This is a genomic window from Streptomyces sp. SP17BM10, from assembly GCF_036322405.1.
Taxonomy (GTDB): domain Bacteria; phylum Actinomycetota; class Actinomycetes; order Streptomycetales; family Streptomycetaceae; genus Kitasatospora.
The window spans coordinates 113,223-301,143 of record NZ_JAQYXB010000588.1 but is presented as its reverse complement, the minus strand read 5'-3'; the positions used below and the strand labels follow the sequence as shown (position 1 = coordinate 301,143).

At 72.8% G+C, this 187,921-nt stretch carries 173 protein-coding genes, 2 pseudogenes and 3 riboswitches (1 of these 178 running past the window's edge); of the genes and pseudogenes, 109 read left to right on the top strand and 66 right to left on the bottom strand.

The genetic code is table 11. From position 1 onward, the window contains the following. Window positions 1-301: pseudogene (locus tag PUR71_RS20215) on the bottom strand (serine hydrolase); the annotation flags it as partial. Between the two features lie 556 nt (window positions 302-857). Then, window positions 858-2,270, bottom strand: coding sequence for a type I glutamate--ammonia ligase (gene glnA, locus PUR71_RS20210; RefSeq protein WP_329928441.1), 1,413 nt, complete (start codon window positions 2,268-2,270; stop codon window positions 858-860). A 275-nt stretch (window positions 2,271-2,545) separates the two neighbouring features. On the opposite strand from glnA, the gene PUR71_RS20205 reads away from it, so the two are divergent. Then, window positions 2,546-3,013: an RDD family protein gene (locus PUR71_RS20205; protein ID WP_329928440.1), complete on the top strand. Its 468-nt coding sequence runs from the start codon at window positions 2,546-2,548 to the stop codon at window positions 3,011-3,013. Between the two features lie 103 nt (window positions 3,014-3,116). Here the strand turns inward: PUR71_RS20205 and PUR71_RS20200 are convergent, their stop codons facing one another. The 10 genes from PUR71_RS20200 to PUR71_RS20155 all read right to left on the bottom strand — a co-directional run bounded on the left by PUR71_RS20200 (window position 3,117) and on the right by PUR71_RS20155 (window position 12,964). Next, the gene (locus PUR71_RS20200) at window positions 3,117-3,827 is read right to left on the bottom strand and encodes a DUF4191 domain-containing protein (protein ID WP_443077493.1); all 711 of its coding nucleotides are present in this window, start codon (window positions 3,825-3,827) and stop codon (window positions 3,117-3,119) included. A 95-nt stretch (window positions 3,828-3,922) separates the two neighbouring features. After that, a complete protein-coding gene (locus PUR71_RS20195) occupies window positions 3,923-4,114 on the bottom strand; it encodes a hypothetical protein (RefSeq protein ID WP_329928438.1) in 192 nt (63 codons plus the stop codon). Between the two features lie 184 nt (window positions 4,115-4,298). Continuing rightward, on the bottom strand, window positions 4,299-5,252 hold the full coding sequence (lipA, locus tag PUR71_RS20190; RefSeq protein WP_329928437.1) for a lipoyl synthase: 954 nt from the start codon (window positions 5,250-5,252) through the stop codon (window positions 4,299-4,301). Between the two features lie 150 nt (window positions 5,253-5,402). Continuing rightward, the gene (gene lipB / locus PUR71_RS20185; RefSeq protein WP_329928436.1) at window positions 5,403-6,200 is read right to left on the bottom strand and encodes a lipoyl(octanoyl) transferase LipB; all 798 of its coding nucleotides are present in this window, start codon (window positions 6,198-6,200) and stop codon (window positions 5,403-5,405) included. 92 nt (window positions 6,201-6,292) lie between these two features. Beyond that, complete coding sequence (locus tag PUR71_RS20180; protein ID WP_329928435.1) at window positions 6,293-8,206, bottom strand: helix-turn-helix domain-containing protein; 1,914 nt, start codon at window positions 8,204-8,206, stop codon at window positions 6,293-6,295. Between the two features lie 55 nt (window positions 8,207-8,261). Further along, on the bottom strand, window positions 8,262-9,611 hold the full coding sequence (locus PUR71_RS20175; protein ID WP_329928434.1) for an MFS transporter: 1,350 nt from the start codon (window positions 9,609-9,611) through the stop codon (window positions 8,262-8,264). A gap of 291 nt (window positions 9,612-9,902) precedes the next feature. Beyond that, the gene (locus PUR71_RS20170; RefSeq protein WP_329928433.1) at window positions 9,903-10,562 is read right to left on the bottom strand and encodes a pYEATS domain-containing protein; all 660 of its coding nucleotides are present in this window, start codon (window positions 10,560-10,562) and stop codon (window positions 9,903-9,905) included. A gap of 271 nt (window positions 10,563-10,833) precedes the next feature. Continuing rightward, the gene (locus PUR71_RS20165) at window positions 10,834-11,799 is read right to left on the bottom strand and encodes a threonine/serine dehydratase (RefSeq protein WP_329928432.1); all 966 of its coding nucleotides are present in this window, start codon (window positions 11,797-11,799) and stop codon (window positions 10,834-10,836) included. Window positions 11,800-11,913: 114 nt separating this feature from the next. After that, complete coding sequence (locus PUR71_RS20160) at window positions 11,914-12,417, bottom strand: NUDIX hydrolase (protein WP_329928431.1); 504 nt, start codon at window positions 12,415-12,417, stop codon at window positions 11,914-11,916. 307 nt (window positions 12,418-12,724) lie between these two features. Then, window positions 12,725-12,964: a hypothetical protein gene (locus tag PUR71_RS20155; protein ID WP_329928430.1), complete on the bottom strand. Its 240-nt coding sequence runs from the start codon at window positions 12,962-12,964 to the stop codon at window positions 12,725-12,727. Window positions 12,965-13,091: 127 nt separating this feature from the next. Between PUR71_RS20155 and PUR71_RS20150 the strand changes: the two genes are divergently transcribed. From PUR71_RS20150 to PUR71_RS20130, 5 genes are all read left to right on the top strand, one after another. Next, window positions 13,092-13,916 carry a helix-turn-helix domain-containing protein gene (locus PUR71_RS20150; protein WP_329928429.1) on the top strand — a complete coding sequence of 275 codons (825 nt, stop codon included), beginning with the start codon at window positions 13,092-13,094 and terminating at the stop codon, window positions 13,914-13,916. Beyond that, window positions 13,909-14,109 carry a DUF397 domain-containing protein gene (locus PUR71_RS20145; protein ID WP_329928428.1) on the top strand — a complete coding sequence of 67 codons (201 nt, stop codon included), beginning with the start codon at window positions 13,909-13,911 and terminating at the stop codon, window positions 14,107-14,109. The genes PUR71_RS20150 and PUR71_RS20145 overlap by 8 nt, the downstream gene beginning before the upstream one ends. 97 nt (window positions 14,110-14,206) lie before the next feature. Next, the gene (locus tag PUR71_RS20140; RefSeq protein WP_443077492.1) at window positions 14,207-14,413 is read left to right on the top strand and encodes a DUF397 domain-containing protein; all 207 of its coding nucleotides are present in this window, start codon (window positions 14,207-14,209) and stop codon (window positions 14,411-14,413) included. Between the two features lie 106 nt (window positions 14,414-14,519). After that, window positions 14,520-14,750, top strand: coding sequence for a DUF397 domain-containing protein (locus tag PUR71_RS20135; protein WP_329928426.1), 231 nt, complete (start codon window positions 14,520-14,522; stop codon window positions 14,748-14,750). A 100-nt stretch (window positions 14,751-14,850) separates the two neighbouring features. Then, complete coding sequence (locus PUR71_RS20130) at window positions 14,851-15,696, top strand: hypothetical protein (protein WP_329928425.1); 846 nt, start codon at window positions 14,851-14,853, stop codon at window positions 15,694-15,696. On the opposite strand, the gene PUR71_RS20125 is transcribed toward PUR71_RS20130, so the two are convergent. Then, a complete protein-coding gene (locus PUR71_RS20125) occupies window positions 15,650-16,411 on the bottom strand; it encodes a 3-hydroxybutyrate dehydrogenase (protein ID WP_329928424.1) in 762 nt (253 codons plus the stop codon). The two genes, PUR71_RS20130 and PUR71_RS20125, sit on opposite strands and share 47 nt — an antisense overlap. Before the next feature lie 309 nt (window positions 16,412-16,720). Here PUR71_RS20125 and PUR71_RS20120 point away from each other — a divergent pair, with 309 nt between their 5' ends. Further along, entirely contained in the window at window positions 16,721-18,577 is a 1,857-nt protein-coding gene (locus tag PUR71_RS20120; RefSeq protein WP_329928423.1) for a regulator, read from the top strand. Window positions 18,578-18,664: 87 nt separating this feature from the next. Here PUR71_RS20120 and PUR71_RS20115 read toward each other — a convergent pair whose 3' ends face one another. The 3 genes from PUR71_RS20115 to PUR71_RS20105 all read right to left on the bottom strand — a co-directional run bounded on the left by PUR71_RS20115 (window position 18,665) and on the right by PUR71_RS20105 (window position 22,794). Further along, window positions 18,665-19,891, bottom strand: coding sequence for a cation:proton antiporter (locus tag PUR71_RS20115; RefSeq protein WP_329928422.1), 1,227 nt, complete (start codon window positions 19,889-19,891; stop codon window positions 18,665-18,667). Window positions 19,892-20,124: 233 nt separating this feature from the next. After that, window positions 20,125-21,456 (bottom strand): NAD(P)/FAD-dependent oxidoreductase, encoded by a 1,332-nt coding sequence (locus PUR71_RS20110; protein WP_329928421.1) that lies wholly within the window; start codon window positions 21,454-21,456, stop codon window positions 20,125-20,127. 423 nt (window positions 21,457-21,879) lie between these two features. Further along, on the bottom strand, window positions 21,880-22,794 hold the full coding sequence (locus PUR71_RS20105) for a TIGR01777 family oxidoreductase (protein ID WP_329928420.1): 915 nt from the start codon (window positions 22,792-22,794) through the stop codon (window positions 21,880-21,882). A gap of 73 nt (window positions 22,795-22,867) precedes the next feature. On the opposite strand from PUR71_RS20105, the gene PUR71_RS20100 reads away from it, so the two are divergent. Both PUR71_RS20100 and PUR71_RS20095 read left to right on the top strand, forming a co-directional pair. Next, the gene (locus tag PUR71_RS20100) at window positions 22,868-23,365 is read left to right on the top strand and encodes a GNAT family N-acetyltransferase (RefSeq protein WP_329928419.1); all 498 of its coding nucleotides are present in this window, start codon (window positions 22,868-22,870) and stop codon (window positions 23,363-23,365) included. Window positions 23,366-23,484: 119 nt separating this feature from the next. Next, entirely contained in the window at window positions 23,485-24,648 is a 1,164-nt protein-coding gene (locus PUR71_RS20095; RefSeq protein ID WP_329928418.1) for a DUF2510 domain-containing protein, read from the top strand. 33 nt (window positions 24,649-24,681) lie between these two features. On the opposite strand, the gene PUR71_RS20090 is transcribed toward PUR71_RS20095, so the two are convergent. The 7 genes and pseudogenes from PUR71_RS20090 to cobU all read right to left on the bottom strand — a co-directional run. Beyond that, entirely contained in the window at window positions 24,682-25,197 is a 516-nt protein-coding gene (locus tag PUR71_RS20090) for a DUF4240 domain-containing protein (RefSeq protein ID WP_329928457.1), read from the bottom strand. A gap of 160 nt (window positions 25,198-25,357) precedes the next feature. After that, the gene (gene sucB / locus PUR71_RS20085) at window positions 25,358-27,100 is read right to left on the bottom strand and encodes a 2-oxoglutarate dehydrogenase, E2 component, dihydrolipoamide succinyltransferase (protein ID WP_329928417.1); all 1,743 of its coding nucleotides are present in this window, start codon (window positions 27,098-27,100) and stop codon (window positions 25,358-25,360) included. A gap of 72 nt (window positions 27,101-27,172) precedes the next feature. After that, entirely contained in the window at window positions 27,173-28,561 is a 1,389-nt protein-coding gene (gene lpdA / locus PUR71_RS20080) for a dihydrolipoyl dehydrogenase (protein ID WP_329928416.1), read from the bottom strand. Between the two features lie 403 nt (window positions 28,562-28,964). After that, complete coding sequence (locus PUR71_RS20075) at window positions 28,965-30,464, bottom strand: leucyl aminopeptidase (protein WP_329928415.1); 1,500 nt, start codon at window positions 30,462-30,464, stop codon at window positions 28,965-28,967. A gap of 261 nt (window positions 30,465-30,725) precedes the next feature. Next, on the bottom strand, window positions 30,726-31,505 hold the full coding sequence (locus PUR71_RS20070; protein ID WP_329928414.1) for an adenosylcobinamide-GDP ribazoletransferase: 780 nt from the start codon (window positions 31,503-31,505) through the stop codon (window positions 30,726-30,728). A 152-nt stretch (window positions 31,506-31,657) separates the two neighbouring features. Next, a complete protein-coding gene (locus PUR71_RS20065) occupies window positions 31,658-32,773 on the bottom strand; it encodes a nicotinate-nucleotide--dimethylbenzimidazole phosphoribosyltransferase (protein WP_329928413.1) in 1,116 nt (371 codons plus the stop codon). Between the two features lie 28 nt (window positions 32,774-32,801). After that, window positions 32,802-33,356 (bottom strand): annotated as a pseudogene (gene cobU, locus PUR71_RS20060) (bifunctional adenosylcobinamide kinase/adenosylcobinamide-phosphate guanylyltransferase); the annotation flags it as partial. Between the two features lie 116 nt (window positions 33,357-33,472). On the opposite strand from cobU, the gene PUR71_RS20055 reads away from it, so the two are divergent. Further along, window positions 33,473-33,673, top strand: a complete 201-nt coding sequence (locus PUR71_RS20055; RefSeq protein ID WP_329928412.1) for a hypothetical protein — start codon at window positions 33,473-33,475, stop codon at window positions 33,671-33,673. Window positions 33,674-33,699: 26 nt separating this feature from the next. On the opposite strand, the gene PUR71_RS20050 is transcribed toward PUR71_RS20055, so the two are convergent. Both PUR71_RS20050 and PUR71_RS20045 read right to left on the bottom strand, forming a co-directional pair. Continuing rightward, on the bottom strand, window positions 33,700-34,410 hold the full coding sequence (locus PUR71_RS20050; protein ID WP_329928456.1) for a methyltransferase domain-containing protein: 711 nt from the start codon (window positions 34,408-34,410) through the stop codon (window positions 33,700-33,702). Window positions 34,411-34,613: 203 nt separating this feature from the next. After that, entirely contained in the window at window positions 34,614-35,210 is a 597-nt protein-coding gene (locus tag PUR71_RS20045) for a DUF3043 domain-containing protein (protein WP_329928411.1), read from the bottom strand. A 300-nt stretch (window positions 35,211-35,510) separates the two neighbouring features. Here PUR71_RS20045 and PUR71_RS20040 point away from each other — a divergent pair, with 300 nt between their 5' ends. Together PUR71_RS20040 and pspAA are read left to right on the top strand one after the other, a co-directional pair. Beyond that, window positions 35,511-36,320, top strand: a complete 810-nt coding sequence (locus PUR71_RS20040) for a PspA/IM30 family protein (protein ID WP_329928410.1) — start codon at window positions 35,511-35,513, stop codon at window positions 36,318-36,320. Window positions 36,321-36,357: 37 nt separating this feature from the next. Continuing rightward, window positions 36,358-36,651 (top strand): PspA-associated protein PspAA, encoded by a 294-nt coding sequence (gene pspAA, locus PUR71_RS20035; protein WP_329928409.1) that lies wholly within the window; start codon window positions 36,358-36,360, stop codon window positions 36,649-36,651. An 80-nt stretch (window positions 36,652-36,731) separates the two neighbouring features. Here pspAA and nadA read toward each other — a convergent pair whose 3' ends face one another. Continuing rightward, window positions 36,732-37,916: a quinolinate synthase NadA gene (gene nadA / locus PUR71_RS20030; RefSeq protein ID WP_443077491.1), complete on the bottom strand. Its 1,185-nt coding sequence runs from the start codon at window positions 37,914-37,916 to the stop codon at window positions 36,732-36,734. Between the two features lie 323 nt (window positions 37,917-38,239). On the opposite strand from nadA, the gene PUR71_RS20025 reads away from it, so the two are divergent. Further along, complete coding sequence (locus PUR71_RS20025; protein WP_329928408.1) at window positions 38,240-38,704, top strand: Lrp/AsnC family transcriptional regulator; 465 nt, start codon at window positions 38,240-38,242, stop codon at window positions 38,702-38,704. A gap of 207 nt (window positions 38,705-38,911) precedes the next feature. Beyond that, window positions 38,912-40,279, top strand: a complete 1,368-nt coding sequence (locus PUR71_RS20020) for a pyridoxal phosphate-dependent decarboxylase family protein (RefSeq protein ID WP_329928407.1) — start codon at window positions 38,912-38,914, stop codon at window positions 40,277-40,279. 71 nt (window positions 40,280-40,350) lie between these two features. Here PUR71_RS20020 and PUR71_RS20015 read toward each other — a convergent pair whose 3' ends face one another. Then, complete coding sequence (locus PUR71_RS20015; protein WP_329928406.1) at window positions 40,351-41,211, bottom strand: GNAT family N-acetyltransferase; 861 nt, start codon at window positions 41,209-41,211, stop codon at window positions 40,351-40,353. A 243-nt stretch (window positions 41,212-41,454) separates the two neighbouring features. Here PUR71_RS20015 and erpA point away from each other — a divergent pair, with 243 nt between their 5' ends. Next, entirely contained in the window at window positions 41,455-41,808 is a 354-nt protein-coding gene (gene erpA / locus PUR71_RS20010; protein WP_218198075.1) for an iron-sulfur cluster insertion protein ErpA, read from the top strand. Between the two features lie 84 nt (window positions 41,809-41,892). Here erpA and PUR71_RS20005 read toward each other — a convergent pair whose 3' ends face one another. Then, window positions 41,893-42,591 carry a hypothetical protein gene (locus PUR71_RS20005; protein WP_329928405.1) on the bottom strand — a complete coding sequence of 233 codons (699 nt, stop codon included), beginning with the start codon at window positions 42,589-42,591 and terminating at the stop codon, window positions 41,893-41,895. A gap of 103 nt (window positions 42,592-42,694) precedes the next feature. Continuing rightward, window positions 42,695-42,901 carry a hypothetical protein gene (locus PUR71_RS20000; RefSeq protein WP_329928404.1) on the bottom strand — a complete coding sequence of 69 codons (207 nt, stop codon included), beginning with the start codon at window positions 42,899-42,901 and terminating at the stop codon, window positions 42,695-42,697. A 261-nt stretch (window positions 42,902-43,162) separates the two neighbouring features. Here PUR71_RS20000 and PUR71_RS19995 point away from each other — a divergent pair, with 261 nt between their 5' ends. Next, a complete protein-coding gene (locus PUR71_RS19995; protein WP_329928403.1) occupies window positions 43,163-44,140 on the top strand; it encodes a carbohydrate kinase family protein in 978 nt (325 codons plus the stop codon). Here the strand turns inward: PUR71_RS19995 and PUR71_RS19990 are convergent. Further along, window positions 44,133-45,545: a cysteine desulfurase/sulfurtransferase TusA family protein gene (locus PUR71_RS19990; RefSeq protein ID WP_443077497.1), complete on the bottom strand. Its 1,413-nt coding sequence runs from the start codon at window positions 45,543-45,545 to the stop codon at window positions 44,133-44,135. The two genes, PUR71_RS19995 and PUR71_RS19990, sit on opposite strands and share 8 nt — an antisense overlap. 360 nt (window positions 45,546-45,905) lie before the next feature. Here PUR71_RS19990 and ctaC point away from each other — a divergent pair, with 360 nt between their 5' ends. The 4 genes from ctaC (at window position 45,906) to PUR71_RS19970 (ending at window position 50,377) form a co-directional block, all read left to right on the top strand. Further along, the gene (gene ctaC / locus PUR71_RS19985; protein ID WP_329928401.1) at window positions 45,906-46,760 is read left to right on the top strand and encodes an aa3-type cytochrome oxidase subunit II; all 855 of its coding nucleotides are present in this window, start codon (window positions 45,906-45,908) and stop codon (window positions 46,758-46,760) included. Further along, complete coding sequence (gene ctaD, locus PUR71_RS19980) at window positions 46,757-48,532, top strand: aa3-type cytochrome oxidase subunit I (protein ID WP_443077490.1); 1,776 nt, start codon at window positions 46,757-46,759, stop codon at window positions 48,530-48,532. Before ctaC ends, ctaD begins: the two co-directional genes overlap by 4 nt. After that, window positions 48,532-48,948, top strand: coding sequence for a cytochrome c oxidase subunit 4 (locus tag PUR71_RS19975; RefSeq protein ID WP_329928400.1), 417 nt, complete (start codon window positions 48,532-48,534; stop codon window positions 48,946-48,948). Before ctaD ends, PUR71_RS19975 begins: the two co-directional genes overlap by 1 nt. A gap of 169 nt (window positions 48,949-49,117) precedes the next feature. Beyond that, window positions 49,118-50,377, top strand: a complete 1,260-nt coding sequence (locus tag PUR71_RS19970) for a L,D-transpeptidase (protein ID WP_329928399.1) — start codon at window positions 49,118-49,120, stop codon at window positions 50,375-50,377. A gap of 20 nt (window positions 50,378-50,397) precedes the next feature. Here the strand turns inward: PUR71_RS19970 and PUR71_RS19965 are convergent, their stop codons facing one another. The 5 genes from PUR71_RS19965 to ctaE form a co-directional block, all read right to left on the bottom strand. Then, window positions 50,398-50,775 (bottom strand): GntR family transcriptional regulator, encoded by a 378-nt coding sequence (locus PUR71_RS19965; RefSeq protein WP_329928398.1) that lies wholly within the window; start codon window positions 50,773-50,775, stop codon window positions 50,398-50,400. Window positions 50,776-50,895: 120 nt separating this feature from the next. Further along, window positions 50,896-52,554, bottom strand: a complete 1,659-nt coding sequence (gene qcrB, locus PUR71_RS19960) for a cytochrome bc1 complex cytochrome b subunit (RefSeq protein ID WP_329928397.1) — start codon at window positions 52,552-52,554, stop codon at window positions 50,896-50,898. After that, window positions 52,551-53,603 carry a cytochrome bc1 complex Rieske iron-sulfur subunit gene (gene qcrA, locus PUR71_RS19955; protein ID WP_329928396.1) on the bottom strand — a complete coding sequence of 351 codons (1,053 nt, stop codon included), beginning with the start codon at window positions 53,601-53,603 and terminating at the stop codon, window positions 52,551-52,553. Before qcrA ends, qcrB begins: the two co-directional genes overlap by 4 nt. A gap of 8 nt (window positions 53,604-53,611) precedes the next feature. Next, window positions 53,612-54,421, bottom strand: coding sequence for a cytochrome bc1 complex diheme cytochrome c subunit (gene qcrC / locus PUR71_RS19950; protein ID WP_329928395.1), 810 nt, complete (start codon window positions 54,419-54,421; stop codon window positions 53,612-53,614). 187 nt (window positions 54,422-54,608) lie between these two features. Then, complete coding sequence (gene ctaE, locus PUR71_RS19945) at window positions 54,609-55,229, bottom strand: aa3-type cytochrome oxidase subunit III (protein ID WP_030301107.1); 621 nt, start codon at window positions 55,227-55,229, stop codon at window positions 54,609-54,611. 397 nt (window positions 55,230-55,626) lie between these two features. Between ctaE and PUR71_RS19940 the strand changes: the two genes are divergently transcribed. The 3 genes from PUR71_RS19940 to PUR71_RS19930 all read left to right on the top strand — a co-directional run bounded on the left by PUR71_RS19940 (window position 55,627) and on the right by PUR71_RS19930 (window position 58,964). Continuing rightward, on the top strand, window positions 55,627-56,052 hold the full coding sequence (locus tag PUR71_RS19940; RefSeq protein ID WP_329928394.1) for a hypothetical protein: 426 nt from the start codon (window positions 55,627-55,629) through the stop codon (window positions 56,050-56,052). Window positions 56,053-56,166: 114 nt separating this feature from the next. Beyond that, window positions 56,167-57,243, top strand: a complete 1,077-nt coding sequence (gene trpD, locus PUR71_RS19935) for an anthranilate phosphoribosyltransferase (protein ID WP_329928393.1) — start codon at window positions 56,167-56,169, stop codon at window positions 57,241-57,243. Between the two features lie 108 nt (window positions 57,244-57,351). Beyond that, window positions 57,352-57,469: riboswitch (SAM riboswitch) on the top strand. A gap of 52 nt (window positions 57,470-57,521) precedes the next feature. Beyond that, window positions 57,522-58,964: an aminotransferase class V-fold PLP-dependent enzyme gene (locus PUR71_RS19930; protein WP_329928392.1), complete on the top strand. Its 1,443-nt coding sequence runs from the start codon at window positions 57,522-57,524 to the stop codon at window positions 58,962-58,964. A gap of 3 nt (window positions 58,965-58,967) precedes the next feature. Here PUR71_RS19930 and PUR71_RS19925 read toward each other — a convergent pair whose 3' ends face one another. Both PUR71_RS19925 and PUR71_RS19920 read right to left on the bottom strand, forming a co-directional pair. After that, window positions 58,968-59,249 carry an Lrp/AsnC family transcriptional regulator gene (locus PUR71_RS19925; RefSeq protein ID WP_329928391.1) on the bottom strand — a complete coding sequence of 94 codons (282 nt, stop codon included), beginning with the start codon at window positions 59,247-59,249 and terminating at the stop codon, window positions 58,968-58,970. 41 nt (window positions 59,250-59,290) lie between these two features. Then, window positions 59,291-60,073 (bottom strand): rhomboid family intramembrane serine protease, encoded by a 783-nt coding sequence (locus tag PUR71_RS19920; protein ID WP_329928390.1) that lies wholly within the window; start codon window positions 60,071-60,073, stop codon window positions 59,291-59,293. A gap of 222 nt (window positions 60,074-60,295) precedes the next feature. Between PUR71_RS19920 and PUR71_RS19915 the strand changes: the two genes are divergently transcribed. The 6 genes from PUR71_RS19915 to PUR71_RS19890 all read left to right on the top strand — a co-directional run bounded on the left by PUR71_RS19915 (window position 60,296) and on the right by PUR71_RS19890 (window position 67,468). Further along, a complete protein-coding gene (locus tag PUR71_RS19915; RefSeq protein ID WP_329928389.1) occupies window positions 60,296-60,559 on the top strand; it encodes a hypothetical protein in 264 nt (87 codons plus the stop codon). A 137-nt stretch (window positions 60,560-60,696) separates the two neighbouring features. Further along, window positions 60,697-62,139, top strand: coding sequence for an NYN domain-containing protein (locus PUR71_RS19910; RefSeq protein ID WP_329928388.1), 1,443 nt, complete (start codon window positions 60,697-60,699; stop codon window positions 62,137-62,139). A 208-nt stretch (window positions 62,140-62,347) separates the two neighbouring features. Continuing rightward, on the top strand, window positions 62,348-63,385 hold the full coding sequence (locus tag PUR71_RS19905; protein WP_329928387.1) for a C40 family peptidase: 1,038 nt from the start codon (window positions 62,348-62,350) through the stop codon (window positions 63,383-63,385). A gap of 336 nt (window positions 63,386-63,721) precedes the next feature. Continuing rightward, window positions 63,722-63,875: riboswitch (cyclic di-AMP (ydaO/yuaA leader) on the top strand. Between the two features lie 10 nt (window positions 63,876-63,885). Continuing rightward, window positions 63,886-65,010 carry an NlpC/P60 family protein gene (locus PUR71_RS19900; RefSeq protein ID WP_329928386.1) on the top strand — a complete coding sequence of 375 codons (1,125 nt, stop codon included), beginning with the start codon at window positions 63,886-63,888 and terminating at the stop codon, window positions 65,008-65,010. Between the two features lie 227 nt (window positions 65,011-65,237). After that, window positions 65,238-66,284, top strand: coding sequence for a C40 family peptidase (locus tag PUR71_RS19895; RefSeq protein ID WP_329928385.1), 1,047 nt, complete (start codon window positions 65,238-65,240; stop codon window positions 66,282-66,284). A 167-nt stretch (window positions 66,285-66,451) separates the two neighbouring features. Continuing rightward, the gene (locus PUR71_RS19890; RefSeq protein WP_329928384.1) at window positions 66,452-67,468 is read left to right on the top strand and encodes a hypothetical protein; all 1,017 of its coding nucleotides are present in this window, start codon (window positions 66,452-66,454) and stop codon (window positions 67,466-67,468) included. Here PUR71_RS19890 and PUR71_RS19885 read toward each other — a convergent pair. After that, window positions 67,465-68,826, bottom strand: coding sequence for a glycosyltransferase family 87 protein (locus PUR71_RS19885; RefSeq protein WP_329928383.1), 1,362 nt, complete (start codon window positions 68,824-68,826; stop codon window positions 67,465-67,467). The two genes, PUR71_RS19890 and PUR71_RS19885, sit on opposite strands and share 4 nt — an antisense overlap. Window positions 68,827-69,039: 213 nt before the next feature. Between PUR71_RS19885 and PUR71_RS19880 the strand changes: the two genes are divergently transcribed. Further along, complete coding sequence (locus tag PUR71_RS19880) at window positions 69,040-70,176, top strand: glycosyltransferase family 4 protein (RefSeq protein WP_329928382.1); 1,137 nt, start codon at window positions 69,040-69,042, stop codon at window positions 70,174-70,176. A 65-nt stretch (window positions 70,177-70,241) separates the two neighbouring features. Here the strand turns inward: PUR71_RS19880 and PUR71_RS19875 are convergent, their stop codons facing one another. After that, complete coding sequence (locus tag PUR71_RS19875; RefSeq protein ID WP_329928381.1) at window positions 70,242-72,035, bottom strand: AMP-dependent synthetase/ligase; 1,794 nt, start codon at window positions 72,033-72,035, stop codon at window positions 70,242-70,244. 335 nt (window positions 72,036-72,370) lie between these two features. On the opposite strand from PUR71_RS19875, the gene PUR71_RS19870 reads away from it, so the two are divergent. The 5 genes from PUR71_RS19870 (at window position 72,371) to PUR71_RS19850 (ending at window position 76,577) form a co-directional block, all read left to right on the top strand. Beyond that, window positions 72,371-72,832, top strand: coding sequence for an SRPBCC family protein (locus tag PUR71_RS19870; protein ID WP_329928380.1), 462 nt, complete (start codon window positions 72,371-72,373; stop codon window positions 72,830-72,832). A gap of 24 nt (window positions 72,833-72,856) precedes the next feature. Then, complete coding sequence (locus PUR71_RS19865) at window positions 72,857-74,029, top strand: ArsA family ATPase (RefSeq protein WP_329928379.1); 1,173 nt, start codon at window positions 72,857-72,859, stop codon at window positions 74,027-74,029. Between the two features lie 90 nt (window positions 74,030-74,119). Next, entirely contained in the window at window positions 74,120-74,554 is a 435-nt protein-coding gene (locus PUR71_RS19860; protein WP_329928378.1) for a DUF5304 family protein, read from the top strand. Window positions 74,555-74,746: 192 nt separating this feature from the next. After that, window positions 74,747-75,691 (top strand): ROK family glucokinase, encoded by a 945-nt coding sequence (locus tag PUR71_RS19855; protein ID WP_329928377.1) that lies wholly within the window; start codon window positions 74,747-74,749, stop codon window positions 75,689-75,691. A gap of 136 nt (window positions 75,692-75,827) precedes the next feature. Then, complete coding sequence (locus tag PUR71_RS19850; protein ID WP_329928376.1) at window positions 75,828-76,577, top strand: endonuclease/exonuclease/phosphatase family protein; 750 nt, start codon at window positions 75,828-75,830, stop codon at window positions 76,575-76,577. A gap of 4 nt (window positions 76,578-76,581) precedes the next feature. On the opposite strand, the gene PUR71_RS19845 is transcribed toward PUR71_RS19850, so the two are convergent. After that, the gene (locus PUR71_RS19845) at window positions 76,582-77,283 is read right to left on the bottom strand and encodes a hypothetical protein (RefSeq protein WP_329928375.1); all 702 of its coding nucleotides are present in this window, start codon (window positions 77,281-77,283) and stop codon (window positions 76,582-76,584) included. Next, window positions 77,276-78,070 (bottom strand): alpha/beta hydrolase, encoded by a 795-nt coding sequence (locus PUR71_RS19840; protein ID WP_329928374.1) that lies wholly within the window; start codon window positions 78,068-78,070, stop codon window positions 77,276-77,278. The genes PUR71_RS19845 and PUR71_RS19840 overlap by 8 nt, the downstream gene beginning before the upstream one ends. Before the next feature lie 201 nt (window positions 78,071-78,271). On the opposite strand from PUR71_RS19840, the gene PUR71_RS19835 reads away from it, so the two are divergent. From PUR71_RS19835 to PUR71_RS19825, 3 genes are read left to right on the top strand one after another with little or no spacing between them, the layout of a single operon-like run. After that, the gene (locus PUR71_RS19835) at window positions 78,272-79,090 is read left to right on the top strand and encodes a lysophospholipid acyltransferase family protein (RefSeq protein ID WP_329928373.1); all 819 of its coding nucleotides are present in this window, start codon (window positions 78,272-78,274) and stop codon (window positions 79,088-79,090) included. Window positions 79,091-79,125: 35 nt separating this feature from the next. Beyond that, window positions 79,126-80,367: a MacS family sensor histidine kinase gene (gene macS, locus PUR71_RS19830; protein ID WP_443077489.1), complete on the top strand. Its 1,242-nt coding sequence runs from the start codon at window positions 79,126-79,128 to the stop codon at window positions 80,365-80,367. Next, the gene (locus PUR71_RS19825) at window positions 80,345-81,037 is read left to right on the top strand and encodes a response regulator transcription factor (protein WP_329928372.1); all 693 of its coding nucleotides are present in this window, start codon (window positions 80,345-80,347) and stop codon (window positions 81,035-81,037) included. The genes macS and PUR71_RS19825 overlap by 23 nt, the downstream gene beginning before the upstream one ends. Window positions 81,038-81,095: 58 nt before the next feature. On the opposite strand, the gene PUR71_RS19820 is transcribed toward PUR71_RS19825, so the two are convergent. Beyond that, complete coding sequence (locus PUR71_RS19820) at window positions 81,096-83,054, bottom strand: anthranilate synthase family protein (RefSeq protein WP_329928371.1); 1,959 nt, start codon at window positions 83,052-83,054, stop codon at window positions 81,096-81,098. Window positions 83,055-83,359: 305 nt separating this feature from the next. Here PUR71_RS19820 and PUR71_RS19815 point away from each other — a divergent pair, with 305 nt between their 5' ends. Both PUR71_RS19815 and PUR71_RS19810 read left to right on the top strand, forming a co-directional pair. Then, window positions 83,360-84,694: a class II 3-deoxy-7-phosphoheptulonate synthase gene (locus tag PUR71_RS19815; RefSeq protein ID WP_329928370.1), complete on the top strand. Its 1,335-nt coding sequence runs from the start codon at window positions 83,360-83,362 to the stop codon at window positions 84,692-84,694. Between the two features lie 184 nt (window positions 84,695-84,878). Beyond that, entirely contained in the window at window positions 84,879-85,145 is a 267-nt protein-coding gene (locus PUR71_RS19810) for a (2Fe-2S)-binding protein (RefSeq protein ID WP_329928369.1), read from the top strand. A 13-nt stretch (window positions 85,146-85,158) separates the two neighbouring features. On the opposite strand, the gene bfr is transcribed toward PUR71_RS19810, so the two are convergent. After that, the gene (gene bfr / locus PUR71_RS19805; RefSeq protein ID WP_218198113.1) at window positions 85,159-85,638 is read right to left on the bottom strand and encodes a bacterioferritin; all 480 of its coding nucleotides are present in this window, start codon (window positions 85,636-85,638) and stop codon (window positions 85,159-85,161) included. A gap of 220 nt (window positions 85,639-85,858) precedes the next feature. On the opposite strand from bfr, the gene PUR71_RS19800 reads away from it, so the two are divergent. Next, the gene (locus tag PUR71_RS19800; RefSeq protein WP_329928368.1) at window positions 85,859-86,488 is read left to right on the top strand and encodes a sulfite oxidase-like oxidoreductase; all 630 of its coding nucleotides are present in this window, start codon (window positions 85,859-85,861) and stop codon (window positions 86,486-86,488) included. A 14-nt stretch (window positions 86,489-86,502) separates the two neighbouring features. Here the strand turns inward: PUR71_RS19800 and pknB are convergent, their stop codons facing one another. From pknB to thiO, 4 genes are all read right to left on the bottom strand, one after another. Beyond that, window positions 86,503-88,326 carry a Stk1 family PASTA domain-containing Ser/Thr kinase gene (gene pknB, locus PUR71_RS19795; protein ID WP_329928367.1) on the bottom strand — a complete coding sequence of 608 codons (1,824 nt, stop codon included), beginning with the start codon at window positions 88,324-88,326 and terminating at the stop codon, window positions 86,503-86,505. Window positions 88,327-88,421: 95 nt separating this feature from the next. Beyond that, window positions 88,422-89,219, bottom strand: coding sequence for a thiazole synthase (locus PUR71_RS19790; RefSeq protein ID WP_329928366.1), 798 nt, complete (start codon window positions 89,217-89,219; stop codon window positions 88,422-88,424). A 3-nt stretch (window positions 89,220-89,222) separates the two neighbouring features. Further along, on the bottom strand, window positions 89,223-89,432 hold the full coding sequence (gene thiS / locus PUR71_RS19785) for a sulfur carrier protein ThiS (RefSeq protein WP_443077488.1): 210 nt from the start codon (window positions 89,430-89,432) through the stop codon (window positions 89,223-89,225). Then, the gene (gene thiO / locus PUR71_RS19780; RefSeq protein WP_329928365.1) at window positions 89,429-90,613 is read right to left on the bottom strand and encodes a glycine oxidase ThiO; all 1,185 of its coding nucleotides are present in this window, start codon (window positions 90,611-90,613) and stop codon (window positions 89,429-89,431) included. The genes thiS and thiO overlap by 4 nt, the downstream gene beginning before the upstream one ends. Then, a riboswitch (TPP riboswitch) is annotated at window positions 90,608-90,720 on the bottom strand. (Overlaps the previous gene by 6 nt.) A gap of 120 nt (window positions 90,721-90,840) precedes the next feature. Between thiO and PUR71_RS19775 the strand changes: the two genes are divergently transcribed. Genes PUR71_RS19775 through thiE form a run of 3 tightly spaced genes read left to right on the top strand, consistent with a single transcriptional unit; the run spans window position 90,841 to window position 93,114 of the window. Then, window positions 90,841-92,046: an NAD(P)/FAD-dependent oxidoreductase gene (locus PUR71_RS19775; RefSeq protein WP_329928364.1), complete on the top strand. Its 1,206-nt coding sequence runs from the start codon at window positions 90,841-90,843 to the stop codon at window positions 92,044-92,046. Window positions 92,047-92,098: 52 nt separating this feature from the next. Next, the gene (locus PUR71_RS19770) at window positions 92,099-92,464 is read left to right on the top strand and encodes an Rv2175c family DNA-binding protein (RefSeq protein ID WP_280674507.1); all 366 of its coding nucleotides are present in this window, start codon (window positions 92,099-92,101) and stop codon (window positions 92,462-92,464) included. After that, the gene (gene thiE, locus PUR71_RS19765) at window positions 92,464-93,114 is read left to right on the top strand and encodes a thiamine phosphate synthase (protein WP_329928363.1); all 651 of its coding nucleotides are present in this window, start codon (window positions 92,464-92,466) and stop codon (window positions 93,112-93,114) included. Before PUR71_RS19770 ends, thiE begins: the two co-directional genes overlap by 1 nt. A gap of 31 nt (window positions 93,115-93,145) precedes the next feature. Here the strand turns inward: thiE and PUR71_RS19760 are convergent, their stop codons facing one another. Further along, window positions 93,146-94,252 carry a polyprenyl synthetase family protein gene (locus tag PUR71_RS19760; RefSeq protein ID WP_329928362.1) on the bottom strand — a complete coding sequence of 369 codons (1,107 nt, stop codon included), beginning with the start codon at window positions 94,250-94,252 and terminating at the stop codon, window positions 93,146-93,148. 176 nt (window positions 94,253-94,428) lie between these two features. On the opposite strand from PUR71_RS19760, the gene metF reads away from it, so the two are divergent. Both metF and PUR71_RS19750 read left to right on the top strand, forming a co-directional pair. After that, the gene (gene metF / locus PUR71_RS19755; protein ID WP_329928361.1) at window positions 94,429-95,343 is read left to right on the top strand and encodes a methylenetetrahydrofolate reductase [NAD(P)H]; all 915 of its coding nucleotides are present in this window, start codon (window positions 94,429-94,431) and stop codon (window positions 95,341-95,343) included. 161 nt (window positions 95,344-95,504) lie between these two features. Beyond that, the gene (locus tag PUR71_RS19750; protein WP_329928360.1) at window positions 95,505-96,362 is read left to right on the top strand and encodes a hypothetical protein; all 858 of its coding nucleotides are present in this window, start codon (window positions 95,505-95,507) and stop codon (window positions 96,360-96,362) included. Between the two features lie 12 nt (window positions 96,363-96,374). Here PUR71_RS19750 and PUR71_RS19745 read toward each other — a convergent pair whose 3' ends face one another. Then, on the bottom strand, window positions 96,375-97,868 hold the full coding sequence (locus tag PUR71_RS19745; protein ID WP_329928359.1) for a phytoene desaturase family protein: 1,494 nt from the start codon (window positions 97,866-97,868) through the stop codon (window positions 96,375-96,377). 10 nt (window positions 97,869-97,878) lie between these two features. Next, window positions 97,879-98,499 (bottom strand): DUF4126 domain-containing protein, encoded by a 621-nt coding sequence (locus PUR71_RS19740; protein ID WP_329928358.1) that lies wholly within the window; start codon window positions 98,497-98,499, stop codon window positions 97,879-97,881. Between the two features lie 454 nt (window positions 98,500-98,953). Here PUR71_RS19740 and PUR71_RS19735 point away from each other — a divergent pair, with 454 nt between their 5' ends. From PUR71_RS19735 to PUR71_RS19725, 3 genes are all read left to right on the top strand, one after another. After that, window positions 98,954-99,502, top strand: a complete 549-nt coding sequence (locus PUR71_RS19735) for an SAV_6107 family HEPN domain-containing protein (protein WP_329928357.1) — start codon at window positions 98,954-98,956, stop codon at window positions 99,500-99,502. Between the two features lie 96 nt (window positions 99,503-99,598). Further along, window positions 99,599-100,399 carry a methyltransferase domain-containing protein gene (locus PUR71_RS19730; RefSeq protein WP_443077487.1) on the top strand — a complete coding sequence of 267 codons (801 nt, stop codon included), beginning with the start codon at window positions 99,599-99,601 and terminating at the stop codon, window positions 100,397-100,399. A gap of 431 nt (window positions 100,400-100,830) precedes the next feature. Next, complete coding sequence (locus tag PUR71_RS19725; protein ID WP_329928355.1) at window positions 100,831-101,220, top strand: DUF3040 domain-containing protein; 390 nt, start codon at window positions 100,831-100,833, stop codon at window positions 101,218-101,220. Between the two features lie 120 nt (window positions 101,221-101,340). On the opposite strand, the gene PUR71_RS19720 is transcribed toward PUR71_RS19725, so the two are convergent. From PUR71_RS19720 to PUR71_RS19705, 4 genes are all read right to left on the bottom strand, one after another. Next, a complete protein-coding gene (locus tag PUR71_RS19720; protein WP_329928354.1) occupies window positions 101,341-103,770 on the bottom strand; it encodes a transglutaminase family protein in 2,430 nt (809 codons plus the stop codon). Next, on the bottom strand, window positions 103,767-105,089 hold the full coding sequence (locus PUR71_RS19715; RefSeq protein ID WP_329928353.1) for a DUF58 domain-containing protein: 1,323 nt from the start codon (window positions 105,087-105,089) through the stop codon (window positions 103,767-103,769). The genes PUR71_RS19720 and PUR71_RS19715 overlap by 4 nt, the downstream gene beginning before the upstream one ends. A gap of 1 nt (window position 105,090) precedes the next feature. Beyond that, window positions 105,091-106,056 (bottom strand): AAA family ATPase, encoded by a 966-nt coding sequence (locus PUR71_RS19710; RefSeq protein ID WP_329928451.1) that lies wholly within the window; start codon window positions 106,054-106,056, stop codon window positions 105,091-105,093. 340 nt (window positions 106,057-106,396) lie between these two features. Next, window positions 106,397-106,939: a beta-class carbonic anhydrase gene (locus tag PUR71_RS19705; protein ID WP_329928352.1), complete on the bottom strand. Its 543-nt coding sequence runs from the start codon at window positions 106,937-106,939 to the stop codon at window positions 106,397-106,399. 524 nt (window positions 106,940-107,463) lie between these two features. Here PUR71_RS19705 and rsmH point away from each other — a divergent pair. From rsmH to PUR71_RS19625, 16 genes are all read left to right on the top strand, one after another. Beyond that, window positions 107,464-108,438, top strand: a complete 975-nt coding sequence (gene rsmH, locus PUR71_RS19700) for a 16S rRNA (cytosine(1402)-N(4))-methyltransferase RsmH (RefSeq protein WP_329928351.1) — start codon at window positions 107,464-107,466, stop codon at window positions 108,436-108,438. A 130-nt stretch (window positions 108,439-108,568) separates the two neighbouring features. Next, window positions 108,569-109,039, top strand: coding sequence for a cell division protein FtsL (locus PUR71_RS19695; RefSeq protein WP_329928350.1), 471 nt, complete (start codon window positions 108,569-108,571; stop codon window positions 109,037-109,039). A gap of 118 nt (window positions 109,040-109,157) precedes the next feature. Next, window positions 109,158-111,356 (top strand): peptidoglycan D,D-transpeptidase FtsI family protein, encoded by a 2,199-nt coding sequence (locus PUR71_RS19690; RefSeq protein WP_329928349.1) that lies wholly within the window; start codon window positions 109,158-109,160, stop codon window positions 111,354-111,356. A 93-nt stretch (window positions 111,357-111,449) separates the two neighbouring features. Further along, on the top strand, window positions 111,450-113,030 hold the full coding sequence (locus tag PUR71_RS19685) for a UDP-N-acetylmuramoyl-L-alanyl-D-glutamate--2,6-diaminopimelate ligase (RefSeq protein ID WP_329928348.1): 1,581 nt from the start codon (window positions 111,450-111,452) through the stop codon (window positions 113,028-113,030). Next, window positions 113,027-114,430 (top strand): UDP-N-acetylmuramoyl-tripeptide--D-alanyl-D-alanine ligase, encoded by a 1,404-nt coding sequence (locus PUR71_RS19680; protein ID WP_329928347.1) that lies wholly within the window; start codon window positions 113,027-113,029, stop codon window positions 114,428-114,430. Before PUR71_RS19685 ends, PUR71_RS19680 begins: the two co-directional genes overlap by 4 nt. Then, window positions 114,430-115,491: a phospho-N-acetylmuramoyl-pentapeptide-transferase gene (mraY, locus tag PUR71_RS19675; protein ID WP_329928346.1), complete on the top strand. Its 1,062-nt coding sequence runs from the start codon at window positions 114,430-114,432 to the stop codon at window positions 115,489-115,491. Before PUR71_RS19680 ends, mraY begins: the two co-directional genes overlap by 1 nt. Further along, the gene (murD, locus tag PUR71_RS19670; RefSeq protein WP_329928345.1) at window positions 115,488-116,984 is read left to right on the top strand and encodes a UDP-N-acetylmuramoyl-L-alanine--D-glutamate ligase; all 1,497 of its coding nucleotides are present in this window, start codon (window positions 115,488-115,490) and stop codon (window positions 116,982-116,984) included. The genes mraY and murD overlap by 4 nt, the downstream gene beginning before the upstream one ends. A gap of 74 nt (window positions 116,985-117,058) precedes the next feature. Next, entirely contained in the window at window positions 117,059-118,399 is a 1,341-nt protein-coding gene (gene ftsW / locus PUR71_RS19665) for a putative lipid II flippase FtsW (RefSeq protein WP_443077486.1), read from the top strand. Window positions 118,400-118,405: 6 nt separating this feature from the next. Beyond that, window positions 118,406-119,512, top strand: coding sequence for an undecaprenyldiphospho-muramoylpentapeptide beta-N-acetylglucosaminyltransferase (gene murG / locus PUR71_RS19660; RefSeq protein ID WP_329928344.1), 1,107 nt, complete (start codon window positions 118,406-118,408; stop codon window positions 119,510-119,512). Beyond that, window positions 119,505-120,281, top strand: a complete 777-nt coding sequence (locus PUR71_RS19655; RefSeq protein WP_329928343.1) for a cell division protein FtsQ/DivIB — start codon at window positions 119,505-119,507, stop codon at window positions 120,279-120,281. The genes murG and PUR71_RS19655 overlap by 8 nt, the downstream gene beginning before the upstream one ends. 362 nt (window positions 120,282-120,643) lie before the next feature. Next, window positions 120,644-121,870 carry a cell division protein FtsZ gene (gene ftsZ / locus PUR71_RS19650; protein ID WP_329928342.1) on the top strand — a complete coding sequence of 409 codons (1,227 nt, stop codon included), beginning with the start codon at window positions 120,644-120,646 and terminating at the stop codon, window positions 121,868-121,870. Between the two features lie 11 nt (window positions 121,871-121,881). Beyond that, entirely contained in the window at window positions 121,882-122,598 is a 717-nt protein-coding gene (gene pgeF / locus PUR71_RS19645) for a peptidoglycan editing factor PgeF (RefSeq protein ID WP_329928341.1), read from the top strand. After that, window positions 122,598-123,386 (top strand): YggS family pyridoxal phosphate-dependent enzyme, encoded by a 789-nt coding sequence (locus tag PUR71_RS19640; RefSeq protein WP_329928340.1) that lies wholly within the window; start codon window positions 122,598-122,600, stop codon window positions 123,384-123,386. The genes pgeF and PUR71_RS19640 overlap by 1 nt, the downstream gene beginning before the upstream one ends. Window positions 123,387-123,610: 224 nt before the next feature. Further along, window positions 123,611-124,213 carry a cell division protein SepF gene (locus tag PUR71_RS19635; protein WP_153460377.1) on the top strand — a complete coding sequence of 201 codons (603 nt, stop codon included), beginning with the start codon at window positions 123,611-123,613 and terminating at the stop codon, window positions 124,211-124,213. A 92-nt stretch (window positions 124,214-124,305) separates the two neighbouring features. Further along, window positions 124,306-124,587, top strand: coding sequence for a YggT family protein (locus PUR71_RS19630; RefSeq protein ID WP_329928339.1), 282 nt, complete (start codon window positions 124,306-124,308; stop codon window positions 124,585-124,587). Between the two features lie 59 nt (window positions 124,588-124,646). Further along, on the top strand, window positions 124,647-126,038 hold the full coding sequence (locus tag PUR71_RS19625) for a DivIVA domain-containing protein (RefSeq protein ID WP_329928338.1): 1,392 nt from the start codon (window positions 124,647-124,649) through the stop codon (window positions 126,036-126,038). A gap of 164 nt (window positions 126,039-126,202) precedes the next feature. Here the strand turns inward: PUR71_RS19625 and ileS are convergent, their stop codons facing one another. After that, entirely contained in the window at window positions 126,203-129,385 is a 3,183-nt protein-coding gene (ileS, locus tag PUR71_RS19620) for an isoleucine--tRNA ligase (protein ID WP_329928337.1), read from the bottom strand. 644 nt (window positions 129,386-130,029) lie between these two features. On the opposite strand from ileS, the gene PUR71_RS19615 reads away from it, so the two are divergent. The 4 genes from PUR71_RS19615 (at window position 130,030) to PUR71_RS19600 (ending at window position 132,739) form a co-directional block, all read left to right on the top strand. After that, entirely contained in the window at window positions 130,030-130,497 is a 468-nt protein-coding gene (locus tag PUR71_RS19615; RefSeq protein ID WP_329928336.1) for a TraR/DksA family transcriptional regulator, read from the top strand. 111 nt (window positions 130,498-130,608) lie between these two features. Continuing rightward, the gene (gene lspA, locus PUR71_RS19610) at window positions 130,609-131,265 is read left to right on the top strand and encodes a signal peptidase II (protein ID WP_443077496.1); all 657 of its coding nucleotides are present in this window, start codon (window positions 130,609-130,611) and stop codon (window positions 131,263-131,265) included. Between the two features lie 66 nt (window positions 131,266-131,331). Next, complete coding sequence (locus PUR71_RS19605) at window positions 131,332-132,270, top strand: RluA family pseudouridine synthase (protein ID WP_329928334.1); 939 nt, start codon at window positions 131,332-131,334, stop codon at window positions 132,268-132,270. 13 nt (window positions 132,271-132,283) lie between these two features. Next, window positions 132,284-132,739, top strand: a complete 456-nt coding sequence (locus PUR71_RS19600) for a GNAT family N-acetyltransferase (protein WP_329928333.1) — start codon at window positions 132,284-132,286, stop codon at window positions 132,737-132,739. A gap of 91 nt (window positions 132,740-132,830) precedes the next feature. Here PUR71_RS19600 and PUR71_RS19595 read toward each other — a convergent pair whose 3' ends face one another. Beyond that, window positions 132,831-133,853 carry a mechanosensitive ion channel family protein gene (locus PUR71_RS19595; RefSeq protein ID WP_329928332.1) on the bottom strand — a complete coding sequence of 341 codons (1,023 nt, stop codon included), beginning with the start codon at window positions 133,851-133,853 and terminating at the stop codon, window positions 132,831-132,833. Window positions 133,854-133,975: 122 nt separating this feature from the next. Between PUR71_RS19595 and PUR71_RS19590 the strand changes: the two genes are divergently transcribed. The 5 genes from PUR71_RS19590 to dnaE all read left to right on the top strand — a co-directional run bounded on the left by PUR71_RS19590 (window position 133,976) and on the right by dnaE (window position 142,677). After that, window positions 133,976-136,753, top strand: a complete 2,778-nt coding sequence (locus PUR71_RS19590) for an alpha/beta fold hydrolase (RefSeq protein ID WP_329928331.1) — start codon at window positions 133,976-133,978, stop codon at window positions 136,751-136,753. Beyond that, complete coding sequence (locus tag PUR71_RS19585) at window positions 136,750-137,607, top strand: ABC transporter permease (protein ID WP_329928330.1); 858 nt, start codon at window positions 136,750-136,752, stop codon at window positions 137,605-137,607. The genes PUR71_RS19590 and PUR71_RS19585 overlap by 4 nt, the downstream gene beginning before the upstream one ends. 22 nt (window positions 137,608-137,629) lie before the next feature. Next, a complete protein-coding gene (locus PUR71_RS19580; RefSeq protein ID WP_329928329.1) occupies window positions 137,630-138,256 on the top strand; it encodes a dienelactone hydrolase family protein in 627 nt (208 codons plus the stop codon). Between the two features lie 6 nt (window positions 138,257-138,262). Next, a complete protein-coding gene (locus PUR71_RS19575; protein ID WP_329928328.1) occupies window positions 138,263-139,009 on the top strand; it encodes a hypothetical protein in 747 nt (248 codons plus the stop codon). Between the two features lie 134 nt (window positions 139,010-139,143). After that, window positions 139,144-142,677 carry a DNA polymerase III subunit alpha gene (dnaE, locus tag PUR71_RS19570; protein WP_329928327.1) on the top strand — a complete coding sequence of 1,178 codons (3,534 nt, stop codon included), beginning with the start codon at window positions 139,144-139,146 and terminating at the stop codon, window positions 142,675-142,677. 119 nt (window positions 142,678-142,796) lie between these two features. Here the strand turns inward: dnaE and PUR71_RS19565 are convergent, their stop codons facing one another. Beyond that, window positions 142,797-143,684: a LysR family transcriptional regulator gene (locus PUR71_RS19565; RefSeq protein WP_329928326.1), complete on the bottom strand. Its 888-nt coding sequence runs from the start codon at window positions 143,682-143,684 to the stop codon at window positions 142,797-142,799. 72 nt (window positions 143,685-143,756) lie between these two features. Between PUR71_RS19565 and PUR71_RS19560 the strand changes: the two genes are divergently transcribed. The 6 genes from PUR71_RS19560 to PUR71_RS19535 all read left to right on the top strand — a co-directional run bounded on the left by PUR71_RS19560 (window position 143,757) and on the right by PUR71_RS19535 (window position 150,042). Then, complete coding sequence (locus tag PUR71_RS19560) at window positions 143,757-144,647, top strand: dihydrodipicolinate synthase family protein (protein WP_329928325.1); 891 nt, start codon at window positions 143,757-143,759, stop codon at window positions 144,645-144,647. A 101-nt stretch (window positions 144,648-144,748) separates the two neighbouring features. Beyond that, on the top strand, window positions 144,749-145,777 hold the full coding sequence (locus PUR71_RS19555) for an aspartate-semialdehyde dehydrogenase (protein ID WP_329928324.1): 1,029 nt from the start codon (window positions 144,749-144,751) through the stop codon (window positions 145,775-145,777). Between the two features lie 270 nt (window positions 145,778-146,047). Beyond that, complete coding sequence (locus PUR71_RS19550) at window positions 146,048-147,289, top strand: NYN domain-containing protein (RefSeq protein ID WP_329928323.1); 1,242 nt, start codon at window positions 146,048-146,050, stop codon at window positions 147,287-147,289. Window positions 147,290-147,360: 71 nt separating this feature from the next. Continuing rightward, window positions 147,361-148,362, top strand: coding sequence for an ABC transporter ATP-binding protein (locus PUR71_RS19545; protein ID WP_329928322.1), 1,002 nt, complete (start codon window positions 147,361-147,363; stop codon window positions 148,360-148,362). Next, window positions 148,359-149,171 (top strand): ABC transporter permease, encoded by an 813-nt coding sequence (locus tag PUR71_RS19540; protein ID WP_329928321.1) that lies wholly within the window; start codon window positions 148,359-148,361, stop codon window positions 149,169-149,171. The genes PUR71_RS19545 and PUR71_RS19540 overlap by 4 nt, the downstream gene beginning before the upstream one ends. Window positions 149,172-149,235: 64 nt before the next feature. Beyond that, complete coding sequence (locus tag PUR71_RS19535) at window positions 149,236-150,042, top strand: hypothetical protein (RefSeq protein ID WP_329928320.1); 807 nt, start codon at window positions 149,236-149,238, stop codon at window positions 150,040-150,042. Window positions 150,043-150,110: 68 nt separating this feature from the next. On the opposite strand, the gene ybaK is transcribed toward PUR71_RS19535, so the two are convergent. The 3 genes from ybaK to PUR71_RS19520 are packed head-to-tail and all read right to left on the bottom strand — an operon-like array spanning window position 150,111 to window position 153,001. Continuing rightward, window positions 150,111-150,605: a Cys-tRNA(Pro) deacylase gene (ybaK, locus tag PUR71_RS19530; RefSeq protein ID WP_329928319.1), complete on the bottom strand. Its 495-nt coding sequence runs from the start codon at window positions 150,603-150,605 to the stop codon at window positions 150,111-150,113. A gap of 37 nt (window positions 150,606-150,642) precedes the next feature. Further along, window positions 150,643-151,380 (bottom strand): LON peptidase substrate-binding domain-containing protein, encoded by a 738-nt coding sequence (locus PUR71_RS19525; protein WP_443077495.1) that lies wholly within the window; start codon window positions 151,378-151,380, stop codon window positions 150,643-150,645. A 43-nt stretch (window positions 151,381-151,423) separates the two neighbouring features. Next, a complete protein-coding gene (locus tag PUR71_RS19520; protein ID WP_329928317.1) occupies window positions 151,424-153,001 on the bottom strand; it encodes an oxidoreductase in 1,578 nt (525 codons plus the stop codon). A 90-nt stretch (window positions 153,002-153,091) separates the two neighbouring features. Between PUR71_RS19520 and hisD the strand changes: the two genes are divergently transcribed. From hisD to hisF, 8 genes are all read left to right on the top strand, one after another. Beyond that, a complete protein-coding gene (gene hisD, locus PUR71_RS19515; RefSeq protein WP_329928316.1) occupies window positions 153,092-154,399 on the top strand; it encodes a histidinol dehydrogenase in 1,308 nt (435 codons plus the stop codon). Beyond that, window positions 154,396-155,580, top strand: a complete 1,185-nt coding sequence (locus PUR71_RS19510; RefSeq protein WP_329928315.1) for a histidinol-phosphate transaminase — start codon at window positions 154,396-154,398, stop codon at window positions 155,578-155,580. The genes hisD and PUR71_RS19510 overlap by 4 nt, the downstream gene beginning before the upstream one ends. Before the next feature lie 6 nt (window positions 155,581-155,586). After that, window positions 155,587-156,180 (top strand): imidazoleglycerol-phosphate dehydratase HisB, encoded by a 594-nt coding sequence (gene hisB, locus PUR71_RS19505; protein ID WP_329928314.1) that lies wholly within the window; start codon window positions 155,587-155,589, stop codon window positions 156,178-156,180. Continuing rightward, window positions 156,177-156,329, top strand: coding sequence for a hypothetical protein (locus tag PUR71_RS19500; protein WP_329928313.1), 153 nt, complete (start codon window positions 156,177-156,179; stop codon window positions 156,327-156,329). The genes hisB and PUR71_RS19500 overlap by 4 nt, the downstream gene beginning before the upstream one ends. 34 nt (window positions 156,330-156,363) lie before the next feature. Further along, complete coding sequence (gene hisH / locus PUR71_RS19495; RefSeq protein ID WP_329928449.1) at window positions 156,364-156,999, top strand: imidazole glycerol phosphate synthase subunit HisH; 636 nt, start codon at window positions 156,364-156,366, stop codon at window positions 156,997-156,999. 35 nt (window positions 157,000-157,034) lie between these two features. Then, on the top strand, window positions 157,035-157,760 hold the full coding sequence (priA, locus tag PUR71_RS19490; protein WP_329928448.1) for a bifunctional 1-(5-phosphoribosyl)-5-((5-phosphoribosylamino)methylideneamino)imidazole-4-carboxamide isomerase/phosphoribosylanthranilate isomerase PriA: 726 nt from the start codon (window positions 157,035-157,037) through the stop codon (window positions 157,758-157,760). Between the two features lie 64 nt (window positions 157,761-157,824). Next, the gene (locus PUR71_RS19485) at window positions 157,825-158,310 is read left to right on the top strand and encodes a RidA family protein (protein ID WP_329928312.1); all 486 of its coding nucleotides are present in this window, start codon (window positions 157,825-157,827) and stop codon (window positions 158,308-158,310) included. Then, entirely contained in the window at window positions 158,307-159,077 is a 771-nt protein-coding gene (hisF, locus tag PUR71_RS19480; protein WP_329928311.1) for an imidazole glycerol phosphate synthase subunit HisF, read from the top strand. The genes PUR71_RS19485 and hisF overlap by 4 nt, the downstream gene beginning before the upstream one ends. Window positions 159,078-159,140: 63 nt before the next feature. Here the strand turns inward: hisF and PUR71_RS19475 are convergent, their stop codons facing one another. The 3 genes from PUR71_RS19475 to PUR71_RS19465 all read right to left on the bottom strand — a co-directional run bounded on the left by PUR71_RS19475 (window position 159,141) and on the right by PUR71_RS19465 (window position 161,463). After that, complete coding sequence (locus PUR71_RS19475) at window positions 159,141-159,920, bottom strand: VOC family protein (protein WP_329928310.1); 780 nt, start codon at window positions 159,918-159,920, stop codon at window positions 159,141-159,143. Window positions 159,921-160,196: 276 nt separating this feature from the next. After that, on the bottom strand, window positions 160,197-160,856 hold the full coding sequence (locus PUR71_RS19470; RefSeq protein WP_329928309.1) for a TIGR03085 family metal-binding protein: 660 nt from the start codon (window positions 160,854-160,856) through the stop codon (window positions 160,197-160,199). Between the two features lie 25 nt (window positions 160,857-160,881). Continuing rightward, window positions 160,882-161,463: a hypothetical protein gene (locus tag PUR71_RS19465; RefSeq protein ID WP_329928308.1), complete on the bottom strand. Its 582-nt coding sequence runs from the start codon at window positions 161,461-161,463 to the stop codon at window positions 160,882-160,884. Window positions 161,464-161,569: 106 nt separating this feature from the next. On the opposite strand from PUR71_RS19465, the gene PUR71_RS19460 reads away from it, so the two are divergent. The 18 genes from PUR71_RS19460 to PUR71_RS19375 all read left to right on the top strand — a co-directional run bounded on the left by PUR71_RS19460 (window position 161,570) and on the right by PUR71_RS19375 (window position 180,157). Further along, window positions 161,570-162,043, top strand: coding sequence for a hypothetical protein (locus tag PUR71_RS19460; RefSeq protein WP_329928307.1), 474 nt, complete (start codon window positions 161,570-161,572; stop codon window positions 162,041-162,043). A 78-nt stretch (window positions 162,044-162,121) separates the two neighbouring features. After that, window positions 162,122-162,493, top strand: a complete 372-nt coding sequence (gene hisI, locus PUR71_RS19455; protein WP_329928306.1) for a phosphoribosyl-AMP cyclohydrolase — start codon at window positions 162,122-162,124, stop codon at window positions 162,491-162,493. 51 nt (window positions 162,494-162,544) lie between these two features. Further along, complete coding sequence (locus tag PUR71_RS19450) at window positions 162,545-164,068, top strand: anthranilate synthase component I (protein ID WP_329928305.1); 1,524 nt, start codon at window positions 162,545-162,547, stop codon at window positions 164,066-164,068. A gap of 30 nt (window positions 164,069-164,098) precedes the next feature. After that, the gene (locus PUR71_RS19445) at window positions 164,099-164,575 is read left to right on the top strand and encodes a Uma2 family endonuclease (RefSeq protein ID WP_329928304.1); all 477 of its coding nucleotides are present in this window, start codon (window positions 164,099-164,101) and stop codon (window positions 164,573-164,575) included. Between the two features lie 26 nt (window positions 164,576-164,601). Beyond that, window positions 164,602-165,231, top strand: a complete 630-nt coding sequence (locus PUR71_RS19440) for a TIGR02234 family membrane protein (RefSeq protein WP_329928303.1) — start codon at window positions 164,602-164,604, stop codon at window positions 165,229-165,231. 146 nt (window positions 165,232-165,377) lie between these two features. Next, on the top strand, window positions 165,378-165,641 hold the full coding sequence (locus PUR71_RS19435; protein ID WP_329928302.1) for an HGxxPAAW family protein: 264 nt from the start codon (window positions 165,378-165,380) through the stop codon (window positions 165,639-165,641). Window positions 165,642-165,727: 86 nt separating this feature from the next. Continuing rightward, the gene (locus PUR71_RS19430) at window positions 165,728-166,168 is read left to right on the top strand and encodes a DUF2752 domain-containing protein (protein WP_329928301.1); all 441 of its coding nucleotides are present in this window, start codon (window positions 165,728-165,730) and stop codon (window positions 166,166-166,168) included. A 198-nt stretch (window positions 166,169-166,366) separates the two neighbouring features. Then, window positions 166,367-167,173, top strand: coding sequence for an indole-3-glycerol phosphate synthase TrpC (gene trpC, locus PUR71_RS19425; protein ID WP_329928300.1), 807 nt, complete (start codon window positions 166,367-166,369; stop codon window positions 167,171-167,173). 9 nt (window positions 167,174-167,182) lie between these two features. Next, window positions 167,183-167,332 (top strand): tryptophan biosynthesis modulator TrpM, encoded by a 150-nt coding sequence (gene trpM, locus PUR71_RS19420; protein ID WP_329928299.1) that lies wholly within the window; start codon window positions 167,183-167,185, stop codon window positions 167,330-167,332. 49 nt (window positions 167,333-167,381) lie between these two features. Then, window positions 167,382-168,632, top strand: a complete 1,251-nt coding sequence (gene trpB / locus PUR71_RS19415; RefSeq protein ID WP_329928298.1) for a tryptophan synthase subunit beta — start codon at window positions 167,382-167,384, stop codon at window positions 168,630-168,632. Between the two features lies 1 nt (window position 168,633). Next, window positions 168,634-169,443 carry a tryptophan synthase subunit alpha gene (gene trpA / locus PUR71_RS19410; protein WP_329928297.1) on the top strand — a complete coding sequence of 270 codons (810 nt, stop codon included), beginning with the start codon at window positions 168,634-168,636 and terminating at the stop codon, window positions 169,441-169,443. 243 nt (window positions 169,444-169,686) lie between these two features. Continuing rightward, window positions 169,687-169,932, top strand: coding sequence for a hypothetical protein (locus PUR71_RS19405; protein WP_329928296.1), 246 nt, complete (start codon window positions 169,687-169,689; stop codon window positions 169,930-169,932). A 160-nt stretch (window positions 169,933-170,092) separates the two neighbouring features. Continuing rightward, on the top strand, window positions 170,093-170,620 hold the full coding sequence (locus PUR71_RS19400; RefSeq protein ID WP_329928295.1) for a MauE/DoxX family redox-associated membrane protein: 528 nt from the start codon (window positions 170,093-170,095) through the stop codon (window positions 170,618-170,620). Window positions 170,621-170,685: 65 nt separating this feature from the next. Then, window positions 170,686-171,549 carry a DsbA family protein gene (locus tag PUR71_RS19395; protein ID WP_329928294.1) on the top strand — a complete coding sequence of 288 codons (864 nt, stop codon included), beginning with the start codon at window positions 170,686-170,688 and terminating at the stop codon, window positions 171,547-171,549. Between the two features lie 149 nt (window positions 171,550-171,698). Then, a complete protein-coding gene (gene lgt / locus PUR71_RS19390) occupies window positions 171,699-172,748 on the top strand; it encodes a prolipoprotein diacylglyceryl transferase (RefSeq protein ID WP_329928293.1) in 1,050 nt (349 codons plus the stop codon). 146 nt (window positions 172,749-172,894) lie between these two features. Further along, window positions 172,895-173,632 (top strand): VIT1/CCC1 transporter family protein, encoded by a 738-nt coding sequence (locus PUR71_RS19385; RefSeq protein WP_443077485.1) that lies wholly within the window; start codon window positions 172,895-172,897, stop codon window positions 173,630-173,632. Window positions 173,633-174,102: 470 nt separating this feature from the next. Then, window positions 174,103-178,704, top strand: a complete 4,602-nt coding sequence (gene gltB / locus PUR71_RS19380) for a glutamate synthase large subunit (RefSeq protein ID WP_329928292.1) — start codon at window positions 174,103-174,105, stop codon at window positions 178,702-178,704. Beyond that, complete coding sequence (locus tag PUR71_RS19375) at window positions 178,697-180,157, top strand: glutamate synthase subunit beta (RefSeq protein WP_329928291.1); 1,461 nt, start codon at window positions 178,697-178,699, stop codon at window positions 180,155-180,157. Before gltB ends, PUR71_RS19375 begins: the two co-directional genes overlap by 8 nt. Before the next feature lie 338 nt (window positions 180,158-180,495). Here the strand turns inward: PUR71_RS19375 and PUR71_RS19370 are convergent, their stop codons facing one another. Beyond that, window positions 180,496-181,467 (bottom strand): DUF5937 family protein, encoded by a 972-nt coding sequence (locus PUR71_RS19370; protein WP_329928290.1) that lies wholly within the window; start codon window positions 181,465-181,467, stop codon window positions 180,496-180,498. 67 nt (window positions 181,468-181,534) lie between these two features. On the opposite strand from PUR71_RS19370, the gene PUR71_RS19365 reads away from it, so the two are divergent. From PUR71_RS19365 to PUR71_RS19355, 3 genes are all read left to right on the top strand, one after another. After that, complete coding sequence (locus PUR71_RS19365) at window positions 181,535-182,752, top strand: MFS transporter (RefSeq protein WP_329928289.1); 1,218 nt, start codon at window positions 181,535-181,537, stop codon at window positions 182,750-182,752. Between the two features lie 78 nt (window positions 182,753-182,830). Then, complete coding sequence (locus tag PUR71_RS19360) at window positions 182,831-183,697, top strand: helix-turn-helix domain-containing protein (protein WP_329928288.1); 867 nt, start codon at window positions 182,831-182,833, stop codon at window positions 183,695-183,697. A gap of 117 nt (window positions 183,698-183,814) precedes the next feature. Further along, window positions 183,815-185,272, top strand: coding sequence for an aldehyde dehydrogenase family protein (locus PUR71_RS19355; protein WP_329928287.1), 1,458 nt, complete (start codon window positions 183,815-183,817; stop codon window positions 185,270-185,272). Between the two features lie 228 nt (window positions 185,273-185,500). Here PUR71_RS19355 and PUR71_RS19350 read toward each other — a convergent pair whose 3' ends face one another. After that, window positions 185,501-187,342: a bifunctional metallophosphatase/5'-nucleotidase gene (locus PUR71_RS19350; RefSeq protein ID WP_329928286.1), complete on the bottom strand. Its 1,842-nt coding sequence runs from the start codon at window positions 187,340-187,342 to the stop codon at window positions 185,501-185,503. A 259-nt stretch (window positions 187,343-187,601) separates the two neighbouring features. Further along, a protein-coding gene (locus tag PUR71_RS19345) for a hypothetical protein (protein ID WP_329928285.1) crosses the window boundary here: on the bottom strand, window positions 187,602-187,921 show its 3' portion. It continues 148 nt past the right edge of the window; the window shows 320 of its 468 coding nt (coding positions 149-468); its start codon lies off the right edge, out of view; the stop codon is at window positions 187,602-187,604.

The following is a 187,921-nucleotide window of genomic DNA, read 5'->3' as shown; positions in this document are numbered from 1 at the left end:
TCTGTCCGTCCACGGGGACCTTGGCCCTGGTGGCGAGGTTGCCGACGCCGGCGGTGTAATTGCGGGTGCGGCCGTCGCTGCCCTTGACGGTGGCCAGCGCGGCGGGCAGGCCGTCGTCCTTCACCAGCGCGTTCAGGCTCGCTTGGACGCTGTCCGGCCGGCCGCCCGCGAACGCCGCGGTCGGCGCCAGCACCCCGACCGTCACGGCCACCGCGGCCACGGCGGTCACGACCGCCGCCGCCCGGTGCCGGCTGCCCCGGCGGGAGAGCGGGAAGCGGCTGTGCGGTGCATGCTCGTACACGAAAGGACCCCTCCGATGAATGGCGCCGGTGCTTCCCGGCCTTGATCAAGAGGACCATTCGGGGACAGGGGAGTTCGTCCGTATCCAGGACGAAACCGCGCCCGGGAGCAGGCTCCGGGAGCGTGGCCGGGCCAGGACCGTACTCCTGGCCACCGGTGCCGATCGGCCGGCTGCTCGGCACAGCAGAACCGCATGGGTCTGTTCCCATCAGCAGAATTGCCATGCTCGAGGGGCGCCATCCCGTAAACGGGATGGCGCCCCTCGAATCGGACGCATTTTGCCGGATTGACGAATGCCTGTCCGGGACCCGGCTTTGGTGAGGTCGGTGCCAGCCGTGGCGACTACTCGGTGTGACGCAAGTCCGGCGTGCGTCGCAGGGCTACCCGTTCGGGAGTGGTAGCGGCAGGGCCGGCCGCGAGTTCGATCTGCGTGCACATCCGGGTGCACATCGCGAGTCCGGCGCATCTGACCAGACTCTGTCTCCGCAGGTCAGCGACTTGCCGACCGGCGGAGACGTCGAGACGTCGGTTCGCGTCTCCACAGGTCAGAGCGCCCTCTACAGGTCGTAGTACAGCTCGAACTCGTGCGGGTGCGGGCGGAGGGCGATCGGGGCGATCTCGTTGGTGCGCTTGAAGTCGATCCAGGTCTCGATCAGGTCGGGCGTGAAGACGTTGCCCGCGAGGAGGTACTCGTGGTCGGCCTCCAGGGCCTCCAGGACGGCCGGGAGGGAGGAGGGCACCTGGGGGACGTTCGCGTGCTCCTCGGGGGCGAGCTCGTAGAGGTCCTTGTCGACGGGCTCCAGCGGCTCGATCTTGTTGCGGATGCCGTCGAGGCCGGCCATCAGCATCGCCGAGAACGCCAGGTAGGGGTTGGAGGACGGGTCCGGCGCGCGGAACTCGATGCGCTTGGCCTTCGCGTTGGAGCCGGTGATCGGGATGCGGATCGCGGCCGAGCGGTTGCGCTGGGAGTAGACCAGGTTGACCGGCGCCTCGAAGCCCGGGACCAGGCGGTGGTAGGAGTTCACCGAGGGGTTGGTGAACGCCAGCAGCGACGGCGCGTGCCGCAGCAGGCCGCCGATGTAGTAGCGGGCGGTGTCGGAGAGGCCGGCGTAGCCCTGCTCGTCGTAGAAGAGCGGCGAGCCCTCGGCCCACAGCGACTGGTGGACGTGCATGCCCGAGCCGTTGTCGCCGAAGATCGGCTTCGGCATGAAGGTGGCCGTCTTGCCGTTGCGCCAGGCGACGTTCTTGATGATGTACTTGAACAGCATCAGGTCGTCGGCCGCGTGCAGCAGCGTGTTGAACTTGTAGTTGATCTCGGCCTGGCCGGCGGTGCCGACCTCGTGGTGCTGGCGCTCGACCTCCAGGCCGGCCTTGGCCAGCTCCAGGGACATCTCGGCGCGCAGGTCGGCGAAGTGGTCGACGGGCGGGGTGGGGAAGTAGCCGCCCTTGTACTTGACCTTGTAGCCGCGCACGTCGCCCTCGGCCGCACCGGTGTTCCAGGCGCCGGCCTCGGAGTCGATGTGGTAGAAGGACGCGTTGGCGCTGGTGTCGAAGCGCACCGAGTCGAAGACGTAGAACTCGGCCTCGGGCCCGAAGAACGCGGTGTCGGCGATGCCGGAGGAGGCGAGGTAGGCCTCCGCCTTCTTGGCGACGTTGCGCGGGTCACGGCTGTAGGCCTCGCCGGTGACCGGGTCCTGGATGAAGAAGTTGATGTTGAGGTGCTTCTCGGCCCGGAACGGGTCGAGCCGGGCCGTGGCGAGGTCCGCGACGAGGGCCATGTCGGACTCGTGGATGGCCTGGAAGCCGCGGATCGACGAACCGTCGAACATCAGGGTCTCGGACGGGTCGAAGGTCGCCGCAGGTACGGAGAAGTGCTGCATGACGCCTGGCAGGTCGCAGAAGCGGACATCGACGAACTTGACGTCGTTGTCCTGGATGAACTGCTTCACTTCGGCGGCGTTGTTGAACAAAGCATCCTCCTCGGCGTGCGAATGCGGCTCACCCTAGGAACGGTCCGTTTCCGACCGGTGACCCGCTCGTTTCCTCGATGTTAACCACACCCGCCGAACGGGCGGCAAAGTCGTACGGTCCAGGGCAAAACGCCCCACCGGCCTGGGCGTCTTCGGGTAAGTGGTCTGGACCATTTGGTAAGCCCGGTAGTCGGGATTCACTCGGTCGGGGAAGGCTCGCGGACGACGGGGGAGCCGGTGGCGGCTCTCGGCGACCGCCCGGTTAGTGTGGATTCGTGGACACCAGAGAAGCGTTGGGATCGTGGATCGACGGCCCGAAGGCTGCCGCCGAGAAGATGGGCACCGACTTCGGCTACCGCGGCGAGCGCCTCGGACTGCCCAAGGAGGGCCCCGGCTCGATCGCCGGCCCCGGCCGACGGATCGGCGCCCTGTTCGTGGACGGCTGGCTGGTCTCCCTGGTCGCCTACGGGCTGCTGGGCCAGGGCACCGCCTCCTCGGCCAACCTGTGGACGACGCCGCTGTTCTTCGCCGTCACCGCGCTGCTGCTCGCCACCTCGGGCACGACGGTCGGCAAGCGGCTGTTCGGCCTGCGGGTCGTCCGGCTGGACGGGCGCCGCGCGACCATCCCGCAGGTGCTGCTGCGCACACTGCTGCTCTGCCTGCTGGTGCCGCCGCTGGTCTGGGACCGTGACACCCGCGGCCTGCACGACAAGGCGGTCGGCACCGTCGAGGTCCGGATCTAGCGCCGTGGCACTACTGGCGCCCGAGGCCCAAACGCCGTGAACGCCGAACGGCCCCGCTGCTCCACTGGAGCGGCGGGGCCGTTGCGTGTCGACGGGGGGAGGGTCAGCGGACCTGGCCGCCCTTGGGCATCCGGGCGCCCTTGGGCATCGGGCCCTTGGGGATCGGCGCCTTGGAGAGCAGGTCGCCCAGCGCGCGCAGGCGGTCGTTGGTCTCGGTGACCTGGGCCGGGGTGATGGCGCGGGGCAGGCGCATGAGGTGGATCTGCAGCTTCTTCAGCGGGATCTCGCCCTCGCCGTTGCCCACGACGATGTCGTGCACCGGCACGTCGCCCACGACGCGGGCCATCTTCTTCTTCTCGGACGCCAGCAGTGGGCGGACCCGGTTCGGGTTGCCCTCGCCGATCAGCGCGATGCCGGCCCGGCCCACGGCGCGGTAGATCGCGTCCTGGTTGCGGGTGACGGCGACCGGGGTGGAGCTGGAGCTCCATCCGCGCTTGATGTTGTTCAGCACCGCCGCGACGGCGCCCGGCTGCCCCTCCATCTGTCCGAACGCGGCGCGCTCGGCCCGGCGCCCGAAGACGATCGCCATGGCCAGGAAGGCCACGATGAAGCCCAGGATGCCCAGATAGACGGGGTGGTCGATCGCGAAGCCGATGGCGAGGAACACGCCGAAGGTCAGCAGGCCGACGCCGGCGATGATCAGGCCGATCTTGGTGTCGACCTTCTTGGTCATGGTGTACGCCTGGCGGATCTGCTTCAGCCGCCCGGGGTTTTCGGATGTTTCCCTCGCCATAACGCTCATGGTACGTGCCATGGGTGCGGGAACTCCAAGCCCGGGTGCCGTTCGCCCCGAACCGTGACCCGTGTGCCGGGCAGTCGTCGCGGACAGCGACGAAAAGCCCGCTTCCGTCAGCTCCGGGCCGGCTGCACCGCCGCACCGCCCCCGACCGCCGAGGCGTCGTGGTGCCGGTCCGCCGCGTGCCGGCGGTTCTCGCAGACCGCCGCCCAGGCGTTGCGCCGGGCGTGCCGCTGCCCGCCGGCCATCAGAACGCTCTCGGCGAACCGCACCGCAACTCCGACCGACCGGATCCGCATGCGCATCCCGGGCAACTCCCCTCGTGACTGAGAAGGACCGAACGACGAAGGCTCGACCGACCTCGCCGGATCCATCGTCACCACTCCGTGTTACCAGTCCGTGATCCTGCGGTCAAAACCTGGTGAAACCGGCGAAAAAACGGAAGGGCGGAGCCGAAGCTCCGCCCTCCCCGATCGCTCGGGACCGCTCTCAGACCGCGGCCTGCTCGCGCCGCTCCAGCGCCTGCCGGTACAGCCGGCCGGCCCGGTACGACGAGCGCACCAGCGGGCCCGACATGACCCCGGCGAAGCCCAGCTCCTCGGCCTCCTGCTGGAGCTCGACGAACTCGTGCGGCTTCACCCAGCGCTCGACCGGGTGGTGGCGCAGCGAGGGCCGCAGGTACTGGGTGATGGTGATCAGCTCGCAGCCGGCGCCGACCAGGTCGGCCAGCGCCTGGCTGACCTCCTCGCGGGTCTCGCCCATGCCCAGGATCAGGTTGGACTTGGTCACCAGCCCGGCCGCGCGGGCCTGGGTGATGACGTCCAGCGAGCGCTCGTAGCGGAACGCCGGGCGGATCCGCTTGAAGATGCGCGGGACCGTCTCGACGTTGTGCGCGAGCACCTCGGGGCGGGAGGAGAAGACCTCGGCCAGCTGCTCGGGCACCGCGTTGAAGTCGGGGATCAGCAGCTCGACGCCGGTGCGGCCGGCCTCGCGGTCGGCGGTCATCGCGTGCACCTGGCGCACGGTCTCGGCGTAGAGCCAGGCGCCGCCGTCCTCCAGGTCGTCGCGGGCGACGCCGGTGATGGTCGCGTAGTTGAGGTCCATGGTGACGATGGACTCGGCGACGCGGCGCGGCTCGTCCCGGTCGAACTCGGCGGGCTTGCCGGTGTCGATCTGGCAGAAGTCGCAGCGGCGGGTGCACTGGTCACCGCCGATGAGGAAGGTCGCCTCGCGGTCCTCCCAGCACTCGAAGATGTTGGGGCAGCCGGCCTCCTGGCAGACCGTGTGCAGCCCCTCCTTCTTCACCAGCGACTGGAGGGCGTTGTACTCCGGGCCCATCTTCGCGCGGGTCTTGATCCACTCGGGCTTCCGCTCGATGGGGGTCTCGCTGTTGCGGACCTCCAGGCGGAGCAGCTTCCTGCCGTCGGGTGCGACAGCGGACACGTGCGACTCCTAGAACTAGACGGGGTACCCCCAGGGTACGCCTGTGGTTGTACGGGCTTCGCCGGGCGTGCCGCCCCGCAATCGCAGGGCAACAGAGCTACCGGCCAGTAGATTCCCCGGTGATGTCCGATCTCGGGGTGCGTCGGGTCCTCAGCGGCTGAGCGCGGGCTCCGGCAGCTCGGCGAGCACGTCCGCCAGGTGCCGCTGGACCACCGGCAGCGCCGCGCCGACGGACAGCTCGCGGCCGAGCTCGTTCGAGAGCGAGGTCACACCCGCGTCCCGGATGCCGCACGGCACGATCTTGTCGAAGAAGGTCATGTCCTGGGCGCAGTTCAGCGAGAAGCCGTGCATCGTGACGCCGCGCGCGACGCGCACGCCGATCGCGGCGAGCTTGCGGTCGTCGCCGCGCTGCCCGGCGTTGGACGGCGCGTACTCGGGGCCCGCCAGTCGCGGGTCGATGCCCAGCGGCAGGCCCAGCCGCAGGGTGAGCTTGCCGATGTCGACCACCTGGGACGGGTCCACGACCGCGTCCGGGATGGTGTCGCCGAGCACCCAGACGCCGCTGCGGCCCTCGACCCGGGTGGTCTCGACGCCGAACTCGGCGGCGGCGCGGATCAGCGCCTCCTCCAGCCGGCGGACGTACGCGATGACGTCGATCGGGTCGGGCAGTTTGACGATCGGGTAGCCGACCAGCTGGCCGGGGCCGTGCCAGGTGATCTCCCCGCCGCGGTTGACCTCGACCACCGGGGTGCCGTCCAGCGGGAGGTCGGCCGGGTTGGTGCGCTTGCCCATCGTGTAGACGGACTGGTGCTCCAGCAGCAGCACGGTGTCGGGGATCTCGTCCGCGACCCGCAGCGCGTGCAGGCGCTGCTGCTCCTCCCAGGCTTCCTGGTAGGGCACGGTGCGCTCGCCTATGCCCAACGAAACGAAACGTACGTTCTCGCTCACCGTTTGCCGCTCCTTGCCGGGCGTTCGAGACCAACCTCGCCACTGTACGCCCAAGCCCCTCCGGGGCGACCGGCCGCCCGGGACCGCGGACCTCACGCCTGCGCCAGCAGTTGGAGCCGCAGCGCCAACTGCAGCTCCAGCGACCGCTCCGGCACGTTCCAGTCCCGCCCGAGCAGCGCCTCGACCCGGTCCAGCCGCTGGACCACCGTGTTCACGTGGACGTGCAGCTCGTCCTTGGCCCGGGTCAGGCTGCCCCCACAGTCGAAGTACGCGCGGAGGGTGCGGACCAGCTCGGTGCCGCGCCGGGCGTCGTAGTCGAGCAGCGGGCCGAGCGTCGCGCGGACGAAGCCGTCCACGTCGTGCCCGTCGCCGAGCAGCACCCCGAGGAAGCCGAGCGCCCGCGCGGACGCGCCCTCGCCCGCGCGGCCGAGCACCCGCAGTGCCCGCAGGCACCGCAGGCCCTCGGCGTACGAGGCGGCGATCGCCGCCGGGCCCGCGGCGGGGCGGCCCGCGCCGACGGTGACCGGGAAGCCGGCCAGCCGGGCCAGCCGTTCGGCCGCCCGCCGGGCGGTCTCCTCGGGGCCGCCGCCGTCCGGTACGAGCAGGACGACGGCCTCGTCGTGCTCGGCGCTGATGCCCCGCGAGCCGAACAGGTACCGCCCGGCCGCGCCCGCGAGCCGGCTGCGGTCGGTGGCGTCCCCGGCCGACCCCGCGGGCCCGACGGGCTCGGCGACCAGGACGACGTGGGGGCGGCCGAGGTCGACGCCGAGCCGACGGCCGCGCGCGGTGAGTCCGGCGGGGTCGCGGTCGGGAGTGGTCAGCAGGTCGGTGAGAAGTTCGCCGCGCACACGGTTCTCGGTCTCGGCGACGGAGCGGCGCAGCAGCAGGAGGAGCGCGGTGACGACGCCGGCCCGCTCGAACAGCCGCCGGTCGGCGTCGTCGAGGTCGGGGCGGCCGCGCAGGACCATCGCGCCGAGCGCGTCCTGCCCGGCGAGGACGGCGCACACCCACAGGCCGTCGTGGCGCACGGACCGGCCCTCGGCGCGCGAGTCCGCGATCGCCCCGGCCAGCCCGGCGACGGACGGGACGCGCCCGGCCAGCGGTTCGCCCTCGGCGTCCAGGACCGCTATCTCGCCGTCCAGCAGGGTGGCGACGGCGGCGGCGACGTCCGGCACCTCGGCGCCGCGCAGGACGAGGTCGGTGAGCCGGTCGTGGGCCTGTTCGGCGCGCTGGACGGCGGCGGAGTGGGCGCGGACGAGTTCGTTGGCGGCGCCCAGTTCGGCGAGCGCGGCGCGGGTGTCGGCCAGGGACTTGGCGGTGTCCAGGGCGATCGCGGCGTGCGCGGCCAGCGAGCAGAGCAGCGCGACCTCGTCGGGGGAGAAGGCGCGCGGCGAGCGGTCGGCGGCGAACAGGACGCCGATGACCCGCCCGCCGAGCAGCAGTGGCACGCCGATGATCGCGACCAGGCCCTCGTCGAGCACGCCCGCGTCGATGGTGCCGGTGTGGTGGAAGCGGTCGTCGGTGCGGTAGTCGGGGGTCGCGTACGGGCGGGCGGTCTGGGCGACCAGGCCGCCGAGGCCGTCGCCGAGGCTGAGCCGCAGGGTCTGGAAGAGGACGGACACCGAGCCGTCGGTGACGCGCATGTACGTGTCGCCGGCGGCCTCGTCCGGGAGGGTCAGGTAGGCGGTGTCGGTGCCGAGTAGGAGGCGGGCGCGGCGGACGATCGCCTGCAGCACGGTGTCCAGGTCGCGGGAGGCGGCGAGGTCTCCGGCGGTGTCGAACAGCGCCGTCAACTCGGCCTCGCGGCGCCGGTGCTGGCGCAGCGTGCGGTGCACCCGAAGGGCCTGCCAGGTGGCGTCGTCGATCTCCCGCAGCACCGCGGCCGGCGCCCCCCGGCGGCGGGCGTCGGCCAGCACCTCGGCGAAGTCCTCGGTGGCGGCGCCGGATCCGAGGAGGTCGAGCAGCCGCCGCAGGGCGGGAGCGGCGCCCGTCTGGGGGTCGTTCATGGTGCGTGCCGCCAATCGGCAGTGGGGCGGAAGCGCGATAGTAACGGCTTGGCCCTCACGCGGTGGCGGGCTTGGCGGCCGGGGTGGTATCCGCTGTCTGCACCTCCACGTCCGCGAGGTCCTGCCCCTTCGTCTCCCGGGCGCACAGCACGGCGAGTACCGTCAGCGCCGCCGCCGCTGCCACGTACACCGCGATCGGCGTGGCGCTGCCGTAGTCCTTGAGGAGCGCGGTCGCGATGAGGGGAGCCGGTGCGCCCGCGGCTACGGACGAGAACTGGGCCCCGATCGAGGCGCCCGAGTAGCGCATCCGGGTGGCGAACATCTCGGAGAAGAAGGCGGCTTGGGGCGCGTACATCGCGCTGTGGAAGACCAGACCGACCGTGACGGCTCCGACGAGCGCGGGAAACGACTTCGTGTCCACCAGGCCGAAGAAGACGAACGCCCAGACCCCGACGCCTATCGCGCCCACCAGGTACACCGGCTTGCGGCCGACCCGGTCCGACAGCGCGCCGAACGCCGGGATCAGGGCGAACTGGATCGCCGAGCCGATCAGTACGGCGTTGAGCGCGGATTGCTTCCCGAAATGCGCGTGGCTGACGGCGTACGCGAGCACGAACGTCGTCATCACGTAATAGGAGATGTTCTCCGCCATGCGGGCGCCCATGGCGACGAGGACCTCCCGCCAGTGGTGCCGCAGGACGGCGACCAGCGGCGGCTGCTCGACGGTCTTGCGGTTCTTCTGCGCGGCCAACGCGGCCTGGAACAGCGGTGATTCGTCGACGGCGAGCCGGATCCACATCCCGACCCCGACCAGCACGGCCGACAGCAGGAACGGCACCCGCCACCCCCACGCGAGGAACGCGGCGTCCGACTGGACGGCGGTCATCAGCGACAGCACGCCGGCCGCCAGCAGGTTCCCGGCGGGCGCGCCGCCCTGCGGCCACGAGGCCCAGAAGCCGCGCCGCCGCTGGTCCCCGTGCTCCGACACCAGCAGGACGGCCCCTCCCCACTCCCCGCCGAGTGCGAACCCCTGCACCAGGCGGAGCACCGTCAGCAGCACCGGCGCCGCGACCCCGATCGAGTCGTACGTCGGCAGCACCCCGATGAGGGTGGTGGATCCGCCCATGAGCAGCAGGCTCACGACGAGGAGCCGCTTGCGCCCGACCCGGTCCCCGAAGTGCCCGAACACCAGGGCCCCGAGCGGCCGCGCGGCGAACCCGATCGCGTACGTCAGGAACGCGAGGAGCGTCCCCGTCAGCGGATCACTGTTGGGGAAGAACACCTTCCCGAACACGAGCGCGGCGGCCGTGCCGTAGAGGAAGTAGTCGTACCACTCGATGGTGGTCCCGATCAGACTGGCCGCCACTACCCGAGGGAGTGAGCGCCTCTCAACCGTTGCTGCCATGGGTCACCACTTCCGGGTCCGGCGTCGTCGATGTCGCCACAACGTAGGAAGCCCCGCCTCCGAGGCCTATGTGCCCAACCCACACAGTCCAACCCCAACTTGCAGCCCTCCACCCCATAACCAGCCCAGCGCCCTCGCCACCCCCCACCCCCGCTTCGGTTGCCTTCGTCGCCGCTTCGGCCGAGCCGAAGCGGCGACGGAAACTGCAAGGGGCGGCGGACATATGGGTCTGCCACCATCGGAGTTACCACTGGTGGTCTGCTTGCGGCTGGAGCACATCGATCGTCGAAGCTAGCTCGTGGACCGCTGCTCAAACACTGATTGCATCTCAAAGTCCAACAGCCTGCTCAAGATTGCCGAACCTCCATCCCGGAAGAAGACCCGGCAAACGCATAGCGGCGTTCCGTACGCCGAGGTCGAGAAGCCGATGGGCTTACCAGCGCCCTCGTTCGGCACATCGAAGATCTTGTTTCCCCAGTATTGACCAAGGAAGAACTGCGCCCTCACCACATCAGACAGGTCGCCGCCCCTAGATGGGACTAGATAGGCGAAAATGTCGAAGCGTTGCCCCGGCACCTTGGACGGGCTGATGACGTGAACCAGATGGATGTTGCGACTGCGCCTCTTCAGCTGGGATCGGTACTCGGCCCATTCAGCCGCCTCCCCTGGAGCCCCGGGAGGCGGCAGTGAGTCAACGTGATGAGGAGCTTCGGGGGCCTCAGTAGAAGGGGCGCTCTGAGGTGCTTGCGGCTCGAATCGGGGCAACTCGGTTAGCTCTGCGGCAAAAGGTCCAGCCGAGACCTTGACTCCACTACCAGCCTCTAGTCGTCGACCGACTTCCTTTTCGACCTTCGCTCCGAATCTACCGATCGGCCGCCGGTACGCCACGAGAACCCCGGCGATCAAGACAGGCCAGGCCAGTGCCTTGACGAGAGAGACGTAGGGCTCCATGGCTCAACTCTGAAAGTAGCTCGCCTGTCCTGCCCGCGAGGGTGCGCCAAAAGGTGCGCGAGTGTGTCCCCAGGGCCTCGGCAGGGTTGGGATGTGGCGTGGCTGGTCAGGCCCTGTGGTGCAGGCCGCCGAGGCGTGAAGCAGGCACGGTGCGCTGTGTGTAGGAAGTCGGCCAGGTCGACTTCCTACACAGGAGCGGTTATGCATTCCGGGCGAGCCGTAGAGAAGCGAGGCAGCGAGGTCGGAGACTGCCCGGAAGCCTTGGGAGTCGTCAGGTGGTGACGAGGTCGGACGGGTCGGTGTTGGCCCCGCACAGCACCACGGCGATGCGCTCGCCGTCGCCGGGCGTGTAGGCACCGGAGGTCAGAGCGGCGAAGGCCGTGGCGGCGGCGTGCTCTACGGCCAGGTACCGCTGCTCCCACAGCAGGGAGCGGGCCGCGCGGATCGCGTCATCGGTGACGAGGACGGAACGGGCCTCGGCCCGCCGCGCCCAGTGCAGGGCCGTCTCGCCGGCGCGGCGGGCGCCGAGGGAGTCCGCGGCGATGGAGTTCACCTCGACGTCCACGATCTCGCCGGCCTCGATCGCGGCGTTGAGGGCGCGGCAGTTCTCCGGCTCGACGGCGACGACCCGCACGCCGAGGGCATGGGCGGCCATGGCGGTGCCGGCGAACAGGCCGCCGCCGCCCACGGCGACGATGACGGTGTCGAGGCCGGGGATCTGGTCGTGGATCTCGGAGAGCAGAGTGCCGGCGCCGGCGGCGATGTACGGGTTGTCGTAGGCGTGGGAAGCCAGGGCGCCGGTGGTGGCGGCGTACTCGGCGGCAGCGGCGGCGGCTTCGGCGTACTCCTTGCCGACCTGGCGGACGTCGGCGCCGAACGTGCGGAGCTTGGCGACCTTGACGGCCGGGGCGGTGGTCGGCAGGAAGACGGTGGCTTTGATGCCGTGGCGCTGGGCGGCCCAAGCGCAGGCCAGTCCGGCGTTGCCGCCGGAGGCGATGACGACTCCGGCGTCGGGCATCGTCCCGGCCGCCAGGTGGGCGCCGATGAAGTTCGCGGCGCCCCGGTCCTTGAAGGAGCCGGAGACCTGCATGAAGTCCAGGGCGAGGAAGGTGCGGGCGGTGCCGAAGGTGTTGCGGTCGATCTCGAAGACCGGGACGGGCCGGATGATGCCGTGGACGCGGTCCTTGGCGGCCTTCACGTCGTCGTAGGTCGGGAAGGTGTCGGTGGTGGCGGTCATGGGGGGATTGCTCTCCGGAGGGTGTCGGTCAGGTCGGGGGCTTCAACTCTGATCCACAGTCTTGGCCTTGGGTCGCGTTCAGGTCGTTCCCGGCGAGTGCCCGGCGAGATTTGATCAGCAGACCGGGACGGGGACGCCGCGCAGGAGGAGGGGGCGGCCGGCGCCGTGTTCCCAGGCGTCCCAGGCGTCGTGGACGCGGAGGCTCTGGTCGGGCGGCATGACGGTGTCGAGCGAGGAGCGGGGCACCCAGTGCAGGGCTCGGATGTGCTCTGGCGGGCGGTGGCCGTTCGCGGTCTTGGCCTGCTTGGGGGTGACGACGCCGCCCGCGTAGACGAGGTTGAGTCCCTCGGGGTACGTCTGGCGGGATACGTAGTCGACGGTGAGGATCGTGCGGAGTGGCAGGACGAGCCCGGTTTCGGACTCCAGGTGGCGGCGGGCGGCGAGGTGGGGCAGCTCGTCCGCCTCGGCGCTGCCGCCGGGGAGGGTGCAGCCATCGCGGTGGACGGGCTCGACGAGGAGGACGCAGAGTTCGTCCTGCCCGTCGGGGCTGTCGCGCAGGACGAAGACCTGCTGGCCCAGTCGCCGGGCGGGGGGCTTTTGCATGAAGTCGTCGTTCAACTCTGCTCCTTGGGTGGAGAGTTGGTCGGGTGGTGCTCCCCGCCGGAGGAGGTTGCCGGCGGGGAGCAGCTCGGCTCGACAAGGGGCGCTGTACGCCAACGCGTCGCCCATGGAGCCGACCGGCAGGAGGAGGCCGACCTGCCGGGGTCCGTCCGCGGATTCGGCGCGGACGGACGTTGAGCCGCCCGGTCGGGCGGGTTCGTGATCCCGTGCCGTTGGCTGCGTGCCGCGTGTTCGGCGGCGGCAAATCCGGTGGCAGCCAGGGAACTTACATGGAGAGCGGTGAGCAGCAGGAGGCTGCTCGGGATCACGTGGGCTCTTCCTGGAGCAACCGCCGGTGCGAGCGGATGCCGCGGCCGGGCGCGATCTCTCGGGGGTCGAGGACGCTGACCTGGTCGGCCCTGGTGGTCCATTCGACGCCGCCACCGACCGGGCGGAGGTACATGATGCCGCCGCACTGCTCCATGAAGACCCCCTCGCGCGGCCGGCCGTCGTCGAGGTGGCCGCGGTCGAGCACGACTTCGTGGAGGAGGGGGACTTCGGACATGGGGGTGCTGTTGTTCATTCCGGGGGCTCCGATCCGTAGTGCGATGACTACCGGGAGTGCCCAATGTCCTCTATGCTCGGGAGCTGTTCAACTCGTCTGATCTGTTTGATTGATGGGGTGGGGCGCCATGAACAAGCGTGAACTTGACCATCAAGAAGCCGAGTTCGGAGTCCTCCTCCGCAGCTCACGCGAGCAGCGCGGCTGGACTCAGGAGCAGCTTGCGGACCTTGTCGGCTGCACATCGTCGTACATCTCGGCACTTGAGATTGGTCGAAGAAAACCGAATCAACGAATCGCAACAAAGCTTGACGCTGCGTTTGGTCCTGGGGCGCCCTTCCTGGCGGAGTGGAGCAAGTCGGGCCAACGCATCCTGTTCGAAGGCTTCGAGGAGTACCTGCGCCACGAGGCGAAAGCCGTCGCACTGCGGGTGTTTGAGATCAACATCATGCCGAGCCTGCTCCAAACGCCGGCGTACAGCCGAGCGTTTCAACAGGCGCCTGTGCTGCGGGGGACCGCCACTCAGCGGCAGGCCGACGAGCGGACAGAGAAGGTACTACTCCGCCAGCAAGCCGTGGCCCGAGACCCGGCGCCGATTGTCCAGGTGGTGATAGATGAGGCCGCGCTGCGGCGACCGATTGGCGGTCGGGACGTCATGGTGGAACAACTTCAGCACCTGGAAGCACTCGCTTCGCGCCCCCGCTACCTAGTGCAGGTCTGTCCCGCCTCGGCAGGTGAGAACCGACCCTTCGGGTATCCAATTACGTTGCTGACCATGCCGAACAGGGTCATCGTGGGATACGGCGAGACCCAGCGTCGCGGCTACCTCGAACGTGATCCGGAGACGTTGGCCGAATGGGCCAGTGAGTACGATCACCTGCAGGTCGAGGCGCTGTCCCGAGCGGCGACCATTGAGTTCATCAGAGGCGTGCGGAAGGGCTTTGAGCATGGATGATCTACGCAAGGTCACTTGGTGCAAGAGTTCATACAGCACTCAGGGAGGAAACTGCATTGAGGTCGGCAGCCTCTCGAATCTCGTCCCCGTGCGTGACTCCAAGGATCCTGAGGGTCCTGCGCTGGCCTTCCCCGTCGAGGCATGGTCGGCGTTCGTGGCCGCCGTCCGCTCAGGTGAGTTCGGCGAGGTCTGAGGCTTCGTGTTGCCGGAAGCCCCTGCCCGATCGGGCAGGGGCTTCTTGCTGCCTGGCAGCCGCAGTCCGATGATTGTTGGCAGTTGATTCGCGAGCGGTGGAGGCAACTGTGGTGCCCCTTGAGTGGTTCAAGTCCAGTTACAGCAGCAATGGTGGACAGTGCATCGAGGTATCCAGCAGTGTGCCTGGCGCGGTCCCTGTTCGTGACTCCAAGGATCCTGAGGGTCCTGCGCTGGCCTTCCCTGTGGAGGCTTGGTCCGCCTTTGTGGCCGCAGTCCGCTCGGGCGAGTTCGGCAAGGTCTAAAGCACCGTTGCCGGAGGCCCCTGCTCAGTCGGGCAGGGGCCTCTTGCTGCCTGGCGGTCACAGTCGCATGCTTGTTGGCGTCGAACTGTGAGCTGTGGAGGCAACAGTGGCGCCCACCGAATGGTTCAAGTCCAGTTACAGCAGCAACGGCGGCGACTGCATCGAGGTCGCGGCCAACGCCGTCTGCACTGTTCCCGTCCGCGACTCCAAGGACCCCCAGGGTCCCGTGCTGGCCTTCCCTGCCGAGGCGTGGTCGGCCTTCGTCGTGGCCGTCCGCTCGGGGGAGTTCGGCGAGTCGGTTAGTGCGATAAGCACCCTTGTGGGGATAGGCAGTTGATCGACCGTCGGCGTGTTACGGTCCGAACGCCAACTGAAGAAATGTGACCCCGGCAGCGCGCCAACGCTCCGGGGTCCGGCACCAGGAGCCCAACACTCCCATGCGCGTTCATCGTACCCAACACGCACGGCACTTCACCGTGCTTCCCAACGCCGTCCTCCAGTACCGGCGCCTGAGCTACACCGCCCGTGGCCTCCTCGCGGACCTCCTCTCCCGCCCCGACGGCTGGCGCGAGGACGGTCGCCACATGGCCGCCACCAGCCCCCAGGGCCGCGGCGCCGTCCGCAAGGCCCTCAAGGAGCTCGCCGACGCCGGCTTCTACCGCGTCGAGACGGTCCGCCTGCCCGACGGCACCCTCCGCAGCGAAGCCCACGTCTACGACACCCCCTGGCCGTCCCCGCCGAGTGCCACCCGCCCGGCGCCCGGTCGGCTGGCCGCCGGTCCCGCAGACAGCCCTCCTGTAAAGAACCGGCAGCAAGAACCCGCCCTCCCCGACGAGCAGACCCGACAAGCCGTTGCCGCCCTCTTCCGGGCCATCCGCCCCGAGCCCCGCCTCCGCCTCGGCCAGGCCGAAGCGGAGAAGCTCGCACCCCTCGTCGCCCAGTGGCTGGAGCGCGGCTGCACCCCGAGCGACCTCGCCCAAGCCCTGCTCCCCGGCCTGCCCAGCCCGATGCACTCCGCCGCAGCCGTGCTCCGCTACCGCCTGGAGCACAAGATGCCGCCCTGTCGCGCCGCGGAACGCCCCGCCGCACCCCGGTACGCCGAGTGTGCGGAATGCCGCGACCCCGTCCCCCGTCCGGGCCTCTGCCGCGCCTGCAAGAGCCTTCAAGCGGTCGTCGCCGGCCATGGCGCCGGCGCCACTCGTGCCCGTACAGCGCTGAGAAGTGCCCCTGGCGCTCCTAGTGCGCCGTCCAGCCCCCGTCGACCGGCAGGCTCGCGCCCGTGATGTAGGCGGCGGACGGCGTGCAGAGCCACAGGGCCAGGGCTGCGACCTCCTCCGGCTCGATGAGGCGCTTGACGGCCGTGCGGTCGAGCATGATCCGCTGGACCACCTCCTCCTCAGGGATGCCATTAACCTGCGCCTGGGCCGCGATCTGCTTCTCCACCAGCGGGGTCCGGACGTAACCCGGGTTGATGCAGTTGCTCGTGACCCCGTACGGGGCGCCCTCCAGGGCGACGGTCTTGCTGAGTCCCTCCAGGCCGTGCTTCGCGGTCACGTACGCGGACTTGAAGGCACTCGCCCGCAGGCCGTGAACGGACGAGACGTTGATGACCCGGCCCCACTCCCGCGCGTACATGTGGGGCAGGGTGCGGCGCAGGATGCGGAACGGGGCCTCCACCATCACGCGTTGGAGGAGGGAGAAGCGCTCGGGCGGGAACTCGTGGACGGGGGCGACGTGTTGGAGGCCGGCGTTGTTGACCACGATGTCGGCGTCGGCCGGCATGGCGTCGACGGCCTGCGGGTCGGCGAGGTCCGCGACGACGGCGAGGCCGCCGATCCGCGCGGCGAGCTCCCGGGCCGGTTCGGCCGCCAGGTCGACGACGTAGACCCGGGCGCCGGCCCCGGAGAGGGCCTCGGCGCAGGCCCGGCCGATGCCCGAGGCGGCGCCGGTGACCAGGGCCGTGCGACCGTCGAGCGGCCGGGCTGTAGTGGTGTCCATGGGTCAGAACGGTAGGAATCCGGCGGCTCGCCTCCCATGTGCCGGGCCACTACAGCATCCCGATGGACGGTGGTGGTCAGCACTATGACGGTCGATCGACGGTTCGACCGTGGAAGTCCAAACCCATCGTGTCCCGGCTTCCCCACAATGGGCGCGGTTGCTTCACCCGTTCGGAGGATTGCTCGGTCAGATCCACCCATAGCGCCCGAATGCTCGCTACATTCACGCCGATTCCCGACAGGGGGCGCCGCCACAGGCAGCCGAAGCGCTGGTAGAGCCCGGTGCGGCGTCCGAGAGGTGTTGACTGATATGCCCCAACGGCCTGCAACCGACAGCCCGGCGTACGGACCGCTCGACCCGCTCGACCAGCACCGCGGTCCGGCCGGCCGGGCCCTTCCGGACGCCCCTGACGCCCTGACCGCCCACGCCCCGGCCGCCGACGAGCTGCGGCTGCCCGAGCAGGCCACCCCCGACCGGCACCAGCCCGTGGCCGCCGGGGGCACCGCGACGGCCACGGCCACGGCCACGGCCACGGCGACTGCGCCCGCGACCGGCCACGCGGGCCACTCCGGGCCCGCCCCGCAGAACGGCCAGCTCGCGGCGCTGATCGAGGAGGCCGGCTTCTCGCACGCCGGCCTGGCCCGCCGGGTCGACCAGCTCGGCCTGGAGCACGGCCTCGACCTGCGCTACGACAAGACCTCGGTCACCCGCTGGCTGCGCGGCCAGCAGCCGCGCGGCGCCACGCCCGCGCTGATCGCCGAGGTCTTCACCCGCCGCCTCGGCCGCCGCCTCACCGCCCAGGACCTCGGCCTGGACGCCTGCGCCCCCGTCTACGCGGGCCTGGAGTTCGCCGAGACGCCGCAGGAGGCGGTGGACATCGTCGCGAGCATGTGGCGCAAGGACAACGGCCCGCAGTCCGAGCTGCGCCGGATCGCCTTCACCCCGGCCGGCCTGGTCGTCCCCAGCCGGGACTGGCTGATCGGCCGCACCGACGAGCGCGTCGCCCGGGACGGCTCCACCCTGGCCCGCCCGGACGCCGCCACCGGCCCGCCGCCCGCGGGCCCGCCGACGGCGAACGCCCCCACCGGGCCCGGCGCCCAGGCCCTCGGCCCGGGGCGCGGGCCGGTCCCCGGCGGCCCCGGCCCGCGCCCCGCGGCCACGGCCGCCGCGCTCAGCCGTGTGCCGACCCAGAGCCGTCGCCCGCCCGCGGCCGTCGAGCCGCCGTACGCCGACCCGGCCCGCGAGCAGCGCCCCGCCCTGCGCGTCGGCCGTGGCGACATCGCCGCCATCCGCGCCGTCGGCGACCTCTTCCGCGCGCTCGACCACGCCTACGGCGGCGGCCACGCCCGCCAGGCGTTGGTGCGCTACCTGGAGAGCGAGGCCGAGCCGATGCTGCGCGGCCGCTACGGCGAGCAGATCGGGCGCGCCCTGTTCGGCGCGGTCGCCGACCTCACCAGGCTGGCCGGCTGGACGTCCTTCGACATCGCCGCCCACGGCCTCGCCCAGCGCTACTTCGTCCAGGCGCTGCGCCTGTCCCAGGCCGCGGGGGACCGCGCCCTCGGCGGGTACGTGCTGGTGACGATGAGCCAGCAGGCCGTCCACCTCGGCCACGGCCGGGAGGCGGTCCAGCTGGCCCGGGTCGCCCAGCAGGGCGTGGGCACCGCGGTGCCGCCCGTCGTCCAGTCGCTGCTGCACGCCGCCGAGGCGCGCGGGCACGGGCTCCTGGGTGACGTCCGGGCGTGCACCACGGCGCTCGTACGGTCCGAGCGGTCCCTGGCCGCGGCCCGGCCTGGCGACGAACTCCCCTCCTGGGCGCGGTACTTCGACGAGGCCCAGCTCTCCGACGAGTTCGCGCACTGCTACCGCGACCTCCAGCAGTGGCGCACCTCCGCCCAGCACGCCGAGAAGTCGCTGCGGCTGCGCTCGCCCGCCTACGCCCGCAGCCGGATCTTCTGCCGACTGGTGCTCGCCACCGCGCGGCTCGGCATGGGCGACCTCGACGAGGCCTGCACGATGGCCACCGACGCGCTGCGGGCGGCGGGGGAGATGCGCTCGGCCCGCTCGCTGGAGTACGTCCGGGACTTCCACCGCCGCCTCACGCCCTACCGGGGCAGCCCGGTGGCCAGGGCGTTCGAGGAGACGGCCCGCCAGGCGGGGGTGATCTGACCGCACGGCAGCCGGACGACGGATGCAGGGCCGGGCGCACGACGACGCCCGGCCCGCACCGGCCACGGGGCCTCAGAGGCCCCCGCCTCACCAGCTCTCGGCACGCACCCGCGGCCGCCCCTCCTCCTCCGCCACGGGCGGCCGGACGTCGCCGCGCAGGCGCTGCGCGGCGAGCGGGAAGACGAGCACGGAGAGCATCCCCGCGCCGACCAGCGCGGCGGCCGTCGAGGACGGCAGGTGCCCGGCCCCGACCTCGATCGTCGTGATCACCACGACCAGCGGCAGCGCCGTCGCGGCGTACAGCCCGAGCGCGCCGCGGTCGTGCCGCCCGAGCCCGGCCGGGGCGAGCAGTGCGGCCGGCACCCCGCGCACCGTGAGCAGCAGCACCAGGAACACCGGGACGAGCAGCAGCGTGCCGGGATCGTCCAGCAACGCGTCCAGGTCGAAGTTCATCCCGCTGACCACGAAGAACACCGGTACCAGGTAGCCGAAGCCGATGCTCTCCAGCTTGGCCTCGATGACCTCCTCCTCGTGCGCCGGGACGCCGGAGAGCAGCATCCGGGAGATGATCCCGGCGGTGAACGCGCCGAGCAGCATGTCGAGGTCGAGCCAGATCGCCGCGGCGACCATCACCGCGAGCACCAGGATCACCGCGCGGATCGCGAACTGTCCGGACGTGCGCAGCGTGCGCTCGATCAGCCGCGCCATCCAGGCCGGCTGGGGCCGTTGCGCGCCGAGGACCGCGAGGGCGGTGATGACGGCGAAGGCGCCGAGGATGACGGCCGTCCGGGCGGGGGAGTTGCCGCTGAGCAGCACGGCGATCGCGATGATCGGCCCGAACTCGCCGACGGCGCCGGTGGCCATCACCAACGAGCCGAAGGGCGTGGGGAGTTCGCCCGAGTCACGGAGGATCGGCAGGATCGTGCCGAGCGCGGTGGTGGTGAGCACGAGCCCGGTGAAGGCGCCGTCCAGCGGGTTCGGGTTGATCAGCGCGCCGACCCCGAGGGCGAGGACGACCGTCGCCAGCCACGCGGTGCCCGCCCGTTTCAGCGGGCCGCCGCGCAGCTTGGCGAAGTCGATCTCGTACCCGGCCAGGAACATCAGCATCGCGAGGCCGAACTGGGAGAGCGCGTGGACCAACTCGTCGACGTGCGCCCAGCCCAGGACGTCCGGACCGATCAGGACGCCGAGCACGATCTCGAACACGACGGTCGGCACGGCGATCCACCGCAGCAGCCGGTCGGCGAGCAGCGGCGCGGCCACCGCGGCGGCGGGGATCAGGACCAGGACGAGCGGGTGGACGGCGGCGCTCACCGCGCGACCGGCCGCAGGGGCCGGGCGGCGGTGGGCGCCACGGTGGGCGAAACCATCCGAATAGCGGTCATATCGGCATCCTGGCACGGGGCCGGTGCGCCGTCCCGGCAGGCACCGTACGCGTGTTCCCTGCGGGCCGTGCGCGTGTTCCGGGCGGCACGGGAAGCCTGCCGCCCGCCGCCGTTGCGCAAAACCGCCGCCCAGTGGTGACCGCTGTCAGGCCGTGATCGCCGTCAGGCCGCGACCTCCGCCTCCTGGGCCGTGGCCGGCAGCCCGAGGTCGCGCAGCACCGCCCGCGCCACCCGCCGCCCGGAGACGAGGGCACCCTGCACGGAGCTGGTGTCCCGGTGGTCCCCGGCGACGTACAGCCCGGCGAGCAGCCGGACCGGCCGCTGAGGGTTGTGCGGCGGCGGCATGGCGGGCAGGGCGTCGGGCAGGTGCCGGACGCTGAGGAACTGCCAGCCCCGGGTCGACGTCCCGTACAGCTCCGCGAGCCGGGCCCGGACGGCCGGTTCGAGCCCGGCCGGGCCGCCCGCGCCGAAGGCGCGCCGCCCGAGCACGGTGGTCGCGACGAGCGCCTGCCCGGCGGGGGCGTACGAGGGGTCCAGTTCGCTGAGCACCAGCGAGTGCGAGACGAGCGGCGGCTGACCGCCGGGCCGGTCGGCGTCCAGGAGGAGGACGGGTTCGTTCACCGGCGCCCGGTCGGCGGCGTGGAAGAAGGTCGTGACGGGGTGGAAGTCCGGCAGCCGCAGGCCGGGCATGAGCTCGACGGCGGAGCGGGCGTCGGTGGCGATCACGACGGCCTGGGCGCCGATCCGGCCGTGCGCGGCGGTCTCGACGCCGTCGGCCGCGATCCCGGTGACCTCGACGCCGGTGCGCACGGTGCCGACGGGCAGCGCGGCGGCGAGCTGGGCCGGCACGCTCGCGATGCCGCCGGCGGGCATGCACAGCCGCCCGCGGGCGTAGCAGCGCAGGACCAGGTCGGCCATCCGGCTGCTGGTCCCGAGCGCCGGATCGCCGAGCAGGGCGCTGAGCAGCGGCCGCAGGAAGCCGTCGACGGTGCGCGGGGCGAGCCCGTGACCGGTGATCGCGCGGGCGGCGGTGGTCTCGGGGCGGGTGTGGATCCGCCCGGCGGGGGTGGCGGCGAGCCGGGCGAGGAAGCTGCCGAGGCGGGCCTTGTCGAGCGGGCTGCCGAGCGGGGCCCGGGCGGCGGCCTGCCGGGCGGCGGTGAGCTGCGGGTCCCCGGCGCGGTAGCGACGGCCGGCGCTGTGCACGAGTACGCCGGGCGCGAGCGGGCGCAGTTCCAGGCGCTCGACGTCGAGCGCGCGGTGCAGTTCGGGGAACGCGGTGTTGAGCAGGTGGCTGCCGTCGTCGAGCCGGAATCCGTCCAGCTCGCGGGTGGCCATCCGGCCGCCGATCCGGTCGGCGCGTTCGAGGAGCTGAACGGTGAGGCCCTGGCCGGTGAGCGCGCGGGCGGCGGTGAGGCCCGCGAGGCCGCCGCCCACCACGACGACGTCCGGGTCGGACGGTCGGCGGGCGCGGCGGGTGAAGTCGTACGTGGGCACGGGCGTGCTCCCTCCCTGGTTCCCGGGGCTCCGGCCGACGCAGGCAGCGGGGTGCCGGGACACGGTCCGACGATGTGATGCCCAGTCAGTGTGAGCGTCAGACAAACGCATCGGGCCGGATCCGGTGCCGGGAACGGCGGGGGCGGGGGCGCGGTCACGGACTGTGCGCCGTGGCGGCCGGGTTGGGGGGTCGGCGGGCGCGCACGGTCACCAGGGGCGTGCAGCGCGCCCGCCGTGTGCTCCCGTGCGCCCCCTGTCGGAGCCCCGTCCGACCCCCGCTCGGCATATGCCCCTGGCCAGCACGAATGCCGTACGCCCGGTACGTTTCCCGGCCGCGGTGCGGTACGTTTCCGGGCCCCTGCCCCCGGGCGCGCACGCCCGGCGCAGGCGGGAGGGCCGCAGAGGAGGGGCCCCGCCGAGCTGTCAGAGGGCCGCCCGCACCGCCGCGTCGACGTCGGTGTGCGTGAACTCGAAGCCGGCGTCGAGCAGTCGCCGGGGCACCACCCGGTGGCTTCCGACGACCTCGATCGCGAGCTCCCCGAGCACCGCCTTCAGCACCGCCTCCGGCACCGGGAACAGCGTCGGCCGGCTGAGCACGCGCCCGAGGGCCGCGGTCAGCTCGGCGTTGGTCACCGGCTCCGGCGCGGTGAGGTTGAAGGCGCCCGACAGGTCCTCCCGGTCGATCAGGAAGCGCAGCGCGGCGACCTCGTCGGCCAGCGAGATGTAGCTCCAGTACTGCCGCCCGTCGCCGAGCCGCCCGCCCAGGCCGAGCTTGAACAGCGGGAACAGCCGCGCGCCGGCCCCGCCGGCGGCGGACAGCACGATCCCGGTGCGCGGGTGGACGACCCGGATCCCGGCGCGCTCGGCGGGCCGCGCGGCGGCCTCCCACTCCACGCACACCTCGGCGAGGAAGTCGTCGCCGAGGGGGGAGTCCTCGTCGATCACGCGGTCGCCGGTCTGCCCGTACACGCCGACCGCGGAGGCGCTGACGAAGACCTTCGGCGCCTCCTTCAGCTCGGCCAGCGCGACGGCGAGCGTCTCGGTGCCGAGCACCCGGCTCTCGCGGATCTCCCGCTTGTAGGCGTCCGTCCAGCGGTGGTCGCCGACCCCCGCACCCGCCAGGTGCACGACGGCGTCGACGCCGGCCAGGCCGTCCCGGTCCACCTGACCGAGCAGCGGGTTCCAGCCGATGGCCGTGGTGCCGTCGGGCTGCGGGCCCGTCCTGGAGCGGTGCCGGACCAGCCGGACCACCTCGTGGCCGTCCGCCGTCAGGGAGCGGACGAGAGCCGAACCGATCAAACCTGTGGAGCCTGTGACAGCGATGCGCATGGGCCCCATCCTCCCAGTTCCTGACCCGTGGGCCGCACTTATTGAGTGTGTGGGTCGGACACCCCTCACTAGGCTGACGCACATGCACGATGACGATCTGATCATCCGACCAGCCAGGAGCGAGGACGAGCGCGAACTCGCCGCCCTCAACCGCGCCGCGTGGTCCCCCCTGTCCGAGGTCGCCCCGCGGCCGCCCGAGGAGGACGGCGTCTTCGACGAGCGGCACACCCCGGATCAGTACCTGCTCGCCCTCCTCGACGGCCGGATCGTCGGCTACATCCGCCCTGTCCCGGCCACCCCGCTGGCCAGCAACCGGCACGTCCGCCAGATCCAGGGCCTGGCCGTCGACGCCTCCGTGCGCGGCCGCGGCGTCGGCCGGAAGCTGGTCGAGGCCGCGTGCGCCGCGGCGCACGCGGAGGGCGCGCGCAGGATGACGCTGCGCGTGCTCGGCTGGAACACCCCGGCCCGCCGCCTCTACGAGAGCTGCGGCTTCGTCGTCGAGGGCTCGCTCGCCGAGGAGTTCCTGATCGACGGCTCGTACGTGGACGACGTCTGGATGGCCCGCCGCCTCACCGACTGAGGGCTCCGGCCGGTCGTTCGTCCACCGGACCTGACCGTGCGTCAGTTGTGAACGAGTGGTGCAGAGTCGTGACCGACCCGCCCTGTCTCGACCGCCGTCGTGCCGGGTACGGTACGCCCGTGAGCAACTCGACGCCTCCCGGGTGGTACCCGGTACCCGGTGCGGACGGCGCCCCCCACCAGGAGCGCTGGTGGGACGGCAACGCCTGGACCTCAGAGGTGCGCCCGCTCCAGGGCGGCGCCGCCCAGGTCGCCGACGCGCCGACGCAGACCTGGCAGTCCCCCGGGCCGTCGGCCCAGGGGCCGGGCCAGGGCTACGGCTACGGCACTCCGCAGGACGCGCCGCCCGGCTACGGCTACCCCGGCGGCCGGCCCCCGGCCCCCGGCTACGGCTACCCGGGGCAGGCGCCGGGCCAGGGCTACGGCGCCCCCGAGTACGGCGGGGGCTACGGCGCCCCCGAGTACGGCCAGGGCTACGGGGGCCAGGAGTACGGCCCTGGCTACCCCGGCGCCCAGCCGCCCGGCTACGGCTACCCGCCGCCGCCGCGCAGCGGGGGCGTGAAGCCGGGCGTCGTCATCGGCGTCGCCGCCGCCGTCCTCGTCGTGGGCGCGGTGATCACCGGCCTGGCGCTCAGCGGCGGCTCCCCGTCGGCCGACCCGACCCCGAACCCCACGGTCCCCGTCACCAAGAGCCAGGACCCGGCCCCCAGCCCGACCTACACGCTCCCCACCACCGTGCCGACCCCGACGCAGCAGGCGCCCAAGCCCGCGCCCGTCCTCAAGAGCACCGTGCCGGACGCCCAGCACGCCATCACCGTCCCGGTGTTCGAGGGCTGGGAGGCGCAGGCCGACGGCCTCAAGTCGACGGTCTACCTCGGCTCCGGCCGCTACACCTGCCCGGACGGGAACAACACCTGCATCCGCGGCCAGTTCGCGGTCCAGAAGGACACCGTCCAGGGCGCCACCGCCAAGGCCGCCGCCGAGGCCGCGATGCCCGACTACGCGGGCGCGATCTTCACCGGGATCACCTCGCACACCGACTCCGGCTCGGGCTACGTCACCGTCGCCGGGGTGCTCGGCTACGCCTCCCGCTGGCACGTCCGCACCTCGGACGGCACCCAGGGCTACGTCCTGCTGGCCACCGTCCCGGCCAAGGGCGGCGGGTTCGTGGTGTTCGAGGGCGGCGTGGACGACGATCCGGCCGCGCCGGACGCCTCCGTGCTGGACCAGATCCTCCGCGGCATCAAGCAGGACGGCAGCGCCGGCCCGGGCAGCACCACCTAGGGGGCGCACCGGCGAACGGTCGGAGCGCGGCGCTCAGTCCCCGTAGCGCTCCCAGAGCTTGGGGAAGCGTTTCGCCATCGCGTCCGGATCCTCGAAGTCCAGCGGCGTGCCGGCGGGCCGGGCCGCCTGCCGTCCGCCCACCTCGGGCAGTGGCAGGCCGGTGAGCTGCTCGTAGGCCTCGTCGGCGGCGTAGCCGAGGTCCTCGGCCTCGCCGTCCTCCTCCTCGTCGAACTCGGGCAGGAGGTCGGCCAGGTCGTCCGGCTCGTGCAGCCCGCCCTCGAAGACGTCCCGGCCCTGGCCGATCAGCCAGCAGCGGAAGAAGTCGAAGGTGTCCTCGGAGGCGCCGTCGAGCAGCAGGTGGGCGGCGCCCCACAGGTCGTAGCGGTAGGCGCGCTGGAAGCGGGCCTCGAAGAGCCGGGCGAAGTCGATGACATCGTCCGGGGTCAGCTGGACGAGGTGCTCCACCAGCCGGTCTGCCTGCTCGTCGGGGTCGCCGTCGGCGGCCTCCCGGGTCTCGTCGATGATCTGCCAGAAGTCGGTCTCGTCAATCACGGCTCCAGCATCCCCGTTCGGCCGCCTCCGCGCATGCCATGGCCCGGCGAAACGCTGATGACGACCGGCGGAACGTTCGTCGGCGGCCCGGCCGGGAACGGCGGAACCCCGCGCCGTCCGGGGACGGCGCGGGGTTCCGCGCGGGGACCTGGTGGGGTCAGAGGCCGAGCTCGACCTCGAACTCGCCGGCCTCCAGGATCTCCTTGACCGCGACCAGGTAGCGGGCGGCGTCGGCGCCGTCCACCAGGCGGTGGTCGTAGGAGAGCGAGAGGTAGGTCATGTCGCGGATGCCGATGGCGGTGCCGCCGTCGGCCTCGATGACGACCGGGCGCTTGACGGTGGCGCCGATGCCCAGGATGGCGACCTGGTTCGGCGGCACGATCACGGTGTCGAACAGCGCACCGCGCGAGCCGGTGTTGCTGATGGTGAAGGTCGCACCGGACAGCTCGTCCGGGGTGATCTTGCTGTCGCGGACCTTGGTGGCCAGCTCGGCGGTCTTCTTCGAGATGCCCGCGATGTTGAGGTCGCCCGCACCCTTGATGACCGGGGTCATGAGACCCTTCTCGGAGTCCACCGCGATGCCGATGTTCTCGGTGTCGAAGTAGGTGATGGTGCCCTCGGCCTCGTTGATCCGGGCGTTGATGACCGCGTGGGCCTTCAGCGCCTGGGCGGCGGCCTTGACGAAGAACGGCATCGGGGACAGCTTGACGCCCTCGCGGGCGAGGAAGGAGTCCTTGGCCTTGGCGCGCAGCGACATGATCCGGGTGACGTCCACCTCGACCACGCTGGTCAGCTGGGCCTGCTCGTGCAGGGCCTTCAGCATGTTGTCGCCGATGACCTTGCGCATGCGGGTCATCTTGACCGTCTGACCGCGCAGGGCGGACGGAGCGGCGGCGGCCTTCGGCGCGGCGGCCGGGGCGGCAGCGGCGGCCGGGGCCGACGTGGCCTTGGCGGCCTCGGCGGCGGCCAGGACGTCCTGCTTGCGGATGCGGCCGCCGACACCGGTGCCGGTGACGGAGGACAGCGCGACGCCCTGCTCGGCGGCGAGCTTGCGCACGAGCGGGGTGACGTAGGCGTCACCGGCGTCGGCCACCGGGGCGGCCGGAGCCGGGGCGGCGACGGGGGCCGGAGCGGCGACGGGGGCAGCCGGGGCGGCCGGAGCCGGGGCGGCGACGGGGGCCGGAGCGGCAACCGGGGCAGCCGGGGCGACCGGAGCCGGAGCGGCCACCGGGGCCGGGGCGGCAGCGGGGGCCGGGGCGGCGGCCGGAGCCGGAGCGGCGGCAGCCGCACCCGCGGCGCCGATCAGCGCGAGCTGGGCGCCGACCTCGGCGGTCTCGTCCTCGCCGACCAGGATCTTGACGACGACGCCGGCGACCGGCGACGGGATCTCGGTGTCGACCTTGTCCGTGGAGACCTCGAGCAGCGGCTCGTCGACCTCGACGGTCTCACCCTCGGCCTTCAGCCAGCGGGTGACGGTGCCCTCGGTGACCGACTCGCCCAGCGCGGGCAGCAGGACCGGGGTGGCGTCGCCGGCCGGGGCGGCCGGGGCCGGAGCGGCAACCGGGGCAGCCGGGGCGGCGGGGGCCGGAGCGGCGACCGGGGCCGGGGCGGCGGCGGGCGCGGCCTCGGCGGCCGGGGCAGCGGCGGCGACCGGGGCGCCGGAACCGTCGTCGATGATCGCCAGCTCGGCGCCCACCTCGACGGTCTCGTCCTCGCCGACCTTGATCGAGGCCAGGATGCCGGAGGCCGGCGCCGGGATCTCGGTGTCGACCTTGTCGGTCGAGACCTCGAGCAGCGGCTCGTCGACCTCGACACGCTCACCCTCGGCCTTCAGCCAGCGGGTGACGGTGCCCTCGGAAACGCTCTCGCCCAGCGCGGGCAGTGTTACTGAGACCGCCATGGTTTCAGCGACTCCTATCAAGTCTTGCGTACGGAAGTACGGGAAGTACCGGGAACGGGGGTGGGGGCGTGATCAGTCGTGCGCGTGCAGCGGCTTGCCGGCCAGCGCCAGGTGCGCCTCGCCCAGGGCCTCGGACTGGGTCGGGTGCGCGTGGATGAGCTGCGCGACCTCGGCCGGCAGGGCCTCCCAGTTGTAGATCAGCTGGGCTTCGCCGACCTGCTCGCCCATGCGGGCGCCGACCATGTGGACACCGACCACGGCGCCGTCCTTGACCTGGACGAGCTTGATCTCGCCGGCGGTCTTCAGGATCTTGCTCTTGCCGTTGCCGGCCAGGTTGTACTTGAGGGTGACGACCTTCTCCTTGCCGTACAGCTCGACGGCCTTGGCCTCGGAGATGCCGACGGAGGCCACCTCGGGGTTGGAGTACGTCACGCGCGGGACGCCGTCGTAGTCGATCGGCATCGGCTTGAGGCCGGCCAGGCGCTCGGCGACGAGGATGCCCTCGGCGAAGCCCACGTGGGCGAGCTGCAGCGTCGGGGCGAGGTCACCGACGGCCGAGATGGTGGGCACGTTGGTGCGCATGTACTCGTCGACGAGGACGTAGCCGCGGTCCATCGCGACGCCGTTCTCCTCGTAGCCCAGGCCGGCCGAGACCGGGCCGCGGCCGATGGCGACGAGCAGCAGGTCGGCGTCGATCTGCTTGCCGTTCTCGGTGGAGACGCGGACACCGGCCTCGGTGTACTCCACGCCCGAGAAGCGGGCCTTCAGCTCGAACTTGATGCCGCGCTTGCGGAACGCGCGCTCCAGCAGCTTCGAGGAGTTCTCGTCCTCCAGCGGGACGAGGTGCGGCAGCGCCTCGACGATGGTGACGTCGACGCCGAAGGACTTCCAGACCGAGGCGAACTCGACGCCGATGACGCCGCCGCCGAGGATGACGGCCGACTTCGGGATGCGGTCGAGCTTGAGCGCGTGGTCGGAGGAGATGACGCGGTCGCCGTCGATCTCCAGGCCCGGGATCGAGCGCGGCACGGAGCCGGTGGCGAGGACGATGTGGCGGCCCTCGATGCGCTGGCCGTTGACGTCCACCGAGGTCTGCGAGGAGAGCTTGCCCGCGCCCTGGATGAAGGTCACCTTGCGGGAGGCGACCAGGCCCTGGAGGCCCTTGTACAGGCCGGCGATGACGTCGTCCTTGTACTTGTGGACGCCGTTGATGTCGATGCCCTGGAAGGTGGCCAGGACGCCGAACTCGGCGGCCTCCTTCGTCTCGTCGGCGATCTCGGCCGCGTGCAGCAGCGCCTTGGTCGGAATGCAGCCGCGGTGCAGGCAGGTGCCGCCCAGCTCACCCTTCTCGACCAGGGCGACGCTCAGGCCCAGCTGAGCGGCGCGGAGCGCCGCGGCGTAACCGCCGCTTCCGCCTCCGAGAATGACTACGTCGAAAACGGTGCTGGCGTCGTTCGCCACGTCACGTCCTCCATGCAATGGGGTGTGGATCGCCGGGCCGGTCGCGGTCCGGTGGGTCGGAAGCCTTTGTGGGGCGCCCAGTCGTGCCGGAAATACATCTTCGCACTTGTTCACGGTGGCTGATGTCCGGGTCCGCCCCGCGGGTGTCCCACCGGGCGGTCACGGGGGTGGGAACACCCCCGACGGAAGGGCATCATTGCAGCTCAACGACCGGTTGACAGCCACTGGGCGGGCGCCGTGACACCCTTCGGGCGCCGGCGCTTCCGCAGTGCGGAACAAAGTTTCGCCCGCAGCGAACAGGGGTGCGGGGCCGCGCGGCGGCCTACCTGTGAGTAACCCGTCCGGAACGCCGGAGGGGGCCCGGCGCACGCGCGCCGGGCCCCCTCCGAACGGGTGGGCCGGGTCAGGCCTTCGCCGCCGCCGTCCGCTCGGCGTAGGCGACCAGGGTGCGCACCGCGCTCGCGGTACCGCCCTTCGGGGTGTAGCCGAACGGCGCGCCCTCGTGGAAGGCCGGGCCGGCGATGTCCAGGTGCGCCCAGTCGGTGCCCTCGGCCACGAACTCCTTCAGGAACAGACCGGCCACCAGGCCGCCGCCCATGCGCTCGCCCATGTTGGCCAGGTCGGCGATGGTCGACTCGGTCATGCCCTTGCGCAGCTCGGCCGGCAGCGGCATCGGCCAGGACTGCTCGCCGACCTCGCCCGCGACGGTGTGCAGGGTCTCGCGCAGCTCGTCGTTGTTGGACATCACGCCGAAGGTGCGGTTGCCCAGGGCCAGCACCATGGCGCCGGTCAGGGTGGCCACGTCGACGATGGCGTCGGGGTTCTCCTCGCCGGCGCGCACGATCGCGTCGGCCAGCACCAGGCGGCCCTCGGCGTCGGTGTTCAGCACCTCGACGGTCTTGCCGCCGTACATGCGCAGCACGTCACCCGGGCGGGTGGCGGAGCCGGACGGCATGTTCTCGGCCAGCGCGAGCCAGCCGGTGACGTTGACGGCCAGGCCGAGGCGCTTGGCCGTGACCACGGCGGCGAACACGGCGGCGGCGCCGGCCATGTCGCACTTCATGGTCTCGTTGTGGCCGGCCGGCTTCAGCGAGATGCCGCCCGAGTCGTAGGTGATGCCCTTGCCGATGAAGGCGAGCGTGGCCTTGGCCTTCGGGTGGGTGTAGGCCACCTTCACCAGCCGCGGCGGGTTCGCCGAGCCGTTGCCGACGCCCAGCAGGCCGCCGAAGCCGCCCTTGGTGAGCGCCTTCTCGTCCAGCACCTCGACCTTGAGGCCGTGCTCCTTGCCGGCGGCCTGGACGATCGCGGCGAAGCTCTTCGGGTTCAGGTCGTTCGGGGCGGTGTTGACCAGGTCGCGGGCCCGGTTCATCTCCTCGCCGAGCGCGACGGCGCGCTCCACGGCGGCCTTGGCGTCCTTGCTGCCCTTGCGCGGGGCCAGCACGACGAGCTCGCCGACCGGCTCCTTGCCGCTCTCGCCCTTGTAGGTGCCGAAGGAGTACGAGCCGAGCAGACCGCCGAGCGCGACGGCCTCGATCTCGGCCGCGGACTCGGCCGGCAGGGCCAGCGCGGCCTTCTTGGCACCGGCCAGGGTGCGGGCGGCGACACCGGCGGCGCGGCGCAGCGCCTCCAGGCCGTAGCCCTCCTCGGCCGCCTCGCCGAGGCCGACCGCGAGCACGAGCGCGGCCTTGACGCCGGCGGGCGCGGGGACCTTGACGGCCTCGCCCTCGGCGCCGGTCGCGCCCAGGGTGGTGAGGACCTCGGCCAGCTTGCCCTCGAACGCCTCGTTCACGGCGTCGGTGCCGGCGGCCAGCACGATGCCCTTGGGGCCCTTCGCGACACCGACCACCAGCGCGTCCGCGCGCAGCGAGGCGGCAGCGGAGGTGCTCACAGACAATGCAGTCACGTAATGCGTCCTGTTCTTTCGCGGTCCACGGCCGGGTGCGGCGAGGCTGCCGCACCGGCGCAGCCCGGCGGGCGTCGCGGGTGTCCCTCCGGCGCGGTCCGGGTCCGGGTCCCCTGGCTACGCGCACCCGGCGTTCGCGGACGCGCACACCAGAGGCCCCGGCTCCACGCTCGGCGCCGGGCGGGCAGGACCTGCGACGGTGCAGGGCTGCGGTGCTCCCCGCATGGTAGTCCGCATGGTGGGATCACGCGCCGCCCGGTGTCAGGCCAGCAACGCCAGGGCGAACAACGAGCAGGTCGCGGCGGTCTCCGCCATGGCGCCGAGCACGTCCCCGGTGATGCCGCCGAAGCGCCGGGCGCACCGCCGGAGCAGCAGCCAGGCGCAGCCGGTGCCGAGGGCGAGGGCCAGGGGGAGGCGAGCGGATGACGCGCCGTCAAACAGGCCGAGAGCGGCCAGAAGGAGCGCCGCGGCGGCCGTCGCGGCCAGTGCGGCCGGGGGAGCGACGGTGCTCGCCACCATCGCCCCGAGCCCGCCCGGTCGTGCGGGCGGAACCGACCGCAGACAGCCCCACGCGAGCGCGCACCGGGCGGCCACCGCGGAGCAGAGGACGGTGAGCGCCCCGCGCAGCGGCGAGTGTCCGAACTGCCCGGCCAATGCGGCGATCTGGGCGAACAGGGCGAGAAGCAGCACAAGCACGCCGAAGGGCCCGATATCGGACTGCTTCATGATGCGCAGCGCGTCCTCGGCGGGCTTCCCGCTGCCCAGCCCGTCGGCGACGTCCGCGAGCCCGTCCAGGTGCAGCCCGCGGGTGAGCGCCGCGAGCACCGCCACCGCCGTCACCGCCGCGAGCAGCCCGCCGGCCCGCCAGGCGACGAGCGCCCCGGCCCCGGCCGCGATCCCGCCCAGCACGAACCCCACGGCCGGCGCGAGCACCATGGCCCGCCCCCCGGCCGCCCGGTCCCACCGCTCGACCCGCACCCGCAGGACCGACAGCGTCCCGAACGCGAACCGCAGCCCGTCGCCCCAGCCGGCGTCTGGCATCGCCGTTGCTCCTCATCCAACGAGAACCCCGCGCCCCGAAAGGGCGCGGGGAACTGCGCGAACCGGACGGCTGCGGCCCAAGTGCCGACCGTCGACGGGCAGTTGCACCTGCCGGCGCCGGAAAGCGCCCGGCCCGGGTCGCGTCCGGTCGTCTACAGCCTGCGCAGCAGGTCCGCCGCCGACGGCAGCCTCGGCTGTTCCTTGGGCGCCGCCGGCACGTACGCGCGCGGCGCCTCGTCCGCGAGCGCGTCCCCGGCGGCCTGGAGCAGCGGCAGCGCCAGCAGCGCACCGACGCCCTCGCCCATGGTGATCCCCTGCTCCTGCATCGGCGTCAGCGTCAGGCGGTCGTACGCCTTGGCCTGGGCCGGCTCCCCGCTGGACTGCCCGGCCCGCCACCACTCCGGCGCCCGGAAGGCGATCCGCTGCGCGACCAGCGCGCAGGCCGCCGAGACGACGCCGTCCAGTACGACCGGCAGTTTGCGCACGGCGGCCTGGAGCAGGAAGCCGGTGATCGCCGCGAAGTCCGCGCCGCCGGTGGCGCCGAGCAGTGCCAGCTGGTCGCCGAGGACCGGCCGGGCCCGCCGCAGCGAGTCCCGGATGGTCGCGCACTTGACCATCCACACGCGGTCGTCGATGCCCGAGCCGCGCCCGGTCACCGCGGCGGCGTCCGTCCCGCACAGGGCACCGATCAGCACCCCGGCGACGGTCGTCGAGCCGACCCCGAGGTCGCCGAGGAGCACCAGGTCCGTCCCGGCGTCGGCCTCCTCGTCGGCGACGGCCATGCCGGCCCGGAAGGCCCGGACGGTCTCCTCTGGCGTGAGGGCGTCCTCGATGTCGATCCGCCCGGAGCCGCGCCGGATCCGGTGGGCGACCACCTCGTCCGGGAAGTCCGCCGGGTCGGCGTCCACCGCGACGTCGACGATCCGCACGTCGGCGCCGTACCGGGAGGCGAGTCGGGCGACCGGCGCGGTGCCGTCGAGCACGGCCCGCACCCGGGCCGCGGTGCCGCCCTGGGCCGGCAGCCGGGACACCCCGAGCGCCGCCACGCCGTGGTCGGCGGCGAACAGCAGCACCTTGGGCGCCGAGAGCGGCCGCACGGGGGAGCGCCCCTGCACGGACGACAGCCAACTGCCCAGCTCCTCCAGCTTGCCGAGCCCGCCGCGTGGCCGGTCGGCCGCCTGCCAGCGTTCGTCGGCGGCCCGCCGGGCGCTCTCGTCGGGGCGCTCGACGAGCGAGGAGAACGTATCGAGATCCACGGTCGTGTCCATCGTCCGAGAGGCTACACGCCGCAGGTGTTCACGCTGCGGCTGGCTTGACCGTCAGAACCTGCCCGGCCACGACCAGCAGCACACGCTGCGAGGCGTCCGCCACGGCCATGTTGAGCCGTCCCAGGGTGTCGCGGAAGCGGCGGCCGGCCGCGGTCGCCGGGACGACGCCCATGCCGACCTCGTTGCTCACGGCGACGACGTGCCGCCCGGTCGCCGCCCAGGCCCGGGCGAGGGCGTCGCAGCGCCGCTGCACGGCGGCCTCCGCGCCGCCGAGCCAGGCCTCGTCGTCCCAGGCGCCGCACTCGTCCATCACCGAAGTCAGCCACAGCGCGAGGCAGTCGACGAGCACCGGCGCCGGATCGGTGGTGTCCGCGAGGACCGCCTCCAGGTCGCGGGTCTCGGCGGTGCGCCAGCTCGCCGGGCGCCGCTCGCGGTGCAGGGCGACGCGCCGGGCCCACTCGGCGTCGCCGTCCCGGGTGCCGCCGGTGGCGACGTACAGCACGTCCGCCCGGTCGACGAGGAGCTGCTCGGCCTTGGTGGACTTGCCGGAGCGCGCACCGCCGAGGAGGAGCGTGCGGGAGGGTTCGGGGTGGGTCGCCATGGTGCCCATCCTGCCGGACCAGGCATACGGAAGATCGGGCCGGGCAGGCTAAGGTGCGCGCAGCACACTGGCAGCGTCGTCGGCGGGAGGAGCCGGGCATGGTCTGGACGTGGCGGTACGAGAAGGCGGACGGCAGCGAGCTGGCGCCGGGCGTCGGGCACGAGGAGTTCGCCGGCCAGGGCGACGCCGAGACGTGGATCGGCGAGACGTGGAAGCAGCTCGCCGAGGACGGCGTCGACAACGCGGTCCTGCTGGAGGACGACCGGGTCGTCTACTCGATGAGCCTGCACGAGGACTGACCGGAGCAACCGCCCGTCGGGGGGCGCTACTTGGCCCCGATGACGTGCAGCAGCGCGGCCACCTGCCGGTAGGGGTCGGTGCGCCCGGCGCGGTCCTCGGCCTCCAGCAGCTGGGCCAGCTGGCGCCCGTCCACCGGCGGGGTCGCGTCGTCGGGGGCGTTGTCGGTGAAGACCCGCACGCCGTACCAGTGCTCGAGCGGCACCGACACCTCGGAGAGGGTGACGGCCAGGTCGGCGAGCCGGTCGGCGCGGGCGGCCAGCCCGAGCCGGTTGTAGTAGCGGTCGCTCTCGAACGCGTGCAGGGCGGCCCGCCAGTCCCCGGCGGCGGCGGGCCGCAGGGCGAGCGCGTCGCGGTTGCGGACCAGCAGCGAGAGCAGCCCGCCGGGGGCGAGCAGCCGGGCCAGCGAGGCGATCATCGGGTCCGGGTCGGGCAGGTACATCAGGACGCCGTGGCAGAGCACCACGTCGAAGCTGCGCGGGCCGAACCAGCGCCCGCACTGGTGGCCGTCGCCGCTGAGCAGCTGGATCCGCCCGCGGACCTCGGGCGCCTCCTCGGCGAGCGCCCCCTGGGCGACGCCGAGCGCGACCGGATCGGAGTCGATGCCGGTGACGTAGTGGCCGGCCCGGGCCAGGCGCAGCGCCTGGGTGCCCTGGCCGCAGCCGATGTCGAGGACGCGCTGGGCGGTGCGGCCGGTCAGCTGTTCGGCGAGCTGCCGGGCGACGAGCTCCTGGCGCACGAAGTTGCGCAGTCCGCCGAGCCGGTCCAGCCACGCGGCGGTGCCGCCGGCGAAGGAGCCGCTGCGGGAGGGCAGCCGGCGTTCCTGGCCCGCGCGCTCCTGGCCGAGCCGGTCGTGCCCGCCGTCCCCCTGGCCCGGCAACGCGTAGAGGCCGGGCCCCTCCCAGGACGGAGGGGCCCAGCCGGAGTCCACCGGTTCGGCGGTCAGGGCTTCTCCCCGCGACGCACCTGCGGCTTGGGCAGCCGCAGTCGGCGCATCTGCAGGATGCGCATCAGGCCGTAGGCGACCGTCCCGCGGGTGTTCTGGCCGGCGAAGCGCTCGCCGAGCTGCTTGCGCAGGCCCAGGCCGAGGCGGACGAAGTCCAGCGCGACCAGCACGAAGAACAGCAGGAACAGCAGGGTGGAGAGCATCTGCAGGGCCGGCACCTTGACGATGCTGAGCACCAGGATCAGCACGGCCGCGGGGAGGAAGAACTCGGCCAGCGACCAGCGGGCGTCCACGTAGTCGCGGGCGAACTTGCGCACCGGGCCCTTGTCGCGCGCGGGCAGGTGGCGCTCGTCGCCATCCATGAGCGCCTGGCGCTGCCTCTCGCGCTCGACCCGCATGCGGTCGCGCGCCTGCTTGGCGGCCTCCTTGCGGTCCTTGGGCACGGTCACCCGGGTACGCCGGCTGGCCTCGGCCTCACTGCGCTTGGGAGTGGGCCGGCCCTTCTTGGCCTGCGGGTCGCGGGCCTGGGTCGTCTCGTCCTGCTTCTCCAGCACGGTGGAGGCAGCGGCATCATCTGAACGGCGTCGGAACACACCACCAGCGTACGGGGTGCGGCGGCGCTTCTCGGGGCGGCCTCGGACGCAAACGCGTATCGATCCGCGAGGTGGGAACCCACCCGGGGTTCTCCGGCCCCTTCCCGTAGGGGATCAGTCGGGAGGAGGATGGGGGGGATGAGCACGGGATCCACCCGGGGGATGAGGAAGAGGCACCCAGCGCTGTAGCAGTCTTGTTGCAGGCAGGTGCACTGCGGCGACGGGCTCGCTGCACATACACTCGTCGTGTCTGGTAACGAGATAGAGACCGCAGGCCGGAGAAGGGGGCACCCGAGGCCCATGAGCGACGGAATCATGAAGCGTATGGGGCTGATCTTCCGCTCCAAGGCGAACAAGGCCTTGGACCGGGCGGAGGATCCCCGTGAGACGCTCGACTACTCGTACCAGAAGCAGCTCGAACTGCTGCAGAAGGTACGGCGTGGCGTCGCGGACGTCGCGACCTCGCGCAAGCGCCTGGAACTCCAGCTGACCCAGCTCCAGCAGCAGTCCGCGAAGTACGAGGACCAGGGCCGCAAGGCGCTGTCGCTCGGCCGCGAGGACCTCGCGCGCGAGGCGCTGACCCGCAAGGCCAACATGCAGTCCCAGATCACCGACCTGGAGGCGCAGTACCAGGCGCTCCAGGCCGAGGAGGAGAAGCTGACGCTCGCCTCCCAGCGGCTGCAGGCCAAGGTGGACGCCTTCCGCACCAAGAAGGAGACCATCAAGGCCACCTACACCGCGGCCCAGGCGCAGACCCGCATCGCCGAGTCCTTCTCCGGGATCTCGGAGGAGATGGGCGACGTCGGCCTGGCGATCCAGCGCGCCGAGGACAAGACCGCGCAGATGCAGGCGCGGGCCGGCGCGATCGACGAGCTGCTGGCCTCCGGCGCGCTCGACGACGCGAGCGGCCTCGGCCGCAAGGACGACATCGAGGCGGAGCTGGAGCGCGTGGCCGGCGGTTCGGACGTCGAGCTGGAGCTGGCCCGCATGAAGGCCGAACTGTCGGGCGGCCCGGCCTCCGGTCCGGCCGCGATCGAGCAGGGCAAGCAGCAGCAGCCGCCGCAGGACGCCCACCCGCAGGACACCCCGCGCATCAACTACAACAAGTGAGCTGAGCTCCACCCACGAACCTAGGGAGACGCACGGCATGATCATGAGGGTCATGGGTGAGGGGCAGTTCGAGGTCGGCGAGGCCCACCTCAGCCTGCTCAACGAGCTCGACGCGGAGCTCGTCACCGCGGTCGACTCGGGGGACGAGGAGCTCTTCCGCTCGGCGTACGCCAAGCTGCTGGACGCCGTGAAGCAGTACGGCACCCGGCTGCCGGACGACTCGCTGGAGCCGTCCGAGCTGATCCTGCCGGCGGCGGAGGCGACGCTCGACGAGGTCCGCGCCCTGCTGATGGCCGACGACGAGGGCGTCATCCCCGGGTATCCGGAGTAGCCTTCCGCACCGCTCCGCGCCAGACGAAAGGGCGGGCCCCCTCCACTCGGAGGGGGCCCGCCCTTCGTGCGTGCGTGCCGTTACGGCAGGGCGAGCATCCGGTCCAGCGCCGCCTTGGCGTAGCGCTCTGTCTCCGGGTCGACGGCGATCACGTTCGGCACCCGGCCCTCGACCAGCGACTCCAGTGCCCAGACGAGGTGCGGCAGGTCGATCCGGTTCATGGTGGAGCAGAAGCAGACCGCGCGGTCCAGGAAGACGATCTCCTTGTCCGGGTGCGCCTTGGCGAGGCGGCGGACGAGGTTCAGCTCGGTGCCGATGGCCCACTTGGAGCCGGGCTCGGCGGCGTCGAGCGCCTTGATGATGTACTCCGTCGAGCCGACCATGTCCGCGGCGGCGACGACCTCGTGCTTGCACTCCGGGTGCACCAGGACGGTGACGCCGGGGATGCGCTCGCGGACGTCGTTGACCGAGTCCAGGCTGAACCGGCCGTGCACCGAGCAGTGGCCGCGCCACAGGATCATCTTGGCGTCGCGCAACTGCTCGGCGGTCAGGCCGCCGTTGGGCTTGTGGGGGTTGTACAGGACGCAGTCGTCCAGCGAGAGGCCCATGTCGCGCACGGCGGTGTTGCGGCCGAGGTGCTGGTCGGGCAGGAACAGGACCTTCTGTCCCTGCTCGAAGGCCCACTCCAGGGCGCGCTTGGCGTTGGAGGAGGTGCAGATGGTGCCGCCGTGCTTGCCGGTGAAGGCCTTGATATCGGCGGAGGAGTTCATGTACGAGACCGGGACGGTGACGTCGGCCACGCCGGCGTCGGTCAGCACGTCCCAGCACTCGGCGACCTGCTCGGCGGTGGCCATGTCGGCCATCGAGCAGCCGGCCGCGAGGTCGGGCAGGACGACCTTCTGGTCGTCGCCGGTGAGGATGTCCGCGGACTCGGCCATGAAGTGCACGCCGCAGAAGACGATGAACTCGGCCTCCGGGCGGGCCGCCGCGTCCCGGGCGAGCTTGAAGGAGTCGCCGGTGACGTCGGCGAACTCGATCACCTCGTCGCGCTGGTAGTGGTGGCCGAGGATGAAGACGCGGTCGCCGAGCGCGGCCTTGGCCGCCCGGGCGCGCTCGACGAGGTCGGGGTCGGAGGCCGGGGGGAGGTCACCGGGGCACTCGACGCCGCGCTCGCTGTTCGGGTCGGCCTCCCGGCCGAGCAGCAGCAGAGCGAGCGGCGTCGGAGTGGGGTCGACGCCGTAGGTCTCGGTGATGGTGGTGGTCACGGGCGAGTGCCCTTCTGTGCGGCCGAGCAAGCGGTGAAGCCTTTTCGTCTATCTGACACTATCTATTCTAACCGGTTCGCGTCAGAGTGACGATGGCCATCCTGTCGATGTGACGAGAACCGCTCGCCGGAACGGATGCTTCCTCGCGTGGCCGAATCGATATCCGGGCCCCTCCGGGCGGCGCCCTGGTGTACGCCTCCCGGTCATCCGCCGACGATGAACTCGCTCATGTCATCCGCCAGAATGGGTGCCGAACCGTTTCGGCAGACCGGCCACCGTCGTCCCGTCGCCGATCCCCGCACGACCCGTGGAGCCCCGCACCGATGAGCAGCAGCCGAGCGCACGAGGTGACCGGGGCGGACCTGGACGAGACCGACCGGCTGCTCCTCGCCCGCCTCGGCAGGGACGGCCGCGCCTCCTACGCCGAGATCGGCCTCCAGGTGAACCTCTCCGCCACCGCCGTCCGCCGCCGGATCGACCGGCTGCGGGCCCGCGGGGTGGTCCGCGGCTTCACCGTGGTGCTCGACCCGGCCGTGCTCGGCTGGCAGACCGAGGCCTTCGTCGAGGTGTACTGCCGCGAGCGGACCGCGCCCGAGGAGATCCTCGCGAGCCTGCGCCAGTTCCCCGAGGTCGTCGCCGCCTGGACGGTCACCGGCGATCCGGACGCCCTGGTGCACCTGCGCGCCGCCGACATGCGCCACCTGGAGGCCGTCATCGAGCGCATCCGCCGCGAGCCCGGCGTCCAGCGCAGCCGCTCCTCCGTCGTGCTGTCCCAGCTGATCGGCTGACCCGGACGGCCCTGCCGGCGCCGCCCCCGCACGGCACGCAGGAATCCTGCGCGGACCGGCCCGAAGACGCTCGAAACCTGCCTGACCAGCCGCGTTCCGACGCGCGGCACGCACCCTGCGCTGCCTACGCTGATCACGTCCGGTCAGCGCGGTGAACGCTCCCCGCCCGGCCGGATCCCCCGACACCCACAGCCGAGAGGGACAGCCGTGTCCGCAGCACCCGACCGCATGCACCGGCCCGACAACGAACTGGTCGACCTGGTATTCGACTACATGCGGGAGCGGCTGCAGTACGACCCCGTCCCGCTCGACCACCCCGGTGACGGCGAGCACCTGCGCGCCCAGCTGGCCGGCCTGCTGAACCCCGAGGGCAACAGCCCGGCCGACGTGCTCAAGCTCTACGACCACGAGCTGTCCCGCGCCGTCATCTCCGCGGACAGCCCGCGCTACCTGTCCTTCATCCCGTGCGCCCCCACCAAGGCCGCGCTGCTGTTCGACATGGTCGTCTCCTGCGCCTCCCTCCAGGGCATCTCCTGGCTGGAGGCGGCCGGCGCGATCGCCGCCGAGAACCAGGTGCTGCGCCTGATCGCCGACCGCGCGGGCCTGCCCGAGTCGGCCGGCGGCTGCTTCGTCTCCGGCGGTTCGGCGGGCAACCTGTCCGCCCTGGTCGTGGCCCGCGACACCGCGCGCCGCAAGCTGGGCGTCGGACCGGAGGCGCGCCTGCGCATAGCGGTCGCCGACCAGGTGCACTCCTCGGTCAAGAACACCTTCAACATCATCGGCGTCGAGGCCTTCAAGGTCCCGACCGTCGACCGGCGCTTCACCGGCGAGGCACTGCGCGCCGCCCTGGCCGCCGACCCCCACCCCGAGACGGTGATCGCGGTCGTCGGCACCGCCGGCACCACCAACGAGGGCATCGTCGACGACCTCCAGGGCCTGTCCGAGGTCGCCCGCGAGCGCGACATGTGGTTCCACGTGGACGGCGCCTACGGCGGCGCGGGCCTGTTCGCCCCCTCGGTCCGCGCCCGCTACGACGGCATCGAGAACGCCGACTCGTTCGTGGTGGACCCGCACAAGTGGCTGTTCGCCCCCTTCGACTGCGCCGCGCTGATCTACCGCAACCCGCAGCTCGCCCGGGCCGTCCACACCCAGGACGCCTCCTACCTCGACGTCCTGCACACCGAGGGCGACGAGTGGAACCCCACCGACTACGCCTACCACCTGACCCGGCGCGCCCGCGGCCTGCCGCTCTGGTTCTCGCTCGCCGTGCACGGCACCCAGGCGTACACCGACGCCATCGAGACCGGCCTCAAGCTGGCGCAGGACACCGCGCAGCTGATCCGCGACACCGAGCACCTGGAGCTGCTGTTCGACCCGCAGCTCTCCGCGGTCTGCTTCAAGCGCACCGGCTGGACCAACGACGACTACTACCGCTGGTCGCAGCAACTACTCGCGGACCAGATCGGCTTCGTCACCCCCACCGGCTGGGACGGCGAGACGGTCGCCCGGTTCGCCTTCCTGCACCCCGGCACCACGATGGAGATGGTCCGGGAGATCCTCGACACCATGGCCTGAGCCCCACGCCCGTGACCGCGGCCCCGCCGGAGCACCTCCGGCGGGGCCGCGGCGCGCCCACCGCGACCTCGCTACAGGAAGGCCCCGCTCGGCAGGTACGGCGCCGGCGGCCGCATCCCGTGCAGGCCGACGTAGCCCCCGGGCCCCGGGCTGAGCCCCACCTCCAGGCCGACGTCCAGCGCCCACTCCTGCTCGGCGGTGAGGAAGTCCACCCGCGCCCGCACCCCCTCCGGCACCCGGGCCAGCGCCTCGCGCAGCAGCCGGGCGGCGATCCGCTTGCTCGTGGCGGCCAGCAGCTTCACCTCGCCGCCGTCGCGGTAGCAGTAGCCGCTGCCGGCCAGCGCGTCGGCGATCAGCAGCTCCTCGAAGTGGCCGAGCATCAGCTCGTGGTCCGGCCCGTGCGCCGAGCCGCGCAGCCGCCGGTCCACCGAGTCCAGCAGGTGCCGGTGGGTCGCGTTGCCGCGGTGCACCGGGATGTCCCCGGGGTCGACCAGCCCGGCGCGGTCCACCCGGCCGTCCAGCCGCATCGCCGGGTGCAGTGTGAACCCGGCCAGCCGGTAGCGGCGGGCCGCCGCCGCGGACTGCGGCACGCACACCATCCCGCGCAGGCACCCGCGCCCGTGGGCCGTCGCCCGCTCCAGCAGCAACCGCCCGACGCCCTTGCCCTGCGCCTGCGGCCGGACCGCGAACAGGGACGGCATCCACAGCCCCTCCCGGCGCATCGACAGCACCGCGCCGACCGCCTCCCCGGCGCTCTCGGCGAGCCAGCAGCCTTGCGGATCGGTGCGGGCCAGGTGTCTGGTGCGCGCCAGCCGCACCGGCGACGGCACGGCGCCCGGGGCGCCGTGCCCGGAGGCGGCGGACGAGGCGAGGGCGATCTCCTGGACGGCCTCCGCGTCGGCGGCGGTGTCCCTGACCTGGCGCAGGATCATGCCACCATCCTGGCGTCCGCCGCGCCGCCGCGGGGCCCGTTCGCCCGGATCGGGGGCTCGGGCGGTGACCGCTCCATCCGGGTTGTGCGAGCATGGGAACCGTAGGGGACGCGGGTGGCACACCCGGCCCACGGAAAATCCGCCGCCGAGAGGCCGCAAAACCACAGCCGTCCGGGAAATGAATCCGGACGGCCCTTGGTTGGCACTGGCGGCAGACCGTCGTCAAAGACCGGGAGAAAGCAGATGACCGTCCAGGACGAGACCACCGTAGAGAGTGGCATCCTCCTCACCGATGCCGCCGCGGGCAAGGTCAAGGCCCTGCTGGAGCAGGAAGGCCGCGATGACCTCGCGCTTCGTGTCGCCGTCCAGCCCGGTGGCTGCTCCGGCCTGCGTTACCAGCTGTTCTTCGACGAGCGCTCGCTCGACGGCGACGTCATCAAGGACTTCAACGGCGTGAAGGTCGTCACCGACCGCATGAGCGCCCCGTACCTGGGCGGCGCCACCGTCGACTTCGTCGACACCATCGAGAAGCAGGGGTTCACGATCGACAACCCGAACGCCACGGGCTCCTGCGCCTGCGGCGACTCGTTCAGCTGAGCCTCGGCGGCCCAGCGCTCGAACGACTGACGAAGGCGGCCCCGGGGTCTTCCCCGGGGCCGCCTTCGTCGTGCCCGCGTCCCGCTACTTCGCGGCGCCGTCCGGCCCGACCGGGTCCGGGCCCATGTGCGGGTCCGCCTCCAGCGGGATCGCGCTGCCGGTGGACAGGTCGTTCACCGTCCGCCCGGCCAGCGGGGCGCGCAGGTCGGCCGACACCGTCTGCCGCTTGGCCAGCTCGCTGCACACCTGCCCGGACTTCACCGGCGCCGCCACGACGACCTTGACGTCCACCTGGCCCGGGTGCGACTCGTCCGCCTTCAGCGCGTACTGCTGGCACACCCCGCCATAGAAGTACACGGTCAGCTTGTTGCTGCCGTCCACCCGGTAGGTGACCGCCGGACGCACCGCCGGCGACGGCCCGTTCGGGTTCGGCTCGCCCACCGCGATGCCGGGGCCCGGGGGAGTGGCCCCCGTCGGCTGCGCCGGGGCCGGCGGCACGGAGCCCGTGGCCGTCGCGGCCGGTGCCGGCGCCGTGGCCGACGCGGCCGGTCCGCCGGAGGCACCGGCGGTGGGCGCGCCCGCGGACGCGCCGGCCGACGCGCCGTCGGACGGCGTCGGCGCCACCGGGGAGCCCGATGCCGTCGCCGTGGCCGCCGCCGTGGCTGCCGCCTCCGAGGACGACTTCCCGTCCCCGTTGCACCCGGCCACCGTCACCGCCGCGGCCAGCACCAGACCCGCCAGCGCCACCGCCCGCCGACCGCGCGGCATCCTCTCCTGCTCCATGTGCACATCCTCCCGAGAGCTCAGCGGGGCCGCCTCCGGGGCCGCTCCGCGCGGATGTGACGTGGCCCGGACGGATCCGGTTCCCGTCCGGGCCCCCGGAGCCTCAGTTGCCGTACTCGGCCATCCCGGCGACCAGCCGCTGGGCGCCGGACGGCACCCGGAAGCCCGCGAGCACGGGGGCGCTCGGCTGGGGGCCGGCCGCCAGCAGTGGCCAGAACCGGCGCAGCCGCCGGGAGGAGTCCACCAGGGCGTCGAGCGTCTCGCCGTCCGCGTCGCCGCGCAGCACGGGGAGCGAAGAAGGACTGGGCATCATCGGGCACCGCTCCGATCAGGGTCGTGCCGCGGCCGCACTGCCGCGGTCACCGGGGCCGGCCGGGTCCGGCGCGCCCCTCCCGCCAACCTAGGACCACGTTCTTCCCGCCCACCAGTGCTACTCGGAGGTAGTACACGTTCGCCCGGAGCCGGTGCCATTTCCGGCACTCGTGGGACCTCGCCGCGCCCGCCCGGTACCGTGAACGGGTTAACAACCCCGCTCGCCCATGGCCCCGCCGCCATCCTGAGGAGACCTCCCGTGCGCATCGCCGTCGCCGGCTCGATCGCTACCGACCACCTGATGACGTTCCCCGGCCGGTTCGCCGACCAGCTGGTCGCCGAGCAGCTCCACACCGTGTCGCTGTCCTTCCTGGTCGACACCCTGGACATCCGCCGCGGGGGCGTCGCCCCGAACATCGCGTTCGGCATGGGCGTGCTCGGGCTGAACCCGATCCTCGTCGGCGCGGCCGGGGCGGACTTCGCCGAGTACCGCAGCTGGCTGGAGCGCAACAACGTGGACTGCCGGTCCGTCCACATCTCCGAGACCCGCCACACCGCCCGGTTCATGTGCACCACCGACGAGGACCACAACCAGATCGCCTCGTTCTACACCGGCGCCATGGCCGAGGCCCGCAGCATCGAGCTGAAGCCGATCGCCGACCGGGTCGGCGGCCTGGACCTCGTCCTGATCGGCGCGGACGACCCGCAGGCGATGGTCCGCCACACCCAGGAGTGCCGCACCCGCGGCTACGCCTTCGCGGCCGACCCCTCCCAGCAGCTCGCCCGCCTGGAGGGCGACGACATCCGCGAGATCGTCGACGGCGCCGCGTACCTGTTCACCAACGAGTACGAGGCCGCGCTGATCGAGAGCAAGACCGGCTGGGACGCCGACGAGATCCTCGGCCGCGTCGGCACCCGGATCACCACCCTCGGCAGCAAGGGCGTGCGCATCGAGCGCAAGGGCGAGCCCGCCGTCCTCGTCGGCTGTGCCCCCGAGGAGACCAAGGCCGACCCGACCGGCGTCGGCGACGCCTTCCGGGCCGGCTTCCTCACCGGCCTCTCCTGGGACCTGGAGCTGGAGCGCGCCGCCCAGCTCGGCTGCATGCTCGCCACCCTGGTGATCGAGACCGTCGGCACCCAGGAGTACGAGCTGCGCCCGGCCGCCTTCCTGAAGCGCTTCGAGGACGCCTACGGCGCCGACGCCGCCGCGGACATCCGCGCCCACCTGGTCAAGTAGTGCGCCGCACCAGGTAGGCCGAGCCCCGGTCGCCGCCGTAATCGGCGGCCGGGGCCTCGCCCGCGTACTCCTGCTCGCGCATGTCGCACCACGCCGGGATGTCGAGCCGGGCCGCCTCGTCGTCCGCCAGCACGGCGACCGTGCCGCCCACCGGCACCTCGCCGATCCGCTTGGCCAGCTCGATCACCGGCAGCGGACACCGCTTGCCGAGCGCATCGACGACCAGCGTCTCCGCCGCCTCCGCCGCCTCCACGGTCGCCGACGGTGCCGGCAGGTCCAGCCCCAGCGGCGCCCGGACGCCGGCCACCAGCTCCGGCAGGACGGTCAGGAACCGCTCGACGTCCGCCTCGGCCGTCCCGTACGGCAGCGAGACCCGGACGTTCCCCTCGGTGAGCACCCCCATCGCGGCCAGCACGTGGCTGGGCGTGAGCGTGGACGAGGTGCAGGAGGAGCCGGAGGAGACGGCGAACCCGGCCCGGTCCAGCTCGGTCAGCAGCACCTCGCCGTCCACGTACATGCAGGAGAACGTCACGATGTGCGGCAGCCGCCGCACCGGGTCGCCGACCACCTCGACCTCGGGCACCAGCTGCGGCACCCGGGCCCGGATCCGCTCCACCAGCGCGTGCAGCCGGGCGTTCTCCCGCTCGGCCTCGGCCCGCACGGCCCGCAGCGAGGCGGCCGCGGCCACGATCGCCGGGACGTTGACGAAGCCGGGCACCCGGCCACCCTCGCGCTCGTCGGCCGGCAGCGGCGAGGCGTACCGGACGCCCTTGCGCACCGCCAGCACCCCGACCCCGGGCGGCCCGCCCCACTTGTGCGCGCTCGCGGTCAGCAGCGACCACCCGGCGGGCACGCCGACCCGGCCGGCGCTCTGCGCGGCGTCGACCAGCAGCGGGACTCCGGCCTCCCGGCAGAGCCCGGCGACCTCCTCGACCGGCTGGACCGTCCCCACCTCGTGGTTGGCGCTCTGCAGCACGGCCAGCGCGGTGTCCGCCCGGAGCAACCCGGCGAAGCCGTCCGCCGGGGCCCGCCCGGCCCGGTCCACCGGCGCCACCGAGACGGCCCCGCCGCCCGCCTCGTGCCGCTCGGCGACGTGCAGCACGCTGGAGTGCTCCACCGCCGAGTGCACCAGGTGCCGGCCGCGCCGCCGGTTCCCCGCCAGCGCCCCCAGCATGCCGAGGTGGACGGCCTGGGTGCCGCTCGCCGTGAAGGAGATCTCGTCCGCCCGGGCGCCGAGCACCTCGGCGAGCGTCTCGCGGGAGGCGTCCAGCAGCATCCGGGCCTGCCGTCCGGACCGGTACAGCCGCGCCGGATCGGCCCACCCCTCGTCCAGCGCGGCGGTCAGTGCCTGCCGCGCGACGGGGTGGAGCGGCGCCGTCGAAGCCACGTCGAAGTACACGGTCACATTTAACGACACGCCGGGCCGCTCCGGAGCCCGGCGGCGCTGCTCACCGCCCGTCAGTCGATCATCCCGAATGTCCGCTTCGTCCGTGTCCGACGGACCGTCAGTCTCGTTCCGGGAGGTCATCCCCCGATCGGGGGTACGGACCTCGAATGCCTGCGATGACCTGCGGCGTAGCCCCTGCCGGGCCTGATCGGGCGACCGGGCGGCGCGTTACCGGGGGCTGCCCGTCAGGAGCGCATAAGGCTGGAGTAGGGTTTGGCCCGCATAAGCATTCAAACCGTGCCCGTGGACGGGTCGCCGGGGAGGGCAAGTCCTCCTCGGGGCGACGCGAAGGCGGGCGAGACTTCGGGAAGGCGCTACGTGAGTCCCAACGGCTCCGACCGCTCGCCGCGGCGCACGATGCGGCGGAAGCTGCCTCAGGCGCTGGCACTGGGCCTCGTCATCGCGACCGCCACCGGCTGCTCGGCCAACGACCTCCCCAGGCTTGGCCTCCCGAGCCCCGTCACCGCGGAAGGGCCCCTGGTCCTTCGGATGTGGCAGGGCTCCTGGATCGCGGCGCTGGTGGTCGGCGTACTGATGTGGGGTCTGATCATCTGGAGCGTGATCTTCCACCGGCGCAGCCGCACCGGTGTGGAGATCCCCCCGCAGACCCGGTACAACGTGCCCATCGAGGCGCTCTACACCGCGGTCCCCATCATCATCGTCTCGGTGCTCTTCTACTTCGTCGCCCGCGACGAGAGCAAGCTGACCTCCGTCTCCGCGAAGCCGCAGCACTACGTCAACGTGGTCGGCTTCCAGTGGAGCTGGGCGTTCAACTACGAGAACACCGAGACCCCCGACCCGGCCAACAAGGACGCCGCGTACGAGGTGGGCACCCCCAAGGACGCGCCCACGCTGTGGCTGCCGGTCAACGAGACGGTCCAGTTCCGTCTCACCTCGCGTGACGTCATCCACGACTTCTGGCCCGTCAACTTCATGATGAAGATGGACGTCGTGCCGGGCGTGGTGAACAAGTTCGAGGTCACGCCGACGGTCAAGGGCGAGTACAAGGGCAAGTGTGCCGAGCTCTGCGGCACCGACCACTCGCGCATGCTGTTCAACGTCAAGGTCGTCGACCGCGCCGACTACGACAAGCACCTGGCTGACCTCCGGGCCAAGGGCCAGGCCGGCGCGGTGCCCTCGGGCGTCATCTCCATGGGAAGTGAAGAGAAGTGACCATCCTCAACGAGCCCGCCGCGGCCGGCGGGGGCGCCGAGGCCGTCACGGTCGGGGCGCAGCGGACCCGCAAGCCGGGTGCGACCATCATCAAGTGGCTCACGACCACTGACCACAAGACGATCGGCACCCTCTACCTGGGCACGTCGTTCGCCTTCTTCCTGATCGGTGGCATCCTCGCCCTGGTCATGCGTGCCGAGCTGGCTCGTCCCGGGACCCAGATCCTGTCGAACGAGCAGTTCAACCAGGCGTTCACGATGCACGGCACGATCATGCTGCTGATGTTCGCGACCCCGCTGTTCGCGGGCTTCGCGAACTGGATCATGCCGCTCCAGATCGGCGCCCCGGACGTGGCCTTCCCGCGTCTGAACATGTTCGCGTACTGGCTGTACCTGTTCGGCTCGACCATCGCGGTGGCCGGCTTCCTCACCCCGAACGGCGCCGCCAGCTTCGGCTGGTTCGCCTACTCGCCGCTGTCCGACGCCGTGCACTCGCCGGGTGTCGGCGGCGACATGTGGATCATGGGTCTGGCCTTCTCCGGCTTCGGCACGATCCTCGGTGCGGTCAACTTCATCACCACGATCATCTGCATGCGTGCCCCGGGCATGACGATGTTCCGCATGTCGATCTTCGTGTGGAACGTCCTGCTGACCGCGGTGCTGGTCCTGCTGGCCTTCCCGGTGCTGGCCGCCGCGCTGTTCGCCCTGGAGGCGGACCGCAAGTTCGGCGCGCACGTCTTCGACCCGACCAACGGCGGCGCGCTGCTCTGGCAGCACCTGTTCTGGTTCTTCGGTCACCCCGAGGTGTACATCATCGCGCTGCCGTTCTTCGGCATCGTGTCGGAGATCATCCCGGTCTTCAGCCGCAAGCCGATGTTCGGCTACTCCGGCCTGATCGCGGCCACCATCGCGATCGCCGGTCTGTCCGTGACGGTGTGGGCGCACCACATGTACGTCACCGGACAGGTGCTGCTGCCGTTCTTCTCCTTCATGACCTTCCTGATCGCGGTCCCGACCGGTGTGAAGTTCTTCAACTGGGTCGGCACCATGTGGAAGGGCTCGCTGAGCTTCGAGACCCCGATGCTCTGGACGGTCGGCTTCCTGGTCACCTTCCTCTTCGGTGGTCTGACCGGTGTCCTGCTGGCCTCCCCGCCGATCGACTTCCACGTCTCGGACTCGTACTTCGTCGTCGCCCACTTCCACTACGTGGTCTTCGGCACCGTCGTCTTCGCGATGTTCGCCGGCTTCCACTTCTGGTGGCCGAAGATGACCGGCAAGATGCTGGACGAGCGCCTCGGCAGGATCACCTTCTGGACGCTGTTCTTCGGCTTCCACACCACCTTCCTGGTGCAGCACTGGCTCGGCGCGGAGGGCATGCCCCGCCGCTACGCCGACTACCTGGCCTCGGACGGCTTCACCACGCTGAACACCGTCTCGACCATCGGCTCGTTCGTGCTCGGCATGTCGATCCTGCCGTTCCTGTACAACGTCTGGAAGACGGCCAAGTACGGCGAGAAGATCGAGGTCGACGACCCGTGGGGCTACGGCCGTTCGCTGGAGTGGGCGACCTCCTGCCCGCCGCCGCGGCACAACTTCCTCACCCTCCCGCGGATCCGCTCCGAATCCCCGGCCTTCGACCTCCACCACCCGGAGATCGCCGCGCTGGACTACCTGGAGAACCACGGCGAGGAGGCCAAGCACCTCGCCGGCGTGACCCCGGCGAAGTACGACGCCCCGCAGCTCGGCAAGGGCAAGAAGGACGGCGACGCCTGATGAAGGAACAGGGAAAGATCTTCCTCGGCCTGGCGGTCTTCGTCCTGGCGATGGCGATCACCTACGGCCTGTGGACGAACCACTCGGACCACGGCATCGAGGCCGCCGGTACCACCGCGCTGTTCCTGGCCTTCGCACTGTGCGCCTTCATCGGGTACTACCTCGCGTTCACCGCCCGCCGGGTGGACAGCGGCGCGGGTGACAACCCCGAGGCCGAGGTCGCGGACGACGCCGGCGAGCTGGGCTTCTTCGCCCCGCACAGCTGGCAGCCGCTCTCGCTGGCCATCGGCGGCTCGCTGGCCTTCATGGGCGTGATCTTCGGCTGGTGGCTGCTGTTCTGGTCGATCCCGATCATCCTGATCGGTCTGTTCGGCTGGGTCTTCGAGTTCTACCGGGGCGAGAACCAGAACCAGTAGGTTCCGCCGCACAGGCAGGGGCCGGACCTCCCGCAAGGGGGGCCGGCCCCTGTTGCGTCCCCGGGGTGAGCGACTCACTCACCCGGGTCAACGCGGGGTCGCTCGGATGTCGCTCCACGGCAAGGCGTTCCTACGATCTGATCAATCGTGCGAACCCCCGGAGGCGGTCATGGCCGACAGGCGCGGAATAGCGGGTCTCGGCGGCATCTCGCTGGCCCTGGCAGTACTGACCCCGCTCGCCGCCTGCTCGGCGGGAGGTGACGACGGACCCAGCGGCCCGCACAAGGTCGACGCGGCGCGGCTGGTCCACCTCTCGGCCGAGGGCAAGGTGGACCCGGCCCAGTCGGTCACCGTGACCGCCGTCGCCGGCAGCACGCTGACCGACGTGACGGTGGTCGGCCCGGACGGCCGGGTGGTGGCGGGCAAGCTCGCGGACGACCAGCGCAGCTGGCAGACGACCGGCCGGCTGAAGGCCTCGGCGTCGTACAGCGTCCGGATCGCCGCGGACGACGGCAAGGGCGGGCGCGGCGAGACCACCCAGGACTTCAGCACCCTCGCCGCCCAGCGCGTGCTCACCGCGAAGCTCGGCCCGGACTCCTCCGGCAGCGGCGTCTACGGGGTCGGCCAGCCGCTCACCGTGCAGCTCTCCGAGGCCGTCAAGGACCCGCAGGCGCGTCAGGAGGTCGAGCGGGCCCTGACGGTCACCTCCCAGCCCGCCGTCACCGGCGCGTGGTACTGGGTGGACGACAAGAACCTGCACTTCCGTCCGGAGGAGTACTGGCCCGTCGGCACCACCGTCGGCCTGGCCTTCGACGGCACCGGCACCCGGATCGCCGACGGCCTGTACGGCGGCGACCGCAGCAGCCTGAAGCTGCGGATCGGGGCGCGGGTCGAGTCGGTGATCGACGCGGCCGCCCACGAGCTCACCCTGAAGCGCGACGGCGAGGTCGTCCGGACCATCCCGGTGACGACCGGCAAGCCCGGCTTCGACACCCGCAACGGCATCAAGGTGGTGCTCGGCCAGGAGCGCTCGGTGCGGATGAACGGCGAGACGATCGGCATAGCCTCGGGCAGTTCGGAGGCCTACGACCTCAACGTCGAGTGGGCCACCCGGGTGACGTGGAGCGGCGAGTACGTCCACGCGGCGCCGTGGTCGGTCGGCTCGCAGGGTTACGAGAACGTCAGCCACGGCTGCACCGGCATGAGCACCGACAACGCCAAGTGGTTCTACGACAACACCCGGGTGGGGGACCTGGTGACGGTGGTCAACAGCCACGGCGCCACGATGGAGCCGTTCGGCAACGGCTTCGGGGACTGGAACGTGTCCTGGGCGGACTGGGTCAAGCACAGCTCCCTCGGGAAGCCCCTCAGCACCACCGTCCCGACCACGCAGGCCCCCGCCGCGGGGATGATCCGCCCGGAGGTCTGAGCGGCCCTCCGGGGGCCCTCCTAGCCCTCTTCCTCCGGGAAGGCGACCCGCAGCGCGGTGTCCACGGCAGCCAGGGCGTCCCCGCGGGACAGCCCGAGCCGGCGCACCCGCTCGGCGTACTCGGTGGCCGCCTCGGCGGCCATCCGGTGCGCGGTGTCGCCGGTGGCCGCGATCAGCGTGCCGCGCCGGCCGTGCGTCTCCACGACGCCGTCGGCCTCCAGCTCCCGGTAGGCGCGGGCGACCGTCCCGGCGGACAGCGCCAGCTCCTCGGCCAGGGCCCGGACGGTGGGCAGCCGCGTACCGGTGGGCAGTTCGCCCGAACGGGCGAGCTCGGCGATCCGGGCGCGGATCTGCTCGTACGGGGCAGTGGCGGAGGCGGGGTCGACGGACAGCTTCACGAGGGGCTCCTGAGGATGCCTGGGGGCTTCGGGGCTGGGGAGACGGCAAAGCCCGAGGGCCGCCGACCAGAAGAACTCTGGTCAGCGGCCCTCGGGTGCGGCGCTGCGGTGCGGACGGGATCAGTGGTGGCCGTGGCCGCTGGTGATCTCGTGGTGCTCCTCGGCGGTGGGCTTGGGGATCTGGCTGCCCTCGCCGTAGAAGCCGCGGGAGAGCTTGGCCCGGGTGCGGGTGAGGACGCCGGCCTTGCCGGCCACGCCGTTCTCGTCCGTCTGGGCCGGCAGCTCGACCGGCTGGTTCTGCTCGTGTGCGGTGAGCTTGAACAGGTCCTTCTGCGGCAGCTGGGCGTGCACCTCGACGAACTCGCCGTGCGGCAGGCGCTTGATGACGCCGGTCTCGCGGCCGTGCAGCACCTTCTCCTTGTCGCGGCGCTGGAGGCCGAGGCACCAGCGCTTGGTGACGATGAAGGTGATGACCGGGACCACGAAGAAGCCCGTGCGGACGAAGTACGTGATCGCGTTGAGCGACAGGTGCAGGTGGGTGGCGAACAGGTCGTTGCCACCACCGATCAGCAGCACCAGGTACAGGCTGATCCAGGCGGCACCCAGGGCGGTGCGGACCGGGGCGTTGCGCGGGCGGTCCAGGATGTGGTGCTCGCGCTTGTCACCGGTGATCCAGCCCTCGATGAACGGGTAGACCGCGATCGCGACCAGCACCAGCGGGAAGATCATCAGCGGGACGAAGACACCCAGGTTCAGGGTGTGGCCCCACAGGCTGATCTCCCAGCCCGGCATGACGCGGATCAGGCCCTCGGAGAAGCCCATGTACCAGTCCGGCTGGGCGTCGGTGGACACCTGGTCGGGGCGGTACGGGCCGTACGCCCAGATCGGGTTGATCGAGGCGATCGCCGAGATGGCGGCGATGATGCCGAACACCAGGAAGAAGAAGCCACCGGCCTTGGCCATGTAGACCGGCATCAGCGGCATGCCGACGACGTTCTTCTCGGTCTTGCCCGGGCCCGCCCACTGGGTGTGCTTGTGGTAGAAGACCAGGATCAGGTGCGCGACCAGCAGGCCGAGCATGATGCCGGGGATCAGCAGCACGTGGATGGTGAAGAACCGCGGGATGATGTCGGTGCCGGGGAACTCGCCCCCGTACAGGAACATCTGGATGTAGGTGCCCACCAGCGGGACGGCGAGGATCGCGCCTTCCATGAAGCGGATGCCGGTGCCCGACAGCAGGTCGTCGGGGAGCGAGTAGCCGAAGAAGCCGTCGAACATGCCCAGGACCAGCAGCAGGAAGCCGAAGACCCAGTTGACCTCACGCGGCTTGCGGAACGCGCCGGTGAAGAACACGCGCATCATGTGCACGAGCATGGCCGCCACGAAGACCAGGGCGGCCCAGTGGTGGATCTGGCGGATCAGCAGACCGCCGCGGACCTCGAAGCTGATGTTCACGGTCGACGCGTACGCCTCGGACATGCCGATGCCCTTGAGGGGCACGTACGAGCCGTTGTAGACGACCTCGGCCATCGACGGCTTGAAGAACAGCGTCAGGTACACGCCCGTCAGGATGATGATGACGAACGAGTAGAGGCAGATCTCGCCCAGCATGAAGGACCAGTGGTCCGGGAAGATCTTGCGCAGGTTGGCCTTGGCGAGGGAGTAGATCCCCAGCCGGCCGTCCGTCCAGTCAGCCGCGGCCTCCCACTTGTTGGCGGGGTTGGCGCGCGTGCTGGCGGGCTTGGCGGTATCGGAGGTGGTGCTGCTCGCGCTACTCATCGAGGACGCTCCCAGTAGCTCGGGCCGACAGGCTCGTCGAAGTCGCCGGTGGCGACCAGGAAGCCCTTCTCGTCAGTGGTGATCTTCAGCTGCGGCAGCGGGTGACCGGCCGGGCCGAAGATGACGCGCGCGCCGTCCGACAGGTCGAAGGTCGACTGGTGGCACGGGCAGAGCGCGTGGTGGGTCTGCTGCTCGTAGAGGCTGATCGGGCAGCCGACGTGGGTGCAGATCTTCGAGTAGGCGAGGATGCCCTCGAAGCCCTTGTCCCGGGACTTGTCGTCCTTGATGTCGTCCGGCGCGATGCGGACCAGCATCAGGGCGTCCTTGGCGATGGCCTGCTGGAAGTCCTCGTCGTGGACGTGCAGACCCTCGGGCATGGCGAAGGTCAGCGAGCCGATGACGATGTCATCGGCCTTCATCGGCTGGTTGGTGCTCATGTTGATGAGCTGCAGCGGCTTGGCCGGGGTCGCCTCCCTCCAGCCCGTCTCCTTCAGCTTCTTCTCGGGCAGCGGCCCGAGGTCGCGGAGCAGGACCACGCCGGAGAGCGGGACCAGCGCCATCGAGCCGATGAGGGTGTTGCGGATCATCTTCCGGCGGCCGAAGCCGGACTCGGCGGCACCGGTCTTGAACTGGTTGATGACGTCCGCGCGGACCTCGTCGTCGGCCTCGATCGGGTGACGCTCGGCCGGCAGCTCGACGTCCGACATCAGGGTGCGGGCCCAGTGGACCGCGCCCGCGCCGATCAGGAACAGCGCGACGCCCAGGGTCAGGCCGAGCGCGAAGTTCAGCGCGCTGATGTGACCGAGCGGGAAGATGTAGACGATCTTGTCGGGGTCGATGCCCACGTACGACGCGATGAAGCCGATGGTGGCGATCATCGAGATCACGAACATCAGCGAGACCTGGCGCTCGGCGCGCTTGGCGGCCCGCTCGTCGATGTCGGTGCGACGGGGCTCGTGGGCCGGCAGGCCCGGGTCGGCGAACGGGTCGCCGTGGTCGGCCACCTCGCCGGCGGAGCCGTGGTGCTCCGGAAGCTGCTCTTCTGACATGTCGTGGCTCATGACTTCTTGGCCTTGGTGGTGTGGGCGGCGACCCAGATCGCGACCGCGATGAGCACGCCGAGACCGAAGATCCAGCCGAACAGGCCCTCGGTCACCGGACCGAGGCTGCCGAGCGTGAGACCGCCGGGGTTGGGCTCATCGTTGGTGGTGTGGCGGACGAAGGCCACGATCTGCTTCTTCTGCTCCTCGGGCATGGTGGTGTCCGGGAAGGACGGCATGTTCTGCGGGCCGGTCTGCATGGCCTCGTAGATGTGCTTGGCGTCCACGCCCTCCAGCGACGGCGCGTACTTGCCCTTGGTCAGGGCACCACCCTGGCCGGCGAAGTTGTGGCACTGGGCGCAGTTGGTGCGGAACAGCTCGCCACCCTTGGAGATGTCCTCGGGGTTGGTCGAGGTGTACTGCTCCTGGGTCGGCGTCACCGGGCCGGGGCCGAGCGAGGCCACGAAGGCGGCGAGCTGGTCGATCTCCGCCTGCGAGTAGATGTTCTTCTTGCGCGGGACCTGCGCGCCGGGCTGCTGGGCCGGCATGCGGCCGGTGGCGACCTGGAAGTCGACGGCGGCGGAGCCGACGCCGACCAGGCTCGGGCCGTCGCTGCTGCCCTGGCCGTTCAGGCCGTGGCAGGAGGAGCAGCCGACGGCGAAGAGCTTCTTACCCTCGTCGATCGCGAGCGACTGCGCGGCGACGTCGGCCTGCGCCTTGTCGGCGGGCGCGAACACGGCGTACAGCCCCCCGGTTGCCGCCAGGGCGAGAAGTAGGACGACCAGCGCCGCCAATGGGTGGCGCCGTCGTGCGGAGAGCTTTTTCACGGAATAACCCCGGTGTCAGGATCTGGTCGACTGGTGGGTGCACCCGGCTGCCGGTCTGGCCGGCACGAGGCTGCCCGGCAAGGGCTGCGCGCGCGGTCGGTCGGTGGGAGCGTCGGCACCGGCAGAAGCGGCCCTGCGCCGGTGAGGGCGGGGGCCGCAGCCGGTGGCCAGCGACCTGATCAGCTGGTTACTTGATCAGGTAGATGGTCGCGAACAGGCCGATCCACACGACGTCGACGAAGTGCCAGTAGTACGACACCACGATGGCGGCGGTGGCCTGCTCGTGCGTGAAGCGCTTGGCTGCGTACGTCCGTCCCAGGACCAGCAGGAAGGCGATCAGACCACCCGTCACGTGCAGACCGTGGAAGCCGGTGGTCAGGTAGAACACCGTGCCGTACGGGTCGGAGGACAGCGAGAGGCCGTCCTTCTTGACCAGCTCGGTGTACTCGAAGATCTGACCGCCGATGAAGATCGCGCCCATCACGAAGGTGATGACGAACCACGAGCGGAGCTTCTTCACGTCCCCGCGCTCGGCGGCGAACACGCCGAGCTGGCAGGTGAGCGAGGAGAGCACCAGGATCGTGGTGTTGACCGAGGAGAAGGGCACGTTGAGGGCGTGCGCCTTCTCGGTCCAGAACTCCGGCCCCTTGACGGAGCGGAGCGTGAAGTACATCGCGAAGAGGGCCGCGAAGAACATCAACTCGGAACTGAGCCAGACGATCGTTCCGACGCTGACCATGTTCGGCCGGTTGACCGATCCGTGCGCGTGCCCGGTTTCTACTGCTGTTGCTGTCGCCACGACGGACATTATGTCGGTCCCTTATTCCGTCTTCACGCCGGGGGGTCTCCCTCGGAGTGTCCGGTGCGTGCGGTATGCCCCCTTGGGGGGCGGTCGGGTGTCCGGACGGTGCCTGAGCAGCGGCGTGTCCCTTTTCTGACGGTTCCTCGGAGGCCCCCGTGACCCCGTTGCCCAGCGTGTCCATCCACGGCCGGCGCAGTGCCGGGAGGTAGGGGAGCGGGCCGGCTGTCGGCCGTCCGGGTGGACTGCGCGGGTCCGGGTGACGGGGCGTCCTCCGGGCGGGTGAGCCCCGGGCGCGGCGCCTTGAGGAGGAACGCGCGCGGGAGGGGGCTCGGCCGGGGGTGATCCGGAGTAGCATCCGGGGCAGGCGAACGTGGTCCGGATCACACTTGAGGGAGCAGGGTCAATGGCGTACACGACCGATGAGACGCTCACCGTCCTCGTCTACAGCGACGACCGCAACACCCGCGAGCAGGTGCTGACGGCGCTCGGCCGCCGGCCCGCCGAGGATCTGCCGGAGTTGTCCTACCTGGAGTGCGCGACCACCCCCGCGGTGCTGCGGGCGCTGGAGAAGGGGGGCGTGGACCTCTGCGTCCTGGACGGCGAGGCGGTGCCGGCCGGTGGGCTCGGGCTCGGGCGGCAGCTCAAGGACGAGATCTACGGCTGCCCGCCGGTGCTGGTGCTGATCGGCCGGCCGCAGGACTCCTGGCTGGCCGCCTGGAGCCGGGCCGACGCGGCGATCTCGCACCCGGTGGACCCGGTCGCGCTGGCCGGGGCGGTGGCCACGCTGCTGCGGGCACGCCTGGCCAAGCGGGCCCCCGCGACGCGCTGAGCGGCGTCGTCTCAGTACTAGAGAAGACAAGGCCGGAGGTACCCCACCGCTCGATAGGCTGACTCCATCCGTACGGACGTCCCCATCGGGGAACCGACACAGCTGGAGTCAGCCATGGTGAACGTGAACCCTGCGAACGGTGGTACCGACCCCGCGCAGGCGGTCCGCACCTGGCCGGACCTCCTGGCGGCGCTGTTGAAGGGGGAGGACCTCGACCGCTCGGCCACCGCGTGGGCGATGGACCGGATCATGAGCGGCGAGGCGTCCCCCGTCCAGGTCGCCGGGTTCATGGTGGCGCTGCGGGCCAAGGGCGAGACGGTCGACGAGATCAGCGGTCTGGTGGACGCGATGTACGCGCACGCCGAGCCGCTGGACATCCCGGGCCCGGCGGTGGACATCGTCGGCACCGGCGGCGACCGCGCCAAGACCGTCAACATCTCCACGATGTCCGCGATCGTCGCGGCGGCGGCCGGCGCCAAGGTGGTCAAGCACGGCAACCGGGCGTCCTCCTCGGCCAGCGGCTCGTCCGACGTGCTGGAGAAGCTCGGCGTCGCCCTCGACCTCTCGGCCCGGCGGGTGGCCGAGGTGGCCGACGAGATCGGGCTCACCTTCTGTTTCGCGGCGAAGTTCCACCCGTCGATGCGGCACGCCGCCACCGCGCGGCGCGACCTCGGGGTGCCGACCGCGTTCAACATCCTCGGTCCGCTGACCAACCCGGCCAAGGTCACCTCGCACGCCGTCGGCTGCTTCGACACCCGGCTCGCCGGGCTCATCGCGGGCGTGCTCGCCCGGCGCGGCTCCAAGGCGCTGGTGTTCCGCGGCGACGACGGCCTGGACGAGCTCACCGTCACGACGACGTCGCGGGTGTGGATCGTGCGGGACGGGATCGTCACCGAGACCGCCTTCGACCCGCGGGACGTCGGCATCGAGCTCGTCGGCATCGAGGCGCTGCGCGGGGCGGACGCCTCCTACAACGCCGAGGTCGCGCGCCGGCTGCTGGCCGGGGAGCGCGGGCCGGTGCGGGACGCCGTCCTGCTCAACACGGCGGCGGCGCTGGTGGCGCTGGACCTGACGGACGCGCCGCTCGCCGAGCAGCTGGCGGCCGGCATGGAACGGGCGGCGGCGGCCGTGGACTCGGGCGCGGCGCAGGAACTGCTGCGGCGCTGGTCGGAGGCCACCGCCCGGGGCTGACGGGCGAGTTGGGGGCTCGCGGCGGATCGCTGCCGCGGGCCCCTTCGGCTGTCCGGATGGTGGATGCCTGTTTGACCACCCGGCGGACGCGACCTAGAGTCTTGGCCAGGTCATGAGTGACAGCGACAAGCCCCAGCTTGCTGTCCGGCAACCCTCCGTCCGTGGCGGGGTGCCCTGGGTGAGGACCGGGCCGCGCGGCGAACCGTCCGCGAGGCAAGCGCGGACGCCCGACGACTAGCACTCCCGGGGTCCCTCGACCCCCGAAGGAGTGCATCCTCATGTCCGTCGCCCACCCGTCTCCCGCCACCACCCTTCACTCGGCGCGCTCCGCGGGGCACCTCCCCGCGGGAGTCTGCGCCCCCCTCGCCGTCCTCGGCCACGACGTCCAGGTGCCGCTCGCCAACGGCGAGAAGGTCGGCTATGCGGCGCTCGACTACGCGGCCAGCTCGCCGGCGCTTCAGCGGGTGTGGGACGACGTCGCCGCGTACGCCCCGTACTACGGCAGCGTCCACCGCGGCGCCGGGTACCTCTCGCAACTGTCCACCGACCTGTTCGAGCAGAGCCGCCGGACCGTCGGCGAGTTCCTCGACCTGCGCGAGGGCGACCAGGTGGTCTTCACCCGGGCCACCACCGACTCGCTCAACCTGCTCGCCGCCGCGCTGCCGGCCGGCACCCGGGTGTTCGCCTTCGAGACCGAGCACCACGCCTCGCTGCTGCCCTGGGCCCACGCCGGGCTGGACGTCACCTACCTGCGCGCCCCCCGCTCGTACGCCGAAGCCGTCGCCGCGCTCGACACCGCGCTGGCCGGGGCGCCCGAGGGCCCGAAGCTGCTGTGCGTCACCGGCGCCTCGAACGTCACCGGCGAGCTGTGGCCGGTCGCCGAGCTGACCGCGACCGCGCACCGGCACGGCGCCCGGGTGGTGCTGGACGCCGCGCAGCTCGCCCCGCACCACCGGGTCTCGGTGTCCGAGCTGGACGTCGACTGGATCGCCTTCTCCGGCCACAAGATCTACGCGCCGTTCGGCGCCGGCGTGCTGGCCGGCCGGGCGGACTGGCTGGACGCGGCCGAGCCGTACCTGGCCGGCGGCGGCGCGACCCGCACGGTGGCCCGGGAGGCCGACGGCTCGGTGGCCGTCCAGTGGCACACCGGCCCGGCCCGGCACGAGGCCGGCTCGCCGAACGTCATCGGCGCCTACGCCATCGCCTCCGCCTGCCGGGCGCTGAGCGAGGCCGGCTTCGATGCGCTGGAGGCCCGTGAGCGGGCGCTGATCGCCCGGCTGACGGCCGGGCTGGCGGAGATCCCGCAGGTCAAGGTGCTGAACCTGTTCGGCCCCACCGGTGACGCCCCAAGCGTGGCGCGGGTGGGCGTGCTGTCCTTCGTCGTCCGGGGCTGGAACAGCTCGCACTTCTCGGCCGCGCTCTCCGCCGAGTACGGCATCGGCGTGCGCGACGGGCTGTTCTGTGCGCACCCGCTGGTGCGCACGCTGCTCGGCGACGAGGACGTCGCGCCGAGTCCTGTCTCCGAGTGCGGCGCGCCGGAGCCGTCGCTGCCGGGCGAGCGCAGCCTGAACGCGATCCGGGTCAGCTTCGGCGCCGGGACCCCGGACGAGCACGTCGACCGGTTCCTGACCGCCGTCCGCGAGCTGGTCACGGACGGCGCGGCGTGGAACTACCGCAACGAGGGCGGCCGTTGCGTGGCCGACACCCGTCGCGAGGGCTGAGGGCTACTCGTCCAGGCCGAGCGCGAACGCGGCCTCCAGGTCGTGCTGGGAGTAGGTGCGGAAGGCGATCTGGGTCTCGGTGTGCGCCACGCCCGGGACCTTGTTCAGCCGGCCGGGGATGACGTCGGCCAGGTCGTCGTGCTTGCGCACCCGCACCATCGCGACCAGGTCGTAGCCGCCGGTCACCGAGTACACCTCGCTGACCCCCTCGATGGAGGCGATGGCCTCGGCGATCTCCGGGATGCGGTCGACACTGGTCTTGATCAGGACGATGGCGGTGATCACTGTTCCGGCTCCTTCGTGGGGTGGCGCCAGCGTATCGGGCCTCAGCCGGGTCGTCTCGGGCGGTGGCCGACGACGGTGCAGGCGTAGAGGAACCCGGCGCAGAAGCCGATCACGTGGACCAGGTAGGCGACCCCCGGCCCGGCCGAGTGCACCGACCACCACTGCAGGGCGAACCAGAGGCCCAGCACCAGCCAGGCCGGGAACCGCAGCGGCAGGAAGAGCAGCAGCGGGACGAGCGTCGTCACCCGGGCGCGCGGGTGGAAGCGCAGGTAGGCGCCCAGGACGGCGGAGATCGCGCCGGAGGCTCCGATCAGGACGCGGGTGGAGTCCGCCGAGTGCGCCTCGGCGAGGGCGAAGCCATACGTCGCGAGGCTCCCGGCGGCCAGGTAGAAGAGGAGGAAACGGGCCCGGCCGACGCGCCGTTCGACGGTGGGGCCGAAGACGTGGAGGAAGAGCAGGTTTCCCGCCAGGTGCAGCCAGCCGGCGTGCAGGAAGAGACCGGTGAGGACGGAGACGGCCGGGCGCTTGCCCGGGGTGGCTGCGGCCGGACAGCCCGGGACCGGGTCCGGGGCCTCGGCGAGTTGTTCGGCTGTCAGCGGCCGCCCGGCCAGGAGCTCCGCGGGGACGGCGCCCCAGCGCTGCTCGTAGCGCTGCTCGGCGCAGACCCGGGCCTGCCCGGTGCCGTACAGGGGGTTGAGTCCGGCGGCCGGGCCGAGCAGGAAGACCAGCGTGTTGATCGCGATCAGGGCGTAGGTGACCGCCGGGGCGGGCACCGCGGGGCCGCCGTCCCGCGTGTCGGTGTGGCCGGGAGCCGCGAGCGCCATGCGCCCAAGCATCCCTCCGAAGGCCGTCCGTGACACCGCGCTGTACGGCAGGTGGACTAGGGCGGGCAGGCCCGCTCCAGCGGTTCCGATCGCCCGAACCGGTGGCCGCGACGGTTGCCCCAGGCAATAGGCTTGGGGCGGGCATTCCCGCCTCCCGCCGCCGATGCCGGGGCTCCGGGGGGAGCGCCTAGCCCACCCAGGGAACACCCGAGAGGACCCCCGATGACCGTCCCCGCCCTGACCGCCGAGACGCGTTGGCGCTGCACCCTGTGCGGCAACCTCACCCGCTTCGACGTGACCCGCACCGCGCGGGTCACCGAGTTCCTGCACTTCGACCTGGCCGGTGAGTCCAAGGTCGAGGAGACCGAAGTCCTGAGCGAGACGGTCGAGACGGTGCGCTGCCGCTGGTGCAACGCGGTGGACCAGGTCGAGCTGGTCGCCCGCCCGGGCGCGCAGGACGCGGCGGCCGAGGCCGAGCAGGCCTGATGCCCCGCCGGTGCGGCGGACGGTGCACGGCAGGGCCGTCCGCCGCACGGGACAATACAGACAGAACGCACGGAGCGTGACGACAGGGACGGCGGCCGCGGGGCCGCCCCCGTTGGACCAGGATCGGAGCCGAGGACGTGGTGGACGCAGCGAGGGAGCCCGCCGGACCGCAGGGGCAGCCCGCTGCGGAGCCGGCCGCCGGGGCGGCGGGGGTCGTCGACGGTGCCACTGCGTCCGGTGCCGCCGCGGAGCCGGGGGCCGGCCGTCCCGTCGAGAAGCTCGACCGGCCGCTGCCGGAGGGCGTGCGCCGGCGCGTGGTCGGCCTGGCCGCGGACGCGCTCGGCGGGTTGCCGTCCGGCGAGCTGCCGCAGAGCCTGCGTCAGTACGCCAAGTTCACCCCGGCCCGGCGGGCCAAGTACGCGGCCACGGCGATCGCGGCGGCGCTGGAGTCGGAGCCGGCCTTCCGGGTGCGGATAGCGGAGCGGCTGCGGCTGGGCCAGCCGGACCTGGTGAAGGCGCTGGAGTCGGGCAGCGTCCCCGGCGCCGCCGATCCGATGGACGTCGCGGCCGCCGCCTACCTGGTGCGCTCGGCGGGCTGGAGCCGGCTGGTCGCCGAGGCCGGTGAGGAGGCCGAGCGGGCCGGCGCCGAGGGCGCGGCCGCGGAGGCGGCCCGGCTGGTGGAGAAGTTGCAGGCCGAGCTGGCCGAGGTGCGGGCCGCGGCCCGCGCGGACCTGGACCGGCAGCGGGCCGAGTCCGAGGACGTCCGGCGGGAGGCCGACTCGCTGCGCAAGAAGGTGCGTTCGCTGGAGAGCGACACCCGCCGGGCGCAGGCCGAGACGCGGCGGGTGACCGGCGAGCTGGAGGCGCTGCGCGCGCAGGCGGCGATCGAGCGCAGTGCGGCCGAGAGCGAGGCGCGGCGGCTGCGGCACCGCGTCGGCGAGCTGGAGACGGCCGCCGAGCAGGGGCGGCGCTCGGCCCGCGAGGGGCGCAGCGTGGAGGACATGCGGCTGCGACTGCTGCTGGACACCGTGCTGCAGTCGGCGCAGGGGTTGCAGCGCGAGCTGGCCCTGCCGGTGTCGCAGATCCGCCCGGCGGACCTGGTGGAGGCGGTGGTGCCGGGCTCGGCCTCGCCGCACGACGTGGCCCGGCGCGGGCTGGCGGAGGACGATCCGGCGCTGCTGGACCAGCTGCTGGCGATCCCGCAGGTGCACCTGGTGGTGGACGGCTACAACGTGACGAAGACCGGCTACCCGACGCTGCCGCTGGAGCAGCAGCGGCTGCGGCTGCTGGGCGGGCTGGCGATGCTGGCCCAGCGCACGCAGGCGGAGGTCACATGCGTGTTCGACGGGCAGGACCTGGACGTCCCGGTGATCATGGCGCCGCCGCGCGGGGTCCGGGTGCGCTTCAGCCGGACCGGCGAGACGGCGGACGAGCTGATCAGGCGCCTGGTGCGGGCCGAGCCGCAGGGCCGTCCGGTCGTGGTGGTCTCCGCGGACCGGGAGGTCGCGGAGGGCGTGCGGAAGGCCGGCGCGCGCCCGGTCGCCTCGGTTCTACTGCTGAACCGGCTGGCGCGGCCCTGATTCCATGCCGATGGTGATGACGGCTGGTCAGCGTCCGGTTTGCGGTGATGTGCGGATTCGGTGAAGCGGCGTGGGGGCCCGGAGTTCACGCCTTCGGGGGAGTGGCGTAACGCCTGGATCTTCACTAGGGTCTGGCGTCAAACCTATTTTCCGGATTTCTCACCCGAACCGGTGAGTCCATGAGTCCATGGAAGAAGGAGCCGGTCCCTTGGCCTCCCACCGCCGTCCCAAGCAGCCGAGCCGCGCGCGGGTCTCCGTGCTCACCGCCGCCGCTGCGACCGCGGTCGCGCTCTCCGCCCAGGTGGCCGCGCACGCCGCGCCGCAGCCGAACAAGACGGACGTCAAGGCGCAGATCGACGAACTGCAGCAGGAGCAGGAGCAGGCGGCCGAGAAGTACAACGGCGCCAAGGAGCGGGCCGACCAGCTGCGCAAGCAGGCCGACCAGCTCCAGGACCAGGTGGCCCGCGGCCAGGAGCAGATGACCCAGCTTCAGACCGGCCTCGCCGGCGTGGCGGGCGAGCAGTACCGCACCGGCGGCATCGACCCGTCCGTCCAGCTGATGCTCTCCTCGGACCCGTCCGGCTACCTGGACAAGGCCTCCAGCGTCCAGCAGGCCAGCGCCACCGAGACCGACGCGCTCAAGGGCCTGCTGGACCAGCAGCGCCGCCTGGACCAGGAGAAGGCCGAGGCCGCCGCGGTGCTGGCCTCCCTGGACTCCACCACCAAGGACCTGAACCAGGCCAAGGCGGACGTCAACGCCAAGCTCAAGGCCGCCCAGGACCTCCTCAACTCGCTCAGCGCCTCCGAGCGCGCCGCGCTGAAGGCCCAGCAGGCCCAGGACGACCGTGCCTCGCGCGGCACCGACCGGGTCGACCTCAGCAACCTGCCGCCGGCCAGTGGCTACGCGGCCGTGGCCGTGGCCAAGGCGATGGGCAAGCAGGGCTCGCCGTACGTGTGGGGTGCCACCGGCTCGACCACCTTCGACTGCTCGGGCCTGATGGTCTGGGCGTACGGCCAGGCCGGCGTCTCGCTCCCGCGCACCTCGCAGGAGCAGGGCCACTATGGCACCCGGGTGCCCTCGCTGGACCAGGCCCAGCCCGGTGACCTGGTGATCTACGGTCCCGACATGCACCACGTCGGGATGTACATCGGCAACGGCATGGTGGTGCACGCGCCGCACACCGGTGACGTGGTCAAGGTGATGAAGGCCGACGCGATGCCGATCAACACGATCCGCCGGGTCTGACCCTCCGACACGCCGGGGGCCGGTGCGAAGGCCCTGTGATCCGCGCCACCTCCCGAACGGGGGTGGCGCGTTCGCTTGTGCGCGTTTCCCCGGGTCCGCGTGACAAGTGATCAGCCTTGCGTACTGCTGCGATCACCTTCTGTCATCTTCACAAAAGAACTTGGATATTCTTCCGCCTTTTTTCTGACAAGGATTTGAACCGATCACGGTTCAGTTACTAGGGTCGTGCCCCGAACCACCGCACTGTCGATCGCCCAGCCAGGGTGGCGGCGGTGGTTCCCGCCGAGTTCGTGAAGCAGCGGGACGCGTCGAAGCGACCGTCCGACAGGGGAGCCCAGTGGTTGGGCGCTGTGGAGCGGAGCCGGGGAACCACGTTCCTCCGGGGTGAATCGGCGCCAGGTCGGCCGGTGGAACGGCCGTGAGGCGTCGTAGGGCATGCTTCCGGCCCGAACCCGTCAGCTCACCCGGTAGGCGGACGTAGGAAGAAGGAGTCCGCCTTCGTGGCGTCCCATCGTCGTCCCAAGCCCGCCGGTCGTGCCCGAGTCTCGTTCCTGACCGGTGTCGCCGCCGCAGCCGTCGCCCTCTCCGCGCAGTCCGGCGCCCACGCCGACCCGACGCCGACCAAGGACCAGGTCAAGGAGCAGGTCGACCAGCTCAACGAGCAGGCCGAGGTGGCGACCGAGCAGTACAACGCCGCCCAGGCCAAGCAGCAGGAGCTGCAGAAGCAGGTCTCCGGTCTGCAGGACCAGGTGGCCCGCCAGCAGGAGCAGGTGACCGACCTCCAGGGCGGCCTCGCCCAGATCGCCGGCGAGCAGTACCGCAACGGGGGCATATCCCCGACCGTCCAGCTGATGTTCTCGTCCAAGCCGGACAACTTCCTCAGCCAGGCCGACGCCCTGAACCAGGCCGGCAGCACCCAGAAGGGGCAGCTGAAGGAGCTCCAGGACCAGCAGCGCAAGCTGGACCAGGACCGCAACGAGGCCCAGGGCAAGCTCGCAGAGCTGGACGCGACCACCCAGCAGCTGAAGGCGTCCAAGGAGCAGATCCAGGCGAAGCTGAAGGCCGCCCAGGACCTCTTCAACACGCTGTCCGAGCAGGAGCGCCAGGCCATCAAGGCGGCCGAGGAGAAGGCCGCCGCCGACGCCAAGGCCAAGGCCGACGCCGCGAAGGCCCAGCAGGCCGCCGCCGACCGCGCCTCCCGCGACAGCAGCCGCACCGACCTCGGCTCGGCCCCGTCGTCCTCGCCGGTCGCCAAGCCGCCGGCGCCGGGCAGCTCGCGCGGTGCGGCCGCGCTGTCCTACGCGGCCACCAAGATCGGCAGTCCGTACGTCTGGGCCGCCACCGGCCCGAACTCCTTCGACTGCTCGGGCCTGATGGTCTGGGCGTTCGACCAGGCCGGCGTCTCGCTGCCGCGCACTTCGCAGGAGCAGGCCAACGCCGGCACCCGCCTCGGCACGGACCTCTCCCAGGCCCAGCCCGGCGACCTGCTGATCTTCTTCAGCGACGCCCACCACGTCGGCATCTACGCCGGCAACGGCCAGGTGCTGCACGCGCCCAAGCCGGGCGCGAGCGTCCGCTACGAGGCGGTCTCCAACATGCCGCTCTCGGTCATCGTGCGGGTCTGATCCCCCGCTCGGCTTCCCGCAGGCCCGGCCCTCCTCCCCGGAGGGCCGGGCCTGCGGCGTTTCCTTTCGTCGGGCGCATGTCCGATTGGAGGCCGAATATTCGGGTTGGGAGGGGTTTGGACTCGGTTGCCCGGACTCGCTAACGTCTGCCACCGGACTCCCGCTCCAGGACCGCCCGCTTGGGTGCGGCGGCGGGACCGGTCCGCAGGATTGGAGGAGCCGCCGCCATGCCCGTGCACCGCCGTTCCCAACTGCTCGCCCGTGCGCTGGTGCTGACCGCGGCCGCCGCCACCGCCCTCGGCGTCACCACGGGCGGCACTGCCCAGGCCGCCCCCGGCGCCCCGGACGCGCCCAGCCGCAAGGACGTCAAGGCGCAGGTCGAGCAGCTGTACAACGAGGCCGAACAGGCGTCGGAGAAGTACAACGCCGCGCAGGAGGCCCAGCAGCGGCTCCAGGGCGAGACCACCGTCCTCCAGGGCGAGATCGCCGTCGCCCAGGACCAGCTCAACCAGCTGCGCGGCGACCTCGCCACCGTGGCGGGTGCCGAGTACCGCTCCGGCGGCATGGCGCAGACCGTCCAGCTGATGCTCGCCACCGACCCGGAGGGCTACCTCGCCCGCGCCCGGGCCCTCGACCAGGCGACCGAACGGCAGAACGAGACGCTGCACGAGTTGGTGGCCCGTCAGCGCCGGCTCGACCAGCGCCGCGCCGAGACCGCCGCCAAGCTCTCCGAGCTGGACCAGGCCCGCCGCACGCTCGCCGACAGCAAGCAGGAGATCCAGCAGCGGCTGGCCAAGGCCCAGCGGCTGCTCAACAGCCTGGGCGTCGCCGAGCGCTCCCGGATGGTCGCGCAGGACGCCCAGGAGGCCGAGCAGCGCGCCACCCGCGGCACCGACCGGCTGGACCTCGGCACCACCCCGCCCGCCTCCGAGCGCGGGGCGGCGGCGCTCGCGGCGGCGGTGCGGATGATCGGGTCGCCGTACGTCTACGGTTCCACCGGCCCCCACGCGTTCGACTGTTCCGGTCTGATGTACTACAGCTGGCGGCAGGCCGGAGTGAGCCTGCCGCGCACCTCGCAGGCCCAGGCCTACGCCGGCCAGCGGGTGAGCCTGTCCGAAGCGCGACCGGGAGACCTGGTGATCTTCTACCGGGACATGCACCACGTCGGCATGTACGCCGGCGGTGGGGTGATCGTGCACGCCCCGTACCCGGGGGCCCGGGTGCGGTACGAGAGCGTCAACGCGATGCCCGTCTCCGGGGTGGTCCGGCTCTGAGCCCGACCCCGTCCGGACCGGACGCGATACGGCCCGGCACGCTGTCCCGGCGCGGCGCCCTGCTGCTCGCCGCCGGAGGGCTGACGCAGCTGTCGCTGCCGCCCGTCGCCCCCGCGGCGCCCGGCCGGGGCCCCGCCGGGACGGACGGGCGAAGCGAGGTGGCGGCGGTGCTGGCCGAACGGGCGCGCGAGCTGCCGGCGACCACCGGCCTGCCGCTGACCGCCGACTACCGCAACCTCGTCCTCTCCCCGGGCGCGGGCCCCGGGCGGCTGACCGCCTCGGCCGACCTGGACGTCCGGGTCACCGGCTACGACGAGTACCCCACCGTCCACCCCCGCCGTCTCACGCTGACGAAGGCCGACGGCTGGCGGGTCGAGCGGGAGGACCCCGAGAGCGGGCCGCCGGCGCTCTGGGACTTCGGGCCGGGACGGTCCGCACGCGGCGCGCAGTGCCTGGTGCTCGGCCTCGCCGCCGGACCTGACCCGGCCGGGCTGGTCGCGATCGGCGACCGTGCCGTCCCTGCGGTGAGCGCGGTCTGGGGCAATGGCTGGGCGGGCCGGCTGCTGCTCGAACTGCCCGCCACCGAGCCGCAGTTCGCCCGCCTGCTGGAGGCCGACCCGGCCGGCTGGACGGGCATGGCGGCGGTCACCGTGGCCGCCCCCGGCGCGCCCTCGCACACCCCGGCCGACCGGGTGCTGATCAACCCCGAGGCGTTCGGGCGGCTTAGCGACTTCGGCCGCCAGGTGGTCGTCACCCACGAGACCACCCACGTCGCGACCCGGGCCGACACCCGGGCCTGGACACCGCTGTGGCTCTCCGAGGGCGTCGCCGACTGGACGGCCTACCGCGACTCCGGCCGCACGCCCCGCCAGATCGCCCCGGAGCTGGCCCGGGACGTGGCCGCCGGGAAGGTGGCGACGGCGCTGCCCGCCGACCGCGACTTCGCCGCGGGCTCCACCGGCATCGCGCAGGCCTACGAGCAGGCCTGGCTCGCCTGTCGGCTGATCGCCGACCGCTTCGGCGCCGACCGCCTGGTCGCGTTCTACCGGGCGGTGGGCGCCGCGGACGGCGCGGGAGAGGACCGCGACCAGCGGATGGACCGACTGTTCCGGGCCGAACTGGGCCTCGGCACGGACGCGTTCACGAAGCTGTGGACGGGCGAGGTGGCCGCCCTGAAGGGTTAGCGCCCGGCCGGGGTGTTGGGGCGGTCGATCCCGTCGAGCAGGTCCTGCTCGTAGGCGATGCCCGGACGGACCGGGTAGGAGCCGGCCGGGACGGGCTCCGGCTGCGCCAGCACGACGGTCGGCGGCAGCCGGTCCGCGCCGCGCGTGGAGCGCCAGAGGCGGACGCAGGACAGGACCGTCGCCGCCAGCAGGAGCAGGTTGCGCGCGGACAGGACGGTGATGGCCAGCGGGTCGCTCGCGAGGACCTGGGTGAACATCAGCGGGAACTCGACCAGCGTCAGCGGCGCCGCGAGCAGGATCAGCAGCGCCACCGGCCGCTGGCTGCTGCCCCGCACGGTCAGGCAGACCGCCGCGACGCCGATCAGCCAGACCAGGTACTGCGGGCTGATCACCCGGCTGGTGACGGTGAAGATCAGCAGCGCGGTCAGCGCCGCGTCGTACATGGTGGCCGCGTTGCGGCGCTTGGCGGTGTAGCGCCAGAGCAGCAGCCACGCGAAGCCCAGCACGGTGCCGGCCATCATGACCTTGCTGACGACGCTGACCCACGGCCCGAGCATCTCGGCCGAGCCGTAGTTCATCGTCACCCGGCCGTTCCAGGCGCCCGCGATCCGCGCGTAGTGCAGCGGCAGCGCGCCGAGCGACTCGACCTCGATGCCGCGGTCCTTCTGGAACGCCAGGAAACCGAAGGCGCCGTTCATCCCGGCGGCCAGCAGGAAGCCCAGCGAGACGGCGGTGGCCGCCGCGAGCGTCCAGGAGCGGTGCGTGCGGCGCCCGGAGGGGGTGCCGATCAGGCCGAGCAGCGGCCAGATCTTGACGATCCCGCCGAGGCCCAGCAGCATCCCGCCGACGGCCGGACGGCGGATCAGCGCCAGCAGGCCGGCCACCGCGATCGCGGTGACGATGATGTCGAAGCGGTTGTAGATCATCGGGCCGAGCAGCGGCACGGCCACCACCCACAGCCAGGCGCCGGTCAGCACCCGGCCCCGGCGCAGGCCGGTGCGGACCAGCAGGGCCATCGCGAGGGCGTCGGCGACCCCGCAGATCACCCAGAACGAGACCACGTACGACCACGGCAGCAGGCCGGGCAGCAGGATCACCAGGGCGGCGCCGGGCGGGTACTGCCAGGTGACGTCGTCGAAGGGGAAGGTGCCGGTCTGCAGGACGCCGTACCAGGCGTGGTAGATCATCCAGACGTCCGCCGTGACGTCCCCGCCCGGCGAGCGCAGCACGCCGGTGACGAACAGCACCAGCAGCGTCCGGGTCACCGCCCAGGTGGCGACGAGTGCCGCCAGCGCCCCGAGCGGGCGGCCCGCGCGGGCACGGGAAGTACCGGTCTCGGTGGCCGGGGCCAGCTCCACAGCGCTCCCTCGTTCGTCTCGGACGTCCCCACCGGAGGCGTCGCGCGACGGACGCCCGGGCCGCCGTCCTCAGCGGCTCAGGTACTAGGACTGACCCGGGAGTGGAACGGTTGCCGTGCGCGGTTCCGTTCCCGGCGGGTCATGGTGTTGACCTATCGTACGGATCACCCAGTGGTACACCGAGCACCCCCCGACCGAGCGAGCCGTGGCCTGATGCACAGAACCTTGATCGTCACCAACGACTTCCCGCCGCGACCCGGCGGCATCCAGGCCTTCGTGCACAACATGGCCGTCCGTCAGCCCGCCGGGAGCATCGTGGTGTACGCCTCGACCTGGCGCGACGGCACCGAGGTCGCGCGCTTCGACGCCGAGCAGCCGTTCCCGGTGATCCGGGACCGGACGAAGGTGATGGTTCCCACACCGCGGGTCACCCGGCGGGCCGCCGAGATCCTCCGCGCGGAGAAGTGCGACTCGGTCTGGTTCGGCGCCGCCGCGCCGCTCGGCCTGATGGCACCGACGCTGCGCCGGGCCGGGGCCGGGCGACTGCTGGGGATGACGCACGGGCACGAGGCCGCCTGGGCCCAGCTGCCGGCCGCCCGGCAGCTGCTGCGCCGGATCGGCGCGGGCACCGACGTGCTGACGTACCTGGGTGAGTACACCCGCTCCCGGATCGCGGGTGCGGTGGGGCCGGAGGCCGCGGGCCGGATGGTGCAGCTGCCGCCGGGCGTGGACGAGACGACGTTCCACCCGGACTCCGGGGGCGCCGGGGTGCGCCGCCGGCTGGGGCTGGCGGACCGGCCGGTCGTGGTGTGCGTCTCGCGCCTGGTGCCGCGCAAGGGCCAGGACACCCTGATCGAGGCGATGCCGCAGATCCTCGCCGACGTGCCGGACGCCGTGCTGCTGATCGTCGGCGGCGGCCCCTACCGGGCGGACCTGGAGAAGCTCGCCGACGCGAAGGGCGTGCGCGCCTCGGTGCGCTTCACCGGCTCGGTGCCGTGGGAGGAGCTGCCCGCGCACTACGGCGCCGGGGACGTCTTCGCGATGCCCTGCCGCACGCGGCGCGGCGGGCTCGACGTCGAGGGCCTCGGCATCGTCTACCTGGAGGCCTCGGCGACCGGTCTGCCCGTCGTGGCCGGCGACTCCGGCGGTGCGCCGGACGCGGTGCTGGAGGGCGAAACCGGCTACGTCGTGCCCGGCGGCTCGGCGTCGGCGGCGGCCGAGCGGATCGTCCGGCTGCTGCACGACGGAGAACTGCGGCGGCGGATGGGCGAGGCCGGGCGGCGCTGGGTGGAGCGCTCCTGGCGCTGGGACCTGCTGGCCGGGCGGCTGACCTCGCTGCTCGCGGTGTAGCCGTACGGACGCGACGGGCCCGCCTCCTCGTCGAGGAGGCGGGCCCGTTCGCGCGTCCGGGGCGGCTACTTCTGGTAGATCGCCTCGACGTCGGCCGCGAAGTCCTTCAGGACGACGTTGCGCTTGAGCTTCAGGGACGGCGTCAGGTGGCCGCTCTCCTCGGAGAACTCGGTGTCCAGCAGGCGGAACTTCTTGACCGCCTCGGCGTGCGAGACGGCCGCGTTGCCGTCGTCGACGGCGGCCTGGAGCGCGGCCAGCAGCTGGGGGTCCTCGCGCAGCTCGGCGACCGTCGCGGTGGCGGGCTTGCCGTTGAGCTCCTTCCACTTGGGGAAGAAGTCCGGGTCGACGGTGATCAGGCAGCCGATGAAGGGCTTGCGGTCGCCGACCACCATGACCTCGCCGACCAGCGCGTGCGCCCGGATCCGGTCCTCGATCACCGCCGGGGCGACGTTCTTGCCGCCCGCCGTGACGATGATCTCCTTCTTGCGGCCGGTGATGGTCAGGTAGCCCTCGGAGTCCAGCGAGCCCAGGTCTCCGGTGGCCATCCAGCCGTCCTTGAGGCTGTCGGCGGTCGCCTGCGGGTTGTTCCAGTAGCCGGTGAAGACGTGCGGGCCCTTGAAGAAGACCTCGCCGTCCTCGGCGATCCGCACCGAGGCGCCGGGCACCGGCTGGCCGACCGTGCCGATCTTCGGCTTGTCCCACGGGTTGAAGGCGGTGGCCGCGCAGGTCTCGGTCAGACCGTAGCCCTCCAGGACGGTGAAGCCGATGCCGCGGTAGAAGTGGCCGAGGCGCTCGCCGAGCGGGGCGCCGCCGGAGATGGCGTGGGTGGCCCGGCCGCCGAGGGCGGCGCGCAGCTTGCTGTACACCAGCTTGTCGAAGACCGCGTGCTTGATCCGCAGGCCGAGGCCGGCGCCCCCGGCGTCCAGGGCGCGGCTGTAGGCGATCGCGGTCGCGGCGGCCTTGTCGAAGATCTTGCCCTTGCCGTCGGCCTGGGCCTTGGCGCGGGCGGTGTTGTAGACCTTCTCGAACACCCGCGGCACGCCGAGGATGAGGGTCGGGCGGAAGGAGGCCAGCTCGGCGGTGACGTCCTTGATGTCGGAGACGTGGCCCAGCTTGATCGGGGCCATCGCCGGGGCGATCTCGACGATCCGGCCGAGCACGTGGGCCAGCGGGAGGAACAGCAGGACCGAGCTCTCACCGGTGCGGAACAGCGGGGCGAGTCGCTCGACGACGTTGCCGCACTCGGCCAGGAAGTTGCCGTGCGTCAGCTGACAGCCCTTCGGGCGGCCGGTGGTGCCCGAGGTGTAGACGATGGTGGCGATCGAGTCCTCGGTGGCGCTCGCGCGGCGCTCTTGGACGGTCGCGTCCGCGACGTCCTCGCCCGCCGCGGCCAGCGCGGCGACCGCGCCGCCCTCGATCTGCCAGACGTGCGCCAGCTCCGGCAGCCGGCCGCGGACCTCCTCGACCACCTCGAGGTGCTGGTCGGTCTCGGCGAAGACGGCGACCGCGCCGGAGTCGCCGAGGATCCACTCGACCTGCTCGGCGGAGGAGGTCTCGTACACCGGCACGGTGATCGCGCCGGCCGTCCAGATCGCGAAGTCCAGCAGCGTCCACTCGTACCGCGTGCGGGACATGATGCCCACCCGGTCGCCGGGCCGGATGCCCGAGGCGATCAGGCCCTTCGCGGCCGCGTGCACCTCGACCAGGAACTGGGCCGAGGTCAACTCCTGCCAGTGGCCGTCCACCTTCCGGCTGAGCACCACGACGTCCGGGTGCCGCTCGGCGTTCTGGTGCACGAGGTCGGAGAGGTTACCGCCGCTCGGTACCTGGTAGAGGGCCGGAAGGCTGAAGTCGAGCAAGACTGCTCCTCGTTCGCGACGCTGCGGGACGGCAGGACGTTACTGCCCGGTAGGCAGCTTCGACCAGGGGGGTCGGCCCCGGTGTTCGAAGTGTCACACCCGGCCGGGTCGGACCAGGCCGTGACCGGGTCGTTCGACTGGCACCCTACGACAGGGCCGGGCGACCGGCCGGTAACATGCGCCCCCGCCGGGTGCCCGCGCTCGCCCGGCGTCCGCCGCCCGGTGCCCGCGCGGCCGAGCCGATCGCCGGTCGCGATAGCCTGCTCCGGGCGCACCCGGGCGAGCACGCCTCGACCGGAGCGGCAGGCAGAGGGACTGAGTCGGAGGGCCATTCCATGGCGGAGCACACCAGGTCGAGCATCACCATCGACGCGACCCCGGCCACGGTCATGGCCGTGATCGCCGACTTCGCCGCCTACCCGGCCTGGACCGGCGAGGTCAAGGAGATCGAGGTCCTGGAGGCCGCCGAGGACGGCCGCGCCTCGAAGGTCCGCCTGCTGCTCGACGCCGGTGCCATCCGTGACGAGCACGTCCTCGCCTACACCTGGGACGGCGACCGCGAGGTGAGCTGGACCCTCGTGCGCAGCCAGATGCTCCGCTCCCTCGACGGCTCCTACACCCTCGCTCCGCTCGGCGCTGACCGCACCGAGGTCACGTACCAGCTCGCCGTGGACGTCAAGATCCCGATGCTGGGCATGATCAAGCGCAAGGCCGAGAAGGTCATCATCGACCGCGCGCTGGCCGGCCTGAAGAAGCGCGTCGAGGACGGCGGCGGCAAGAAGCCCGCCCAGGGCTGACGGCGCGGAACGGGGCCCGACGGCATGACGGCGACACGCACCATCCTGGTCAGCGGCGACGCGGGCGCGCCCGCGGTGGCCGCCGCCACCGCCCTGCACGCCGCCCGCGACGGCCGTCGGGTCTGGCTGCTGGCCGCCGACGACCCGCACCGGGCGCTGGACTCCGTGCTCGGCGTCCGCCTGGAACCCGAACCGCTGGGCTACGCGCCCGGCCTGACCGTCTCCCGGATCGACGAGCAGGCCGCCTTCCGGCACGCCCTCAGCGAGATCGCCGGCCGCCTCAAGCCCGCCCTCGACCTGCTCGGCGCCGAGCCGCTCGACCCCGAGGAGCTCACCGCCCTGCCCGGCATCGCCCGGATCGCCCTGCTGCGCGCCCTGCCCGCCGCCGACGGGGACGTCCTGGTCGTGCTCGCCCCGCCGCCCGCCGAGCTGATCGGCGCCCTCGCCCTGCCCGAGCAACTGGAGCGCTACCTGGACCGGCTGGTCCCCGAGCAGCGCCAGGCCGCCCGGGCGCTGCGCCCGCTGCTGGCCGGGCTGGCCGGTGTCCCCATGCCCGCCGACTGGCTGTACGAGAGCCGCGGCAAGGCCGCCGGCGTGCTCGCCGAGTCCCGGGCCGCGATCACCTCGCCCGGCACCAGCGTCCGGCTGGTCGTGTCGGCCGACGGCCACCCGTTCGACGACCTGCGCCGGATCCGCGCCGGCCTGGCCCTGCACGGGCACCGGCCGGACGCCCTCGTGCTGCACGGCGCGTTGCCGGACGCCGCGCTGGACTCGCCCGACCCGTGGCTGGCGGCGCTGGCCGGCCGCCGGCGCGAGGAGCTGGCCGCGCTGACCGCGGCGAGTGACTCCCCGGTCCTCGTCACCGGCCTGGCCGACGTGACCCTGGAGGCCGTCGCCGACCGCCTCTACGGGGACGGACCCGGCCCCGAGCCGCTCGCCGCCGAGCCCTGGCCGGTCGAGGACCGGCTCGCCGAGGAGGGCCTGCTGGCGTGGCACCTCGCGCTGCCGGGCGCCGAGCGCGCCGACCTCGACCTCGTGCGCCGCGGCGACGAGCTGGTGGTCGGCCTCGGTGCCCACCGCCGGGTGCTCTCCCTGCCGTCGGCGCTGCGCCGCTGCACCGTCGCGGGCGCGGGGCTGACCGACGGGGTGCTCACGGTGCGGTTCGCGCCCGACCCGGCGCTCTGGCCCCGGGGCTGACCGACTCCTGCAGGGCGGGGCCGCGCCGCGCCTCGGGTAGCGTCGGTGGCCGGTGGCCGCGGGCGCGGCCGCAGCAGAGGAGGCCCCGCGATGACCAGTACCGACCGCACCGAGCCGACGGACGAGCCCGGGAACGAGTCGACGGACGGGCCGAGGGGCGCGGGCACGGGCGGTGCTGCGGGCGGCTCCGAGGACGCGCAGGCCCACCCCTTCGGCCCGGAGCTCGGTCCGCTGGTGGACGAGGTGCGCCGCTTCGCCGACGCCGTCGGCCAGAAGGCCCAGGAGGCGGGCGCCGACACCCTGATCACCCTGGCCGGCTTCGCCGACCGGCTGCGCGAGCAGAAGCCCGAGGTGTACGGGCACCTCGCCGCAGCCGGTTCCGGGCTCGCCGCCGCCGGCGCCGAGCTGCTGGCCGCCTATCGCGCCGCCGTGGCCGGCCACGAGCGCCGCTGGACCGCGGGCGACGCCGCCGCCACCGAGCGGATCGACCTCGACACCCCCGACGAGCCGTCCACCAAGCAGTGAATCCGTAACCCCAGAAGGGTGACAGCCGCACCCCTCTGCGTGACGAACCAGGAGTATTCGTAAGACTTTTGAAGCGTCCCGGCCCGGTTGGTCCAGGATTGTCTTCGGCTAATGTATGCGAGGCTGTGTACGAGGGCGTGTTTGGGCGGTACCGTTCCGTCCAGCGGGAACGAGTGAATAGCTGAGGGACACATGGCTCTGACCATCGGCGTCGATGTCGGCGGGACCAAGATCGCGGCAGGTGTGGTCGACGAGGCGGGCACGATCCTCGCCAGGACCAGGGTGCCCACCCCGGCCGACCCCCAGTGGGCCGTCGACGCCATCGCGCAGGCCGTGCGCGAACTCAAGGAGCAGCACCCCGACGTCACCGCCGTCGGCGTCGGCGCCCCCGGCTTCGTCGACCGCAACCGCTCGACCGTGATCTTCGCGCCCAACATCGACTGGGAGAACGAGCCGCTGCGCGGCCGGATCGAGGAGCTCACCGGCCTCGACGCCGTCGTCGAGAACGACGCCAACTGCGCCGCCTGGGCCGAGTTCCGCTTCGGCGCCGCCGCCGACCACGAGGACATGGTCCTGATCACCGTCGGCACCGGGATCGGCGGCGGCATCGTCCTGGACGGCCGGCTGCACCGCGGCCGCTTCGGCGTGGCCGGCGAGATCGGCCACCTCAACATGGTCCCCGACGGCCTGCCCTGCGGCTGCGGCGGCAAGGGCTGCTGGGAGCAGTACGGCTCCGGGCGCTCGCTGCGCCGCTACGGCCGGGAGAAGGCCGCCGCCGACCCGGTCCGCGGCAAGCGGATGCTGGAGCTCAACGACGGAGTCGCCGAGACCATCCGCGGCATCCACATCACCGAGGCCGCCGAGGCGGGCGACCCGCTCGCGCTGGAGTGCTACGCCGAGCTCGCCGACTGGCTGGGCCGCGGCATGGCCGACCTCGCCGCGCTCTTCGACCCGGGTGTCTTCGTCCTCGGCGGCGGCGTCTCCGACTCCGGACGCCTGCTGCTCGACCCGGTCGCCAAGGCCTTCGAGCACTACCTGACCGGCGGCGTGCACCGCCCGCGCGCCGAGGTCGTCCTCGCGTCGATGGGCTCGGCCGCCGGCATCGCCGGCGCGGCCGACCTCGCCCGCACCGTCTGACCCACCCCCGGAGAAGACGAAGAAGCCCGCCGGCGGCGGTGCGACCGGACCCCGACCGACTCCGGACGCGCCGCCGCCGTCGCACGTCCCGGGGCTGCCGTACGGTCGGTCCCACCGATCACGGACGGGGAGGAACATGACGACGGCACCCATCGCACCGCTGCCCGGGCCAGGCCCGCGTCGACTGCGGCTGCTCGGCTACAACGTCCGCTCGCTGCGCGACGACCGCGAAGCACTCGTCCGGGTGATCCGGGCGTGCGGGCCGGACGTCGTCTGCGTCCAGGAGTCGCCGCGCTACTGGCGCCCCGGGGGCCAGGCCGCCTGGCTGGCGCGCCGCACCGGGACGACCGTCCTCGCCGGCGGCGGCCGGAGGGCGGCCGGGCCGCTGCTCCTCGGCCGGCCCGGTGCCGTCGAGGTGCTCGGCGTGTACGACCGCTTCCTGCCGAAGACCCGGGGCCTGCACGCCCGCGGCTTCGCCACCGCCCTGCTGCGGCTGCCCGGTTCGGCGCCGTTCAGCGTCACCAGCTGTCACCTGAGCCTGGACGCCGACGAGCGGTACGGGCAGTTCGAGCTGCTGCTCGACCAGCTCGGGATCGCCGAACTCGGCGTCATCGCGGGCGACTTCAACGAGCACCCGGACGGCAGGGGATGGCGGCTGCTGGCCTCGCGGCTCCAGGACGGGCACGTCACGGCGCCCTGGGGCGGCGAGTTCACGTCCGTCCCGGAGCGCCCCTACCAGCGGATCGACGCCGTCTTCGCCACGCCCGGGATCACCGTGCTCGCCTGCGGCGTGCCGCACGGGCTGCCGGGCGTCACGGAGGCGGACCTGCGGGCCGCGACCGACCACCTGCCGGTGCTCGCCGTGCTGGAAGTCCCCGAGCGTTAGAGCGTCAGACGACGGCGCCGTGGTCCGGATCCTCCGGCTCGTCCTCGTCGCGGTCCTTCATCCGGACCACCAGGGTCACGAAGCCGCCCAGGAAGGCGCTGAACCCGACCCAGGCCGGCCAGCCGGAGATCTCCCGCCAGACCACCGCGTCGAACAGCAGCAACGCCGGGCCGCCGAGCACCGCGAGCCACGCGAACTTCGCGGTCACGTCCGCGGTCGGCAGCGGCGGGGGCTCCGGCGGGACGTAGTGGCCCTCGTCCGTCTCCTCGGACAGCTCGAAGTCGCGCGGGCCCCCGTCGGCGGCCGGCAGCACCGGGCCGCCCGGCCGGGAGCGGGGCTGCGGGGCCAGGTCGGCGAGGTCGTCCGGGGCGCCCTGGCCCTTGCCGTCCTTGGAGCCGCCCTTCAGCTCGCCCCGGGCCCGGAGGTTCTCGACCTCCGGCCAGTTCGGGTTGTTGAGGTCGACGGGGTCGTCGAACTGGGCCACCAGGGCGGCGAAGATCTCGTCCTGTTCGGCCTGGCTGCGCTCGGGCGCGCGCCGTGGCCGGGGTTCCGCGGGGGCCTGGCCGGCCCCGTCCGCCGCCGGGCCGCCGCTCGCGCCGCTGCCGGTCGCGTCCTTCGTCGCGTCGTCGGTCGCGCCGTCCTCGCGGGGCGCCTCGTCCCCGCCGCCCGCCGTGCTGCTCTCGTGCACTTCCGGCCCTTCAGCCATGGTGATCGTCGGATTCCACCCGGTTGACGCCCGCCGCATGCGCGGGAGCCAGCCGTCGGATGAAGTCCAGCCCGCCCGTGAATATTTCCGCCGCGTCGTGGTCCAGCGTCGCGACGTGGAAGCTGCGCTGGCACAGCCGCTCCGTCACGTCGGTCGAGGATATCCGGGCCAGCACCAGTTCCGAGTTGGCCGGCGAGACCACGTGGTCCTGCGGACTGCGGAACAGGAGCACCGGCTGGGTCACCTCCGGCAGCCTCCGGCGGACCTCCTGCCACAGCTTGCCCAGGGACCACGCGGCGTTCAGCGGCGTCCGGTCGTAGCCGCCCTCGCTGATGCCGGGCCGGGCGATGTCGTCGGTGATCCCGGGGACGCTCGGCACGAGGTGCCGCAGCACCGGAAGCAGCACACTCGCGGGGTTGTCCGAGCGCACCGACGGGTTGACCAGCACCAGTCCGGAGACCGTCGGGCCGTGCAGCGCGGCCAGCCGCAGGGCCAGCGCGCCGCCCATCGACAGCGCGAAGACGAAGACCTGCTCGCACTCCTGCGCGAGCACCCGCAGCTCCCGGTCGACCTCGGCGTACCAGTCCTCCCACCGGGTGATCTGCATGTCCTGCCAGCGGGTGCCGTGCCCCGGCAGCAGCGGCAGGGAGACGGTGAGCCCGGCCGCGGCCAGCTGCTCCGCCCACGGGCGCATCGACTGCGGAGACCCGGTGAAGCCGTGGCACAGCAGCACCCCCACCGGTCCGCCGCGGTGGCGGTACGGTTCGGCACCGGGCAGCAACGGCATGGCGGACTCCTTCGCGGGCGGACGGCGCTGGGGGAGGGGACGCTGGAACTGGAGGCTGCGGAATTCGCATCGTCCCACGCGCTCCGCCGGGTCGTACACCCCCGGGAGTGCGCCCCGCACCCCACACGGCGAGCGGGGCGGGGCGCGGGCCGCGCTCACGGGGCATTAGGATCGTGCGGTCCGCAATACAGGAGGCCCGGGTTGTTCTACCGACTGATGAAGATGATCGTCGCGCCACTGCTTCGGATCTTCTTCCGGCCGTGGATCGAGGGTGAGGAGAACATCCCCACCGAGGGTGCGGCGATCATCGCGAGCAACCACCTGTCCTTCTCGGACTCGTTCTTCTTCCCCGCGCTGATCAGGCGCCGGGTCACCTTCATCGCGAAGGCCGAGTACTTCAACACCCCGGGCCTCAAGGGCCGGCTGACCGCCGCCTTCTTCAAGGGCGTCGGCCAGCTGCCGGTCGACCGCTCCGGGGTGCGCGGCGCCGGCGAGGCCGCGATCCGCAGCGCCATCGCGGTCCTCGACCGCGGCGAGCTCTTCGGGGTCTACCCCGAGGGCACCCGCTCGCCCGACGGCAAGCTGTACCGCGGCAAGGTCGGCGGCCTGGCCCGCGTCGCGCTGGCCACCGGGGCGCCGGTCATCCCGGTCGCCATGATCGACACCGAGAAGGTGCAGCCGCCCGGCCAGGTCGTCCCCAACTTCGGCATCCGCCCCGGCATCCGGATCGGCCGCCCGCTGGACTTCTCCCGCTACCAGGGCATGGAGAACGACCGCTTCATCCTCCGTTCGGTGACGGACGAGGTGATGTACGAGATCATGCGCCTCTCGGGCCAGGAGTACGTCGACATCTACGCGACGGCCGCCAAGCGGCAGATCTCCGAGGACAAGAAGCGCGCCGACGCCGAGCGCAAGGCCGCCGCCAAGGCGGAGAAGGCCGAGGCGGAGAAGGCGGCCGAGGCCGAGAAGGCCGCGGAGGCGGAGAAGGCACAGGAGCAGAAGGACACCGGGTCGGCCTGACGGACCACCCGGAGGTCCAGGGGAGGGGCGGGCGGATGAGGGACGGCGGCAGAACCGGGGCGGTGGGCGCCGGCGGCACCGGACTCGGCGGCACGGTCGCGGCCGGCGGCATGTCGGTCGAACTCCCGCTCTGGCGGGCGATCTCCTACTTCCGCGTCCTCGCCCTGTGCTACGCCCTCCTCCGCTACTTCCACTCCTACCTGCACTTCCTGCACCCCGTCGCCGGCTGGATCTACCTCGGCGCGCTCACCCTCTGGACCCTCGCCAGCACCCGGGCCTTCGCCGGCCCCCAGCGCTGCACGTGGTACGTCCTCGGCACCGACCTCGCCACGGCCGTGACCGGCATCGTGATGAGCGGCCAGACCGACGACCCGGTCCGGATCAGCCACGGCTCGACCACCCTGCCGACCATCTGGGCCGCCGGCACGGTGCTCGGCTTCGCCGGGAAGGGCGGCTGGCGCTGGGCCGCGGCGGCCGGCTCGGTCATCGGCGTGGCCAACATCCTCGGCCACGGCGGCATCACCGCCGACAACGTCCACAACATCGTGCTGCTGATGGTGGCCGGCTGCGCGATCGGCTACGTCATCGAACTCGCCCGCGCCGGCGAGAGCGCGCTCACCCGCGCCCTCCGGGTCGAGGCCGCGACCCGCGAGCGCGAGCGGCTCTCCCGGGACATCCACGACGGCGTCCTCCAGGTGCTCGCGCTGGTCCAGCGCCGCGGCGCCGAACAGGCCGAACACCCCGGCGCCGGCGCCGACTTCGCCGAGCTCGGCCGCCTCGCGGGCGAACAGGAACGCGCGCTGCGGACGCTGATGACCGGCGGCCCGGTCCCCGCCCAGGGCTCGCCGCGGGCCGTCCGGGAGCCGGGCGACCTCACCGCGCTGCTGCGCCCGTACGCGGACGAGCGGATCACGCTCTCCGCCCCCGGCACGCCGGTCCTGCTGCCCGCACGGGCCGTCGGGGAACTGGCGGCCGCGGTCGGCGCCGCCGTCGACAACGTCCGCAAGCACGCCGGGCCCGACGCCCGCGCCTGGATCCTGGTCGAGGACGAGCCGGAGGCCGTCACCGTCAGCATCCGCGACGACGGCCCCGGCTTCGCCTCCGGGCGGCTCGGCGAGGCGCAGCGGGCCGGCCGGCTCGGCGTCAGCCAGTCGATCCGCGGCCGGCTGCTGGACCTCGGCGGCACCGCCGAGCTGTACTCGGTGCCCGGGGAGGGCGTCGAGGTCGAACTGCGCGTCCCGAGGAAGGGCTCCGATGACCGACCAGCCGACGACTGATCCGGCGGCCGAACGGCCCGTGCGGGTGATGGTCGTGGACGACCACCCGATGTGGCGCGAGGCCGTCTCGCGCGACCTCGCCGAGGCCGGGCTGGACGTGGTGGCCACCGCGGGCGACGGCGAGGAGGCCGTCCGCCGGGCCCGCGCCTGCACGCCGCAGGTGGTCGTGCTCGACCTCAACCTGCCCGGCCTGCCCGGCGCCGAGGTGTGCCGGCAGGTCGTCGCGCACGACCCGTCGGTGCGGGTGCTGGTGCTCTCGGCGAGCGGCGAGCACCAGGACGTGCTGGAGGCGGTGAAGTCCGGCGCGACCGGCTACCTGGTGAAGTCGGCCGGGCGGGAGGAGCTGCTGGACGCGGTGCGGCGCACGGCCGTCGGCGACGCGGTCTTCACCCCGGGCCTGGCCGGCCTGGTGCTCGGCGAGTTCCGCCGCCTGGCCGCCGAACCGGCCCCGGCCTGCGCCCCGGCGGTGCCGCAGCTGACCGCCCGCGAGACGGAGGTCCTGCGGCTGGTGGCGAAGGGCCTGTCGTACCGCCAGATCGCCGAGCGCCTGGTGCTGTCGCACCGGACGGTGCAGAACCACGTGCAGAACACGCTGGGGAAGCTGCAGTTGCACAACCGGGTGGAGCTGGTGCGGTACGCGATCGAGCAGGGGCTGGACGACGAGATCTGAGGGGGCCTGCGGCGCCGGGACCCGAGCAGGACACCCTGCCCGGATCCCCCCCACCCCCTCAGCGCCGTACGGGCGCCGTCTGGCGGAGCAGGGCGGCGACGATGTCCACGCCCTCGCGGGTCAGCACCGACTCCGGGTGGAACTGGAGGCCGGCGAAGCCGGGCCCGCGCAGCGCGTGCACGTCGCCGGTGGCCGCGTCGCGCGCGAGCTCGACGCCCTCGGCCGCGAGCCGGGCCGCCTCGGCGTCCGTGCAGCGCGCGGTGAACGTGTTGTAGAAGCCGACCGTGCGCTTCGTCCCGAACAGGTCGACGGTCTCCTGCGCCCCCTGGTACGGGACGGCCTTGCGCGCCAGCCCGAGCCCGAGTCCGGCGGCGAGCAGCTGGTGGCTCAGGCAGACCGCGAGCAGCGGCGCCGTCCGGGCGCCGGAGCGGACGGCGGCCAGGGCGTCGGCGACGACCGGCCGGAGCACGGCCATCTTGGGGTCGTCGGCGAGCCGCGGGTCGCCCGGGCCGGGGCCGAGGACGAGCGCGCCGGGGTGGGCGGCGACCCGGGCGCGCAGCCCGGGTTCGTCGTAGCGGACGACGCTGACCCGGTGGCCGAGCGAGGTGAGCAGGTGGGCGAGCATCGCCGTGAAGGTGTCCTCGCCGTCGACGACGAGGGTCGGCTCGGGCTCGGTGATCTCGGTCGGGGCCTGCATCCGCAGCCAGAACGGCGCGAGTCCGCCGCGCCGGGCGCCGAGCGCGGCCTGGACGCGGTGGTCGTCGCCGAGGCGCGGCCCGCCCCGGTCGGGCAGCCGGGCGGGGACCGGCCGGGCGCCGATCGCGGTGAGCACGCCGGCGGCCTTGGCGTGCGTCTCGGCGACCTCGGACTCCGGGTCGGAGTGCCGCACGAGGGTGGCGCCGACCCGCACGACGAGGCGCCCGGTGGCCGGGTCGATGTCGGCGGTGCGGATGCAGATGGGGGAGTCGAGCAACTGCCCGCCGCTGGCCGAGCGGCCGATGAGGGCGAGCGCGCCGGAGTAGTAGCCGCGGCCGCCGGACTCGTACCGCCGGATGACGCGGGTGGCGTTCTGGACCGGGCTGCCGGTGACGGTGGCGGCGAACATCGTCTCGCGGAGCACGTCCCGGACGTCCAGCGAGGTGCGGCCGCGCAGCTCGTACTCGGTGTGGGCGAGGTGGGACATCTCCTTGAGCCGGGGGCCGAGCACCTGGCCGCCGAGGTCGCCGACGGTGCACATCATCTTCAGCTCTTCGTCGACGACCATCGTGAGCTCTTCCAACTCCTTGGGATCGTGCAGGAATCGGAGCAGCGAGTCGATGTCCGCCCCGCCCGCCGGATAGCGGTAGGTGCCGGAGATCGGGTTCATCACGACGGTGCCGCCGCTCTGCCGGACGTGCACCTCGGGGGAGGCGCCGACGAGGCAGCGACCCGGCTCGCCTCCGGGAAGACGCTCCCCGGTGTGGACGAGGAACGTCCAGTACGCGCCGCGCTCCTGGTCGAGCAGGCGGCGGAACAGCGTGAGGGCGAGCTCGGGGGAGAAGTCCTCGAGCGTGGCGCTGAAGTCGCGCCGGATCACGAAGTTGGCGCCCTCGCCGTTGCCGATCTCGTCCCGGATCACCCGGCGGACGATGTCGGCGTACGCGGCGTCGTCCACGTCGAACGCGCCGTCCGTCAGCGTGACCGGCAACTGCGGCAGCGCGGAGGCGAATTCGGCCAGCGGCAGGGTGTACTGCTCGGTGACCGCGAGGGCCTGGAGCGGTGTGCCGTCGTCGTGCGCCTCGAAGCCGCGCTCGCGGATCTGCCGGTAGGGGACGAGCGCGAGCAGGTCGTGGACCGGGCCGCCCGTCGGCACGCCGGAGCGGACCGGCAGGTCGGCGAGGTGCTCGTAGGTGCCGACGGTGCCCAGCAGCACCTCGACGGTGTCCGGGGCGAGGCGCGGGGTGCGGCGGTGCAGCAGGGCGAAGGCCGGGGCGTCGGGGCCGGTGAGGCGGGCGAGCAGGTCGGCGGTGGTGGTCACGGTGCGGCTTCCTTCCGGGAGGAGGTGCGGGGCGCGGTGTCGGGTGTTCCGCTCCCGGAGGGGCCGTCTGCACAGACGCCGACGGCCGCCCCGAGGGGCGGCCGTCGTGTTCGTCTAGGAACGCGCGATCGGTGGGCCACCCGAGGGGGAGGCCCACCACCAGGAGTGGGTGTGGGGCGCGTTCACGGGTCGAGCGTAGCGGATCGGGCCGACCGGGTGAGCCCGGTCACTTCTTTGTCCGAGTTGTGTCTCACCCATCGGGCGTTGGTCACGAATCGCTTGCGCCACCCCGTAGCCTTGGCCCTGTGACCGTGACGAATCTCCACTCCTGGCAGTCCCTGCCCGCGGCGCAGCAGCCTGAATGGCCGGACCAAGAGGCTCTGCGCAAGACCCTTGCGGAGCTCGCCTCCTATCCGCCCCTCGTCTTCGCCGGCGAGTGCGACCAGCTGCGCGCCCGGCTCGCTGCCGTGGCGCGTGGGGAGGCGTTCCTGCTGCAGGGCGGTGACTGCGCCGAGGCCTTCGACGGCGTGTCGGCCGAGCACATCCGCAACAAGCTGAAGACGCTGCTGCAGATGGCCGCGGTGCTGACGTACGCGGCCTCCGTGCCGGTCGTGAAGGTGGGCCGGATCGCCGGCCAGTACTCGAAGCCGCGCTCGAAGTCGACCGAGACCCGCGACGGCGTGACCCTGCCGGTGTACCGCGGCGACTCGGTGAACGGCTTCGAGTTCACCCCCGAGTCCCGCATCCCGGACCCGGAGCGCCTGAAGCGGATGTACAACGCGTCCGCCGCGACGCTGAACCTGGTGCGCGCCTTCACCACCGGTGGTTACGCCGACCTGCGCCAGGTGCACGCCTGGAACCAGGACTTCGTCCGCAACTCGCCGGCCGGCCAGCGCTACGAGCAGCTCGCCCGGGAGATCGACAACGCGCTGGCGTTCATGAACGCCTGTGGTGTCGCCCCGGAGGAGTTCAGGACGGTCGAGTTCTACTCCTCGCACGAGGCGCTGGTGCTCGACTACGAGACCGCGCTGACCCGCGTGGACTCGCGCACCGGCGAGCTGTACGACGTCTCCGGCCACATGGTGTGGATCGGCGAGCGCACCCGGCAGCTGGACCACGCGCACATCGAGTTCGCCTCGAAGATCCGCAACCCGATCGGCGTCAAGCTCGGCCCGACCACCTCGGTGGACGACGCGCTGACCCTGATCGAGAGGCTGGACCCGGAGCGCGAGCCCGGCCGCCTCACCTTCATCACCCGGATGGGCGCGGGCAAGGTCCGTGACCACCTGCCCACCCTGGTGGAGAAGGTCACCGCGTCCGGCGCCCAGCCGGTGTGGATCTGCGACCCGATGCACGGCAACACCTTCGAGGCCTCCAGCGGCCACAAGACCCGCCGCTTCGACGACGTGCTCGACGAGGTCAAGGGCTTCTTCGAGGTGCACCGCGCGCTCGGCACCCACCCGGGCGGCATCCACGTGGAGCTGACCGGCGACGACGTGACCGAGTGCGTCGGCGGCGGCGACGAGGTGCTGGTGGACGACCTGCACCAGCGCTACGAGACGGCCTGCGACCCGCGCCTCAACCGCAGCCAGTCGCTCGACCTGGCGTTCCTGGTGGCGGAGATGTACCGAGGCCAGTAGGCCCCGGGCGTTCCGCGCCCCCCGGATGTGACGAAGGCCCCTCCGGTTTCGGGATTCCCGAGGCCGGAGGGGCTTTTTCGTACCCGGAACGCCGGGTAAGGTGAGGCTTAGTGAACTAAGGCAAACCTTAGTCAAGATCCACGCAGTCGGCGGCGACTGCGCTGAACCCCCGGGAGAGACCGCGATGTACGTGTGCATGTGCCATGCGGTCACCGAGGACCAGGTGAAGCGGGCGATCGACGAGGGCGCCAACACCCCGCGGCAGATCGCCAAGGGCTGCAAGGCCGGCACCGACTGCGGCTCGTGCGTGCGCCGGATACAGGCGCTGCTCGGCGAGCACGGCGCCCGGCCCTGCCCGACCGCCCGGCTGGCCGCCAGGCTCGGCCTCGCCGATCCCGAGGCCCCCGCCGCCCCGGCCCCGGCGCCCGTCCGCCCGCTGCGCGCGGCCTGACCGCCGCGGCGGCTCAGGATTCCGGCTGCTCGATCAGCTGGGCGATGTAGAGCGCCTCCCCGAGCTTCTCCAGGAGCTCGAGCTGGGTGTCGAGGTAGTCGATGTGGTGCTCCTCGTCCGCCAGGATGTCCTCGAAGATGTTCGCCGAGGTGACGTCGTTCTTGGCGCGCATCACCACGATCCCGCGCTTGAGCCGGTCGATCGCCTCGACCTCGATCTGGCGGTCGGCCTCGAACATCTCCTTGACCGTCTGCCCGATCCGGACGTGGAACAGCCGCTGGTAGTTCGGCAGGCCCTCCAGGAAGAGGATCCGGTCGGTGAGCACCTCGGCGTGCTTCATCTCGTCGAACGACTCGTGCCGGGTGTACTTGGCGAGCTTCGTCCAGCCGAAGTTCTCCTGCATCTTGGCGTGCAGGAAGTACTGGTTGATCGCGGTCAGCTCGGCGGTGAGCTGCTCGTTGAGGAACTCGATGACCTCTGGATCGCCCTGCATGTCGGTGCCTCCCTGCGCTGGGGCCTGCTGTGAGTGCTGCGCTGCGCATCCTGGCACCGAAATAGGAGGAACTTCCAGTAAGTTCACACTCACTAGGACATGTGTCGGAATATCCGATTTGGTGGAATGGCCGCCTACCATTGGCCCGTACGAGCGGGGCGTGCAGCGCACCGAAAGGGGCGCGCGCCTGGGGTCAAGCGCCGTCTGTCACCATGGAGCCATGGGTCAGTCCGAACAAGAACAGTTTCCGCCGCCTGACCCGAGGCTCCCCCCGGGGCAACGCGTCCAGCGCGGCTGGCCCGCCCTGCACTACGGCCCCGTGCCCCGCTTCAAGCCGCTGACCTGGGACCTCCAGGTGTTCGGCGCGACCGCCTCGGCGGAGAAGCACAGCTGGGACTTCGACGCCTTCACCGCCCTGCCGCGCACCACCGTCCGCGCGGACCTGCACTGCGTCACCAAGTTCTCGGTCCTCGGCAACGAGTGGACGGGCGTCCCCGCCTCCCTCGTCCTCGACCTCGTGCCCCCGGCGCCCGGCGTCACCCACGTGATGGTCTGGGCCGAGTACGGCTACAGCGCCAACCTTCGGCTGGCCGACTTCGCCGATCCGCACACGCTCTTCGCCACCCACCGCAACGGCGAGCCGCTCACCGCCGAGCACGGCTTCCCGGTCCGGCTCGTCGTGCCCCGGCTGTACGCCTGGAAGGGCCCGAAGTGGGTCCGCGCGGTCGAGTACATGCGGGCCGACCGGCGCGGCTTCTGGGAGGAGCGCGGCTACCACAACCGCGCCGATCCGTGGCGCGAGCAGCGCTACACCCACCAGGAGGAGCCGGGCGACGGCCCGCTCCGCTGAGACCCTCGACCCCCTTAGATGAAGGGGAAGTTGACCGTCACCGCAGTGTGCTGCGGGCGCCGCTCGCCGGCCGCCGGGAACTGGCTGCTCGCCTTGCCGCTGCCGAACAGGTTGACCCCGGTGGCCTGCATCGTGAAGCCGGCCGCCGCGAGCGCCTTCTCCGCCGCGTCCTTCGTCATCCCGGTGACGTCCGGCACCGGCACCATGCCCTTGCTGACCACCAGCGAGACCGGGGTGTTCTCCGCCACCTGCTGGCCGGCCGCCGGCGAGCTGCTGATCACCGAGCCCTCGGGCACGGAGTCGTTGTACGTCCCGGTCACCGAGCCCTTCGCCAGTTGCGCGCCGGTCAGCACGGACGCGGCCTGGTCGGCGGGTTTGCCGGTGACGTCCGGCACGGCGATCCGGTGCGGCCCCTTGGAGACGGTGACCGTCACGGCGTCGCTCTTGCGCGCCCGCGCGCCGACCCCCGGGTCGGTGGAGATCACCTGGCCGGACGGCACGGTCTCGCTGTACGCGTCGACGAACCTGCCGTGCATGCCCTCCTTGTCCAGGATCCGCTGCGCCTCGGCGCGGTCCTTGCCGAGCACCCCGGGCACCGGCCCGTACAGCGACTCGGACAGCCCGTACGTCACACCGCCGACCAGCAGCACCAGGACGGTCAGCGCGGAGGCCCAGATCACCGGCTTGCGCGGGACGCGGCGCAGCGGGTTCGGCCGGGGCGGGCGCACGGGGGTGGGCTCGTCGTACGGGCGGGGCTCGACCAGCAGCTGGTCCATCAGCTCCGGCGGGACGTCGAGCACGCTGGTGCGCTCGGGCGCGGGCGGCTCGACCGGCTGCGGGAGGGGGAGCGGCAGCTGCCGCGGGGCGGGAGCCTCCGGCGTGCGCTGGATCACCGAGGTCGGCTCGCTGGTCGGGTAGCGCGGGCTGGGCCGGGTGGAGGTCGGCGGCTCGGCGTCCAGCTCGGCCGGGCCGAGCTCGCGGCGGACGCGCTGGAGGGTGGCCAGCAGCTCGACGGCGTCGTACGGGCGGGCGTCGGGGGTCCGGGCGCAGGCGCCGAGGACTATCGCGTCGAGCGCCGGTGGGACGGTCCGGACGGTCCGCGACGGCGCGGGGACGTCCTCGTGCAGGTGCTTGTACATGACCTGGACGGGGTTGTCGCCGGTGTGCGGGCGGGTGCCGGTGAGCATCTCGTACAGCAGGATGCCGGCCGCGTAGACGTCCACGCGCTGGTCGGTGGGGGCGTCCGGGAGGATCTGCTCGGGCGCGAGGTAGGAGACGGTGCCCATGACGGTGCCGCCGGTGGCGGTGGTCGTCGAGGTGGGGGCGCCGTCGGCGGTGCCCAGGACCCGGACCAGACCGAAGTCGGCGACCTTGACCAGTCCGCCGTCGGTGATCAGCACGTTCTCCGGCTTGACGTCGCGGTGGACCAGCCCGGCCCGGTGGGCGGCGCCGAGCGCGGCGAGCACCGGCTCCATGATGTCCAGGGCGGCCCGGATCGAGAGCGCGCCGCGGTCGCGCAGCAGGTCGCGCAGGGTGCGGCCGGGCACGTACTCCATGGCGAGGAAGACCTGCCCGTGGTCCGCGCCCTGGTCGAAGACGTTGACCACGTTGGGGTGGGCGAGCCGGGCGACGGCCTTGGCCTCGCGGATGAAGCGGGCGGTGAAACCCTCGTCCCCGGCGAGGTCGGGGTGCATCACCTTGAGGGCGAGCACGCGGTCGAGGCGGGTGTCGGTGCCCTTGTAGACCGTGGACATGCCCCCGGTCGCGATGCGCTGCTCGACCCGGTACCGGCCGTCGAGCAGGGTACCGATCAGCGGGTCGTGCCATGCCTTGTCCACCCGAGGAGTGTAGTGGCGAAGCCCTTCGCCGGGCCCGGAGGTGGTCACCCCCGCGCCCGGCTGTGCCCGGCTTGTGACACGGCCGCGTCGCGGGCCTAGAACGCGGGGCGCTCGCGGGTGTCGAGGTCGGCGCGGCCGGCCATCGCGGAGGAGGCCTCCGCGTGGAAGCGGCGCGGGATCCGGCCGGCCCGGTGGGCGAGGCGGCCGGCCTCGGTGGCGTGCCGCATGGCCTCGGCCATCAGGACCGGGTCCTGCGCACGGGTCACCGCGGAGGCGAGCATCACGGCGGAGCAGCCGAGCTCCATCGCCAGGGCGACGTCGGAGGCGGTGCCGGCGCCCGCGTCCAGGATCACCGGGACGTTCGCGCCCTCCACGATCAGCTGGAAGTTGTGCGGATTGCGGATGCCGAGGCCGGAGCCGATCGGCGATCCGAGCGGCATGATCGCCGCGCAGCCGACGTCCTCCAGCTTGCGGGCCAGCACCGGGTCGTCGTTGGTGTACGGGAGCACCGTGAAGCCGTCGTCGACGAGCGTCTCGGCGGCGTCCAGCAGCTCGATCGGGTCCGGCAGGAGGGTCCGCTCGTCGGCGATGACCTCCAGCTTCACCCAGTCGGTGCCGAGCGCCTCGCGGGCCAGCCGGGCGGTCAGCACGGCCTCGCCGGCGGTGAAGCAGCCGGCGGTGTTGGGCAGCACCCGGATGCCGTTGCGGGTGAGCACGTCCAGCACGGAGCCCTGGGTGCCGGCGTCGACCCGGCGCATCGCGACGGTGGTCAGCTCGGTGCCGGAGACCTGGAGGGCCTGCTCCAGGACCTCCAGGCTGGGGGCGCCGCCGGTGCCCATGATGAGCCGGGAGGTGAAGGTCGTCCCGGCGATGGTGAGGAGGTCGTCGGCCATGGGTCAGCCTCCCTGGACGGCGGTGAGGATCTCGATCCGGTCGCCCGCCGAGAGTCGCGTCCGGGACCACGAACTACGCGGCACCACGGCCTCGTTGAGCGCGGCGGCGACGCCGGTGTTGGCCTTGCTGAGGGTGGTGACCACCTCGGCGAGGGTGGTCGCGGCGGGCACCTCGCGGGGCTCGCCGTTGACGGTCAGTGCGATGTCGGTCATGCGACGGCCTTCGTGGTGGAGCGGGTGGGGGAGAACCGGGAGGGCGCGAACGGCCGTGCGAGCTCGGGGACTTCGCCGGTCGCCAGGTAGTCGGCGAGCAGGTCGGCGGTGACCGGGGTGAGCAGCACGCCGTTGCGGTAGTGGCCGGTCGCGGCGACCAGACCGGGCAGGTGGGTCGGTCCGAGCAGCGGCGCGTTGTCCGGCGAGCCGGGGCGCAGCCCGGCCGAGGTCTCCACGAGCGGGAGTTCGGTGATGCCTGGGACCAGCTCGTGGGCGTCGCGCAGGAGTTCGTAGACCCCGCCGGCGGTGACGGTGGTGTCGTAGCCCTGTTCCTCGGTGGTAGCGCCGATCACCAGCTCGCCGTTCTCGCGCGGCACCAGGTAGAGGTGCTGCCCGCGCACGACCGCGCGGACGTTGCGGTGGAGGAACGGCCGGTAGGCGTCGGGGATCCGCAGCCGCAGGATCTGCCCCTTCACCGGACGGACCGCCGGCAGCACGCCCTCGGGCAGGCCGGGCAGCCGGTGGCTGTGCGGGCCGGCGGCGAGGACGACCTGGTCGGCGGCGAGGGTCTCGCCGGTGCCGAGGCGCACGCCGACGGCGCGGCCGTTCTCGACCAGCAGCTCGACGGCCTCGGTGCGGTGCCCGATGACGCCGGCCCGTTCGCAGGCCGACAGCAGGGCGGTCAGCAGTCGGCGGGGGTCGACCTGGTGGTCGTCGGCCACGTGCAGGCCGCCGCGCACGCCGGGGGCGAGCATCGGCTCCAGCTTGCGGGCCTCCCGGCCGGTCAGCCAGGTCGAGTCCAGACCGAGCCGCTCGTGGAAGGCGTGCAGTTCGCGCAGTTCCGCGCGGTCGTCGGAGTCCAGCGCGACGGCGACCGTGCCGCACCGGCGGTAGCCGGTGTCCTCGCCGCCGCTCGCCTCGGTGAGCTCGGCGGCGAAGGCCGCGTACCGCTCGTTCGAGGCCATGCCCAGGCGCAGCAGCGGCTCCTCGCCGTACTGCAGCTCGGTGACCGGCGCGAGCATCCCGGCCGCGACCGCGGCCGCCCCGCGACCGGGGGAGGGGTCGACCACGACGACGTCCTTCAGACCGCGCTGCGCCGCCCGCCAGGCGACGGCGAGGCCGATGACGCCCCCGCCGATCACCAGCACGTCGGCGCGGGTGCCCGGTGCCAAGCGTGTCAAAGCTGCTCTTCTCCCTTCGCCGGTATGACCCGGATCAGGTTCGGACGGTCGCGGGCCGTGCCAGCCCGCCTCTCAGCCCGGTACGCCGGGCTCCCGTGATGGTGTCCCCACCATAACTCCGGTGGTCCGCCCGGCCGAAGGCCCGTACGAAGGGTGAACGGGCCCGGCGCGGCCCGCCCGGACGAGGGGCGGACGGCCCGCCGGGGCGCGCGGGGCGGCTGAGTACAGTGACGGGCGTGGCAGAGCTGAGCGGAACGGATCGGGTGGTCGTCGTCGGGGCCGGGCTGGCCGGTGCGCAGTGCGCGCTGGGGCTGCGGCGGGGCGGGTGGCAGGGGCGGATCGCGCTGGTCGGGGAGGAGCCGCACGCGCCGTACGACCGGCCGCCGCTCTCCAAGGACGTCCTGCTCGGCAAGAGCGACGCCACCACCCTGGACATCGACTTCCCGCACCTCGGCGTCGAGCTGCTCACCGGCCGCCGTGCCACCGGACTCACCCCGGGCGTGCTGCACACCGACGCCGGCGACCTCCCGTACGGATCGCTGGTGATCGCCACCGGCGCCACCCCGCGCGCCCTGCCCGGCGCCGAGCGCGCGCACCTCCTGCACACCCTGGACGACGCGCTCGCCCTGCGCGGGCTGTTGCGGCCCGGGTTGCGCCTGGTGCTCGTCGGCGCGGGCTGGATCGGCGCCGAGGTGGCCACCGCCGCCCGGGAGGCCGGCTGCGAGGTGACCGTCGTCGAGGCGGGCCCGGCGCCCGTCCCCGGTGCGCTGCCGGGCGAGGTGGGCGCGGCGATGGCCGGCTGGTACGCCGGGGCCGGGGTGGACCTGCGCTGCGGCGTCGGCGTCGCGGCCGTCGAGCCCGGCGCCGTGCTGCTGGCGGACGGCTCGCACCTGCCCGCGGACGAGGTCGTCGTCGGCATCGGCGCCCGTCCCGCGACGGACTGGCTGGCTGGCTCGGGCGTCGAGCTCGACGCGACCGGCGCCGTCGTCGTGGACGAGCGGCTGCGCACGAACCTGCCGGGCGTCTTCGCGGCGGGCGACTGCGTCAGCTACCCGTCGGCCCGCTCCGGCGCCCGGCTGGCCGTCCAGCACTGGGACCACGCGCTGCAGTCCGGGGAGGCGGCCGCCGCCGCCGTCCTCGGGGTGGACGCACCGTACGACCCGGTGCCGTACTTCTGGTCGGAGCAGTTCGGCCGCATGGTGCAGTACGCCGGACGGCACGCCGAGGGCGACGAGCTGCTCTGGCGCGGCTCCCCGCAGGACGCGACCTGGGCGGTGCTGTGGCTGCGCGACGGCGTGCCGAGCGCGCTGCTGGCCGTGGACCGCCCGCGCGACCTCACCCAGGGCCGCCGCCTGATCGAGCGCGGCACCGCGCTGGACCCGGCCCGGGCCGCCGATCCGGCGGTGGCGCTGAAGTCGGCGGTCGCGGGGTAGCCGGGACGGACGGTTGGTGCGCGGTGGGCCGCCGAGGTGGCAGTCTGGTGGCGTGAGTGAGATCGAAAGCAAGATTGAAGCCCTGGTCCCCGAGTGGATGTACCTGCCCGACATCTCGGAGCAGTGGGGCGTCCGCGTCACCGAGGTCCGCGACCTGGTGCGCAGCGGCGGCCTGATCGCCGTCCGGCGGGGCCCGAACAAGTCGCTGCAGGTGCCTGCGGCGTTCATCGACGGTCCTGGGCTGGTCAAGCACCTGTCCGGCACCCTGACCGTCCTGCGTGACTGCGGGTACAGCGACGTCGAGATCCTGGAGTGGCTGTTCACCGAGGACCCGTCGCTGCCCGGCAGCCCGATCCAGGCGCTGCGCGAGAACCGCGGCACCGAGGTCAAGCGCCGCGCCCAGGCGATGCTGATCTGATGGCGGCGGACACGCGGCGCGCCCGGCTGGACGACGCCCGGCTGTACCTGTGCACCGACGCCCGCCGGGAGCAGGGCGACCTGGCCGAGTTCCTGGACGCCGCGCTGGCGGGCGGGGTGGACATCGTCCAGCTCCGGGACAAGGGCCTGGAGGCCAAGCAGGAGCTGGAGGCCCTGGAGGTCTTCGCGGACGCCTGCCGCCGCCACGGCAAGCTGCTCTCGGTCAACGACCGCGCCGACGTCGCCCACGCGGCCCGGCCGGACGTGCTGCACCTCGGGCAGGACGACCTGCCCGTCCCGGCCGCCCGGGCGATCCTCGGCGAGGACGTCCTGATCGGCCGGTCCTGCCACGCCGAGTCCGAGGTGGACGCGGCGGTCGCCGAGTCCGGCGTGGACTACTTCTGCACCGGCCCGGTCTGGCCGACCCCGACCAAGCCGGGCCGCCCGGCCCCGGGGCTCGGCCTGGTCTCGTACGCGGCCGAGCAGGCCACCGACCGCCCGTGGTTCGCCATCGGTGGCATCGACCTGGGCAACGTCGACGAGGTGCTCGCCGCGGGCGCCCGCCGGATCGTCGTCGTGCGGGCCATCACCGCCGCGGACGACCCGCAGGCGGCCGCCGCCGAGCTCGCCCGCCGGGTGCGCCAGGCCTGAGCCGCCCGACGGCCGCCGTCGTCCGCGGGGCTCAGTACTTGCGGACGGTGGCGGCCTCGGCCAGGGCCAGCAGCACCTCGCGGGCGCGCGCGTCGGCGAGCGGGGCCGCCTCCAGGGCGGCCAGCGACTGGCGCATCAGCTCGTCGATCCGGGCCTCCACCAGCTCCGGCGCCCCGCTGCGCGCGACGAGGTCCCGCAGGCCGGCGACCTCGTCGGGCGCGAGGTCCGGCGCGCCGAGCCGCTCGTCCAGGTGCTTCGCGTCGGCGGCCGGCAGCCCGCGCATCGCGTGCGCGACCAGCAGGGTGCGCTTGCCCTCGCGCAGGTCGTCGCCGGCCGGCTTGCCGGTGACCGCCGGGTCGCCGAAGACGCCGAGCAGGTCGTCCCGCAGCTGGAACGCCTCGCCCAGCGGCAGGCCGAACGTGCCGTACGCCGCCACCAGGTCGGGCCCGGCGCCGGCCAGCAGCGCGCCGACCTGCAGCGGGCGCTCGATCGTGTACTTCGCCGACTTGTAGTGCAGCACCGTCTGCGCCCGGTCCAGCGCGCCCTCGTCCGTCGAGTCCCCGGCGACCGGCTCCAGCACGTCCAGGTACTGGCCGAGCATGACCTCGGTGCGCATCAGGTCGAACGCCGGCTTGGCGGCCAGCACCGCGGCCGGGGCCAGGCCGGAGCGCAGGAACAGCTCGTCGCACCAGATCAGCAGCAGGTCGCCGAGCAGCACCGCGGCGGAGGCGCCGTACTGCTCGCGGTCGCCGCGCCAGCCGCGCTCGCGGTGCAGCGCCTCGAAGCGGCGGTGGATCGACGGCAGGCCGCGGCGGGTGTCGCTGCGGTCCATCAGGTCGTCGTGGACCAGCGCGCTCGCCTGGAGCAGCTCCAGGGCCGCCGCCGCGTTCGCGATCCCCTCGCCCTCGGTCGAGCCGCCGGCGCCGCGCCAGCCCCAGTAGCAGAAGGCCGGGCGCAGCCGCTTGCCGCCGTCGAGCAGGAAGTCGCGCAGCGCGTCGGCGGCGGGCGCCAGCTGGGGCGAGATCCCGCCGAGCAGAGCGGACTGGCCGTCCATGAACGCGGCGAGGGCGGCGTTGACGCGCTCGCGGACGTCCTCCACGTCAATGGGGTTGGCCGGCCGGTTGCTGGACGAGGTCACGATGAGGCTCCGGTGGTTCGCTTGGGGTGCAGCAAGCGTAGCGGGGCGGCCGGGGAACACCCGTGCGAGCAGCGCGGTGGGGCGGCCGGGACGACAAGCGGAACCCTGTCCATCGGTTGTCTCAATCCGTGGAACCGAGTTGTCCCGGCGCTTCGGGCGCCGGATAATCTGCCAGCATGGCACTCGGTATCGCTTCCACCCGGCCGGACCGCGCCTTGACGGTCCGCGAGCTGTTGGCGGCCGGCAAGCGGTCCTTCTCCTTCGAGTTCATGCCCCCGCGCACCGAGGTCGGCGAGCACAAGCTCTGGGACGCCATCCGGCGGCTGGAGCCGCTCGACCCGAACTTCGTCTGCATGACGTACGGCGCCGGCGGCTCCTCGCGCGAGCGCACCGTCAACATGGTCGGCCGGATCGCCACCGAGACCACGCTGACGCCGGTCGCCCACCTGACCGCGGTCGACCACTCGGTCGCCGAGCTGCGCAACATCATCGGCCAGTACGCCGACCAGGGCGTGCGCAACGTCCTCGCGGTGCGCGGAGACCCGCCCGGCGACCCGATGGGCGAGTGGGTCAGCCACCCGGAGGGCGTCACCTACGCCTACGAGCTGGTCGAGCTGATCAAGGGCATCGGCGACTTCTGCGTCGGCGTGGCGGCCTCGCCGAACATGCACCCGCGCTCGACGAACTGGGACGACGACACCCGGCACTTCGTGGCGAAGATCCGCGCGGGCGCCGACTACGCGATCACCCAGATGTTCTTCGAGGTCGACGACTACCTCCGGCTGCGCGACCGGGTGACGGCGGCGGGCTGCGAGACGCCGATCATCCCGGAGATCATGCCGGTCACCAACGCCAAGCAGCTGGAGCGCTTCCCGCAGCTGAGCGGCTCGGCGTTCCCCGCCGACCTGGAGGCCCGCCTGCGGGGCGCGATCGACGACCCGGCGGCGCTGCGGGCGATCGGCATGGAGCACGCCACCGCGATGGCCGAGCGGCTCCTCGCCGAGGGCGCGCCCGGCCTGCACTTCATCACGCTCAACCACTCGACCGCGACGCTGGAGATCTACCAGAACCTCGGTCTGCACCAGCGCTGAGCGTGCACGGGCCCGTCACCGCACCGACGGTGGCGGGCTCGGTCGTGTGCGCCCCGGCGCCGCGGACGGCGGGAACGCGATGCGGTACCCCGACCGTTGAACCGGTACAGTCGCCGCACACGCGCGGCGAGCGCGGGCACGCGACTGGAGGTATCGGGCGGATGGGCATCGGATACCTGCTGCTGTACGCCGCGTTGGCGGTGGTGGCGCTCTGGCTGGTCGCCGAGCTGCTCCTGCAGAACCGCGCCCCGGTGCACTGGCGCGCGCTCGCCCTGGCCGGCTTCCTCGGGGTGGCCGGCGGCATGGTCGTCGGGTCCGTCCCGGTGATCGGCGCGGGCGCGGCCCTCTTCGCGGTCGGCCAGACGTTCGTCACCCTCTCGGTCAAGCGCGGCTACACCGGCGGCTGGTCGCTGCGCGCGGCCGACGGCTCCCTGCCGGGCCCGCTCGCCAGGGTGCCGCTGCTCGGTGCGCTCACCGGCGGCGCGGCGGTGGCCGCCGTCGCGGTGGCCGCCGAGACGCGGGTCGGCGAGGTCAGCGCCGTCGAGGAGACCCCGGAGCCGGACCCGGTCGGTGCGGGCGGTGCGGATGTCCCGGAGGTCGAGCAGACCGCCGCCTTCGAGATGCAGGAGCTCGCCGCGGACGGCGTCTACACGCCCGGCTACTACGAGCAGCCCCAGCAGCAGGACCCGTACGCGGAGGCCTACCAGGCCGGGTACGACGTCCAGCAGCAGCCCGCCTACGACCAGCAGCAGTGGCAGCAGCAGCCACAGGAACAGCCGGCCTTCGCGTACGACCAGGGCTACGGCACCTACCCGCAGCAGCAGGACCCCTACGGCTACCCGCAGCAGGACCCGTACGGCGGCGGCTACCCGCAGCAGGCCCCGGCCTGGGACCCGAACGCCCAGCACCAGCAGCAGTGGCAGCCGCAGCCCGAGCAGCACACCCAGGGCATCCCGCAGCAGCCGACGTACGACCACGGGTACGGCTACCAGCAGCAGAACACCTGGCACCAGGGCTGAGGCCGTTGAGGGCTAGGCGGGCCCGATGAGGTCGGCCGCGATGCAGGCCGACATGCCGACCCGCGCCAGCCCGCCGCCGGGGTGGGCGGCGCCGCCGATCAGGTAGAGACCGGGGGCGCCCTCCGTCGGTGCCTGGAGGAACGTGCCGCGGGCGCCGGGCAGTGCCGGGCGTGGGACCGAGCCCTGCCAGGACCCCGTCTCGCGCTCGGTGTCGGCCGGGGTCCGGACCACCCGCCACAGCACGCGGCCGGCCAGGCCCGGGACCGCCGCCTGCGCCTGGGCGACCATCCGGTCGGCGAAGCGCTCGGCGACCCCCGGCTCCGTCCAGTCCACGCCGCCGGCCGGCACGGTGGCGGTCAGCACGGCCGTCTCGTGGCCCTCGGGGTGCAGCGAGTCGTCGTCCGGGCGGAGCACCTGCACGGTCGGACGCTCCGCGAGCGGGCCGGGGCCGAAGATCCCGGCGAGCTCGGCGGCCGGGTCGGCGGCGTGGACGACCGTGCGGTGCGCGGTGCCCGCCGGGCGTTCGCCGCGCAGGGCGAGCAGCACGACGGCGCGGCCGGGGACGCGGTCGGCGTGGGTCACCGACTCCGGCCAGTGGTCCTCGTCCGGCGCCAGGCCCGTCCACTCGCGGTACCGCCGGTTGGCGTCCGCCGCGTGGATCACGACGTCCGCCTCGACCGTCCCGGCCGTCGTGACGATCCCGCGGGCCCGGCCGTCCTTCTCCAGCACCTCCTGGTACGGCGTGTCGAAGCGGAACTCGACCTTGCGCCGCTCGCAGCGCCGGTAGACCGCGTCCGCCAGCGCTCGCATGCCGCCCTTGACGTACCAGACGCCGAACGACTGCTCCATGTACGGCAGGACGGTGGCCGCGGCCGGGGTGGCGCGCGGGTCGAAGCCGAAGCGCACCGCGTGCTCGTGCAGCAGGGCGGTGAGCCCGGGGTGGCCGTCGAGCTCGCGCGCCGCGACGTCGGCCAGCGTCCAGCGGCCGGACGGACGCAGCCGGGCGAGGCCGCGTCGGGGCGGGACGGGGTACGGGTCGGCGTGCAGCGGCTTGGGGTCGGCCGGAAGCGGCTCCTCCAGCAGCGGGCGGCGGGTGGCCTCCCAGACCGTCCGGCCGCGGTTGACCACCGCGTTCCAGCGGGCGCCCGACCCGGTGCCGAAGGCGTCGTCCAGCGCCTGGGCGACGCCGCCGCGGGAGGCGTTGGGCAGGGCGAGGGCGGTGCCGTCCGGGAACAGGTGCCGGCTCTCCGGGTCCACCGGGGACAGCCGGACGAGTTCCTCCAAGGGCTCGCGGCCGGTCTTCAGCGCGAGGTCGCGATAGACCGCCGGGAGGGTGAGCAGGCCCGGACCGGTGTCGAAGGCGAAGCCGTCGCGCTCGTACCGGCCGACCATGCCCCCGTACGTGCCACTCGCCTCGCAGACCGTCACCCGGTGTCCGAGGGTCGCCAGCCGGGAGGCCGCCGCGAGCCCGCTCATTCCTGCGCCGATGATGACGATCCGTGCCATGCCCCAGATCCTATGGCTGACCGGCGAACACCCCTTGGGCCGCCCGTGCGCGGGCGGCCTTGCGCTCGCGGCGGCGGGCACGGAACGCGCGGATCCTGCTGATCGCCAGCCACACCAGCAGCACGCCGATCGCCAGCAGGACGGCCGAGATCGACGCGGCCAGCCAGGGGTGGAAGATCGCCAGGGTGACCAGGCCGGCCACCGACAGGTCCTCGGCCAGGCTGACCGCGATGTTGCTGGCAGGCTCGGGCGAGGTGTTGACGGCCATCCGCAGCGAGGCCTTCACCAGGTGGCTGACCAGCGCCGTCGTGCCGCCCAGCGCGCCCGCCGCGACCTCGCCCAGCGAGCCCGGGTGGCTGCCCGCGATCAGCGCGGCCACGGTGGCGCCGGCGATCGGGCGGACCACGGTGTGGACGACGTCCCACACGCTGTCCACGTACGGGATCTTGTCGGCCACCGCCTCCAGCAGGAACAGCAGGGCGGCCGCCACCAGCACGTCGGTGCGCTCCAGGGCGGGCGGCACCGAGTCGGCGCCCCCGAACCGGCCCAGCAGCCCCAGCAGCAGCACCACCGCGTACGCGTTGATGCCGCTGGCCAGTCCGCTGGTGAAGATCAGCGGCACGATCGTCATCGGGTCCCCTCCTCGGAACGGCCGGTTCCGCCCGGCCTCGCCGTACCGTACCGGGACGCGGCCGGACACCCCGCCGGTTCCGGCTCGGCGGGGTCGGCGCCGATCTGAGTACGAGTACTCAGATCCGCGGTTGAGTACTTCGGCGGATAGCCCTCCGACCTGCGCGGACGCCAGAGTGGTGGCACCCGGGCTGCGGGGCGCGTCGGGCGCCGCGCACCCCGGACGGCGGACCCGTCCGTCCGCCGGCCCTGGGGAGCCGGCGGACGGTCGGCGCAGGGCCCGCCACCCGAGCCGGCCGGGAGGCCGCGCACCGCCGACACGGGGCGGCGGAGCGCGGCGAGGGGGGAGCCGGCCACCGGGGGCGGCCGCACCGGCGGGAATTGTCAGTGGTGCCGTCCACGATGGAGGAGCACGGACCACCCGGTCCGCGCGCTGCCTCGGAACGGGGGAGACCATGACCATCAGCCACCCTGAGCCCGTCACCGCCCGCCTCCACTCCGCCGCCCTGCCGCACTCCCCGGGCACCCGCCCGGGCGGCGGGGACGTCCATCCCGTGCTGCGCCGGGTCGCCGCGCCGCCGGCCGCCCTCGACCTGCTCGCCGACGCCCACCGCACGCTCGCCCGGGCCCGCGCCCTGGAGGACCCGCTGGAGCGGTACGCCACCGCCCACCTGGCGGCGCTGCGCACCGTCGCGGCCGTGCTCGCCGTGCGCGGGCGGCCGGAGAAGAACCCGCGCCGCCGAAAAGCCATCCGCAGCGCCTGGGAGGTGCTGCCCGAGGTCGCGCCCGAACTCGCCGAGTGGGCCGTCTACTACGGCGCCGGCGCCCGCCGCCGGGCCGCCGCCGAGGCCGGCATCCGGGGCGCCGCCTCGGCCCGCGACGCCGACGACCTGGTCCGCAACACCGCCCTGTTCCTGCGCCTGGTCGAGCGCCTCCTCGGCCTGCGCCCGACCCCGCCCGCCCCGCGCCTGCCGTCGGCCGGCGACCGCCCGCACGAGGCGTGACGGGCGGCCCCACCCGGCCGGTTCAGGGGCCTGTCCTCGGACTCCCGTCGTCCGCCCGGGCGTCGCACGGCAGACGGGAGTCCGAGGACAGGCCCTATGGTGGTGACGTTCCCGATCGTTCTGCACGTGCCGAGGAGTCCCGCCTTGTACCCGACGCGCCCCCGCAGCGCCCTGCGCACCGCCGTGGTCTGGGAGGTGGTGCGGGCCGCCCTGGAGAAGCGGGCCGCCGAGCTGGACCAGCCCGTGCTCGACGTCGTCGACACCGGCGGCGGCACGGGCAACTTCGCCGTGCCGGTGGCCAGGCTCGGCCACCGCGTCACCGTGGTCGACCCGAGCCCGGACGCGCTGTTCGCGCTGGAGCGCCGGGCCGCCGAGGCCGGCGTCACCGACCTGGTGCGCGCCGTCCAGGGTGACACCCAGACGCTGCCCGAGGTGATCGCCCCCGGCACGACGGACGCGGTGCTGTGCCACGGCGTCCTGGAGGTCGTGGACGACCCGGCCGAGGCGCTCGGCTCTCTGGCCGGCACCCTGCGCCCGGGCGGCCTGGTCAGCCTGCTGGCCGCCAACCGCAACGGCGCCGTGCTGGCCCGCGCGCTGGCCGGCCACTTCACCGAGGCCCGCACCGTGCTGTCGGCCACCGACGGCCGCTGGGGCGAGCAGGACCCGATGCCGCGCCGCTTCACCGGCGAGGAGCTCTCCCGCCTCGCCGAGGGCGCCGGCCTGCGCGTCCAGTCGGTGCACGGCGTGCGGGTCTTCTCCGACCTCGTCCCCGGCGTCCTGGTGGACACCGAGCCGGGCGCGATGGAGGCCCTGCTGAAGCTGGAGGAGGCCGCCGCCGCGCAGCCCGCCTTCCACGCCGTGGCGACCCAGCTGCACCTGCTGGCCACGCTCGGCTGAGCCCCTCGACGGCCCCTCCGGGCGGCCGTCCGGACGTCCCGCCGCCGGCGGCTTCGCACAGCGTGCGGCGGCGGTTCGTCTCCCCTCCACCTCCCGGCCGACCGGCCGTGATCGCCGCAGCTCCCCAGGTCCGGGCCGATTCCAGCGGATCGGGCACTAGTTCGCCGTCCGCCGCGTTGGGAGGAGTGCGGTCGACCCCGGCCGAAGTGGCCCGGCCCACGCGCCGCGGACCGCCCCGTTACGGGCCCACGGACCGTATGATCTGGGTAAAGCCGGAAAGCATGACAGCCGGACGCATGGGGCATATGGACGACACGGACCGGGTCCCCCGCACAGGCGTCCGACCGCGTGTCCCGAAGGCCGAATGGACTTGCCTCCCCGACCGGGGCGGCGGACCGGTCGCACCCGCGACCGACGAGTAGGAGGACTCCGTGCCGCTCTCGGAGCACGAGCAGCGACTGCTCGACCAGATGGAGCGAGCGCTGTATGCCGAAGATCCCAAATTCGCGTCGGCGCTTGAGGGAACCGGCCTGCGCACCTACACCCGCCGACGGGTCTACCTGGCCGTCGCCGGCTTCGTGGTGGGCGTCGCCCTGCTGATGGGCGGCATGGTCGTTCCGGACCAGATCTGGGTCAGCGTGGTCGGGTTCCTGGTGATGCTCGGGTGCGCGGTGTTCGCCGTGACGGGCTGGCGCCGGGGGCCCGCGGGCCAGGCCTCGGGCCCGAAGCAGACCGCCGCGCCGCGCCGCAAGGCGGGGATGATGGACCGCGTGGAGCAGCGCTGGCAGCGCCGCCGGGACGAGCAGACCGGCGGGTTCTGAGCCCGCCCCCGGGGGTTGCCCCGGGCGCGGGAGCCGGCCGACAACGGAGCCTGAAGAGCCGCCGGGGCGGGCAGTCGATCGACTGCCCGCCCCGGCGGCTCCGTACGTCCTCCGGGTCCCTCAGGACTCCTCGTCGCGCCCCTTGCGGGTGAACCCCCGCCGCACCGGTCGGGTGACGGCGTCGGACACCCGGGTGACCCGGCCGCCGACCGTCACCCGGGCGGTCAGGACCGCGTCCGAGATCCGCCACCACAACTGCGCCGCCGACGGCGGCAGCAGGACCGCCCGCGTCCGCTCGCGCCGGCCCGCGGTGGCGAGCAGGCCCTCCCGGGCGGTGCGGACGTCGGCCGCGAGCGGCGCGGTGACGTGGGCGGAGCGGGCGTAGAGCACCCGCTCGGTGGCCAGTGCCAGCCGTCCGGCGGCGGCCGCCGCGTCCTCGCCCAGCTCGGCCCGCTCGGTGATCCGCCGGGCGGCGGCGCGCGGGGTGCGCGACTCGTCCGGCGGGATGCCGAGGTCCCAGGCGGAGTCGACCAGCTCGTCCCAGGCGGCCAGGACCTGCTCGTCGGTGAGCTCGGCCGGGCCCTCCCCGCCGGGACGGCGGCGCCCGCCGCCGATCCGGCGCCGGCGCAGCGCGGCGCGCCAGACCATCGGGACGAGCAGCAGCGCGATCAGCGCGACCACCACGGCGAGGGTGCCGAGCACCTGCGCGGAGAGCAGCCAGGAGTCCTGGCCGGTGTCGCCGGCGGCGGTGTCCTTCTTGCCGCACTCGCCCATCCGACGCAGCTTGGCGTCGCAGTCCTTGCTGCTGGACGGCGCCGGCGCGGGCGCCTCGCTGGTGGCGGCGGCGGTCGGCTGCTGGGTGGGCGTGGTGGGCGCGGTGGCGGCCTGCTCGTTGTAGCGGGGCTGCACGCCGCGGCTCGGGGTGGGCTCGAAGCGCATCCAGCCGTAGCCGGTGAAGTACAGCTCGGGCCAGGCGTGGTACATCCGGCCGGTCACCGAGTAGGTGTTACCGCTCTGGGCGTCGCCGGGGGTGAAGCCGACGGCGACCCGGGCGGGGATCTTCAGCGTGCGGGCCATCGCCGCCATGGTCGAGGCGAAGTGGACGCAGAAGCCGCGCTTGTCGCGCAGGAAGGTGACGATGGCGTCCGTGCCGGTGCCGCTGTTGACGCTGGTGTCGTAGCGGAACTCCGGTCCGGTGAACCAGGCGGCGAGGGCGGCGGCCTTGTCGTAGTCGGTCGTCTCCTTGGCAGTGACCCGCCGGGCCTCCTGCGCCACCTCGGCGGGCAGGTTGGCCGGCAGCGCCGTGTAGTGCTCCCGGATGTCCTGGGGCGCGCTCGACGCGGAGCGCAGGTCGTTGGCGGTGGGCCGGACGTCCAGCGAGGTGGCCTGGTAGTGCAGGCCCTTGATCGCCTTGTCGCTGGTGGGCATCAGGGTGCGGGTCAGCCGGTCGAGCTTCCACTCGCCGCGGTTGGGCAGCTGGACCGAGAGCGCCGGGTAGGGCAACGGCAGCCAGCTCTTCTCCAGGGTGCTGCTGACCTGGAAGTCGCCCTTGACCTGCGGGAGGTTGGGGTCCTGCAGGCCCTCCGGCGGGGGAAGGGCCGCGCCCACGTCGGCGACGGTGGTGGAGCCGAGCTTCCAGTTGGTGCCGTCGAACACGTCCAGCGAGCCGGTGCGCAGGTAGGTCTGGTCGGCGATGTCGCTGTCGAGGGTGTAGCGCAGCAGCTCGGTGTCGGTGGGCTTGGTGATCTCGGCCTGCAGGCTGACCAGCGGGTCGAGGCTGGTGACCGCGCCGGCCGAGCCCCCGCCGCCGCTGGCGCCGGAGCCGGAGTGCAGCAGGCCGGAGTCCCAGTGCGGCAGGAAGACGGGAAGCAGCATGGCGACGGCCAGGGCCAGGATGCCGACCTGCTGGCCGCCGAGGCCGACCGTGCCGGAGCTCTCGGTGCCGCGCGAGGTGCCGCGGAAGACCCGGCCCCAGCGGGAGACGCGGTCCTGGCCCTCGGCGAAGAGGAGCAGCAGGTAGCCGGCCGCGGCCAGGCCGAACCAGATCCAGCTGCCGTGGTCGCCGGCCAGGCCGTTGCCGACCGAGTACAGCGCCAGCAGCGGCAGCCCGGCCAGCGCCGAGCGCCGGTACGTCACGGCGACGGTGTCGACGAGCAGCGCGATCAGGCCGACCGAGCCGACCAGGATCAGCCGCAGGCCCGCGTTGGGCGGTGCGGGGATGGCGTACTGCTGGACGTCGTCCAGGCCTGAGCCGAACACCCGGTCCAGGGAGCCCACCGAGTCCGGACCGGGGATCAGGTCGCCCCACAGCGCGGCGGAGTCGGCGAAGCCGATCAGCAGCAGGAGGACCAGGGCGATCAGCTGCCCGAGCGGCACCGTCCAGCGGAACAGCGGGGTGCGGCGCAGGCCCGCGCCGACCGCGGCGATCACCGCGATCACCAGGAAGGCGTGGGTGATCCAGCTCTTGGTGGTGAGCAGCGGGGTCAGGCAGAGCGAGGCGAGGGCGGTGGCCAGCGCCGCGTAGACGGTCAGTTTGGCCCGGGTGGTCACGCGCCGGCCTCTTCTCGGTAGGGGGCGGTGGTCTTCGCGCCGTCGGCGGCCCGCCACAGGTCGGGGAGCGAGTCCCCGGCGCGCACCGGCAGGACCGTCCAGCCGGCCTCGCGCAGCTGGCGGACCCGGGCGCGGAACTCGTCGCCGCCGGTCTCGGGGGCGAGCATCCGCAGGCCGGTCCAGGTTCCGGTGTCGAGGAGCAAGGCGATGGCGCCGCCGGTGCGCCCGCGCAGGCGGGCCAGCCGGGTGGCCTGGGACTCGTCCAGCTCGCCGAGGACGGCGACCAGCAGGCCCTCGCCGCCGGCGCGCAGCGGCTCCTCGGCGCGGGAGAGCCCGCCGCCGTCGGACAGGTCGGCGATCGCGAGCGCGTCGAGGATCAGCCCGGAGGCCTCGGCCGCCGCGTTCGTGCCGCCGGCGCCGGGGCCGGGGACCCACTGGCCGGTGTCGGTGAGCAGCCGGGTCTGGTAGCCGCGCTCCAGCAGGTGGACGGAGACGGACGCGGCGCAGCTGACCGCCCACTCGAAGGAGGAGGCGGGGCCGCTGCCCCGGTGGGCGATCTCGCGGGTGTCCAGCAGCACGGTGGCGCGGGCGCGCTGGGGCTGCTCCTCGCGGCGGACCATCAGTTCGCCGTAGCGGGCGGTGGACTTCCAGTGCACGCGGCGCAGGTCGTCGCCGGGCCGGTACTCGCGCAGGATCACGTCGTCGTCGCCGGCCAGCGCGAGGGTGCGGGAGTGGCTCTCGCCCTGCCCGAGCCACTCGCCGCTCAGCCGCACGTGTGCCAGCGCCTGGACCTGGGGGACGACGGTGAGCACGTCGGACGCGGCGAACGAACGGTTCACCTCGCACATCCCGAACGGGTCGGACAGCCGCAGCTGGAGCGGCCCGAGTTCGTAGCGGCCGCGCAGGTCGGAGCGGACCCGGTAGGAGACCTCGCGGTTGCCGCGCGGCTCGACGCGGTCCAGCACGAAGCGCGGGCGCGGCCCGAGCACGTACGGGACCTTGTCCTCCAGGAGCAGCAGCCCGGTGGGCACCCGGGAGATGTTGTCGACCCGCAGGTGGACCCGGGCCTCCTGGCCGGCGATCGCCCGGTGGGGGCTCAGTCGGCGCCCGCTGGCCACCCGGTAGCGGGTGTTGGCGAGCACCAGGGCGGCGGCCAGCGGCAGCGCGGCGAGCAGCACGCCGACCCGCAGCAGCGCGTCCTGGTCGAGCAGGTACGCGCAGACCATGGCGGTGAGCCCGGCGGCGAGGAAGGAGCGGCCCCGGGTGGTGAGGCCGCGCAGGCCGGCCCGCAGGCCCGACGGTGAGTCGGACGACGACACCTCAGCCCCTCCGGCCGGCCGGGCCGCCCTGCGGGCGCGGCAGCGGCACCCGGGCCACGAGGTCGGCCACGATCTGCTCGGAGGTGCGGCGGCTGAGCTGGGTCTCGGCGGTCGGCATCAGGCGGTGTGCGAGGACCGGGACGGCGAGGCGCTGGATGTCGTCCGGGGTGACGTAGTCGCGCCCGTCCAGCGCGGCGGCGGCGCGGGCGGCCCGCACCAGGTGCAGGGTGGCGCGCGGCGAGGCGCCCAGGCGCAGCTCGTGGCTGGTGCGGGTGGCGCCGACCAGGTCGACGGCGTAGCGGCGGACCGGGTCGGCGATATGCACGGTGCGCACCAGGTCGATCAGCTTGAGGATGTCGGCGGCGTGCGCGACCGGCTGGAGGTCGGCCAGCGGGTTGGCGCCGGCGTGCACGTCGAGCATCGCGAACTCGGCCTCGGGGCTGGGGTAGCCGATCGAGATGCGGGCCATGAAGCGGTCCCGCTGGGCCTCGGGGAGGGGGTAGGTGCCCTCCATCTCGACCGGGTTCTGGGTGGCGACGACCATGAACGGCGACGGCAGCTCGTAGCTGGTGCCGTCGATGGTGACCTGGCGCTCCTCCATCGACTCCAGCAGCGCGGACTGGGTCTTGGGCGAGGCGCGGTTGATCTCGTCGCCGACCACGATCTGGGCGAAGATCGCGCCCGGGCGGAACTCGAAGTCGCGCTGGTGCTGGTCGTAGATGTTGGTGCCGGTGACGTCCGAGGGCAGCAGGTCGGGCGTGAACTGGATGCGCCGCACGGTGCAGTCGACCGAGCGGGCGAGCGCCTTGGCCAGCATGGTCTTGCCGACGCCGGGCACGTCCTCGAGCAGCAGGTGGCCCTCGGCGAGCAGGACGGTCAGGGCGATCCGGACGGCCTCCGGCTTGCCCTCGATCACGCTCTCGATGTTGGCGCGGATCCGGTCCACGACGGCGGCGAGCTCGGGCAGGCCGACCCGGTGGTACCCGTCCGCCCCCTGGGCGCCCCCCGAAGAACCGCCGACACCGGCCTGATCGCTGTAGCTCGTCACCCGTTACGCTCCCTGGCACACCGTGCCCGCCTCACCTCGAGGCCGGCCCCCACCCCATGCTTGACGCGGCCGTGCCAGGGGCGGTTCCGTGCGGGATCCGGCGCCGGGACAGCGGCCTGCGGCCCGGCCGCCCCAGGTGGTTCGAGGTCAACCGGCAGGCGCATTCTCTCCCGCCGGGGGCGCGGAAGTCACCCTGTCGCCCAGGCTGTGACCCGCCCGCTCGACTCGGGGCGGGTGACCGGGGGACAGGGTGCCCCGGTCAGTGGATTTCGCGCAGCAGACCGGTGTGGACGTCGAAGACGAACCCGCGGACGTCGTCGGTGTGCAGCAGGAAGGGGGAGGTGCGCACGCGCTGCATGGACTGGCGGACGTCGCCGTCCAGGTCGACGAAGGCCTCGACCGCCCACTGCGGGCGCTGGCCGACCTCCAGTTCCAGCTCGCGGCGGAAGTCCTCGGTGAGTCCGAGCAGGCCGCAGCCGGTGTGGTGGATCAGCGCGATCGAGCGGGTGCCGAGAGCACGCTGGCTGATCGTGAGGGAGCGGATGGTGTCGTCGGTGACGACGCCGCCCGCGTTGCGGATGACGTGGGCGTCGCCCAGTTCGAGCCCGAGCGCCGCGAACAGGTCGAGGCGGGCGTCCATGCAGGCGACGACGGCGATCTTCTGCACCGGGCGGGCGTCCATGCCGCCGTCGTGGAAGGTGACGGCGTACTCGCGGTTGGACGCCACGAAGCGGTCGATGATGGCGGGGGTCGCGGTGTCGGCAGCGGCGGTCGGCGTGGGCCGGTCGGGGGTCACTGTCATAGGGGCGACGTTAGTGCGATTCGGGTGGCCGCGGTGGGGTGGAGAGCTACAGAACGCGGCGCTGTGACCGAGCGCATAGCCACAACGGACGGGTTTGTCCGGCCTGGTCCCGAAGCGCGCGCGACCCGGGGCGCGCGCCCGGCCGGCGCGGCCGCCCCGCCCGCCCGGCCCGGCCGCCGGGACGGCCGCGACCTGCGGTGATCCGTACCGCCGCCCGGGTGGTGCGCCGGAGCGGGCCATTGACTGGCGGGGCCCGCGCGATAGAGTTGCGGCGCAGTGGAGCACACCCGCCGGGACCCGTCAACCGGGCCTCACCGGCCGGTGCTCCGGCCCGACCCGGCCCGTGGCCTCCACCCGCTCCGTGTCCTCCTGGCGCACCTTCCCCGGCGCCCGGCGGCCATGTCCTTCCCCTCGAGCGGGCGGGGACCACGGGCCGTGTCGTGCCCGCTCCCGGCGGTGGGCGAGAATGGGGCGCAGCTCCCGGGCATCGGGCTGCTCCGCACCGAGGAAGGGCGCCACCGCGCATGACCACCAATGAGCCGGGACCGAAGCACGTCCCCGTGATGCTGCAGCGGTGCATGGACGCGCTGGCGCCGGCGATCTCCCGGCCGGGCGCCGTGGTGGTGGACGCCACCCTCGGCCTCGGCGGGCACAGCGAGGCGCTGCTCACCCAGTTCCCCGAGGTCCGGCTGGTCGCGGTGGACCGCGACCCGGCGGCGCTCAAGCTCTCCGGCGAGCGCCTCGCCCGGTTCGGCGACCGGGCCACCCTGGTGCACGCCGTCTACGACGAGATCCCCGAGGTGCTGGAGCGCCTGGGCATCGACCGGATCGACGGGGTCCTGTTCGACCTCGGCGTCTCCTCCATGCAGCTGGACGAGGCGGACCGCGGCTTCGCGTACGCCCAGGACGCCCCGCTGGACATGCGGATGGACCAGACCCGGGGGATCAGCGCGGCCGAGGTGCTCAACACCTACAGCCACGGCGAGCTGGCCCGGATCCTGAAGTTCTACGGCGAGGAGCGGTTCGCCGGGAAGATCGCCTCGGTGATCGTCCGGGAGCGCGAGAAGGAACCGTTCACCAACAGCGCGCGTCTGGTCGAGTTGGTGCGCAACGCCATTCCGGCGGCCACCCGGCGCACCGGCGGCAACCCCGCGAAGCGGACCTTCCAGGCCCTGCGGATCGAGGTGAACGGCGAACTGGAGGTGCTGGACCGGGCCATCCCGGGAGCGCTGGAGGCCCTCGCGGTCGGCGGACGGATCGTGGTGATGTCCTACCAGTCGCTGGAGGACCGCCTGGTGAAGCAGTACTTCGCGGCCGGAGCGACCAGCACGGCGCCGCCGGGACTGCCGTTCGTCCCCGAGGAGCACCAGCCCTGGCTGAAGCTGATCACCCGCGGTGCCGAGCTGGCCACCGAGGCGGAGATCGAGGAGAACCGGCGCGCCGCGCCCGTGCGGCTGCGGGTGGCGGAGAGGATCAGGGACCGGAAGAAGCGGGGCTGAGCGGGTCCCAGGGCGGTCCGAAGGGCGGAGGAGAGCAGTGGGGCCGGTGGCCGGTGGGGTCCGGGCGGGGAGCGGAGCACTCCCGGGGCAGGGCAGGGCGCGGATCACGGTCCGGCCGGGGCGGCGACCCGTGCGGGGACGCACGCCCTTCGCCGTCCTGGTGGTGGTCCTGCTGGCGGCGGGGCTGCTCGGGCTGCTGACGCTGAACACGGCGCTCAACGAGGGCTCCTTCGAACTGTCCCGGCTGCAGCGGCAGACCACCACGGCGACCGACGAGCAGCAGAGCCTCCAGCACCAGATCGACCAGAACTCCGCGCCGGACGCGCTGGCCCGGCGGGCCGCCGAGCTGGGCATGATCCCGGCCGGCGGGATGGCCTTCCTGGACCTGGGCAACGGGGGCAAGGTGCTCGGCAAGCCCGGCCCGGCGCAGGACAGCCCGCCGGTGAAGCGGTCGACGGCCGAGCCGTGGCCGACCAAGCAGCAGCCGGCGCCGAGCTCCCAGCCGAGCGCCCCGGCGCCGACGGCGACCGCAGGCGACTCCGTCGTCCAGATCAACCCGGGCGCCCCGGCGCCCGCGCCGACGGGGGGTGCGGCCCGATGAGCGGGCGGAGCGAGCAGGACGTCAGAACGGGCGTACGGGTGGCCGGGCGCGCGGTGGGCGGCTGGTCCGGCGGGCGCGCATGGGCGGATGCCCCTGCCGAGCGCAGCGGGGTGGGTGCATGAGTACGCCGCGACAGCCGTCCGCCGGGGGCTCCGGCAACCCGCGCCGTCCGGCGGCGCCCAAGGGCGCGGCCCCTCGCGGGCAGGCGTCCAAGAAGGCCCAGCCCGCCAAGCCGCAGCCGACCAAGCCGCAGTCCGCGAAGGCGCAGCCGGCCCGGCCGAAGCAGCCCGCCGGCGGCCAGCCCGCGAAGGCCGCCGCCGCCCGGACGCCGAGGGCTCCGCAGCAGCGCCGCCCCGAGGGCCGACCGCCGGCCAGGTCCCAGGCGGCGGCCCGGCCGCGCCCCAAGTCCCGTCCGCCGCAGCGCCCCAAGGCCCTCAAGCTGGCCGAGCCCAAGCGCCGGCTGCGGGTGATCACCGTCGTGCTGTCGCTGGTGTTCTCCGTCTTCGCGGGCCGGCTCGTCCAGCTGCAGTTGCTGGACGCCGACGCGCTGGCCGCCGACGCCAACACCAACCGCTACCTCAACATCCCGATCACCGCCGAGCGCGGCTCGATAACGTCCTCCGACGGCGTCGCCCTGGCGGCCACCGTCGACGCGTACGACATCACCGCCGACCCGGCGATGTTCACCCCGGAGGCCACCGGCGTCCCGGACGCCCCCGAGCAGGCGGCGGCGCTGCTGTCGCCGATCATCGGCGTGCCCAAGGAGAAGATCGCCGCCGACCTGCACACCCCCAAGAGCCGCTACAAGCGGCTCGCCGCCCAGCAGACCCCGAGCGCCAAGAGCCAGATCAGCGAGCTCAAGGCGAACCTGGAGAAGCAGGCCGGCTCGCGCGCCTGCCAGGCCCAGAAGCGCCAGCTCGGCAAGCCCGCCGACCAGGGCGGGCGCACCCGGGTCGACAACGAGTGCGCCAACCCGCTGGCCGGCGTGTTCAACCAGGAGACCCAGAAGCGGGTCTACCCCTCCGACGGCCTGGCGGCCAACCTGGTCGGCTTCGTCAACGGCGAGGGGCAGGGCGCGGGCGGCCTGGAGCTGCAGTACCAGAAGCTGCTGGCCGGCAAGGACGGCCACAACAGCTACGCCCAGGCGGGCGGCCGGCTGGTGCCCACCGCCGGGGGCTCGCTGGAGGCCGCCGTGCCCGGCAGCGACGTCAAGCTGACCATCAACCGGGACATCCAGTGGGCCGCCCAGCGGGCGATCGCCGACCAGGTGGCCAACTCCGGCGCGGAGAAGGGCTACGTCGTCGTCCAGGACGTGAAGACCGGACGGGTCCTCGCGATGGCCACCGCGCCCGGCTTCAACCCGAACGACCTGAGCACCGCCAAGCAGTCCCAGCTGGGCAACGCCGCCCTGGGCGACGCCTACGAGCCGGGCAGCACCGCCAAGGTGATGAGCATGGCCGCCGTGCTGGACTCCGGCAAGGCCACCTGGGACACCAAGGTGACCGTTCCCAACCGGCTCGTGCGGGCCGGGCAGCAGTTCAAGGACGACGTCGACCACGACAACTGGTACCTGACCCTGGCCGGAGTGCTCGCCAAGTCCTCCAACATCGGCACCATCGAGGCGATCGAGACCCTCGGCGACGGCGACCAGCTGAAGGCCAACCAGGTGCTGGACGGCTACCTGCGCAAGTTCGGCGTGGCCCAGCCGACCGGCCTGAACTTCCCCGGTGAGACGGTCGGCAAGCTCAAGAAGCCGGAGGACCTGGTCGCCTCGGAGAAGTACAACATCTCCTTCGGCCAGGGCCCGCTGCAGATGAACGCGCTGCAGGCCACGTCGGTGTACTCGACCATCGCCAACGGCGGCGTCCGGGTGGCGCCCAGCATCGTCCAGGGCATCACCAGCCCGGACGGCAAGTACAGCCCGACGCCGCCGGGCGAGCAGACCCGGGTGGTCAGCGACCAGACCGCCAAGACGCTCACCCAGATGCTGGAGTCCGTCGTCGACGACGAGCAGGGCACCGGCGGCAAGGCCGCCATCCCCGGCTACCGCGTGGCCGGCAAGACCGGCACCGCCAACCGCGGCGCGGCCAACGGCGTCGGCTACGACGGCTACACCGCCTCCTTCATCGGCTTCGCCCCGGCGGAGGCGCCCCGGGTGACCGTCTCCTGCACCCTCCAGGGCCCGGTCAACGGCCACTTCGGCGGCCAGCTGTGCGGCCCGGTGTTCAAGCAGGTGATGGAGTTCACCCTCAAGACCCTCCAGGTCCCGCCGAGCAACAGCGAGGCACCCAACCTGCCCGTCGACTGGAAGCCGTGAACGAGCATGAGCAACGAGCTGGCCGGGTCGGCCGGCGGCGCGGCGCAGGGCCGGTTTGGCCCTGGGCACCCTTCGGCGGATAGCCTTCCCGCCGTGCCGAAACCCGATCAAACCACCGTGAGTCCGCCCCGCCCGGCCGAGGCCGCCGCCCTGCCGCTCGCCGAGCTGGCCGACCGGCTGGGTCTGCCGCCCGTCGAAGGCGGTGCCGTCACCGGCGTCACCCACGACTCCCGCGCGGTGCGCCCGGGCGACGTGTACGTGGCCTTCCCGGGCGCCAACCACCACGGCGCGGCCTTCGCGGCCAAGGCCGCGGCGGCCGGCGCGGTGGCCGTGCTCACCGACCCGGCGGGCGCCGAGCTGGCCGCCCCCACCGGCCTGCCGCTGCTGGTCGTCGACCGGCCGCGGGCCCGGATGGGCGAGCTGGCCGCGATCGTCTACGGGCACCCGTCGGAGCGGCTGCTGATGCTCGGCCTGACCGGCACCAACGGCAAGACCACCACCTCCTACCTGGTGGAGGGAGGCCTGCGCGGCGCCGGCCGCAGCCCCGGGGTGATCGGCACCGTCGAGATGCGGGTCGGCACCGAGCGGATCAAGAGCGAGCGGACCACCCCCGAGGCCACCGACCTGCACGCGATCCTCGGCGTGATGGCCGAGCGCGGCGCCGACGCGGTGACCATGGAGGTCTCCAGCCACGCCCTGGTCTTCGGCCGCACCGACGGGGTGACGTACGACGTCGCCCTGTTCAACAACCTCACGCCGGAGCACCTCGACTTCCACCCGGACATGGAGGACTACTTCCAGGCGAAGGCCAGGCTCTTCCAGCCCGGCAAGTCCCGTCGCGGCGTGGTCAACGTCGACGACGAGTACGGCCGCCGGCTCGCCGCCGAGGCCGAGATCCCGGTGGCCACCTTCTCCGCCGCCGGCGACCCGGGCGCCGACTGGCGCGCGGTCGACGTCCAGCTCGGCCCGATCGGCTCGACCTTCCGGGTGCTCGGCCCGGACGGCGCCGAGGCGGACGCCTCCGTGCCGCTGCCCGGCCCGTTCAACGTGGCCAACGCCCTCGCCGCGATCACCGTCCTGGTCTCCGCCGGGCTGCCGCTGGACCGGGCCGTCGCGGGCGTCGCCGCCGTGCCCGGCGTGCCGGGCCGCCTGGAGCGCGTGGACGCCGGACAGCCGTTCGTCGCCGTCGTCGACTACGCGCACAAGCCCGACGCCCTGCGCGCCGTCCTCGCCTCGCTGCGCGAGGTCACCAAGGGCCGGCTGCACGTCGTCGTCGGCTGCGGCGGCGACCGCGACCCGCACAAGCGCGGCCCGATGGGCGACATCGCCGCCCGGCTCGCCGACACCGCCCTGCTGACCAGCGACAACCCGCGCAGCGAGGACCCGCTGGCGATCCTCGCCAGCATGCTCGGCGGCGCCGCCGCGGTCCCCGAGGCCGAGCGCGGCGACGTCCTGGTCGTCCCCGACCGGGCCGAGGCGATCCGCCTCGCCGTGGCCCGCGCGCACGCCGGCGACACCGTGCTGGTGGCGGGCAAGGGCCACGAACTTGGCCAGTACGTTCGAGACGAGATCCGCCCCTTCGACGACCGGGAGGTGTTGCACGACGAGATCAAGCGGAGCTCCGTCGTGCGGACCACGGCCGCCCGGGGCGACCGAGGAGTAGAGCAGCAGTGATCGCACTGACCCTCGCCGAGGTGGCCGCAGCCGTCGGAGGCACCCTGGACGGCGTCGACCCGGCCACCCCGGTCACCGGCCCGGTCGAGGTCGACTCCCGGAAGGTCGTCCCCGGCGGCCTGTTCGCGGCCTTCGTCGGAGAGCACGTGGACGGCCACGACTACGCGGCCACCGCCGTCTCGGCCGGCGCCGTCGCGGTCCTGGCCTCCCGCCCGGTCGGCGTGCCCGCCGTCCTGGTCGACAGCGTCGTGGACGCCCTCGGCAAGCTGGCCCGCGCCGTCGTGGCCCGCGCCGAGGCGACCACCGTGGTCGCGCTGACCGGCTCGGCCGGAAAGACCAGCACCAAGGACCTGATCGCCCAGCTGCTCCAGCGCCTCGGCGACACCGTCTACCCGCCCGGCTCGCTCAACAACGAGATCGGGCACCCGATGACCGCGCTGCGGGTCGAGCCCGCCACCCGGCACCTGGTCATGGAGATGGGCGCCCGGCACAAGGGCGACATCGAGTACCTCACCTCCATCACCCCGCCCCGGATCGGCCTGGTGCTGAACGTCGGCACCGCGCACGTCGGTGAGTTCGGCTCGCAGGAGAAGATCGCCGAGGCCAAGGGCGAGCTCGTCGAGGCGCTGCCCGCGGACGGCGCCGCGATCCTCAACGCCGACGACCGGCTGGTCCGCGCGATGGCGGCCCGCACCAAGGCCAGGGTCGTCCTGTTCGGCGAGTCCCCGGACGCCCACGTCCGGGCGACCGACGTTCGCCTGGACGCCACCGGACGGCCATCGTTCACGCTCACCACCCCGGCCGGTTCCGCGCCCGTACAGCTGCGCCTGTACGGTGAGCACCACGTCTCGAACGCCCTCGCCGCCGCCGCGGTGGCGGTGGAGCTCGGGATGTCCGTCGACGACGCCGCGGCAGCCCTGGGCGAGGCGGGTGCGCTGTCCCGCTGGCGCATGGAGGTCGTCGACCGGGCCGATGGTGTCACCGTCGTCAACGACGCCTACAACGCGAACCCCGACTCGATGCGGGCCGCGCTGCGGGCGCTGGTCTCGATGGGGGGCCGCGGCCCGGAGCGCCGCCGCACCTGGGCGGTGCTCGGCGAGATGCGGGAGCTCGGCGAGGACAGCCTGGCCGAGCACGACGCCATCGGGCGGCTCGCGGTGCGGCTGGACGTCACCAAGCTGGTGGCGGTCGGCGGGCGCGAGGCGGCCTGCATGGAACTGGGCGCGAGGAACGAAGGTTCGTGGGGTGAGGAGTCGGTGCTGGTGTCCGACGCGGACGCGGCGGTCGAACTGCTGCGCAGTCAGCTGCGGCCGGGGGATGTGGTCCTGGTGAAGGCGTCCCGTTCGGTGGGGCTGGAGAAGGTGGCCGAGGCGATCCTGGCGGACGGTGCGGCCGAGTGATGAAGCAGATCCTCTTCTCCGGCATGATCGGCCTGGTCCTGTCGCTGCTCGGCACCCCGGCGCTGATCAAGCTGCTCGCCAAGCACGGCTACGGCCAGTACATCCGCGACGACGGCCCCAAGGCGCACCACAGCAAGAAGGGCACGCCCACCATGGGCGGCATCGCCTTCATCCTGGCGACGCTCATCGCCTACTTCGCGACCAAGGCGATAACGGGCGAGAGCCCGACCGTCTCCGGGCTGCTGGTGCTCTTCCTGACCGCGGGCCTCGGCCTGGTCGGCTTCCTGGACGACTACATCAAGGTCGTCAAGCGCCGCTCGCTCGGCCTGCGGGCCAAGGCGAAGCTGGCCGGCCAGTCGATCGTCGGCCTCGGCTTCGCGGTGCTGGCGATGCAGTTCCAGGACGACCGCGGGCTCACCCCGGCGTCCCAGAGCCTGTCGTTCGTGCGCGACTTCAAGTGGGCGGTCGGCCCGGTGCTGTTCGTCATCTTCGCGTACTTCATGATCGCGGCGATGTCCAACGGCGTGAACCTGACGGACGGTCTGGACGGCCTCGCCACCGGCGCGTCGGTCATGGTCTTCGGCGCCTACACCTTCATCGGCATCTGGGAGTACACCCAGAGCTGCGCCTACGCGATCACCGCGACCGCCAACTGCTACGACGTCCGCGACCCGCTGGACCTCGCCGTCGTCGCCTCCGCCCTGATGGGCTCCTGCTTCGGCTTCCTGTGGTGGAACACCTCGCCCGCCAAGATCTTCATGGGCGACACCGGCTCGCTCGCCCTCGGCGGCGCCCTCGCCGGCCTGGCCATCTGCTCGCGCACCGAGCTCCTGCTCGCGCTGCTCGGCGGCCTCTACGTGATCATCACCCTGTCGGTGATCATCCAGGTCGGCTCCTTCCGGATGACCGGCAAGCGCGTCTTCAAGATGGCGCCGCTGCAGCACCACTTCGAACTCAAGGGCTGGACCGAAGTCCTGATCGTGGTCCGCTTCTGGATCATCCAGGGCCTCTGCGTCGCCGTCGGCCTCGGCCTCTTCTACGCGGGATGGGTGACCGGATGACGAACCCCCAGTCCACGACGCCGGAGTGGAAGGCCCTGCCCGTCGTCGTCGCCGGGCTCGGTGTCTCGGGCATCAGCGCCGCGCGCGTCCTGCGCGAGCTGGGCGCCGACGTCACCGTGGTCGACGGCGGCGCCGGCGAGGGCCTGAAGGCCCGCGCCGCCGAGCTGGAGGCCCAGGGCATCACGGTTCGCCTCGGCGACGGCGCGAGCCTGCCCGAGGGCACCCGGCTGATCGTCACCTCGCCCGGCTGGCCGCCGAACAGCCCGCTGTTCGCCGCCGCCGAGCAGGCCGGCGTCGAGGTCTGGGGCGACGTCGAGCTCGCCTGGCGGCTGCGCAGGCCGTTGCCCGCCACCGGCGAGCCCGCCCCCTGGCTGGCCGTCACCGGCACCAACGGCAAGACCACCACGGTCCAGATGCTCGCCTCGATCCTCACCGCGGCCGGCAAGCGCACCGCCGCCGTCGGCAACGTCGGCGTCTCGGTGCTGGACGCGGTCCTCGCCGAGGAGCCGTACGACGTCCTCGCGGTCGAGCTCTCCAGCTACCAGCTGCACTGGGCGCCCTCGCTGCGCCCGCACTCGGCCGCCGTGCTCAACCTGGCGCCCGACCACCTCGACTGGCACGGCTCGATGGAGGCGTACGCCGCCGACAAGGGCCGGATCTACGAGGGCAACGTCGTCGCCTGCGTGTACAACCTGGCCGACCCGGCCACCGAGGCCCTGGTCCGCGAGGCCGACGTCGAGGAGGGCTGCCGGGCGATCGGCTTCGGCCTCGACGCCCCCGGCCCGTCGAACTTCGGCGTCGTGGACGGCCTGCTGGTCGACCGCGCGTTCGTGCCCGACCGGGCCAAGAACGCCGCCGAGCTGGGCACCGTCGAGGACGTCAGCCCACCCGTCGCCCACCACCCCTCCGTGGAGGGCGCTCCGCACCGCCGCCCCGCTGCCCCGCACAACATCGCCAACGCCCTCGCGGCGGCGGCGCTGGCGCGGGCCTACGGGGTCGAGCCGAAGGCCGTCCGGGAGGGCCTGCGGGCCTTCCGCCCGGACGCCCACCGGATCGCCGAGGTCGCCGTGGTCGACGGGGTCACCTACGTCGACGACTCCAAGGCCACCAACACCCACGCCGCCGCGGCCTCGCTGGCCGCCTTCCGGCCGGTCGTCTGGATCGCCGGCGGCCTCGCCAAGGGCGCGACCTTCGACGACCTCGTCCAGGGCGCGGCCGAGCGGCTGCGGGCCGCCGTGCTCATCGGCGAGGACCGCGCGCTGATCCGGGAGGCGCTGGCCCGACACGCGCCGGATGTCCCGGTGATCGAGGCGGCCGAGGGCCAGACTGGCGCGGTGGCGATGGCCGAGGTCGTCCGGACGGCCGCGTCGCTCGCCCAGCCGGGTGACACGGTGCTCCTGGCCCCGGCCTGCGCGTCGATGGACATGTTCACCAACTACGGCGAGCGCGGCGACCTCTTCGCCGCCTCCGTCCGGGAGCTGGCGGGCGGGTAGCCGGGCCCGGCGAGGGCGTCCGTACGAGGAGAGCGAGCGGGGAGTTGGCGGGGCAGGGCAGGGCGGACTCGGGCGTGCGGGAGCAGGCCGCGGCCGATCCGTGGCGCGTGATCTCCGCCACCACCACGAAGTACAAGTCGGCCGGCCCGCTGGGCCGCCTGAACGCCTTCCGCGCCCGGGTGCGGTACTGGCTGGACCGGCCGCTGACGCCGTACCTGCTGATCGTCGGCACCACGCTGCTGCTGGTCGTGCTCGGCCTCATGATGGTCTTCTCGGCCTCGCAGATCCTGGCCCTGAACCAGCACCACACCGCGCAGTACTACTTCCTCAAACAGCTGATCGCGGCCATCCTCGGCCTCGTCCTGCTGGTCGGCATCGCCGCCGTCCCGGTGGCGGTGCTGCGGGTGGTCGTCTACCCGGTGATGTTCGGCGTGATCGGCGCGCTCGCGCTGGTCGCCGTGCCCGGCATCGGGGTGCGGATCAACGGCAACCAGAACTGGCTGGACTTCGGCTTCTTCCAGTTCCAGCCCTCGGAGTTCGCCAAGTTCGCGCTCGTCCTGTGGGGCGCCGACCTGCTCGCCCGCAAGCAGAAGGCCGGCACCCTCAGCTCCTGGAAGCACCTGCTCGTGCCGCTCGTGCCGGGCGCCCTGCTGCTGCTCGCGCTGATCATGCTCGGCGGCGACATGGGCACCTCGATGATCCTGGTGGCCATGCTGTTCGCGCTGCTCTGGATGGTCGGCGCACCGCTGCGGCTGTTCGTGGCCACCCTCGGCGTGGCCGTCGTCGTCTGCACCGCCCTGGTGATCACCGTCCCGCACCGCGCCGAACGCCTCGGCTGCATCGGCATCACCAAGCTCGACCCGGACGGTGCCTGCTTCCAGGCCCTGCACGGCGTCTACTCGTTCGCCCTCGGCGGAGGCTTCGGCACCGGCCTCGGCGCCGGCGTCGAGAAGTGGGGCCAGCTGCCCGAGGCGCACACCGACTTCATCTTCGCCGCGACCGGCGAGGAACTCGGTCTGGTGGGGACGCTGTCGGTGATCGGTCTCTTCGCGGCACTAGGCTACGCGGGTATCCGTGTGGCCATCGGTACGAAGGACCCCTTCGTCAGGTACGCCGCGGGAGCCGCCACCACGTGGATCATGGCCCAGGCCGTGATCAACCTGGGGTCGGCGCTGGGACTGCTGCCGATCGCGGGCGTCCCGCTCCCGCTGTTCTCCTACGGCGGTTCCGCCATGCTGTCGGCCATGTGCGCGATCGGGGTGCTGCTCTGCCTGGCACGCAGCACCTCCGGCGCGAAGGCGGCCCTGGCCGCCCGGAGCAAGAACTCCCGGATCAGGAGACGACTGGCCCGGGTGCTGCCACGACGACGAACCACAGCGCGCCCGGCCCCCGGGCCGGCACGCAGGGAGCGGTGAATTTCGGTGCATGTCGTACTCGCCGGCGGGGGGACCGCCGGTCACATCGAGCCGGCCATGGCCCTCGCGGACGCCCTCCGCAGGCACGACCCGTCCATCGGGATCACCGCCCTGGGCACCGAGCGCGGTCTGGAGACCCGGCTGGTGCCCGAGCGCGGCTACCAGCTGGAGCTCATCCCGGCCGTCCCGCTGCCCCGCAAGCCCACCCCCGAGCTGATCACCGTCCCGGGCCGGCTGCGCGGCACCGTCCGCGCCGCCCAGGAGATCATCGAGCGGGTCAACGCCGACGCCGTCGTCGGCTTCGGCGGCTACGTCGCCATGCCGGCCTACCTGGCTGCCAAGCGCGCCGGCGTGCCGATCGTGGTGCACGAGGCCAACGCCCGTCCGGGCCTGGCCAACAAGATCGGCGCCCGCTACACCGACTTCGTCGCCGTCTCCACCCCGGACAGCAAGCTGCGCGACTCGCGGTACATCGGCATCCCGCTGCGCCGCACGATCGCCACCCTGGACCGGAACACGGCCCGCCCGGAGGCCCGGCAGTACTTCGGCCTCGACCAGCGGCTGCCCACCCTGCTCGTCTCCGGCGGCTCCCAGGGCGCGCGCCGGCTCAACGAGACCGTCACCGCGATCGCCCCGCGCCTCCAGCAGTACGGGGTGCAGATCCTGCACGCCGTCGGGCCGAAGAACGAGCTGCCGCAGGTCAACGACATCCCGGGGATGCCGCCGTACCGCCCGGTGCCGTACGTCGACCGGATGGACCTCGCCTACGCCGCGGCCGACCTGATGCTGTGCCGGGCCGGCGCCATGACGGTGGCCGAGCTCGCGGCCGTCGGGCTGCCCGCCGCGTTCGTCCCGCTGCCGATCGGCAACGGCGAGCAGCGGCTGAACGCCCAGCCGATGGTCAAGGCGGGCGGCGGCCTGCTGGTGGACGACGCCGAGCTGACCCCGGACTGGGTGCTGCAGAACGTGCTGCCCGTCCTGACCGACCCGCAGAAGCTGTGGGACATGAGCCGGGCCGCGGCCGAGTTCGGCCGTCGGGACGCCGACGAACTGCTGGTCGGCATGGTCTACGAGGCCATCGAGGCCGCCCGCGGCGGTCGCCGCCGTGGTTGACGGCCGGCTCGCCGACCCCCTGGAGGAGGAGCTGGAGGCCGAGGAGCACGCTCCCCGGCTCCGGCTCTCCCGACGGGGCTTCGTGGTGCTGGGCGTGCTCGGTGCCACGGTGGTCGGCGCGCTGGCCTGGGTGGTCTTCTTCTCCTCGCTCCTGGACGTGCGGGACGTCGCCGTGCAGGGTGCGACCGACGACAAGCTGACGGCGGACCAGGTCCGCACGGCGATCGGCGGGCTCGGCGACGGCCCGCTGGCCCGGGTGGACCTGGACGCCGCCCAGCGGCGGGTCGAGGCGATCCCGCGGGTGGCCGGGGCCGAGGTCTGGCGGGGCTGGCCGCACACGCTCCAGGTGAAGGTCACCCAGCGCAAGGCGGTGGCCGCCGTCAAGGGCGACGACGGCCAGTTCACCCAGGTGGACGCCGGTGGCGTGAGCTTCGCCACCGAGGCGGCCCCGCCCGGCGGGGTGCCGGTCGTGGAACTGCGGCTCAGTCAGCAGGCGAAGGACGCGGACGGGGTGATCTCCCGTGCGCAGTTGGTGCAGGGAGCGGTGGCGGTGGCCGCCGGGCTGCCGTCCGATGTCGCCCAGCGGGCGGGGGCGCTGCTCGTGCACTCGTACGACGACATCGAACTGCAGCTCAGCGGGGGTGCGACGGTGCGCTGGGGGAGTCCGGAACAGAACGATCGCAAGGCCCGGGTCCTGGTGGCCCTACTGGCTCAGAAGGGCACGAACTACGACGTGAGTGCGCCGGACGCGCCGGCGGTGTCCGGATGATCCGGTAGGTTCTTCGCCTGGGGGTGGGGTTGACGCTTCGGAGTGTCGGCCCGACCCTTGGTGGTCACCCCGGTTTCATATGCCGACCGATGATCACATAGGCTCAAAAGAAAAAGGGAAGCTCGGCGTGTTCGTTGAAACGCGTGCCCGGAGCCACCTAGTGTCCTGTGTCACCAGACTGTGTCACCTGGTGATGTGACGGAGGCACAGGACTAACCCTAAAGGTCAAGTTTAGGGTTGGGGTCGGCGGTCGGCATTTCGGACATTGCGTCAGAAACCAGGCTCCCTACCCATCGACATCCGTCGGTACGGCTCTCACCGGGCCTCGCCGACCCGGAAATTCGAGGCGAGAGGCCTTCGACGTGGCAGCACCGCAGAACTACCTCGCAGTCATCAAGGTCGTCGGTATCGGCGGCGGTGGTGTCAACGCCATCAACCGGATGATCGAGGTCGGTCTCAAGGGCGTCGAGTTCATCGCGATCAACACCGATGCGCAGGCCCTCCTCATGAGCGACGCCGACGTCAAGCTCGATGTGGGCCGTGAACTCACCCGGGGCCTCGGCGCCGGCGCCAACCCCGAGGTCGGCCGCAAGGCCGCCGAGGACCACCGCGAGGAGATCGAGGAGGTCCTCAAGGGGGCCGACATGGTCTTCGTGACGGCCGGCGAGGGTGGTGGCACGGGCACGGGCGGCGCGCCCGTCGTCGCCAACATCGCCCGCTCGCTCGGCGCGCTCACCATCGGCGTGGTCACCCGCCCCTTCACCTTCGAGGGCCGGCGGCGCGCGAACCAGGCCGAGGACGGCATCGCGAGCCTGCGCGAAGAGGTCGACACCCTGATCGTCATCCCCAACGACCGGCTGCTGTCCATCTCGGACCGCCAGGTCAGCGTGCTCGACGCGTTCCGCTCGGCCGACCAGGTCCTGCTCTCCGGCGTCCAGGGCATCACCGACCTGATCACCACCCCGGGCCTGATCAACCTCGACTTCGCCGACGTCAAGTCCGTCATGTCGGACGCCGGTTCGGCGCTCATGGGCATCGGCTCGGCCCGCGGCGAGGACCGCGCCAAGGCTGCCGCGGTGATGGCGATCTCCTCGCCGCTGCTGGAGGCCTCGATCGACGGCGCCCGCGGCGTGCTGCTCTCCATCTCCGGTGGCTCGGACCTCGGCCTGTTCGAGATCAACGAGTCGGCCCAGCTGGTCAGCGAGGCCGCGCACCCCGAGGCCAACATCATCTTCGGTGCGGTCATCGACGACGCCCTCGGCGACGAGGTGCGGGTCACCGTCATCGCGGCCGGCTTCGACGGCGGACAGCCGCCGGCGATCGTCCGCGACCCGGTCGTCAAGTCCACCCCCGCCGCCCCGGCCACGCCGCCGGCCGCCCCGGAGCGCCCGGCCTCCCGGCCGTCGTACGGGGGCATCGGCTCGGTGACGTCCCGCTCCGAGGGTGACTCGGCCGCGCCGGCCCGCTCGACCGAGGCGCCGGCCACCACGACCGCCGCCCCGGTGCCGCCGCAGGTGCAGGCCGGACCGCGGCAGCCGTTCGTGGAGAGCCCGGCCGAGGAGCTCGACGTGCCGGACTTCCTTAAGTGATCGATCACGCCGTGCGCGATGGTGCTCACTTCGCCTTCACCGACCGGTGGGGCGGGGTGAGCACTTCGCCGTACGGGGAGCTGAACCTCGGCGGCGCGGTCGGGGACGACCCGGAGGCCGTCCGGGAGAACCGGGCGCTCGCCGCCCGCGAGGTGGGGCTGAACCCGGCCGACGTGGTCTGGATGAACCAGGTGCACGGCGCCGAGGTGGCCGTGGTGACGGAGCGACAGCCGCCGGGGGAGGCTCCGACGGTGGACGCGGTGGTCACCGACCGGCCGCTCGCGCTCGCGGTGCTGACCGCCGACTGCACGCCGGTGCTGCTGGCCGACCCGGTGGCGGGCGTCGTGGGCGCGGCCCACGCCGGCCGGCCCGGCCTCGCGGCCGGGGTGGTGCCCGCGGTCGTCCGGGCGATGACGGAGCTGGGCGCCGAGCCCGGCCGGATCGTCGCCGCCACCGGCCCCGCGGTGTGCGGCCGCTGCTACGAGGTGCCCGCCGAACTGCGCGGCGAAGTCGCCGCGGTGGTGCCCGCGGCCTTCGCCGAGACGTCCTGGGGGACTCCGGCCCTGGACGTGCCGGGAGGAGTGGTGGCCCAGCTGGCCGCCGCGGGGGTCACCGAGGTGGTGCGATCACCGGTCTGCACCCTCGAATCCGCCGATCACTACTCCTATCGCCGCGAGCAGCGCACGGGGCGGCTCGCGAGCTACGTCTGGTTGGGCTCTGATCACTGATGACGAACGACATCTACGGACCGTTCCCGGGCGGCGCGGATTTCGCGGCGGCGCTGACGGAGGGCCAGCGGGCCCGCTACGAGGAACTCGGCACCAACCTCGACGTGGTCGAGCGCCGGATCGCCGACGCGTGTGCCGCGGCCGGGCGGGAACGGAGCGAGGTCACCCTGATCGTCGTCACCAAGACCTATCCCGCCGAGGACAGCGCACTGCTCGCCGGGCTGGGTGTGACGGATGTCGCGGAGAACCGCGACCAGGACGCCGCGCCCAAGGCGGAACAGTGCAGAAACCTTCCTCTTGACTGGCACTTCGTCGGGCAGCTGCAGACCAACAAGGTCCGGTCGGTCGTGCGGTACGCGAACCACGTGCACTCGGTGGACCGGCTGCGGCTCGTGGAGTCGCTCTCCGCGGCGGTGCTCAAGACCGGGCGCCCGGAGCTCGGCTGCCTGGTGCAGGTGGCACTGGACAAGGAGCACGACGAGGGCGCGCACCGGGCCGGGGTCGCCCCCGCGGACGTGGCCGAACTGGCCGACGCCATCGCAGGCGCGCCCGGACTGCGGCTGGACGGTGTGATGACGGTCGCTCCGCTCGCCGGGCCGCTGGCCGGGGACCCGGCCCGTGCCTTCGATCGGCTGGCGGAAATCGCAACCGCCGTACGGACGGCCCATCCTGCTGCCACCATGGTCTCCGCAGGGATGAGCGGCGACCTGGAGCAGGCGATTGCCGCCGGAGCGACACACGTGCGCGTCGGAACGGCGGTACTCGGAGTGAGGTCACCCCTCAGGTAACGTCACCGAGTAAGTAGATCAGACTGCAGGACAAAATAGGACAGAAACTAGCAGCTTTCAGCGCGCTAGTGAACCGTGGATCGCAGCTCCGCGGCCCCCGCCACTAATTCACCAAATCTGACCATCCGTCGATCTGACGAGATGTCGCGGGCGGAACGTCGCGGAATCCGCAGGCAGGGCGACTGGCCCTGGCCGCCGAACCACCGAGCGGAGGAGACAGGAGCATGGCCGGCGCGATGCGCAAGATGGCGGTCTACCTCGGCCTCGTGGAGGACGAGACGTACGACGGCCAGGGGTACGACCCCGACGACGACTACGACGCGGACCCCGAGCCGATTCGAACGGGGGCGCGGACGGAGGACATTCCCCGGCCGGCCGCGGCGCCCGCCCCGGTCTCCTCGATCACTCCGCAGCCGGTGCCGGCCGCGGTCCCGATCCGGCAGGAGACCCCGAGGATGGCGCCAGTGTCGTCCATCACACCCGAACGCCGCCACAACCTGGAGAAGAGCGCCCCGGTGATCATGCCCAAGGTAGTGAACGAACGAGAGCCCTACCGCATCACCACGCTGCACCCGCGGACCTACAACGAGGCCCGTACCATCGGGGAACAGTTCCGCGGCGGCACCCCCGTGATCATGAATCTCACCGAGATGGACGACACCGATGCGAAGCGACTCGTAGACTTCGCCGCTGGACTCGTCTTCGGTCTGCACGGCAGTATCGAGCGCGTGACGCAGAAGGTGTTCCTGCTGTCTCCTGCTAACGTCGATGTCACGGCGGAGGACAAGGCTCGGATCGCCGAGGGTGGGTTCTTCAACCAGAGCTGACCCGGCCACGACTTTACGTGTGGATCTGATCAACAGTGGGTTAGCGACAGGCGGCGGGCCCCAGGGCCCGGGACCGGGGAGAGGGAAGCGCGATGGAGATCGTGTGGGCGGTGGCCTATTACGCCCTGACCGTCTTCCTGGTGTTCCTGCTTGTGCGGCTGGTGATGGACTGGGTCTTCCAGTTCGCGCGTTCGTGGCGGCCCGGCAAGGCCATGGTCCTGGTCCTGGAGGCCACGTACACTGTCACGGATCCGCCGCTCAAGCTTCTTCGGCGGTTCATCCCGCCGTTGCGTCTCGGGGGCGTGGCGCTCGACCTGTCCTTCTTCGTACTGATGATCATTGTGTATGTCCTGATCTCGCTTGTGCGGCCCTAGTCGTAGGTGACCGATGCGACAGGATGCCGGTGTGCCGACGATCACGTTGAGGTGAAGAGATGCCATTGACCCCCGAGGACGTTCGGAACAAGCAGTTCACGACCGTCCGCCTGCGCGAAGGCTATGACGAGGACGAGGTCGATGCCTTCCTCGACGAGGTCGAGGCGGAGCTGACCCGTCTGCTCCGCGAGAACGAGGATCTGCGCGCCAAGCTGGCCGCCGCGACTCGCGCCGCCGCGCAGAACCAGGCCAACATGCGGAAAGAACCGCCGCAGGACGCCCGTTCCGGCGCGCCCGTTCCGGCCGCCATATCCGGCCCGCCGGTCCCCGGCCAGCAGGGTCCGGGCGGCCCGCAGCAGATGGGCCCCGGCGGTCCCCAGCAGATGGGTCCGGGTGGTCCGCAGCAGATGGGCCCCGGCGGCCCGCAGCAGATGGGTCCGGGTGGCCCGCAGCAGCAGCAGATGGGCAACCAGCCCCTCGGCCTGCCCTCCGGTGCCCCGCAGCTCCCGGCCGGCCCCGGCGCGCAGCAGATGGGCGGCCAGCAGCAGCAGATGAACCAGACCATGGGCGGCCAGCAGCAACTGGTCCAGCCGATGGGCGGTCAGATGCTCCAGCCGATGGGCGGCCCCGGTGGCCAGCAGCCCATGGGCAACCCGATGGGCCAGGGCATGGGCCAGGGCATGGGCCAGCAGCAGATGCAGCCGATGGGCGGCCCCATGGGCGGCCAGCAGCAGCAGATGGGCGGCCCGCTCGGCGGCCCGATGCAGCAGCAGGGTCCCGGTGGCGACAGCGCCGCGCGTGTCCTGGCGCTCGCGCAGCAGACCGCCGACCAGGCGATCTCCGAGGCCCGTTCCGAGGCCAACAAGATCGTCGGCGAGGCGCGCAGCCGGGCCGAGGGCCTGGAGCGCGACGCCCGTGCCAAGGCCGACGCCCTGGAGCGGGACGCGCAGGAGAAGCACCGCGTCGCGATGGGGTCGCTGGAGTCGGCGCGGGCCACGCTGGAGCGCAAGGTCGAGGACCTGCGGGCGTTCGAGCGCGAGTACCGCACCCGCCTGAAGTCGTACCTGGAGACCCAGCTCCGTCAGCTGGAGTCGCAGGCCGACGACTCGCTCGCCCCGCCGCGGATCCCCGCCACCGCGTCGCTGCCGCCGGCGGCTTCGTCGATGGCTCCGGCCGGGTCGATGACCTCCGGTGGGACGTCCTTCGGTGGGAACCAGCCGTCGTTCGGTGGCAGCACGCCGTCCTTCGGCGGGCAGAGCTCCTTCGGCGGGAACCCGCCGGCGCCGAGCTTCGGCGGTCCGTCGGGCGGTGGCAGCACCGGGGCGCCGCAGATGCAGCCGGCCGGGATGACCCAGCCGATGGCGGCCGTGCGTCCGCAGCCGCCGCAGCCGATGCAGCAGGCTCCGGCGCCCATGCGGGGCTTCCTGATCGACGAGGACGGCGACAACTGAGGTTGTAGCAGGGCCTTTTGGGGCGTCCCCTTTCCGACCTTCGGGTCGGGGAGGGGGCGCCCCTTCTTGTGTCGGGTGGGCTTTCGGGTGGGACCGGGGGAGGGGTGGGAAAAAAGGAAACCGCCGCCCGGCTCCTCGGAGCGGGCGGCGGTTCCTTGGTCGGGTCAGGCCTTGCGGAGCTGGAAGGCCAGGCCGAGGGACTCGTCGGTGAAGGTGTCGGAGGTCCAGTCGGCGGCGCCGGCGGCGAAGTCGGTCGCGAGGACCTCTTCGGCGACGAGGGGGCCGTGTTCGGCGATGGCCTCGGCGGTCTCCTCGTTGGTGGCGCGCCACCGCAGGACGATGCGGTCGGCGACGTCCAGGCCGGAGTTCTTCCGGGCCTCCTGGATCTGGCGGATGGCGTCGCGGGCGATGCCCAGCCGCTTGAGCTCCGGGGTGATGGCCAGGTCGAGGGCGACGGTGGCGCCGGACTCGTTGGCGACGGCCCAGCCCTCGCGCGGGGTCTCGGTGATGATCACCTCGTCGGGGGACAGGGCGATCGTCTCGCCGTTCAGCTCGACGGTCGTTTCGCCGTTCGCGCGCAGTTCGGCGGCCAGGCGGGCGGCGTCGGTGGCGGCGACCGCCTTGGCGACGTCCTGCACGCCCTTGCCGAAGCGCTTGCCCAGCGCGCGGAAGTTGGCCTTGGCGCTGGTGTCGACGAGCGAGCCACCGACCTCGGCCAGGGACTCCAGGGCGGAGACGTTGAGCTCCTCGGCGATCTGCGCGCGCAGGTCGGCGGGCAGCTCCTCCCAGCCCTGGGCGGCGACCAGCGCGCGGGACAGCGGCTGTCGGGTCTTCACGCCGGACTCGGCGCGGGTGGCGCGGCCGAGTTCGACCAGGCGGCGGACCAGCGCCATGTGCCGGGAGAGCTCGGTGTCGATCAGGGCCTCGTCGGCCACCGGCCAGGTGGACAGGTGCACCGAGGAGGGGGCCTCCGGGGCGACCGGGACGACCAGGTCCTGCCAGACCCGCTCGGTGATGAACGGGGTGAGCGGGGCCATCAGGCGGGTGACCGTCTCCAGCGCCTCGTGCAGGGTGGCGAGCGCGGCGGCGTCGCCCTGCCAGAAGCGGCGGCGGCCGCGGCGGACGTACCAGTTGGACAGGTCGTCGACGAACGCGGACAGCAGCTTGCCGGCGCGCTGGGTGTCGTACGCCTCGAACGCCGCGTCCACCTCGCGGACCAGGGTGTTCAGCTCGGAGAGCACCCAGCGGTCCAGCTGCGGGCGGTCGGCCGGGGCCGGGTCGCCAGCGGACGGGGCCCAGTCGGCGGTGCGGGCGTACAGGGCCTGGAAGGCGACGGTGTTCCAGTAGGTGAGGAGGGTCTTGCGGACCACCTCCTGGATCGTGCCGTGGCCGACCCGGCGGGCCGACCACGGGGAGCCGCCGGCCGCCATGAACCAGCGGACCGCGTCGGCGCCGTGCTGGTCCATCAGCGGGATCGGCTGCAGGATGTTGCCCAGGTGCTTGGACATCTTGCGGCCGTCCTCGGCCAGGATGTGGCCCAGGCAGACGACGTTCTCGTAGCTGTTCTTGTCGAACACCAGGGTGCCGACGGCCATCAGCGTGTAGAACCAGCCGCGGGTCTGGTCGATCGCCTCGGAGATGAACTGCGCCGGGTAGCGCTTCTCGAACAGCTCCTTGTTCTGGTACGGGTAGCCGTACTGGGCGAAGGGCATCGAGCCCGAGTCGTACCAGGCGTCGATCACCTCGGGCACGCGCGTGGCGGTGCCGCCGCAGTCGCGGCAGGCGAAGGTCACCTCGTCGATGTACGGGCGGTGCGGGTCGAGGCCGCTCTGGTCGGTGCCGGTGAGCTCGGACAGCTCGGCCAGCGAGCCGACGCAGGTGAGGTGGCCCTCCTCGCAGCGCCAGATCGGCAGCGGAGTGCCCCAGTAGCGGTTGCGGCTGAGCGCCCAGTCGATGTTGTTGTTCAGCCAGTCGCCGAAGCGGCCGTGCTTGACCGTCTCGGGGAACCAGTTGGTGGCCTCGTTCTCGCGGATCAGCGCGTCCTTGACGGCAGTGGTCCGGATGTACCAGGACGGCTGCGCGTAGTAGAGCAGCGCGGTGTGGCAGCGCCAGCAGTGCGGGTAGCTGTGCTCGTACGCGACGTGGCGGAAGAGGAGGCCGCGCTCCTGGAGGTCCGCGACCAGGGCCTCGTCGGCCTTCTTGAAGAACTGGCCGCCGACCAGCGGGACCTCGGGGGCGAACGTGCCGTCGGCGAGCACCGGGTTGACCACCGGCAGGCCGTACTTGCGGCAGGTCGCGAGGTCGTCCGCGCCGAAGGCGGGGGCCTGGTGGACGATGCCGGTGCCGTCCTCGGTGGTGACGTAGTCGGCGGTGAGGACGAAGTGGGCGCCCTCGATGTCGACCAGCTCGAACGGGCGCCGGTAGGACCAACGCTCCATCTCGGCGCCGGTGAAGGACTCGCCAGTGGTCTCCCAGCCCTCGCCGAGGGCCTTGGCGACCAGTGGCTCGGCGACGACCAGCCGCTCGGTGCCGTCGGTGGCCACCACGTAGGTGACGTCCGGGTGCACGGCGACGGCGGTGTTGGAGACCAGGGTCCACGGGGTGGTGGTCCACGCGAGCAGGGCCGCGCCGCCGGCCAGGGGGCCGCCGGTCAGCGGGAAGCGGACGTAGACCGACGGGTCGACGACCGTCTCGTAGCCCTGGGCCAGCTCGTGGTCGGACAGGCCGGTGCCGCAGCGCGGGCACCAGGGGGCGACCCGGTGGTCCTGGACCAGCAGGCCCTTGTCGAAGATCTGCTTGAGCGACCACCACACGGACTGGACGTACGACGGGTCCATCGTCCGGTACGCCTCGTCGAGGTCCACCCAGTAGCCCATGCGGGTGGTCAGCTCGGTGAACGCGTCGGTGTGGCGCGTCACCGACTCGCGGCACTTGGCGTTGAACTCGGCGATGCCGTAGGCCTCGATGTCCTGCTTGCCGGAGAAGCCGAGTTCCTTCTCGACGGCCAGCTCGACCGGCAGGCCGTGGCAGTCCCAGCCGGCCTTGCGGGCGACGTGGTAGCCCTTCATCGTCCGGTAGCGCGGGAAGACGTCCTTGAAGACGCGGGCCTCGATGTGGTGGGCACCGGGCATGCCGTTGGCGGTCGGCGGGCCCTCGTAGAAGACCCACTCCGGGCGGCCCTCGGACTGCTCCAGGCTGCGCTGGAAGACCTTGTTGTCCTGCCAGAAGGAGAGGATCTGGTGTTCGAGGGCGGGCAGGTCCACCTGGGCGGGGACGGGGTTGTAGCGAGGGGTCGCGCGCAGCGCGTCGTCGGAAGGGTGGTGGTGGGTGACGGGTTGGGAGCTCATCGCGGGCGTCTACCTCCGGCGGATGCTGGGACTGGATCCTCCGGAGGGACGAGACGGCGAGCCGTCCCGCGGTACCACCCTCCTTGGCCGCGGTGGTGCGTGCGGCCCTCTTGTTTGGGCTTGCTGCCGGGTCTAGTGGGCCGCCGCGGCGGCCGTTCTTCCGGCGGCTCCGGGGTGATCTTCCCGCCGTGCACACCCCCGGGCTCGCACCGTCCCCGGGTCGCTGGTGGCTGCGTACGTCGGTACTCGTCCCATCTGCGCCTTGCAGGCCCAGTGTATCGGCTGCCGCAAGTCGGTTTCGCCCGGCGCGGGATGCGCGGGACGCGCCGAACGGCTGCTCGCGGGTGCCCCCGGGGGTGTCCCCCCGGGTGGTTAGGCGGGGGTGTTCTGGGCACAAGTCTGGTCGGCGCGAGGGGCGTGGCGGTTGGGGCGGCTGCCTGGGTGGGATCATGCTGAGGCGTCGGTATGTCATGTTGTGACCGGTTTTGATCGGGATTATCGTTCCGGCACTGGAAGCCGCCGGGAACCGGCGGCTCGATTCGTTCGTAGATGGGGTCGAAGCCATGGCTGATAAGGCAACCGGCGCGGGTACCGCCACCAAGCGGGCACGCAAGGCCATGGCGGTCGATCCAGGGGAGGGGACCGTGACCACTACCGCACGCCAGACCACCAGCACCGACACCGTCACCGTGCTGCGCGGGGCGGAATCCGTGGACCCGGCCACGCTGCCGGTCCGTCCGGGCGAGGAGCCGTGGACCTCGCAGGAGGTCCACGAACTGCACAACGAGCTGATCAGCGAGCTGGAGCGGCTGCAGAACGAGATCGGCGCCGCCGAGGCGGCGATCTCCGGCCTGATGCGCGACTCCAACGACGGTGCCGGCGACGACCAGGTGGACGCCGGCACGAAGAACATCTCGCGGGAGAGCGAGCTCGCCCTCGCCAACAACGCCCGGGACAGCCTCGCCCAGACCGAGCGCGCCCTGGAGCGGCTGGAGGGCGTCGGCTTCGGCGTCTGCGAGTCCTGCGGGCAGGCCATCGGCAAGGCCCGGATGCAGGCCTTCCCGCGGGCGACGCTCTGCGTGCAGTGCAAGGCCAAGCAGGAACGCCGCTGAACCCGCCGACCGGCGCGGCGCAGGGGGTCGGGCTTGCCGTACGCTCGACCCCGTAATGTCGCCCGACGCGTCCCCGCGTGGACGGGTCCGGGGCGGCACCGGCTCAGGAACATCGGCGCAGCGGAGCGGATCATCAGTACGCAAGGTTCCCCCCAGACCCGGGACGACGGCGTCCCGCACCCCGCCGATGCCGTGGAGGTGGTCGTGGCCGACCCGACCGAGGCGGGCGCCGCGAACGGTGCCACGGCGGTGGAGAACGGCAAGGGGCCGCGGCGGATCGGCGTCCTGCTGGTCGTCGCCGTGCTCGCCTTCCTGGTCGACCTCGGCAGCAAGCTGCTGGTCGTCGCCCGGCTGGAGAACCACGCGGCGATCAAGGTCGTCGGCGACGTCGTGACCTTCCAGGTGATCCGCAACTCCGGTGCCGCCTTCGGCATGGGCCAGGCCCTCACCGTCGTCTTCACCATGATCGCCTCGGCCGTCATCGTCGTGATCTGGCGCATCGCCCGGCGGCTGTACAGCCTGCCGTGGGCCATCGCGCTCGGGCTGCTGCTGGGCGGTGCCCTCGGCAACCTCACCGACCGGCTGTTCCGCGCGCCCGGCGTCTTCCGCGGGCACGTCGTGGACTTCATCTCCGTACAGCACTTCGCGGTCTTCAACCTCGCGGACTCGGCGATCGTGTGCGGCGGGATCCTGGTCGTCCTGCTGTCCTTCCGCGGGAGCAACCCGGACGGGACCGTGCACCAGCAGGCGGAGAAGACGGCGAAGTAAGGGGCCGCGGCCCCGCGGAGAGGCGGGCGGGAGGTTGGCGGCCGCCTTTCCGGCATACTCGTACGGGTGAGTACCGCAGCGCAGATCCGCAGCCTCCCCGTACCCGACGGCCTGGAGGGCGAGCGCCTCGACGCCGCCCTCGCCCGGATGTTCGGCTTCTCCCGGACCAAGGCCGCCGAGTTGGCCGCCGACGGCAAGGTGACGCTCGACGGCGCCGTGGCCGGCAAGTCGGACCGGGTGACCGCCGGCTCCTGGCTGGAGGTCGAGATCCCCGCCCCCGCCGCCCCGGTGCAGGTCGTCGCCGAGCCGGTCGAGGGCATGCGGATCGTCCACGAGGACGACGACATCGTGCTCGTCGACAAGCCCGTCGGCGTCGCCGCCCACCCCAGCCCCGGCTGGACCGGCCCCACCGTCATCGGCGGCCTCGCCGCGGCCGGCTTCCGGATCTCCACCTCCGGCGCGGCCGAGCGCCAGGGCATCGTCCACCGGCTCGACGTCGGCACCTCGGGCCTGATGGTCGTGGCGAAGTCGGAGCGCGCGTACACCGACCTCAAGCGCCAGTTCCACGACCGCATCACCGAGAAGCGCTACAACACGCTCGTCCAGGGCCACCCGGACCCGCTGAGCGGCACGGTCGACGCGCCGATCGGACGCCACCCCAGCTCGGACTGGAAGTGGGCGGTGACGCGTGAGGGCAAGCCGTCCGTCACGCACTACGACCTCATCGAGGCGTACCGGGCCGCGTCGCTGCTCGACGTCAAGCTGGAGACCGGCCGCACCCACCAGATCCGCGTGCACATGTCCGCGCTGCGGCACCCGTGCGTCGGCGACCTCACGTACGGCGCCGACCCGACGCTCGCCAAGCGGCTCGGCCTGACCCGGCAGTGGCTGCACGCCGTCTCGCTCGGGTTCGAGCACCCGGCGGACGGGCAGTGGGTCGAGTTCTCCAGCGAGTACCCGGCGGACCTGCGCAAGGCGCTCGACATCATCGCGTCGGAGAGCTGAGGTGCCGCCGGCCGTGGGGATCCGCGTCGCTGAGGGTGACGCGGACCTGGAGCTCGTGCGGGCGGTCCGGCGCGAGGTGTTCATCGTCGAGCAGAACGTGCCGCAGGAGCTGGAGTACGACGAGTACGACGCCACCTCGGTGCACGTGCTGGCGGTCTCGGAGGACGGCACCGCGCTCGGCACCGGACGGCTGATCCACGGGGACGCCGCGCTGGAGCTCACCGGCGGGCGCGCCGGGCGGGTGCTGCTGGGGCGGCTCGCGGTGGTGAAGGCCGCCCGGGGGACCGGGCTCGGGGTCTCGCTGGTGCGGGCGATCGAGGCCGAGGGGGTCGCCCGCGGCGCCGTGGAGCTGGAGCTGCACGCGCAGGTGCAGGCGCTCGGGTTCTACGAGCGGCTGGGGTACGCGGCGGAGGGGCCGGTGTACGACGACGCCGGGATTCCGCACCGGACGATGACGCGAGTGCTGTAGCCCTTCGGTGCCGTGGCCGGCCGCTTCGAGCGGGGCTGCGGCTCGGCGGGGTTCCCCGTGCCCCGGAAAGGGGCGCGGGGGATTCGTGTTCCTAGGGGGTCGTGCGGAGGCGGGGGAGGGCCTCGGGGTGTTCGTCGCGTAGGTAGGCGATGAGGCGTTCGCGGATGTCGAAGCGGAGTTGGGCGGCGTCGTCGGGGGTGCGGGCGGTCATCGTGGCGCGGACGACGATGGTGCTGGGGGTGGTGTCGGTGACGTTGAGGGCCCACTCGGTGCCGTCCCAGAGGGGGTGGCTCTCCAGGCGGGCGTGCAGGGTCTCGCGCAGGGCGTCGACCGGGGTGGTGTGGTCGAGGTGGAGCAGGACCGCGGCCAGCAGGCCGGGGTCGCGGCGGGTCCAGTTCTCGAACGGCTTGTTGACGAAGTAGGAGACCGGGACGATCAGGCGCCGGTGGTCCCACAGCCGCACCACCAGGTAGGAGAGCGTGATCTCCTCGACCGTGCCCTGCTGGCCGTCCACCACCACGGTGTCGCCGATCCGGACCGTGTCGCCGAAGGCGATCTGCAGGCCGGCGAAGAAGTTGCCCAGGGTGTTCTGGGCGGCGATGCCCGCGATGATGCCGATGATGCCGGCCGACGCCAGGAGGCCGGCGCCGAGGGTGCGCATCGCGGAGAACGTCAGCAGCATCAGGGCGACCGTCACGATGACGATGCCGGCGCTCACCGCGCGGCGCAGCATGCTGATCTGGGTGTGCACGCGCTGCCGGCGGGCGGGATCCTCGGTGACGGTTTCGTAGCGGCCGAGCAGGGCCTCCAGGAGCGCCGCGACGACGCGGACGGTCAGCCAGCCGAGGGAGGCGAGGAGGCAGAGGAGGAGCAGGTGGTGCGCGCCCTCGTCGCTCTTCAGGCGGAAGATCCGCTTGAGTGGGCTCGCGGCCAGCAACAGGGCTGTGATGACGGCGAGTTGGAGCGGGATCCGGCACCTGCGGAGCAGCGGCCAGACCGGGGCGGCGGGGTTGCGGGCGGCGACGCGCTGGAGGGCCTGGTCGACGATCCAGCCGGTCGCCAGGGTGGCGACGATGGCGGCGAGCAGGGTGATCAGCGGCCGGAACACGGGCACCTCGCCGAGGGAACTGGGGTCGGGTGAGCCGTACCATACCCGGGCATAGCGGACCGGAAGCGGGTGAAACGGGCGGCGGCTTTATCGGACGCCTACTCGTGCGGCCGTTACGATCAGCGGCCATGGAGTTCGGTGGCGCGTGGCGTCGGTGGCGCGGCCGCGGTGCGGTGACGCGGCGGAGACTGCTGGCCGGGACGGTGGCCCTGGTGGCCGTCGCGGGGATCGGTACGGCGGTGGCGGCGGCCGGTGGGGAGCAGCCGGTCCACCAGGAGGATCGTTTTCTCAGCCTGCCCGAGACGCCCGGCAGTGCCGAGCAGGTGCGGCTGGACACCTCGTTCTTCACGACGGGCTCCACCCCGCGCCCCGCGGTCCTGCTCGCGCACGGCTTCGGCGGCTCCAAGGAGGGCGAGCGCGACCGGGCCGAGCAACTGGCCCGGCAGGGGTACGCGGTGCTGACCTGGTCGGCGCGAGGCTTCGGGCACTCGGGCGGGAAGATCGGGCTCAACGCGCCCGACCGCGAGGTCGAGGACGTCAAGCACCTGGTGGACTGGCTGGCCCAGCGGCCGGAGGTGCAGCTGGACGGGCCCGGCGACCCGCGGGTGGGCATCACCGGCGCCTCGTACGGCGGTGCCGTCTCGCTGCTGGCGTCCGCGTACGACCACCGGATCGACGCGGTGGCCACCCAGATCACGTGGTGGAACCTGGCCGACGCGCTGTTCCCGCAGGGCGTGCAGGGGGCGGACGCGACGGACGGGGTGTTCAAGAAGCTGTGGGCCGGGCTCTTCTTCACGACCGGCGCGGCGGGCGGCCTCGGTCCGTCCGGGGGATCGCCGCGCGAGGGCGGCCGGCCGGCGGGAGGCGACGACGGACCCGTCGGGTGCGGGCGCTTCCTGGAGTCGCTCTGCCAGATGTACGACCGGGTCGCCACGACCGGGCACGCCGACGCGGACGCCGTCGCGCTGCTGGACAAGTCGAGCCCGTCCTCGGTGGCCGCGCAGCTCAAGGTGCCGACGCTGGTCGTGCAGGGGCAGCAGGACTCGCTGTTCCCGTTGGACCAGGGGGACCGGATCGCGCGGGCGGTGGCGGCCAACGGCGCGCCCGTCTCGGTGGACTGGTTCGCCGGCGGCCACGACGGGGGCACCGACACGAGCGCCCGGGTGGACGACCGGGTGACGGCGTGGTTCGACCACTACCTGCGCGGACGGCGGAACGACACCGGGCCGGCGTTCCGGGTGACGAGGACCGGCGGGGTCGACTCGACCGGGTTCCAGGCCGTGCTGCGCGGCGCCACCGCGGACGCGTACCCGGGACTCGGCGGGACCGGCTCGCGGTCGGTGGAGCTGACCGGCGGCGAGAAGACGATCGCCAACCCGCCGGGCGGGGCGCCGCCGGGCATCTCGACGCTGCCGGGGATCGGCGCGCTCAGCCAGGCCGCCTCGCTCGGGGCCGGGCCGGCGCTGGACCTCCCCGGGCAGAACGCGCAGTTCGAGTCGGCGCCGCTGGCCGGGCCGCTGCACCTGACCGGGCAGCCGACCGTGCCCGTCCGGGTGCAGGCGGACCGGCCGGACGCGGTGCTGTTCGCGAAGCTGTACGACGTCGGGCCGGACGGCAAGGCCCAGTTGCCGCAGCAGCTCGCCGCGCCGCTGCGGGTCACCGGCGCGGACGCCGGGCGGGCCGTCACGGTGGCGCTGCCCGCCGTCGACCACACGTTCCCGGCGGGGCACCGGCTGCGGCTGGTGCTGGCGAGCACCGACCTCGCGTACGCCTCGCCCGCCGATCCGGCCACCTACCGGGTGGCGGTCGCGGGGGCGCTGACCGTGCCGACCGTCGAGCAGCTCGTCACCGAGTCGACGCCGCTGCCCGCGCGGACCTGGGCTCTTCCACTGGCCGCCGTCGTGGTGGCGCTCGGGCTGGTGCTGGTGCCCCGGCTGCGGCGGCGCGCGCGGGCGGCCGACGGGCCCGCGTACGACCCCGAGCTCGGCGGGGTGCCGCTGCAGATCACCGGGCTCGCCAAGCGCTACAAGGGCTCGGCGGACCGGTACGCCGTGCGGGACCTGGGCATCCGGGTCGAGCAGGGGCAGGTGCTCGGGCTGCTCGGGCCGAACGGCGCGGGCAAGACCACGACGCTGCGGATGCTGATGGGCCTGATCCGCCCGGACGCCGGAGAGATCCGGATCTTCGGCCACCTCGTGCGGCCCGGCGCGCCGGTGCTCTCGCGGGTCGGGGCGTTCGTCGAGGGCGCCGGCTTCCTGCCGCACCTCACCGGACGGGCCAACCTGCGGCTGTACTGGCAGGCCACCGGGCGCCCCGAGGAGGACGCGCACGTCGACGAGGCACTGGAGATCGCCGGGCTCGGCGAGGCGCTCGACCGCGCGGTGCGCACGTACTCGCAGGGCATGCGGCAGCGGCTCGCGATCGCCCAGGCCATGCTCGGCATGCCGGACCTGCTGATCCTCGACGAGCCGACCAACGGGCTCGACCCGCCGCAGATCCGCGAGATGCGCGAGGTCATGATCCGGTACGCGGCCGGCGGGCGGACCGTCATCGTCTCCAGCCACCTGCTCTCCGAGGTCGAGCAGAGCTGCACGGACCTCGTGGTCATGGACCGCGGGCGGCTCGTGACGGCCGGCGCCGTCGGCGACATCGTCGGGGCCGGGGCGCTGCTGATGATCGGGGTGGCGCCGTCGTTCGAGTCCGGGACGGTCGTCGAGAAGGTGGGCGAGCTGGCCGGGGTCGGCTCGGCCGAGGCCGTGGAGGGCGGACTGCTGGTGCGGCTGGACGGGATGGCGGCGAGCGAGCTGGTCGCCGAGCTGGTGCGCCTCGGCGTGCCGGTGGAGAGCGCCGGGCCGCAGCGCCGGCTGGAGGACGCGTTCCTGTCGTTGATCGGAGGTGCGGCGTGAGCGGCGTCGTTTCGGCGGACCACGCCGAGGGGTACCGGGCCGGGCGGACGCTGCCGCTGCGGGTCGAGATCGTGCGGCAGCTGCGGCGGCGCCGGACGCTGGTGATCGGCGGGGTGCTGGCGGCGCTGCCGTTCATCGTCCTGGCGGCCTTCCAGATCGGCGGCACGCCCGGCCGCCAGGACCGGACCACGTTCATCGAGCTGGCCACCGCGTCCGGGGCGAACTTCGCGACCACGATGCTGTTCATGGGCACCGGGTTCATGCTGGTGATCCCGGTCGCGCTGTTCTGCGGCGACACCGTCGCCTCGGAGGCCAGCTGGTCCTCGCTGCGCTACCTGCTGGCCGCGCCGGTGCCGCGGGCGCGGCTGCTGGCGCGCAAGTTCGTGGTGGGGATGCTGTTCTCCGCGGTCGCGGTGGTCATGCTGCCGGCGATCGGGCTGGTCGTGGGAACGGCCGCGTACGGCTGGGGTGACCTGAAGCTCCCCGCCGGGGCCGGCCTGCCGGCCGCGGACGCGCTGCCGCGCCTCGCCCTCGCGGTGGCCTTCGTGTTCCTGAGCGAGCTCGTCATCGGGGCGCTGGCCTTCTGGCTCTCGACGGCCACCGACGCACCGCTGGGGGCGGTCGGCGGCGCCGTGTTCGCGTCGATCATCACCGGGGTGCTGGACGCCGTCACGGCGCTCGGGAGCCTGCGGGAGTGGCTGCCGGCGCACTGGCAGTACGCGTGGGCGGACGCGTTGCAGCCGCAGCTGGAGTGGGGCGGCATGGTGCAGGGCGTCTCGCTGTCGCTGTCGTACGCGGCGGTGCTGCTCGCGCTCGCGTTCCGCGGGTTCGCCCGGAAGGACGTGGTCTCGTAGCGGGGCGGGCCGGTCCGGGGCGATGAGGGATCATGGGTGGGTAGCCGACCCCTCCCGAAGGACCCCCGCCGTGGCCCAGATCGTCCTCTTCCACTCCGCCTACGGGCTGCGCCCCGCCGTCCACGCCGCCGCCGAGCGGCTGCGGGGCGCCGGGCACACCGTGCACACGCCGGACCTGTTCGACGGGCGCACCTTCGACGACATCGAGGCCGGGCTGGCGTACCAGGAGGAGCTCGGCGGGAGCGACGAGCTGCTGCGCCGGGCTGTGACCGCGGTCGCCCCGCTCGCGGAGGGCGGCCTGGTGTACGCCGGGTTCTCGCTCGGCGGCTCGCTCGCGCAGAACCTGGCGCTGGCCGACGAGAAGGCGCGCGGCCTGCTGCTCCTGCACGGCACGTCGGACCTGCGCGAGGACGCGGCCACCGAGATCCCGGTGCAGTTGCACGTCGCCGAGCCGGACCCGTTCGAGACCGAGGACTGGCTGAACGCCTGGTACCTGCAGATGCGCAAGGCCGGGGCGGACGTCGAGGTGCACCGCTACCGCGGCGCCGGGCACCTGTTCACCGACCCGGAGCTGGCGGACCACGACGCCGAGGCGGCCGAGCGGGCGTGGGCCGTCGCGCTGGACTTCCTCGCGGAGTTCGAGGGCTGAGCCGCGGTGCGCACGGAACGGCGGTACGAGCACGCGCCGGCGGGGACCCTGCCGGGGCTGCTGCAGCGGGGGCGCGGGCTCGGCGCGCTGATGGCGGCCGAGGACCCTTCGGCCGCCGCCGAGCTGGTGTACGGGTGCGTCCGGTGGGAGTGGCGCTGGGACACCGCGGTGGACCAACGGCTCGTCTACCTGGCCCGGCTGGTACGGGACTTGGCGCTGCCGTTCGGGCCGGTGGCCGAGCGGTCGGAGGCAGGCGCCCGCGCGCGGGCGGACGAGGTCCTGGAACTGCTGGCGCACGGGCACGTCCGGCGGGACGGGGCCGGTGAGCACGGTGAGCACGGGCAGGGCGCGGATCCCCGCCCGTTGCCGGTGCTGCTGGAGGAGTTGGAGCGCTGCTGGGTCGAGCGGACCTGGTGCGGGCCGGCCGCGCTCGCGCGGGGGCTGGCGGGGTACGGCCCGGAGGCGGCCGGGGCGGCCTCGCTGCTGCGCCGCTTCTGGCTCTGGACGCCGCACTCGCACGAGCGCCCGGCCTACCTGGAGGCGCTCGCCGCGGTGGCGCCCGCGGGGCTGGACGAGGCGTACGTGGAGAGCCTCTGGGACTGCGAATCCGGCGCCAGGCTGTCGGCGATCCGACACGCTCCGCAACGGCCCGAGGTGAGGGCGCGCCTGGTCCGGTTGCGCGACGATCCGCTGGAGGAGACCGCCGTGCGGGACGCCGCCGCGGTGCGGCTCGGCGGGGGCGGGGCGGGCTAGAGTAGACGCGTGAACGCGTGAGGGATGGTCCGGACCCCGGGAGGTGGTTCGGGCCACATCTGTTTCCAGGGATCCCCTGTGACCTGCGCGTTCACCGGCCCACCACAAAGCCCAGAGCCTCTGGAGGCCCCGCCTTGAGCGATCAGCCGTTCGCGCACCTGCACGTCCACACCGAGTACTCGATGCTGGACGGCGCCGCCCGGTTGAAGCAGATGTTCAAGGAGGTCGAGCGGCTGGGCCAGACCCACGTCGCGATGACCGACCACGGGAACATGTACGGCGCCGCCGAGTTCCACAAGCAGGCCACCGCGGCCGGGATCACCCCGGTGATCGGCATCGAGGCGTACGTCGCGCCCGAGTCCCGGTCCAACACCAAGCGCATCCTGTGGGGCCAGCCGCACCAGAAGAAGGACGACGTCTCCGCGTCCGGCGCCTACACCCACAAGACCATCTGGGCCCGCAACAAGGAGGGCCTGCACAACCTCTTCAAGCTGACCTCGCGCTCCTACGCCGAGGGCTGGCTCGTGAAGTGGCCCCGCATGGACAAGGAGCTGATCTCCGAGCTGTCCGGCGGCCTGATGGCCACCACCGGCTGCCCGTCCGGCGAGGTGCAGACCCGGCTGCGGCTCGGGCAGTTCGACGAGGCGGTCAAGTCCGCGGCCGACTACCAGGACATCTTCGGCAAGGAGAACTACTTCCTGGAGCTGATGGACCACGGCCTGGACATCGAGAAGCGGGTCCGCGACGGGCTGCTGGAGATCAGCAGGAAGCTCGGCATCCCACCGGTCGTCACCAACGACTCCCACTACACCACCGAGGCCGACGCCGGCGCGCACGACCTCCTGCTGTGCGTGCAGACCGGCAAGAACCTCTCCGACCCGGACCGCTTCCGGTTCGACGGCACCGGCTACTACATCAAGTCCGCCGCCGAGATGTACGCCCTGGACTCCTCGGACGCCTGGCAGGAGGGCTGCCGCAACAGCCAGCTCCTGGTCGCCGAGCGCGTCGACACCGAGGGCATGTTCACGTTCAAGAACCTCATGCCGCGCTTCCCGATCCCGGACGGCTTCGAGTCCGAGGCCGACTTCTTCCGGTCCAAGGTCTGGGAGGGCATGGACTGGCGCTTCCCGGGCGGGTACGACGACGAGCACAAGAAGCTCGCCGAGTACGAGATGGACACCATCATCCAGATGGGGTTCCCGGCGTACTTCCTCGTGGTCGCCGACTTCATCATGTGGGCCAAGAGCCAGGGCATCGCGGTGGGCCCGGGACGTGGCTCGGCGGCCGGCTCGCTGGTCGCCTACGCGATGGGCATCACCGACCTCGACCCCATCCCGCACGGCCTGATCTTCGAGCGCTTCCTCAACCCCGAGCGCATCTCCATGCCCGACGTCGACATCGACTTCGACGAGCGCCGGCGCGGTGACGTCATCCGCTACGTGACCGAGAAGTGGGGATCCGACAAGGTCGCCATGATCGTCACGTACGGCACCATCAAGGCGAAGGCCGCCATCAAGGACTCCTCGCGGGTCCTCGGCTACCCGTACGCGATGGGCGACCGGATCACCAAGGCGATGCCGCCGGACGTCATGGGCAAGGGCATCCCGCTGTCGGGCATCACGGATCCGACCCACCCGCGCTACGGCGAGGCGGGCGAGATCCGCGGCCTGTACGAGACCGACCCGGACGTGAAGAAGGTCATCGACACCGCGCGCGGCATCGAGGGCCTGATCCGCCAGCCCGGCGTGCACGCGGCCGGCGTCATCATGTCCGCCGAGCCGCTGACCGACCACATCCCGGTCTGGACCCGGCACACCGACGGCGTCACCATCACGCAGTTCGACTACCCCACGTGCGAGGGCCTCGGCCTTCTCAAGATGGACTTCCTCGGCCTGCGCAACCTGACGATCATGGACGACGCCGTCAAGGCGATCGAGAAGAACAAGGGCATCAAGATCAACCTGCTTGATCTGCCGCTCGACGACAAGCCCACGTACGAACTGCTCGCCCGTGGCGACACGCTGGGTGTGTTCCAGCTCGACGGCGGGCCGATGCGCTCGCTGCTGCGCCTGATGAAGCCCGACAACTTCGAGGACATTTCGGCCGTCCTGGCGCTGTACCGGCCCGGCCCCATGGGCGTCAACTCCCACACGAACTACGCGCTCCGCAAGAACGGGCAGCAGGAGATCACCCCGATCCACCCGGAGCTGGAGAAGCCCCTGGAGGAGGTGCTCCGGCCGACGTACGGCCTGATCGTCTACCAGGAGCAGGTGCAGAAGGCCGCGCAGATCCTCGCCGGGTACTCGCTCGGCCAGGCCGACCTGCTGCGCCGCGCGATGGGCAAGAAGAAGAAGGAGATCCTGGAGGCGGAGTTCGTCCCCTTCCAGAAGGGCTGCCGCGAGCGCGGCTACTCCGACGCGGCCATCCAGGCGGTGTGGGACGTCCTCGTCCCCTTCTCCGGCTACGCGTTCAACAAGGCCCACACCGCCGGGTACGGGCTGGTCTCGTACTGGACGGCCTACCTGAAGGCCAACTACCCGGCCGAGTACATGTCCGGCCTGCTGACCTCGGTGAAGGACGACAAGGACAAGTCCGCCGTCTACCTGAACGAGTGCCGCAAGATGGGCATCCAGGTGCTGCCGCCGGACGTCAACGAGTCGGACTCGGACTTCACGCCGCACGGCAGCGACACCGTCCGGTTCGGGCTCACCGCCATCCGCAACGTCGGCGGGCCGGTGGTCGAGTCGATGATCCGCACCCGGAAGGCCAAGGGGAAGTTCGTCTCCTTCCCGGACTTCCTGGACAAGGTGGAGTCGGTGGTCTGCAACAAGCGGACCGTCGAATCGCTCATCAAGGCGGGCTCGTTCGACTCGCTCGGGCACACCCGCAAGGGCCTCAGCGCGCAGTTCGAGCCGATGATCGACAACGTCGTCGGGGTCAAGCGCAAGGAGGCCGAGGGGCAGTTCGACCTCTTCGGCGGTGACGCGACCGCGGACGAGCCCGGCTTCGGACTGGACGTCACCTTCTCCGACGAGGAGTGGGACAAGGCCTTCCTGCTCACCCAGGAACGGGAGATGCTCGGCCTGTACGTCTCCTCGCACCCGCTGCACGGCATCGAGCACGTGCTCGCCGACAAGGCGGACTGCGCGGTGGCGGACCTCGCGGAGCGGCCGGACGGGACGATCGTCACCATCGGCGGCATCATCTCGGGCCTCCAGCGGAAGATGACCAAGCAGGGCAACGCGTGGGCGATCGCCACCGTCGAGGACCTGGCCGGCTCGATCGACTGCATGTTCTTCCCGGCGAGCTACCAGCTGGTCTCCTCCCAACTCGTCGAGGACGCCGTGGTGTTCGTGCGCGGCAAGCTGGACAAGCGGGAGGACGTGCCGCGGCTGATGGGGATGGAGCTGTCCGTCCCCGACCTGTCCAACGCGCACGCGGAGGCGCCGATCGTCATCAACATCCCGAGCGTGAAGGTGACGCCGCCGCTGGTGGCGCGGCTCGGTGAGGTGCTGAGCAGTCACCGGGGCACGACGGAGGTGCGGTTGCGCCTGGAGGGCGCCCGGTCGACGACGGTGCTGCGGTTGGACCGGCACCGGGTGAAGTCGGATCCGGCGCTGTTCGGGGATCTGAAGCAGTTGCTGGGGCCGAGCTGTCTGGCAGGGTGACGCAGGCCGTTGCCGGTCTCTGAGGCCGGGGCGGGTCGCCTTCGCTTCGCGCAGTTCCCCGCGCCCCTTTGGCGGCGCGGGGATCGGAGGCCGTCAAAGGGGCGCGGGGACCGGGGACGTCAGACGGTGCCACCGAGGCCGGGGGGCACCGACGTGTGGAGGGCCGAGACGAAGGCGGAGATCGCCGGGTGGGAGCCGGCTCCGGCGCGGAAGGCGGCGCGGGTGCGGCGGTACATGGGCAGGCGGGTGAGGACGACGCCGGGCGGGGGTGCGGCGGTGCCCAGGTGGGGGACCAGGGCGACGCCCTGGCCGGCGGCCACCAGGGCCAGGACGGTCGTGAAGTCGTCGATCTGGTGCCGGACCCGCGGGGCGAAGCCGGCTGCCTCGCAGGCGCGGACGGCCATGCTGTGGCAGAGCGTGCCGCGCGGGGCCAGGATCCAGGGCGCGGCCCGCTGTTCGGCCACCGTGCCCGGGGTGCGGGCGGCCAGGTACATCGGCTCGGTGAACACCGGGCGGGTCACCGCGAGGCCGGGCTCGGGGTCGGCCGGGACGAGGTCGTACTCGTGGACCAGGGCGACGTCGAGCTCGCCCGCGCGCAGCGCCGCGCCGACGCCCGCCGGGTCGACCTCGGTGACCATCGGCTCCAGCCCCGGGTGCCAGCCGGCCAGTTCGGCGAGGACGGCCGGGATGATCGCGCGCGCCGCCGAGGGGTAGGTGCCGATCCGCAGCGGGCCGGCCAGGCCCTGCCGGGCGTGGGCGAGTTCGGCGTCCGCCTGCTCCAGCCGGGCCAGCACCGCCTCGGCGTGCCGGACCAGGCCCAGCGCGGCCGGGGTGAGGGCGACGCGCCGCCCGGTGCGCTCCAGCAGCGGGACGCCCGCCTCCTTCTCCAGGACGGACAGTTGCTGGGAGACCGCCGACGGGCTGAACGAGAGCGCCTCGGCGACGGCGGCGATGGTGCCGAGGTGGGCCAGTTCGCGCAGCAGGCGCAGGCGTCGGACGTCGAGCATCGGCTCAGCTTACGAGAAGCGTCGGAAATGTGAACTGGACCTGAGTGGTCGGCGCGCCGCAGGATCGGGCGCATGGAACTCGCGGGTATCTACGTCCCTCTGATCACTCCCTTCGCCGCCGACGGCTCCGTCGCGCTGGACGCCCTGGAGAAGCTCGCGCACGAGGTGCTCGACGCCGGTGCGGCCGGGCTCGCCGTCCTCGGCACGACCGGTGAGCCCGCCGCGCTGAGCGCCGAGGAGCGGTGGGCGGTGATCGACGCGTGCGCCGCCGTGTGTGCCGGGCGCGACGCGCAGCTCATCGTCGGCGCGCACGGCGGCGACACCCGGACCACGGCGGAGGCGCTGGCCGAGCTCGGTGCCCGGGTGCCGCGGGCCGCGGCGGCGCTCGTCACCGTCCCGGCGTTCCTGCGGCCGGGCGAGGCGGGGACGGTGGCGCACTTCCGGGCGCTCGCGCAGGCGAGCCCGCTGCCGCTGGTCGTCTACCACATCCCGTACCGGACCGGGCAGCAGCTGTCGGCCGACGTGTTGCTGGAACTCGCGGCGCTGGACGGCGTGGTGGGCGTCAAGTACGCGACCGGCGGGCTGGACCAGGCGGCCGTCGAACTGCTCGCCGCCGGGCCCGAGGGGTTCGCGGTGCTCTCCGGGGAGGACGCCTTCGTGCCGGCGATGCTGGCCCTCGGCGCGGCCGGCGGCATCCTCGCCGCCGCCCACCTGGCGACCGGCCGCTTCGTCGAGCTGGCCGAGGCCTGGCGGGCCGGGGACGTGGACCGCGCGCGGGCGCTCGGGCACCGGCTGAGCGGGCTGGCGGCGGCCGTCTTCGCCGAGCCGAACCCGACCGTGGTGAAGGGCGTCCTGCACGCGCAGGGCCGGATCCCGACCCCGGACGTGCGGCTGCCCCTGCTGCCGGCCGGACGGGCGCGGGTGGACGCGGCGCTCGCCCTCGCCAGTGGTCTGGACCACTAGTCCGCTCTCACACCGTGGAATACCAGGTCGCCCTCGCCGCGTGACAAGGCATGATGGGCAGAGTGCGGCTGTGAAAGCACCATTCAGAGGAGTCAGTCGGAATGAAGATCGGTATTGTCGGGGCCACCGGCCAGGTCGGCGGCGTCGTCCGCGAGATCCTCGCGGAGCGCAACTTCCCGGTGGAGCAGCTGCGGCTGTTCGCCTCGGCCCGTTCGGCCGGTCGCACGCTGCCCTGGCAGGGCACCGAGGTCACCGTCGAGGACGCCGCCACGGCCGACTACACCGGCCTGGACATCGTGATCTTCTCGGCCGGCGGCAGCACCTCCAAGGCCCTCGCCCCCAAGGTCGCCGCGGCCGGCGCGGTCGTCATCGACAACTCCTCCGCCTGGCGCCGCGACCCCGAGGTCCCGCTGGTCGTCTCCGAGGTCAACCCGCAGGCCGTCGCGGACCGGCCCAAGGGCATCATCGCCAACCCGAACTGCACCACCATGGCCGCCATGCCCGTGCTGCGCCCGCTGCACGAGGAGGCCGGCCTGGCCGCGCTCGTCGTCTCCACCTACCAGGCCGTGTCCGGCAGCGGCGTGGCCGGCGTGGCCGAGCTGCAGGACCAGGCCGCCAAGGTCGTCGACGGCGCCTCAGCGCTCGCCCACGACGGCTCGGCCGTCGAGTTCCCCGAGCCCAAGGTCTACCTGCGGCCGATCGCCTTCAACGTGGTGCCGCTCGCCGGCTCCGTCGTCGAGGACGGCTCCAACGAGACCGACGAGGAGCAGAAGCTCCGCCACGAGAGCCGCAAGATCCTCGGCATCCCCGGGCTCAAGGTGGCCGGCACCTGCGTGCGCGTCCCGGTCTTCTCCGGTCACTCGCTGCAGATCAACGCCCGCTTCGAGCGTCCGATCAGCCCCGAGCGCGCCGCCGAACTGCTCGCCGCCGCCCCGGGCGTCGAGCTGTCCGACATCCCCACCCCGCTCCAGGCGGCCGGGCAGGACCCGAGCTACGTCGGCCGCATCCGGGCCGACGAGACGGTGGAGCACGGGCTGTCGCTCTTCATCTCCAACGACAACCTGCGCAAGGGCGCCGCGCTCAACGCCGTCCAGCTGGCCGAGCTGGTAGCCGCCGAGCTGAAGGGCTGAGACCCGGCCGGCCCGACGGGGGCCGACCCCCGAAAGCGCAGCCCGCGTGACGTTTGGCGGGCCCCGTCGTTGAACGGGGCCCGCCTTTGCTTTCCGTTGGGAGGGCTGTTGCGCGACCGCGACGTCCCCCGGGGTTCGGCGCGCGAACCAGGGGGAAAAGGTGAGCCAACGATCGGGCGGTCGCGGGAGCCCCTCACCCACCGCGCCCGTCCCCCGGGCGGACCGCGCCCACCTGGCCTGACCCCGAGGGCGAGCGGAAAGAGGTGCGCGATGGATCGCTGTGTCGTTCTGGTGGATGCCGGATACCTGCTGGGCGCCGCCGCCAGCCTGCTCGCCGGCGACCCCTCCCGCTCCCGGGTCACCGTCGACCACACCGCGCTGATCACCGCGCTGCGCGAACGCGCCGAGGCCGAGACCGGACTGCCCCTGCTGCGGATCTACTGGTTCGACGCGGCCCCCGACCGGCGCCCGATGCCCGAGCACCGCCGGCTGCGGGTCCTGCCCCGGGTGACCGTCCGGCTCGGCGCCCTCACCCGGGCGGAGGGCCGCTGGGTGCAGAAGGGCGTGGACGCCGCCATGCACGCGGAGCTCTCCGAGCTCGCCCGCAACCGGGCCTGCGCCGACGTCGTGCTGATCACCGGCGACGGGGACCTCCTGCCCGGCATGATGTCCGCCAAGGAGCACGGCGTCGTCGTCCACCTGTGGGCGCTCCAGGCCGCCGACGGCGACTTCAACCAGTCCGAGGACCTCGTCGGCGAGGCGGACGAACGGCGGGTCCTCGACCGCGAGTGGATCGAGAACTCCTTCAGCCTCCGCGACACCGCCAGCGTCTTCCCCGCCCCCGGCCAGGGCCCCCGGCAGGAGATCGCCAAGATCCTCGCCGCCCCGCCCGCCGCACCCCCGGCCGCCGTGCCGCCCGCCGCGCCCGTACCGGTCCGCCCGGCCGCCGGCGCGCCCGTCACCCACGCCGCCACGAACGGGCGGCCGCAGCCCGCCACCGCGCTCAAGGTCGTGCCCACCCCCAAGGACCTCGCCGGGCGCACCGCCGCCGCGCCCGTGGCCACCGCGAACGGCTCCGCCGCGCACACCGGACCGGTGCTGCGCTGGTCCTCCGACCGCGGCTGGGTCGACCGGCCCGCCCCCGAACCCGCCGTCACCGCCGGCGACAGCCTGCCCACGCTCGCCCAGCTCACCACCGCCGAACAGCGCTGGGCCGACCGCGAGGAGGACATCACCTCCATCGGCGGCGACGCCCACGAGGTCGGGCAGGTCTTCGCCCGCCGCTGGAGCGAGCGCCTCGGCGACGTCGAGCGGCTCACCGTGCTGTGGCCCGACTACCCGCGCATCCCGCACCGCGTCGACGGCGAACTGCTGCGCTACGCGGCCCGCTTCGGACTGCTCGCGCACAAGGACGACCAGATCGACGAGCACGACCGGTACGCGATCCGGGCCGGGTTCTGGAAGGAACTCGCCTCCCGGGTGCCGGGCGGGTCGATGGTCGTCGACGACTGAGGGGGTGGGCGCCTGCGGGCCTCGGGCCCCGTTGTCCGGTTCGCCCGTGTGAGCGCGTAAAGTCTTCGGTCGTGAGCGAGACGGCGGCAGGGCGAGCACCGACGGACGGCCTGCCGTGCTGCGCCGTCCGCGATCTGGTGAAGTCCTACCGTTCCGGACGCGGCGCCGCGGCCACCGGGATCCGGGCCAACGACGGGATCACGCTGACCGTCCGGCCGGGTGAGATCTTCGGGCTGCTCGGACCCAACGGCGCCGGGAAGTCCACCCTCGTGCGCCAGCTCTGCGGGCTGCTGCGCCCCGACTCCGGCTCGATCGAGCTCTTCGGGCACGACGTCGTGCGCCACCCCGAGCTGGCCGCCCGCCTGCTCGGGTACCTCGGGCAGGAGTCCACCGCCCTCGACGAGCTGACCGTCGCGCTGGCCGCCGAGACCACCGGACGGCTGCGCGGGCTCAGCCGGGCCCGGGCCCGCGCCGAGGCCGGCGAGGTGCTGACCGAACTGGGGCTGGAGCCGATCGCCGGCCGGCCCCTCGCCAAGCTCTCCGGCGGGCAGCGCCGCCTCGCGTGCTTCGGCGCCGCGCTCGTGGGGGAGCGGCCGTTGCTCGTGCTCGACGAGCCCACCACCGGGATGGACCCGGTCGCCCGCCGCGCCGTCTGGGCCGCCGTCGACCGGCGCCGGGCCGAGCGCGGCACCACCGTGCTTCTCGTCACCCACAACGTCATCGAGGCGGAGACCGTCCTCGACCGGGTCGCCGTCGTGGACGAGGGGCGGGTCATCGCCTGCGACACGCCCGGAGGGCTCAAGGCCCTCGTGGACGGCGACGTCCGGCTCGACCTGGTGTGGCGCGACGAGGCCCCGGTCGGCGTGCCGGCCGTCGCCGAGCTCGCCGAACGGGCCGAACGCACCGGCCGGCGCTGGACCGTGCGCACCAGCCCCGAGCAGGCCCGCGAACTCGTCGCCGCCGTCACCACCGGCCCGGCCTTCGCCGCCCTCGACGACTTCACCCTCGCCACGCCGAGCCTTGAGGACGCCTACCTCAAGCTGGGCGGCCGCCACGGAGGACTGGCCAAGTGACGCTGCTCTCGGTGCCGCCGCGGACCGCCGCCGATACGGGCCCCGCACCCGCCCCGCTCGCCCCCGCGGCGCGGCTGCTGCCCGCGCTCGCGGCCGTCTACCGGGCGCAGCTCGCCCGCGCCCGGGTGGCGCGGATCCCGCTGCTGTTCGTGGCGACGTTCCAGTCCCTCGGCATCCTCGTGATGATGCGGGGCGTGGTGGACCCCGGGCAGAACTCGGCGGCGCGGTCGGTGGTCGCCGGGTCCAGCGTGCTGGTGGTGGCGTTCGTCGCCCTCAACCTGCTCGCGCAGTACTTCGGCAAGCTGCGGGCCACCGGCGGCCTCGACCACTACGCGACGCTGCCGGTGCCGGCGGCCTCCGTGGTGCTGGGCGCGGCCGGGGCGTACGCGTCGTTCACGCTGCCCGGCACGGTGGTGACGGCGGCGGTGGGCGCGGTCATGTTCGGGCTGCCGCTCGGCCAGCTGTGGGTGCTGCTCGCGGTCGTGCCGCTCGCCGGGGCCGCGCTGTCCGGGCTCGGCGCGGCCTGCGGGCTGCTCGCACCGCGCCAGGAGATCGCCACCATGCTCGGGCAGCTCGGGATGTCCGCGGCGCTGCTGCTCGGCGTCCTGCCGGTGGACCACCTGCCGCAGCCGGTGCTGTGGCTGCGCGACCTGCTGCCGTCCACGTACGGGGTGGAGGCCTTCGCCCGTACGTTCACGGCCGACCCGGACTGGGCAGTGGTCGTGGGCGACCTCGCGGTCTGCGCGGGGGTGGGCGTCCTGTCGCTGGCTCTCGCCACCTGGGCGTACCGGCGGGCCGTCTCCCGGTAGCGCGCACCGCCGCGGCACGCGGGCGGCGGTCCGCTCGGCGCGCGATCGTGAAACGATGGGGTCCGTGACCGTACCGAACACACCTCCGGATCCCACCCGCGCCGACGTGCCCGCGGTGCCGGACGCCGACCCGTTCGCGCCGCCGCAGCTCCAGGACGCCGCCGGGCTGCCGCCGCTCCCGGAGGGGATCGGGGACGTCCGCGCCACCGAGGGCTCGACGGTGGACCGGCTGATGACGGAACTGCGGATCGGTGCGGTGACGGTCGTCGTGTGCGCGGTCCTCGGGCTCGCCATGGCCGGGCTGTGGGCCTGGCTGGCGCCCAAGGTGCCGCTGGTCGTCGACGGGGACCGGATCCTGTACGCGGACCCCGAGGGCGAGCAGCGGGCCGGGGCCGACGCGGTGTTCGTGCTCGTCGGGCTCGGCATGGGGATCGTGACGGCGCTCGGGGCCTTCCTCGTCACGCGCCGCCGCGGCGGGGGCATCTCGGTCGCGGTGGGACTGGCCGTCGGCGGGTTGCTCGGCTCGCTCGGCGCCTGGTGGCTCGGGCGGTCGTTCGGGCCCGGACACGACCTGATCGGGGAGGCCCGGCGGGTCGGCAACGGGGGACGGTTCTCCGCGGACATCGACCTCGGGGCGCACGGCGCCCTGCTGGCGTGGCCGATGGCGGCGATGGTGCTGCTGCTCCTGCTGTCGGCGGCGTTCGGCAAGCGCGAGGAGGACCCACCGCCGTACTGGGCGGGGCCGTACGGGCAGCCTCCGCTGGAGGGGCCGGTCGGGCGGGACGGGGACGTGGCGCAGACCGGGGAGCAGACCGTGGAGCAGGGCGGGGAGCAGGGCGGGCCCGAGGATCGGCGGCCGGGGCTCGGCTAGGGGCCTTCCGCTGCGCGCAGGTCCCCGCGCCGCTGTTCCGGCATCGACCGGCGCGTATCCGAGTAGCGTCAGCGGGCGATCGGGGCCGTTGTGGCCTTGGTCAGGGTGATCAGGTCGGTGGGGGCCAGTTCCACTTCCAGGCCCCTGCGGCCCGCCGACACGTAGATCGTCGGGTGTGTCATCGCGCCCTCGTCGACGACCGTCCGCAGGGGCCGGCGCTGACCCAGGGGGGAGATGCCCCCGCGCACGTAGCCGCTGCTGCGTTCGGCGGCGGCCGGGTCGGCCATGGCGGCGCGCTTGCCGCCGACGGCCGCGGCCAGGGCCTTGAGGTCGAGCTGGCCGGCGACCGGGACCACGCCGACGGTGAGGACGCCGTCCACGTCGGCGACGAGGGTCTTGAAGACCCGTTCGGCGGGGACGCCCATGGCCTCGGCGGCCTCGCCGCCGTAGGAGGCGGCAGCCGGGTCGTGCTCGTAGGAGTGCACGGTGAACGGGACGGCGGCGGTCTCCAGGGCGACGGTGGCCGGGGTGCCCTGGCCGCCCTTCTTCGGCTTCTTGGCCACGGGGCCTCCTGAGGTCACACGGTGGTCGGCACGGGGGTCAGTTGGGGCTGAACGACTGGCGGGTCAGGTCCACCGCGGGCAGTGACGGGAGCCAGCTCAGCACGGCCGTCTCGCGGCGCAGCAGGTCCAGTTCGGTGCGCAGCCGCTGGGCGGTGTCGGGGCAGGCCAGCAGCTGCTGCTTGACCGGCGTCTCGAACACCGAGGCGGCGGCGACGAGGTAGGAGAGGACCTGCGGGTCGTCGGGGAGCTCCTGGCGGCCGACGGTGCTCGCCTCGCGGGCACCGGCCAGCCGCTTCTGGTAGGCGCGGAACGCCCGCTCGACCTCGGCGGCGAGGGCGCCGGAGCCCTCGCCCGGGCGCTCCTCGATCGGCTCGATCTCACCGGTCAGGTACATACCGGAGGCGTCGACGTCACGCAGCAGGAACCGGGTGGTGCCGGTGACCAGGAGCTCGTAGCGGCCGTCGGGCTGGTCCTGCACGGAGGCGACGTCGGCGACGCAGCCGATGTGGTGGATGGCCTCCAGGGCGTCCCCGGTGAACGTGCCGAGGCCGTCCAGCGGGCCGGCCGGGCCGTCGTCGGGGCGGACCGGGGCGACCTCGCGGCCGTCCTTGATCGCGAGGACGCCGAAGCGGCGCGGCTCGTCCTCCGGCTGTTCGAGCAGGTCGGCGACGAGACGGCGGTAGCGCTCCTCGAAGACGTTCAGGGGCAGCACGAGGCCCGGGTAGAGCACGGTGTTCAGCGGGAAGAGCGGCAGCCGTTCTGTCACGGCCGACAGCGTAGTTCCCCGGACCCGGCCCTTGTCGCGGGGTTAATCCGGCTCACCCGCGCTGGAGCATCCGCGTGGCGCCCGCGACGACGGTGGAGGCGAGCAGCCAGCCGACCACGACGAGACCGGCGGAGACCCACTGGGCGAGGCCGCCGGGGTTCCACGCGCCCTGGTTGAGGTCGACGATCGGCAGGAGTTGGTTGAGCGTGTAGAGCACCGGGTTCCAGTGCGGCTTCTCGTCGGCCTTCAGCGGGTCGAGCGGGTGGGCGGCGAAGAACACGCTGCCGAGGGCCCAGGCGAGGAGCAGCCACAGGGCGGCGCGGCCGGGGCGGAAGCCGTAGCCGACGCTGACGTCCTGGACCGTGCCCCAGATCCGGGCGGGCAGCGGGAGCGTCTCGCGGCGGCGCCGCTGCTTGGCGTAGAGCACCTCGCGGGCGTCGTCGTCGGCGCCGTCTCGGCGCATGGCGGCGGCGAGCTGCTCGTAGGACTCGGGCTGGAAGTCGACGGTGGAGCCCTCCAGCCAGGCGATGCGCTGCTGGACGGTGAACGGCGCGACCGGGCGCAGCACCTCGTAGGTGAAGCCGGTGAGGCCGAGGTGCTTGCCGAGCGGCCAGGCGTCCGGGGTGTCGACGAGGTTGCCGACGCGGGCGCGGGAGAGCGAGACCGGGCCGGTGGGCCGCATGCGGCAGGTGAAGCGCAGCTCGGGGGTGTGGATGCGGCGCAGCGAGAGCTCGTCGTCGTCCTCCAGGTGGAACTCGCCGGAGATCAGGCAGGCACCGTCGAAGCGGGCGTCGGACAGCCGCACCTGGCCGTACGCGCGGAACGGGGTGCTGGCGGCGCCGGCCGGCGGCGTCTGGCCGTAGCCGGAGCCGTAGTAGCCGCGGGAGCCGAACCAGCCGCCGTCGGCGGAGCTGGTGAGGTAGCAGGTGTGGCCGACGGTGATCCGGACGGCGTTGAGGCAGATCCCGTTGTCGGGGACGGCGTGGAGCTGGGCGCCGCGCAGGGAGAGCCGGCCGCCGATGCGGGCGGTGCGCAGGCTGAGTTCGCCGTGGACCTCGACCCGGTCGGCCTCGAAGTCCTGGTGGACGGTCAGGCCGTCGGCGGACAGGGCGCGCCCGTAGCGGTCGGAGCCGAGACGGGTCACGTTGAGCAGGAGGTCGGTGCCGATCTTGGCGTCGGTGAGCCGGACGCCCTCCGGTATGCGGCAGCGCGCGAGGTGGAGGTCGCCGGTGGTGGCCAGCCGGGAGGCCTCCAGGCGGGGTATCAGGCAGTCGACCATCCGGACGGTGCTGGCCTCGGCCTCGGACATCAGGACCTTGTGCTCGAAGCGGCAGCCGTACAGCTCGACGTACTGGTTGATCCGGCCGCCGGCGAGGTTGAGCGCGCCGGTGACGTTGACGCCGTTCATGCGCAGGGAGGAGACCCGGCCCGGGGCGGCGGTGGGGCCGGCCAGCAGCAGGCGGGCCAGGACCTCGGCGCGGACGGTGCGCTCGCAGCCCCATTCGGCGTCACCGAAAGGGTCGTCCTCGGCCGATTCGTGGGCGCGGCCGTCGAAGACGTCCCCCTGGCGGAAGGCCTCCCAGAGCGCCTTTTCGGTGTCCGTCCAGTCCGTCGGCGCGCGTTCCACCATGGTTTCCCCCGTCCCCCGGTCGTCTCGCCTTTCGTATCACGGAGTGAAATGCGGGACCAGTGGTTTCGGCCACTCCTTACACTGGTTGGCGTGATCTCTCGAATCGACCTCCGCGGCTCGCTGGACGACCCGCGTGACCTGCTGCCCCGTGCCGAGTTCGACGTGGCGGCCGCCCTGGAGAAGGTGCGGCCGATCGCGGAGGACGTGCACCATCGCGGGGTCGCGGCGCTGATCGAGATCACCGAGCGCTTCGACGGCGTGCGGCTGGAGTCGACCAGGGTCCCGGCCGAGCAGCTCACCGAGGCCCTGGAGACGCTGGACCCGAAGGTGCGCGCCGCGCTGGAGGAGTCGATCCGCCGCGCCCGGACCGTGCACGCGGACCAGCGCCGCACCGGGCACACCACGCAGGTGGTGCCGGGCGGCACCGTCACCCAGCGGTGGGTGCCGGTGGACCGGGTCGGGCTGTACGTGCCGGGCGGGCTGGCGGTCTACCCGTCGTCCGTCGTGATGAACGTCGTGCCGGCCCAGGAGGCGGGCGTCCAGGGCATCGCCGTCACCTCGCCCCCGCAGAAGGAGTTCGGGGGCCGCGTGCACCCGACGATCCTGGCGGCCTGCGCGCTGCTCGGCGTGGACGAGGTGTACTCCGTCGGCGGCGCCCAGGCGGTCGCGATGTTCGCCCTCGGCACCGAGGAGTGCGAGCCGGTGACCATGGTCACCGGACCGGGCAACATCTACGTCGCCGCCGCCAAGCGCTACTTCGCCGGCCGGATCGGCATCGACTCCGAGGCCGGCCCGACCGAGATCGCCGTCCTCGCCGACGACAGCGCGCTGCCCTCCGACGTCGCCGCCGACCTGATCAGCCAGGCCGAGCACGGCCCGACCTCCGGCTCGGTGCTGGTCACCGACTCGCCGGCGCTGGCCGACGCGGTCGAGGCCGAGCTGGCCGTGCAGGTCGCGCGGACCAAGCACGGCGAGCGCGTCGCCGAGGCGCTCGGCGGGCGCCAGTCCGGCATCATCCTGGTCGACGACCTGGAGCAGGGCCTGACCGTCGTCAACGCCTACGCGGCCGAACACCTGGAGATCCAGACCCGGGACGCGCACGCGGTGGCCGCGAAGGTCCGCAACGCGGGCGCGATCTTCATCGGCCGCTGGACTCCCGTCTCGCTGGGCGACTACGCGGCCGGCTCCAACCACGTCCTGCCCACCGGCGGCTGCGCCTGCCACTCGTCCGGCCTGTCGGTGCAGACCTTCCTGCGCGGCGTCCAGGTCGTCGAGTACGACCGGGACGCGCTCGCGGACATCGCCGCGCACGTCGTGAACCTGGCGGACGCCGAGGACCTGCCCGGTCACGGTGACGCCGTCAAGGCTCGGTTCGATTGGACGGTTCCCGGCTCGTGACACGCATCGACGACCTCCCCATCCGGGACGAGCTGCGGGGCCAGTCCCCGTACGGCGCACCGCAGTTGGACGTGCCCGTCCAGCTCAACACCAACGAGAACCCGTACCGGCTGCCGGACGAGCTGGTCGCCCGGATCGCCGAGCGGGTCGCCGAGGCCGCCCGCACCCTCAACCGCTACCCCGACCGCGACGCCGTCGAGCTGCGCGAGGGGCTCGCGGCCTACCTGACCCGCACCACCGGCTTCCCGGTGGCGCGCGAGCAGGTGTGGGCCGCCAACGGCTCCAACGAGGTGCTCCAGCAGCTCCTCCAGACCTTCGGCGGTCCCGGCCGCCGCGCGCTCGGCTTCGAGCCGTCCTACTCGATGCACGCCCTCATCTCGCGGGGCACCGGCACCGAGTGGATCTCCGGCCCGCGCAACGACGACTTCACCATCGACGTGGACGCGGCCGTCGCCGCCATCGCCGAGCACGCGCCCGACGTGGTGTTCGTCTGCTCCCCGAACAACCCCACGGGCACCGCGGTGGCCGCCGACGTCGTGCTGCGCCTGTACGAGGCCGCCCAGGCCGCCCGGCCCAGCCTGGTCGTCGTCGACGAGGCCTACGTCGAGTTCTCGCACCGCGCCTCGCTGCTGCCGCTCATCGAGGGCCGCCCCAACCTGGTGGTCAGCCGCACCATGTCCAAGGCCTTCGGCGCGGCCGGCCTGCGCCTGGGCTACCTCGCCGCCGACGCGGCCGTGGTGGACGCCGTCCAGCTGGTCCGCCTGCCCTACCACCTGTCGGCCGTCACCCAGGCCACCGCGCTGGCCTGCCTGGAGCACACCGACACCCTCCTCGGGTACGTCGGCCGGCTCAAGGAGGAGCGCGACCGCCTGGTGGACTCGCTGCGCGGGCTCGGCCTGGAGGTGACCGACTCGGACGCCAACTTCGTCCAGTTCGGCCGCTTCGCCGACAGCCACGCCGTCTGGCAGGCCATCCTCGACCAGGGCGTCCTGGTCCGCGACAACGGCGTCCCGGGGTGGCTGCGCGTCACCGCCGGCACACCGACCGAGAACGACGCCTTCCTGGACGCCGTTCGCACCGCCCTCCCTCCCTCCGTGCCCGCCATCGGGCAGGAGGGGCCCACGCCCGCCCCCACCCTTGATCCAGCGCGCTCCGCGCGCGCTGCCAGTCAGGAGCTGTAACCCCGTATGTCCCGCATCGGACGCGTTGAGCGCACCACCAAGGAGACCTCGGTCCTGGTCGAGATCGACCTCGACGGCACCGGGAGGACCGACATCTCCACGGGCGTCGGGTTCTACGACCACATGCTCGACCAGCTCGGCCGCCACGGTCTGTTCGACCTCACCGTCAAGACCGACGGCGACCTGCACATCGACACCCACCACACCATCGAGGACACCGCCCTCGCGCTCGGCGCCGCCTTCAAGCAGGCGCTCGGCGACAAGGTCGGCATCTACCGCTTCGGCAACTGCACGGTGCCGCTGGACGAGTCGCTCGCCCAGGTCACCGTCGACCTCTCCGGCCGCCCCTACCTGGTGCACACCGAGCCGGAGCAGATGGCGCCGATGATCGGCAGCTACGACACCACGATGACCCGGCACATCCTGGAGTCCTTCGTGGCCCAGGCGCAGATAGCCCTCCACGTCCACGTGCCGTACGGTCGCAACGCGCACCACATCGTCGAGTGCCAGTTCAAGGCGCTCGCACGGGCCCTGCGCTACGCCTCCGAGCGCGACCCGCGCGCGGCCGGCATCCTCCCCTCGACCAAGGGTGCACTGTGAGCAAGACCGCCGTGGCTCTCCTCTTCGTCGGCCTCTTCCTGGCCGGCGGGGTGATCTCGTTCTGGAAGCAGAAGCTGCCGAAGGGCGTCATCCTGGTGCTCGCGATCGGCTCCGTCATGTGCCTGGCCGCCGGCGCCATGCGCCTGTAGTGCGCGTGTGCGCAGAGAGACTGGACACCTGAACATGGGCAAGAACGTCGTCGTCCTCGACTACGGATCGGGCAACCTGCGCTCCGCGCAGCGGGCCCTGGAGCGCACCGGCGCCACCGTCACCGTGACCTCCGACTTCGACGCCGCGATGGCCGCGGACGGCCTGCTCGTCCCCGGTGTCGGCGCCTTCGAGGCCTGCATGCGCGGCCTCAAGTCGGTGCGCGGCGAGTGGATCATCGGCCGCCGGCTCGCCGGGGGCCGCCCGGTCATGGGCATCTGCGTCGGCATGCAGATCCTCTTCGAGAAGGGGGTCGAGCACGGCGTGGAGACGGCCGGCTGCGACGAGTGGCCGGGCACCGTCGAGCCGCTGGACGCCCCGGTCGTCCCGCACATGGGCTGGAACACCGTCGACGTGCCCGAGGGCAGCCGGATGTTCGCCGGCCTGGACCCGGAGACCCGCTTCTACTTCGTGCACTCCTACGGCGTGCGGCACTGGGAGCTGGAGACGCACAGCGCGCGGATCAACGCGCCGCTCGTCACCTGGGCCACCCACGGGCAGCCGTTCGTCGCGGCCGTCGAGAACGGGCCGCTGTGGGCCACCCAGTTCCACCCCGAGAAGTCCGGCGACGCCGGCGCCGCCCTGCTGACCAACTGGGTCAACACCCTCTGAACCCTCTGAACCCCCTGAAGATCTGAGAGCCGTTACTGATGAGCCTTGAGCTGCTGCCCGCCGTCGACGTCCGCGACGGCCAGGCCGTCCGCCTGGTCAAGGGCGCCTCCGGCACCGAGACCTCATTCGGCGAGCCGCTCGCCGCCGCCCTCGCCTGGCAGAACGCCGGCGCCGAGTGGCTGCACCTGGTCGACCTCGACGCCGCCTTCGGCACCGGTTCCAACTACGAGCTGCTGCGCGAGGTCACCGGCCAGCTGGACATCAAGGTCGAGCTGTCCGGCGGCATCCGCGACGACGAGTCGCTGGCCCGCGCCCTCGCCACCGGTTGCACTCGCGTCAACCTCGGCACCGCCGCCCTGGAGGCCCCCGAGTGGGTCGCCAAGGCCATCGCCGAGCACGGCGACAAGATCGCCGTCGGCCTCGACGTCGTCGGCACCACCCTGCGCGGCCGCGGCTGGACCCGCGACGGCGGGCAGCTCTTCGACGTCCTGGACCGGCTGAACAAGGAGGGCTGCGCCCGCTACGTCGTCACCGACGTCAACCGCGACGGCACCCTCACCGGCCCCAACCTCCAGCTGCTGAGCGACGTCTGCGCCGCCACCGACCGCCCGGTCGTCGCCTCCGGCGGCGTCTCCTCGCTGGACGACCTGCGCGCCATCGCCGGCCTCGTCGGCGAGGGTGTCGAGGGCGCCATCGTGGGCAAGGCACTGTACGAGCAGAAGTTCACCCTCGAAGAGGCCCTGGCGGCGGTTTCGGGCTGACGTCGGGCCGGCGCCGGCCCGACGCCGGGCCCGCGCCGCCGATGACGGAAGAGACGGTTACAGGATGACGGAACGTCGGATCGTACGCGGCCGGGTCGCCGGATTCTCCCCCTGGGAGGACGTGTTCGGCTACTCGCGGGCGGTCGTCGCGGGCGACCACGTGCACGTGGCCGGCTCCACCGCCTGGGTGGACGGCCGGATCGAGCACGAGGGCGACCCGTACGAGCAGACGCTCGCCGCGTTCGGCGTCGGGCTCGAGGCCCTGGCCGCGTACGGTCTGACGGCGGACGACGTCGTCCGCACCCGGATGTACATCACCCACGTCCGCGACGCCGAGGAGGTGGGCCGCGCCCACCGTCAACTCTTCGACGCCGCCCGCCCGGTGGCCACCATGGTGGTGGTCGAGGGCCTGATCGACTCCCGGATGATGGTCGAGGTCGAGATCGACGCGTACCGCACCGGGCTGGCAAAGACTCTGGAAGTCCCGGAAGTCCTGGAAACTGTGGAAACCGCGGAAGTCCCGGAAGCCTCGGAAGGCAATCAGTCGTGACCCTTGCAGTACGTGTCATTCCCTGCCTGGACGTCGATGCCGGGCGGGTGGTCAAGGGCGTCAACTTCCAGAACCTGCGCGACGCCGGCGACCCGGTCGAGATGGCCAAGCTCTACGACGCCGAGGGGGCCGACGAGCTGACCTTCCTCGACATCACCGCCTCCTCCGGCGACCGCGAGACCACCTACGACGTGGTCCGCCGCACCGCCGAGCAGGTGTTCATCCCGCTGACCGTCGGCGGCGGCATCCGCGCCGTCGAGGACGTGAACAAGCTGCTGCGGGCCGGCGCCGACAAGGTGGGCGTCAACACCGCGGCCATCGCCCGGCCGGAGCTCGTGCGGGAGATCGCCCGGCGGTTCGGGCGCCAGGTGCTGGTGCTGTCGGTCGACGCCCGGCGCTGCCCTCCCGGCACCGAGACCGAGTCGGGGTACGAGGTCACCACGCACGGCGGGCGCCGCGGCACCGGCCTCGACGCGGTCGAGTGGGCGGGCCGCGCGGCCGAGCTGGGCGCGGGCGAGATCCTGCTCAACTCGATGGACGCCGACGGCACCAAGGACGGCTACGACCTGGACATGATCCGGGCCGTGCGCAAGGCCGTCTCCGTGCCGGTGATCGCCTCCGGCGGCGCTGGCAAGCTCGCCGACTTCGCCCCGGCCGTCGAGGCGGGCGCGGACGCGGTGCTCGCGGCGAGCGTCTTCCACTTCGGGGACCTGCGGATCGGCGAGGTCAAGGGCGCGCTGCGGGAGGCCGGGCACCCGGTGCGGTGACGCCTCCGTCGTCCGGGTCAGGGCCCGCCCCCGTCCGTGGGTGGCGGGCCCCGACCCTGTTCGCTACTGCTGGGGCTCGCCCTTGATCAGCGCGAAGGGGGCGCCGTTCGGGTCCGCGAGCCAGGCGATCCGACCGACGTTCTCCACGTCCGCGGCGGGCATCAGCACCGTGCCGCCGGCCGCCGTCGCCTTCGCGATCAGCGCGTCCACGTCGTCGGCGGCGAAGTACGGCGTCCAGGCGGAGGGCTGGCTCTCGTCCATCACCGGGGCGATGCCGCCGAAGCTCGCCTCCTGCTGGTCGCCCTCGGCGGTGGAGACCACCCGGTAGGACATGCCCGGGGACGGCTCGAAGTTCTCCACGCGCCAGCCGAAGAGCGTCTTGTAGAAGGCGAACCCCGCGTCCTGGTCCGACGTGTGCAACTCGGACCAGCAGAGGGCCTTGTCCTCGGAGACGGCGTCCAGGCCGGTGGTGTTGCCGGCCTGCCACAGCGCGAAGCGGGCACCCTGCGGGTCGGCGATCTGCGCGAAGCGGCCCTCCTCCATGACGTCCATCGGCGGCACGAGCACCTGGCCGCCGGCCTGCTCGGCGGTCTTGACGGCGGCGTCCACGTCGGGGGTGAGGAAGTACGTCGTCCAGGTGGACCGGTCGCCCTCGTTGAGCGGGCCGACGGCGCCGACGGTCTTGCCGTTCAGCTGGAGGAACCCGTAACCGCCCGTCTCCGGGCCGGCCGACTGGAACGTCCAGCCGAAGACCTTGTTGTAGAAGGCGGCGGTGGCGGGGATGTCCGGAGCGCCGAGGTCGATCCAGCAGGGCGAGCCGGCGGGGAAGTCGGTGGTGAGCATGAGGTGGTGCCCCTTCGACGGAGAGCTGACCGGAACGGTTTCTGACGGACGCGCGCACGCCCCCTCCCCGGCCACCTGAGAGTCTGCACCGGGCCACTGACATCCGCAGCCGGGGCGACCGGGGCGGGCCGGGCCGGTCGCCCGAACGGGTGCCCTGAGCAGGTGGTTTCCCTGAAGCAATGCCAACCGCGTGCACCAGGAAGGCGCCACGGTCAACCGGCTCCTTTCTGGCGCGGGCCTCCTCGTCGGAGGAGGCCCGCGGCTTTTCAGGGCTCTCTAGCGTCCTGCTTCTCCTTGCCGGGGCAGGGGAAGCGCGTGCCTGAGGGCTTCGATGGCGTCGGTCGGGCCGTCCACGTCGAGGGTGGTGTGGGCTCCGCGGCCGTAGGTGAAGAGGATCAGGTCGGCGGGGGTGCCGGTGATGCGGACGGTGGGGGTGGCGGTGGGGCCGGCGGTGATGGTGCGGCCGTCGGGGTGGTGGAGTTCGAGGCGGACGGGAGAGCGGCGGCCGGCCTCGAAGCGGGCGAGGAGGGGCAGGCGCCGCCACAGGGCCTCTTCGCGGCCGGGCGGGACGGGGCGGGGGGTCCAGTCGTCGGCCGCCCGCAGGACGTCCTCGGCGTGCACGAAGTACTCGACGGTGTTGGCCGCTTCGTCCGCGCCGGGGAGGGCGAAGACGGAGAACACCGGCGGGCCGGAGCGGAAGAGGCGCACCAGTTCGTCGTACGGGCGCTCGGCGTAGGCCGACTGCACCCGGTGGGTCCAGCCCGCGAGGGCGCCGACGCGGATGCCGGGGGCCGCGTCCGCCCGGCGTTCGCGGATCACCAGGTGGGCGGCGAGGTCGCGGGTGGTCCACCCGGCGCAGAGGGTGGGGGCGTCGGGCCCGGCGGCGGCCAGGAGTTCGGCGAGGCGGTGACGCTCGGCGAGGGCGTGGTTCGACATGGCGCCACCTTAGAACGTGCCGGGCTCAGCGCAGGCGGCCGGCGAGCTTGGGGCCGCCCTGGCGGTTGCTGATGGTCAGGGCACAGGTGTAATCCCGCCAGCCCTGCTGGTAGTTGGCCATGGTCGGGCCGACCGGGCGGCCGTAGTAGGTGCGGTTGTCGCTCTGGCGGGCCTTGGCGGCGGCCTCGGGGGCCTTGCAGCCGTCGAGCATCGCGAGGTTGATCTTGAGGTCGCCGGTGAGGCCCTCGGGCAGTTTGAGGTCGGCGATCACCTCGCCGTCGTGGTCGCCGGTGCAGGGTCGCTCCTCGGAGCGGACGATCGCCGGGCTGAGCTGCGGGTGGTCGAAGCACGTGCCGACCGGGAAGAAGGCGTACGGCGGGGTGGGGGCCGGCGTGGGCGTGGGCGTCGGCGTCGGGGTGGGGGTCGGCGGCGGGGTGGCGGTGGGGGTGGGCGGGGGTGGAGCGGCGGTCGGCTTCCTGTCGTCGGGCCAGAGCATGGCGGTGGCCACCACCGCGAGCAGCACGACGAGGACGGCCGCGACGGTCAGGACCAGGCCGCGGGAGGGGCGGGGATCGGCGGCTGCGGGCGGCGGCTGCTCGGAGGTCATGGCCATGAGGATGGCCCAAGCCGGTGATCCGCGGCAGGTGGTTGGCCGAACTCGTCCCCCCTTTGGGTAGGCTCCCGGCGGCACGACACGATCCCGGGAGTGGGGAATGCGCGTCGGAATCACCGGCCACCAGGGCCTGTCGGGCGGCATCACGGAGATGCTGGTCCGCGGCGACCTCTGGCAGCTGGTCACCACGTTCGGCTCGTACGAGCTGGTCGGCGTCACCTGCGCCGACGAGGGACCGGACACGTGGTTCGCCCGGTCCGTCCTGGAGCACGGCGGCAAGCTGGAGATCATCGTCCCCGCGAGCGCGCCGGTCGTCGGGCGGTCCGGCGACCACCACCGGGCCGCCCGGCCGGCGCTGATGAACGAGGCGACCGCCGTCCACCGGCTCGCCTCGGCCGAGCGCGGGGGCCTCGGCGACGACACCGGGCGCGCGCTGGTCGGCATGATCGACGAGCTGATCGCCGTCTGGGACGGCGAGCCCGGCAGCGAGCCGGCCCGGGTGGCCGGGCTGGCGCAGGCGGCCGGGCTGTTCGTCCACCGGATCTGGCCGGCCGGCTGCGAGCGCCCCGCGTAGGTCGCCGCAGGTGGGACGGGCCCGGCCGCGATGCGGACGGCGCACCGTGCGCCGCGACCGGGCTGACACAATGTCCCCATGTCCACCACACCCGCCGCCCCCGGCACCACCGCCCTGGACCCCGCGATCGCGGCCCGCCTCAAGCGCACCGAGGACGGCCTGCTGCCGGCCATCGCGCAGCAGCACGACACCGGCGAGGTGCTGATGCTCGGCTGGATGGACGACGAGGCGCTGCACCGCACGCTCACCACCGGCCGCTGCACCTACTGGAGCCGCAGCCGCCGCGAGTACTGGGTCAAGGGCGACACCTCCGGGCACGTCCAGGCGGTCAAGTCGGTGGCGCTCGACTGCGACGGCGACACCCTGCTGGTCAAGGTCGACCAGACCGGCGCGGCCTGCCACACCGGCGACCGCACCTGCTTCGACGCCGACGTGCTCCCGCTCGCCTGATCCGCCCCTGCCCCGCCGGTCCCGTCCCCGACCCAGAAGGTGCCGCCCGCCATGGACCTCGAAGCCTTCCGCAAGCTCGCCGTCGACACCCGGGTCATCCCGGTCACCCGCAGGCTCCTCGCGGACGGCCTCACCCCGATCGGCCTCTACCGCAGCCTGGCCGGCGAGCGGCCCGGCACCTTCCTGCTGGAGTCCGCCGAGCAGGGCCGCAGCTGGTCGCGCTACTCCTTCGTCGGCGTGCGCGGCGCCGCCACCCTCACCACCGGCCCGGACGGGCAGGCCCGCTGGCTCGGCACCCCGCCGGTCGGCATCCCCACCGGCGGAGACCCGCTGGAGGTGCTGCGCGCCGCCCTGGCGGCCCTGCACACCCCCCGGCACGCCGACGACGGCCTGCCGCCGCTCACCGGCGGCCTGGTCGGCTACCTCGGCTACGACGTCGTCCGCCGCCTGGAGAAGCTGCCCGACCTCAACCCGGACGACCTGGGGCTCCCCGAGCTGACGATGCTGCTCGCCACCGACCTCGCCGTGCTGGACCACGCCGACGGCACGGTGCTGCTGATCGCCAACGCCGTCAACCACAACGACCTCGCCAGCGGCGTCGACGAGGCCCACGCGGACGCGGTGGCGCGGCTCGACGCGATGGAGGCCGACCTCCGGGGGCCCGTCGACCCCGGGCTCGCCACCTTCACCCCGGCCGGCCCCGGCGACGTCCGCTCGCCGTTCGGCGGCGCGCCCTACCGGGCCGCGGTGGACGTGATCAAGGAGCGGATCCGGGCCGGCGAGGCCTTCCAGGTCGTGCCCTCGCAGCGCTTCGAGGCGCCCTGCCCGGCCTCGGCGCTGGACGTCTACCGCGTGCTGCGCACCACCAACCCGAGCCCGTACATGTACCTGTTCCGCTTCCCGGGCCCGGACGGCGGCGCGGAGGGCGGCTTCGACGTGGTCGGCTCCAGCCCGGAGGCGCTGGTCAAGGTCACCGACGGCGAGGCGATGCTGCACCCGATCGCCGGCACCCGCCACCGCGGCGCGAGCCCGCACGAGGACGCGGCGCTGGCCGCCGAGCTGCTCGCCGACCCCAAGGAGCGCGCCGAGCACCTGATGCTGGTCGACCTGGGCCGCAACGACCTCGGCCGGGTCTGCGAGCCGGGCAGCGTCGAGGTGGTCGACTTCATGCACATCGAGCGCTACAGCCACGTCATGCACATCGTCTCGACCGTCACCGGCAAGGTGGCGCCCGGACGCACCGCCTTCGACGTGCTGACCGCGTGCTTCCCGGCGGGCACCCTCTCGGGTGCGCCCAAGCCCCGGGCGATGCGGATCATCGAGGAGCTGGAGCCCACCCGCCGGGGCCTGTACGGCGGCTGCGTCGGCTACCTGGACTTCGCCGGCGACTCCGACACCGCGATCGCGATCCGGACCGCGGTGCTGCGCGACGGCACCGCGTACGTGCAGGCCGGCGCCGGCGTGGTGGCCGACTCGGACCCGCACGGCGAGGACACCGAGTGCCGCAACAAGGCGGCCGCCGTGCTGCGGGCGATCGCCACCGCCAATACGCTGCGGACGCCGGAGCTTTCGTAGCCCCACAGGTACGCAAGGGAGGCAGCCGGGATGTCCGAGGTGCCGCAGGACGAGTTGCGGTGGGTGACCGTGCTCGCCGCCGCCGTCCAGATCGAGGACCAACTGGCGGGCCACGGGCGGGTGCTGTCGCAGGTCGTGATCGACTTCCGGGCCGCGCCCGGCGGCCTCGCCCCCGACCTGGCGGTGATCGCCCCGGGCGCCGGGCGCAACGCCCGGGGGCGCTACGACGGGACGTCCGTCGAGGCCGTCCTGGAGGTGGCCGCCCCGGGCGGCGGCCACGGCGCGGCGGCGCGCGCGTACGCGGAGTCCGGGCTGCCGCTGTACGTGGTGGTCGACCCGGCGGCCGGCGTCTGCACGGTGCACACCGCCCCGGCCCCGGGCGGGGTGTACCGGGAGGCCGAACGGGTGCCGCTCGGCAACGACCTCTTCCTGCCGCTCGGCGAGCGCACGCTCGTGCTCCAGACCGACGGGTTCGCGGGGGCGCGCCCCACCCCGGGTACGGCCTGAGAACGAGGCCGGGGGATAGTGGACGGGTGAGCGCTGACCAGAACCCCGCACCCGACACCGCCCCGGCCGCGCGGCCGAGCCGGCGCACGCTCGGCGTGATGCTGCTGCTGACCGTGCTGAGCGCCGTCCTGGTGCTGACCGCGGTCGGCCGGGACTGGGCGCAGGGCCGGGCCGGCACCCTGGAGGTCTCCGTCACCGGCGGCAAGATCTCCGAACTGCCCGGCGGGCTGGCTCTGGTGGGCCTGGCCGCCGCCATCGCGGTGTTCGCGGTGCGCGGCGCGGGACGGCTCGCGGTCGGCGCGCTGACCCTGCTGGCCGGGATCGGCGTGGCCGCCACGGCGGTGGCCGGCGCCGGGGACACCGCGGCGCTGGACGCCGAGGCCGCCCGCAAGCTCGCGCTGGCGGGCTCGACGGCCACCGAGGTCGGCCACAGCGGCTGGCCGTGGGTGGCGGTGGTGGGCGGTGCGCTGCTCGCCGTCGCCGGACTGCTCACGCTGCGCTTCGGCCGCGGCTGGCCGGCCATGGGCAGCCGCTACGAGGCGCCCACCGGCAAGGCCCCCGCGAAGGGCCCGGCCAAGGGCGCCGCGAAGGGCGCGGACACCTCGGCCGACCTGTGGAAGGCCCTGGACCGCGGCGAGGACCCCACGGCCGTCTAGCAGGCCGCCCGGTCACGCACATGTGACGCGATAGACCCGCCACCCGCTTTGGGCCGCCGACGTGTGGCCCGGCACAATGGGATCCGTCAAACCCGCCGGCGGCCCCGCAGGCCCGGCCGGGCCCCGAGAGCCAAGGAGCACCATCGATGGCAGCAGCAGCACACGGCCACACTCCCGCCGCCTGGACCGGCGTCGTCATCTCCTTCGTCGGCTTCGGCATCGCGGGCGTCGCGATGATCCTGCCGTCGCCGCTGCTGGTCGTGGCCGGTCTCGCGGTCGTCGTGGTCGGCGGCATCGTCGGCAAGGCCATGGCGATGGCCGGCATGGGCAAGCAGCCGAGCGCCCACGTCTACTCGTCCGTCCAGGAGCAGACCGAGGCCCGCGCCACGCGCGCTGCCGTCACCGCCTGACGACGACCCCTTCGCACAGCAGAACGGCGGGCGCCACGCCCGCCGTTTTCGCGTCCCCGGCCCGGGCACCGGGCACAATCGGGGGCGTGAACGCCGCCCCCACCGCCTCCGCCCCGCCGCCCGTGCTGCGGCGGATGGGTCCGCCGCTGGCCGCACTGGCCGCGGCGGCCGTGCCCGCCCTGTACGTCTCCGTGGTGGACCCGAACGCACCCGGGCACTATCCGACCTGCCCCTTCCTGGCCGCGACCGGCTGGTGGTGTCCCGGCTGCGGGGGCCTGCGCTGCGTCCACGCGCTGGCCCACGGGGACTTCACCGCCGCCCTGCACGACAACGCCCTCGCGGTGCTCCTGTTCGCCGTCCTGGGGGTGATGTGGCTGCGCTGGGCCTGGGCCGCGCTGACCGGCGGCCCGGCGCCGCGGATGTCGGTCGGGGCGCGTCGCTGGGCGCTGATCGGGATGCTGCTCCTGGTGTTCACCGTCGTGCGGAACCTGCCGGTCGGGGCGGGGCTGGCGCCGCCGCTGGTCTGAGCCCGGTCCACCCCGGCCACGGTGGAGAAGCGGTGAAGTCGCAGTTGAGGGCCGCCCCAGGGGGCGTCCGGTCCGCGAGACGCGCGCCGGGCTGATGCGGTTCGCGCCCCCGGGTGCCGATACCATCGAAGAGCCGACGGGCCTCTGCCCGGACGGCTCATCGCTAGCGAACTAGCAGAAACGATGGGGGCACTTCGAGTGAGTGTGCTCGACACGATCATCGAAGGGGTCCGCGAGGACCTCGCCGAGCGGCAGGCCCGGGTCTCCCTGGACGAGCTCAAGGAACGCGCCGCCAAGGCCCCCGAGGCCAAGGACGGTGTCGCCGCCCTCAAGGGCGACGGGATCCGGGTGATCTGCGAGGTGAAGCGCTCCAGCCCGTCCAAGGGCGCCCTGGCCGCGATCGCCGACCCGGCCGCCCTGGCGGTCGACTACGCCGCCGGCGGCGCCGCCGCGATCAGCGTGCTGACCGAGCAGCGCCGCTTCGGCGGATCGCTGGCCGATCTCGACGCGGTCCGCGCGGCGGTGGACACCCCGCTGCTGCGCAAGGACTTCATCGTCACCGCCTACCAGTTGTGGGAGGCCCGCGCGCACGGCGCCGACCTCGCGCTGCTGATCGTCGCCGCCCTCGACCAGCCGGCCCTGGTGTCGCTGATCGAGCGCGCCGAGTCGATCGGCCTCACGCCGCTGGTGGAGGTGCACGACGAGGAGGAGATCAAGCGCGCGGTGGACGCCGGAGCGCGGATCATCGGCGTCAACGCCCGCAACCTCAAGACGCTGGAGGTCGACCGCGACACCTTCGGCAACGTCGTCCACGCGATCCCGGACGGCGTCGTCAAGGTCGCCGAGTCCGGCGTGCGCGGCCCGCTGGACGTCATCTCCTACGCCAACCTCGGCGCCGACGCGGTGCTGGTCGGCGAGTCCCTGGTGACCGGGAAGGACCCGCGCGCCGCGGTCGCCGACCTGGTCGCCGCCGGGGCCCACCCGGCCGTGCGGCACAAGGACTGAGCGCAGCGGATGAAGATCGCCACCCGCCTCGCCCCCGGCTGCCGCCCGCGCGGCTGCCGCGCGCCCGCGCGCCGGGTGCTGGGGCGGCGGGTGCGCTACGTCATCGGCTGCGAGCCCGGGCAGGTGCCCGGTCGGCGATGGCGCGGGACGCTCGGCTGATCACCGGCCACGAGACGTCACTGTCGTCATCTCCCCAAGGGAACCCACCATGTCCGACAAGGACCACCTGCCCGGCGCCGACGTGCCGGACGCCCGCGGCTACTTCGGCGCGTACGGGGGCCGCTTCATCCCGGAGGCGCTGGTCGCCGCGGTCGAGCAGGTCGCCGAGGAGTACGAGAAGGCCAAGGCCGACCCGGCCTTCACCGCCGAGCTCGACGCCCTGCTCAAGGACTACACGGGCCGTCCGAGCCCGCTGACCGACGTGCACCGCTTCTCCGCCGAGGCGGGCGGCGCACGCGTCCTGCTCAAGCGCGAGGACCTGAACCACACCGGCTCGCACAAGATCAACAACGTGCTGGGCCAGGCGCTGCTCACCCGGCGGATGGGCAAGACCCGGATCATCGCCGAGACCGGCGCCGGCCAGCACGGCGTGGCCACCGCCACCGCCTGCGCGCTGTTCGGCTTCGACTGCACCATCTACATGGGCGAGGTCGACACCGAGCGCCAGGCGCTGAACGTCGCCCGGATGCGGATGCTCGGCGCCGAGGTGGTGGCCGTGAAGTCCGGCAGCCGCACCCTCAAGGACGCCATCAACGAGGCGTTCCGCGACTGGGTCGCCAACGTCGACTCCACGCACTACCTGTTCGGCACCGTCGCCGGGCCGCACCCGTTCCCGATGATGGTCCGCGACTTCCACCGCGTCATCGGCATCGAGGCCCGTCAGCAGGTGCTCGACCGGACCGGCAGGCTGCCGGACGCCGTCGTCGCGTGCGTCGGCGGCGGCTCCAACGCGATGGGCATCTTCCACGAGTTCATCCCGGACGCCGGGGTGCGCCTGATCGGCTGCGAGGCGGCCGGCGAGGGCGCCGAGACCCCCAAGCACGCGGCCACCCTCACCAAGGGCGACCCCGGCGTGCTGCACGGCTCGCGCACCTACGTCCTCCAGGACGAGGACGGCCAGACCATCGAGTCCCACTCGATCTCGGCAGGCCTCGACTACCCGGGCGTCGGCCCGGAGCACGCGTGGCTCAAGGACACCGGACGGGCCGAGTACCGCCCGGTCACCGACGATGCCGCGATGCAGGCGCTGCGCCTGCTCTCCCGCACCGAGGGCATCATCCCGGCCATCGAGAGCGCCCACGCGCTGGCCGGCGCGCTGGAGCTCGGCCGCGAACTCGGGCCCGAGGCCACCATCCTGGTCTCGCTCTCCGGGCGCGGGGACAAGGACATGCACACCGCGGCCCAGTACTTCGGCCTGTACGACGAGCCGGCCGGCGACGCGGCCGACGGGGGTAAGTGACATGGCGAGCAAGCTCAGCGGCATCCTGGCGGCGGCCAAGGCCGAGGACCGGGCCGCGCTGATCGGCTACCTGCCGGCCGGCTTCCCGACCGTCGACGGCGGCATCAAGGCGATCGGCGCGCTGATCGAGGGCGGCTGCGACGTCGTCGAGGTCGGCCTGCCGCACTCCGACCCGGTGCTGGACGGCGCCGTCATCCAGACCGCCGACGACATCGCGCTGCGCGGCGGCGTGCGGATCAAGGACGTCCTGCGGACCGTCCGGGAGGTCGCCACCGCGCACCCGCGGGCGGCGGTGCTGGTGATGACGTACTGGAACCCGGTCGACCGCTACGGCGTCGCCCGCTTCGCCGCCGACCTGGCGGCGGCCGGCGGGGCCGGCTGCATCCTGCCGGACCTGCCGGTCGAGGAGTCGCACGAGTGGCGCAAGGCGGCGGACGAGCACGGCCTGGACACCGTGTTCGTGGTCGCCCCCAGCAGCAAGGACCAGCGGCTGGCCGAGGTCACCGCGGCCGGCAGCGGCTTCGTGTACGCCGCCGCCGTGATGGGCGTGACGGGCACCCGCAGTGCGGTCGGCTCGCTCGCCGAGGACCTGGTCGCCCGCACCCGGGCCACCACGGACCTGCCGGTCTGCGTCGGGCTCGGCGTCTCCACGCCGGCGCAGGCGGCCGAGGTCGCGGCCTTCGCGGACGGCGTGATCGTCGGGTCCGCGTTCGTGAAGCGGATCCTGGAGGCGGACGGGGACGAGCCGGCCGCGCTCGACGCCGTCCGCGCCCTGGCCGGCGAGCTGGCGCAGGGCGTGCGCCGGCGCTGACGAGCTGACGCGATGGAGACGGCTGACGGCCCGTCGCTCCTGGGGAGCGGCGGGCCGTCGGCTTTGCGGGGAAGGGGGCGGGGCAGAGTCCTTTCGGGGGAGGGTGACGCGTCATCGGGTATTCGCCGGGAACCCGAACGGGTGAACAGTGGCGGGCACACGCATCAGCCGCGGTTGACCGGCGTTGAGTGGAGGGACGAGTGCACGAACGACGTGCACGGGGGCGAGCGAAGGGGTGAGCCGGTGAGGGGTCTCCACCGAGCCGTCCTGCTGCGGGCGGCGGCCGCCGCCCTGGCCCTCGGCGCCGCCGTCGGGGCCCACGCCGAAGTCGGGCACGCGCTGGCCAGGGCCGCCGTCGAGCGCGCGGAGCGGGATGCGTCCGTGTGCGCCGAGGCGGCCCGCTGGGAGGCCGCCGCACGGGACTCCCACCGGCACCACGAGGGTCGGCCGGACCTCGTCGACCCGGGGCGTCCGCTGGTCTGCCGGTAGCGCGCCGGGGCCCGCCGGAGGCGTACGACAGTTCGGCCGGAATCGGACGGAACCTCATCAGCCGTCACTCGTACGGCTTAATTCCTGAATGCGGAGGAACCGGGCCTCCTCCCTTACGGTTCGTCAGCAAGTGAACGAGTTTCCCGAGGGGGGTCCCCTGATGGCCGGCCCGGCAGCGAAGCCCGGCGAATCCGTGTCCGCGGACTCCGCGCCGCCCGGACGCCGACCCGTGCCGGTGTGGACGCAGTGGGCCGGCACCGCCGTCCGGCTCGGGCTCGCCGTGGTGTGGGGCTGGGCCGGACTGGCCAAGATCGCCGACCCGGCGGAGGCCGCCCAGGCCGTCCGCGCCTACGAGATCCTGCCGGAGGGGCTGGTCAAGCCGATCGGCTACGGGCTGCCCTTCCTGGAGCTGGCGCTCGCCCTGCTGCTGCTGCTCGGCCTCGGCGTCCGGCTGGTCGCCGCCGTCTCCGCGCTGCTGCTGCTCGCCTTCGTCGCCGGGATCGGCTCGGCCTGGGCGCGCGGCATCTCCATCGACTGCGGGTGCTTCGGCGGCGGTGGGCACGTGGACGCCTCGCAGACCGAGTACCTGCAGGAGATCCTGCGCGACACCGGGTTCCTGCTGCTGGCCGGGTGGCTGCTGTGGCGGCCCCGCACCACGTTCTCGGCGGACAGCTGGCTCAGCAGCTGACCGCCCGGCGCCCATCCCACCCACAACCCCCCCGACCGAGGTCCTCCCCGATGGATGTCAAGGCAATGAGCGAGAAGAACCGAGAAGGCAAGCGCACCGCCCGCGAGCGGATGCTGGCGCAGCGGGCGGCCGACGAGGCTTCCGGGCGGCGCAGGAAGAAGCTCGTCGTCGGCGGCTCGGTGCTCGCGGTGATCGCCGCCGCGGCCGTCGTCGGCGTCGTGGTGCAGAACCAGCGCTCCAAGCCCGAGACCCCGGCCGCCGCCCCGGCCGGGACGGTCGGCGACAAGAACCTCGTCATCCCGGTCGGCTCCGCCAACGCCCCGTCCGTCCTCACCGTGTACGAGGACCCGCGCTGCCCCGCCTGCGGCATGTTCGAGCGCGAGTTCTCCTCGACCATCGACCAGCTGGAGGACCAGGGCAAGATCTACACCAACGCCCACATCGTCTCGTTCATCGACCGCGCGCTTCCCGGCAAGGGCTCCAAGAACGGCGCCAACGCGCTGGCCTGCGCCCAGCACGCCGGGCACTTCCGGGACTTCCACGACGTCCTCTACCGCAACCAGCCGGACGAGACCAACGACGCCTTCGGCGACAAGGCCGTCCTGCTCAACCTCGCCAAGCAGGTCAACGGCCTGGACACGCCCGCCTTCGAGGCCTGCGTCAAGGACAACGGCTTCGGCGGGTGGGTGTCCGCGGTGCAGCAGGACTTCGACAAGTCCAGCTACAAGTCGACCCCGACCGTACTGCTCAACGGCCAGCCGATCTACCCGAAGAACGGCAACGAGGAGATCACCCCGGCGAACCTGGCGAAGTGGGTGGACGCCGCCAACCAGGGCAAGCAACTCGGCACCCCGGGCTCCAACGGCCAGACGCCGGCCCCCACCAGCGCCGCATCGGAGGCCAACAACCCCTCGCCGAACGCCGGCTGAGCCTCCCGCGCCGCCCGCCGCCGCCGTCCCCTCCCCGTCCGGAGGGGGCGGCGGCGGCCGTCCCGCGCGCCCCCGCCCCCCGTTGTTCGGTTTCTGTGACCCCGGGGGTGTCCGACGGGGGCCGCCGACCCTGTAGCGTCGGAGCTGTCATGGATATCGCCTTCATTCCCAGCCCGTCGCGGGGCGTCCTCCACCTCGGACCGATCCCGCTGCGCGCCTACGCCTTCTGCATCATCCTCGGTGTCGTCGTCGCCGTCTGGCTCGGCAGCAAGCGCTGGGTCGCCCGGGGCGGTGCCAAGCACACCGTCGGTGACATCGCCGTGTGGGCCGTGCCGTTCGGCCTCGTCGGCGGCCGGCTGTACCACGTGATCACCGATCACCAGCTGTACTTCGGCGACGGCAGGAACCCCTGGAACGCCTTCAAGATCTGGGAGGGCGGCCTCGGCATCTGGGGCGCGGTCGCGCTGGGCGCGGTCGGCGCCTGGATCGGCTGCCGCCGCCGCGGCGTGCCGCTGCCGGCCTACGCCGACGCCATCGCGCCGGGCATCGCGCTCGCGCAGGCGCTGGGGCGCTGGGGCAACTACTTCAACCAGGAGCTGTTCGGCCGCCCGACGACGCTGCCGTGGGGCCTGGAGATCTCCCCGGCCCACCGCCCGGCCACCACGCCCGACGCCGCCACCTACCACCCGACCTTCCTGTACGAGTCGCTGTGGTGCGTCGGGGTCGCGCTGCTGGTGATCTGGGCGGACCGGCGCTTCAAGCTCGGGCACGGGCGGGCGTTCGCGGTCTACGTGGCCGCGTACACCGTGGGCCGGTTCTGGATCGAGTACCTGCGGGTCGACGAGGCCCACCACTACTTCGGGCTGCGGCTGAACGACTGGACGTCGATCATCGTGTTCGTCGGCGCCGTGGCGTACTTCGTGATCGTCGGCAAGAAGCGGCCCGGCCGCGAGGATCCGGCGAGCGTCGACCCGGCCGCGCACGAGGAGGACGCCGGGGGCGCGGGCGAGGACGCCGGCAAGGCCGGGGCGAGTGAGAAGAAGGCCGCCCCGTCCGAGAAGGTCGCCGGAGCCGGCGAGACCGCCGAGCTGTCTCGACAGGCGGACGAGAAGGCGGGCGCCGAGAAGGCGGCGCTGGGCGTCGAGAAGAGCGCCGCGACCGCCGAGAAGGCCGGCAAGGACGTCGAGAACCCGATCTGACCTGGAGAGTTCCCCGCACTGAGGCCACCCTTCGCAGCGCCTGCGAAGGGTGGCCTCACTCGTGTTCGGACAGCCTTACTTTGCTGGAAATGCCCAGGTCAACCCAGCTACGTTCGAGCGAGACGAACGTAGGAGGGGCAAGAACCGTGAGCGCGATCATCCTTGAGCCCGAGGCCGGGCAGCACCCCCGCATACCCGCGGCGGACCACCACCGGGACGTCAACGGCGGCTGGCTGCGGCCCGCGGTGTTCGGCGCGGTCGACGGCCTCGTCTCCAACTTCGCGCTGATGACCGGCGTGGTCGGCGGCGCGGCGTCCAACGGCACGGTGATCCTCACCGGCCTCGCCGGGCTGGCGGCGGGCGCCTGCTCGATGGCGGCGGGGGAGTACACCTCGGTGGCCTCGCAGCGCGAGCTCGTCCAGGCCGAGATCGAGGCCGAGCGGCTGGAGCTGAGCCGCAACCCGCACGGGGAGCTGGCCGAGCTCGCCCAGCTGTACGTGTCGCGCGGGGTGGACCCGGACCTCGCCCACGAGGTGGCCCGGCAGCTGTCCGCCAACCCGGAGCAGGCGTTGGAGATCCACGCCCGCGAGGAGCTCGGCATCGACCCCAACGACCTGCCCTCGCCGCTGGTCGCCGCGGTGTCCTCCTTCCTCTGCTTCGCGCTCGGCGCGCTGCTCCCGCTCCTGCCGTACCTGCTGGGCGCGACGACGCTCCTGCCCGCCATGCTGCTCGCGGCGGCCGGGCTGTTCGCCTGCGGCGCCGTGGTGGCCCGCGTGACGGCGCGCACCTGGTGGTTCAGCGGGCTGCGGCAGCTGGTGCTGGGCGGCGCGGCCGCGGGGGTGACGTACCTGCTGGGCTCGCTCATCGGTGGGCACGTGGGCTGACCCGGGGCCGGCCCGGGGCCGACCGGGAGGCTGGCGCAGGGCTGTGGGATGACACAGACCTTTGCATGACTATGCCGGTGAATGCGTGACGTTCCGCACATGGCCGTCGCGCATGGCCTGGCCTAGTCTCACCATCCGAGCCCTGGAACCGCAGATTCGCATCCGCGGCGCGGCCCCGGGAAAGGATTCGCAGGCGACCTTGATCGCCTCGTGTGGCGGTCCGGTTTCGTCGCTGTTTCGGGCGGGCGACCGCCGGGCACAATCGTCGGGACGCGCACTGTGGCGCGTCCCTTCACCCACCCCGTGACCTGCGGATCCGTCCACCATGCGGACGAGACATTCCGCTTCCCGGGATCTTGGGCATCATGTAACTTGCACGAAATCGCTTCATCGCATCAGGGCCAACGTCGTCCCTACTTGCACCAACTTGCCGAAAGACGACGACGGGAGAGCCGATGCTGTCTGCATCCATGCACTCCGCAAACGAGCTCCAGGCCGGCGCCGCCCGCCCGCCGTACGCGCTCGTTCCGGATGCGCGACCTGCTGCTCAGGGCCTGTACGACCCGCGAAACGAGCACGACGCCTGTGGCGTCGGTTTCGTCGCCACGCTGACCGGCATCGCCGACCACACCATCGTCGAGCAGGCGCTGACCGTCCTGCGCAACCTGGAGCACCGCGGCGCCACCGGCGCCGAGCCGGACTCCGGTGACGGCGCGGGCATCCTCACCCAGATCCCGGACGCCTTCCTGCGCGCCAAGGTCTCCTTCGAGCTCCCGGCCGCCGGCTCCTACGCCGTCGGCATCGCCTTCCTGCCGGACGAGGACGCGGCCGCCGCCGCCGCCGTCGCGCAGATCGAGGCCATCGCCGCCGAGGAGGACCTCACCGTCCTCGGCTGGCGCGACGTGCCCGTCACCCCCGACCTCCTCGGCGCCACCGCCCGCAGCGTGATGCCGCGCTTCCGCCAGGTCTTCCTGAGCCGCGAGGGCCTCGCCGGGGTCGAGCTCGACCGGATCGCCTTCGTCGTCCGCAAGCGCGCCGAGCGCGAGGCCGGCGTCTACTTCCCGTCGCTGTCCGCCCGCACCATCGTCTACAAGGGCATGCTGACCACCGGCCAGCTCGAGCCCTTCTTCCCCGACCTGTCGGACCGCACCTACGCGTCCGCCATCGGCCTGGTGCACTCGCGCTTCTCCACCAACACCTTCCCGAGCTGGCCGCTCGCCCACCCGTACCGCTTCGTCGCGCACAACGGCGAGATCAACACGGTCAAGGGCAACCGCAACTGGATGAGCGCCCGCGAGTCCCAGCTCGCCACCGACCTCATCCCCGCCAACAAGAACGGGCAGGGTCTGTCCCGGATCTTCCCGATCTGCACCCCGGACCACTCCGACTCGGCCTCCTTCGACGAGGTCCTGGAGCTGCTCCACCTCGGCGGCCGGTCGCTGCCGCACTCGGTGCTGATGATGATCCCGGAGGCGTGGGAGAACCACGCCACCATGGACCCGGCCCGCCGCGCGTTCTACCAGTACCACTCCAACCTCATGGAGCCCTGGGACGGCCCGGCCTGCGTCACCTTCACCGACGGCACCCGGATCGGCGCCGTGCTCGACCGCAACGGCCTGCGCCCGGCCCGCTACTGGGTCACCGAGGACGGCCTGGTCGTGCTCTCCTCCGAGGTCGGCGTCCTCGACCTCGACCAGCAGAAGGTCGTCCAGAAGGGCCGCCTGCAGCCCGGCAAGATGTTCCTGGTCTGCCTCGAGGAGAACCGGATCGTCCCGGACGAGGAGATCAAGGCCGGCCTGGCCGCCGAGCACCCCTACGAGGAGTGGGTCACCGCCGGGCAGATCCAGCTCGCCAAGCTCCCCGAGCGCGAGCACATCGCCCACACCCACGCCTCCGTCACCCGCCGCCAGCAGACCTTCGGCTACACCGAGGAGGAGCTGCGGGTCATCCTCGCGCCGATGGCCAAGACCGGCGGCGAGGCACTCGGCTCGATGGGCACCGACTCGCCGATCGCCGCGCTCAGCGAGAAGCCGCGCCTGCTGTTCGACTACTTCGTGCAGCTCTTCGCGCAGGTCACCAACCCGCCGCTGGACGCCATCCGCGAGGAGCTCGTCACCTCGCTGCTCAGCAACCTCGGCCCCGAGGGCAACCTGCTGGCCGCCGAGGCCGCCGCCTGCCGCTCGGTCGGCATCACCTTCCCGGTGATCGACAACGACGAGCTGGCCAAGCTCGTCCACATCAACGCCGACGGGGACCAGCCCGGGCTCAAGGCCGTCACGCTGTCCGGCCTCTACAAGGTCGCCAGCGGCGGCGCCGGCCTGGCCGCGCGCCTGGCCGAGATCGCCGCCGAGGCCGACGCCGCGATCGCCGACGGCGCCCGGATCGTCGTGCTCTCCGACCGCCACTCGGACGCCGAGCACGCCCCGATCCCCTCGCTGCTGCTCACCTCCGCGATCCACCACCACCTCATCCGCACCAAGCAGCGCACCCAGGTGTCCCTGCTGGTCGAGGCCGGTGACGTCCGCGAGGTGCACCACGTCGCGCTGCTGGTCGGCTACGGCGCGGGCGCGGTCAACCCGTACCTGGCCATGGAGTCCGTCGAGGACCTCGTCGCCCAGGGCGTCTTCATCCAGGGCGTCGAGCCCGAGAAGGCCATCCGCAACCTGATCAAGGCGCTCGGCAAGGGCGTGCTCAAGGTCATGTCCAAGATGGGCATCTCGACCGTCGCCTCCTACCGCGGCGCCCAGGTCTTCGAGGCCATCGGCCTCTCGCAGGAACTGGTCGACGGCTACTTCGCCGGCACCACCACCAAGCTCGGTGGCATCGGCCTGGAGGAGATCGCCAAGGAGACCGCGGCCCGCCACGCCAAGGCCTACCCGGCCTCCGGCATCCCCGCCGCGCACCGCGCGCTGGACATCGGCGGCGAGTACCAGTGGCGCCGCGAGGGCGAGCCGCACCTGTTCGACCCGGACACCGTCTTCCGGCTCCAGCACTCCACCCGCAACCGCCGGTACGACATCTTCAAGCAGTACACGGACCGGGTGAACGAGCAGTCCGAGCGCCTGATGACGCTGCGCGGCCTGTTCCGCCTGGACGCCCTGGGCCGCGAGGCCATCCCGGTCGAGGAGGTCGAGCCGGTCTCCGAGATCGTCAAGCGCTTCTCCACCGGCGCGATGTCCTACGGCTCGATCTCCCGCGAGGCGCACGAGACGCTCGCCATCGCGATGAACCGCCTGGGCGGCAAGTCCAACACCGGTGAGGGCGGCGAGGACCCGGACCGCCTGTACGACCCGGAGCGCCGCTCGGCGATCAAGCAGGTCGCCTCCGGCCGCTTCGGCGTCACCTCCGAGTACCTGGTCAACGCCGACGACATCCAGATCAAGATGGCCCAGGGCGCCAAGCCCGGTGAGGGCGGCCAGCTGCCCGGCCACAAGGTGTACCCGTGGGTCGCCAGCACCCGGCACTCCACCCCGGGCGTCGGCCTCATCTCGCCGCCGCCGCACCACGACATCTACTCCATCGAGGACCTGGCCCAGCTGATCCACGACCTCAAGAACGCCAACCCGGCCGCCCGCATCCACGTGAAGCTGGTGTCCGAGGTCGGCGTCGGGACGGTCGCGGCGGGCGTGTCCAAGGCGCACGCGGACGTCGTCCTGGTGTCGGGCCACGACGGCGGCACCGGCGCCTCGCCGCTCACCTCGCTCAAGCACGCCGGCGGCCCCTGGGAGCTCGGCCTCGCCGAGACCCAGCAGACCCTGCTGCTCAACGGGCTGCGCGACCGCATCGTCGTCCAGACCGACGGCCAGCTGAAGACCGGCCGCGACGTCGTCATCGCGGCGCTGCTCGGCGCCGAGGAGTTCGGCTTCGCGACCGCTCCGCTCGTCGTCTCCGGCTGCATCATGATGCGCGTCTGCCACCTGGACACCTGCCCGGTCGGCGTCGCCACGCAGAACCCGGTGCTGCGCGACCGGTTCTCCGGCAAGCCCGAATTCGTCGTCAACTTCTTCGAGTTCATCGCCGAGGAGGTCCGGGAGATCCTGGCCTCGCTGGGCTTCCGCTCGATCGAGGAGGCCGTCGGCCACGCCGAGCACATCAACGCCCAGGCCGCCGTCGACCACTGGAAGGCCGCCGGGCTCGACCTGGCCCCGCTCTTCCACGTCCCCGAGCTGCCCGAGGGCGCCGCGCGCCACTGCACCACCACGCAGGACCACGCGCTCGACAAGGCCCTCGACAACCAGCTGATCACCCTCGCCGAGGACGCCCTGGAGCGCGGCGAGACCGTCCGCATCCAGCTGCCGATCCGCAACGTCAACCGCACGGTCGGCACCATGCTCGGCCACGAGGTGACCCGGCGCTACCGCGGCGAGGGACTGCCCGAGGGCACCATCGACGTCACCTTCACCGGCTCCGCCGGGCAGTCGTTCGGCGCCTTCGTGCCGAAGGGGATCACCCTGCGCCTGGAGGGCGACGCCAACGACTACGTCGGCAAGGGCCTGTCCGGCGGCGTCATCGTCGTCCGCCCGGCCCGCGAGGCCGCGGCCATCGGCAACGACGCGCAGAACCACGTCATCGCCGGAAACACCATCGGCTACGGCGCCACCTCGGGCCGGATCCACCTGCGCGGCAAGGCCGGCGAGCGCTTCGCCGTCCGCAACTCCGGCGCCACCCTCGTCGTCGAGGGCGTGGGCGACCACGGCCTGGAGTACATGACCGGCGGACGGGTCGTCGTCCTCGGCGAGACCGGGCGCAACCTCGCGGCCGGCATGTCCGGCGGCATCGCCTACGTCCTCGACCTGCGCCCCGCGAACGTCAACGACGGCATGGTGGGCATCGAGGCCCCCACCGCCGACGACCGCGAGTGGCTGCGCGAGACCGTGCAGCAGCACTACGAGGAGACCGGCTCCACCGTCGCCGCCGAGCTCCTGGCGGACTGGGGCAGCGGGGTCTCCCGCTTCTCCAAGATCATGCCGACCGACTACAAGGCAGTGCTCGCCGCCAAGGACGCCGCTGAGCGCGATGGCCTCTCCGAGACCGAGACCACTCGCAAGATGATGGAGGCGGCACGTGGCTGACCCCAAGGGCTTCCTGACCACGCCCAAGCAGCTGGCCGAGCGCCGTCCCGTGGACGTCCGTCTGCGGGACTGGAACGAGGTCTACGTCGAGCGCAGCCTCCTGCCGATCATCACCAAGCAGGCCGGCCGGTGCATGGACTGCGGCATCCCGTTCTGCCACAACGGCTGCCCGCTCGGGAACCTCATCCCCGAGTGGAACGACCTCGCCTACCGGGACGACTGGTCCGGCGCCATCGAGCGCCTCCACGCGACCAACAACTTCCCGGAGTTCACGGGCCGGCTGTGCCCGGCCCCGTGCGAGTCGGCGTGCGTCCTCGGCATCAACCAGGACGCGGTGACCATCAAGAACGTCGAGGTCACCATCATCGACAAGGCCTGGGACCGCGGCGGGGTCACCCCGCAGGTCCCCGAGCGCCTGTCCGGCAAGACCGTCGCCGTCGTCGGCTCCGGCCCGGCCGGCCTCGCCGCCGCCCAGCAGCTCACCCGGGCCGGGCACACCGTGGTGGTGTACGAGCGCGCCGACCGCATCGGCGGCCTGCTGCGCTACGGCATCCCCGAGTTCAAGATGGAGAAGCGCCACATCAACCGCCGCATCGAGCAGATGCGCGCGGAGGGCACCCGCTTCCGCACCGGCGTCCACGTCGGCGAGGACATCACCGGGCAGCAGCTGCGCGAGCGCTTCGACGCCGTCGTCGTCGCCGCCGGCGCCACCACGGCCCGCGACCTGCCGGTGCCCGGCCGCGAGCTCAAGGGCGTCTACCAGGCCATGGAGTACCTGCCGCTGGCCAACAAGGTGCAGGAGGGCGACTTCGTCGAGTCGCCGGTCAGCGCCAAGGGCAAGCACGTCGTCGTCATCGGCGGCGGCGACACCGGCGCCGACTGCGTCGGCACCGCGCACCGGCAGGGGGCGGCCTCCGTCACCCAGCTGGAGATCATGCCGCGGCCCGGCGAGGACCGGCCCGGGCACCAGCCCTGGCCGACCATGCCGATGACGTACAAGGTCACCTCCGCGCACGAGGAGGGCGGCGAGCGGATCTACTCCGTCAGCACCACCCACTTCAGCGGCGACGAGGACGGCAACGTCCAGGAGCTGCACCTCGTCGAGGTGGAGTTCAAGGACGGGAAGTTCGAGCAGGTCCCCGGCACCGAGCGGGCCATCCCGGCGCAGCTGGTCACCCTGGCCATGGGCTTCACCGGGACGGACGTGAAGAACGGGCTGGTCGAGCAGCTGGGGGTGGACCTCGACGCGCGCGGTAACATTGGCCGCGACGGCCGGTTCGCCACCAATGTCGATGGCGTGTACGTCTGCGGAGACGCCGGCCGTGGCCAGTCCCTGATCGTCTGGGCCATCGCGGAGGGCCGTTCGGCCGCCGCGGCGGTGGACAGGTTCCTCGGTGGCAAGACGCCGCTTCCGGCCCCGATCCGGCCCACCGACCGCCCGCTCGTGGTCTGACGGTCCGACCGGCCCCCCGAACCCCCGGCACCGCATTGCCGGGAGCTCAACCCGCTGCCCCCGCCAGCGTCGTCGGGCCAATGCGGTCTCCTGGCGCTCGCCCCCTTCCCCGACCAGTTGGGGGGCGAGCGCCGACGTTTTCCTGCGGTGGGGATCAGGGACGGCGAGGTAGGGGCAGGGCGCTCGGGTGTGCGCGGGGCGCTTCGGGGCCCGGTGGGGTCGTGGGGGCGTGGGGTCGTACGCAGGGGAGAGCGCCGACGTGTTTTCCGGTTCGAAGTCCCGTTTGGCGTAGGGCGGTTGGCCTTTTTCGGTCACCGGGTGGGGCGGGTTCCGCTTCGTCACGGCCGCAGCAGCAGGTCCGCCGCCTCGGTGCGTTCGTACAGGACCGTGCGGCCGGTGCGGTGGCGGGCGAGGAGGCGGGCGTCGTGCAGGGCGCCCAGATGGTGGGAGACGTTCGGGGCGGACAGGCCGGTCCGGGCGGCGAGTTCGGTGGTCGAGGCGGGGGAGTCCAACTCGGCCAGCAGCCGGGCGCGGGTGCGGCCGAGCACGCGGGCCAGGCCCTCGGGGACGGGGGTGGCCGGCGCCTCCCACAGCGTCGCGACCCCGCGCGGCGGGTAGACGAGCGCCGGCTGCCACGGCGGGTTCTGCTGCGAGAACACGCCCGGCCAGGCGAAGACCGTCGGCACCAGGACCAGGCCGCGCTCGCCGTCCAGCCGCCGGTGGACGTCGATCCGCTGCCCGATCCGCAGGGTGTCGCCCTCCCAGGACACCCGCGGGTGCAGGTCCGTGAACAGCGCCGCCGGGCCGCCCGCCGACATCTGCCGGGCGCGACGCAGGACCTCGCCGTCCACGAGCCGCTGCATCCGCGGCCAGTGCGGGGCGATCGCCGCCTCCCAGTACGCCCGCACCTCGGCCGTCAGCCGCACCAGACCGGCCTCCGGATCCCGCGCCAACCCGGCCACCAGCGGATGGAGTTCGCCGTCCAGGCGGCCGATGTCGCGGCGCACGACGGCCGGGTCGGTGGCCGCCAGCACGGCCGTCTGCCCCTCGAACGTCCCGTCCGAGTCCGGCGGCACCGGGGTCAGGAAGTCCGGCACGTACACCGTCGGCAGCCGCACCAGCGCCGACAGCAGCTCCCAGCCGACCCCCTCCAGCCGTCGCCGGGCCCGCCGCACCCACGGCAGGTGCGCGGCCTGCCGGCCCGGGTCCTTCAGCACCTCGACGCTCGTCACGACCTCGGTCAGCGGTGAGCGGGCGAAGCGCGTGCGGGCCAGGTCCTGCGCCGAGAACTCCCAGGTCAGCACGGGCACCTCCGATGAGGATTCGATCCTGGTGGAATCAGTGGGCGCCGACGATCATGCCAGGGACGCTCACTCCATGACCACCGCCACCGCGCCCCAGCTGCGCGACCGCCTCGGCCTGCCCGCCACCGCCGGCCGCGCCCGCCTGATCGGCGCCCACGTCATCGACAGCCTCGGCACCGGACTGATCCTCGCCTTCACCCTCGTCTACTTCGCCGGCACCACAGGCCTGTCCGTCGCCGCCGTCGGCGCCGCCGTCTCCACCGCCCGCCTGCTCGCCCTGCCCACCGCCGTCGCCGTCGGCCCGCTGCTCGACCGGTACGGCGCCCGCGCCGTCGCCACCGCCGGCAACGCCCTCTCCGCCCTCGCCTACGGCGGCTTCCTGCTCGCCCACCACGCCTGGCAGATCGTCCTGGTCTGCCTGCTCGCCCAGGCCGGCCACGCGGCCTACTGGACCTCCAGCACCGGCCTGGTCGTCCTCGCCGCCGACGAGGGGGAGCGCCCCCGCTGGTTCGCGCTCGTCCAGACCCTGCGCAACGCCGGCCTCGGCCTCGGCGGCGCGCTCGGCGCCGTCCTGGTCGCCGACGGCGGCGCCCTGCGGCTCCTGGTCGGGCTCAACGCGGCCAGCTACGCCCTCGCCGCGGTCCTCCTGGCCACCTGGCGGCCCGCCGGGGCGGCCCGGCCCCCGCAGGCCCGCACGGCCGCCCCCGGCGGATACGGCGCCGTCCTGCGCGACCGCCGCTACCTGCTGCTGATCGCCGTCAACCTGACCTTCGTCCTCGCCTCGATGGTCCTCAGCGTGCTGCTCGCCGCCTACCTCACCGCCGGCCTGCACCGCGACGCGTGGACGGCCGGCGCGCTGCTCGTCCTCAACGGCGTCCAGGTGGTGCTCACCCAGAACGCCGTCGCCCGCCGCCTCGAACGCTTCCGCCCCACCCGCGTCGTCGCCGCCGGCGCCCTCCTCAACGCCCTCGCCTTCGGCCTCTTCGCCCTCGTCGCCGCCGCCCCCGGCTGGGCCGTCCTCGCCGGACTCTTCGCCGCCATGGCCGTCTACAACCTCGCCGAGACCGTCGCCACCCCCTTCCGCGAGGACCTCAGCGTCTCCCTCGCCGACCCCGAGCGGCGCGGCCGCCACCTCGCCCTCTACCAACTCTCCTGGAACGTCGGCCAGGCCGTCGCCCCCGCACTGCTCACCGTCCTCCTCGCCCGCAACGCCGTCCTGCCCTGGCTCTTCCTGCTCGTCCTCAGCGTCGCCGCCGTGCCCGCGCTGCTACGGCTGGAACGCACCGCCTGACGGACTGTTGTTCGTCGGTGGCAGATGGCAGACTGCGGCCGACGGCCGGGGGGCTGCGCGAGTGCGGAGGTTGACGCGATGAGCACGACTCAGGCAGGCGGAGGCGCGACGGTGCGGCGCCTGCTGCTGGGATCACACCTGCGCAAGCTCCGCGAGGCCAGGGGCGTCAGCCGCGAAGAGGCCGGGTACTCGATCCGCGCTTCCGAGTCCAAGATCAGCCGCATGGAGCTCGGCCGGGTCGGCTTCAAGGAACGCGACGTCGCCGACCTGCTCACCCTCTACGGCGTCGACGCCGAACAGGAGCGCGCCAGCGTCCTCGGCCTCGTCCGCGACGCCAACGCCACCTCCTGGTGGCACGGCTACGGCGACGTCCTGCCCCCCTGGTTCCAGAACTACGTCGGCCTGGAGGAGGCCGCCGCCGAGATCCGCAGCTACGAAGTCCAGTTCGTCCACGGGCTCCTCCAGACCCCCGACTACGCCCGCGCCGTCATCGCCGCCGGCGGCCACGTCACCGAACCCGACGAGATCGAACGACGCGTCGAGGTCCGGCTCAAACGCCAGGCCGTCCTCACCGCCGACCGCGCCCCCCACCTGCTCGCCGTCCTCGACGAGGCCGCGCTGCGCCGCCCCTGGGGCGGACCGGACCTGATGCGCGCCCAGATCGACCGGCTGCTCGACCTCACCGAACTGCCCAACGTCGACCTCCAGGTGATGCCGCTCGGCTTCGGCGGACTGCGCGCCGAGGGCGGCGCGTTCACGGTGCTCGGCTTCGCCGAACCCGAACTGCCCGACGTCGTCTACCTGGAGCAGTTCACCACCGCGCTCTACCTCGACAAACCCGCCGAGGTCGCCGAGTACACCGGCGCCATGGAGGGCCTCCTCGCCGACAGCCTCGGCGCCGAACGGACCCGGGAACTTCTGCGCTCCGTACGTCAAGAGCTCTAGTCCGTCAGTACGATGAGCACCGATCAGATCTGATCAAAGGCGTTCCACGTCGGACCTTCCCCGGGTGCGATCGGGCGCGATCCCCCAGGCACGAGTCTCAGGCACGAGAGGGTTCGGATGTCGTACTTCTCCGAGTTGGCGGCGCAGTACATCGACGGCGAATGGCTGGCCGGCGACGGCTCCTGGGACATCGTCGACGTCGACCCCTACACCGGTGACAAACTCGCCACCGTCACCGTCGCCACCGTCGAACAGGTCGACCGGGCCTACCGCGCCGCCGCCCGCGCCCAGAAGGAATGGGCCGCCACCAACCCCTACGCCCGCCGCCTCGTCTTCGAGCGCGCGCTGCGCCTCGTCGAGGAGCGCGAGGACGAGATCACCCGCGCCATCATGGCCGAACTCGGCGGCACCGCACTCAAGGCCGGCTTCGAGCTCTCCCTCACCAAGGACATGCTGCGCGAGTGCATGCAGCTCTCCCTGCTCGCCGAGGGCCGCCTGCTGCCCTCACCCGTCGACGGCAAGGAGAACCGCCTCTACCGGCTGCCCGTCGGCGTCGTCGGCGTGATCAGCCCGTTCAACTTCCCGCTGTTCCTCTCCCTCAAGGCCGTCGGCCCGGCCCTCGCGCTCGGCAACGGCGTCGTGCTCAAGCCGCACCAGGAGACCCCGGTCGTCGGCGGCACCCTCCTCGCCAAGCTCTTCGCCGACGCCGGACTCCCGGCCGGCCTGCTCAACGTCGTCGTCACCGACATCGCCGAGATCGGCGACGCCTTCCTCGAGCACCCGGTGCCCAAGGTCATCTCCTTCACCGGCTCGGACAGGGTCGGCCGCCACGTCGCCACCGTCGCCGCCTCCCACTTCAAGCGCACCGTGCTCGAACTCGGCGGCAACAGCGCCCTCATCGTCCTCGACGACGCCGACCTCGACTACGCCGTCGACGCCGCCGTGTTCAGCCGCTTCGCCCACCAGGGCCAGGTCTGCATGGCCGCCAACCGGGTGCTCGTCGACCGCAGTGTCGTCGCCGAGTTCACCGGGAAGTTCGTCGCCAAGATCGCCTCGCTCACCGTGGGCGACCCCAAGGACCCGGCCACCCAGATCGGCCCGCTCATCAACCCCGTCCAGGCCGACTCCATCAACGCCCAGGTCGACCAGGCCGTCGAGGCCGGCGCCACCGTCCTGCTGCGCGGCGCGACCGTCGGCAGCCTCATGGACCCCGTCGTCCTCACCGACGTCCCCGCCGACTCGCCCATCCTCCGGCGCGAACTCTTCGGCCCCGTCGTCATCGTGGTGCCCGTCGACGGGGAGGACGAGGCCGTCCGCATCGCCAACGACACCCCCTTCGGCCTCAGCGGCGCCGTGCACACCGCCGACGTCGAGCGCGGCGTGCGGGTCGCCCACCGGATCGAGACCGGCATGATCCACGTCAACGACGGGACCATCGCCGACGAGCCGATCGTGCCCTTCGGCGGCGAGAAGAACTCCGGCGTCGGACGGCTCAACGGCGAGTACACGGTGGACGCGTTCACCACCGTGAAGTGGATCTCGATCCAGCACGGGCGCAGCCGCTTCCCGTTCTGATCCGCGGCCGTTGCGACTGCGCCGCTGTTCCGACTGCGCGGCCGTGCAGGCCTCCCGGCGGTAGCCGCCGGGAGCCTGCCCGTACTCCCGCTTGAACGCCTTCGCGAACGCGTGCTGCGCACCGGCACCTTCCCGCTGCGGAGCGCCGGCGCCGCTCGACCTCACCGCGCACGACGAAGGCCGCCGCTCCGGGTGTGGTCCCGGGGCGGCGGCCTTCGTGGGTGGCGGTTAGAAGAGGGGCTGGCCGGCGCGCACCAGGCGCCAGGAGTTGGTGAAGAAGTCGGCCGGGTCGATGACGCCCTTGGCCTTCACCCACGCGATCATCGTGTTGCGGATCTCGTCGGAGTTCGCCCAGATCGCCTTGGCGGTCGCGACGTGCGGGAAGTTGCCGCCGCCGTTGGCGCGGTAGTTGTTGACCGCGAGGACGAACTGGGCGGCCGGGTCGATCGGCTTGCCCTGGTAGGACAGGTTGACGATCCGGCTGCCCTTGGGCTGCGACACGTCGATGTCGTAGCTGAGGCCGTAGAGCGAGTCGTAGTTGTAGTCCGGGGTGTCCTCGGCGTTGGTCAGGGTGTCCTTGTTGACCGGGGCGCCCACGGCGAGCTGGTTGAAGTACTTGGCCGAGAACTCCAGGTAGTCCTTGAGCTGGGCGCCCGTCAGGATGCGGGCCTCCAGGGTGTTCTCGTAGATGTACAGGCCGGCCGCGTCGCGCAGCTTGACCTGGCCGGCCGGGATCATCGCGGTGCGGTTGAACGGGGCGGCCTGCGCGAGCACCGGCAGGTTGGCGTACTGCCCGCCCGCCAGCGCCGCCTTCACCGCGTCGGCCTGCACCCTGCCGATCAGGTCGACGATCGGGGTCGACTGGAACCGGGCGTCGGCGATCGACAGCGCGATCTTGCTGGTGCCGATGTTCTGGTTGACGTACGCCACGACCTTCTTGTGCTGGTCGGTGATGGCGTTCGAGATCTCCGGGTTCTCCGGCACGGTGTTGGAGTTCAGCACGCGCGAGGAGACCGACAGCACCTTCCAGGCGCCGCCGACGAGCTCGACCTCGAAGTCGAAGCAGCTCAGGCGCTGGCCCCAGCACAGCGGCTCGGACAGCACGACCGTCTTGCCGGTCTTCTTGTTGACGATGAGGCGCTGCGGCACCTCCTTGTGGGTGTGGCCGACGAGCACCGCGTCGATGTCCGGGACCTTCTCGGCCATCTCGCCGGAGGCGTCCTCGGGCCAGGGGAGCTGGTCGCCGTAGGTGGTGGCCTCGTCGATGCCGGAGTGGGCGGAGACGACGATGACGTCGGCGCCCGCGGCCTTCATCCGGGGCACGTACTTCGCGGCGGTCTCGACGATGCCCGGGAAGACCATCTTGCCGCTGACGTTGGCCTTGTCCCAGATCGCGATGCCGGGGTTGGTGAGGCCGAGGATGCCGACCTTGATCGGGGTGTCCTCGTCCAGCCACACCTCCTTGATCACGTACGGCTTGAAGGCGGGCTTCTCGTTCTTCGCGTGCAGGGCGTTGGCGCCGAGCAGCGGGAACTCCAGCTGGTCCTCGAAGGCCTTCACGGTGGGGATGCCGTAGTTGAACTCGTGGTTGCCGAGCGCGGCGGCGTCGTAGCCCATGAGGTTCATGGCGACGGCCATCGGGTGGTCCGGCACGTCGTCGCCGTCGGTGGCGATCGGCTCGACCCGGGCGTAGTAGTACGTGAGCTGGGTGCCCTGGATGATGTCGCCGGAGTCGATCAGCAGGCAGCGGTCCCAGCCCTTCTCCTCACGGACCTGGTTGGCCAGCGTGGAGATCCTGGCGAGGCCGACGGCGTTGTGGGCCTTGTCGACGTACTCGGCGTCGGTGAAGTAGTCCCAGTTGAGCACCCGGCCGTGGAGGTCGGTGGTGCCCATGACGGTGAAGGACTGCTTGCGGTCTCCGCCGCTGTGCTTGGCGCCCTTGGCCTGCGCGGTGTCCGGCTCGGCGGCCGCGGCGGCGGGAGCGGCGGCGAAGGCGGTGCCGCCGGCCAGGGCGGCACCGGCGGCGGTGGCGGCGGACCGGGTGACGAAGTCACGGCGGTTCAGGGACATCGAGGACTCTCCCGAGTGGGGGACGTGCTGGTGAATGGTCCGTCAACCGGGCCCGGTGTGGCCGGAACCCCCGTGCAACTCCGTACAACCCGTTTGACGCGCGTAGAAGGACGCGCGTAGAAGTGTGCCGTGCGGCCGGGCGGTTGGGTAGCCCTCCGACGTTTCCAACAGGTGAGATCTTGGCGACTCGCTCGTGACGCGGGTGTGCGGGACTGCTGGTGGTAGGGGTCGCTTTCCGGCCACCTGCCGCTGCCGCGGCTCAGCCCAGCTGCGCGGCCAGCAGGCCCACCTCGCGCGCGAGTTCGGCCTCCGGGGCCGGGTCGTCCGCGCCCGCCCACGGCTGCCACGTGCGCGCCCGCAGGTAGCCGGCCACGGCGAGCGGCAGGCCGTCCCGCACGATCCGCCGCCCGGCCGCCGGGCCCGGCCCGGCGGCGCGCAGCGCGTCCAGCAGGCCGTCCACCCGGGCGGCGGGCGGCAGCGGGACGGTCCGCAGGTAGGCGGCCAGGGCGTCCAGCTCGGGGTCCCCCGGCCGCGGGTCGGTCTTCGGGCCGGGAGTCAGCAGCGCGCCCGCCGCGTACA

Bases quoted from the DNA above. Each gene is read 5' to 3' on its own strand.
- trpD (WP_329928393.1), top strand. From the start codon at position 56,167: ATGGTGAACGTGAACCCTGCGAACGGTGGTACCGACCCCGCGCAGGCG.
- ctaE (WP_030301107.1), bottom strand. From the start codon at position 55,229: ATGTCCGTCGTGGCGACAGCAACAGCAGTAGAAACCGGGCACGCGCAC.
- PUR71_RS19860 (WP_329928378.1), top strand. From the start codon at position 74,120: ATGACCAGTACCGACCGCACCGAGCCGACGGACGAGCCCGGGAACGAG.
- PUR71_RS20015 (WP_329928406.1), bottom strand. From the start codon at position 41,211: ATGATCCTGCGCCAGGTCAGGGACACCGCCGCCGACGCGGAGGCCGTC.
- PUR71_RS19520 (WP_329928317.1), bottom strand. From the start codon at position 153,001: ATGGTGGAACGCGCGCCGACGGACTGGACGGACACCGAAAAGGCGCTC.
- PUR71_RS20065 (WP_329928413.1), bottom strand. From the start codon at position 32,773: ATGGACACGACCGTGGATCTCGATACGTTCTCCTCGCTCGTCGAGCGC.
- PUR71_RS19790 (WP_329928366.1), bottom strand. From the start codon at position 89,219: ATGGCCGACGACCTCCTCACCATCGCCGGGACGACCTTCACCTCCCGG.
- PUR71_RS19640 (WP_329928340.1), top strand. From the start codon at position 122,598: ATGACGAACGACATCTACGGACCGTTCCCGGGCGGCGCGGATTTCGCG.
- PUR71_RS19465 (WP_329928308.1), bottom strand. From the start codon at position 161,463: ATGACCTCCGAGCAGCCGCCGCCCGCAGCCGCCGATCCCCGCCCCTCC.
- PUR71_RS20125 (WP_329928424.1), bottom strand. From the start codon at position 16,411: ATGGACACCACTACAGCCCGGCCGCTCGACGGTCGCACGGCCCTGGTC.
- PUR71_RS19870 (WP_329928380.1), top strand. From the start codon at position 72,371: ATGGCGGAGCACACCAGGTCGAGCATCACCATCGACGCGACCCCGGCC.
- trpB (WP_329928298.1), top strand. From the start codon at position 167,382: ATGTCCGACAAGGACCACCTGCCCGGCGCCGACGTGCCGGACGCCCGC.
- PUR71_RS20000 (WP_329928404.1), bottom strand. From the start codon at position 42,901: ATGCCCAGTCCTTCTTCGCTCCCCGTGCTGCGCGGCGACGCGGACGGC.
- PUR71_RS19880 (WP_329928382.1), top strand. From the start codon at position 69,040: ATGCACAGAACCTTGATCGTCACCAACGACTTCCCGCCGCGACCCGGC.
- qcrB (WP_329928397.1), bottom strand. From the start codon at position 52,554: ATGAGTAGCGCGAGCAGCACCACCTCCGATACCGCCAAGCCCGCCAGC.
- thiE (WP_329928363.1), top strand. From the start codon at position 92,464: ATGGCGGCGGACACGCGGCGCGCCCGGCTGGACGACGCCCGGCTGTAC.
- PUR71_RS19590 (WP_329928331.1), top strand. From the start codon at position 133,976: ATGGAGTTCGGTGGCGCGTGGCGTCGGTGGCGCGGCCGCGGTGCGGTG.
- PUR71_RS20100 (WP_329928419.1), top strand. From the start codon at position 22,868: ATGCACGATGACGATCTGATCATCCGACCAGCCAGGAGCGAGGACGAG.
- PUR71_RS20180 (WP_329928435.1), bottom strand. From the start codon at position 8,206: ATGAACGACCCCCAGACGGGCGCCGCTCCCGCCCTGCGGCGGCTGCTC.
- PUR71_RS19940 (WP_329928394.1), top strand. From the start codon at position 55,627: ATGGCGTACACGACCGATGAGACGCTCACCGTCCTCGTCTACAGCGAC.
- PUR71_RS20130 (WP_329928425.1), top strand. From the start codon at position 14,851: ATGCGCGTTCATCGTACCCAACACGCACGGCACTTCACCGTGCTTCCC.
- PUR71_RS19895 (WP_329928385.1), top strand. From the start codon at position 65,238: ATGCCCGTGCACCGCCGTTCCCAACTGCTCGCCCGTGCGCTGGTGCTG.
- PUR71_RS19460 (WP_329928307.1), top strand. From the start codon at position 161,570: ATGCGCGTCGGAATCACCGGCCACCAGGGCCTGTCGGGCGGCATCACG.
- PUR71_RS19840 (WP_329928374.1), bottom strand. From the start codon at position 78,070: ATGCCGTTGCTGCCCGGTGCCGAACCGTACCGCCACCGCGGCGGACCG.
- mraY (WP_329928346.1), top strand. From the start codon at position 114,430: ATGAAGCAGATCCTCTTCTCCGGCATGATCGGCCTGGTCCTGTCGCTG.
- PUR71_RS19485 (WP_329928312.1), top strand. From the start codon at position 157,825: ATGACGGAACGTCGGATCGTACGCGGCCGGGTCGCCGGATTCTCCCCC.
- PUR71_RS19395 (WP_329928294.1), top strand. From the start codon at position 170,686: ATGAGCGAGAAGAACCGAGAAGGCAAGCGCACCGCCCGCGAGCGGATG.
- PUR71_RS20150 (WP_329928429.1), top strand. From the start codon at position 13,092: ATGAACAAGCGTGAACTTGACCATCAAGAAGCCGAGTTCGGAGTCCTC.
- PUR71_RS20170 (WP_329928433.1), bottom strand. From the start codon at position 10,562: ATGGAGCCCTACGTCTCTCTCGTCAAGGCACTGGCCTGGCCTGTCTTG.
- PUR71_RS19360 (WP_329928288.1), top strand. From the start codon at position 182,831: ATGAGCACGACTCAGGCAGGCGGAGGCGCGACGGTGCGGCGCCTGCTG.
- PUR71_RS19915 (WP_329928389.1), top strand. From the start codon at position 60,296: ATGACCGTCCCCGCCCTGACCGCCGAGACGCGTTGGCGCTGCACCCTG.
- PUR71_RS19445 (WP_329928304.1), top strand. From the start codon at position 164,099: ATGTCCGAGGTGCCGCAGGACGAGTTGCGGTGGGTGACCGTGCTCGCC.
- PUR71_RS20165 (WP_329928432.1), bottom strand. From the start codon at position 11,799: ATGACCGCCACCACCGACACCTTCCCGACCTACGACGACGTGAAGGCC.
- PUR71_RS20145 (WP_329928428.1), top strand. From the start codon at position 13,909: ATGGATGATCTACGCAAGGTCACTTGGTGCAAGAGTTCATACAGCACT.
- PUR71_RS20040 (WP_329928410.1), top strand. From the start codon at position 35,511: ATGAGCGACGGAATCATGAAGCGTATGGGGCTGATCTTCCGCTCCAAG.
- PUR71_RS20105 (WP_329928420.1), bottom strand. From the start codon at position 22,794: ATGGGGCCCATGCGCATCGCTGTCACAGGCTCCACAGGTTTGATCGGT.
- erpA (WP_218198075.1), top strand. From the start codon at position 41,455: ATGACCGTCCAGGACGAGACCACCGTAGAGAGTGGCATCCTCCTCACC.
- PUR71_RS19740 (WP_329928358.1), bottom strand. From the start codon at position 98,499: ATGACGATCGTGCCGCTGATCTTCACCAGCGGACTGGCCAGCGGCATC.
- metF (WP_329928361.1), top strand. From the start codon at position 94,429: ATGGCACTCGGTATCGCTTCCACCCGGCCGGACCGCGCCTTGACGGTC.
- PUR71_RS19450 (WP_329928305.1), top strand. From the start codon at position 162,545: ATGGACCTCGAAGCCTTCCGCAAGCTCGCCGTCGACACCCGGGTCATC.
- PUR71_RS19930 (WP_329928392.1), top strand. From the start codon at position 57,522: ATGTCCGTCGCCCACCCGTCTCCCGCCACCACCCTTCACTCGGCGCGC.
- PUR71_RS19555 (WP_329928324.1), top strand. From the start codon at position 144,749: ATGAAGATCGGTATTGTCGGGGCCACCGGCCAGGTCGGCGGCGTCGTC.
- pspAA (WP_329928409.1), top strand. From the start codon at position 36,358: ATGATCATGAGGGTCATGGGTGAGGGGCAGTTCGAGGTCGGCGAGGCC.
- thiS (WP_443077488.1), bottom strand. From the start codon at position 89,432: ATGACCGACATCGCACTGACCGTCAACGGCGAGCCCCGCGAGGTGCCC.
- PUR71_RS19635 (WP_153460377.1), top strand. From the start codon at position 123,611: ATGGCCGGCGCGATGCGCAAGATGGCGGTCTACCTCGGCCTCGTGGAG.
- PUR71_RS19690 (WP_329928349.1), top strand. From the start codon at position 109,158: ATGAGTACGCCGCGACAGCCGTCCGCCGGGGGCTCCGGCAACCCGCGC.
- PUR71_RS19845 (WP_329928375.1), bottom strand. From the start codon at position 77,283: ATGGCTGAAGGGCCGGAAGTGCACGAGAGCAGCACGGCGGGCGGCGGG.
- PUR71_RS19435 (WP_329928302.1), top strand. From the start codon at position 165,378: ATGGCAGCAGCAGCACACGGCCACACTCCCGCCGCCTGGACCGGCGTC.
- PUR71_RS19855 (WP_329928377.1), top strand. From the start codon at position 74,747: ATGGCTCTGACCATCGGCGTCGATGTCGGCGGGACCAAGATCGCGGCA.
- PUR71_RS19565 (WP_329928326.1), bottom strand. From the start codon at position 143,684: ATGCTCGACGTCCGACGCCTGCGCCTGCTGCGCGAACTGGCCCACCTC.
- PUR71_RS19365 (WP_329928289.1), top strand. From the start codon at position 181,535: ATGACCACCGCCACCGCGCCCCAGCTGCGCGACCGCCTCGGCCTGCCC.
- PUR71_RS19920 (WP_329928390.1), bottom strand. From the start codon at position 60,073: ATGGCGCTCGCGGCTCCCGGCCACACCGACACGCGGGACGGCGGCCCC.
- lgt (WP_329928293.1), top strand. From the start codon at position 171,699: ATGGATATCGCCTTCATTCCCAGCCCGTCGCGGGGCGTCCTCCACCTC.
- PUR71_RS19975 (WP_329928400.1), top strand. From the start codon at position 48,532: ATGAAGGAACAGGGAAAGATCTTCCTCGGCCTGGCGGTCTTCGTCCTG.
- bfr (WP_218198113.1), bottom strand. From the start codon at position 85,638: ATGCAGGGCGATCCAGAGGTCATCGAGTTCCTCAACGAGCAGCTCACC.
- PUR71_RS19750 (WP_329928360.1), top strand. From the start codon at position 95,505: ATGGGCATCGGATACCTGCTGCTGTACGCCGCGTTGGCGGTGGTGGCG.
- PUR71_RS19800 (WP_329928368.1), top strand. From the start codon at position 85,859: ATGGGTCAGTCCGAACAAGAACAGTTTCCGCCGCCTGACCCGAGGCTC.
- PUR71_RS20055 (WP_329928412.1), top strand. From the start codon at position 33,473: ATGGTCTGGACGTGGCGGTACGAGAAGGCGGACGGCAGCGAGCTGGCG.
- hisI (WP_329928306.1), top strand. From the start codon at position 162,122: ATGTCCACCACACCCGCCGCCCCCGGCACCACCGCCCTGGACCCCGCG.
- PUR71_RS20155 (WP_329928430.1), bottom strand. From the start codon at position 12,964: ATGTCCGAAGTCCCCCTCCTCCACGAAGTCGTGCTCGACCGCGGCCAC.
- macS (WP_443077489.1), top strand. From the start codon at position 79,126: ATGAGGGACGGCGGCAGAACCGGGGCGGTGGGCGCCGGCGGCACCGGA.
- PUR71_RS19850 (WP_329928376.1), top strand. From the start codon at position 75,828: ATGACGACGGCACCCATCGCACCGCTGCCCGGGCCAGGCCCGCGTCGA.
- PUR71_RS19970 (WP_329928399.1), top strand. From the start codon at position 49,118: ATGGCCGACAGGCGCGGAATAGCGGGTCTCGGCGGCATCTCGCTGGCC.
- PUR71_RS19825 (WP_329928372.1), top strand. From the start codon at position 80,345: ATGACCGACCAGCCGACGACTGATCCGGCGGCCGAACGGCCCGTGCGG.
- PUR71_RS20175 (WP_329928434.1), bottom strand. From the start codon at position 9,611: ATGGCAGCAACGGTTGAGAGGCGCTCACTCCCTCGGGTAGTGGCGGCC.
- PUR71_RS19350 (WP_329928286.1), bottom strand. From the start codon at position 187,342: ATGTCCCTGAACCGCCGTGACTTCGTCACCCGGTCCGCCGCCACCGCC.
- trpM (WP_329928299.1), top strand. From the start codon at position 167,183: ATGAAGATCGCCACCCGCCTCGCCCCCGGCTGCCGCCCGCGCGGCTGC.
- PUR71_RS19550 (WP_329928323.1), top strand. From the start codon at position 146,048: ATGGATCGCTGTGTCGTTCTGGTGGATGCCGGATACCTGCTGGGCGCC.
- ileS (WP_329928337.1), bottom strand. From the start codon at position 129,385: ATGAGCTCCCAACCCGTCACCCACCACCACCCTTCCGACGACGCGCTG.
- PUR71_RS19730 (WP_443077487.1), top strand. From the start codon at position 99,599: ATGGTGGTGACGTTCCCGATCGTTCTGCACGTGCCGAGGAGTCCCGCC.
- PUR71_RS20195 (WP_329928438.1), bottom strand. From the start codon at position 4,114: ATGCGCATGCGGATCCGGTCGGTCGGAGTTGCGGTGCGGTTCGCCGAG.
- PUR71_RS19625 (WP_329928338.1), top strand. From the start codon at position 124,647: ATGCCATTGACCCCCGAGGACGTTCGGAACAAGCAGTTCACGACCGTC.
- PUR71_RS19865 (WP_329928379.1), top strand. From the start codon at position 72,857: ATGACGGCGACACGCACCATCCTGGTCAGCGGCGACGCGGGCGCGCCC.
- PUR71_RS19355 (WP_329928287.1), top strand. From the start codon at position 183,815: ATGTCGTACTTCTCCGAGTTGGCGGCGCAGTACATCGACGGCGAATGG.
- PUR71_RS19705 (WP_329928352.1), bottom strand. From the start codon at position 106,939: ATGACAGTGACCCCCGACCGGCCCACGCCGACCGCCGCTGCCGACACC.
- PUR71_RS20070 (WP_329928414.1), bottom strand. From the start codon at position 31,505: ATGCCAGACGCCGGCTGGGGCGACGGGCTGCGGTTCGCGTTCGGGACG.
- PUR71_RS20120 (WP_329928423.1), top strand. From the start codon at position 16,721: ATGCCCCAACGGCCTGCAACCGACAGCCCGGCGTACGGACCGCTCGAC.
- sucB (WP_329928417.1), bottom strand. From the start codon at position 27,100: ATGGCGGTCTCAGTAACACTGCCCGCGCTGGGCGAGAGCGTTTCCGAG.
- trpA (WP_329928297.1), top strand. From the start codon at position 168,634: ATGGCGAGCAAGCTCAGCGGCATCCTGGCGGCGGCCAAGGCCGAGGAC.
- hisH (WP_329928449.1), top strand. From the start codon at position 156,364: ATGGGCAAGAACGTCGTCGTCCTCGACTACGGATCGGGCAACCTGCGC.
- murD (WP_329928345.1), top strand. From the start codon at position 115,488: ATGACGAACCCCCAGTCCACGACGCCGGAGTGGAAGGCCCTGCCCGTC.
- PUR71_RS19580 (WP_329928329.1), top strand. From the start codon at position 137,630: ATGAGGGATCATGGGTGGGTAGCCGACCCCTCCCGAAGGACCCCCGCC.
- PUR71_RS19400 (WP_329928295.1), top strand. From the start codon at position 170,093: ATGGCCGGCCCGGCAGCGAAGCCCGGCGAATCCGTGTCCGCGGACTCC.
- PUR71_RS19475 (WP_329928310.1), bottom strand. From the start codon at position 159,920: ATGCTCACCACCGACTTCCCCGCCGGCTCGCCCTGCTGGATCGACCTC.
- hisB (WP_329928314.1), top strand. From the start codon at position 155,587: ATGTCCCGCATCGGACGCGTTGAGCGCACCACCAAGGAGACCTCGGTC.
- PUR71_RS19745 (WP_329928359.1), bottom strand. From the start codon at position 97,868: ATGGCACGGATCGTCATCATCGGCGCAGGAATGAGCGGGCTCGCGGCG.
- qcrA (WP_329928396.1), bottom strand. From the start codon at position 53,603: ATGTCAGAAGAGCAGCTTCCGGAGCACCACGGCTCCGCCGGCGAGGTG.
- PUR71_RS20200 (WP_443077493.1), bottom strand. From the start codon at position 3,827: ATGGCACGTACCATGAGCGTTATGGCGAGGGAAACATCCGAAAACCCC.
- PUR71_RS19630 (WP_329928339.1), top strand. From the start codon at position 124,306: ATGGAGATCGTGTGGGCGGTGGCCTATTACGCCCTGACCGTCTTCCTG.
- PUR71_RS20025 (WP_329928408.1), top strand. From the start codon at position 38,240: ATGAGCAGCAGCCGAGCGCACGAGGTGACCGGGGCGGACCTGGACGAG.
- rsmH (WP_329928351.1), top strand. From the start codon at position 107,464: ATGACCACCAATGAGCCGGGACCGAAGCACGTCCCCGTGATGCTGCAG.
- PUR71_RS19810 (WP_329928369.1), top strand. From the start codon at position 84,879: ATGTACGTGTGCATGTGCCATGCGGTCACCGAGGACCAGGTGAAGCGG.
- PUR71_RS19470 (WP_329928309.1), bottom strand. From the start codon at position 160,856: ATGTCGAACCACGCCCTCGCCGAGCGTCACCGCCTCGCCGAACTCCTG.
- gltB (WP_329928292.1), top strand. From the start codon at position 174,103: ATGCACTCCGCAAACGAGCTCCAGGCCGGCGCCGCCCGCCCGCCGTAC.
- PUR71_RS20005 (WP_329928405.1), bottom strand. From the start codon at position 42,591: ATGGAGCAGGAGAGGATGCCGCGCGGTCGGCGGGCGGTGGCGCTGGCG.
- PUR71_RS19560 (WP_329928325.1), top strand. From the start codon at position 143,757: ATGGAACTCGCGGGTATCTACGTCCCTCTGATCACTCCCTTCGCCGCC.
- PUR71_RS19735 (WP_329928357.1), top strand. From the start codon at position 98,954: ATGACCATCAGCCACCCTGAGCCCGTCACCGCCCGCCTCCACTCCGCC.